This is a genomic window from Inquilinus sp. NPDC058860 (assembly GCF_042743185.1).
In the GTDB taxonomy this organism is placed as follows: domain Bacteria; phylum Pseudomonadota; class Alphaproteobacteria; order DSM-16000; family Inquilinaceae; genus Inquilinus.
In genome coordinates this window covers 1-169,035 of record NZ_JBHYMS010000007.1, presented here as the reverse complement: position 1 = coordinate 169,035, position 169,035 = coordinate 1, and the positions used below count along the sequence as shown (strand labels likewise).

Genomic DNA, 169,035 nt, shown 5'->3' with positions numbered 1-169,035 from the left:
GAGCTGGCCCTGTCGAGCCTGGGGGGCTTCCTCGATGGCGGCGGGGTCTGGCCGCAAGGGCCGGCCGGTCTCTCGTTCTCGAGCTGGCGGCACGTCGCGGCCCTGGGGCGCGACGGCTATGTCCGCACCACCTATCGCGGGGGGCTGTTCCCGCTGATGCACCGGGCCACGCTGATCAAGGTCACCGAACGTCGGTTCGAACCCGCCGGCGACTCCCCGGTCGCCTATCTCCGCCAGTACCATCGCATCCTCGTCGACGAGCGCGAGCGCAGCTACGACGAGGGCGAGCTGGACCATGGCGGGCGCGGGATGCCGTTCGACCGCATCCGGATCAATGTCGACCAGACGCCGAAGATCAAGGTGCCGGAAGAGGCTGACCGGATCCGGTGGCCGAAAGACGGGGGCATCCAGACCCTCAGCTTCGAGATCGGGCCCGGCAACGGCTTCTGGCCGTTCCCCTGCACCGGCACCGACCGGGCCGGCAACCCGATCGATTTCGAGATCGGCCTGATCTTCGTGCCGGAGGACGACGACCCCAAGCCGCGCTTCGACGCGGTGGCCGGGTATTACGAGGCCCAGTGGGAGAGGACCGCCGCCCGCGCCAGGCCGGCGAAGATCAGGCTGGCCCCGTCCGACGCCGCCGTCGAGACCACCAGCTTCGTCGCCACCGGCTTCCGCTTCGCCGTCGATCTCGAGCGGGCCCTGCCGGGGCTGAGTGAGATCAACGTGCGGGTGCCGGCGGTCGAGGCGCTGACCGGCCGGCCGGCGGAGACCGCGATCGCCTATACGGAGGAGTTCCTGGGCGACGGCTTCGACGCGGCCGGCGTGTTCGCGAAGGTCATCGCAGCGAAACCGCTCGGCGTCGACTTCTCGGCCGACCAGGCCGGCGGCATCAGCTGCCCGAACCTGTCGGTGCGGGGCTTCTCGCGCGATTTCGGCCCGATCGGCGGCGACCTGGCTCAGGCGGCGCTCGGCCAGCTCGACCTCGACGGGGCCTTCGCCTCCGTCGACGCCACACTGTTCGGCGTGCTGCCCCTGCGCGAAATCCTCGCCTCGACCGCGTTGGGGGACGCCGCCCCGAAGATCAAGACCGAGCTGAAGCCCGATGCAGCCGCCCCCGAGCAGGCGGTCGCATCCATGACCTGGGCCTGCCAGACCAAGGAGCATGGGGTCGGCCCCCTGACCTACAAGCCCGATGGCAGCGGCCGGCTGGAGGTGAAGGCCGAGCTGGCCAGGCCGCTGCGCGACCCCATCGCCGCGCCGTCGACGGTGATCACCGGCACGCTGTCCGGCTTCTCGATCGAGCTGTCCGGCGTGGCCCGGATCAAGTTCGAGCGGTTCCGGTTCCGGTCGGAGACCGGCAAGGGCACCGAGGTCACGGTCGATCTCGACAGGGCCGAACCGATCGAGTTCCTGGGCGCGCTCGAGTTCCTGCACAAATTCACCGAGCTGCTGCCGCCGGGCCTGTTCGGCGCCAACGGCCCGCGCCTGAAGCTCCGGCCCGACGCCGTCGAGGTCGGTTTCGCCTTTGCCGTGCCGCCGGCCGCGGTCGGGGTGTTCTCGATCCGCAACATCGCGATCGACACCGCGCTGGTGCTGCCGTTCCTGACCGGCTCCCCGACCTTCGCCTTCGCCTTCTCGTCGCGCGAGAAGCCGTTCGGGGTTTCGGTGATCCTGCTGGGCGGCGGCGGCTTCGCCCGGGTCGTGCTGGACCCCGGCGGCGTCCGCGCGGTCGAGGCGATGTTCGAGTTCGGCGGCATGTTCTCGCTCGACATCGGCATCGCCAGCGGCTCGGTCCATTCCCTGGCCGGGATCTATCTCGGCCTCGCCAGATCCGAGGCCGGCGAGACGACCGCCGAGCTCACCGGCTATGTCCGGGTCGGGGGCGAGGTGTCGGTGCTGCTGCTCTACACGGCATCGATCGAATGCAACATCTCGCTCGGCTACTACCCGGACCCGCCGATGGCGCGGGGATCGGCCACCGTCACCGTGTCGATCCGCGTCGCCTTCGTCTCGAAATCCGTGTCCTTCAGCGTCGAGCGGCGCTTCACCTCCGGCAGCGAGCATCTCAGCATCGGCAAGGCCCTGACCGCCGACGACTGGGCGGCCTATGCCGCGGCCTTCGCCTGAAAGGTCCGGATCATGGCGGTGACCCTGAACCTGATCGCGATCCCGAACGGCCTGGCCTCGGACGGGCGGCTGGCGCTGTCGATCGTGGTGGCGCCGCGCCTGGCCGGCGCCACCGCCCTCGGCGCCTATCCCGACATGCTGGACTGGACGGCGCGGATCGCGGCGGCGCCGCCCCGCATCACCCTGCAGTTCGGCGCGGCGAGCGTCGGGGCCGAGCCGGTCCCGGCCGAATGGCGCCCGGACATCTGGCGGGTGCTGTTCCGCCAGGACACCCCGGTCGACCCGTTCGAGTTCGACGATGCGCGCGACCGGCTGGTGCAGTCCTACCGCACCCGCGACGCGCTCGCGATCCTGCAGGAGAGATACCTGGCCATGCTGGAGCGGAGCCCCGGGAGCCTCCCGGGGGCGCGGGAGGCCCGGAACCTGCTGGACGGGTTCCACCTGTCGGACCGCCCGACGGCCGAGACGCTCCGTGAACTTCGGGAGGGACGCTACCGCCGGCAGAAGCATCGGGCAGCGGGCGAGCTTGAAGGCACCAACCCTCTGGAGGACTTCTTCCTCTTCCACCGCATGCCGCAGCCGGGGCTGGATGCGCCGGACCCGATCCCGCGCACGGCCGAGGCCCTGTCCAGGGTCTTCGACTTCCACAAGGCGCTGACCGCCATCGCCAACCATCCGGCCCTGTCGCGGGCGCTCGGCCTGGTCCTCGACGTCACCGTCCCCGCCGACGCCGTCGCCCGCGGCCGGCTGGCGCGGCCCGGGCGCTTCGCGGCGCAGGCCCCGACCGTCGCGGTGAAGCGGTTCGAGCCGGCCGAGGCGTTCCGGGATGTCGTGCCGATGACGCCCGCCGTCTGCTACAGCCACCAGCCGGCCGCGGACGGGCAGCCGGCCGTCTTCGCGGCGGCGGCGCCCGGCGAGGACCGGACGATCGTCGAGGGCTTCCTCGGGCTGCCGGAGACCGGGTTCCACCTGCTCGATCTCGACCTCGACGGCGCCCTCGCCAAGGCCATGGGGCTCGCCACCATGCTGCAGCACGCGGCCGGGGCGCCCACGGTCGACGGTGCGCTGCCGTCGCTGCGCTCGGCCGGCCTGTCGCTGGCGATGCACGACCGCGGGGCGGAGGTGGTGCAGGCCCTGGCGCGGTCGGCCGGGATCGACGCGGCGCTGGCCGTCGGGCCGGGCCGCCGCCGTCCCGTCGTCCTGGGGGCGGCGGACCTGGTCCGGGGCTGGCGGCTCGACATCTGGTCGGCGTCGAACGGCCGCTGGGCCTCGCTGCACCGCCGGCGCGGGACCTACAGCTTCGGCGAGGACGCGGCGGTGCGCTTCGAAGCCGAGGAGGAGGGCTTCTCCCAGTTCGCCGCCGCCAGCCCGGTGCCGGACCCGACCCGGGCCGAGACCCCGGGCTTGCCCCCGGTGGAGACCGATCTCTATGTCCACGAGGCGATGGCGCGCTGGACCGGCTGGAGCCTGTCGGCGCCGCGGCCGGAGCAGCCGATCCACCGCACCGACGCGCACGACCCGCTGAAGCCGGACGACAGCGCCGATCTGCCGGTGACGGCCTTCCCGATGCGGCAGAGCTTCACGCCGACGCCGCGCTCCCTGCCGCGGCTGCGCTTCGGCGACCGCTACCGGATGCGCGCCCGGGTCGTCGACCTCGCCGGCAACAGCCCGCCGCCGACCGAGGCGGAGGCCGGCCCCGCATCGCTGCCGGGCTTTCCGGTGGCGCTGCCGCCGCTGCCGGATGCGCGGCCCTATCTGCGCCACGAGCCGGTGCCGCACCCGATCCTGGTGCTGCGCCAGGTGCCGGAGGAGCGCCGGCCGGCGCTCGACCGCATGGTGATCCGAAGCTTCAACGCCGACCCGTCGCTGGACGGTGCGGCCAGTCCCGATGTCGAGGAGCGCCACGTCGCGCCGCCGCGGACATCGGTCGACATGGCCGAGCGCCACGGCATGCTGGACGACGCGGCCGGCCGGGTGAGGGGCGACCCGGCGACCCTGGCGATGCTGGTGGCCCGCGACGACGCCAAGCTCGGCACCATCGCCATCGGCGACCCGCCGACGGCCGTGCCGGTCGAGGACGGGCCGCAGCTGGCCGTCGACTATCTGCCCGATCCGCTGGCGCGGGCGGCGGCCTTCCGCTTCCTGCCGGGCGTGCCGCCGGGGCGGGTGCTGTTCGCCGGCGCCGGCGGCCTGGTCAGCCGCGGCGACGATCCGGCGGGCGAGGACGGGCCGGTGCTGCAGGTCGGCTTCGGCCCGGCCTGGCCGGACCGCCGGGCCTTCCGCATCGTCGCCGTCGACGGCGACGCGCCGCCGGCCTGGGATCCGGTGTCCCGCGTGCTGACGGTCTCCCTGCCCAAGGCGTCGGTGTGCGAAACCCGGCTGAGCTCGGCCCTGGCCGATGCCGATCTCGGGCTGATGGCGATCTGGGCCTGGGAGCGCAGCTACCTGGACCGGCGCGCAAGGGAGATCGTGGCCAAGGGGCGGGGCGACGATGGGAACGGCACCCTGCTGGCGGTCGACCTGCAGGCGCATGCGCGGCTGGCCGCGCAGTGGTCGCGGCTGGCGCTGGAAGGCGGCCAATGGGCATTGACGCCGTCGATCCCCCTGCACCTGATCCATGCGGTGCAGCAGCCGATCGGGCGCCCGGCCTTCCTCTGCCCGCCTCCGGCCGCCTTCGTGCGGCAGCCGTCGATCTTCGCTGGGCGGCGCAGGCCGGCGACCGTGCCGCTCGTCGCCATGCGGGCGCCGGGCTCGCCCGACGCCACGCTGGTCGGCGACCTGCGGGTGCATCTGGCCTCAACCGGCCAGATCGACCTGCGGGCGCGCTGGGACGACGTCGTCCTCGACCCCGAGGACGAGAAGGGCTTCCGGCTCGAGCCGGCCCAGGCGATGGTCGAGCCGGTGCGGCTCGACCGGCCGGACGGGCCGGTCCCGGCCCAGGGCGCGGCCGGAGACGACACCCTGAGCGAGGCCGAGCGCGAGTCCAGGCGCCGCCGGGTGGCGGTGATCCGGCCGCCCGACCGCGTGTCCTTCGCGCCGGAGCGGCCCAGGGGGCCGGACGACCCGGCCATCGCGCCCGACACCATCCCGGCCGCTGCTCCGATCCAGGGCTTCGGCGACACCCGCCATCGCTTGGTGCGGTACGAAGCGGTGGCGACGTCGCGCTTCGTCGGCGACTTCCCCGCGGACCGGGATCTCGACTTCACCCGCACCGGCGATCCGGTCACGGTCTCGGTGCCCGGCAGCGCGCGTCCGCCCGCCCCGAAGATCGTCCAGGTCCTCCCCACCTTCGGCTGGCAGCGGGAGCGGACCAGCACGCTGGTATCGAGCGTGCGGGAAGGGCGTGGCCTGCGCATCTATCTCGACCAGCCCTGGTACGCCTCCGGCGAGGGCGAGCTGCTGGGCGTGGTGCTGCTGCCGGCCGGGCATCCCGCCCCCGACGCGCTCGAGCGCCGCGACCGCTATGCCGGGCGGATCACCGAATGGGGGCTCGACCCGCTGCGCCGGTCGGGCTGGCTTCCCGCCCTGCCGAGCCTGGCAGACCTGACCGCCGCCACGGTGACGATGGGCGAGGTGCCGCTGCCGCTGCCGGAGAGGGACACCGTCGTCGACGTCGCCGGGCATGCGGTCGCCTGGGATGCCGGCCGCAAGCTGTGGTACGCCGACGTCACCCTGAGGGCGGACTACGCCTACATGCCCTTCGTGCGGCTGGCCCTGGTGCGGTTCCAGCCCGACTCGATCCCCGGCGCCGAGATCTCGGCGGTGGCGCCGGCACAGGTGATCCAGATCGCGCCCGACCGCTCCGCCGTGCTGATCGCCGATCCCGACCTGCCCGCGCTCTACCGACTGGTTGTCTCCGGCCCCGGGCCGCAGGCCGGCGTGGAGGTGCCGTGGCGCAACCGGATCGAGGTGACGGTGGAGGAGCGCCGCGCCGACGTGGCCGGCGATCTCGGCTGGCGGCCGGCCCCGCCGACCATCGTCAAGGTCACGGCGGAGGCGTCGGGCGCCGACGGCCCGTCGGCCCTGTTCTCCGGCCTGGTCGAATTCGCCGCCGTGCCGGCGCCCGGCCGCTACCGGCTGGTGATCCGCGAATACGAGACCTGGCAGGTCGACGCGCCGGAGCCGGGCCTCCCCGGACTCCTGACGCCGCGGCCCGGGGCCCTGCTGGAGGCGCGGCCGAGCTTCGCCGGGCCTGCCGCCCCGGCGGGCGGGCTGGCGGCTCTCCGGCCGGCTGCGCCGGCGCGGCGTCCGCTGTGGGAGACCGGGTTCCCGGCGACCGGGCGCGCCCTCGAGCGGCCGAGCTGGTGGATGCTCCTGCCGCCGACGGCCGCCCGGCTGGTCTATGCCGAGTTCATCGGCGTCGAGCCGCCGGCGATCGCGACCGATCTCTCGGTCGGACCGGACATCGGCATCGGCGGACCCGGGCCGGGACAGGAGCCGGAGGAGCCGCCGGCCTGGCCGTCCTATGCTGGCCCTCTGGTCGGGTTCGGCCCGGCCTGGGAGGAGGTGCCCGAGATCGGGCCCGGCGCGGTCTCCGGCACGGTCAAGCTGGCCCAGGCGATGCTGAACGCCGCGACGGCCCTGCCGTTGCCCTTGGCGATCGACGGCGATTTCGGGGCGGCGACCGAGGGTGCGGTGCGCGCCTTCCGCGCCGCCGCCCTGCTGCCCGAGGCCGGCGGGCTGGACCCGCGGGCGTGGATCGCGCTGGCGCTGGCGGCGCCCTTCCCGGTGCTCGAGCCGGGCCTCGGCGATCCGCCGATGGCGGGTCCGCCGGTGGCGCTGCTGCAGCGCTTGCTCAACATCGTCGCCGACGCCGGCCCGCTCGCGGAGACCGGGGACTATTCCCCCGACACGGGTGCCGCCGTCGCCGCGTTCCAGGCGGATCGCGGCCTTCCCGCGACCGGGATCGTCGACCCGGCGACCTGGCTGGCGATCGGCGGGCTGTTCGACCTGGTCGGGCCCTCCGGCGTCGAACGGGTCGTGCTCGACTTCGACCGCGGCCGCCTGGCGGCCGGCGAGCCGGCGGTGCAGCTGGTGCAGCGCGAGACCATCGACCAGGACCTGCAGCCGGCGTCGGACCCGCTCGACCAGGACTGGGCCGGCCGCAGCGGCACTTGGCTGGAGCTGCGCGACGGCACCGGCCGGCCGCTGTTCCGGCGGCTGCTCGGCCAGTCGCTGGCCTGGGGCGCGGAGGTGCCGGGCGGGGACGGCGAGCCCATGGCGCGGCCCGGCCCGCCGCCGGACCGGGCGACGATCACCGCCGTGCTGCCGATCCTGCCCGCCGCGCGCAGCCTGGTGGTCCAGGCGACGCTGGAGCCGCATGCGCCCGCGGTCCCCGTCGCCGTCTTCGAGCCCTGGTGAGAGGCCGCCATGCCGCTTCCGATCGAGCGCGTCGAACCGGTCGCCTTCTGGCTGCGCGGCAGCCCGTTCGACCGGACCCTGGCGCTGCGCATCGCCATCCTGTCCGAGGGGTTCCTGCCCAACGAGATGCAGGCCTTCCGCGAGGCCGCGGACGGGATCGTGACGGCGCTGCGGGACCATCCTCCGTTCAATCGGCACTGGGACCGGATCGGGATCGTCCGCATCGATTGCCGGTCCGAGGCCAGCGCCACCGTCCTCCAGCCCCTGCATGCGCCCCCCGCCGGCTACTGGGACCGGACGCCGTTCGACGTCCATTTCGACCCGGGCATCGCGCGGTCGCTGCAGGGGGACGCGTCCGCGGTGCGGCACGTCCTGTGGGAGCTGACCGGCCTGCCGGCGTTCGACTCCGTCCTGGTGCTGGTGAACAGCCAGCACCCTGCCGGCGTGGCGCCGGACAGCGTCGCGTTCCTGACACTGCACGGCAGCACCAACGCCCGGTTCGAGACCTTCGTGCACGAGCTGGGCCATGCAGCATTCGGGCTGGCGGATGAATACGAGATCCGGACCGGCGCGCCCGGAGAGCCGGTCCACGCCGTCCGCAACCCGCCGGAGCCTGCCGAACCCAACATCACGGCCCAGCGGCGGCGCGGGCTGATCCCCTGGCAGGACGCCCTGACCCCCGGTGTCCAGATCCCGACCACGGTGGCGTCCCCGCCGGGTGGCTGCGTCCGGGACAAGGCGGCGCGGCCGCATGTCCCGCCGCTTCCAGCCCGGGCGATCGGGCTGTTCGAGGGCGGCGGTCAGGTGTCCTGCGGTCTGTTCCGTCCGGCCCTGGGCTGCCTCATGCGCGGCGAAGGGGAGGCCCTGTTCTGCGATGTCTGCGAGCGTCATATCGACCGCTGGCTGGCCGCGCATGCGATCACCGCCGCGACCAGCGCCGCGGTGGCGGAGGAGCGGTGGACGCATATGGTCCCGTTCGACGGGAACGGTCTGTCCCTGGCGATCGCCTATCACGCCCCCAGCGGGCGGATCACCGCCTACGATGTGAGCCGCCTGGCCGATCGCGGCTCGCCCGTGCTGACCCCGATCCGGGACGTCACCATCACCGGCGGCTTCACCGCCATGGCGGTGCTGGCGCAGGGCGTCGCCCGCTACCTGCTGCTGACCAACCTGTTCACCGACCAGCGGGTGATCTACCGGATCGACCTGTTCCCGACCCCCGGCACCAACCCGTGGCTCGATCTCGTCCTGGCGACCCATTCGGCGCCCGTGCCGGGCTATTCGCATGTCGTGCCGTTCGAGTTGGATGGCGGCCTCTACGTGCTGCATTACGGGCGCATCACCGGCGAGCTGGCGCTGCAGGAGATCGATTTCAGCGCCGGCGTCGCCATTCCGAACACCATCGCCTCCAGCCGCGCGGGCACCCTGGCGCCCTGGCGCCCGCTGCTGTCCGGCCTCGCGGTCGTCGACATCGACGGCCTGCCCTATCTGGCCGGCGTGGACGCGGCGCAGCGGACGATCGCCATCGCCGCGCTGCGCCTCCCGTCCGGGCCGGCGCCCGCATCGATGCTGACCGAGACCTTCACGGCGGGGCCGGAGTTCATCCGCGGGCTCCAGACCCATGCGGCGGGGCTGTCGGTGCACGGGCGCGGCGCGCTCTGCCTGTACTCCGCCCTGGGCGGCGGCATGGCGATCTACCGCCCGCGCAAGGGCGGGGCGGGGCTCGACTTCGAGTTCGGGATGGACTGGCCGCCGGGGGCCGCGGCCCTGTTCGACGTCGGCTTGCCGGCGCTGGGCGCCCTGGGCCGGCTCGACAACGGCGTCGGCCCGCGGTTCGAGCTGGTCTGGCTGTACAATGCCGGGCTGCAGCGCTTCTTCACCGTCCATCTCCGCTGAGGGCAGGGTGTGCGTCGCCTGGAATATAGTTTCCCAAATAAATCCGAAAGAATATGAGCATCGACCGAAGCGACACCTCGGTCGATGCTTTCTCGCGGTGATCTATTTGCCGTTCCAGTATTTATGATAGATCCTGCCGTCCTTGCCGCGGACGTACACGTCGCGGAAGCCCGCGCCCTCGGCGATCACCGAAGGTGAGCTGCCGAGGCGGAAGCCGCCGTCGTCATGCAGCGACCAGCCTTCGTCGGAAGGGTGCCAGCGCTTGCCGTCCCAGAATTTCTGCCACAAGCGGCCGTCCGTTCCCTGCACATAGATGTCGTGCGCGTCTGGGCCGTAGACGACCACGGAAGGGGCGCCGATGATCGATCCGCCCAGCCCGAACCATCCTGTCCAGGTCTTGCCGTTCCAGTATTTGTGATAGACCTTGCCATCCTGGCCGCGCACGTAGACGTCCCGGAAATCCTTGCCTTCGGCGATTGCGGCGGGCGCGCTGCCGAGACGGAAACCGCCGTCCTCATGCGGCGCCCAGCCTTCGTCGGAGGGATTCCAGCGCTTGCCGTCCCACCATTTCTGCCACAGGCGGCCATCCGTTCCCTGCGCATAGATGTCGTGGGCGTCCGGGCCGTAGACGACGACGGCAGGGGCACCGACGATCGATCCGCCCAGCCCGAACCATCCGGTCCAGGTCTTGCCGTTCCAGTATTTGTGATAGACCTTGCCGTCCTGGCCGCGCACGTAGACGTCCCGGAAATCATTGCCTCTGGCGATCACGGCGGGCGCGCTGCCGAGGCGGAAGCCGCCGTCGTCATGCGGCGCCCAGCCTTCGTCGGAGGGATTCCAGCGCTTGCCATCCCACCATTTCTGCCACAGGCGGTCGTCCGTTCCCCGCACATAGATGTCGTGGGCATCCGGGCCGTAGACCACGACCGCAGGCGCATCGACGATCGATCCGCCGAGCCCATACCATCCGTGCCAGTCGGAGAGGCCCCACTCGGTGTGGAACAGATCATGCGCCGGCCAATCGCTCTGCTTCACTTCATCGAGCAACTGCTGCCACAAATCGGCATGGTTGATCGTCTTTGACTCGAAAGCGAGCGTGGCGGGGCCGTTCTTGTTCCAGAGGACGGTGATCGAAAGACCATCCGGACGATAGATGACGGCGCTGGCGGTTCCCGGCATGACTCCGCCGTGCCCGTAGGTGGTCCCGCCGGACGTAACCTGCTGCCAGCCGAGCATCTTGCCGATGGGCGTCTTCAGGAGCGGATTGTCGCTGCCGCGGCTGAACTGCGACAGGACCCTGGCGTAGTCCGGCGCGGCCAGAACCCAGCCGCCGAACGAATCGTAGTTCCGGAAGTTCTCGGCGCCGTAAGGGAATTCGACCATCGGCTGCGATGGCTCGAGCATGCTGGGGCCGGTGCGCTCGGCCGCGTCGTGATAGAAGACTTCCCCTTTGGCCCGTTCTTCCTTGCGATTGAACGCGATGCGGGGGCGCCCCACGCCGACCGGGACGAAAACGGATTCGAGCAACGCCTGCTCGTAAGGCTTTCCCGTCTTCTTCTCGATCACCAGGCCGAGAATGCTGTAGCCGAAATTGCTGTAATGCGAGTCCGTGCCCGGCCAGAACTGCAGCGGCTGGGCGACGCCGAACGACGCGACATCGTATTTCGTCACCGGCACGGATCGGCCGAAGGCGGCGGCCACTTCGACATCGCGATTGACGGGATCGTTATGGCCGTTGATGTCTCTGTTCCACCCGCCCCGGTGTCCCAGCAGATGACGGATCGTGACGGCCGGCCAGTAATGCCCGGGTTGATTGTCGGAATTCGGCTTCGGATCGAGAGCCGGTGCCGTTCCCGCAGGCGTCTTCAGGTTGAGGATCGCCTGTGCCTTGTCGTCCAGTCCCATCAGGCCTTTTTCAACGAGCTGATAGATGGCGATGCTGGTCAACGGCTTGCTGCAGCTCGCAATCCGGAACACGCTGTTCGGCCGGGTCACGGGATAGTCGGGGTCTCCCCAGGTGTATCCTCTGGAGAACACGAGGCGGTCGTCCTTGGTGATGGCGATCGACCCTGCACGCACATCGTGCTGCGTCATGTAGGCTCTCATCGCCTGGTCGAAGCGTGCCAGTGCCGGCACCTCCGGTCCCGTGATCGTCCACGTTTTCATGGGTTCGGCTCCGTGCTGTCTGTCGGTCGAGGTGTGATGAAGACCGGAACCAGAATGCAGGAGCCGCACCGCTTCGGATGTTCCCCGGGATACAGCGGGTTCGGACGGGTGAAAGCTCGGCGTTCGGCTGCGGGGCGGGCGTCCGCGCGGCCGGGCGACGTCGCGGAGGGCGCTCAGAACACCAGCGAGCGGTGCAGGGCGGTCCCGGCCATGACGCCGTCGGCGGTCGCCCAGGTCGCGTTGTGGGCGCCGCGGGTGATGTCGCCGGCGGCGAAAACGCCCGGCACCGTCGTCGCCTTCTGCGGATCGGTGCGGATGATCGGGCCGGTGGGGGCATCCTCCAGCTTGCAGCCCAGCTGCTGCGCGATGCCGCTGTTCAGCCGCGTGCGCGGGGCGAGATAGAGCGCAGCCGCTGCCGCCGTCCGGCCGTCGCCGAGCTCCACCGCGGACAGGCCGGCGCCGTCGCCGTGCAGGGCCCGCACCGGCGCCGGCTCGACGGCGACGCCGCGCCGCCGCAGCTCGGCCGACGTCTCCTCGTCGGGCTCGGGACCGCCGTCGAGATAGAGCGTCGTCGGCCCCCATTCGGCGATCAGCATGGCCTGATGCGCCGACATCGGCGAGGTGCTGAGCACCCCGAGCGGCCGGCCGCTGAACTCGAAGCCGTGGCAGTAGGGGCAGTGCAGCGCCGAGACGCCCCAGCGCTCGGCCAGCCCGGGGATGGCGGGCAGCTCGTCCGACAGGCCGAAGGCCAGCACCAGCCGGGCGCCTTCCAGCACCTCGCCGGTCTCCAGCCGGACCGAGAAGCCGTCCGCCTCCCGCGCCGCCTCGACGGCCTTTCCCTCGACCACGGTGGCGGTGGGATAGGCCGCGACCTGCGACCGCGCGGTGGCGATCATCGCGCGCGGGTCGCTGCCGTCCTGGGTGAAGACCCCGTGCGAATGCGCGGCGAAGCGGTTGCGCGGCGCCCCGGCGTCGATGACGCGGACCGAGCGCCGGGCCCGGGCGATATAGAGCGCCGCGGTGAGGCCGGCGAAGCTGCCGCCGATGACGATGGCGTCATGTCGCATGAACAGTCTCCAGGTCGTGGGATCCGCCGCGGGCGACGAGGCGGGCGTGGAAATCGGCGCTCAGCATCGCCAGCGTCACGTCGCCGAGGCGCGAGAGCAGCAGCGCCTCGGCCTCGTCGAAGGCCTGGCCGAGGGCCGCATTGACCGCCTGCTCGACCAGGCAGCCGGGTGACTCCGTGCGGTTGCCGACGGCCAGCAGGGACGGGCGGCCGAGAGCGTCGTAGACGTCGCGCAGCGTCACCCGCGACAGGTCGCAGGCCAGGCTCCAGCCGCCGCCATGCCCCTTGTCCGACCGGACATAGCCCTGGTCCCGCAGGCCCGCCATGATCCGCCGGATCACGACCGGGTTGGTGGTCATGGCCTTGGCCAGGATCTCGGAGGTCACGGGGCGATCCAGCTCCGCCATGTGCAGCAGGACATGGAGCACGCCCGACAATCGGCTGTCGCGTTTCATGTAACCATAGATGTTACATGATGTGGCGAAGTCAAGAGGCGGAGGGCCAGGTCGGACGGCGAGCGCGGCCATGTGGTCCTCGTCCGGGGACCCGCCCTTACCCGGTCTCGCTGCGCGAGGCCTCAGAGACCGTTTGGAAATGCGCTGGTGTGAGTCGGCTGGTGATTGTTTCGAGAGCCGGAGCGCAGCGGACGTCAAGTCCGTGAGCACCGGAAGCGCTCAAGCCCGTCTCCAGATGGCCGCACCAGGTGCATTTACAGGCGGTCTCTCAAGCCGCCGCGATGCGCCGGCCCTTCAGCTCGAAGCCGCCGCCGTCCAGCCGGTGCAGGGCCGGGGCCGCGGCCAAGAGCTCGCGGGTGTAGTCGTGCTGCGGATGGTCGAACACCGTGTCGCGCGGTCCGGCCTCGACGATCTTGCCGGCCTGCATCACGGCCACCCGGTCCGCCACCTGCTCGACCGCGCCCAGATCGTGCGACACGAACAGGCAGGCGAAGCCGTAGCGCTCCTGCAACGCCCGGAACAGCTCCAGGATCTGCTTTTGCACCGTCATGTCCAGCGCCGAGACCGGCTCGTCGGCGATGACGAAGGCCGGGCGGCGGATGATGGCGCGGGCGATCGCCACGCGCTGGCGCTGGCCGCCCGACAGCTGGTGCGGATAGCGCCGGGCGTGATCCGGCGACAGGCCGCAATCGGCCAGGGTCTCGGCCAGCCGGTCGGCCTTCTGCTGCGCCGACATCTCCGGCGCCAGCCGCAGCGGCTCGGATACGATGGCGCCGATCTTCATCCGGGGATCGAGCGAGGAGTAGGGGTCCTGGAAGATCATCTGGCAGTTCAGCCGATGGTCCCGCGCCGCGGCATCATGCCGGTCCGCGTGGACGTCCCGGCCGCGGAACAGGATGCAGCCGGCGGTCGGCTTCAGCAGGCCGACGATGGCGCGGCCCAGCGTGGTCTTGCCGCTGCCGCTGCCTCCGACCAGCGCCACCGTCTCGCCCGGATGGATCGCCAGGCTGACCCCGTCCACCGCCCGCTTCGGCGGGGTGCGCGAGAACAGGCGCTGCCGGCCGGCATGGTCGATGGTGACGTCCTCGACCGCGATCAGCGGCGCGCTCTGGTCGACCGGCGGCCGGGCCGGGCCGCGCTTCGGCAGCGCGTCCAGGAGCTTGCGGGTGTAGTCGTCGCGCGGGCTCAGCAGCACCTGCTCGGTCGGGCCGCCGTCGACGGCACGGCCGCGCTGCAGCACCACCACGTGCCGGGCGTAGCGGGCGACCATCGCCAGGTCGTGGCTGATCATCAGCACCGCGGTGCCGTTCTCGCGCGTCAGCTCGACCATCAGGTCCAGCACCTCGCGCGCCACCAGCGTGTCCAAGGCCGTGGTCGGCTCGTCGGCGATCAGCAGGGCCGGCTTGGTCAGCATCACCGAGGCCAGCATGATCCGCTGCCGCATGCCGCCCGAGAATTCGTGCGGATAGGCCGACAGGCACCGCTCCGGATCGGCGATGCGGATCCGCTCCAGCATCGCGAGGCTCCGGCGCCGGATCTCGGCATCGTCCAGGCGCAGATGCAGCTTCAGCGCCTCGGCCATCTGCCGGCCGATCGGCATCGCCGGGTTCAGCGACACCATCGGCTCCTGGAACACCATGCCGATGCGGGCGCCGCGGATCTTCCGCAGACCCTTGGGCGGCAGCGCCGCCAGGTCCTGGCCGTCGAAGCGCACCGATCCGCCGATCCGCTGCATCGGCGGCGGCAGCAGGTCCAGCACGGCGCGCGCCGCCATGGTCTTGCCGCTGCCGGATTCGCCGACCAGCGCCAGCATCTCGCCGGCCGGCAGGGCGAAGCTGAGGTCGTCGACCACCACCGGGCCGCCGTCGCCGGCGCGGATGGTCAGGTGCTCGACCGAGAGGAGGGGGCTCATCGCTGCATCCTGGGGTCGAGGCGGTCGCGGATCGCGTCGCCGAACAGGTTGATGCCGAGCAGGGTGAGGGAGATGCACAGGCCGGGGAAGATGCCGAGCCAGGGCGCGGTGCCGATATAGGGCCGGGCGGCGGCCAGCATGTTGCCCCAGGTCGCGGCCGGCGGCGGCACGCCGAGGCCCAGGAAGGACAGCGCGCTTTCCGACAGCAGCACCCAGCCGAACATGCTGGTGGCCAGCACGGTCAGCGGCGCGATGCAGTTCGGCAGCACGTGCCGGGCCATGGTGAACAGCTCGGAATTGCCCATGATCTGCGACGCCTCGACATATTCGCGGCCGCGGATCGACAGCACCGTGCCGCGCACCACGCGGACGACCGAGGGCATGTAGGCCAGGCCGAGGGCCAGGATGATGCCGTATTTGTTGGCGCCGAGCACCGCCATGATGCCGAGCGCCAGCAGGATGCCGGGGAAGGCCAGAAGGGCGTCGTTGAACACCATGATGATGCGGTCGACCCAGCCGCGCATGTAGCCGGTCAGGACCCCGACCAGGGTGCCCCCGGTGACCGCGGTGGCGACGGTCAGGAGGCTGATCCAGCTGCTGGTGGCGGCGCCGCTCATCGCCCGGCTCAGCACGTCGCGGCCGAACTCGTCGGTGCCCAGCCAATGCGCGGCCGACGGCGGCTTGAAGCGCGACAGGATGTCGATCTTCAGCGGGTCGTAGGGCGTCCACCCCGCGCTCAGCAGCGCGGTCGCGACCAGCACGCCGATGATCAGCCCGCCGATCGCCGCATTGGCGCGGATCCGGCGCCGCGGGCCGGCAACGGCGGAAGGGGAATGGGCCTGCACGCTCATGCCGTCACCCGCGGGTCGAACAGGGGATACAGGAGGTCGACGATCAGGTTGACCACGACATAGATGCCGGCGACGAACAGCAGGCAGCCCTGCACCACCGGATAGTCGCGGGCATAGATCGAATCGACCAGCAGGCGGCCGAGGCCGGGGATGGTGAACACCGTCTCGACCACGGCGATGCCGCCCAAGAGGTTGCCCAGCATCAGCCCGATCAGCGTCCAGGTCGGGGCGAAGGCGGTGCGGAAGGCGTGGCGCCACAGCACCGCACTCTCCGACAGGCCCTTGGCCCGGGCATGGGTGATGTATTCCAGCCGCATCACCTCGATGGTGCTGGCCCGCGCCATGCGGATGATCACTCCGGTCTCGACCAGCACCAGCGTCGCCACCGGCATGATCATGTACAAGAGGGCGGCGCCGGCATCCTCGCCGAAGGGCACGTAGCCGATCACCGGCAGCCATTGCAGCTTCAATCCGAGCAGCAGCAGCAGCAAGAGGCCCAGCCAGAAGCTCGGGATCGACAGCAGCAGCGTGGCGCCGGAGATCACGGCCAGGTCCAGCGGGCTGTCCTGCCGCCAAGCGGCGATCATGCCGGCGGGCACGGCGACCAGGCTGGCCAGGGCGACCGCCACCAGGACGATGCTGGCACTGACCGAGAACCGGTCGATGATCAGCGGCAGCACCGACTGGCCGGTGCTGATCGAATGGCCGAAATCGCCCGACAGCGCGTTGCCAAGCCAATACAGGAACTGCACCGGGATCGACTGGTCGAGGCCGAGCGACCGGCGCAGGTCGGCGACGGCGGAGGGATCCGCCATGTCGCCCAGCATCAGCGTCACCGGATCGCCCGGGATCAGCCGGATCATGGCGAAGACGATGACGGCGACGACCAGCAGCGTCGGCACCGCCATGCCCAGGCGTTGCAGCAGGAAGCGAAGCATCGCGGCCTCCCCCGAGCGGATCAGTTCTTGATCGCCACGTTCCACAGCCGCGGCTTCGACGCCACCCAGGGCTTGTAGCCCTCGAGCCGGTCGGACAGCGCGGCGATCTCGGCCCCGTTATAGGTCACGATCAGCGGCACGTCCGCGATCTGCAGCTTGTGCAGCTGGTCGAAGATCGCCTGGCGCTGCTTCGGATCGCTGGTCACCATCGCGTCCTGGATCAGCTTCAGCGCCTCCGGATTCTCCCAGACCTTGCGCGGCTGCGTGTCCTTGGGGCCCGAGACCATCTCGTAGCTCAGCGCCGGGTCCATGCGGGCGGAGTAGCTGAAGGACATGGTCTGGTACTGGCCGCTGGTGTAGCGGTCCAACTGGGCGCCCCAGTCCAGCACCTCGAGCTCGATGTTGATGCCGGCCTGCTGCGCCAGCGCCTGGGCCAGGATCGCGGTGTCGTAGACGCTCTGGTACTTGCGGTTGACCAGCATCTTGATCGGCTGGCCGGTGTAGCCGGCCTCGGCCAGCAGCGCCTTCGCCTGTTCGACATCGGCTCCGTAGCCCTGGCGCTCGACATCGGTGTAGTAGGGGCTGGCGGCCGGGATCACGGAGGGGTTGGGCGGCGACGTGCCCTGGGTCACCGCCTGGGCGATCTGGGTGTTGTCGATCGCCAGCGCCAGCGCCTTGCGCAGGCGGACATCCTTCAGCAGCGGATCGCGCGTCTGGATCAGGATCGCGCTCATCGACAGGGTCTGGGTCAGCTCGGTGCGCACACCCTTCTGGCCATCGATCTCGGCCTTGTCGGCGACGCTGACATCCGGCACCAGGTCGATGTCGCCGGCCAGCAGCGCCGTCTTCGCCGCCGCCGGGTCGCCGATGATGGTGAAGCGCACGGTCTCGGCCAGTGCCTGCTTGCCGCCGGTGTAGCCGTCGCGCTCGCCGCCGCGCGAGGCGTAGTCGGCGAAGCGCTTCAGGATGACGTACTGGCCGGGCTCCCACTTCTCCAGCCTGTACGGGCCGGTGCCTATGGGCGCGATCCACTTGCCGTCGGGCCCGACCGAATCCGGATGGATCACGGCGCCCTCGGCGCAGTCGGTCCGGGCCATGGTGGTCAGGAACAGGGCGCTCGGCGTGTTCAGCTTGAACACCACCGTCTTCGGGTCCAGCGCCTCGACCGACTCGATCTTCATCCGGCCGCGGCCGTCGAACTCCGGCAGGCAGCGCCATTCGGTCTTGGGGTCGAGCCAGCGCTTCCAACTCCACACCACCTCGGCCGAGGTCATCGGCGCGCCGTTCTGGAACTTGACGCCGTCGCGCAGCGTGAAGGTGTAGGTCTTGCCGTCGTCGGAGACGGCGACGCTGTCGGCCAGCATCGGCCCGACCGTGGCGTCCTCGCGATAGGCGACCAGGCCCTCGACGACGTGCAGGATCACCGCATCGGTGTTGTCGTCGCGCTTGGTGCCGGGGTCGGTGCTGCGCAGGTCGCCGTTCAGCTGCACGCGGATGGTGTCGGAGGGCGGCGCCGCCCAGGCCGTACCGGACAGCCCGAGCGCCGCCGCGAGCGCAAGAAGGGAAAGACGGGTCAACAGGGCCTCCCTGTGTTGAGGCATTGGCACGAGCCGGACCGCGTTAGGCCGCGTTCTTCGTCCGGCGGGACAGGTCGAGCGAGTAGGTGGTGAAGGTGCGGTTCAGGGCAGGCAGCGGCGCCACCTCCATCGTCCCTTCGGCCGGGCGCATGATCACCATCGCCACGGTGGCCGACAGGTTGTTCCGCGACGACGGGCGCGGCGGCCGGCACACGGCGTAGGGCGCGCCGAAATCGTCGAAGAAGGCGGCCTTCATGTCCTCGGCGGTCAGCTGGCCGCGCTTGGCCTCGAGATGCTGCTGCACCCGCCAGTCGCGGTAGTAGCTCTCGGGCGAGCTCGGGATGCCGGCCTCCTTCAGCTTCGTCAGCGCCACCGGGCTGCGCCAATGGTTGGCGTGGACCAGCAGGCCGTCCTCGGGATAGAGGGCGAAGGTCTCGTCCGGCGCGCATTCGAAGTCGATGGCGAAGCCGCCGGCATTGCTCAGGATCATGTTGTTCGAGGCGGATTTCGGCGTCGTCGCCACGATCCGCATCGACAGGGCGAAATGCTCCTGCTCCAGCGCCTTGCGGCGGATCAGCGGCAGCGGCACGCCGACCCCAAGCTTGTAGTCGCGGTCGGATTCCAGATAGTTGGCGGTGATCGCGGTGCCGACCGAATTCAGCCCGTTGCGGGCCAGGCCGCCAGCCTCGGTGAAGGTCAGCACGTCCGGCCCGTCCTCGCGCCGCACCCGCAGCACGATCGCGGTCTCGGCGCATTCGGCCCGCCAGTCCCAGTTCTGGCCGTGGATCAACTGGCCGTCGGCGCTGGCCGACCCCATGATCACGGCGCCGGTGCAGCCATCCGGATCGTCCTCGACCAGACCTTTCCGCCGGTGCGCCAGCTGCATCACCTCGGTGCGGCAGTTGATCAGCGCCACCGCCTCGAAGTCCAGCTCCGCGCCCTCGGCGATACCGCGCATCTCCTCGATCAGCTCCGGCGCGAAGGCGTCCATCTTCGGCACGAAATCGGCGACGAAGCCGCGGATCTGCGTCCAGTCATAACCGAGATCGCGCAGCTGCCGGGCATAGACCTCGACGCTCTTGCGGGTGCGGTCGGCCGCGGCGGCGCCGTATTGCCGGCCGCGCTCGCGCGGCGTGCCGTGGATGTCGACGAAGGGGAAGGGCGTCATGATCGGGGACCCGTTGTCATCGGATGGCCACACCGTAATGCGCTTTATGGAGACGAAAAACACATTTTTGAGGCATGCTGCGAAGTCGAAAGATTTTTACACGCTCGCCGCACGCCCTTTTCCCGCGCCGCGCGATTGCTATCATGGAGGGCAGGACAGCGTGGAGCACAGCGTGTCAGCGGCGGAAGCGGCGGAGCGGGCGAGCCCGCTGCAATTGGAACTGGCCCGGCAGATCGTCGAGCGGATGCGCGACGAAGCCTGGGGGCCCGGAATGCGGGTGTCGGAGCAGGCGCTGGCCCGCACGCTGGGGGTCTCGCGCTCGCCGATCCGCGGCGCGCTCGACCTCTTGGTGGCGCAGGGGGTGCTGGAGGCTGCGTCCGGCCGCGGCTTCGTCGTGCTGCGCCGGCCAGGGGACGATGAGATCGCCAAGCTGATCCCGCGCTCGGAGGGCGAGGAGGTCTATGTCGCGATCATGACCGACCGGGCCAATGGCCGCCTGCCGCAGGAGGTGTCGGAGGCGGAGCTGATCCCGCGCTACGGCGCCTCGCGCGGCGTGGTGCGCAAGGTGCTGATGCGCTTCGCCGCCGAAGGGCTGGTGCAGCGTCAGCGCGGTCATGGCTGGCGCTTCGTCGACAGCCTGGAGACCGACGAGGCGGTGAACGAGAGCTACCAGTTCCGCATGGTGGTGGAATGCGCGGCGCTGCGGCAGCCGGGCTTCCGCGTCGACCGCGACCGGCTGCAGCAGCTGCGCCGGGCGCATGAGGACATCCTGGCCCGGGCCGCGGGGGGCGTGGGCACCGAAGAATGGTTCCGGGTCAACACCGCCTTCCACGAGATGCTGGCGGCCTCGTCCGGCAACCGCTTCTTCCTGCAGGCGGTGCGGCAGCAGAACGCGCTGCGCCGGATGCAGGAATACGCCGATTTCGTGCAGCTGCCGCGGGGCCGGGTCGAGCAGTCCTGCCGCGAGCATCTGGCGATCCTCGACGCGCTCGAGGCCGGCGAGGTCGAATGGGCGGCGGCGCTGCTGCATCGCCATCTGGCGCTGGCCGCCGGCACCTATGCCGGCGACGCCGCGGCGGAGGGCAAACAGCGCGCCGAGCTGAGCGCATGACGGCGGCGGCACCCTATCGCATCCGCCCGGGACGCCCGGACGAGGTCGAGATCGTCCGCGCCATCGAGGTCGCGGCAGCGTCGCAGTTCCGCGAGGTCGGCCTGCCGGAGATCGCGGCGCTGGACCCTGCGGAGCGCCAGGAGGTCCTGCTGCGGGCCCGGGAGGGGCGGCTCTTGGTCGTGGCCGATGCCGCCGACCGGCCGGTCGCCTTCGCCCTGTTCAGCGAGGTCGACGGCACGCTGCACATCGAGGAGCTGGACGTCCATCCGGACCATGCCCGTCGCGGCCTGGGGGCGGCGCTGATCGAGCGACTCGACGCCGTCGCGCGCGACCGCGGGCTGCCGGAGCTGACGCTGTCGACCTTCCGCGACGTGCCCTGGAATGCGCCCTATTACGCCCGGCTCGGCTTCCTGCCGATGCCGGACGAGGCGCTGGGCCCCGGCCTCGGCGCGATCCGCGACATGATCGCCGCCAAGGGCATCGACATCATCCCGCGCCTGTTCATGCGGCGGCCGGTGAGGGGCTGACGTCAGAACGCCGTCAGCCCGGCGACGTCGCGACCGAAGGCGGATTGCGGCTGGGAAGGCTGGAAGTGCTTGGCACGCTCGCGCCGGGCGACGCAGCCGGAGACTTCGGTCGCGATCGCGGTCCAGGCCGCACCCCGTTTCAGCGAGGCGAGGAAGCACTGGTCGTAATAGGTGTAGCGGTCGCCGCTGCCGCAGCCGAAGGACGGCCGATCCGCACGGGCGGCCGTCAGCACGATGCGGTCCGGCGTCGTCAGCGCCGGCGTGTCGGCGTAGATGCCGGAATAGCAGCCGGAGGTGACCAGGACGGTCGGCCGGCCGGCGCAGGCGCCGTCCAGGGCCTGGGCCAGATAGGTCGGCGGGATCACCGTATCTTCGGCGGCAGCGAACAGCCCGCGGCCCTCGATGCCGTGCGAGGTGAGATAGACGAAGCAGCCGGTTCCGGCGGGCCCGGCCAGACCGGCCACCGCGCGATCGAAATTCGCCTTGGTCGCGACTGCGTCCGGCTGCCGTGCATCGGCCTTCAGCACGGCGACATCGGCCGGCGCCACGCCGAAGGACAGCAGGCTGTGCCGCAGCGCGTCGACGCCGTTGTCGAACACCGGCTCGGCGTCGTCGCCGGCGACCAGCAGCGCCTTCCAGCGCAGCGGCGTGTCCGTTGCGGCAACCGAGGGAGAGGGGACGGCCTGGCCGGCGCAGCCCGACAGCAGCGCCGCGAGGACGGCGATGCGAAGCGATGGCGCCGGTCTCATCGTCCCCTCGTCCGGCCTACCAGGCGCCGGTGTTCGGCATCGACAGCCAGGGCTCGGCCGGCGGCTTCGCGCCGCCCTTCTGCAGGATCTCGATCGAGATGCTGTCGGGCGAGCGGACGAAGGCCATGCGGCCGTCGCGCGGCGGCCGGTTGATGGTGACGCCCGCCTTCTGCAGCCGGTCGCAGAAATCGTAGATGTCGTCGACCTCGTAGGCCAGATGGCCGAAGTTGCGGCCGCCGGTGTAGACCTCGGGGTCCCAGTTGTAGGTCAGCTCGATCGGCGCGTCCTCCTGCCCGGGCGGGGCCAGGAAGACCAGCGTGTAGCGGCCCTTCTCGTTCTCGCTGCGGCGGGTCTCCTTCAGGCCCAGCAGGTCGCGGTAGAAGTGCAGCGACTGCTCCAGGTCGGTGACGCGGACCATGGTGTGCAGGTATTTCATCTCCATCCTCCGAAAGGGCGCGGCCGTCGCGATGGCGGCGTGTGTCGGATCGTCGATCGGGCCGGATTCAGAACCGGGCTACCATCGACGCCCGGGGTCGCTCTGGCAAGCCTGTCCGCCCAGGGTCGACGGCATCCCCCGCGCCGTGCTGTGCTTCGCTTCGAGTCGGCTGGCCGGCCGGCGGCGATGCATGGACGGAGACGATGGGCACGGTCGAAACCCTGCTGCTGGACCGGTTCGAGCGGCATGTCGAGGAGCTGAAGCAGTACTGCTCGATCCCGAGCGTCAGCACCGATCCCGCCTATGCGCCGGAGGTGCAGCGGGCGGCCCGCTTCATCGCCGAGCGCATGGTGCGGGCCGGGCTGGAGCAGGTCGAGATCCTGCCGACCGACGGCCATCCGGCGGTGGCGGCGGAATGGTGCCACGCCCCGGGTGCGCCGACCGTGCTGGTCTATGGCCATTACGACGTGCAGCCGCCGGATCCGGTCGGGCTGTGGACCTCGCCGCCTTTTGATCCACAGATCCGCGACGGCCGCCTCTATGCCCGCGGTGCCTCGGACGACAAGGGGCCGTCGCTGATCCCGATCCTGGTGGCCGAGGCCTTCCTGGAGCGCGACGGCCGGCTGCCGGTGAACCTGAAGTTCCTTTACGAGGGCGAGGAGGAATGCGGCAGCGCCCATCTCGAGGCGCTGGTCGAGGCGCAGGCCGAACGGCTGGCGGCCGATGTGGTGCTGTCGGCCGACGGCGCGATGTGGCGCCCCGACCTGCCGACCGTCACCGTGGCCAGCCGCGGCATGCTGGCGCTGGAGCTCGAGCTGCACGGCGCCGGCAAGGACCTGCATTCCGGCCGGCACGGCGGCAGCGCGCCGAACCCGCTGCCGGCCCTGGCCCGGTTGCTGTCGACGCTGCACGACGAGGCCGGGGAGGTCGCGGTCGCCGGCTTCCACGACGGCATCTCGCCGCCGGACCCGAAGCTGATCGAGGCGATCCGCGCCGCCGGCTTCGACCCGCAGGGCTATTTCGCGGCGATCGGCGCGCCGGCGCCGCAGCCCATGCCCTCGGCCGAGGACCTCCTGGTCCGGCAGTGGCTGAAGCCGACGCTGGAGCTGAACGGCATCACCGGCGGCTATGGCGGGCCCGGCACCAAGACGGTGATCCCGGCCGAGGCCGGCGCCAAGATCTCCTGCCGCCTGGTTGCCGGCCAGGATCCGGAGCGGGTCTTCACCGCGATCGAGGCGCATCTGCGGCAGCACGCCCCGGCCGGGTATCGCCTGGAGATCCGCCGCCACGGCCCGGGCTCGCCGGCCTTCTCGCTGCCGGCGGACCAGCCGGTGCTGGCGCTGACCGAGGCGGTGCTGGGCGAGCTGTTCGGCCAGCCGCCGCTGCGGGTGGCGATGGGCGCGACCATCCCGATCGGTGCCGTCTTCCGGCGCATCCTGGGGATCGAGACGGTGTTCTTCAGCTTCTCGACCGCGGATGAGGACTATCACTCGCCGAATGAGTTCTTCCGGCTGGAGCGGTTCCGCGACGGCATGATCGGCTGGGCCCGGCTGCTGCCGCGCCTGGCCGGGCACAGCCCGGGCTGACGGCCAACGGCGCCGTCTCGGCTCGAGGCCGGAGAAAATCTCGTAACACCACATATCAAAGGTTGTGATCGGCCCCTTCGTTCATAAATGATAGGCACCGTGTCGGCCCGGCCGATGCATCCCCGACCATCTCTGCTCCGGAGGCCGAGGCGCATCCATGCCCCACGACACCCCCCTGATCGCCACCATCGTCGCCGGCCTCGGCCTTGCCTTCATCTTCGGTGCCCTCGCCCATCGGGTGAAGGCGCCGCCGCTGGTCGGCTATCTGCTGGCCGGCATCCTGGTCGGGCCGCACACGCCGGGTTTCGTCGCCGACCAGGCCCTGGCGCCGGAGCTGGCGGAGATCGGCGTCATCCTGCTGATGTTCGGCGTCGGGCTGCACTTCTCGCTGAAGGACCTGCTGTCGGTGCGGGCGATCGCCGTGCCCGGCGCCGTGGTGCAGATCGGCTTCGCCACGGCGCTGGGCCTCGGCCTGGCCCTGATGCTGGGCTGGACCGTCGCCGGCGGCCTGGTCTTCGGCTTGGCCTTGTCGGTGGCCTCGACGGTCGTACTGTTGCGGGCGCTGCAGGAGCGCCGGCTGGTGGAGACCGAGCGCGGCCGCATCGCCGTCGGCTGGCTGATCGTCGAGGACCTGGCGATGGTGCTCGCGCTGGTCCTGCTGCCGGCGCTGGCCGGGCTGGTCAATGGCGGCGTCGACCTCGGGTCGGATCCGCTCGCCGTCTCCCTCGGCCTCGACCTCGGCGTCGGCGGCATCCTGGCGCTGACCCTGGTGAAGGTCGCCGCCTTCGTCGCGCTGATGCTGGTGGTCGGCCGACGGGTGATCCCCTGGGTGCTCCACTATGTGGCCCACACCGGGTCGCGCGAGCTGTTCCGCCTGGCGGTGCTGGCGATCGCGCTCGGCGTCGCCTTCGGCTCGGCCAAGCTGTTCGGAGTCTCGCTGGCGCTCGGGGCCTTCTTCGCCGGCATGGTGCTGAGCGAATCCGAGCTGAGCCACGCGGCGGCGCAGGAGACGCTGCCGCTGCGTGATGCCTTCGCGGTGCTGTTCTTCGTCTCGGTCGGCATGCTGTTCGACCCGACCAGCCTGTGGCGCGATCCGCTGCCGATGCTGGCCGTGGTGTTCATCATCGTCATCGGCAAGTCGGTCGCTGCCTTCGTCATCGTCCGTCTCTTCCGCCATCCCGTATCGACGGCACTCCTCATCTCCGCCAGCCTGGCGCAGATCGGCGAGTTCTCCTTCATTCTGGCCGAGCTCGGCGTCAAGCTCGGCCTGCTGCCGGAGGCGGGGCGCGATCTCATCCTGGGCGGCGCGATCTTGTCGATCCTGCTCAATCCCGTGGTGTTCACCGCCTTCGGCAAGCTGCGGCCGCTGCTCGAGCGTGCGGGGCCGGCCGCACCGTCCGAAGAGGTGCCGCCGGCCGAGGTTGCGGCGGCGCCCGAAGCACCGCCCCCGGCCGAGGCGGCGACGCTGGCCGAGCCGGCGGTGCCGACCGCGCTCGCGGATCACGTCGTCCTGGTCGGCTATGGCCGTGTCGGCAGCCTGATCGGCGCGGCGCTGCAGGCGGCCGGCCGGCCCTTCCTGGTGATCGAGGATGCCGACCAGCCGGTGGCGCGGCTGCGCGAGGCCGGGATCGAGACCATCATCGGCAACGCTGCCGTGCCGGAGGTGCTGGCGCTGGCCAACCTGCCGGGGGCCCGGCAGCTGGCCGTCGCCGTCCCGAATGCCTTCGAGGCCGGCCAGATCGTCGGCCAGGCCCGGGCCGCCAATCCCGGCATCGCGATCATCGCCCGGGCGCATTCGGATGCCGAGGTCGAGCATCTGCGCAGCCTCGGCGCAGATGCCGTGATCATGGGCGAGCGCGAGATCGCCCGCGGCATGGCGGAAGCCTTGACGGCAGGTGAGACGGGCGAGGCGACGCAGCCCGGAGTCACACAACCGGCGTGACTCTCTCGGTCCGGCTGCAAATCTGTTGCGCGGCCGGCCGGGTTCAGACATATTACATTTTGTATACCAGTTGGAATCCTGCCGATCATGACTGGTCGTGGGCGGACCCGCCGACGGAGAAGAGAGTGTCGGCCCGCGCCGTCGCCGATCGTGTATCCGGGCGACGCGACATGTCGGCCCGGCTTCGATGCCCAAGCGGCGCTCAGCGCCGGATTTCCTCCATGACTCGATTGGCGCTCAGCGCCCTACGCCTTTGCAGGCTCTGCCCGACGGCTCGGGTTCAGGCAGGGCCGGTCTCCCGGGGATTCCGGAGGACCGGCCCGATCCCGCAGCCATCCTCGGCATAGGCCTTCGGAGGCCAATGAACCGCCGGCAGTCAACGACCGGCCGAACGAGTGCAACGAGACACTGGGAGAGCCATCGCCATGAGTGCGATTTCCAACGCGAGCGCCGGGACGGGGAGAGCGCCCGCGAATCGCTGGATTCAGCTGATCGCTGGCATCGTCTGCATGGTCGCCGCCGCGAACATCCAGTACGCCTGGACCCTGTTCGTTCCGGAGATCCAGGAGACCTACGGCTGGAGCCGCGCCGCGATCCAGACCGCCTTCACCATCTTCGTCATCGTCCAGACCTGGCTGACCCCGATCGAGGGCTACTTCATCGACAAGTACGGCCCGCGCGCCCTGGTTCTGGTCGGCGGCGTGATGACCGGCCTGTCCTGGATCGTGAACTCCTACGCCACCTCGCTGACCGGCTTCTATGTCGGTGCCGCGATCGGCGGCATCGGCGTCGGCTGCGTCTACGCCACCTGCGTCAACGCCGCGCTGAAATGGTTCCCGGACCGGCGCGGACTGGCCGTGGGCTTGACCGCCGGCGGCTACGGCGCCGGCTCGGCCCTGACCATCATCCCGATCGCCAGCGTCATCGCCGGCTCGGGCTATCAGACGGCCTTCTTCTGGTTCGGGCTGATCCAGGGCAGCATCATCTTCGCCGCCGCCTGGTTCCTGCGCGCGCCGGGCAAGGAGGAAGTGAAGCACTCGACCAAGGTCGCCCAGTCGCGGCGCGACTATACGCTGGGCGAGGCGCTGCAGACCCCGGTGTTCTACGTCATGCTCGGCATGTTCATCTGCACCGTCACCGGCGGCCTGATGGCGGTGGCCCAGCTCGGCGTCATCGCTCAGGATCTGGGCGTCAAGGACATGCCGGTGAACCTGTTCTTCTTCACCATGGCGGCGCTGCCCTTCGCCCTGATGCTCGACCGCATCATGAACGGCATCTCGCGGCCGTTCTTCGGCTGGGTGTCCGACCATATCGGCCGCGAGAAGACGATGTTCATCGCCTTCACCATGGAAGGCATCGGCATCGTCGCGCTCGGCACCTTCGGCCACAACCCATGGGCCTTCCTGATCCTGTCGGGCGTGGTGTTCCTGGCCTGGGGCGAGGTCTACTCGCTGTTCAGCGCCACCGCGGGCGACACCTTCGGCACCAAGCATCTCGGCAAGATCTACGGCGTGCTGTACTGCGCCAAGGGCGTCGCCGCGCTGCTGGTGCCGTTCGGCAACCTGCTGATGGAGGCGACCGGCACCTGGTCGACGGTGCTGTACACCGTCGCGGCGATGGATCTGATCGCGGCCTTCTCGGCGGTGCTGATCCTGCGGCCGATGCTGCAGCGGCACCATGCGCGCAACGCCTCGGCCCTGGCGACGGCCGAGCCGCAGCGGGCGACCAGCCACAGCGGCCGACTGGCCAGCGCGAACTAGGCTCTCATCGGGCCGGCGCTTCGCCGGCCCTGCAGGACCTGACCCGGCCGCACATGTCCGTCCCAAGGGCGGCCGGGGATTTTCGGAGCGGCGATCCCGCTCCGGGACGGAAGAGCCGGGCCGGGAGGGCAGCCTCCCGCCCGGTTTTCCGTTTCGTCAGCCCTCGAAGACGAGCTGGATGCGGTCGCTGGCGAAGCTGGACAGGCCGAACTCGACCACCGCGCCCTCGGCATCGACATTGATCGCCTCGGTCGCCATCACCGGCCGGGTGCGGGTGATCTCGAGCAGCCGCTGCTCCCGCGCATCCGGCAGCCGGGCCGAGACCCGGGTGCGCCGGCGGGTGTAGTCGGCAATGCCGTAGCGGGCGAAGCTCGTGGTCACGGAGCCGGTCTCGCGGAAGACCTCGACCAGTCCGGGGAAGCGCGCCGCCGGGAAGTAGTGGCTGGCGAGGCTCAGCGGCAGGCCGTCGGCATGCGACCGCGTGTCCAGCCGGATCACCTGGGTGCCGGCCGGCACCTCCAGCTCCCGCGCGACCGCCGCCGATGCCGCCTCGGTGGCGGACTCCAGCAGCTCCAGCCGCGCCGCCCGGTTCTCCCGGCGCATGTTCTCGTGGAAGCGGGTGCGCCGGCCGATCAGATAGGCGATGGCGCCGAGATGCACGAAGGTGCCGCGCCCCTGGGTGACGTCGACCAGCCCTTGCTCCTCCAGCTCCGCCATGGCCCGCCGCACCGTGTGGCGGTTGACGCCGAACCGCTCCGACAGCTCGGCCTCGGTCGGCAGCCGTGCCCCGGCCGGGTGCACGCCGTCGCGGATCTCCCGCTCCAGCGTCTCGCTGATCTGGCGCCACAGGGCGACGCCGGCGCCGCGGCTGAGCGAGGTGTGCGAATTCATGCCGGCTCCGTCACGCAAATTTCATCCTTCCCGACTTGCGGATGTCGTCGAATCCCGTTCATGATCTAAACATACGGATGACTAGATGAATAGGCAATAGGTCTATCAGCCTATGACCAACAAAACCGAACAACGCCGGGACTGGATGGCCGTGCTGGCCAAGGCGGATCCGGCGACGCTGCACCGCCTGTGGTCCGATCTCGGGGACGGGGCCGGCTTCACCACGCTGCGGCCGGCCGAGACCGGCATGGTGATGGTGCGCGGCCGCGCCGGCGGCGACGGCATGGCCTTCGCGCTCGGGGAGATGACGGTGACGCGCTGCACCGTTCGCCTCGACGGCAGCGAGGTGCTGGGCTTCGCCTATGTCGCCGGCCGCGACCGCCGCCATGCCGAGATCGCGGCGCGCGCCGACGCCCTGCTGCAGACCGACCGGCGCGAGGCCGTCGAGTCCGCGTTGATTGCGCCGCTGCGCCGGGCTCAGGCCGAGACGCGCATGGCCGCCCGGCGCAAGGCGGCGGCGACCCGCGTCGACTTCTTCACCATGGTGCGGGGAGAGAATCCGCGATGACCGCCATCCTCGACTCCGCGGCGCTGCTGCCCGGCTTCGCCGACCCGGTGCTCGGCAGCCAGTCGGTGTTCCGCGCCGTGCTCGACGCCATGTCCCGGCCCGGCCGGCCGGTGGCCTGCCCGGAACCGGTCGCGGCGCCGGCCCCGCTCGGCCGCGCCATGACGGCGGCGGCGCTGACCCTGGTCGATTTCGACACGCCGGTCTGGCTGGACCCGGCCCTGGCGACCCCGGCGGTGCAGAGCTTCCTGCGCTTCCACACCGGCGCGCCGCTGGTCGCCGACCCGGCCGCGGCCGCCTTCCTGCTGGTGGCCGATGCCGCCGCCCTGCCGCGGCTCGGCGGCCTGGCTTTGGGCGAGGACCGCTACCCCGACCGCTCGGCGACGCTGGTGGTCGAGGTGCCGGCGCTGGACGGGCCGGAGGCGGGCCGCTTCGCCGGCCCCGGCATCGCCGGGGCCGAGCCCGCCCGGATCGCCGGCCTGCCGGCCTGGTTCCGTGAGGACTGGGCCGCCAATGGCTTCGCCTATCCGCTCGGCGTCGATCTCCTGCTGACCTGCGGCGACCGGATGCTGGGCCTGCCGCGCACCACCCGCTGGGAGGGCTGATCCGATGTATGTCGCCGTCAAGGGGGGCGAGCGCGCGATCGAGAACGCCCAGACGCTGCTGGCGGAGACCCGCCGCGGCGATCCGGCGGTGCCGGAGATCGCCCCGGACCAGATCCGCGAGCAGCTGGGCCTGGCCGTCGACCGGGTGATGGCCGAAGGCTCGCTGTACGACCGCGATCTCGCGGCGCTGGCGATCAAGCAGGCGCAGGGCGACCTGGTCGAGGCCATCTTCCTGCTGCGCGCCTATCGCACCACTTTGCCGCGCTTCGCGGTGTCGGAGCCGGTCGACACCGCCAGGATGACGGTGCGGCGCCGCGTCTCCGCCACCTACAAGGACATCCCGGGCGGCCAGATCCTGGGCCCGACCTACGACTACACCCATCGCCTGATCGACTTCGCCCTGGCCGCTTCGGGCGAGCCGCCGGCGGCACCGCAGGGCGAGGCGGGGCCGGACGGGCCGGTGCCGCGCGTGGTCGACATCCTCAACCGCGAGGGGCTGATCGAGCGTGAGGCCGAGACGCCTGAGGGGCATGAGCCGGTCGACCTGACCCGCGACCCGCTGACCCTGCCGGCCGACCGCGACCAGCGGCTGCAGAACCTCGCGAGAGGCGACGAGGGCTTCCTGCTGGCGCTGGGTTATTCGGTGCAGCGCGGCTATGGCGGCAACCATCCCTTCGCCGGCGAGATCCGGCTGGGCGAGGTGGCGGTCGAGATCGTGCCGGAGGAGCTGGGCTTCCCGATCGAGATCGGCGAGATCACCGTCACCGAGTGCCAGATGGTGAACCAGTTCGCCGGGTCGAAATCGGCGCCGCCGCAATTCACCCGCGGCTACGGCCTGGCCTTCGGCCATTGCGAGCGCAAGACCATGGCGATGTCGCTGGTCGACCGGGCGCTCAGGGCCCGCGACCTGGGCGAGGCCGCGCGCTACCCGGCGCAGGACGAGGAATTCGTGCTGGCGCACAGCGACAACGTCGAGGCCTCGGGCTTCGTGCAGCATCTCAAGCTGCCGCACTACGTCGACTTCCAGGCCGAGCTGGAGCTGATCCGCCGGCTGCGGGCGGAGCATGAGCGCCGCGCCCGCGAGGCGGGGGACGATGCGGCGACCCGGAAGGAGGCGGCGGAATGAACGCCGAGACCGCAGAGACAACAGTCGGGCGCGACCCCGGCTACAACTTCGCCTATCTCGACGAGCAGACCAAGCGGATGATCCGCCGGGCGCTCCTGAAGGCGGTGGCGATCCCCGGCTACCAGGTGCCGTTTGGCGGCCGCGAGATGCCGGTGCCCTATGGCTGGGGCACGGGCGGCATCCAGGTCACCGCCAGCATCATCGGTCCGGACGACGTGCTGAAGGTGATCGACCAGGGCGCCGACGACACCACCAACGCCGTCAACATCCGCCGCTTCTTCGCCCGCGTCGCCGGGGTGGCCACCACCGAGGCGACCTCCGAGGCCACGGTGATCCAGACCCGCCACCGCATCCCGGAGCAGCCGCTGGCCGAGGGCCAGATCCTGGTCTATCAGGTGCCGCAGCCGGAGCCGCTGCGGCGGCTGGAGCCGCGCGAGACCGAGGCCCGGATGATGCACGGCTATGCCGATTACGGGCTGATGCATGTCCGCCTGTACGAGGACATCGCCCGCTACGGCCATATCGCCACCACCTACGACTATCCGGTGATGGTGCACGGCCGCTATCTGATGGCACCGTCGCCGATCCCGAAATTCGACAATCCGAAGATGCACATGAACCCGGCGCTGCAGCTGTTCGGGGCAGGGCGTGAGAAGCGGATCTACGCCATTCCACCCTACACCCAGGTGGTCAGCTTGGATTTCGAGGACCATCCCTTCACCATCCAGCATTGGGACCAGCCCTGCGCCCTGTGCGGGGCCGAGGACAGCTATCTCGACGAGGTCGTGCTCGACGATGCCGGCGGTCACATGTTCGTCTGCTCCGACAGCCATCACTGCCGCACCCGGCGCGAGGCCGGCCATCGCGGCGCCCTGAGCGGCGAGGCGCTGGCCGCCTATGACCGCACGGTCGAGCAGGCTCATGAGCCGAAGGGAGCCGAGGCATGAGCGGCGACACCCTGCTGCGCGTCGAGGGCCTGACCAAGCTGTACGGCGACGCCGTCACCGGCTGCTGCGACGTCGCCTTCGAGATGTCGACCGGCGAGGTGCTGGGCATCGTCGGCGAGAGCGGGTCGGGCAAGACCACGCTGCTGAACTGCATCTCCGGCCGGCTGCCGCCCAGCGCCGGCACGGTCGCCTTCGACACCCGCGTCCGCGGCCTGACCGACATCTACGCGCTGTCGGAGCCGGAGCGGCGGATGCTGGCCCGCACCGACTGGGGCTTCGTGCACCAGAATCCGCGCGACGGGCTGCGCATGGATGTCAGTGCCGGAGCCAATGTCGGCGAGCGGCTGATGGCTGTCGGCGCCCGGCACTACGGCCAGATCCGCGGCCAGGCGCAGGACTGGATGGACAAAGTCGAGCTCGATCTCGGCCGCATCGACGACCGGCCGGCGACCTATTCCGGCGGCATGCAGCAGCGGCTGCAGATCGCCCGCAACCTGGTCACCAACCCGCGCCTGGTCTTCATGGACGAGCCGACCGGCGGCCTCGACGTCTCGGTCCAGGCCCGGCTGCTCGACCTGCTGCGCGGGCTGGTGCGCCGGCTCGGCATCGCCGTGGTGCTGGTCACCCACGACCTCGCCGTCGCCCGCCTGCTGGCCGACCGCCTGATGGTGATGAGGCACGGCAGGGTGGTGGAGACGGGCCTGACCGACCAGGTGCTGGACGACCCGCAGCACCCCTACACCCAGCTCCTCGTCTCCTCCGTCCTGCAGGTCTGAGCCATGCCGAACACGACTCCGATGATCGAGGTCTCCGGCCTGTCCAAGACCTTCGTTCTCCACAACCAAGGCGGGGTGCGGCTGCCGGTGTTCGGCGGCGTCGACTTCACCGTGGCCGCGGGGGAATGCGTCGTGTTGGGCGGCCCATCCGGCGCGGGCAAGAGCACCTTCATGCGCACCCTCTACGGCAACTACCTGGCTTCGGCCGGGCGGGTGCTGATCCGGCATGAAACCGAGCCGGTCGACATCACCGCCGCGACACCGCGCCGGATCCTCGAGGTCCGGCGCCGGACGCTCGGCTATGTCAGCCAGTTCCTGCGGGTGATCCCGCGCGTGCCGACGCTGGAGATAGTGAAGGAGCCGATGCTCGCCTCCGGCGTCGCCGAGGCAGAGGCAGACCGCCGCGCCCGCACGCTGCTGGCCCGGCTGAACCTGCCCGAGAGCCTGTGGTCGCTGCCGCCCGCCACCTTCTCCGGCGGTGAGCAGCAGCGGGTCAATCTCGCGCATGGCTTCGCGATGGAGTATCCCATTCTTCTCCTCGACGAGCCGACGGCCTCGCTCGACGCCGACAACCGGCGCGTGGTCATCGAGCTGATCGAGGAGGCCAAGGCACGCGGCGCCGCCATCGTCGGGATCTTCCACGACACGGTGGTGCGCGACCGGGTGGCGACCCGGATCTTCGACGTCACGCTCTACAAGGCGGCCGCATGAGCACGGATCTGATTTTTTCCAACGCCCGGATCGTCACCCCCGAGGCTGTCGTCACCGGAGCGCTGCGGGTCGAGGACGGCCGCATCGTGGCCATTGACGAAGGGAGGGGGGAGGCCTCCGGCGACGATTTCGACGGCGACTACCTGATCCCCGGACTGATCGACCTGCACACCGACCATCTCGAGCGCCATGTGGCGCCGCGGCCGGGGGTGATGTGGAACAGCGTCTCGGCCGCGATGGCGCATGACGCCCAGGTCGCCACGGCCGGCATCACCACCGTGTTCGACAGCCTGTCGCTGATGGGCGAGCACAAGGGCGTGCCGCGCGGCAGCCTGCTGCGGCCGATGGTCGACGGGCTGGAGGCGGCGCGCCGCCAGGACATGCTGCGGGCCGACCACTTCCTGCATCTGCGCTGCGAGGTTGCCGACCCGCATGTGCTGGACTACCTGTCGGTTCTGATCGACGACCCGGCGGTCCGCCTGCTCTCGATCATGGACCACACGCCCGGCCAGCGGCAGTACGCCCAGGTCGAGAAGTGGCGCCAGGCCAACCGCCACCGCTACAGCGAGGCGGAGCTGGACGTGCTGATGAAGGAGCGGCAGGCAGCGCAGGAGGCGCATGCCCACCGGCATCGCCTCGCCATCGCCGAGCTCGCCGCCCGCCGTGGCGTGGCGCTGGCCAGCCATGACGACGAGACCCCGGCCCATGTCGACGAGGCGGTGTCGCTCGGCGTGTCGATCTCGGAGTTCCCGACCACGGCGGGCGCGGCCCAGGCGGCGCGCAGCCATGGCCTGTCGATCCTGATGGGCGCCCCGAACGTGGTCCGCGGCGGCTCGCACAGCGGCAATGTCGGGGCGGCGGAGCTGGCGGCCGCCGGGCTGCTCGACATCCTCGCCTCGGACTACGTGCCGATCAGCATGCTGCATGCCGTCTGCATGCTGGCCGAGACGCCGGTCGGGCTCGGCCTGCCGGGGGCGGTGGCGCTGGTCAGCGCCAACCCGGCCAGGGCGGCGGGGCTGGACGACCGTGGGCGGATCGCGCCGGGGCTGCGGGCCGATCTCGTCCGCTTCCGCCTGATCGACGGCGTGCCGCACATCCGCGGCGTCTGGCGCGCCGGCAAACGGGTCGCCTGAGCATGACCCGACGCTACGCGATCTACTTCGCACCGCCTCCCGAATCCGCCCTGGCGGAGCTCGGCGCCGAGTTGCTCGGCCGCGATCCGGAGACGGGCGAGCCGCGGCCGCAGCCGCGGTTCGACGGTATCGGCCTCGACCGGTTCCACGCGATCACCGCAGACCCCCGCCACTACGGCTTCCACGCCACGCTGAAGGCGCCGTTCGCGCTTGCCGAGGATGTGTCGGGCGACGCGCTGCACGCGGCCGCCGAGGCTTTTGCCGCCGGCCGTGCCCCGGCGACCGGCCCGGCGCTGACGCTCGCCTCGATCGGCGGCTTCCTGGCCCTGGTGCCCTCGGCCGACGCGCCCGAGGTGCACGCCCTGGCCGATGCCTGTGTCGAGGCGTTCGACCAGTTCCGCGCGCCGCTCACGGCCGCGGAGCTGGAACGGCGGCGACAGTCGCCGCTGACCCCGGCGCAGGACCGGCATCTCGAACGCTGGGGCTATCCCTATGTGTTCGACGAGTTCCGCTTCCACATGACCCTGACCGCCCGCCTGACCGACACGGCGGAGCATGAGCAGGTGCGCGCCGCGCTGGCCGAGCGGACCGTGCCCGTCTGCATCGATCCGCTGCGGATCGATGCGATCGCGGTCTATGAGCAGGACGACCGGCAATCCCCGTTCCGCATCACCGGCCGCTATCCGTTGACGGGGATGTCGGCATGACCGGCGTGGTGACTGCCGTCGGCCTCAGCCCGACCCACGACTTCAGCAAGCCGGTGCTGGACATGATCCGTCTGCTCACCGGGCTCGGCGTCGAGGGCGACGCCCATATGGGAAAGACGGTGAAGCACCGGTCCCGGGTGAAGGTCGACCCGACCCAGCCCAATCTGCGCCAGGTGCATCTGATCCAGGGCGAGCTGCATGACGAACTGGCGGCCGCCGGCTTCACCGTGGTGCCCGGCGACCTGGGCGAGAACGTCACCACCCGCGGCATCGACCTGCTGGGCCTGCCGACCGGCGCGAAGCTGAGGCTCGGCGCCGAGGCGGTGGTCGAGATCACCGGGCTGCGCAACCCCTGCAGCCAGATCGACGGCTTCCGGCAGGGCCTGCTGAAGCTGGTCGTCGGCCGCGACGAGGCCGGCAATCTGGTGCGCAAAGCCGGGGTGATGGGCATCGTCCTGGCCGGCGGCATGGTGCGCTCCGGCGACCCGATCGGGATCGAGCTGCCGCCCGAGCCGCACCGGCCGTTGGAGCGGGTGTAGCGTCGCTCGGCTTACCGCAGCATCAGCACTGGGATCAGGCACGACCGCACCATCGCGGTGGTGGTGCTGCCGATGATCAGGTTGCGGATGCGGGAATGGCCGTAGGCGCCCATCACCAAGAGGTCGATCGACGCCTCGGTGACCTCGGCCGCGATCACCGCCTCCGGCTCGCCGGGCAGGATCCGGGCGCGGATGTCCCAGCCGGCGTCCCGCAGCCTGGCCTCGGCGGCATCCAGCTTGGCCTCGGCCTCCTCGTCCGGGCTGCCGGCCATCAGCAGATGGCCTTCCAGCCCGCGCAGCAGCTGGCCGTCAGCGATCAGCTCGACCGCCTTGGTCACGCTCGGGCCGCCGTCGAAGGCGATCAGGAAGCGCCCGATCGGCTTGAAGGCGCGGGCGGCGACCAGCACGGGCTTCTTGGCGGCGCGCGCCACCCGCTCGAGATTCGAGCCGAGATGCAGCTTGGCGAAATCCGCCGCCTCGCCGCGCTTGCCGATGACGATGACGCTGGCGTCGGGCTCGAACTCGCCGACCGTCTCGACCAGGTCGCCGTTGTAGAGATGGGTGTCGACATCGGCGACGCCGGCCTCCTTCAGCCGGGTGCGGCCTTCGTCGAGGATCAGCCGGCCGCGCTTCTGCGACAGGCCGGCCCGCTGCTCGTCCATCGCCGCCAGCTCGGCCAGGATGTCCTGGGAATAGGCGACCAGCGTTCCGCTGATGTCGACCGGGATGGTCGACACTTCGCGGCGGCCCAGCACGTGCAGCAGCTCGACCGGCTGGTTCAGCCGCGACGCGGCCCAGGCGGAAAGATCGCAGACGCTGTGGGAGTAGATCGAGCCGTCGATACAGGCGAGCACCTTGGCCATGCCATCGACTCCATGTTGGCCGCGCCCGCTCGGGGCCGATCGGCGACGATGGAAGACTGACTCAATGCCGATACCGACTCAACAATCTGGGGCGGGTTCGCTGCGTTCCAAGATGGGAACCCAGTCCGTTGTCTCGGCACAGGGCCTCGGTCAGAGCCGATGCCGGCCGGTGCCATCAGCCAGGGGGAGGGGAACCGCGGATGATTCCGGCCCGTACATCCTGAAGCGATCCACGGTATAGCCGGCAGGAGGACACCATGCCCGACGCCAGGGAGAAGCTGGTCGATTTCGTCACCAGACGGGCCTTCGACCCGGTCCTCAAGGCCCAGGCCGAGGGGAAGTCGGAGGCCGAGACGCGCAAGCTGGAGCATGTCCAAAAGGCGACCCGGACCGAGGTCGAGCGCTATCGCGGCTACGGCTCGGCGAAGGAGGTCGTGGTGAACTTCAAGCGCGACCTCGATTCCGAGCCCGCGCGGAAGGTGCATGCGGAGCTGAAGGCGCTGGGCCTGCCAACGCTCAACGACATCCGTGACGAGTTCGAATCGATGGCGAAGGAGCTCGGCGTCGACGCGTCCCGCTGAGGATGCTGCGCGTCAGGCGGCTTCCGACAGCGGCGCCGAGGCGGCGGGCAGGGGGATGGCCAAGTCGATCACGGCCCGCAGCGGCAGGTGGTCCGAGGCGATCCGCGACAGCGGGCTGCGGTGGACCTCGACCTGACGCAGCACGCCCTGCGGCCAGCCCAGGATGCGGTCGAGCGAGACCAGGGGCAGCGGCGCGGGGAAGCTGGGCGGGCTGGCCTGCAGCGGCCCGAACAGGGCGTCGAGCGGCCGCAGCGAGGAGCGCCGACCGGGGCGCCACTCGTTGAGGTCCCCGACCAGCAGCGTCGGCATGCTCTCGCCCGCGGCGATCTCGTCGAGGATCATGGCGGACTGGCGCATCCGGCAGCGGCGGAGCAGGCCGAAATGGGCCGCGACCAGCCGCAGGCGGCCGGCCGGCAGGGCCAGCTCGGTGACGATGGCGCCGCGCGGTTCCGCTCCCGGCAGCGTCAGGCGGCGCAGGCGGGTGACCACGCCCTCCCGCACCAGCAGCGCATTGCCGTGCCAGCCATGACCGTCGGGCAGATCGGAGACATGCACCAGATGCAGGCCGCTGTCGCGGCGCAGCGTCTCGGCATCGAGCAGGCCGGAGCGGCGGCCGAACCGGCGGTCCACCTCCTGCAGCGCGACCACGTCGGCGTCGAGCTCGGCGACCACGGCGGCGATGCGCAGCGGGTCGAAGCGCCGGTCCAGCCCGACGCATTTGTGCACGTTGTACGAGCCGACGACGATCGGACGGACGGAGGCCGTCTTGATCGGAGTCTCGGGCAGGATGCCGCTGCGGCAGGGTGCGTCGTACGGGGCCATCTGGGTTCCGAAGCCGGGACCGTCAGACAAACGCCCGGAGACCATTTGGATTTAATATAACCGTCCGGCGGTGCCAAGACACCGCGACCGAATGTACCGGCCGTATGATCGATGGGCGCAGGGAGGCGGGCTGCTCAATTCGCATGCACGCTCTTCCATCATCTAACGGACCTCGTTGATGTAGCAGTGATCCGCCGTGGTCGCGCGGTGTTGCGCCAGTATGGTCGGCGTGCCGGCCTGGTCATAGGCGATCTCGTCGATCGCCAGCACCGCCGCCGGCGGAGTCAGGGCCAGCAGGGCGCAATCCTCGGTATCGGCGAGCTCCGCCGTCACCTGCTCCCGGACCGCCGAGATGCGGATCCCGTACCGCTCGAACAGGTGCAGGTAGAGCAGTTCCGGCACGTCTTCCGGACGGTCCGGAAAACCCGGCAGCCGCGGGGCCGGCAGGATGAAGCGGTCATGCATGATCGGGCGTCCGTCGATCCGCCGTACCCGCCGCAGCCGCAGCACCGGCGCGCCGCGCGTCAGGTCCAGGGCCGTGCATTCCTCCGGACTGCCGCGCTCCACCGCGAGCGACAGGACGGCGGCCTGCGAGCGCAGCAGCGCTCCATCGCGCCCGTGCAGGCGGAAGTACTGGAAGAAGAAGCGCAGCGTCTGGTGCGGGCTGCGCCCCGTCACCACGGTCCCGGTCTTCCGGCGTCGGGCCAGCAGCCCCTCCGTCGCCAGGTCGAACAGCGCCCGGCGCACCGTGCCGACGGCGACCCCGAAGGACTGGGCGAGCGATACCTCGCTCGGCAGCACCGTTCCGGACGGCCACTTCCCCATCAGGATCGCGTCGGAGATGTGCCGCTTCACCATCTCGTACAGCGGCGCCGTATCCGCGCTCAACCGCGGCACGGCCGGCTCGGTGGCCGTGCCGTCCTGCGCGCGGGCGTTTTCGTCGTTGACAGGCATCGGATCCCGTTCTCTTATTCATATATAGTTTATAGGAAATAAACTTGCTTGTGGAGAGGCGAAGTGTCGGGTGGGCACCTGTCGGCAGGCCTTGGCGAGGCCTGGGTCGCGATCGCGGCCGATGACGCCGCGATCGTCGAGGACCTGTCCCGGCTGGTCTCCATCGACACCTCCTTTCCCCCTGGCGACGGCTACCACGCCTTCGCCGATCTCATGGAAACCCTGCTGGCGCCGCTCGGCTTCCGCTTCCGCCGCGTCAGCGTCCCCGAATCCCTGTGGCAGGCCGGGGAGGGTGGGGCTCACGGCGATCGAGTCAACCTGATCGCCGAGCGTCGCGCGGGCCTTCCGGCCTGCAGCCTCTACTACCACACCGACACGGTGCCGCCCGGTGCCGGCTGGACCCGGCCGCCCCTGGCCCTGACCCGCGAGGGCGGCCGTCTCTACGGTCGTGGCGCAGCCGACATGAAGGGCACCATCGCCGCCACGCTCGCGGCGCTGCGCGCGATCCGGAGCGTCGGCCTGCCGCTGCGGTTCGACCCGGTGCTGCTCTTGTGCACCGACGAGGAAGGCGGCCTCTATCCCGGCATCCGCCACCTGGCGGAGCAGGGGCTGGTCGAAGGACACCTGCTCAGCTTCAACGGCGGCGCCGCGCCGCGGATCTGGGCGGGCTGCTTCGGCAGCATCGACCTGCTGATCCGCATCCACGGCCGCGGCGCCCATTCCGGCGATCCGGTCGGCGGCATCAATGCGGTGGAGGAGGCGATCCCGCTGCTGCAGGCGCTGATGGCGCTGAAGGCGGAGGTCGAGACCCGGGTCTCCGCCTTGCCGCCGCCGCCGCACAACGAGGGACGGCCGCTGCATGGCCGGCTGACCATCGCCGCGCTGCATGGCGGGCAGAAGGGCTCGTCGCTGCCCGCGGTGTTCGAGATCCTGATCAACCGCCGCTACGCGCCGGAGGAGGCGTTCGAGGCGGTCCGGGCGGAGATGGAGCAGACCGTCCGGGCGGCGATGGCGCCGTCGCGGGCGTTGCGGGTCGAGACCCACATGGTCGGCCATCTGGCCCCGGTCTCCGATCCCGGCGGGCCGCACTGGCCGCGCTGGCAGGCGGCGCTGGCGCAGGGCTTCGGCTGGGCGCCGGAGGCGTTCCGCGCCTGGGGCTCCTCGACCAGCTCCGACATGGGCTTCGTGCAGCAGGCCGGCATCCGCGAGATCCTGCTGGGCGGGCTGAGCCGGCCCGACAACAACACCCACGCGCCGGACGAGTTCACGACGATGGAGGACGTCGTCGCCCTGGCGCGGGCGGTCCTGCTCTATCTCAGCCGCGACTTCGACGACGACGGCGCGGGGCCAATCACACCATCCGAATGCTGACAGGGAGAGCCAAAAAATGATCCGATCGGGCCTCGTCGACCGACGCACCTTCCTCGCCGCGACCGCCGCCGTCGCCGGCTTCGCCCTGACCGGCGGGCGCGCCCTCGCCGCGGCGCCGCAGCGCGGCGGCACGCTGCGCATGAGCGTCGACCAGGCGGTGGCGAAGCTCAACCCGCTGCTGACCCGGGTGAACCCGGAATACCTGGTGGCGGAGCTGCTCTACAGCGGCCTGACCCGCCTCAGCCCCGAGATGACGGCCGAGCCCGACCTGGCTGAGAGCTGGAGCAGCTCGGCCGATCTGACCGAATGGACCTTCAAGCTCCGTTCCGGCCTGACCTTCCACGACGGCAGCGCCTGCACCGCGGCCGACGTCGTCGCCACCTTCGAGGCGATCCTCGACCCGCAGACCGCGTCGCCGGCGCGGCAGAATGTCGGGCCGATCACGAAGGTCGCGGCGCCGGACGACACCACTGTGGTGTTCACCACCGCGACCCCCTATGCCGACCTGCCGGTGGCGCTGGCCTACACCAACGCCAAGATCGTGCCTAAGGCGGTGATCCAGGGCGGCCTCGGCCGGCTCGACCGCGAGGCGGTCGGCACCGGCCCGTTCAAGCTCGTCTCCTTCGAGCCGGAGCGGCAGGTCGTCGTCGCCCGCAATGACGCCTATTACGACCGCGCGCGCCCCTATCTCGACCGTGTCGAGGTCGTGATCTACCCCGACACCTCGGCCGAAGGCTCGGCCCTGATCTCGGGCGACACCGACCTGATGCTCAACCTGGTGCCGACCGAGTACCAGCGCCTGCAGGGCGCGGACGGCGTCGGCGTGCTGCGCACGCCGTCGGGCCAGTTCTGCAACATCATCCTCGGCTGCAACCAGAAGCCGTTCGACGACGCCCGGGTCCGCAAGGCCCTGGCGCTCACCATCGACCGCGAGGCGATGGTCGAATTCGTGGCCGAGGGCTTCGGCACGCCGGGCAACGATTCCCCGATCAACTCGGCCTATCATTTCTACAGCGATGCCCCGCTCGAGGCGCCGGACATCGACCGGGCCAAGGCGCTGCTGGCCGAGGCCGGCCACGGCGGCGGCCTCGACCTGACCCTGATCGCCTCCGACCGGCCGGCGGTGCGGACGCAGCTCGCGGTCGCGGTGCGGGAGATGGCGAAGCCCGCGGGCTTCAACATCGAGGTCCAGACGATGCCGCACAGCACCTATCTGGACCAGGTGTGGAAGCAGGGGAGCTTCTATGTCGGCTTCTACAACATGCAGCCCACCGCGGATGCGATCTTCTCGCTGCTCTACACCTCGACCGCGGCCTGGAACGAGACGCACTGGAACAACGCGGCGTTCGACAAGCTGGTCGGCGACGCCCGCGCCACGGCCGACGAGGCGAAGCGCCGGGACCTCTACGCCCAGGCGCAAAGGCTGATGATCGACGAGGTGCCGTCGATCATCCCGGTCTTCTTCGACCTGCTGACCGCCCAGCGCGACTACGTCCAGGGCTACAAGCTGAATCCGCGCGGCGCCGTGTTCCGGCTCGACCATGTCTGGCTGGGCGACGGCGCCCCGAAGCGCGGCTGACCGCGGCGGCGGAGATCCCCCTTGTCCCCGAGCTATCTCCTCAAGCGGTGCCTCCTGATCCTCTACACCCTCGCCGTGGTGTCGGTGATCGTCTTCGGCATCACCCAGGTGCTGCCCGCCGACGCCGCGACCATGATGCTGGGCGAGAACGCGACGCCGGAGGCGCTGGCCGCGGTCCGCGACCGGATGGGGCTCGACGCCCCGGTCTGGGCCCAGTACGGGCATTGGCTGGCCGGCGTGGTGCAGGGCGATTTCGGCGTCTCGCTGCGCACCGGCCAGCCGGTCGGGCCGGTCATGGTCGAGGCCCTCGGCCGGTCGCTTCTGCTCGCGGTCTTCGCGATCGGGCTGATGCTGGTGGTGGCGGTGCCGCTCGGCATCCTCGCCGCCATCCGGCGCGGCCGGCTCTCGGATCTGCTGGTCAGCCTCCTGTCCTATCTCGGCGTGTCGCTGCCGGAATTCGTGACGGCCACGGCCTTCGTGCTGCTCTTCGCCGACTGGCTGCGGATCCTGCCGGCCACCGGCTATGTGCCGCTCACCGAGAATCCGTGGCAGGGGCTGCTGCATCTCGTCCTGCCGGTGCTCACCGTGTCCGTCATCCTGGTCGCGCATGTCTCGCGCATGGTGCGGTCGGAGCTGGTGGACGTGCTGCAGACCGACTACATCCGCGCCGCCCGGCTGAAGGGGCTGTCGCGGCGGCGCGTGCTGTTCCGGCACGGGCTGCGCAATGCGCTCCTGCCCACCATCACCATCGTCGCGCTCGATGTCGGCTACCTGCTCGGCGGGGTGATCGTCGTGGAAGAGATCTTCGCCCTGCCGGGCATCGGCCGGCAGCTCATCGTCGCGATCCAGAGCCGCGACCTGCCGGCGATCCAGGCCGGGGCGCTGATCATGGCCGCGACCTACTCGGTGGCGAATTTCGCCGCCGACATGGCCTATGCCTGGCTCGACAAGAGAATCCGCTATGACTGAGAGTCTCGGCCGTCTCGCGCGATCGCCGCAGGGCCTCCTGGGGCTTGTCCTGGTGTCGCTCGCTCTCCTCGCCGTGTGCTTCGGCCCCTGGCTGGCGCCGCACAGCCCGGAGGGCCTCGCGCCGCTGGCCCGCTATCGCAGCCCGGGACCGGAGTTCTGGCTCGGCACCGACCAGTACGGGCGCGATATCCTCAGCCGGCTGCTCTACGGCGCCCGCACCACCATCGTCATGGCCGTGCTGGCGACCGCGCTGGGCACGGTGATCGGTGCCGTGCTCGGCACCGCCTCCGCCTTCCTCGGCGGCCGGGCGGACGAGGCGATCATGCGGACGGTCGACGCCGTCATGTCGATCCCCGGCCTGCTGCTCGCGCTGCTGATCGTGAACCTGCTGGGCAAGAGCAGCCTGAACGCTCTGCTCGCCGTCGGCATCGCCTTCGCCCCCGGAATGGCGCGGGTCACGCGCAGCGTCGCGCTCACGGTGCGCAAGCAGGACTATGTCGGCGCCGCCGTGGCCCGGGGCGAAAGCGGCGCGTACATCGTGCTGCGCGAGATGCTGCCCAACGTCGTCGCCCCGATCGTGGTCGAGATGACGATCCGCGTCGCCTTCGCGGTCATGCTGTTCGCGACGCTCAGCTTCCTCGGCCTCGGCGCCCAGCCGCCGGCCCCGGAATGGGGGCTGATGGTGGCGGAGGCCCGCGGCTTCATGCACCGGAATCCGTGGATGCTGATCTGGCCCAGCGCCGCCATCGCGCTGGTCGCGATCGGCTTCAACCTGCTCGGCGACGGGCTGCGCGACATCCTCAACCCGCGGGTATGACGCCGATGGCCTCCGTTCTCGAGATCGACGGCTACAGCCTCGACTACCTGACGCCGAAGGGCGCCTTCCGGGCGCTCGACGGCATCGACCTCGCGATCGGCCGTGGCGAGGTGCTGGGCCTGGTCGGTGAATCCGGCTCGGGCAAGACCTCGCTGGCCTGGGCGATCATGCGCCACCTGCCGGCCAATGCTCGGGAGGCCGGCGGCGGTATCCGCCTGGCCGGGGACGACCTGACCAGGATGGGCGCGGCCGCGATCGACCGCATCCGCGGCCGCCGGATCGCCATGGTGTTCCAGGACCCGGGCACCTCGCTGAACCCGACCCTGCCGCTCGGCGAGCAGCTGGCCGAGGTGCTGGTCCGGCACCGCGGCCTGACCCGGCGCCAGGCCTGGGCCGAGGGTGAGGCGATGCTGGCCCGGGTCGGGCTGAAGCAGCCGGCGGCGATGATGCGTCGCTATCCGCACGAGGCCTCGGGCGGCGAGAAGCAGCGGGTGGTGATCGCCACCGCCTTCGCCTGTCAGCCGGAATGCATCGTCTTCGACGAGCCGACGACGGCGCTCGACATCATCACGGCGCGGCAGATCCTCGACCTGTTCGGCGAGCTGCAGGCCGAGACGGCGGTCGCCTCACTCTACATCTCGCATGATCTGGCGCTGGTCTCCCGCATCGCCGGTCGGGTCGCGGTGATCCACAAGGGCCGGATCGTGGAGCAGGGAGAGGTGGCGCCGGTCTTCTCCTCGCCGCGCGAGGCCTATACCAGGCGGCTCGTCGGCGCCGTGCCGCGGCCCGACCGGCGGCTGGTCGAAGGCGGGCCGCCGGCCGCGGAGCCGCCGCTCCTCGATATCCGGGACGTCACCGTGCGCTACGGCCGCGCTTCCCGGCTCGCCCGGCTGTTCGGCCGGGCCAAGGCTCCCGTCACCGGCGCCCGGTCGGTCAGCCTGGCGGTGAAGCCGGGCGAGATCGTCGGCGTGGTCGGCGAATCCGGCTCCGGCAAATCGACGCTGGCCAAGGCGCTGATCGGCCTCAACCCCTTCGAGGGCGAGGTGCTCTTCGCCGGGCGGCGGATCTCGGGCCGCGCCGATATGGACCGGGCCTATCGCCGCGACGTGCAGATCGTGTTCCAGCACCCCGACGCATCGCTCAACCCGCGGATGCGGATCGGCGAGATCCTGTCGCGGCCGCTCAAGCTCTACGGCAACCCCGGCGGCACCGACATCGCCGCGCTGCTGGAGCAGGTGCGGCTGCCGGCCGACTACGCGCGGCGCTTCCCGCACCAGCTGTCGGGCGGCGAAAAGCAGCGCGTCGCGATCGCGCGCGCTTTCGCCTCGCGGCCGAAGCTGGTGGTCTGCGACGAGATCACCTCGGCGCTCGACGTCTCGGTCCAGGCCTCGGTCGTCGAGCTGCTGCTCGACCTGCAGCGGCGCTTCGGCACCGCCTACCTCTTCATCACCCACGACCTGAACCTGGTGCGGCAGATCGCGCACCGGATCGCGGTGATGTACCGCGGCGACCTGGTCGAGACGCTCGACGTCGCGCAGGCCGCCGGCCCCCGCCACCCCTATGCCCGCTCGCTGATCGAAGCGGTGCCGACCCCGGTCGGATGATCGACGCAAACCAAGGATAGTCACGATGGATCGCGATGCGCTGCTGGCGCGGCTCGACGAGGCCGCCGCTCTCGATTTCCTGGCGCGGATGGTGCGCCACAAGAGCTATTCGGAGACCGAGGGCGAGCGCGTCCTGGCGGGCTTCATGGTCGAGCGGATGCGCGCTCTCGGCCTCGAGGCCGAACTGCAGCCGGTCGCCGGCGAACGGGTGAACGCGATCGGCCGGCTGAAGGGTGCGGGGGGCGGCAGCAGCCTGCTGTTCAACGGGCATCTCGACACCAACCCGGTGACCGAGGGCTGGACCGTCGACCCCTGGGGCGGGGTGGTCGACGACAGGTTCATCTACGGCATCGGCGTCTCCAACATGAAGGCGGGCGACGCCGCCTATTTCTGCGCGGTGAAGACGCTGCTGGATGCGGGCGTGCGGCTGAAGGGCGACGTCGTCCTGACCTATGTGGTGGGCGAGCTGCAGGGCGGCATCGGCAGCCTGGCGGCGATCCGCGCCGGGGTGAAGGCCGACTATTTCATCAACAGCGAGCCGACCGACCTGCAGGCGCTGACGATGCATGCCGCGGCGCTGACCTTCGTCATCGAGCTGACCGGCATCACCCGCCACCTGTCCAAGCGCGAGGCGGCGGTGGACGCGATCGCGGCGGCCTGCGACCTGATCCCGCGCCTGAGCGGCATGACCTTCTCCGACGCCCGCAGCGACGAGCATCGCTCGATCAACCGCTGCCATGTCGGGGTCGTGCACGGCGCCCTCGGCCGCGAGCTGCAGGAATGGCGGCCGCCGCAGGTGGCCGACTTCGTCCGGATCAAGGGTTCCGCCCGCTACGCTCCCGGCCAGAGCGAGGCGGGCGTGCTGGCGGATATGCGCCGGCTGCTGGACGAGCTGGAGGCCCGTTTTCCGGGCCTGAAGGCCGAGATCGTGCCGGAGCGGGTCGAGGGCCGGCCGTTGATGCCGCCGTTCGAAGTGGCGCGGGACTCGCGCATCGTGCGCACGATCAACGCCGCCTATGAGGCGGTGCGCGGCGCGCCGCAGCCCACCGGCGCGATCACGCCGCCCGGCTTCTACGGCACCGATGCCGGGCATTTCCATCACGAGCTGGGGATGGAGGGCATCGTCTGCGGCCCGGGCGGCCGCTACAACACCATGCCGGACGAGCGGGTGGACATTCCCGACTACCTCGACATGATCCGGATCTACATGCTGGCGATCCTCGACATCTGCGAACCGGTGTGAGGCCCGGCATGGCCGACCGGGACGAATTCGCCGGGCGGGTGGCCCGAGCCCGCGCCGCGATGTCGGCGGCCGGCGTCGACCTGCTCCTGGTCGACCATGCCGAGCTCCTGGCCTGGCTCACCGGCTACACGGTGTCCGAGACCATGTACCGCGCGGCGCTGCTGCCGCGCGAGGGGGAGCCCTGGTTCGTCCTGCGCAGCCTCGATGGCGATCCCTGCCGCCGCAAGACCTGGTTCGCCGAGGTGACCGGCTTCCCCGACACGGCCGACCCCTTCGCTGTGGTCGCGGAGACGATCCGGGCGCACGGCTTCGCGGCCGCCCGGATCGGCGCCGACTTCCAGTCCTATGCCTTCACCGCCCACACCCTGGCGCGGTTCCGGGATCTCCTGCCCGATGCCGTCTTCGTCGACCTGCCGCGGGTCAGCGACCGGCTCCGCGTCGTCAAGTCGCCGATCGAGATCGCGGTCCTGGCCCAGGCCGCGGCGATCGCGGATGCGACGATGGCGGCCGTGGTCGACGCTGCCCGCGGAGGCATCTCGCCGCGCGAAGCCTCGGCGGTCGCGGCGGCCGAGTTCCTGCGGCGCGGGGCGGACACCGGCGAGGTCGGGCCGATCGTGCGGGCCGCGGGCGACAACGAATTCCTGCACGGGGCCATGACCGACACCCGCCTCGGCGACGGCGAGATCCTTCATGTCGAGCTGATCCCGAAGGTCGCCAACTACAGCGCGCGGCTGATGCGGCCGATCCTGATCGGCCGGGATCCCGGCGGGCTGGAAGAGGCGGCGCAAACCCTCATCGCCCTCCAGGACCGGCAGATCGCGGCGATGCGCCCGGGCGTTCGGGCGCGCGAGGTCGACGCGATCCTGCGCGAGGGCGTGCTCGGGCAAGGGCTGCGCGCGATCTACGACAACGTCACAGGCTACACGCTCGGCCTCTATGGGCGGACGCCGCGGACAAGCGATTTCTCCTTCGTCTTCCTGCCGGATGCCGAATGGCGGCTGGAGGAAGGTATGGTGTTCCATATGTATGCTTCCGCCGGCGGGCTGGGTTTCAGCGAGACGGTGGCGGTCGGGCCGGAGGGCGGCCGCCGCCTGACCCAGGCGCCGCGCCGGCTGCTGATCTCCGGTTGAGGTCGACGGAAGCCGCTTGCATTTCTTCCGCTCTTCGCTGCGGCAGAAAAAATCGAGCCATCAGGCTCGAAAAGCGCATTCGAACGCGCCACCCGGCCCTGAAGCCTACCCGCCGAACCGCGGCTCCGGAACGCCCTTGATGCCGAGGCCGTGGATCGCGAACAGGCTGCCGCGCAGCACCCCGTCCCCCGGGAAGCGGGGCAGCGGCGGCTTGGCCATCGAGGTGACGTAGAGGATGTCGAGGTCCGGCCCGCCGAACATGACGCTCGTGACCTTCTTCACCGGCATCTCGATGATGCGGTCGACCCGGCCGTCGGGCGCGTAGCGGACCAGCCGGCCGTCATAGACCAGGGCGTTCCACAGGAAGCCCTCGGCATCGACGGTGGAGCCGTCGGCCGCGCCGCCGCGCGACCGGTCGACCTTGGCGAAGCTGCGCCGGTTCGAGACCGCGCCGCGGTCCTGGTCGTAGTCATAGGCCCAGATCTCGCCCGACCAGGTGTCGTTGAAGTAGAACGTCCGGCCGTCCGGGCTCCAGCACGGCCCGTTGGAGACGATGATGCCGTCGTCGATCCTGGTCACGGTCAGATCCGGGTCGAGCCGGTACAGGGCGCCGTTCGGCCCTTCCTCCATCGTGTCCATCGACCCGGCGAAGAACCGGCCGCGTCTGTCCACCTTGCCGTCGTTGAGCCGGTTGTTCGGTTTGTCCGGCTCGGGATCGGCGATCAGCGCCACGTCTCCGGTCTGGAAGTCGAGGAAATGGAAGCCGCGGGCGAGCGACACCACGGCGCCGCGGCCGTCCTTGCGGATCGCCATCGATCCGATCTTCTGCGGCACGTCCCAGCAGCGGATCTCGCGGCCGTCGGCGGTGGCGCGGAAGACGCGGCCGTCGAAGCTGTCGATCCAGTAGAGCCGTTCCTGCTGCGCGTCCCACAGCGGGCCTTCGCCCAGGGTGGTCTTGACGTCGACCAGGACCTCGATCTGCATGGCATCCTCCCTTTCAGCACGGGCCTTCGGCGGCCTCACAGGGTCTCGACATTGCCGTCGACGCCGATCGCCTGCCCGGACAGGTTGCGGCCGGCGTCGGAGAGCAGGACCGCGACCATCGCCGCGACATCGTGCGGGCTGACCATGCGGCGCAGCGAGATCCGCTCGAGATACTTCGCCTCCATCTCCGCATAGGAAACGCCGACCTGGGCGGCGCGATCGCGGATCACCCCCTCCATCCGTGGCCCCTCGACGATGCCGGGCAGGATGGCGTTGACCCGGATGTTCGACGGGCCGAGCTCCTTGGCCAGGCTCTGGGTCAGGCCGATGACGCCGAACTTGGCCGAGGAGTAGGGGGTGCGGAAGGCGTAGCCGTGCCGGCCGGCGGCCGAGGACATGTTGACGATCGACCCGCCGCCTGCCGCCTTCAGCATCGGCACGGCGCGCCGGGCGCACAGGAACTGGCCGGTCAGGCAGATGTCGATGCAGCGGCGCCACGCGCCGGGATCGATGTCCTCGACCGCGCCGGTCGGGCCGGCGATGCCGGCGTTGTTGATCAGGGCGTCGAGGCCGCCGAGGTCGCGGGCGACCGCGTCGAACATGCGGTCGACATCGGCTTCGGCCGATACATCCGCCTTGATCCGCCCGGCCTGCGGGAACTCGGCCGCGAAGCTCTCCAGCGCCGCGTCCGCGACGTCGCAGACGAAGACGCGGGCGCCATGGGCGATCAGGCGGCCGGCGATGGCGAGGCCGATCCCCGCCGCCCCGGCGGTGACGAGCACGCGCTGGCCCCTGAGCCCGGCCCCGAGATCCGCTGTCCGTCCTTCGGCCATCGATCGGTCCTTTGCAATGGTCAGGCCCGCCGCTCGCGCAGCGCGACGACGGCGCCGAGCACGACGAGGCCGTAGAGAATGGCGCGCGTGGCATAGGGGAGATTGCTGCCGGTCAGCAGCGTCTGCAGCGCGGTCAGCAGCAGCACGCCGCCGAGCATGCCGAGATAATGGCCCCGCCCGCCGGTGATCAGCCCGCCGCCGACCACGACCACGGCGATCGACGGCAGCAGGTAGTCGTCGCCCATGCCGAGGCTCGCCTGGCCGGAGAAGCCGGTGAGCAGGATGCCGACCAGACCGGCGCAGAGCGCCGACAGGACATAGACGCCGATCAGCGTGCGGTCGACGGCGATGCCGGACAGCCGCGCCGCGCGCAGCCCGTTGCCGATGCCGTAGACGCGCCGGCCGAACGGCGTGCGCGACAGCAGCAGCACGGCCAGGACGACGAAGACCGCCAGGGCCGGCACGATCGGCGTCACGCCGGCGACCCGCGCGGTCATGACCCAGCGCAGCAAGGGCGAGGAGAAGCCGGCCGGGGTGCCGCCGGAATAGAGCAGGGCGACGCCCTGGAGCAGGCCGTTGGTCGCCAGCGTCATGATGATCGGCGACAGGCCGAGGACGACGATGCCGATGCCGTTGAGCAGCCCGATCAGCGCCGCGACCGCGAGCACGACCGGCAGCGCATAGACCAGCGCCGCGTCCGATCCTTGCACCAGCCCGGCGAGCAGGATGCCGCAGAGCCCGATGGTCCACGGCACCGAGAGATCGAGCCCGCCGGTGAGGATCACCGTACCCTGGCCCAGGGCGATGACGGCAAGGAAGCTCGACAGGACGATGAGCGAGTTCCAGTAGTCCCAGTGCAGCACCGCGCCGCCGAGCCAGATCTCGGTGGCCAGGACGACGATCACGAGGCAGAGATAGGCCGGCAGCGCATAGCGCAGGGCCTCGGCATGCCGGATCCGGAACGGCGCCGCATGCAGGGCGGCGGCGGGTGCCCCGCCTGCGGTCCGCAGGCGCCGGTCGCCGCCGCCGATCTGGCGCGGCAGCCGGCCCGCGCGCCAGGCGGCGATGCGGGTCGCCGCACCGCGGATCTGCCGGGCCAGCACGGAGCCGCGGCTGATCGAGGCAGCGAGCACGGCCAGCACCAGGATGGCGCCTTCGGCGATCGTCGAGTAATAGGCCGAGACGTTGAGGACCAGGAGAATATTGACGACGATCATCAGGATATAGGCCCCGACGATTGATCCGACCGGCCCGCCGCGCCCGCCGCCGAGCCGCGTCCCGCCGACCACGACGGCGGCGAAGGTCTGCAGCAGCAGCGAGTTGCCGACGAGCGGGTCGCCCGAGCCGGTCTGCGCGCTGATGAAGACGCCGGCCAGGCCGTAGCAACCCCCGGCCAGCACATAGGTCATGAAGCGGGTGAGGGCGACGCGCACCCCGGCCGAGCGGGCGGCCTCCGGGTCGCTGCCGATCGCGTAGAGCGCGGTGCCGAAACGGGTGGATTTCAGCCAGCACCAGAGCAGCACCAGCACGCCGAGCAGGACGAGCGGCATGGGCAGCCACTCGGGAACGGCGTCGCCCAGATAGAACTCGCCGAGGCTCGGCGCCACCTGGCCACCCGGCTTGTCCATGACCAGCAGCGTCGTGCCCTGGAGGATGAACATGGTGGAGAGCGTCACCACGATCGGCTGCAGCCGCAGAAACGCGATGAACGCACCGTTGAACGCGCCCGTCGCCATGCCGATGGCGATGCCGACCATGGTCGCGACGGCCACGGACCCTTCCGGATTGGCAGGATCGGTCATGGAGGCGAGGGCAACATTGACCAGCGAGACCACCGCTCCGGCCGAAAGATCGAAGCCGCCGGACAGGATGACCAGCGTTGCGCCGATGGCGGCGATCGCCAGCGTCGCCCCGCCGCTGGCAAGGAAGCTGACATCGAAATAGGTGAGCGGCCCGGCATTGATCGCGTCGACGACCAGGAACAGCACCGCGAAGACGGTGATCGCGGTGATCAGGCCGCGGTGGCGGGCCAGGGCCGGCACGGCGGTCGCGAGGCGGCGCGGCGCCCCTGGTGACGACACGGTCAGGCTCATGCGGCGCGCTCCTCCGGCACGGTGCCGCCGAGCGCGGCACGCATGATCGCGGCCTCGGTCAGCTGCGCAGCATCGAGCTCGGCCACGAGCCGTCCGTCATAGAGCACGAGCACCCGGTCGCAGAGATGGACGAGCTCCGGGATCTCGGTCGAATGGAACAGGATCGATCCGCCGGCCTCGACATAGGCGCGCATCAGGACGTAGAGCTCGTGCTTGGTGCCGACATCGATGCCCCGGGTGGGGTCGAACAGCAGCAGGATACGGCTTTCGGCGAGCAGCCATTTGGCGATGGCGATCTTCTGCTGGTTGCCGCCCGAGAAGGCGCCGGCCGGTGTCCACAGCGCGCGCCGGTCGACCTCGACCCGGGCGAACGCCGCCTCGACCGCCCGCCGCTCCGACCCGGTCCGGATCAGGCCGCCGCGGCTGAACCGGCCAATCACCGGCAAGGAGGCGTTGTGGCCGCCGCTGAGCTTGAGGAACAGCCCTTCGGTCTTCCGGTCCTCGGGCACGAGGCCGAGCCCGATGTTCGGGCGCACCGCGTCCGCCGGCGAGGTGATGGCGACCGGCCGCCCGTCGATCCGGATCTCGCCGCGGCGGATCTCGGTCATGCCGAAGCAGGCGAGGGAGAGGTCGAGCTGGCCCATGCCCTGCAGCCCGGCGATGCCGAGGATCTCGCCCCGGCGCAGGGAAAGGTCGACGCCGTCGAGCTTCGGCCCGGCGGCGAGATCGCGGGTGCCGAGCACCTCCGGCGCCGTTTCGGCCCGGCGGGTCGGCCGCGCCGGAAAGGTCTGGGCGATGGAGCGGCCGATGATGGTCTCGACCACTTGCGCGTCGCTCAGTTCGCCGGCCGCCGCGGTGACGATGTGCCGGCCGTTGCGCAGGATCGTCAGCCGGTCGCAGAAGGCACGGACCTCGCGCAGGCGGTGCGAGATGAAGACGATGGTCACGCCCTGCCGCTTCAGCCGGGCGATCACCTCGCCGAGCCAGTCGACATCGCGGCCGGCGAGGGTCGAGGTCGGCTCGTCCAGCAGCAGGATCCGCGGCTTGCGCCAGATCGCCCGCGCGATCTCGATCTTCTGCTGCACGGCGAGGTCGAGGCCGCCGACCTCGGCCGCGGGATCGACCGCGAAGCCGAGCGCGTCGAAATGCGCCCGCACCGCGGCCTCCGCCGTCCGGCGCCGGATCATGCCGGTGAGCCCGACGGGGGCGTAGGGCATCAGCATGTTGTCGAGCACGGTCAGATCCGGGACCAGTGTCATCTCCTGGAACGCGGTCTGGAGGCCGTGCGCATGCGCGACTCGGGGCGAGCGCAGCCGGACGGTCTCGCCGAAGACGCGGAACTCGCCCCGGTTGGGCTCGATCAGCCCGGACAGCAGCTTGACGATGGTCGACTTGCCGGCGCCGTTCTCGCCGAGAAGGGCATGGGCCGTGCCCGCCTCGATCTCGAGGCTGACGTCGTCGACGGCGACGGTGGCGCCGAATGCCTTGCGCACGCCGCGGAGCGCCACCGCCGGTCCCGTTCTCTCCGCCATGCTTTCCTCCCGCTGATCCGATGGGCGGGCGAGGCGTCCCCGCCCGCCGGGCCGCATCACTCCTCGGGCTGGCCGACCAGGGCGGCGTTGAGGCCGACCTCGGGCGTCTCGTCGGAGAAGATCGAGGCGAACCAACCGGGATTGGGCACGACCGCCGGCTTGAAGGCGTTGCACCCCGCCTTCATCTCCTGCCAGCTGCCCTCCTGGCACAGCTTGATCGTGTCGTTGGTGACGAGCGGCAGCGGCAGCGTGGTCTTCTTCGGCACGTCCTTGCCTTCGAGCGCCTCGACCGCGAGCTTCAGGGCCAGCGCGCCGGAATAGGGTGGGGAGGCGTAGGAGATGCGCGGCGCCGCCAGCGGCGCATAGGGCGGGGTGGCGCCCTCGACCTCGGTGCCGGCCGGCAGCATCTGGACGCGCCCGCCGTTCGATCCCTCGCCGGCGCAGGGCAGCAGCTCCTGCGGCGTCTTGCCGGCTTCGAGCTGCATGGCGTTGGCCGTGTAGCAGCCGACCTGCATCCACAGGCCGTTGATCTGGCCCCAGCCCTGGGTGGCCAGGATCTTCGACAGCTCGGTGCGGGCGACCGCCTGGCTCCACATCCCGACCGCCTCGGCGGTGATCTTGATGTCCGGGTACTTGGCGAAGATCTCCTTCGCCGCCTTGGTCCGCAGCGTGTCGACCGAGGTGCCGGGCACGCCGGTGACGAGCACGATGTTGCCCTTGCCGCCGAGCCTGTCCGCGAGCCATTGCGCGGTCTTGCGGCCCGCCTCCTCCTGGTCGATGGAGATGTTGTAGGCGCAGGGCTCGGTGATCTCGGCGTCATAGGCGAAGATCTTCACGCCCTTGGCGCAGGCGTTCTTCACCACCTGGTTCAGGGCGGTCGGCGAGATCGGGTAGACGACGATCGCCTCGGCCCCCGCCTGCACCATGGCGTTGATCTGCTGGATCTGGCGCTGGGCGTTCGGCCCGGCGACCTGGATCTGCAGGTCGACCTTGTCGGCCAGGTCCTTGTGCGCCGCCATGGCCTTGATCATGTTGGCGGCTTCCGCCTGCCAGTCGTTGCCGATGTAGCTCATGCTCAGGAAGATCTTGTGCTTCTTCTGAGCCTGGGCATGCGCGCCGCCGACGCCGAGCCCCAGGGCTATGGCGGCTATGGCGGCACAACGGAGAATGCTCTTCCCTCTCATGACGTCGCCTCCCTCATCCGGCAGTTCTGCCTGTCTGTATTTGTGATCATAGATCACGGATCTCGGATCGTGCAAGGCGGCGGCGCGGCGCGGTATAAGGGACAAGCCGCGCCCAGCCGCGGCGCAGGAGACCCGGATGCCCATGGCTGATGCCGCCGCGACCAAGGCCGAATTCCAGATCGTCCCTCTCGCCCGGGACACGCTGCAGGAGCGCGTCTACCGGCAGGTCTCGGACCTGATCCTCGACGGCGAGATCGCGCCGGGGCAGCTCGTGACCATCCAGAGCCTGGCCGAGGCCTTCGGCGTCAGCACCATGCCGGTGCGCGAAGCCCTGAAGCGGTTGACGGCGGCGGGGGCCCTGACCCTCGTGACCGGCCGCTCGATGGGGATCCCGAAGCTGAGCCTGGACCGCCTCGCCGATCTCAAGAACGTCCGCGTCGAGATCGAGGGGCTCGCCGCCGAATGGGCTGCGCGCAGCATCGGGGATAGCGATCTCGGCCGGCTCGGTGAGGAATGCGCGCGCATGGACGCGGCCGTGCGAACAGGTGACGTGAAGAGTTATCTCCGCGGCAACCGTGCCTTTCACTTCATCATCTACCGCGCCACGCACTCTCCCGCGTTGATCGGCGTGATCGAGGCGCTGTGGCTACAGATCAGCCCGTATTTCAACCTGCTGCACGGGTCCGGCAACTACATCTCGGCCAATCAGCACCACCGCACGCTGCTGCAGGCGCTCGAGAATCGCGATGGCGAAGCGGCACGGGCGGCGATGGCGGCGGACATCGACGGCGCCTACGACGTGCTTTATCGGATGCTGACCTGACCGTTCGGGCAGGCCGTCGCACGGGGGTCGCGTTGAAGCTGGTTCGCCCAGGACATCGTCAAGGCGGTAATCTACCGGCAGAAACAGCCGCCCGCACAGTTTCGCCGGGCGTAACCGATCGGAAAATGAGAAATGGCTCCCTGGACTGGACTCGAACCAGTGACCCGCTGATTAACAGTCAGCTGCTCTACCAACTGAGCTACCAGGGAACATGAGCGCCGGATCGCTCCGGGCTGTCGGTGGCGCGGCTTATAGCAACCTCGCCCCGCCCTGCCAAGCCTGACGTGCACCCCCATTCCACTTTTTGGAGATGCTGTCCCGACCGGCATGTTCGGCGGGCCGTTTGGAGGCGCGAGCCGGAATCGAACCGGCGTGCACGGATTTGCAGTCCGCTGCTTGACCACTCAGCCATCGCGCCCCGACGGCGGCCCCCGTATATCGTCCGCCGAGAAGCGGGGTCAAGAGACGAACGCGCCGGATTTCGGCAATGTTGCCGGGCTCGACACCGCCGGCCGGCATCAGACCGATTGTGTTGCAGGCGCGAAGGCCGATATAACCGCTGCGTTTGAGCCCGTGACGGCCGCCCGGCCGCCGCGGCTCGCCGTTCTCAGATGCGGAATCCCATGGTCGACTACGCAGCCGCCCGCCTGAACATGGTCGAAGGGCAGATCAAGCCCAACAAGGTCATCGACCAGGCCCTGATCGACGCCATGACGGCCGTCCCGCGCGAGCGCTTCGTGCCGGCCGACCGGCGCGGCGTCGCCTATGTCGACGAGGACGTGGCGATCGGCAGCGGCCGGGTGCTGATGGAGCCGCGGGTCCTCGGACGTCTCCTGAACGACGCCCGGATCAGGCCCGACAGCCGGGTGCTGATCGTCGGCGCCGGCACCGGCTACAGCGCCGCCATCGTCGCTCGTTTCGCCGGCAAGGTGGTCGCGCTGGAGGAGGACAAGGCTCTTCTCGCCACGGCGCGCGGGACCCTGTCGGAGCTCGGCGTCCAAGGCGTGACCCTGGCCGAAGGGCGGCTGGCTGAGGGCTGGCCGGCCGAAGGACCGTACGACGTCATCCTGATCGACGGCGCCGTCGCCGAGGTGCCGGACACGCTGATCGCGCAGCTGGCGCCCGGCGGCCGCCTGCTCACCGTGGTGGATGACGGCGACGGCGTCGGCCGTGCTATGCTGGTCGGCGCGGTCGATGGAGTCGCGTCGCAGCGCCCGCTGTTCGACGCGACGACGGCGATCCTGCCGGGCTTCGAGCGCAAGCCGGCCTTCCAGTTCTGAGCGTGCGTTTCCAGGATAGAGATGGCGGGGCATCGGGTGCAGCAGTTCGAGATCGACGTGGCGACCCTGGCGGATTGGCGGCGCGACGGCACGGGGCATGTGCTGGTCGACGTGCGTGAGCCGCAGGAGCTGGCGGTGTGCCGGATCGAGGGCTCGCTCGACATCCCGATGGGCGAGATCCCGGGCCGGGTGGAAGAAATTCCGGGCGATCGCCCGGTGGTCGTCATGTGTCACCACGGGGGGCGCAGCGCGCAGGTGGTGCGGTGGCTTTCGGCGAGGGGCATGGACAACGTGGTCAATCTGCGCGGGGGCATCGACGCCTGGGCGTGCGAGATCGATCCAACCATGGGACGGTATTGACGATGACACGATATGGACGGTTCGGGCTCTCCACCGCGGTGTTGTCCGCCGTGCTGATGCTGGGCGCCGCCCCGGCTTCGGCCCAGTCGATGACCGAGGCGCTGGCGTCGGCCTATGCCACCAACCCGGACCTCGCCGCCGACATCGCCCAGCTGAAGGCGACCAATGAAGGCGTCGCCCAGGCGCTGTCCGGTTACCGGCCGAATGTGAGCGCCAGCGCCAGCATCTCGAGCCAGTTCAGCAATACGCAGACTGACGGATCGGCAGGCGGCACTCCCTTGCGCTCCGGGGGCAGGGACAGTGAGTGGCACGAGGTCAACCCAGCCACGCTCGGCATCACGATCACGCAGAGCATCTATGACGGCGGACAGACCCCAGCCGCTGTCAACCGGGCCGAGAACACGATCATGGCTACCCGGGCGGTGGTCCAGACGACGGAGCAGACGGTGCTGCTGGACGCCGCCACCGCCTATGCCGACGTGGTCCAGGCCCAGGCGGCGCTCGACGTGCAGCGCAACAACGAGGCGGTGCTGCGCCGCCAGCTGCAGGCGACCCAGGACCGGTTCAATGTCGGCGAGGTGACCCGCACCGACGTCAGCCAGGCCGAGGCCAGCCTGGCCAGCGCCACCGCCGGGCGGATCGAGGCCGAGGGCACGCTGCGCGCCAGCCGGGCCACCTTCGAGCGTTTCATCGGCCAGCCGCCGGGGACGCTGGAGACGCCGGCGGTGCCGGCCGGGCTGCCGGTGTCGATGCAGGACGCGATCCAGAAGGCCCAGGCGAATTACCCGGGCATCGTCGCGGCGGTGTTCACCGAGCGCGCCGCGGCCGACAACATCGACCTGCAGTTCGGCGCGCTGCTGCCGCAGCTGACGGTGCAGGCGCGGCTGCAGCGGCAGTATTCGACGGTCTCGCACCCAAACACGACAATGGGGACGAACATACTCGGGCAGCCGGAACCGATCAGCTTCGGGCAGCAGTCGCGTGTCGATTCCGCGGCGATCGTGGCCCAGCTGACCATCCCGCTGTATGCCCAGGGCAACCAGGAGTCGCTGGTGCGCCAGGCCCGCTACACGCATGGCCAGCGGCGGATCCAGATCGAGTCGCAGCGCCGAACGGCGATCCAGGGTGCGGTGCAGTCCTGGCAGGCGCTGGTGACGGCGCGGGCGGCGATCAAGTCGTTCCAGGCCGCGGTCAAGGCCGAGGAGCTGGCGGTGGAAGGCCTGCAGCAGGAAGCCCAGGTCGGGTCGCGCACCGTGCTCGACGTGCTGCAGGAGCAGCAGAATTTGCTCAACGCCCAGCTCAGCCTGGTGCAGGCGCGGCGCAACGAGGTGGTCGCCGGCTATCAGCTGCGGAATGCGATCGGCACCCTGACGGCGCAGGACATGGGCCTGGCGGTCAAGGTCTACGACCCGGAGCCGGACTACCAGAAGACCCGCGCCCGCTGGTTCGGCACGTCGGTCGACGAGTGAGGAGCGGGCCTGGCATCGCCCGAGAATCAGTTTTCTGTCATTGCCGGGCTTGACCCGGCAATCCAGAGGGCGTCGACAATCTCTGGTGCCCGGGTCAAGCCCGGGCATGGCACTTTGGTGAAAAGCGGAAGACGACCGAGAGGATGAGCGAGACGCGGGCACAGCAGGAGCCGTCGATGGAGGAGATCCTGGCCTCCATCCGGCGCATGATCGCCGAGGACGATCCGGCGCGCGGCCGGGCCGCCCCGGCCGACTCTGCGCCGGCCCAGCCGATGCCGTCCGCCTCTCCGGCCGATGACGACGTGCTGGAGCTGACCGAGGCGCTGGACGAGCCGCGACCGGCCGCACCGCCGCCGGCTGCGGCCGCCGAGGACGATGCCGTGGTCTCCCCGGCCAGCGCCAGCGCCGCGCTGGCGGCCCTGGCCCGGCTGAACGCCGCGGCCCCGCCGCCGGCGGCGGCGCACAAGAGCCAGACGGTGGACGATCTGGTGCGCGAATTGCTGCGGCCGATGCTGAAGGAATGGCTCGACGCCAACCTGCCACGGCTGGTCGAGCAGGCGGTCGAGCGGGAGGTATCCCGCATCGCCAGCGGCGCCGTACGGCGCTGACCCGCCCCTTCGCTCCGCCACTCCATCGTCAAGAATTCAAGAATACGGAAGGTTCAGCCATGCTGGACAAGACTTACGGGCCGCGCGAGGTCGAGGCCAAGCTCTATCCTGAATGGGAACAGAGCGGCGCCTTCGCCAACAATGTCCAGTCGAACGCGAACCCCTTCACCATCATGATGCCGCCGCCGAACGTGACCGGCAGCCTGCATATGGGCCATGCCTTCAACATGACCCTGCAGGATGTGCTGACTCGGTTCAACCGGCGGCGCGGCCGTGACGCGCTGTGGCAGCCCGGCACCGACCATGCCGGCATCGCCACCCAGATGGTGGTCGAGCGCGAGCTGGCGAAGGAGGGCATCAAGCGCCAGGACCTCGGCCGCGACGGCTTCCTGGAACGGGTCTGGGACTGGAAGGCGCAGTCCGGCGGCGCCATCACCAGCCAGCTCCGCCGCCTCGGCGCGACGCCGAACTGGTCGCGCGAGCGCTTCACCATGGACGAGGGCCTGTCCCGCGCCGTGGTCAAGGTGTTCGTGCAACTGCACCGCGAGGGCCTGATCTACCGCGACAAGCGGCTGGTCAACTGGGATCCGAAGCTGCGCACCTCGGTCTCCGACCTCGAGGTCGAGCAGAAGGAGACCAAGGGCCATCTCTGGCACTTCCGCTATCCGATCGAGGGGCAGGAAGGGCGCTTCATCACCGTCGCCACCACCCGGCCCGAGACGATGCTGGGCGACACCGCCGTCGCCGTGCATCCGGACGATGAGCGCTACAAGGACCTGGTCGGCAGGCACGCGGTCCTGCCGCTGGTCGGCCGCCGCATTCCCATCGTCGCCGACGCGTATTCCGACCCGGAGAAGGGCTCGGGCGCGGTGAAGATCACCCCGGCGCACGACTTCAACGACTTCGAGGTCGGCCGCCGCCACGACCTGCCGCTGATCAGCATCCTCGACGAGGAAGCCCGGCTGAACGACCAGGTGCCGGAAGCCTACCGCGGCCTCGACCGCTACGAGGCGCGCAAGCGCGTGGTCGCCGACCTGGAGGCGCTGGGCCTGGTCGAGAAGATCGAGGACCATCTCCACACGGTGCCGTATGGCGACCGCGGCGGCGTGCCGATCGAGCCGCTGCTGACCGAGCAGTGGTACCTGAAGGCCGAGGTGCTGGCGAAGCCGGCGATCGAGTCGGTGGAGCAGGGCCGCACCGTGCTGCTGCCGAAGATGGCGGAGAGCATCTTCTTCGAGTGGATGCGCAACATCCAGCCCTGGTGCATCAGCCGGCAGCTGTGGTGGGGCCATCAGATCCCCGCCTGGTACGGGCCCGACAACGCGATCTTCGTGGAGGAGAGCGAGGCCGAGGCCAAGGCCGCGGCCGAGAACCATTACGGCGAGGCGGTCGAGCTGCGGCGCGAGACCGACGTGCTCGACACCTGGTTCTCCTCCGCCCTGTGGCCGTTCTCGACGCTCGGCTGGCCGGACCGGACGCCGGAGCTGCAGCGCTACTATCCCGGCGACGTGCTGGTCACCGGCTTCGACATCATCTTCTTCTGGGTGGCCCGGATGATGATGATGGGCCTCCATTTCATGGGCGAGGTGCCGTTCCGCACCGTGTACTTCCACTCCCTGGTCCGCGACGAGAAGGGCCAGAAGATGTCGAAGTCCAAGGGCAACGTCATCGACCCGCTGGAACTGGTCGACCGCTACGGCGCCGACGCGCTGCGCATGACCCTGGTGTCGCTGGCCGCCGGCCGGGACATCAAGCTCGGGCCGCAGCAGGTCGAAGGCTACCGCAACTTCGCCACCAAGCTGTGGAATGCCGCCCGCTTCTGCGAGATGAACGAGTGCCGGCCGGTGTCGGGCTACGACCCGGCGGCGAACACGCTGACGCTGAACCGCTGGATCGTCGGCGAGGTGGCGAAGACGGCGGAGAAGGCGGCCGCGGCGCTGGAAGGCTTCCGCTTCAGCGAGGCGGCGCAGGCGCTGTACCAGTTCACCTGGGCCGGCTTCTGCGACTGGTACCTGGAATTCGCCAAGCCGGTCTTCTCCGGCTCGGATGAGGCGGCCAAGGCCGAGACCCGGGCCACCGCGGCCTGGGCGCTGGAGCAGATCCTGCACCTGCTGAACCCGATCATGCCGTTCGAGACCGAGGAGCTGTGGCGGCATCTCGCGGATCGCGGCGACGCCGCGCTGGTGACCCAGCCCTGGCCGGACTATCCGGCCGGCCTGGTCGACCCGCGGGCGGCGGCCGAGATGGACTGGGTGATCCGCCTGATCTCGGCGGTCCGCACCATCCGGTCGGAGATGAACGTGCCGCCCGCGGCCGAGCTGACGGCGACGCTGCGCGGCGCCTCGTCAGAGACCAAGGATCGGCTCGAGACCCACGGCGCGCTGATCCGCCGCCTGGCCCGGCTGGCCTCGATCGAGGCGTCGGAGGCGGTGCCGGAGAAGGGCGCCGCCCAGGCGGTGATCGACGAGGCGACGCTGGTGCTGCCGCTGGCCGGGATCATCGACCTGGACAAGGAGCGGGCGCGGCTGACTAAGGAAATCGAGAAGAACGCGGCCGAGGTCGAGAAGATCGACCGCAAGCTCGGCAACGCCCAGTTCCTGGAGAAGGCGCCGGACGAGGTGGTCGAGGAGCAGCGCGAGCGCCGTGCCGAGGCCCAGGCCGCGATCGAGCGGCTGCGCGAGGCTCTGGCCCGGGTCGCGGGCTGATCGCCAGAAACGCCGCGGCACCTTGCCGTGGGCTGATATCGCATCGGCCGCCCGGGAGCGATCCCGGGCGGCCGTGCTGTTGTGTGCTCTCCAGACGGAAAGCAGGGAACCGGCCGCGGATGGCGGCTCGTTGACCTGATGAGCGGGTCGCGCAGGGACGCCCCCCGCAGGGCATTGCCCCGCATCGCCCGACCCGCCGCCTGCCTGCAACCGGACGGCCATGGGCCGAGGGAGAGCGTCATGAGAATAGCCGAGGTGATGACCAGCGACGTCGCGGTGGTGCGGCCGGGGGACAGCGTGCGCCATGCGGCGCGGCGGATGGACGATCTGAACATCGGGTCGCTGCCGGTGTGTGACGGCAGGCGTCTGGTCGGCATGATCACCGACCGCGACATCACCGTCCGGGTGACCGCCGCAGGGCTGAACCCGGAGGATACGGTGGTGTCGGACGCCATGTCCCAGGATGTGCGCTGGTGCTGGGCGGACGACGACGTCGAGGAGGTGTCGGAGCTGATGGGCGAGGCCCAGGTCCGCCGCGTCCCGGTGATCAATGCCGACAAGCAACTGGTCGGCATGGTCTCGCTCGGCGATCTGTCGACCAAGCACGCGCCGGGCGCCGCGGAGACGCTCGAGGAGGTATCGACGCCCTCCGCCCCCGATCGAAGCGGGAGAGGGACATGAGCGCAACCGGCCTCGAGGTCTTCGACAAGACGCTGCAGACCACCAACATCTGGCTGAACGAGATCGGTGAGACGCTGGGCCCCGACCGGCAGCGCTGCTACCACGCGCTGCACGCCGTGCTGCAGGCCCTGCGCGATCGGCTGAGCGTCGAATCGGCCGCCCATGTCTCGGCCCAGCTGCCGATGCTGGTGCGCGGCATCTTCTATGACGGCTACCACCCGAGCGGCACCCCCGAGACAGTGCGCAGCCAGGATGAGTTCCTGCAGCGGATCTCGGCGCGGCTCGACAGCGGCCGGGCGATCGATTCCGCCGATGCGGCCCGCGCCGTGTTCACGGTCCTGAGCCACCACCTGCCCGAAGGCACGATGCGGCACGTGACCGACACGCTGCCGGACGAGATCCGGCGGCTGTTTCCGCAGCAATCCACGCACTGATCACGCATCCGACGTCCTGATCCAGCCTTGACAAAAAAACTTGTCAAGGCTGGAATGGGTGAATGCTGGACGTGGATGTCATTGACGATCCGGCGGCCGCGATGGCCGCGCTCGAGCCGGTCCGCAGCCGCCTGCTGGCGGAGCTGGCCGAGCCGGCCTCGGCCGCCGGGTTGGCGACCCGGCTCGGAATCCCGCGGCAGAAGGTGAACTACCATCTGCGCGCGCTGGAGGCGCATCGGCTGGTCCGCGAGGCGGAGACGCGGCGCTGGGGCGGCTTGACCGAGCGGCTCTACGTGGCCACCGCCATCTCCTACATCGTTTCGCCCCAGGCGCTGGGGCCGGTCGCCGCCGATCCCGGGCGCGCCTCCGACCGGCTGTCGGCCAGCTATCTGATCGCGCTGGCCGCCCGCATCATGCGCGAGGTCTCCGGCCTGTGGCGCGCCGCCATCCGCGCCGAGAAGCGGCTGGCCACCCTGTCGATCGACACCGAGATCCGCTTCGCGTCGCCGGCCGACCGGGCCGCCTTCACCCAGGAGCTGACGGCGTCGATCGCCGCCCTGGCGGCGCGCTACCACAACACGTCGGCGCCGGGAGGGCGGGACCACCGCCTGGTCCTGATGGCCTATCCCAAGCCCGCCGACCAGCCGGGAAAGGAGCAGACATGCCAGTGAAGAGCGACGCGACCCGGCGCTGGGTCGAACTCGACGTGCTGCTGCCGGGAACGCCGGAGCAGGTGTGGCAGGCGATCGCCACCGGCCCCGGCCTCAGCGCCTGGTTCACCGCCACCCAGGTCGAGGAGCGGGTCGGCGGCGCCATCCGCTTCGAGTTCGGCGAGGGCATGACCTCCGCCGGCACCGTCACGGCCTGGGAGCCGCCCTTCCGCTTCGCCTATGAGGAGAGCGGCTGGAGCGGCCAGGCGCCGCCGGTGGCGACGGAATGCGTCATCACCAGCCGGTCCGGCGACACCTGCGTGCTGCGGCTGGTCCACACCCTGTTCACCACCGACGGCAGCTGGGACGACGAGCTGGAGGGCTTCGAATCCGGCTGGCCGGGCTTCTTCGTCATCCTGCAGCTCTATCTGAAGCGGTTCGCCGGCATGCCGGCCGCGGCGGCGAGGGCCATGGCCATGCATCCGGGCCCCGACCTCGCCGCCTGGACCGACCTGGCTGGCCGGCTCGGCTTCGCCGGCGTGAATGTCGGCGAGCGGTGGACTACGCCGGCCGGCGTCCCGGCAATGGCCGGGACGGTGGAGCGGGTGCAGCAGGACGCCAAGTCTCGCGAGGTGACCGTGGCGCTGGACCAGCCGGGGCCCGGCATCGCCCTGATCGGCATCCATGGCTGGCAGAGCCGGGCCCGGGTGGCGGCGAGCGTGTTCTTCTACGGCGACCGGGCCGCCGACACCGCCACCCGGTTCGAGGCCGAGCTGCGCCGCTGGACCCAGGAGAATTATCCGGATCAGGAAGGGGGATAGCCATGCCCGTGAAGAAGGACGAGACCGGCCGCCGCTTCGTCGAGGCCGAGGTCGAGGTGCCCGGCACGCCGGAGGAGGTGTGGCAGGCGATCGCCACCGGGCCCGGCATCACCTCCTGGTTCGTGCCGACCCGGGTGGAGGAGCGGGTGGGCGGTGCCGTCACCGCCAATTTCGGCCCGGGGATGGAGTCGCTCGCGACCATCACCGCCTGGGACCCGCCGCGCCGCTTCGCCGCCGACAGCAACGACATGGGGCCCGGCAGCCCGACCATCGCCACCGAATGGACCGTCGAGGCCAAGGCCGGCGGCACCTGCATCGTCCGGGTGGTGCATGCCTGGTTCGCCGAGACTGACGATTGGGATGCCCAGTTCGAAGGGCACGAGCACGGCTGGCGGGCCTTCTTCCGCATCCTGCGCCTGTATCTTGCCCATTTCCGCGGCCAGCACGGCGTGAACGTCCAGCTGATGGGCGTGGGATCGGAGCCGACGGCCAGGGAAGCTTGGGTTGCCCTGACCGAGCAGCTCGGCATCGCCGGTGCCGGGCCGGGCCAGCGGGTGCAATCGGCGGCCGGCGCACCGGCTTTGGCCGGGCAGGTCGAACGCGTCGGCCCAGACGACCACCCGGAGCTGCTGCTCCGGCTCGACGCGCCGGCGCCCGGCATCGCCCATCTCTTCGCCCTGCCGATGGGCGGGCAGATCTTTCTGCCGATCCGGCTCTACTTGTTCGGCGACCGGCCGGCGGCCGTCGCTGCGCGGGAGGAGCCGGCGTGGCAGGCCTGGATGGCCCGCCACTTCCCGATGCCGGCTAGCTGAATTGCCGATGTAGCGAAGCCTCAGACCTGCCGCATGCCGCCGTCGACGCAAAGCTCGACGCCGGCGATGAAGCTCGCCTCGGCGCTCAACAGGAAGAGCGTCGCCGCTGCCACCTCGGCAGGCTGCGCCATACGGCCAAGCGGAACCGATGCGATCACCGCCGCACGCATCTCATCAGGAACTCTTGCCATCATCTCGGTGTCCGTCGGCCCTGGAGCGACGACATTCACGCGGATGCCACGCGGTGCGAGCTCGGCCGTCCAGGTTCGGGCATAGGAGCGCAGCGCGGCCTTGGTCGCGCCGTAGGTGCCATAGGAGGGAAAGCCGGCCGCCCCTGCGATCGACCCGACGAGTACGACCGAGCTGCCATCGGCCAAGGCGCCGAGCGCCGCTTTCAGCCCGAAAACCGGACCGCGGACATTGACCGCGAAAAGACGGTCGAAATGGTCCGGCGTCTTGTCGGTCAGGAGCGCCGGCTCGGCCATGCCGGCATTCAGCACCAACGCGTCGATGCGGCCGCAAGCTTCCTTCACGGATGCCACGACACGCGTCAGATCCTCCGGCGAGCTTGCATCCGCAACAAGACCGCGCGCACCGCCACCGATCTTCGAGGCTGCTGCCTCAACTTCATCGGCGGCTCGACCGGTGAGAAAGACGGTGGCTCCCTCCTCCGACAGCCGCCCGGCAATAGCAAAGCCGATCCCCTTTGCGCCGCCAACCACGAGCGCCACCTTGTCCATCATCCGAGCCATCGCAAGTCCTTCAACTAAGTGATGGCGTCCCATATATACGGTGTATATCTGATATCAAGAACGCACCTTGAGTAGCCTAGATATGGTGGATGATACCGACCTCGCGCTCCTGTCAGATCGGGTGCTCTCCGATATGGCGCGCATACGTCCGGTGCTCGACGTCTGGCAGGGACCGTGGCACTCGCGCGCCGCACCCGTCGGGCCCGGGTGCGGCTAAGATCGCCGACAAGTGGACGATCATGATCCTGACGGTGATCTGTCCCAAGCCGTCGCGCTTCAACGAGATCAAGCGGCGGCTGGACGGGATCACGCATAAGGCGCTCGCCGATGCCCTGAAACGCTTGGAACGCAACGGTCTGGTGACACGGACCGTGCTGCCGACAGCGCCGATCGGTGTCGAATATGCCATAACCCCGCTCGGGCACTCGCTGCGCGAACCGTTCGAGGCTCTGTGTGCTTGGGCGCTGCAATATGGTGACGCGATCGAGGAAGCTTGGGTCGTCAGCGAGCGCGCGAGGGCGAGGAATTAGGCTTCGTTGAACGATGGCTGACGGGGCGTCGGCCTTCGGCGTTAATGGCGGGCTTCGGGCGTTTTGCGCCACAGCACAGGGCGCGGATCAGCGCTCGAAGGTGCCGACCAGCTCGGCCTCGCCGACGATGTGCGGCCGGGCGGCGCGCCAGACGTCCTCGACCTTCGCCTTGGCGGGCAGCTTCAGCTCCGGCACGTCCAGCGCGGCCAGCCGGAAGTGGTAGTGGTGCCGGCCATGGCCCTGCGGCGGCTGCGGCCCGTCCCAATGGGCGTTGCCGAAATCGTTGACGCCATGGCCGAGGCTTTCGGTCTTGGCGCCGGCCGTGGCGCCTTCCGGCAGCCGGTCGCGGCTGCCCATGATGTTGTAGACGGCCCAGTGGCGGAAGGTGCCGGAGGGCGCGTCCGGATCGTCCACCACCAGGACGTAGCTCTGCGTGGTCGGCGGCGGATACTGCCATTCGAGCGGCGGCGAGACGTTGTCGCCGTCCCGGGAATATTTGAGCGGGATCGGGTCGCCGTCGCCGAAGGCCGGGCTGTTGAGGATGAAGGACATGCCTGCCTCCTTTCTTGGTCCCTGTCGGGGCAACCGGATGGGGGCAGGCACGGTTCCGCGGGCGGGGTGCTTCAGCCCGCTTCGCGCTCCAGCAGGGCGCGCTTGCGGGCCACGCCCCAGCGGTAGCCGGACAGCTCGCCGTCGGAGCGGACCACGCGGTGGCAGGGGATGGCGACAGCCAGGTCGTTGGCGGCGCAGGCCTGGGCCACCGCGCGCACCGCCTTGGGCCGACCGATCCGCTGGGCGATCTCGGCATAGCTGGCGGTGCTGCCGGCCGGGATGCTGCGCAGCGCCTGCCACACCTGCTGCTGGAAGGCAGTGCCGCGGATGTCCAGCGGCAGGTCCAGCATCACCTCCCCATTGGCGGCCGACGGCGCCTCGACGAAGCCGACCACGCGGGCCACCAGCTGCTCGAACTCGGCGTCGGCGCCGACCAGCCGGGCCTTGGGGAAGCGGTCCTGCAGCGCCTCCAGCAGAACCTGCGGGTCGTCGCCGAACTGGATGGCGACGATGCCCTTGCCGGTGGCGGCGACCAGGATGGCGCCGAGATGGGATTGCCCGATGGCGAAGCGGATCTCCGCCCCGGTGCCGCCGTCGCGGAACGCGGTCGGGGTCATGCCCAGCCGCTGCGGCGCCGCGGCGTAGAAGCGGCCGTTGGAGTTGAAGCCGGCGCCGTAGATCGCCTCGGTGACGGTCTCGGTCTGCTCCAACTCGTCGCGCATGCGGTCGGCGCGATGGGCATCGGCATAGGCCTTAGGGGTGACGCCGGTGACCGACTTGAACATGCGGTGGAAGTGGAACCGGCTCAGCCCCGCCGCCTCGGCCAGCTCGTCCAGGCTCGGCATCTCCTCAGCCGTCTCGATCTTGCGGCAGGCCGCGACCACCAGGGCGGTCTGGCGCTCGGCCAGCGACATCTCGTTCGGCTTGCAGCGCCGGCACGGGCGGAAGCCGGCGCGCTCGGCCGCGGCGCCGTCGGCATGGAAGCTGGCGTTCTCGCGCCGCGGATGGCGCGAGGCGCAGCTCGGCCGGCAATAGACCCCGGTGGTGCGGACGGCGAAGACGAAGGCGCCGTCGGCGGCGCGGTCGCGGCGCAGCACCGCGGCCCAGCGGGCCTCGTCATTGGCGAAGACCGGGGTGGGGACGGGGGCGGGGGGAATGAAACCCATGATACGCTCCTGTTCGACGGTGGGATCGACAGGTCCCGCTGATATGGGGATGCCGATCGTCCCGCCGAAGATGGCGGGCCGCGCTCCCGCCGACACTCCGGCCCTTGCTCTCAAATTCGAGGTCCGGCGGCGACCCGGTTCTTGCGGTGCTTGCGATCGAATTCGGCGGCAACAAGCGGAGCGCGGGGCGGAGCCGGCGCGAGGATGCTCGCGCTCCCGTCACCATCCGCGAGCCTCCGATGTCCGCCACCGCTCCGCTTCCCGCATCGTTTCGCCGCCTGGCCTGGTCCAACCTGGCTGCGCAGTCGGCGGAGCAGATCGGCCTGGCCGCCGCGCCGATCGTCGCCGTGCTCGCCCTCGGCGCCGGGGCCGGCGGCACCGGCCTCTTGCAGACCGTGCAGACTCTACCCTTCCTGCTGCTGTCCCTGCCGGCCGGCCTCCTGGCCGACCGGTCGTCGCGCCGCCGGATGATGGCGGCGGCGGAGGCGCTGCGGGCCTTGTCGCTGCTGGCCGTGCTGCTGCTCCTGGCAACCGGCGGCCTCAGCCTCGGCCTGCTGGCGGCGCTCGGCTTTCTCGGCGCCGCCGGCACCGTGGCCTACAGCGTGGCGGCGCCGTCTCTGGTACCGGACCTGGTGCCGCGGGCGGCGTTGCCGGCCGCGAACGGACGGATCGAGCTGGCGCGCAGCGCCGCCTTCGCCGCCGGCCCGGCCGTCGCCGGGGCGCTGGTGGCCTGGACCGGCGCCGGCCTGGCCTTCGCCGCCGCCGCTGCCCTGTCGGTCCTGGCCGCCATCCTGCTGGCCGGCATCCGCGAGCCGCAGAGGCCGGCGGCGCCGCGCCGTCACGCCCTGCAGGACCTTCGCGAGGGCGCAGCCTTCGTCCTCACCCATCCGCTGCTGCGGCCGGTGCTGCTGACCGCGGTGTTCTTCAACCTCGGCTGGTTCGTGCTGCAGGCGATCTACGTGCCCTATGCGGTCGACCATCTCGGCCTCGGCGCCTCGTCGGTCGGCGCCACGCTGGCGGTCTACGGCATCGGCATGGTGCTCGCGGCCTTGGCGGCGCCGCGGATCGCCCGTCGGATCCCGTTCGGGCCGATGCTGCTGGTCGGCCCGTTCTCCGGCCTCGCCGGGGCTCTCCTGATGCTGCTGACCGTCTGGCTGCCCTTCGCCCCGATCGCCGGCGTTGCCTTCTTCCTGTTCGGCGCCGGGCCGGTGCTGTGGGTGATCGCCTCGACCACCCTGCGCCAGGCGGTGACCCCGCCGGCGATGCTGGGCCGGGTCTCGGCGATCATCACCATGGCCACCTTCGGCGCGCGCCCGCTGGGCGCCGCGATCGGCGGGCTGGTCGGCGACGGCCACGGCGCCGCCGCCTGCTTGACCGTCGCTGTCATCGGCTTCGTCATCCAGGCCCTGGTGATCGCCGGATCGCCGGTGCCGCGCCTCGCTGCCCTGCCAGCGGCATAGGGGTTCAGCGCGACCGGTGGAGCCGCCCCGCCACCAGGGCTGCTGCCCCGAAGCCGGCGCCGATCAGGCAGATCAGCGGCCAGCCCCCGGCCGCCCAGGCGGCGCCGGCGGCGGCCGATCCGACTGCGCCGCCCAGGAAGAACAGGCCGACGAACAGCCCGTTCAGTCGGCCGCGCGCCTCCGGCCGCAGCAGGTTGACGGCGCGGCGGCCCAGCGTCTGGTCGCCGGTGACGCCGATATCCAGCACCACGGCGGCCAGCCCCATCGTCACCAGCGGCAGGAGCATCCCGTCCCGCGGCGCCGCGCCGGCCCAGGCGGCCAGGGCGAAGGCACCGATCACGGCGAGATGCGAGGCCAGGGTCGCCGGCCGGGTCCAGCCGCGGTCGCCGGCCCGGCCGGCCAGCGGCGTCACCGCAGCACCGCCGGCGCCGACCAGGGCGAACAGGGCGATTCCGTCCTGGCCCAGGCCGAAGGGCGGCTGCGCCAGGCGAAGAGCTACCGCCGTCCAGAACAGGCTGAAGGCCGCCATCACCAGGCTCGCCGTCAGCGCCCGGGCGCGCAGCACCGGCTCCTGGCGCAGCAACTGCCATAGCGAGGCAATCAGGGCCGGATAGCGTGTCTGTGCGGACGGCTGCCGCCGCGGCAGGCGGGCGGCCAGCACCAGGGTCAGCAGCGCCATGGCGGCGGCGCTGGCCAGGTAGAAGCCGCGCCAGCCGCCGCTGCCGGCAATGGCGCTGGCGAGGGGGCGGGACAGCAGGATGCCGACCATCAGACCGCCCATCACGTCGCCAATGACGCGGCCGCGCTGTTCCGGCGGCGCCATGGCGGCGGCGATCGGCACCAGGATCTGGATGGCGGAGCAGGCGGCCCCCAGCAGCATCAGAACCGGCAGCAGCGTGGCCGCGGTCGGCGCCAGCGCGGCCAGTCCGGCGCAGGCGGAGGCGGCGGCCAGCATGCGCAGGATCAGCCGGCGGTTCTCGGCCAGGTCGGCCAGCGGCACCAGCAGGAACAGGCCGGCGGCGTATCCCAGCAGCGTCGCCATCGCCACCAGCCCGGCCGCGGCGGCGGACAGTCCGAGCGACGGGCCGATCAGTCCGACCAGGGTCTGGGGCGCGAACAGGTTGGTGACGATGACGCCGACCGAGGTGCCGAACAGCAGGATCAGCGGGCGGGTGAGCACGGCTTCGGGCTGCGGCGGGGCCAAAGACTCGCTGGTGACCGACATGATCCGCTCGATTGCTGGATGGGTATATCGGCCAGCAGATTTATTCGTTCTTCGCAAGATGCTACAATTCAATTGTCTCTATAAAGATTATGCGAACTCAGCATGAACATCCCGGACCTGGAAGCCTTCGTCGCGGTGGTGGAGACCGGGTCGATTGTCGGCGCCTCGGCGCGGCTGAACCTGACCCAGCCGGGCGTGACGCGGCGGGTGCAGAATCTGGAGGAGCGGCTTGGCGCGGCCTTGCTGGACCGCCAGTCAAAGCCGCTGAAGCCCACCGCTGCTGGGCGCGAGGCCTATGAGCAGGGCCGCCGGGTGCTGCGCTCGCTGGAGGATCTGCGCGCCGCCGTGGCGCCCGGGGGCGCGGTGCGCGGCGAGTTCCGGCTGGGCGTCATGCCGTATCTGTCGGAGGCGGCGCTGTCGGTGCCGCTCGACCGGCTGCGCGCCGAGTTCCCGCAGCTGACGCTCCGCGTCACTTCGGGCTGGTCGGTGCGGCTGGTCGACCAGGTGGCGCGCAGCGAGCTGGACGCGGCCGCGGTGTGTTTGCCGGAGGGCGTCAGCCCGCCGGAGGATGTGGTCGGCGAGGATCTCGGCGTCCAGCGCGTGCTGCTGGTCGCGGCGCCCTCGCTCGGCGTGCCGAAGCCGGCCACCCTGCCGGAGCTGTCGCGCTTTCCCTGGATCATGAACGAGAGCGGCTGCGGCTTCCGCGTCTATCTGCGGCAGCGCTTCGAGGCCGAGCGGCTGCCGTTCCAGGTGGCGATCGAGGCGCTGAGCGCCGATCTGCGGATGTCGCTGGTCGCCCGCGGCCTCGGCATCGGCATCCTCACCCCCTCCGCCTTCGCCGACAGCCGCTGGCGGGACGCGGTCGAGGTGGTCGAGGCCGCGGACTTCCAGCCGCGGGTGCGGGCCTGGATGCTGCACCGGCCGCCGGCCGGTCGCCTGGCCCAGCCGATCGCGACCTTCGGCGACGGGCTGGCCGAGGCCCTGGCGCTGCCCGGGCCGTTCCTGGCCTGACGCTGCCCCCGGATGGGGCCTGTCTAGCCCTTCTTGTCGGGCGCCGGCGTCTGCGGGATCTGCGTCTGGCCGGCCTGGATCTGGCTCTGTCCGCCTTTGGCGTCGGCCTGCGCACTGTAGGGGCAGGCGAGGGCAGGTGACGCGATCAGCAGCGCTGCGGCGGCAAGGGAAAGGAGCTTCATGTCGGCCTCCCGTTCCTGCGCCGGAGCGCCGGATCGGGGATCCAGGCTGCGGCGCGATGGCATAAGGGATCGATCTGGATCATCGTAACCGGCTGAGCTGGATCTGGGAAGCCGTTGTCCTGGATCATGCCCTCGCGCGGCCCCTATGACATTCGCGCATCGCTGCTTTGAGTGGGACCACGGCATTCACAGGGCCCGATCACGACACTCATCGGTTGTCGCGACCGGCCCGGATCAGATCCGCGGATTCACCTTGGATACGGCCTGCCGTCGCCGCGCGAAGTGGTCCGGCTCGCTCGCGAAAGTTCTGGGTATCACGACGATCTGTCTCGTCTCTGAACCGTGGCCATCGGTTGTAGCCAACCTTCGGATCGTTTGCATGCAACTCACGGATAAAGCGAACTTCTTCAGCACTGACTACGGAATCAGAGGCTGTGTCGGACTCCCATAGTATCTGTCGCGTTATCGTGAAGGTCTTGCGTGCCTCCGGAGGAAAGTCGCGTTCGAGCAATTCCGGATTCGGACTGCCGAAATAGGTTATGGAGTTGGTCAAATCCTTGCCGACATAGATTTTCCAATTCGGATACGTGATTCTGTAAATCACCTTCATGAACCGATCCCCTGCAATCTCCTACGCCCGCTGCTTCTGCCGGGCCTGCTGCAGATAGGGCGCCAGGTACTGGCCGGTATAGCTGCGCTTGGCGCGCACCACATCCTCCGGCGTGCCGGCGGCGATGATCTCGCCGCCGCCGTCGCCGCCCTCGGGGCCCAGGTCGACGATCCAGTCGGCGGTCTTGATCACCTCGAGATTGTGCTCGATCACGATCACCGTGTTGCCCTGGTCGACCAGCTCGTGCAGCACCTCCAGGAGCTTGCGCACATCGTCGAAATGCAGGCCCGTGGTCGGCTCGTCCAGGATGTAGACGGTCTTGCCGGTGGCCCGGCGCGACAGCTCCTTTGCCAGCTTCACCCGCTGCGCCTCGCCGCCCGAGAGCGTGGTCGCGGCCTGGCCGATCTTGACGTAGTCGAGGCCGACCCGGTGCAGCGTCTCCATCTTGTCGCGGATCGAGGGCACGGCGCGGAAGAACTCCGCCCCTTCCTCGACCGTCATCTCCAGCACCTCGGCGATCGATTTGTCGCGGTACAGCACCTCCAGCGTCTCGCGGTTGTAGCGATGGCCCTTGCAGACGTCGCACTGGACGTAGACGTCGGGCAGGAAGTGCATCTCGATCTTGATGACGCCGTCGCCCTGGCAGGCCTCGCAACGGCCGCCCTTGACGTTGAAGGAGAAGCGGCCGGGCCCGTAGCCGCGGGCCTTCGCCTCCGGCAGCCCGGCGAACCAGTCGCGGATCGGGGTGAAGGCGCCGGTGTAGGTGGCCGGGTTCGACCGCGGCGTGCGGCCGATCGGCGACTGGTCGATGTCGATGATCTTGTCGAGGAACTGGATGCCCTCGATCGCATCGTGCGGCCCCGGGTGCTCATGCGCCCCCATCAGCTGCCGGGCCAGCGCCTTGTACAGGGTCTCGATCACCAGGGTCGACTTGCCGCCGCCGGACACGCCGGTGACGCAGGTGAAGGTGCCCAGCGGCACCTCCATGGTGACATTTTTGAGGTTGTTGCCGCGGGCGCCGACCACCTTCAGCACCTGGCCCTTGTGGCCGGGGCGGCGAGTCACCGGCACCTCGATGCGCTTGACGCCGGTCAGGTACTGCGCGGTGATGCTGTCGGGCGCCCGCAACACCTCCTCGGGCGTGCCATGCGCCACCACCACGCCGCCATGCACGCCGGCGCCGGGCCCCATGTCGACCAGGTAGTCGGCGGCACGGATCGCGTCCTCGTCATGCTCGACCACCAGCACGGTGTTGCCGAGGTCGCGCAGCCGCTTCAGCGTGCCCAGCAGCCGCTCGTTGTCGCGCTGGTGCAGGCCGATCGACGGCTCGTCCAGCACGTAGAGCACGCCGGTCAGGCCGGAACCGATCTGCGACGCCAGGCGGATGCGCTGGCTCTCGCCGCCCGACAGCGAGCCCGAGCCGCGCGCGAGGGTGAGATAGGTGAGGCCGACGGCGCTGAGAAACGTCAGCCGCTCGTTGATCTCCTTCAGGATGCGGTAGGCGATCTCCTGGTCCTTGACCGACAGCTTGGCGTTCAGCGCCGCGAACCACTGCCCGGCCTCGGCGATCGACTTCTCCGCCACCTGGCTGACATGCAGCCCGTCGATCTTCACCGCCAGCGCCTCGGGCTTCAGCCGGGCGCCGCCGCAGGTCTCGCAGGGCCGGGTGCCCTGGTACTTGGCCAGCTCCTCCCGCGTCCAGGCGCTGTCGGTCTCGCGGTAGCGCCGCTCCATGTTCGGGATCAGCCCTTCGAAGGGCTTCTCGGTCTTGTAGGTGCGCAGCCCGTCGTCGTAGCGGAAGGTGATCGAGTCCTTGCCGGAGCCGTACAGGATGGTGTTGCGCACCGCCTCCGGCAGGTCGCGCCAGGGCGTGGTGGTGCTGACGCCGTAATGGGCGGCGATCGCCTCCAGCGTCTGATGGTAGTATTTCGAGGACGACCCCTCCCACGGCGCCACCGCGCCCTTGGCCAGGGTCCGGCCCTCGTCCGGCACCACCAGCTCCGGGTCGAACACCAGCTTGGCGCCCAGGCCGTCGCAGGCCGGGCAGGCGCCGTGCGGGCTGTTGAAGGAGAACAGCCGCGGCTCGATCTCCGGGATGGTGAAGCCGGAGACCGGGCAGGCGAATTTCGACGAGAACAGCGTGCGGTCGCCGCTGTCGGCGTTCTCGGCGATGGCCAGGCCCTCGGCCAGGCCCAGCGCGGTCTCGATCGAATCGGCCAGGCGGTTGCCCAGGTCGTCACGCACCACCAGCCGGTCGACCACCACCTCGATGTCGTGCTTCAGCTTCTTGTTCAGCGCCGGCACGTCCTCGATCTCGTACAGGGTGCCGTCGACCTTGACCCGCTGGAAGCCGCGGGCCCGCAGCTCCTGCAGCTCCTTCCTGTACTCGCCCTTGCGGCCGCGCACGATCGGGGCCAGCAGGTACAGGCGGGTGCCGTCGCCCATCGCCATCACCCGGTCGACCATCTGGCTGACCGTCTGGCTCTCGATCGGCAGGCCGGTGGCCGGGGAATAGGGCACGCCGATGCGGGCGAACAGCAGCCGCATGTAGTCGTAGATCTCGGTCACCGTGCCGACGGTCGACCGCGGGTTGCGGCTGGTCGTCTTCTGCTCGATCGAGATCGCCGGCGACAGGCCTTCGATCGAATCGACGTCCGGCTTCTGCATCAGCTCGAGGAACTGGCGGGCATAGGCCGACAGGCTCTCGACGTAGCGGCGCTGGCCCTCGGCATAGATGGTGTCGAAGGCGAGGGAGGACTTGCCGGAGCCGCTGAGGCCGGTGATCACGATCAGCTGGTCGCGCGGCAGATCGACATCGACATTCTTCAGATTGTGCTCGCGCGCGCCGCGGACGCTGATGGACTTGTGCATCGCCAGATCACTCATGCGGGAAGGGCGTCCCCGGAGTCCGGGCACGCCGACGTGCAATATGGGGCGGGCGAAGCCCGAAAGCGACTCCGGCCCGGCTGTCGGATCGCTGCAGAGGCTGCGGCCGCGCTCCGGACCGCAGCGAGTCCGACGGCGGAACTCGAACATATCGGGAACGTTGCGGTCAAGCGGAAAGCGGGATAGGATGCCTGTCCACAGCCTTCCAGGGGCAGAATCCCGAGGCCTTCGGTGCGAGATTCCATGATCCGTCGGGTCTGCTGGGTTGTGCTTCTGCTGCTGTCGTGGGCCGGCGACTCGATGGCCGCGACGCTGGACTGCGGCGACCCCGGCAAGCGGCTGTGGAGCCGCAGCGACCCCCAGGTCAATCTCAGCCACATCTTCTGCGGCGAGATCGGGCGCAGCGGAGACCCGAAAGGGTTCCATTCGCGCGCCGCCGGGCTGCCGACCGGCACGGTCGACCGGGTGGAGGAAACCGCCCATCGCGGCGACGAGGTCTATGACGCGACCGTGATCTTCAGCAACGGCCGGCGCAAGCGGTCGACCTTCTATCCCGACGACTGCTCGGCCGAGGCGGTCCTGCGCTCGATTCTCTACGCCTGGCGCAACCAGACCGGCGAGCATCCGGCCTGGGGCGTGCTCGGGCCCTCTGCACCGAACGGGGCCGCACCGGACGGGGGGAGCCAGGGCGACGGCTATTGCCGCGACGATCGCGGCCGGCCGTTCGAGATCAGGATCGGCACGATCCGGCGCCGCGGCCAGGATGCGGTCAACACCGCGTTCCCGAACTGAGAGGCCGGGATGAAACGGAAGCAGAGCACGATCGAGGTCACCCGCGACGCTACAGGCCGGCCCCGCGTCGTGCCCGGCACCGCGGCGCCGATCCTGGCCGACTTCCTCGAAACCGACCTGCGCGGCGATGCCGCCTGGACGGCCCGGGTGGCCGGGCGCCTGGGCGAGGCCGGGGAGGGCGGAGAGCCGATCACCGGCAATCTCTATGCGCTGGAGATCCGCGGCGCCCAGTCGGTGCTGCGCAACATCCACGACACCAAGGTGCCGGCGCTGGTGCTGCCGACCCGGGATCTGGCGGCGGCGGTCGGCGCCTGGCTGGCGGCACTGCGCAAGCCCGGACGCGCGCCGCGGCCGCGCCGCAAGGAATGAGCCTGGCGGGGGCTCGAACGTGATTGGAATCGGCGGACCATCCGTCTAGGGTCCGCCCCTGATTGGTATAGCGTGAGGTCTGGATCATGGCTGGCAGCGTCAACAAGGTCATTCTCATCGGCAATCTCGGCCGCGATCCGGAGATCCGGTCCTTCCAGAACGGCGGGCGCGTGGCGAATTTCTCGGTCGCGACGTCGGAGAACTGGAAGGACCGCAACACCGGCGAGCGCAAGGAGCGCACCGAATGGCATCGCGTCGCGGTGTTCAACGACGCGCTGGTCGGGGTGGTCGAGCGGTTCCTGAAGAAGGGCTCGAAGGTCTATATCGAAGGCCAGCTCGAGACCCGGAAATTCAACGACCAGAGCGGCGCTGAGCGCACCATCACCGAGGTGGTGCTGCGCCCGTTCCGGGGTGAGCTGACCATGCTCGACGGCCGCGAGGGCGGCGGCGGTGGCGGCGGGGGTGGCGGCTTCGAGGACGAGGGCGGTTCGGGCGGCGGCTACGGTGGTGGCGGCTATGGCGGCGGCGGCCGGTCCTCGGGTGGCGGATCGTCCGGGGGCGGCTCCTCCGGTGGCGGGTCGTCGGGCGGCGGCCGCGGCCCGATGGCGGACGATCTCGACGACGAGATCCCGTTCTGACGCCATCGACAGCTGACGACCGCGGGATGCGGGGCCCGGCGCCGCGCATCCTGCTGATCAACCCCAACACCAGCCACGCCACCACCGCGATGATGGTGGCGCTCGCCCAGGCCGAGGCCGGCGATCGCATGGCGGTCGAAGGCACGACCGCCGCGTCCGGCGTGCCGATGATCCTCGACGAGGCCGCGCTCGCCGCCTCGGCGGACCAGGTCGTCGCGATCGGCACCCGGGCCGCCGGAGCGGCCGGGATGATCGTGGCGGCGTTCGGCGATCCCGGGCTGGACACGCTGCGCGGCAGCGTGACGGTTCCGGTGGTCGGCCTCTGCGAGGCGGGGATGCTCGAGGCCGCGGCCGGCGGGCGCCGCTTCGGCGTGGCGACCACGACCCCGGGCCTCGCCGCCGCGATCGATGCCAAGGCCCGGGCCCTGGGGTTGGGCCCGCTCTACACCGGCATCCGCCTGACGCCCGGCGACCCGGCCGCGCTGGTCGCCGATCCGCAACGGCTGGAACAGGCCCTGGCCGATGCGGTCGTCCTGGCGATCGAGCGGGACGGGGCCGAGGCGGTGGTGATCGGCGGCGGCCCGCTCGGCCGCGCCGCCGGCGCCCTGGAGCGGCGCTTCGCGGTCCCGGTCATCGGCCCGGTTCCCGCCGCCGTCCGCCGCCTGGCCCGGCTACTGGAGAGATAGGGCTGCCGCTCAGGCGGTGAGCCGCACGCAGCGGGCCCAATGTCCCGGTGCCAGGTCGACCGGCGCGGGCTCCGCGGCGGCGCAGGTGTCGGCGAAGCGCTGGCAGCGCGGCCCGAAGGCGCAGCCCGGCGGCGGGGCGCTGAGGTCCGGCGGGGCGCCCGGGATCGCGTCCAGCCGCCCGCCCTTTGCCAAAGCATGATTGGTCCGGGTGGCCAGCAGGCCCCGGGTGTAGGGGTGCGCCGCCTCGCGGATCACCGCGGCGCAGGGCCCGGTCTCGACGATGCGGCCGGCATACATCACCGCGATCCGGTCGGCGACCTCGACCGCCACGCCGATGTCGTGGGTGACGAAGAGGATGGCGAGGCCGAAGTCGCGCTGCAGCTCGCGCAGCAGCAGCAGGACCTGGATCTGCACCGTGGCGTCGAGCGCGGTGGTCGGCTCGTCCGCCAGCAGCACCTTGGGCCGGCAGGCCAGGGCCAGGGCGATCATGGCGCGCTGGCGCATGCCGCCCGACATCTCGTGCGGATAGTTGTCCAGCCGGCGCTCCGGCGAGGGGATGCGCACGCGCTCGAACAGCTCCAGCGCCCGGCGGCGTCCCTCGGCGCGGGAGACGTGCTCGTGCCGGACCACCGCCTCGGCGATCTGGTCGCCGATCCGGTACACCGGGTCGAAGGCCAGGCCGGGGTCCTGGAACACCATCGAGGCGACGCGGCCGCGATAGGCGGACAGCTCGGCCGCCGACAGGGCGAGGACGTCGCGCCCGTCCACGGCGACCGTGCCGCCGATGCGCGCGGTCTTCGGATGCAGACGCAGCAGCGTCCGCAGGGTCACGCTCTTGCCCGAGCCGGACTCGCCGAGCAGGGCGACGGTCTCGCCCGGGGCCAGGCTGAGATCGACCCCGGCGACCGCCCGCACGTTTCCGCCGCCGGCGGCGAAATCCACGGTCAGGTCCTTGACGTCGACGATGGGCGTTGCGGTCATGCGGCGGCGCTTTGCGGATGGCCGGAGGCTGGATCGGCGAGGTGGCAGGCCGCCCGATGCGCGCTGCCGACTGCGTGCAGTTCCGGCTCGATCCGGGAGCAGGGGGCGGCGGCGGCGCGGCAGCGGGGGTGGAAGCGGCAGCCGGGTGGCGGGTCGATGGGGTTCGGCGGGTCGCCGGACAGCGGCGCCTCCTCGGTGCGCCGGTCCGGATCCATCGACGGCATCGAGGCCAGCAGCGCCGCGGTATAGGGGTGGCGCGGCGCGTCGAAGATCGCCTCCGCCGCGCCGACCTCGGCGACCTTGCCGAGATACATCACCATCACCCGGTCGCAGATCAGGCGGACCGTGTGCAGGTCGTGCGAGATGAACATGTAGGTCAGGCCGAACTCGTCCTTCAGGTCGAGCAGCAGGTTCAGCACCTGCGCCTCGACCGATTTGTCGAGCGCCGACACCGCCTCGTCGAGGATCAGCAGGCGGGGGTTCAGCGCCAGCGCCCGGGCGATGTTGACGCGCTGCCGCTGGCCGCCGGACAGCTCGTGCGGGTAGCGCCCGGCGAAACGGGCCGGGTCGATGCCGACCCGGTGCAGCAGGTCCAGGGCCTGGGCACGCGCCGCCCGGGCGCCCACGCCCTGGATGCGGGGGCCGAAGGCAATGGTGTCGAGCGCGGTCAGCCGCGGGTTGAGCGAGGCGTAGCTGTCCTGGAACACCATCTGCGCCTGCCGGCGGAAGGCGGCGACGCCCAGCGCCGCCGACCCGACCTCCTCGCCGTCGAACAGGATGGCGCCGGCGTCGGGCCGGATGATCCGCATGATCAGCCGCGCCGTGGTCGACTTGCCGCAGCCCGACTCCCCGACGACGCCCAGCGTCTCGCCCTTGGCGATGTCGAAATCGATCCCGTCGACCGCGCGCACCACGGGGCCGCCCTTGCTCAGGAAGCCCGGCTTGCGGCCGAAATGCTTCACCAGGCCGCGGACGGAGAGCAGTGGCGTCCCCGACCCGCCACGGTCGCGCGGATCCGTGCTCACGACTTCACCTCCATGGCCGTGCGCAGCCCGTCGGAGAACAGGTTGAAGGAGATCGAGGTGAGGAAGATCATGGCCCCGGGCAAAGCCGCGACCAGCGGCTGGGAATAGATCGCGGTGCGCAGGGTGTTCAGCATCAGGCCCCATTCCGGCTCCGGCGGCTTGACCCCGAGGCCGAGGAAGGACAGCCCCGAGGACAGGATCATCGACACGCTGATCAGGCTGGTGGCGTAGACGAAGATCGGCCCCAGCACGTTGCCGAGGACATGGACCCGGATGATGGTGACCGGGCCGGCGCCGGACAGGCGCGCCGCCTCGACATAGTCGCGGCTGCGGATCTGGGTGGTGACGCTTTCGGCCACCCGCGCGATCTGCGGCACGAAGACGACGGTCAGCGACACGATCGCGTTCAGGATGCCGGCGCCGAGCGCGCCCGACAGCGCGATCGCCAGCAGCACCGAGGGGAAGGCGAAGAACACGTCGATGACGCGCATCACCAGCGTGTTGATCCGGCCGCCGACATAGCCGGCGGCGATGCCGATGCCGGATCCCAGGACGAAGGCGAACAGCACCGGCGTCACCCCCAGGAACAGCGACAGCCGGCCGCCATAGATCAGCCGGGTCAGCATGTCGCGGCCCAGCTCGTCCGCCCCCAGCGGATAGCCGGGGAAGCCCACCGGCTTCAGCCGCCGGGCCATGGTGCCCTTGACCGGGTCGGCCGGGGCGATCCAGGGCGCCAGCACCGCCGCCAGGACGATCGCGACGATCACGGCCAGCGCGATCATGGCGACCGGATCGCGCAGCAGCCGCCGCCCGACATTCGCCCAGTAGCCGCGCCGCGCGGGGCTCATGGTTTCGGCGATCGCCGTCATCGGTCAGCCCCGCTGGATGCGCGGGTCGAGCGCGGTCTGCAGCACATCGACCAGGAGGTTGAGGAACACGAAGATCAGGGCCAGCACCAGGATGGTGCCCTGCAGCAGCGGCAGGTCGCGCTGGAAGATCGCGGCGTTGAGCAGGAAGCCGGTGCCCGGCCAGGCGAACACCGTCTCGATCAGGATCGAGCCGCCGAGCAGATAGCCGAGCTGCAGCCCCATCACCGCCAGGGCGGTCGGCGCGGCGTTGCGCACCACATGGGCCAGCACGCTGCGCTCGCCCAGCCCCTTGGCGCGCAGGGCCTGGACGAACTCCTGGTTCAGGATATCGCCGACCATCGCCCGCACCGTCCGGGCGATAATGCCCATCGGGATCACCGACATGGTGACGGCGGGCAGGACCAGGTAGCGGAGATGGTCGAGATCGGGCCGCCAGTTGCCCGAGCCGTCCGGCCCGGCCCCGGTCGGCGGCAGCCAGCCGAGCGTGGCCGAGAACACGATCACCAGCACGATGCCGAGCCAGTAATGCGGCACGCTGACCCCGAGGACGGAGAGGGCGGAGGCCGCCTTGTCCAGCGGGCTGCCGCGGAAATAGCCGGCGACGAAGCCGAAGAAGGTGCCGAAGGTGAAGCCGATCAGCGTGGCGGCGGCGGCGAGGATCAGGGAGTTCCCCACCGCCCGCCCGACCTCCGATGCCACCGGCCGGCCGGTGGCGATCGACCGGCCGAGATCGCCCTGCGCCACCTTCCACAGCCACAACCCGTACTGCACCGGCAGCGGCCGGTCGAAGCCGTAGGCCGCCCGCATCTCGGCCTGCTGCTCGGCCGTGGCGTCGATCGGCATCACCGCGGTCAGCGGGTCGCCCGGCGCCAGATGGACCAGCAGGAAGCACACCAGGCTGACGCCGAGCGCCACCGGCAGGACGTAGAGCAGACGTCGCAGGACGTAGAGGAGCATCGCTCGGTTCCCGCCGGCGTCAGGGTTCCACGGTGATCGGGGAGAAGTCCTGGAACCAGTTCTGGGCCTGGACGAAGCCCTTCACCTTGCCGCTCATGGCCCGGGCGTTGACGTCATGCGCCACCATCAGGAACAGGGCGTCGTTCACGTATTTCTCGTGGATCTTCTGCAGCACCTTGGCCTGTTCCGCCGGGTCGAAGGTCTGGCGCACCTGGTCGAACAGCGCGTCCATCTCCGGATCGCAATAGGCGCCCCAGTTGGTGCCGGCCGGCGCCGCCAGGTTGCACTGCAGGTGCCGGATGAAGCCGGTGAAGGGGTCCTGGATGAAATAGGAGTAGTTCATGCCGGTGGCGCCGCGGGCGCTGGGGTCCTTCGCGCCGGCCCGCCAGATGTTGATCAGCTGGTTCCACTCCACCACCTCGAACTCGACCTGGATGCCGATCTCGGCGAGGTTCTGCTGGATGAACTCGTTCATCGGCAGCGGCTGCATCTGGCCGGAGCCGGAGGAGGAGATCAGGATCTTGGTCTTGAGCGGATGGTCTGGGCCGTAGCCGGCCTCGGCCATCAGCGCCTTGGCCGCCTCGGGATCATATTTCAGCTCGAAGCTCGGATGACCGAACCAGGGATGGCCCGGCGGCAGGAAACCCTGGGCCGGGATCATCAGACCGGACAGCATCTCCGTCATGCCGTCGCGGTCGATCGCCAGATTGGCCGCCTTGCGGATGCGGATGTCGTTCCAGGGCGAGCCCTCGGCCCGTGACAGGTGCCAGGTCCAGTTGTGCGGATAGGCGTTGGTGACGATCTGGAAGCCGGCGGCCTTCAGCGAGTCGACCGCGTCCGGCGCCGGCGCCTCGATCCAGTCGACCTGGCCGGAGCGCAGTGCGGCGACCCGGGCGTTGGCTTCGGGCAGGGGCAGCAGCACCAGCTTGTCGAGCTTCGGCACCCGGGCCTCGTCCCAATAGTCCGGGTTCGGCACCAGCTCGGCCCGCTCACGCGGCATGAAGGCCACGAGCTTCCACGGGCCGGTGCCGGACGGGGTCCTGGCGAAGGCCTCCCAGCTGCGCCCGACCTTCTCCCATTGGGCGGGCGAGGACATCATGATCCAGGCCAGCTGGTAGGGCAGGGTGGCGTCCGGCGCCTTGGTGACGATCTCGACGGTCAGAGGATCGACCACGCGGTACGACGCGACCGACGGGATGCGCGACTTGCCTTGAGCCGACTGGCGCTGGTCGTATTGCGGGCTGTCGGTCTTCAGGAGCTTGTCGAGGTTCCACACCACCGCGTCGGCGGTGAAGTCGGAGCCATCGTGGAACTTGACGCCCTGGCGCAGCTTGAACAGCCACTTGGTCCTGGTCGGATCGCCGGGGTCCAGCCCCCAGGAGGTGGCGAGCCCGGGGGTCAGCTCGGACGGTCCGGTCGCGCTCGACAGGTCCCAGTTGATCAGCGCGTCATAGACCGTATAGCCCATGAAGCGCATGCCCTCGCCGCCATTGTCCGTCTGGCCGGTGGTCAGCGGGATGTCGGACGCGGTCATGCCGATGCGCAGGGTGCCCTGCGCCTGGGCGCCGCCGCAGGCCGTGACGGCGAGCATGGCCGCCACGGCCGCCTTGAGGATGAAGTGTCGCATGTCGCTGCCGGCTCCCGATTGTCGTCGGGCAGCGCACACGCAAGCAGCGGGCCAGGATCGCCGGCGGGCTGTCGGCACCGGCGATCCCGGTCCGGTCTGCCCGGATTGAATGCAATCGCCGGGTCAGATTGGATACATTTTATGCGCGGCGGCTAGCCGATCGCCTCGATCGGGTCCCGCCGCATGTTGTCCGGCGGCGTGCGCCTCACCCCGGGCTGGGCGGCCCAGGACGCGGCATTGGCGATCACCGTCTGCACCTCGGCGTTGTGGTAGCTCGGGAAGGTCTCGTGCCCCGGGCGGAAGTAGAAGATCCGGCCGTAGCCGCGGCGATAGGTCAGGCCGCTGCGGAACACCTCGCCGCCCTTGAACCAGCTGACGAAGACCAGCTCGTCCGGCTCCGGCACGTCGAAGAATTCGCCATACATCTCCTCCTGCGGGATCTCGATGTAGCGGTCGAGCCCAGCGGCGATCGGATGGGCCGGGGCGGTCACCCAGATCCGCTCGGTCTCGCCGTCCTTGCCGTGTACCCGCCAGTTGACGCTGCAGCTGGTGCCCATCAGCCGGCGGAAGATCTTCGAGTAGTGGCCGGAATGCAGCACGATCAGGCCGAGTCCGCCCATGACGTGGCGGCGGACGCGCTCGACCACGGCGTCCGACACGTCCTCATGGGCCTTGTGGCCCCACCACAGCAGCACGTCGGCGCCGTTCAGCACCTCGTCGGTCAGCCCGTGCTCGGGCTGGTCCAGCGTCGCGGTCGCGACCGGGAAGCCGCGCTGGCGCAGCGGATCGGCGATGGCCTCGTGGATGCCGTCGGGATAGAGGGCCGAGACCTCGGGGTTCTGCAGCTCGTGCCGGTACTCGTTCCAGACCAGCAGGCGGGGAAGGGCCATGTCGCTTGTCTCCGGATTGAAACGGTCAGGGGAGAATTTCGGACAGCGACACCCATGTGCCGTCCTGGGCGCCCGACCGCATGCAGGCGAAGCTGGTGGCGAGGGAGTGGATGTTGTCCTCGCCCGAGGTGAAGTAGCGCGGCGGCTGGCCGCGGACAGCGGCGGCGAAGGCGTTCAGCGTGCCGGCCCGGTCGATCAGCGCCAGCGGCTTCATCGGCAGGTCCCGGACCGACCCGTCCGGCTTGCGCAGCGCCAGCTTGTCGGCGATCTCGCCGCCCATGCCGCGGGCCTGCCACACCAGCTGCCCGTCCTCGCATTCGACTGCCCATTCCCCGGTCCAGGTGGTCGGCGTGCCGCGCGACACCCAGGATCCGTTGTAGGACACCATCAGCCCGCTCTCGAGCGCCAGCAGCGCATGCGCCGCCGCATGGTCCTTGAACGGGCTGTCCGGCGTGTTCCAGCTGCGGCAGGCGACCCGCTGCACGTTCTCGCCGAAGATCATGCGCATCAGGTCGAAATGGTGGATCGCCATGTCCAGCAGCAGCGGGCCGGGGATGTCGTGGTAGCGGTGCCCGGTCACCTTCCAGTTCTGCCGGAAGTCGATCAGCGCCGACAGCGGCCGGCCGTAGGTGCCGTCGCGCACCAGGTCGGCCACCGTCCGCACCGCCGACATGTACCGATAGTTCTGGCTGACCATCAGGATCCGGTCGACCCGCTCGGCCAGGTCGATCAGTTCCTGCGCCTCCTCCAGCGTCGAGGTGAAGGGCTTCTCGACCAGCACGTGCTTGCCGGCCTTGAGCGCCGCCTCGCTGACGCTCTTGTGCCCGGCGGTCGGCAGCACCGCCAGCACCGCCTCGGCCTCGACCGCGGCGATGGCGGCGTCGAGGCTGGGGAAGCACCTGTCCTCGGCCAGGCCCAGCGTCTCCTCGGCCCGCTTCAGCGCCTCCGGGCTGGCATCGACGAAGCCGACCACATCGACCGCCTTGACCTGCGGCAGGATGGTGTGGGCCCAGTTCATGCCCCAGCCGCCGAGGCCGACCTGGATGACCTTGACCGACATTCCGTCTTCCTTCCGTTATCCCGTGAGGCTCACCAGCGGCCGCCGCGGCTGAGCCGGTTCAGGTCCTTCTGCAACTGTGCCAGGTTGGCGGCGCCGTCGCCCTGCTTCGACAGGGTGTTGTGGACCGCGTTCCAGAACAGCGACGAGACCTCGCTGTAGCGCTCGCCCGTCACCGCCGACGGCCGGGCCACGGCGCTCTCCAGGATCTGGCGCGTCGTCTTGAAGAAGGGCCGCTTCTCCAGCAGCTCGGCGTCCTCGTACAGCGCCGGAATGGTCGGCTGGTAGCCGCCTTCCATCGCCCGGCGCTTCTGCTCGTCCCTGGAGGTCAGGTAGAGGGCGAAGGCCGCCGCCTCCTTGGGATTCTCGGAGTATTTCGAGACCGCGATCTGCCAGCCGCCGAGCGTCGCGGCGTGGCGGGCGTCTTCGCCGTCGCCCTTCGGCAGCGGTGCGTATCCGACCTTGCCCTTGACCGGGCTGTCCGCCGATTCCGCCAGGCTTGCGGCGTAGGGCCAGTTGCGCATGAAGGCGGCGTTGCCGGACTGGAACACGCCGCGGGCGTCCTCCTCGATATAGTTCAGCACGCCGTCGGGGGCGATGGTGCCGACCCAGGAGGCGGCCGTGTCCAGCGCCTTGGCCGCCTGCGGGTTGTCGACCGTGATCTTGCCGTCGGGGCCGACGACGGTGCCGCCGCCGAAGCTGACGATCCATTCCAGCGCATCGCAGGTCAGCCCCTCATAGGCCCTGCCCTGGAAGACGAAGCCGAAGAAGCGGTCGTTGCCGGCCTGCCGTTCGCCGTCCTGGATGGTCTTGGCGGTCTCGGTCAGCTGACTCCAGGTCTCGGGCACCTCGAGCTTGTATTTGTCCAGGAGATCCTGGCGATAGTACAGCAGCCCGGCATCCGTATACCAGGGCAGGGCCAGCAGCTGGCCGTCACGGGTCAGCCCCTGGACGATGTTCGGGAAATGCTGGTCGATCGTGGCCTGGTCCACATACTGCTTCAGGTCGACGAAGTGGCTGCCCAGGATGCCGGGCCAGATCACGTCGACCTGGAACACGTCGATGTCGCTCGACTTGCCGGTGAGGAACTGCTGGTAGAGGGCCAGCTGCTCCGAGGTCGATTGCGGGGCGGCGACGACCTTGACCGTGTTGCCGGTCTTGGCCGACCAGGCCTTGGCGGCCTCGTCGCACAGCCTGGACTGGATGCCGGTCGAGCCGCAGGCGAAGGTGATCTCGGCGCCGAAGGCGGCCGGAGATGCCGCCGCGGTGAGGGCGAGGGCGGCGAGAGCGGTCAGGTGTCTCCCGGACATGGTTCCTCCTGTGGTCTCGACGAACGGCTTCTGATGTCCGCTGCAATCGTTTGCAGATTAGTGGCGCGAGGGCGTTTGGCAACCGGCAATCGACCCGGCCGGTGGCAGTCGCCAGGACCGCCTGCCGGCTGGGGCGCGCGAAGGCGGGCGGTCGGCTCATGACGGATGAACAGGATGGCGGGGCGGATCGGATGGGTGCTTAAGGAGTACTTAAGGATTCACGGGAGGCAGGATCGCCCAAGGTCTACAACCAATGGTCGTGGCCACCATGACACGGCCGGAGGTTTTCTTGAAACGAGGTTAGATAAAAAAATGGACATAAATAAATATTCCATATATTTCGATATAGTTTGCAACTCTCGGTCGGCTATATAGGAATGCACTCCGAGATATCGAAGATCCTTTCCCATGCATAACATATTATGCAGGTTTTTCTGCTTCGCGATTTCTAGTAAGATTTGTCGTTGTTTTGTGGAAGCCGAATAAAGCTTGTTCCGCCGTCCGATCTGTGTTACATAGTCGGTTATTAATGCTAGTTTAGCTAACCTTTTAAGGAATGCAGGAAATGAACAAATATTCTGGAGTTCTGAGGCGGTAGGCGGGTAGGTTCGAAAAATGCCGTTCTCGCCTGGACGGTCCGTGGTTTTGATATCTCCATTGAAGCCCATCGCCGATGAACACGAATGCGCTGACACGAGCTTATCTGGTCCTCGGCGGGCTTGGAGCGGTGTCGCTGATTGCTTATGGCGTCTATAAGAGTTCCGTGCCGGTGAGCGTGGTTCCTGCGCCGACCCCGACGAGTCAGCCCGCGCCCGTCGACGTGAAGGTGTTCGGCGTCATGACGGCGGCCCGGTTCATCGCCCGGGGCCAGGAGATCACCCGGGAGGATGTGGCCACCACCTCGATCGCCGGGGCCGTGCCCCAGGGGGCCCGCACGGCGGTCGGCGATGTCGTCGGCAAGGTGGCGACGGCCGATATCATGCCGCAGCAGTTGCTGCTCGATTCCACGATCTCCGCGGATCCGGCCAGGGCAGGTCTCGCCGCGCTGGTTCCTGCCGGCTATCGCGCCATCAGCATCCTGACCAATGACGAGATCGCGGTCAGCCAGTTCGTCCGGCCCGGCGACAAGGTCGACATCCAGCTGGTGCTGCCCGAGAACGTCCTGAACAATCAGAACGGGCTGGAGCAGCCGGAAGGCAATCTCAGCGAGGCGCGCACGGTGCTGCAGGACGTGCTCGTGCTCACCGTCGGCTCCACCCTGGGCGATCCGGCCCTGGCCCAGGCCGCCGGCCAGAATGCGGCCGAGCCCGCCGCCGGTTCCGGCGGGCGTCGCGGCGAGCCGTCGCGGACCATCAGCCTGGCCATGACGCCGGAGCAGATCGCCCAATTCGCCCTGGCCCGCAGCCTCGGCTCCTTCTACCTGTCCCTGCGCGGCGCCGACGACCTGCAGCTGATCGGCGACAACACCGCCAAGCTCTCCGACATCCGCGGCCCGGCGCCGCCGGCGGCGGCCCCCGCGCCGCCGCAGAAGAAGCCGATCGAGCTGATCGTCGGCGACAAGACCCAGCTGATCTACCCCAAGACGTCCGGAGAGCGGCGATGAGAGTTGTGGTGCGTATGCTGTTCGTCGCGGTTCTCGTCCTCGTGAGCCAGGTCGCGGGGGCGGAGGAGCTGCGGCTCGGCGTCGGCGCCCAGCGCGTGCTCAACCTTCCGGCCCCGATCACCCGCATCGTCGTCGGCCAGGGCGGCATCATCGACGCGACCGCGTTGAACGAGGACCAGCTGCAGATCACCGGGCTGCAGTCCGGCCAGACCACGCTGGCCGTCTTCACCGCCCAGTCGGACCGGGGGATCTCCTACGACGTCACCGTCGGCGGCACCCCGGCGGTCGCCCTGCCGACCATCCCCGACCGCGGCGACCCGGCGCGGCAGATCCGCGGCCAGCCGGGGCTGCAGGGGGTGCGGGTGAGCCGGGACGGCGACAACCTGGTGCTGTCCGGCACGGTGCCGGACCTCGACTCCCACGCCCGGGCCTCGGGCATCGCCCGCGCCTATGGCGGCGGCAACGTCGTCGACCTGACCCGGGTCACCGGCAACCAGATGGTGGCGGTCGACATCCAGTTCGCGGCGGTGTCGGCGACGACGCTGCGGGCTCTCGGTTTCAACTTCGCGGCGCTGGGCGGCAGCGATTTCCAAGGGGCGCTGGTCGGCCCGAACTCGCTGCAGAGCTTCGAGTTCAACCCGAGGCTGACGCTCGAAGCCTCTGCCCCCCTTGCGAACGCGTTCAACCTGTTCCTCGGCGATTCGCGCAACGGCATCTTCGGTGTTCTCAGCGCCCTGTCGCAGGCCGGGCTGACCCAGTTGCTGGCCCAGCCGACGCTGCTGGTCCGCTCCGGCGAGGAGGCGAGCTTCCTCGCCGGCGGCGAGATCCCGATCCCGGTGCCGCAGGGCGGGGCCTCGATCGGCACCACCACCATCGAGTATCACGAATACGGCGTCCGGCTGAGCATCGCGCCGGTGGTGCTGTCGGACAAGCGCATCGTGCTCAAGGTGGCGCCCGAGGTCAGCGAGCTGGACTATGCCAACGCGCTGACCATCCAGGGCTTCAACGTCCCGGCCTTCCGCCGCCGCTCGACCTCGACCACGGTCGAGCTCGGCAGCGGCCAGAGCTTCGTGCTCGCCGGGCTGATGTACAGCAACAGCACGGTGAACGAGAGCAAGTTCCCCTGGCTCGGCGACATCCCGATCATCGGCGCCCTGTTCAAGACCACCAACAACCAGCAGGAGCGGCAGGAGCTGGTCATCGTCGCCACGCCGCGGCTGGTCCGGCCGCTGGCGCCGAGCCAGGTCCCGCCGCTGCCGGGCGTCGACACGCGCAAATACAACCCCTCGGTCGGAGACATGATCCTGAACGTGGACCAGGTGCAGGACCAGCTCGCCCCCTACGGATTGATGCGGTAGCAGCGATGTTCCGGCTGATCGTCGCCACCTCCGACACCGCCCTCGCCGCCCGGCTCATCGGCCCGCTGGAAGGCGTGGCCGCGATCATCCGCTCCGTGCCGGAGACCGCGTCGCTGCTGGAGCTGTGCCGCAAGGCGGCGCCCGACATGATCTTGCTCGATGCCGACGCGGTCGACGGCTTCGGGACGCTGCTGGGCGAGGCCATGCGCGATCTGGCCGGGGCCGACCCCGAGGCGCTGCTGGTCGTGCTCGGCGACGAGGGGGACGCACGGTCGGTGCTGCGGGCGATCCGCGCCGGCGCCGCCGATGTGATCGACCGCGGGACCGAAGGGGACGAGCTGCGCAGCCAGATCGCCCGCCATCTGACCGGCGCGCCGCGCGGCGACGCCGCCGGCGCCGGCGCGCTGACCCTGGTGATGAGCGGACAGCCGGGCGGCGAAGGGCTGTTCGCGGTCAACCTGGCGGTCCTGCGGGCCAAGGCGCGGGGGGAGGGGCTGCTGGTCGACGGCGCCCTGCCATCGAGCGAGGCCGGCGCCGCGCTCAACGTGCCGCTGACCTACACGATCCGGGATGCGATCCAGGACCTGCCGCGGCTGGACCGGACGCTGCTGTCCTCGGCGCTCGGCCATCACGCGCCGTCCGGGCTGCATCTGCTGCCGCTCGCGGTGGCGGGCGAGGAGGTGCACGACGTCGCGCCGGAGGCGATCGCCTCGATGCTGCTGGTGCTGCGCGCCCTGTTCGGCGAGGTGGTGCTGAATGTCGGCGGCATCCGGCATCCGGGGCTGCTGACGGAGTTCACCCGGACCGCGACCAGGATCTACCTCGTGGCGCCGCAGAAGTTCACGGCGGTCAAGGCCTGCCGCGACCTGCTGGTGCAGATCGCCCCGAATCCGCAGGTCCTGGACCGGATCACCCTGGTGGTCGAGGACCACATGCCGGGCATCACGCTCGGCGAGGAGCAGATGCGCGACGCACTGGGGCTCAAGCGCTCGGTGCGGCTGCCGGCGGCGCGGGTCGAGCTGGTCAACGCCCTGAACACCGGTCGACCGCTGGTGCTCGACCAGCCGCGCGCCGCCTACAGCCGGGCGCTGGAGCGGCTGGCGGCGGGGGATGCTGTTCCGGCGGTCCCGGCGGCGGCCCGTCCCGCCGCGCGCGGCGCCGGCCTGTTCCGCCGCCTGCGGCCGTCATAAGGGGACGCGACGATGGCCGGGCTGATCAACGGAGTCGGCGTCAAGATCACGGGGGAGGCGGATCTCGCCGCCGCCGAGCTGCGCACGACCGACGGCTACCAGCGGACGAAGTTCGCGATCTTCAACCTGGTGCTGGAGCAACTGGAGGCCCTCGGCATCACGGCGGAGACGGCCCCGGCGTCGATGATCCGGGACGGGGTCGAGCAGGCGATCACCCGCTTCGCGGCGAAGGAAGGGCTGGCGCTGAACGCGGCCGAGCGGTCGCTGCTGGCCGCCGAGGTGCAGAACGAGGTGGTCGGGCTGGGGCCGCTGGAGCCGCTGCTGAAGGACCCGTCGATCGACGACATCATCGTCAACGGGCCGTTCCGGATCTTCGTCGAGCGCGGCGGGCAGCTCTCGGCGGTGCCGGCGCGGTTCCGCGACACCGCGCATCTGATGAACATCATCCAGCGCATCGTCAGCCCGATCGGCCGCCGCGTCGACGAGGCGACGCCCTATGTCGACGCCCGGCTGCAGGACGGGTCGCGGGTCAATGTCGTGATCCCGCCGATCGCGCTGGACGGGCCGATGGTGTCGATCCGCAAGTTCCGGACCCAGGCGATGGGCGCGCAGGACTATGTCCGGCTCGGCTCGATGAGCCAGGAGATGCTGGGCTTCCTCTCCGCCGCCGTGCGGTCGCGCCTCAACATCCTGATCTGCGGCGGCACGGGCTCGGGCAAGACCACGCTGCTGAACATGCTCAGCGGCTATATCGAGGAGAGGGAGCGGCTGATCACCATCGAGGACGCGGCCGAGCTGCAGCTGCGGCAGAGCCATGTGGTGCGGCTGGAGACGCGGCCGGCCAATCTCGACGGCAGCCGCGAGGTCAATGCCCGCGACCTGGTGCGCAACGCGCTGCGGATGCGGCCCGACCGCATCATCCTGGGCGAGGTGCGCGGCGCCGAGGCGGTCGAGATGCTGCAGGCGATGAGCACCGGCCATGACGGGTCGATGGCGACGATGCACGCCAACTCCAGCCGCGACGCCTTCGGACGGCTGGAGATGCTGCTCGGCTTCGGCGGCCTCGGCGGCGACCCGAAGACCCTCCGGCGCTACATCGCCAACAGCATCCAGATCGTGATCCAGGTCAACCGGATGGCCAACGGCAAGCGGCGCGTCACCTCGGTGTCGGAGCTGACCGGGCTGGAGGGCGAGAGCTACAGCCTGAACCAGCTCTTCGGCTTCGAGGAGCAGCCGCCGTTGAGCGGGCTGGGCGAGTTCAGGACGCTGTCGGCGCGCCCCTATTTCGGCCACCGGCTGGTCGGCGCGCCCGACCTTCGCGGCGCCGCGGCGCGGGGGCTGGCATGAACGGGTTCGGCTTCCTCCTGCTCGGGGTTCTGCTGCTGCTGGTCCTGGCCGGGCTCAGCCTCTTCACCAACCGCGTCCAGCGCCGGCGGCAGCAGGAGATGGCGGAGCGGCTGGAGGAGCTGCGCGGCGCGCTGCCGGCCGGGGATAGCGGCAGCGCCGCTGCGGCCTGGGCCCCTGCCGGTGGGGCGGGCGGCCCGCGCCTGTTCCAGCTCTGGCAGGCCCGGGCGGACGTGACCCTGCCGCCGCATCTGCTGCTGATGGGCGGGGTGGCGCTGGCGGCGCTCGGCGCCGGGCTGGCGTGGCTGGTCGATCCGGTCGTCGGGCTGGCCGTGCCGGCCGTCCTGCTGCTGGCCGGGGTCTACGCCATGTGGCGGCTGGCGACCCGGCGGCTGAACGCCTTCATCGAAGGCCTGCCGTTCCTCCTCGACGCGCTGCGGCAGCTCCTGATCGCCGGCAACTCGATGCAGCAGGCGCTGTTCAAGGGGGCCGAGAACACTGGCCCGGCGATGCAGCGCTATCTCCGGCCGCTGATCCGGCGCATCAACAACGGTGCCTCGATCCCCGATAGCATCCGTTGGCTGGCGGCCCGGCTGGACGTGGCGGAGCTGTACATGCTGGCCACGGCGGTCGAGACCAATTTCCGCTATGGCGGCCGGATGTCGGCGGTCCTCGCCAATCTGGTCCAGATCCTGCGCGACCGGGCGCGGGTGGGACGCGAGCTCAAGGCGGCGACGGCCGAGATCCGCTTCGGCGCCATCGTTCTCGGTGGAATGCCCTTCGCCGCGGCCGGGATGATGGCCGTGATCCAGCCGGACTACCTGATGTTCTTCATCGAGACGGATCAGGGAATGCGTCTGGCCGCGATCGCGCTCGGGCTGCAATTCATCGGGCTCGTGGTCATGCGCCGCATCATGCGGCTGGAGTTCTAGGCGATGCCGATCGACTCCTTCGAGACCCTGGCCATCGCGATCACCGCCTGCTCCAGCCTGATCCTGATCGGGCTCGGGCTGCGAGGGACGCTGGGAGAGGTGCGGCTGAGGCGCCGGCTGAACTCGATCGGCGATCGCCAGGAGCCGGCGGGGTCGTTGACCGGGATCGTCTGGCTGCGCCCCCTGGAGCGTATCCTGATCGGAGGAGCGAAGGATCGGGAGGAGATCGCGGAGCATCTGCGCGCGGCCGGTTACTACGACCCGTCCTCGATCCTGGTCTTCGCCGGCCTTCGCCTGGGCGGGGCCCTGCTGGTGGCGGGCGTGGTCGCCGCAGCCCTCTGGTTCACCGGAAGCTGGACGGGCATGGCGTGGCTGTATCCCCTCGTGGCGGGCGGCCTCACCTTTGTCGGCGCGAAATTCGGGCTGCGGTGGCGCGCATCCGTCCGCCAGCGCCTCGTCGCGGCCGAGTTGCCCTTCGTCCTCGATGTCCTGCTGCTGATGCTCGAAAGCGGCGTCAGCCTCGACCAGTGCTTCCGCTCGGTGGCGCAGTCCGATGGCGGGGGAATGCCGCTGGTCCGGCAAAGCACACAGCTCCTGGTCGAGGATCTGCAGCGCGGCATGGCCTATGACCTGGCGCTCGACCGCTGGAGGGAGCGGCTGGGCGTCAACGGTGCGCGCGAGCTGGTGGCGATGTTCAAGCAGACCTTGCTGCACGGCACCGAGCTGGGGTCGGGGCTGCGCGAATTCGTCCGTGAATTCGCCGACAAGCGGGTCTCCACGGCCCGGGAGAGCATCGGCCGCAAGACCACTCAGATGACGATCGTGATGATCGCCTTCCTCATGCCGGCCCTGTTCATCGTCCTGTGCAGCCCGGCGATCGTCTCTCTCGTCCGATCTCTGACTCAGGGAAGCTGAGCATGCGGGTTTTTCTCTCTCTTGCGGTGCTCGCCCTGGTTCCCGGACTGTCCGCCTGTTCCAGCCTGTTCGGCGACGACACGCCGCGCCGCCCGCCATCGCCGGCCGACCAGGTGCCGCAGGCGGCGGCGCTCGACGCCGAGAACTCCCGCGATCTCTATCTCGGCATCGTCGACAAGCTGCGGCAGGGCGGCAAGTCGCGGGCCGCGCTGGCCTATCTCGACGACTACGACAACCGCCATCCGGGCGACGCCCGGGCGCAGGTGCTGCGGGCCGATTCCTTCCTCGACATCCAGGATTACGACCGGGCGGAGGCGATCTACCGCGAGCTCCTGAACGGCGACCAGTCGGCGGCCGCCTATGACGGGCTCGGCCGTGTCGCCGCTGGGCGCGGCGACTGGGCCAAGGCCCGGGCGCAGTTCCACGAGGCGGTGCGGCGCGAGCCGATCAACGTCAAATACCTGAACGACCTCGGCTTCGCCGAGATGCGCATCGCCTCCTACGACGAAGCGCTGTTCACGCTGCGCCAGGCCAGCGAGCTGGCGCCGACCAACGCCCAGGTCCGCAACAACCTGATCCTCTGCCTCGACGTCGCCGGCCAGGCCGACCAGTCGAAGGCGATGATCGCCCGGATCGCCGACACCAAGGAGCGGCGCGCGGTCGAGCAGATGGTCAGGTCCGCCCGCGCCCAGGTGCGGACGCCGACCACCGCCGGCGCCAGCCCCACGACCGCCCCCAGACGCCTGGCCCAAGCCTCGGAGACCCAGCCATGACAGCGCGTTCCCTGCCCCTGGCAGCCGTCCTCGTCCTGCTCTCCGCGACGGCCGGGGCCCAGCAGGTGCTGGTGCCGGCGGGTGCCGCCCAGGCGGGGCCCGGATGGCCCGAGACCAGCCGGACCGCGCAGGTCATCCGGCAGCAGCTCCAGCCCGCGCCCGCCCTGCAGCCGCCCCTCGGCGGCGCCGAGGCCGGACGGATCTACCAGAACTACCTGCAGGGGATCGGCAGGCCGGTCCAGGGTTCGGGCAACGGCTACAGCGGCAATTCGGGTTTCGGCGGGAACTCCATGTCGTCCGGCGTCGGTGCCGGCTACGGGGCTCCGCAATGAATCTGCGCCGCATCATCGCCGGATGGTCGGAGGAGCGGGGGGCGATCGCGCCCTTCGCCGCGATCGTTCTCGCGGTGATGATCGGCCTGGTCGCCCTGTCGACCGATCTCGGCTCCTGGTTTGCCCAGCGGCGAGACCTCCAGGCGGCCACCGACGCCGCGGCCCTGGCCGCCGTGGCGGACCAGGGCAATCTGAAGGACCGGAATGTCGGAGCGATCAAGACCCAGGCGGCCTTGATGCTGAAGGAAAACGGCAGTCGCTACACCGCTTCCAACATCAACGCTTTAACGCTCGGGACTTATTGCGCCGACAAGGGGCTCGAACCGTTCAACCGGTTCCGATCGGCCATCGCCCTGTGCCCGGGGGACACGCGCGACGCGTCCTATGTCGTCGCCAATGCGGTGAAGGTCGACGTCAAGGACGACGCTTCGGGGTTTCTGTCGAAGGTCCTCCAGCCGTTGCCCGCGTCGTTCCAGATCAGGACCAGCGCGACCGCGGCACGGATCGATGAGGCCGCCTTCCAGGCCGGCACCGGCGTGCTTGCCGTCGATACCAACCAGAGCGCCATCCTGAACGCCGTTCTGGGAGGACTCCTCGGCACCAGCCTGCAGCTGAACGCGGTGGATTATCGCGGGCTGCTCAACACCAACATCCAGGCGCTCAGTTTTCTGGACGCGCTGGCGGTGAATCTGGATCTCAGCGCCGGGACCTACGATCAGCTCCTGGCGACGAACGTCCAGGTCTCGGAGCTGATTCAGGCTGCAATCGATGTTCTGGATGCGCCGGCGTCGATTGCGAGCATCTCGCTGGCGGCCATCAAGGCAAAGATCGTCGGCAACCCGTCGTTGCAGCTCGGCGACCTGCTGGATCTTGGGATCTGGCGTCCGTTGCCGGTGGGCAGTTCGACCGCTCCAACCGCGCTGCAGGCCGGCTTGAATCTGTATCAGCTGCTGACGCTCACGCTGCAGGTCGCGAACGGCGACAACGCCGTAGCCATTCCCAACTTCGATTTCAATCTTCTCGGGATCCTGGCGGGTGTGCATCTGGAGGCGACGGTGATCGAGCCGCCGCAGTCGCCGCCCTTTGCCTTCGGTCCGGTCGGCATCTCGGTGCATACGGCTCAGGTTCGGTTGAAGCTGAAGATCGAATTGGCCACCGGTCTCCTGAAAGCGCTGCTGGGGTCGATTGTGGAATTGCCCCTCTATGTCGAGGCAGGGGCAGGCGACGCGATCCTCAGCAACATCGATTGCGGCATCGAGCCGGCGACCGACGCGCAGGTCCAGATCGACGCCAAGAGCGGGGTGGCTCGTGCCTATATCGGCACGATTGCCACTGATACCATGAAGAACTTCACCAAAGAGATCACGTACGACGACATTCAATACTCGAAAATCGCAGGAGTCGATGTGTTGGGACTCGGAGTGATCACGCTTGCTTCTTTGACAGGAAAGGCGAAGGTCGAAATCGGAAGCGGCTCTTATCAGACCTTGACCTTTGATCAGACCGACATCGCCAATCGCACCGCGCAATCGGTCGTCAGTCGTGGAATGGTCGACAATCTTCTTTCAAGTCTCGGCCAGACGCTTGAGCTGAAGTTGTGCACCGCGGTTCTGTTGGGTGTCTGCATTCTTCCGTTGGATCTCCGGCTTGTCCCGGATGCCGTCAACGCCCTGCGCGTGATTCTGGCCCCCGTTATCAACGGCCTGCTCGACCCGCTGGTGGATGGGCTGTTGGCCGCGCTCGGGATCAAGCTCGGATACATGGACGTCACCGTCACCGGGGTGCGCTGCGGCGTGCCGGTGCTGGTGCAGTGAGTTTCGGAACACCGTCGGCGGCGCCGGGGCGCAGGCGGGAAGTCAGACCCGGTAGTAGTTAAGGAGGTATAGTCATGTTGCGGAAACTGATTAACTACAGCCGCCGTGCCGCTCGCGAAGAGGACGGCATTACGGCCGTGGAATATGCCATCCTCGCCGCCCTGATCGCCGCTGCTCTCGTGGCCGTTGTGCCGACCTTGAGGTCAGCTTTGCAAACCGGGTTTACGAATATACAAACAAAAATCACAAATGCTGGTTAGTATGGGGCGAAGGTAGTTCGAGTTTATGCATTGGCGGGGTGGGTATTTACTTGCCCCGCCAATCTGCGAACTTAGGTGGGTCTATGTTTCCGTTTGAAGCTATTAATCTAAAATCTGCGGATGCAAAGGCGCCTACGGACTTTCAGTCGGACTCAGGTTTGGCGGCAATGGAGTTCGCTTTGGTTGCGCCGCTGTTCCTGATGCTGATCTTCGCGACGGCCCTGTTCGGCATTTATTTCGGCACCTGGCTCGCCGTGTCCAACGCGGCGGCGGAAAGCGCGCGGGCATCCATCGCCGGCCTGTCGAACACGGAGCGGGCGACGCTGGCGGAGACGACGGCGAAGACCATCTTCGCGGGCTATGCGCCGACGTTCAACTGGACCAAGGTCAAGGAGTTCAAGGCCGCGGCCGTAGCCGGCAGCCCGAACCTGTTTCAGGTGACCATCACCTACGATATCTCGGCGCTGAAGCTATTGCCGTTCTCGGATCTCCTGACCGGCAACAGCCTGACCGCGACCAGCGTCGTTCCGAACGGCGGCTATTGATGGACGGATTCGACTTCATCGCTCTCGGCCTGCTGGTCCTGCTGCTGATGCCGATCGTCCTGATCGATCTGCGGGAAAGCCGGATTCCGAACGTCTGGAACCTCGCCCTCGGCGCCGTCGGCCTCGGCCAGGCGGTCATCCGGGCGCCGGAGCTGATGACATTGGCCGTCGCCCTGACGCAGGGCCTGGTCACATTCGTGATGCTGGGCGGCATCGCCTGGCTGATCCAGAAGGTCGACCACAACGCCCGCATCGGCTGGGGCGACCTGAAGTTCCTGACCGCCGCCAGCCTCTGGGTCGGTGTCCAGGGCAGCCTGTTCGTGCTGATCCTGGCCTGCCTCGTCGAGCTGCTCCCGAAGCTGGCCCTGGCGCCCTGGCGCGGCATGAAGTGGCGCGAGATGCGGCCCTTCGGTCCCGCGCTGGCGCTGGGGCTGCTCGTCGTCACCGTCACGGTCTTCATCCGCGCCGCGTGATCGCGGCATATTCCACGGATCATTTCCGTTGATCGGGTCAAATCCCTTCATCTCGCATGAGAATGGTGCTTAGTTTCCGCCATCCATAGATGGGAGCCGATCATGAGCACCGATGTGAATCGCCGGATCCTGCTCGCCGCGCGGCCGGTGGGGGAGCCGAAGGACAGCGACTTCCGCCTGGTCGAGGAGGCGGTGCCGGCGCCCGGCCCGGGCCAGCTCCTGATCCGCACGCTGTGGCTGTCGCTCGACCCCTATATGCGCAGCCGGATGAGCGACGCGAAATCCTATGCGGCCCCGGTCGAGATCGGCCAGGTCATGGTCGGCGGCGCGGTCGGCCGCGTCGTCGCCTCGAACCACCCCGGCTTCGCCCCGGGCGACATCGTCGAAGGCCGCACCGGCTGGCAGGACTACGCGCTGTCCGACGGCACCGGGCTGCGCCAGGTCGATCCGTCGCTGGGGCCGATCTCGACCGCGGTCGGCGTGCTCGGCATGCCTGGGATGACGGCCTATACCGGCCTCCTCACCATCGGCCGGCCGAAGCCGGGCGAGACCGTCGTGGTCTCGGCCGCCTCGGGGGCGGTCGGCGCGGTGGTCGGGCAGATCGCGAAGATCAAGGGCGCGCGCGTCGTCGGCATCGCCGGCGGGGCGGAGAAGGGGGCCTATCTGACCGGGGAGCTCGGCTTCGACGCCGCGGTCGACCACCGGGCGCCGGATTTCGCCGAGCGGCTGCGCGCGGCCGTGCCAGACGGGATCGACGTCTATTTCGAGAATGTCGGCGGCGCGGTGTGGGGGGCGGTGTGGCCGCTGTTGAACCCCTTCGCCCGGGTCCCGGTCTGCGGCCTGATCGCCCAGTACAACGCCACCGGCCTGCCGGACGGACCGAACCTGGTGCCGGCGATGATGCGCAGCGTGCTGTCCAAGCGGCTGACTCTGCGCGGCTTCATCGTCAGCGACTTCGCCGACCAGCACGCCGCCTTCCTGCGCGACGTCTCCGGCTGGATCCGGGAGGGGAAGCTGCGCTACCGCGAGGACGTCGTCGAGGGGCTGGAGACCGCGCCCCGGACCTTCCTGCGGCTGTTCCGGGGCGAGAATTTCGGCAAGCTCCTGGTCAAGGTGGCGGAGTAGCGTCTGCCTTGGACGTCAGGGGCAGTTTCGAAATGCGCTGGCGTGAGTCGCATGGCGGTGGCTTCGAGAACCGGAGCGCAGCGGACATTTGGTCCGTGAGCACCGGAAGCGGAGAAGCCGCCGTCAGGCGGCCGCGCCAGTAGCATTTCCAAACTGTCCCTACAGGAGCATCCGCCCGGCCACGGCCATCAGGCCGATGCGGGTGGTGGCGGCCTCGAAATCCGCGTCCGGCGGCAGGCCGAGGTCGCTGCGGGCGGAGTCGCTCAGCGTCTCCAGGCGCAGCCGGGTCTTCCGCGCGGCCGGTCGTGCCGATCCGCCGGCAACGCGGCGCCAGATCCGCTCCAGCAGGCCGGCGGGACGCTGGCGCAGCGGCAGGCGCAGGACATGGGTGCTCATGACGATCTCCTTGAAGCCATCGCGATCGGGCAGGCGGCCGCCTTCGGCGCCGGCGGCGGGGCCGTGTCGATGCCGTAGCGGCCGGTGATCACCGGGCCGGTGGCGTCGGACACCGTGACCACGGTCTCGGCCGCGGCGCCGGGCCGGGCCCGGTACATCACCACTTCCGTCAGCACGGCCATCGGGTCCTCCATCTCCGGCCTCGGGCGGCCCGAGGCGATGGTGGAAGACTACGCCACCCCTCCTGACATCATCCTGTCAGGAGAGATGCGCGGACCGATGCATCCGGGTGGCCGCGGGGCGGAAGATGAGGCTGAACGCCGGCGTACGCCATTCGACAATATCGAGGAGGGCCTGTACGTTTCCGTTCAGGATGCGAGGGCAAGGCCGGCCATGACCGATTGGGACGATCTGCGGGTGATCCATGCGGTGGCCGAGACCGGCAGCCTGTCGGCGGCGGCGCGGCGCCTGGGCCTCAGCCAGCCGACCATCGGCCGCCGGGTCCAGGCGCTGGAGGAGCGGCTGGGGCTGATCCTGTTCGAGCGCAGCGCCGACGGCTATCGCCCGACCGTGGCCGGGGAGGCGCTGCTGCCGCATCTGCGGGCCATGGCGGAATCGGCGGCGGCGCTGGAGCGCGAGGCGCGGATCCAGGCCGATCCCGGCACCGGGCTGGTGCGGGTCGCCGCCGGCGGCTGGGCCAGCCGCTTCCTGGCCGAACGGCTGTCCCGGCTGCGCGAGGCGCTGCCCGGCATCGACCTGGCCGTGGATTTCGAACGGCAGCTGCCGAATCTGGGCGATGATTCGGTGCATCTCGGCGTCTACGCCTCCGTGCCGGAGGCGCCGGGCCTGCGGTCCCGCCTGGTCGCCAAATCCGCCTACGCCTTCTACGGCGCGCGGCCCTATGTCGACCGGCATCCGGAGGCCAGGACCGAGGCGCGCTTCGGCGCCTGCGACTGGGTGATCTACGACAACGAGCGGGTGCGGGTCGGCAGCGATGTCGACGGCTATCCGCTCGACCGGCAGCTCGCATCGGCCGGAAACACCCGGATCCTGCGCCTGACCACCACCGACCTGATGCTGTCGGCGCTGGCGTCCGGCGCCGGGCTGGCGCTGATCCCCTGCTTCGTCGGCGACGTGCATCCGGATCTGGTGCGGGTGTCGCCGCTGGTGCCGGCGATGGAGCACCGCTATCGCCTGATCGTGCACCAGGATGTCGGGCGCTCGCCCCGAATCGCCAGGGCCAAGGAGGCGATCGCCGCCCTGTTCGCGGCCGAGCGCCGGCTGCTGGAGGGCGAGGCGGGAACGGCGGAGCGGACCGACGCGCCGGTCCCGGCCTGAACCCTCAACTTCGGCTGGCGATCGGCGCAGCGGTCTGCGCCGGTCCGGGAACCAGGGCGGCGAGGGCGACGGGCACGGCGAAGAGGGCGAGCGCGGCGGGGGGTGATCATGGTACTGGTCCGGTCGACCTGCGATCCCGCCAGCATAGCGTCCCGAAAGGGGCGGCGAAGCCACGGCCGCTACGGCTTGCGGCTCCACGCGCAGATCTGCGCTGAGATCACGAGCTGGCTGCGGGCCGCCACGGCTGCCTGCCGCAGCCGGTCCTCCAGCGTCTCGATCCCGATCGCCTCGGCGTCCGCCAGCCCTGATCGCCGAATGAGGGGCAGGCCGCTGCGCACCGACTCCGCCATCCAGGCATAGAGCGGCGAATCCTCGCCACCGCCGACAGGGCTTTCGCTGAACAGCCGAGGCGTCGGCAGTCCAGCCTCGGCGAAGGCATGGATCAGCCGGCCGGCAATGTCGGGATGGGGCAGGAGCATCCGGAAGGCGTCGAAGAGCACGCGCGCGGTGCCCTGCCACAGCGGCACGGGCGGCAGCGACTCGCAGTCGCTGTGCAGGGCGATCTCATGGAAGGCTGCAATGCCGCCGGGCCGCAGCTGCGCAGCGGCCCGGCGGATCGTCTCGGTCGGCTCCGGCTGATGGATCAGGACATAGCGCCCGAGGACGGCGTCGAAGGGTTCCCCGACTGCGAAGTCATCGATGTCCGTCTCGATGAAGGCGACATGGTCCAACCCTGCCGCCGCGGCTCGGGCCCGGGCGACTGTCAGAACCTCGGCGCTGCGGTCGATGCCGATCGCCACGCCCGTCGGCCCGACGATCTCCGCCGCCAGCAGCGAGACGTCGCCGGCGCCGCAGCCGAGGTCGAGCACACGCATTCCCGGCCGCAGCCCCGCGGCGTGCAACAGGCGCTCGGTGATCGGCCGCAGCACTGTGGCCTGCAGCATCAGCCTCTGGATCTCCGACTCGGAATGGCCCAGTGCATATTCGACTGTGTTGCTGGAGCGATCCATTTCAGATCTCCGTGGATATACGGTGCCGAAACTCTGCGATAAAGAATTGTTCGAGTCATTAGTGAATATAGAAATCGATTTTAAATGCTATTCTGAGTAATAACTGTAAAATATTTGAAGTATGCTTTCGCTGCCGTTCCGGCGGCGCGCATGGCAGGTCGGCGTTCGGCCGCCTGATCTCCGCCCCGCCGTGCTGCTAATGTGCCGCTCCGAGGGAGAGGCGCCGCGATGTACCAGGTTCCGATCCGGCCGGGCGAAAGCTGGATGCGCGCCCGGGTCCGGCGACATGTTTATGAGCTGCTGCGCCTGGCGCTGCCGGTGATCGTCGCCCGTGCCGGGCTGATCCTGATGGCGCTGGTCGACACCCTCTTCGTCGGCCGCTACGGCAGTGCCGACCTGGCGCATCTGTCGATCGCCAACGCCCCGATCGGCAGCATGATCGGCACCTCCACCGGCCTCGTCATCGGCACGCTGGTGATGAGCGCCAACGCCCTCGGCCGCAACCGGCCCGACGAATGCGGCGCGGTCTGGCACCGGGCGCTGATCTACGGCGGCGCCATCGGCCTGGTGCTGGCCGTGCTGTGCCATTTCATCGAGCCGCTGCTGGTCCTGACCGGCCAGACGCCGGAGCTGTCGAAAGCCGGCGCCGACATCGCCATCGTGCTCGGCTGGGGCATGCCGGCGGCGGTGATCTACACCGTCACGGCCTTCTTCCTCGAGGGGCTGAAGCGGCCGGTGCCGGGCATGATCGCGATGATCGTGGCCAACCTCCTGAACGCGCTGGTCAACTGGCTGCTGGTGTTCGGTGTCGCCGGCCTGCCGGAGCTCGGGGCGATCGGCGCGGCCTGGGCCAGCACCGCCTCGCGCATCTTCCTGGCGGCCAGCCTGGTCGCCTATGTCTGGTGGATGCGCGACCGCGATGCCTACGGCATCCGCCGCTGGCGCGGCTGGCGCTGGCGCGACTGGTCGAAGCAGCGCCAGCTCGGCTATGGCGGCGGCCTCAGCATCTTCATCGAATCGGGCGCCTTCACCGCGCTGACCTTCTTCGCCGGGCTGCTCGGCACCCTGCCGCTCGCCGCCTATTCGATCGGCCTCAACCTGATCGCGCTGATCTTCATGGTGGCGCTCGGCCTCGCCTCCGCCACCGCGGTCCGGGTCGGCATCGCCCATGGCCGGCACGACCTCAAGGACATGGTGCTGGCCGGCTGGGTCGGGCTCGGCGTCAACAGCGTCGTCATGGTGCTGCTCGGGGCGGTGCTGTGGCTGTTCGCCCGGCCGATCGCCGAGGCCTACACCAGCGACCCGGCGCTGATCCCGCTGCTGGTGCCGGTGGTCCTGGTCTCGACCTTCATCCTGCTGGTCGACGGCGGCCAGGTGGTGGTCGCCAACGCGCTGCGCGGCCGCGGCGACGTGGTGGTGCCGACGCTGCTGCACACCATCTCCTACGTCGTGGTGATGACGCCGCTGGGCTGGTTCCTGGGCGTCCATCTCGGCCGCGGCGCGGTCGGGCTGTTCGAGGCGATCCTGATCGCCAGCGTGGTCTCGGTCGGCCTCCTGGCCGGCCGCTTCCACCTGCTGGCGCGCGGCGACACCCGGGCTTCCGCGGCGGCCGGCGCAGCCGCCTGAAGGCCGCTCCGGCGCGATTGTTCGCAGGTGCGGAAACGTGCTAGCGTCGCCGCGCCCGGCAGGCTGACCGGGCGCGTCCTTTTGCCAGTCCGGACAGTGCCTTGACCGAACGTCCCACCACGCCGCCGCACTTCGACATCACCCCGGTGACGATCGAGGAGGAGATGCGGCGCTCCTATCTCGATTACGCCATGAGCGTGATCGTCTCCCGCGCCCTGCCGGATGTGCGCGACGGCCTCAAGCCGGTGCATCGCCGCATCCTCTTCGCGATGAAGGAGGGCGGCTACGATTCGACCAAGCCGTTCAAGAAGTCGGCCCGCGTCGTCGGCGACGTCATGGGTAAGTACCACCCGCATGGCGACACCGCGATCTACGACGCCATGGTGCGCATGGCGCAGGACTTCTCGATGCGGCTGCCGCTGATCCAGGGGCAGGGCAATTTCGGCTCGATGGACGGCGACCCGCCGGCGGCGATGCGCTACACCGAGGCGCGCCTGGCCAAGGCGGCCGAGGCGATGCTGGACGACATCGACAAGGACACGGTCGAGTTCCAGCCGAACTACGACGAGACCCAGTCCGAGCCGACGGTGCTGCCGTCGCGCTTCCCGAATCTCCTGGTCAACGGCGCCGGCGGCATCGCCGTCGGCATGGCCACCAACATCCCGCCGCACAATCTGGGCGAGGTGATCGACGCCTGCCTCGCCACCATCGAGAATCCGGCGATCACGGTCGAGGAGCTCAACGTGATCGTGCCGGGGCCGGACTTCCCGACCGGCGCCCTGATCCTCGGCCGCTCCGGCATCCGTTCGGCCGTCGCCACCGGCCGCGGCAGCGTGGTCATGCGGGCCCGGTCGAACATCGAGGAGATCCGCAAGGACCGCGAAGCGATCATCTTCACCGAGATCCCGTTCCAGGTGAACAAGTCGCGGCTGATGGAGCGCATCGCCGAGGTCGTCAACGAGAAGACGGTCGAGGGCATTTCCGAGCTGCGCGACGAGAGCGACCGCGACGGCGTCCGCATCGTCGTCGAGCTGAAGCGCGACGCCAGCGCCGACGTGGTGCTGAACCAGCTGTACCGCTCGACCCCGCTGCAGACCTCCTTCGGCGTCAACATGCTGGCGCTGCACGGCGGCCGGCCCGAGCTCCTGAACCTGAAGCAGATCATCGACGCCTTCGTCGCCTTCCGCGAGGAGGTGATCACCCGGCGCACGCGCTACCTGCTGGGCCGCGCCCGCGAACGGGCCCATGTCCTGGTCGGCCTCGCCACCGCCGTCGTCAACATCGACGCGGTGATCGAGCTGATCCGCCGCGCGCCCGACCCGCAGACGGCGCGCGAGGAGCTGATGGCCAGGGCCTGGCCGGCCGGCGAGATCGCGCCGCTGATCGCGCTGGTCGACGAGCCCGGCCACCCGCTGGCCGAGGACGGCACCTACCGGCTGTCCGAAGTCCAGGCCCGCGCCATCCTCGACCTGCGCCTGCACCGCCTGACCGGGCTGGAGCGCGACAAGATCGGCGACGACCTGCGCGCCATCGTCGCCGAGATCCAGGAATACCTCGCGATCCTGTCGAGCCGCGAGAAGCTGCTGGAGATCCTGCGCGGCGAGCTGGTCGAGATGAAGGAGCAGTTCGCCACCCCGCGCAAGACCGAGATCCTCGACCTCGAATTCGAGGCCGACATCGAGGACCTGATCCAGCGCGAGGACATGGTCGTCACCGTCTCCAACGGCGGCTACATCAAGCGCGTGCCGCTGTCGACCTACCGGGCGCAGCGCCGCGGCGGCAAGGGCCGCAGCGGCATGGCGACGAAGGAGGAGGATTTCGTCTCCGACCTGTTTGTCGCCAACACCCATACGCCGATGCTGTTCTTCTCCAGCCGCGGCATCGTCTATAAGCTCAAGGTCTACCGCCTGCCGATCGGCACGCCGCAATCGCGCGGCAAGGCGATGGTCAACATGCTGCCGCTGCAGCAGGGCGAGACCATCTCCACCGTCATGCCGCTGCCGGAGGACGAGAGCACCTGGGACCAGCTCTACGTCATGTTCGCCACGGCCAGCGGCGGGGTGCGCCGCAACAGCCTGGCCGATTTCACCAGCATCAATCGCAACGGCAAGATCGCGATGAAGCTGGACGAGGGCGACAGCCTGATCGGCGTCAAGGTCTGCAGCGACGACCAGGATGTCCTGCTGGCCACTCACATCGGCATGTGCATCCGCTTCCCGGTCACCGACGTCCGCGTCTTCAAGGGCCGCGATTCGACCGGCGTGCGCGGCATCCGCCTGGCCGACGGCGACACCGTGATCTCGATCTCGATCCTGCACCATCTCGACGCCACGCCGGACGAGCGCGCGAACTATCTGCGCATGGCCAATGCGCTGCGCCGGGCCGAGGGCGAGGAGACCGACGGCGAGGACAGCCAGGCGGTGGAGGAGCGCGACCTCGACCCGGCCCGCTTCGCCGAGCTCGAGGCTGTCGAGGAGTTCATCCTGACGGTCAGCGAGGAAGGCTTCGGCAAGCTCAGCTCCGCCTATGGCTACCGGATCACCGGCCGGGGCGGGAAGGGCATCTGGACCATGGCGATGGGCGAGAAGAACACCGCCGTGGCCGCCAGCTTCCCGATCCTGCCGAGCCAGGAGATCATCCTGGTCACCGACGGCGGCCAGCTGATCCGCTGCCCGGTCGCCGACGTCCGGATCGCCGCCCGCAAGACCATGGGCGTGCGGCTGTTCAACGTCGCCGGGGGCGAGCGCGTCGTCTCCGTCGCCTCGGTGCCGGAGGAGAACGGCGACGGCGCCGAGGATGAGGCGCCGGGCGAAGCCACGGATGAGCAACCGGACGGCGCCGCGTCGGGCGGCGACGGCGCATAAAGGAAGGCCGCACGGATGTCCAAGCCGCGCACCGGGGTCTATCCCGGCACCTTCGATCCGATCACCAAAGGGCATATGGACATCATCCAGCGGGCGACGCGGATCGTCGACCATCTGGTCGTCGCCGTGGCCCGCAACGACGGCAAGGGCCCGCTGTTCTCGACCGACGAGCGGGTCGAACTGGTGCGGGCCGACGTCGCGCCCCTGGTGGCCCAGGGGATCTCGATCGAGGTCCGCTCCTTCGACGTGCTGCTGATGCACTTCGCCGCCTCGGTCGGCGCCACCACGGTGGTGCGCGGCCTGCGCGCCGTCTCGGACTTCGAATACGAGTTCCAGATGGCCGGCATGAATGCCAAGATCAATCCGGTGATCGAGACGGTGTTCCTGATGGCGTCGGACCGCTACCAGTTCATCTCCTCGCGCTTCGTCAAGGAGATCGGGCGGCTGGGCGGCGATATCGCCCCTTTCGTCAGCCCGCTGGTGGCCAAGCGCCTGAACGAGCAGTTCGCCCGCAAGGGCCTGGTGGCGGATTAGGGGCGATTATCGCGCCTTGCGAGTGTTGACCGTCGGGCGGTGCCTCCCTAATGTGCGCCCCGCCCGCCCGGACATGATCCGGGCCGGCAGTGTGAGCCGGTAGCTCAGTCGGTAGAGCAGAGGCCTTTTAAGCCCCTGGTCGTGGGTTCGAGTCCCACCCGGCTCACCATTCCCCAGCCGAATGGCTCCTTTCAGTGACCGATCACGACCTGGCCGGGACCGGCCTGTCGGTGATCCGCGTCGGGAACCGTCGAAATCGCGGTCCGTCGGCCCCGGCGCCGCTGTCGGCCGATGCCGGTTGCCGCCTGCGGCACGACGGCTTCGATGCTCGGCCATGCGCAGGGCCATGCCTTCCGTCTCTGCCGGTGGGACATTGGGCATAGTTCTTGCGCAATTCTTGGGCATACTTGCAGTAGAGTTGTCGAATTGTTCTTCATTGATTGAATCTAGAATCAATATTATAGGCATTAACGATAACAAGGTTATTTATTTTTAGTTAGTTATCAATTTTCAAATTGTATAGATAAATTGAATCATTCTTGGAATGGAGGAATCTTTTTGACTCTGCATATTCAGAGTGTTTATATTGTATGAGTTAATTGGTTGTTAACTCGGATTGCAATAATATTTGCGATCGATGAGAATTTAAGTTTTGTATCATCGGATGTATTTGTATTTTTGAAATATGAATATTGATTAGATATAGTTTCTTAAGGGTTTGTCAAAGTGGAATACAGGAATTTTTGATGAGCCGGCAACATCTTGGGTGAGGTGATATGTCAACCGTTTCAATTCACCGGCCGCTGACGATCTTCGACACGAGTCTGCGCGACGGCGAGCAGGCGCCCGGAAATGCCATGTCGCTGCAGCAGAAGCTGCGCATCGCCCGCGAGCTCGAAGCGCTCGGCGTGAACACGATCGAGGCCGGGTTCCCGGCCGCGTCGGACAACGACTTCGCCGCGGTGCGCGCCATCGCGGAGGCGGTGCGGGAGGCCAGGATCTGCGCCTTCGCGCGCGCCAGCAGCTCCGATATCGAACGGGCGGCCAAGGCCGTGGAGAATGCTCGGGCGGCGCAGATCGAGATCCTCGGCGTGGCGTCCGAGATCCATCTCCACCACAAGCGCCAGATCACGCGCCAGCAGGCGCTCGACGAGATCGGGAACGCCGTCCATCTCGCCCGGCGGCTCGGCTTCGACGACATCTGCGTCGCCCCCGAGGACGCGACCCGGGCGGACCCGGAGTTCCTCGGCACGATGTGCGAGGTCGTCGCCCGGGCCGGCGCCACGATGATCCTGATCCCGGACACGGTCGGCTGCCTGCTGCCCGGCCGGGTGCCAGCCCTGATCGAGGCCGTGCGGGCGCATGTGCCGGCGGAGGTCAAGGTCGCCATGCACGCCCATGACGATCTCGGCCTGGCCGTCGCCAACACCCTCGCCGCCGTCGAGGCGGGAATCGACGAGATCCAGGTGACGCTGTGCGGCATCGGCGAGCGCGCCGGGAACTGCGCTCTCGAGGAGGTCGTCGCCGCCATGACGGCCCATCCGGCGCATTTCAGCCGGTCGACGACCATCGATGTCGGCCGGGTCTATGCCGCCTGCCGGCTGCTGATCGAGAGCCTGCAACTGCCGATGGCGCGCGGCAAGGCCGTCATCGGCGAGAACGCCTTCGCCACCGCCGCGGGAATCCATCAGGCCGCGATCATCCGCAACCCGCAGACCTACGAGTTCCTGGAACCGGACCGCTTCGGCGCCGAGCGCCGGATGGTGATCAGCCGCCATTCCGGCCGGCATGCGCTGAAGGCCAAGATCGAGGCGTTCGGCCTGTCGCCGACGCCCGGCCTGATCGAGTCCCTCTACCGCGAGCTGACGGCCTCGGAAGAGCCCGTCTGCAGCGACAGCAAGCTGCGCGCCCTGGTCCTGCAGAACGCGCCGGAAGCCGCGCTGCCGGCCTGAAGAAACCGCCCCCGAAACATCGAGTCATCGGATTCAGACGAGGCGTTCGCATGGATATTCATGTTGCGGAGACCGTGACCGGTTACGAAGCCCTGGTGGCGACGCTGGAATCCTGGGGCATCGAGGTCTGTGCGGGCGTCACCGGCGGCGGCACGATCCGCTTCCTGCAGTCTCTCCCTCCGCTTCAGCCGGAAGAGGACGCGGCCGGCCGGCACGAGCCGGACGGGCTGCGCTTCCTGTCGCTCGGCGAATACGCTTCCGGTTTCGTGCCGCTCGGCAGCTATCTGGCGTCCGGCCGCATCGGCGCCTGCATCGCGACGACCGGCGCGGCGACCAAGCTGCTGGGCTGCGGCCTCAGCGACGCCAAGCTGCACGACATCCCCGCGGTCTACATCGTCCCGGCCTCGCCGATCGAGACCGAAGGGCTTAGCCCGCTGCAGGACACCAGCCGTCACGGCAGCCACATGCTGGCGCAGCTGCGCGCCGAGTTGCCGGACGGCGTCTTCGTGCTGGACGACGCCGCGGCCATGGGGCCGCAGCTGCGGCAGGCCCATCTCCAGCTGCAGCGCTGCAAGCCGGTTGTTCTCGTCCTGGACCACGACGCGCTCAAGACACAGGTGGCGGCGGATCCGTATCGTGCGCCCCTGCAGCCGAATCCGGCTCCAGCTTCGGCCGAAGCGGACGCGTTCATGGATGAATTCTGCCGGCGCATCCGCGGCCGGCGCGTCGTCATCCTCGCCGGCGAGGAGTTGGCCCGGTATCCGGACTCCCCGCAGCTGACCTCCCGCCTGTGCGAACGGCTCGGAGCCCCCATCGTCTGGAGCATCAACGGCGCGAACGGGGTCGATCGCGGTAATCCCCGCGGCCACGGCTACATCTCCTTCGGCGGGAACGATGTGGCCATCCGGCTGTGGCAGGGCATCGGGGCGGAGGACGTCCTGCTGGTGCTCGGGGCCTGCCCGGACGAATACACGGTCAACCTGGCCCCCTATGCGGCCGGCGACACCTTCGTCCTGACCTGTCTCCCGGACGGCTACGGACAGGTCGACGGCGGCTTCGGGCACCGCGCCGCCGGCGCCTGTCGGCAGCTGGTCGCCCCCCTGGACACGGCGCTCCGGTCGCTGCTCGACCGGCTCGAGCGGCAGCCGCCGGAGACCCGCCGGGCCGGCCCGGCGCCAGACGACCTCAACACGCGCCGGCCCGGGTCCCCGAGGCTCGGCCATGTCGACATGGCGTCGCTGTTCCGGGCGCTCGATGCGCGCTGGCGGCCGAACACCATCGGCTTCGACGATGTGTGCCTGGCCTATAAGGACCGGCAATACGTCGTCCAGCGTCCGCATCCGCATGCGCGCTTCTTCTCGCTCTATCGCGGCTCGGCCATGGGCAACGTGCTGGGCCTCGCCATCGGCGCCAGGCTCGCCGCGCCGGAGAGCGATGTCGTCGGCTTCACCGGCGACGGCTGCTTCCGCCTGTTCGCCGGCTATCTGGCGGAGGCGCGCGATCTGGGGATCCTGCTGTTCCTGCTCGACAACGCCAGCTACGGCATCATCGAGCAGGGGGTGCAGACCATCATCCCGGATGCGCCGGCCTCTCGCCGCCACAACCGCCTGGCCGGGATGGACTTCGCCGCCATGGCCGGCGCCTGCGGCTGGCGTTCGGCCGCGCTGCGCCCCGATCTCGCCAACCTGGACGAGATCCTCGACGCCCATCGCCACGCCCCGGTCTCCACCCTGGTCACGGTGCCGGTCGATCCCGGGCACATCCTCGGCATCAATCCCCGGGCCGCCAATCTGTGACGACACCGCACCTTCCGATCCGCGTTCCGGAGCCCGTGCCGTGAGCCCGGCCCTCTCTCCCGGCTTCCTCCACCTCCTCGTCGGCAGCCATGCCCGGCTGGCCGGCGCGCCGCTGCTGCCGGAAGATCCAAGACTGGCGGGAGGTGTAGGAGGGGCGGCGCCGGCCCGAGGTGCAGCGTTGCCGCGGGCTGATTCGCGAGGCGACCCTGTCCCTATCGGCGGAACCTGAGCCGGTACTGGCGCGGCGTGCTGTGGCAGTGCCGCTGGAACTCCACGTAGAACTGGCTCAGGGAGCCGTAGCCGCAGCCGAAGGCGATCTCGGCGATCGACTGGTCGGTGTCGACCAGCATCATCATCGCCCGGCTCAGGCGCTGGCGCCGGATGTATTGGGCGATGGTGACGCCCAGCACCCGTTTGAACACCGCCATGGCGTTGGTCGGGTGCAGCCCGCCGGCGGCGGCCACCGCCTCGACCGCCACCGCCTCGCCGAAATGCGCATTGATGTGGTCGGTCATGGCCTGGACGCGCGCGATGGCCCGGGGGGCGGCGCTGCGAAGCCGGGGCTCCTCCAGCTCCTCCGTCCCATGGGCCAGCGCGTCCCCGGCTGAGGTCCCGGGCGCCACGGCGTCGAGCGACAGGCGCTTGACCCTCAGGCCTACCTCTTCGCGCAGGATCTGCTGCCGCAGCTCCGACCCGTCCGGCCATTCCGCGGCCCAGCGCTGGAACAGCAGCGGATCGATCGGGTCCGGCGCCGCCACCGTCGCGAAGCGCCCGTCCATGACGCTCGATTTGAAGGCGTCGGCCACGGGCAGGGCGAGAAAATCGGCGAAGGGCAGGTAGACGCAGATCAGGTCGGCGGTGGCCTCGACCGCGATCACCTGATGCGGCACCGCGGCCCAGAACAGGTGCACGCGGTTCTCACCGATCGAGATCCGCGTGCCGTTGAACAGATAGGTCATGCCGCCGGCCAGCAGCAGGTTCAGCTCGACATGGTCGTGCCAATGCGCCTGGCCCATCGGCTCCGGCACGTGCCGCTCGGCATAGAAGGCGCCGCGGTCGAGATAGGCGTCGATGTCGACCGCGGCGGCCGGCGCCGTCAGGATCTCGTTCATCCGGCCAGGAAATGCTGGCTTTCCGGAAAACACAAGAAGCGACATGGAAGAAATCCGGAATCCGACCCTTCATCTTGCCTCTGCGTGGGACGAACCCATCGACGGCCCGCAGGACAGGGCCAGGCAACAGGGGGCATCGGATGGCAAAGGCGCGGGCATGCGCCGCCGCGGCGATCTGCGCGGCGACGGGCATGGTGGCCATGGGGGCGATGGCGGCGGAGGTGCCGGCCACGGCCGGGCTGCAGCTGAGGATCTCCGGCTTCCTCGGCTTCGAGGCGGCGGCGGTGCTGGACCAGTCCGGCGACAACGGCTTCGACCGCGACTACGACTTCCGCTCCGGCGGCCGGCTGCAATTCGACGTCAAGACCATCACCGATGACGGCCTGGAATACGGCGCCCGCATCCGCTTCAACAACGTCAACCGTCGCGACGACGTCACGGTCGACCACGCCTATATCTATCTGGCGGGCGGCTTCGGCACCATCACCCTGGGCGACGTCGACGCGGTGGCCGGCGATTACGGCTACATCTTCGCCCATGACGCCGTGGTGTCGGAGATGGGGATGGGCGCCAACTGGGGCGACAACCTGGACCACGACTACCCCTATGGCGGCGGCCACTTCTTCTCGCTGGACCCGACCTACATCTCCGGCATCGGCGATCCCGACACCCGGATCAAATACACCTCGCCCGACCTCGGCGGCTTCTCCTTCGCCGTCGACTTCACGCCCGTGGTCGGCGGCGGCGGCCATGCCGGCAACGGCGGCCGTGCCGACCTGATCGACGACGGCGACACGCTCTACGAGAACGTCGTCACCGCCGGGGCGAACTACACCGCCGAATTCGACGGCGCGTCGGTCCTGGTGTCCGGCACCGCCTCCACCGGCAACGGCGTCGGCGGCCATCGCGATCTCGCGGCCTACAGCCTGGGCACCCAGGTCGCGGCCGGCGATGTCACCGGCAGCCTCAACTGGGTCCATTACGACAGCATCGCCGACAGCGGCAAGGCGATCGACACGATCGCGGCCAGCCTGGCCTGGCGGTTCGGCGATTTCGAGGCCGGGCTGGGCTATGCCTGGACCACGGCCGAAAAGGGCAACGGCCTTGCGGGGGACGAGGACCACGGCGACGCCGGCCGGTCCGATCTCCGGAACAACCACATCGCGGCTGCCACCCTGGTCTACACCCTCGCGCCCGGCCTGAACGCCTATGGCGAGCTCAGCTGGGAGACCGCGTCCTTCCGCCAGGGGGCCGATTTCGACAACACCGTGCTGGGCACCGGGCTGGTCCTGGGGTTCTAGCCGGGCCACGGCGCTGGTTTTCCGGAAGATCAATGCTGATGCGCGGAAGAAATCCGGAATTCGCAGTGTCACAGTGGCGACATGGGGACAACCCGATCGGGGGCCTGAGGACGGGCCCGGAGGGAGGCGAAAGATGAGATTGCAGGCATCCGCCGCGCTGGTCTGCGCGGCGCTGGCGGCCGCGGCCCCGGCCCGGGCGGCGACCGAGCTGACCTACATGATCTGGGGATCGCCGGCGGAGGGCGAGGTCTGGCGCAGCGTCGCCGACGCCTTTGAGGCGAAGCACCCCGACATCAGGATCAAGGTCGAGGTCAACGACTGGTCGTCCTATTGGCAGAAGCTGCGGGTGCTGGTGGCCGGCGGCAACCCGCCCGATATCTTCGCCATGGATGCGCCGCTGTATCCGGACTGGCAGTCGCGCGGCGCGCTCCTGAACCTGCAGCCCTATCTCGACGCCGACCCGAAGGCGCTGGACGGCATCTACCCGATCACGCTCGAGGCCTATCGCATGCCGGACGGCCTCTACGGCCTGCCGCGCGATTTCCAGACCATCGTCCTCTACTACAACAAGGACATGTTCGACGCCGCCAAGCTGCCCTATCCGACGGCGGATTGGACCTGGGACGACCTGCGGCGCACGGCCAAGGCCCTGACCCTCGACAAGAACGGCGACGGCACCACCGACCAATGGGGCTTCTGGTCCGAGATCGGCGACCCCGAGCCGTTCTGGGGGGCGGTGGTGTGGAGCTATGGCGGCGACATCGTCGGCACCGACCACGGCCGCACCTTGCTGGCCGAGGGGCCGGCACGCGACGCCTGGCACTTCATCGCCGGCATGGCGCTGGACGACAAGGCGATGCCGACGCCCGAGCAGCTGAAGCAGTACGGCACCGACGGCTTCTCCGCCGGCATCGCGGCGATGACCGTCTCCGGCCACTGGGTGGTGCCGGAATATGCCGAGCGCGGCTTCGCCTGGGGCGTGGCGCCGCTGCCGTCCGGGCCGAAGGGGCGGGTGACCAGCGTCAACAGCGCCGGCGTCGTCATCTCGAAGACGACCGCGCATCCGCAGGAAGCCTGGGATTTCGTGAAGTTCGCGGCCGGCGCGGACGGGCAGGCGGCCCTGGCCAGGCTGGGCTTCGCCGTACCGATCCTGAAATCCGTGGCGGAGGGGCCGGCCTATCTCGACCAGCCCGGCCCGAAGATCGACCAGCGCGTGTTCCTGGACGCCCTGTCCTACGCCCGGATCAAGCCGTCCTTCCGCGGCTATGAGGAATGGTCGACCGTGGTCGGCGACGCGCTGTTGCCGGTCTGGAACGGCGACGCCGCGATCGACGACGCCCTGGACGAGATCGGCCCCGCTGCCGACGACGTCCTCAAAGGTCAGCGCTGAGGACCCGCGATGCCGCCGAACGGCCTCCGCGTCCAGGGCCGCGACCGGGCCTGGCTCCTGCTGCTGCTGACGCCGATGCTGCTGGGCCTGCTGCTCGGCGCCCTCGGCTCGGTGGTGGCGACCGCGGGCTTGAGCCTGCTGCACTGGGACCTGCTGACGCCGCCCGGCTGGGCGGGGCCGGAGAACTACGCTCATCTCGCGGGCGACCGGAATTTCCTCAAGGCGCTCGGCAACACGCTGGCCTTCTCGGCGCTCTACGTGCCGCTGACGGTCGCGATCTCGCTCGGCGTCGCCCTGCTCTTGAACCGGCGGGTGACCTGGGTCGGGCTGTTCCGCGCGCTCTACTTCCTGCCGGTGATCACTTCGCCGACCGCGGTCGGGCTGATCTGGTCCTGGATCTTCGCCCAGGACCAGGGGCTCCTGAACGGCATCGTCACCGCCCTGGGCGGCGACCCGGTGCGCTGGCTCGGCCCCCGCATGGTGCTGGTGTCGGTGGTGATCGTGAATGTCTGGGGCGCGATCGGCGAGGGCATGATCGTGTTCCTGGCCGGGCTGCAGGCGGTGCCGCGCGACTATTACGAGGCGGCGCGGATCGACGGCGCCCGGCCGCGGCACCAGCTGCTGTTCATCACCCTGCCGCTGATGGTGCCCAGCCTGTTCTTCCAGACCGTGCTGTCGACCATCCATGCGTTCCAGGCCTTCGACTACATCTACATTCTGACCCGCACCCCGACCGGCGGATCGACCCTGCCGACCGTCGTCTACTCGATCTACCGCACCGGCTTCGGCTTCTTCCGCATGGGCGACGCCGCGGCCCAGAGCCTGACGCTCGCCGCCATGATCCTGGTCCTGACGCTGGTCTATTTCCGGCTGCAGAAGCGCTGGGGAGCGCACTGATGACCGCCGCCTCCGCCATCGCCCCGCGCGCCCGCTCGGCCCGTCCCCGCACCCTCCGCCTCGGCGTCGACGCTCTGGCCTATGCCGTGCTGATCGCCGGCGCGGTGCTGATGGTCGGGCCCTTCGCCTGGATGGTCTCGACCTCGCTGAAGCTGCCGGCCGACCAGTTCGGCCATGCCCTGATCCCGCCGCGCCCGACCGTCGAGAACTACCTGTCGCTGTGGCGGATCATCCCCTTCGACGGCCTGTTGTGGAACAGCCTGAAGGTCGCCGCGATCTCCACCGTCGGGCAGTTGCTGACCTGCTCGATGGGCGCCTTCGTCTTCGCCGTGGTCCGCTTCCCCGGCCGGCAGGTGCTGTTCGTGGCCCTGCTGGTGACGCTGATGATCCCGGCGCAGATGGCGGCGATCCCGCAATTCGTCATCTTCAAGGCCCTCGGCCTGTACGGTACCCAGGCGCCGCTGTACCTGCCGAGCTTCCTCGGCGGCGCCTTCGGCTGCTTCCTGCTGCGCCAGTACTTCCTGACCATCCCGATCGAGCTGGCGGAGGCCGCCCGCATGGACGGCGCGTCGCTGCTGACGATCTGGTGGCGGATCTATCTGCCGCTGGCCCGGCCGGCGCTGGCGGCGCTGGCGATCTTCGCCTTCCTCAACTCCTGGAACGACCTGTTCAGCGCCCTGATCTACCTGCCCAGCGACCTGGAGCAGACGACGCTGCCGGTCGGGCTGGCCCTGATGCAGCAGCAATACGCCGCGCAATGGACCGTGATGATGGCGGCCGTCCTGGTCAGCATCGCGCCGATCCTGATCGCCTTCAGCCTGGCCCAGCGGCACTTCATCGAAGGCATGGCGCTGTCCGGCCTGAAATAGCTCCCATCCCAGAAAGACCTCTCATGGCCAAGATCTGCCTCATCGGTGCGGGCAGCACCGTCTTCGCCCAGTCGATCATCGGCGACATCCTCAGCCAGCCGGACCTGGCCGACAGCGTCGTCGCCCTGCACGACATCGACGGCGAGCGGCTCAACACCTCCGCCATCGTCGCCCGCCGCATCGGCGCCGCGCTGGGGCTCGACACTCTCAAGGTCGAGGCCTCGCTGGACCGGCGCCAGGCCATGGCCGGGGCCGATTTCGTCATCCTGATGATGCAGGTCGGCGGCTACCGGCCGGCGACGGTGACGGATTTCGAGATCCCGAAACGCTACGGCCTGCGCCAGACCATCGGCGACACGCTGGGCATCGGCGGCATCTTCCGCGGCCTGCGCACCATCCCGGTACTGCTGGAGATCTGCGAGGACATGCGCGCGGTGTGCCCGGACGCCCTGCTGATGAACTACGTCAACCCGATGGCGATGAACTGCTGGGCGATCGCCGAGGCGGCGCCGGACATCCGCTCGGTCGGCCTGTGCCACAGCGTGCAGGAGACCTCGGGCGACATGGCGCGCTGGCTGGGCGAGGCGCCCGAAGCCCTCGACTATCTCTGCGCCGGCATCAACCACGTCGCCTATTTCCTGAAGTTCGAGAAGCGCCTGCCCGACGGCGGGCGCGAGGACCTGTATCCGAGGCTGAAGGCGCTGGCCGAGGCCGGGGCTGTGCCGGCGGGCGAGGCGGTGCGCTTCGACATGCTGCGCCGGACCGGGCATTTCGTCACCGAATCCAGCATCCATTTCGCCGAGTACAACCCCTGGTTCATCAAGACCGGCCGCGACGACCTGCTGGACCGGTACGAGGTGCCGCTGGACGAGTATCCGCGGCGCTGCGAGGCGCTGATCGCCGAATGGCACGCGCTGCGCGCCGGGCTGGAGGCCGATGACAGCCCGATCCCGGTCCGCCGCAGCAACGAATACGCGGCCGGCATCGTGCATGCCGTGGTCACCGGTCGGCACAACCTGATCTACGGCAATGTCCGCAACGACGGGCTGATCGCCGACCTGCCGGACGCCTGCGTGGTCGAGGTGCCGTGCCATGTCGACCGCAACGGCGTGCAGCCGATCCGGATCGGCCGCATCCCGGCGCATCTGGCCGGCATCATGCGCCTGTCGATCAACGTCCAGCAGCTGGTGGTCGAGGCGGCGCTGACCGGGCGCAAGGACGCCATCCGCCACGCCGCGATGCTGGACCCGCACACCGCGGCCGAGCTGTCCCTCGACGAGATCTGGCGTCTGGTGGACGATCTGATCGAGGCGCATGGCGGCCTGCTGCCGCGCTATCACTGAGAAGCGAAGGAAACCGGGAATGCCGGGAAGGCTGGAAGGGCGCGTCGCCATCGTCATCGGGGCGGCGCGGGGCATCGGCGCCGCGATCGCCGGGCGGCTGGCGGAGGAGGGGGCGCGGCTGGTGATCGGCGACACCGAGGGCGATGTCGGCGCCGCGACGGCGGAACGGCTCGGCGGCCGCTTCGTCGCCACCGACATCAGCCGGCGCGAGGATGCCGACGCCATCGTGGCAGCGGCGGTCGATGGCTTCGGCCGGCTCGACATCCTGGTGCAGAACGCCGCGATCTATCCCTGGACGCTGATCGAGGACATCGAGCCCGAGGAGTGGGACCGGGTCATGGCGGTCAACCTGCGCGGCACCTATCTCGCCGCGCGGGCGGCGCTGCCGGCGATGCGGGCGGGCGGCGGCGGCCGGATGATCTTCACCTCCTCGATCACCGGGCCGCGCGTCACCAGCCCGGGCCACGGCCACTACGCCGCGACCAAGGCCGGCATCAACGGCTTCCTCAAATCCGCGGCGCTGGAGTTCTCCGGCTACGGCATCACCGTCAACGGGGTCGAGCCCGGCAACATTCTGACCGAGGGCATGCAGCAGCACCGCAGCGCCGAGTTCATCGCGATGATGGAGCGGGCGGTGCCGCTCGGCCGGCTCGGCACGCCGCAGGACGTGGCCGCTTCGGTGGCCTTCCTGGCCTCGGACGACGCCGCCTACATCACCGGCACCACCATCGTCGTCGATGGCGGCCAGACCCTGCCGGAAGGCCACGACTTCCGGCTGAAGCCGCGATAGAGCGGGGCGGCCGGCGGGCTTCGTCCTGCCGCTCCCTCGGACGGAGACCTTGCGCCCATCCCGTCATGGCGAGGAGGCGAAGCCGGCGAAGCCATCCGGGGGGCTGGTTCCTGCGGCGGGGCGCGTTGAACGGCCACCCCGCTGCCGGCCCAGCCTCCTGCGCCAGCCTCCTCGATCACAGTTGCTTCACCTGGAACAGGCTCATGCCCCAGCCCTGGAAGATCATGTCCATTGGCCTGCGCCAATGGGATCATCGATTATGATTTCCATAGATTGGTGTGAGCTCTTCAGGAGCGGCTCCAGCTCCGTCAGCCGATTATTCTCTCTGTACAAGTGTATAGATAATCAATAAACAACTTTAGTGCTTGAGGCTCGGACGCTGCCCATGCTTTCTGCATCATAGGCGCCTTTGTGAGTTGAATCTGACCAAACATCGGCTCCAGTCAGATCATGAATGTAACGGGCTACGTATGATGTCTTCACATCGGCAGTGTACCCACCTACCAGAACGTCATTATAGCCAAGCGCGTTCATCTCCGATTTTAACCGCGCAGCCCACGATGGCATCTCCCTTCCTTCGATGCCGGATCCGCAAGCATAGACGTTCACCTGGCGTATTCGCCTAGTAAGTCCTTCTCTCTTGAGCAAAAGGGCCATTTCTCTCGGAACGTATTTTTTCCAGTCAACCTCTCTGACGTCGTTGTTCTGATCTTCATAGCTGGCGCCGAGGGTGCGGTTTTCAAAATCGTAAGATCGATCAGCCCCAATATACTCGGTATCTCCATAACCTGAACCATGAGCCAATATATACACCTTCGAATTCGGAGAAACCTCTTTAAGGCACCCGCCGCTGCTCAATCTGGACATTGCTTTTCCGATGCCGGAGTCAGAGGAATTGCGCAAAATCTTATAAGGCACTTTTCCCTTCTCTGTTTGACCGCTTGTCCAAGTGCGGGCCTCTTCCAGCATCTCCTCTGTCGGGACAGGAAGGAAAATGTATCCCGGCATTGGGAACCTCAAGTTGGTGGGTGGGGCTACCGAGTGAGTCGGCAATGAGGGTCGGATGAGAGTTCGTTGCGACCCTGTGTCGGCCGCCGGTATCCGGCGGAGGTGATCGGGATCGCAACGGCTTCTGTCCACATCCGTGGCCAGGACAACAACCTGACGCTGCCATCACAGCACCTCGACCGCCGCGGTGAAGACGTAGCCCACGCCGCGCTCGGTCCGGATGATCTTCGGGTTGCCGGGATCGATCTCGATCTTGCGGCGCAGCCGCAGCACCTGCACGTCGATGCTGCGGTCGAACACGTCCTCATGGACGCGCGTCGCCTGCAGCAGCTGCTCGCGCGAGAGCGTCCGCCGCGATGCCTCGACGAAGGCAATCAGCAGCGCGTATTCACTCTTCGACAGCGCCACCACGGCCCCCAGAGGATCGGTCAGCCGCCGCAGGCGGCGGTCCAGCTGCCAGCCGGCGAAACGATAGCGCGCGCTCTCGGTCCTGCGCGGCTGCGACGCCCGCGGGCGATATCGCCCGCGCAGGATCGCCCGGATCCGCGCCAGCAGCTCCCGCAGACCGAACGGCTTGGCCAGATAGTCATCGGCCCCCAGCTCCAGCCCGATGACACGATCGATCTCATCCCTGCCGCGCCCGGTGCCGATGATCGCCAGGTCAGCGGATTTCGACCGGATCTCGGGCAGCAGGGTGAGGTCGTCCTCTTTGCCGAACTGCAGATCCAGGATCACCAGGTCGTGGCTGCATTCGGCCAGGCGGCGGGTCAGGTCCTGCCGGCCTGCGGCCCCGACCGCCTGGACTCCATGGCGCTCCAGGAAATCGATGATCGCCGTCCGTATCCCGGGATCGTCGTCGGCGACAAGGACGCGGATCGACCGGCTGTTCACGGAGCTGATATCCGACCGTGCCGATTGCGCCCACGCCGCCGCGGGGTGAGCGGCCGGGGATGTCCGATCAGAACGAGCCGTCAGAGGAAGCATTGAAATCGAACCCATCGCTCAGATTCCGGCGTACCACTCGTATCCTCGGTCTTCCCAGTAACCGCCGTTGCCGCCCCATAGGCCGGCGAAACTGTCGACAATCTCGATGCGCATGACGTATTTGGCCTGCTTGTAGCCCAACTGCCGTTCGACCCTGAGACGCAGCGGCGCGCCATGACCCACCGAGAGGTCCTGGCCGTTCATGGCGTAAGCCAGGATCGTCTGCGGGTGGAAAGCGTCGATGAGGTCGATGCTTTCGTAGTATCGGCCGCTGCCGTCGAGCGTCCGCTCCAGCTCGTCGGCACAGTGGAAGACGGCAAATCGCGCCGAGGGCTTGAGCCCGACGGAGCTCAGCAGCATCCCTAGCGGGACGCCCGTCCATTTGCCGATGGCGCTCCACCCCTCGACGCAATCGTGCCGGGTGATCTGGGTGCGGACCGGGAGCGCCTTGAGATCTGCGAGCGAGAGCTCCCGTGGCCGGTCGACGAGACCGTCGATCTTCAACCGCCAGTTTGCGAAGTTGCCATCGAGGAGTTGCACGTACTCGTCGCCGTCCGGCGCGCTCGTCCCGTTCACGCGAAACGATGGCGAGATGTCCGTCTCGGCGAATTCGCGCGCGAGCGCGTCGCGACCCTGAAGCAGCCTTTGGGCTTTCATCGTCAGCGTCTCGGCGGAGCGGATGACTGCTTCCAATCCGGCATTCTGCTCCAGCATGTCGCAGCCGGTCAGCGCCAGCGCGCTCGCGCCAAGTGCACTGCCGGTCAGGAAGCGGCGGCGAGTCAGGCCGGTCATGCTTCGGGCCCCTCCTGGCGGATCGCGTAGCGACCCGTGACCATCGAACGCAGGTTGTTCCAGGGACCCGAGAGGATGACCATGGCGACGTGAACGGCGACGAACGCGACGAGCAGCGATGCGGTGACGAAGTGAAGCGTCCGGGCGGACTGACGCCCGCCGAAGATGTCGAGAAGCACCGGGAATGCCGCGTTCACGCCCGGCGACATGGTCAGGCCGGTCAGCACCATCAAAGGCAGCAGAGCCGCGATGACGGCGATGTAGGTGAGCTTCTGAAGAGCATTGTAGCGCCGGGCCTTCTCCCCCTTAGGGAAGCGCAGGCGGGCATGATCGACGATTTCGCGCCAGAGATGACGTGGCGCGAGTTCGGAGCGCGTCGGCGCCAGATCACGCCGGAAATGGCGGCTCAGGAGCCCGTAGCCGAGATACACGAGGCCGTTGAGGACGAAGATCCAGGCAAAGAAGAAATGCCAGCGCCGGCCGGCGGCAAGGTCCTGATAGGAGGGAAGCGTAAGCCAGGCCGGAAACGCCCGCTGCGACCACTCGCCTTCCATCTTCGACAGGCCCAGGATACCCGTCGTGGAAACGGTGACACCGCCGATAGTCACGAAGCCGTGCGGCACGCCAGTGGTTTCGTTCGCACCGATCCTGATGAAGGCGGGATCGGCGTCCGCGCCGGACTGGCCCCAGTGGAGTTGCGGATAGGCGTTGAAGATCTGGAGCCCGCTTAGGAGCAGAAAGCTGAGGCACAGCACATTGAGCCAATGCGTCAGACGGGTAACGACGGAGTGACGCCGGATAAGGATGGTCTTTCGGCGGGGTGTTGGCCGCGGGTCTCGCAACGTCTCGGTCATGGACCGTCCTGATGGGTGGCTGAATTGATCGGAGCTGCCAGGTCGCGGAGGCCACCGGCCGGGCGGGGGCAGTGTCCCGGCCGGTGGTGTCGCGGCTCACATGGGCGGGACGACGCCGTTGGTGCCGACGACAACCCGCTGCGCTGTGATCGCGCCGCTCGCGTCCTTCTCGGCCGGGATGAAGACAATGGCCCCCGGCTTCAGATCGGCCTGGGTTGCCGGAGCGAAGGTGACGACGGGCGTGCCTTCGGGGATGGCGATCGTCTTCTCTTGCCCGTGATAGGTGACCGTCACCGTGCGTCCCTCCACGCCCTTCACGGCGTCAGCCACCGTCGCGTTCGTCATCGTGCTGTTGGGCTTGAGGTCCCAGCCGAAGCTGCCTTCCGCGGCCCCTTTGAGGGCCGGCGGGAAGATCAGCACTTCCAGGGCGCCATCACCGCCGCCCACCTTCGGCAGCGAAGCGATGCCGACATAGTCGCCGGGCTTGATGTCGGTCACCGCAGCGTTGGTCACGCCCGAGACGTTGAATCCCTGCGCGAGCGTGACATCGACGGTTTGCCCTTCACGGGTCTTCACCTTGAGCATCCCGTTGCCGGATTCGACGATGCTGCCCCGCAGACGCACCTGCTGGGCGTTCTGGTCCTGGGCGGATGCGGGAGATGCCAGGCCTGTCATCAGCGATGTGCCGAGTGACGCGGCAATGATGAAGGACTGGAGGGCTTTGATACGCATGCTATCCTCGTTTACCTACTAGTTGGTAGTTACGGAAGGCAAGTTTTGCGACCAATCGTGGCCGCTATGCCTATCCGCTCGCGGACTGCTCGGGCATCGCCGAAAGTCGCCTCGTGAATGCTAAGCAGCCGTTTTCTTGCCAGAGCTTAGACGGGCTCTCACTGCCGGTCGCGGAGCCGATCGATCAGCCGAGCGGTGACGGTGCCGAAGATCTCGGGATCGTCATAGGCACGCGCCGACAGCATTGCCCCGTGAACGGTCGCCATGAAGGCTTCTGCTTCGATGCGGGGCTTATCGGTCAGCGCTAGCCGACCCTCTCGCTGCCCACGCTCCAGGACCGAGGTCAGCCAATCCGAGAGCATGCGGAAATGGGCTCTTACCTCCAGGGCCACTTCCGCCGGGAGAGCCGGCAACTCGCTCGCCAGAAGGGCGCATACACAGAATGGCGCGCTGGCGTCCCTGATGCAGGCCGCCCAATAACCCGTATAGCTCCGAAGCTGCTCGAGCGGATCGGACGTCTGTTCTTCCAGATACGCGATACCGGCCACGGCCTCCTCCCGATATCGGAAGACCAGCGTGCGCACCAGATCCGCCTTGGTCGGGAAATGGTGATGGATGCTCGGCTTCCGGATGCCGACGACCTCCGCGATATCCGCGTAGCTGAAGCCGTTGTAGCCCCCGGCTATGATCAGGGTGCGCGCGCAGGCGAGGATATCGTCTGCGGTGGTCGATGGGCTGCTCATAACCCATATCTACCTTCTAGTCGGTAGATAGTCAATCGCCATCAGCCGTCGGTCGAGACGGTCACGGACTGCCATGCTTCGATCTCCTGCTTGAGGCGTTCGACCCTGTCCGACACAAGTCCAAGGGCATCGCTGCCGAGCAGGAGCTGTGGCGGAGGGTTGTCGGACTCGACCAGGCCCAGAACGGCAGCTGCGAGCTTGTCGGGATCGCCGAGCTGCTTGCCGCTTCTGGCCTGGCGTGCCTGCCGGATCGGATCGAACAGGCCGTCGTAGTCCGCGACCGACCGTTCGGTCCTGATCATCGAGCGTCCGGCCCAGTCCGTCCGGAAGGAACCGGGGCATAGGGCAGTGACGTGGACGCCGAACGGCGCCACCTCTGCGCGCATGACGTCCGAAATGCCCTGAAGGGCGAACTTGCTTCCGCAGTAATATGCGATGCCGGGCATGGTGATCATGCCGCCCATCGAGGTCACGTTCACGATGAAGCCACTACGCCTTTCGCGGAACCGCGGCAGGAAGGCCTTGGCGACCGCAACGGCGCCGAAGACGTTCACGTCGAACTGGCGCCGCATCTCTTCGAGAGGCGATTCCTCGAGGATCCCCTCGTGACCGTAGCCGGCATTGTTGATCAGCACGTCGACCGGCCCATGGTCCTCCTCGGCCTGTCGGACGATGCCGGCGATCCGGTCGAACTCCGTCACGTCGCACAGGACGGACCGGACCGCCGGCAGGCGTTCCGCCAGAGCTGCCCGCGACTGTTCCGAGCGGACGGTGCCGACGACTTCATGGCCCTGGCGGCTCGCGGCCGCTGCGATCGCGAAGCCGAAGCCGGAGTTCGCGCCGGTGATGAAGAAGGTCTTCTGCGACATGATGGGCGCTCTCGTCTTGATTGGTCAGTGTCCTTGACTGATAGTCTTCCGGGTTGCGGCCATCGATCGTGAAAACTATGAATATCTTGTCAAATCCTATGAAGATGGAGAATGGGAGGTCGGAGCGCCGCGAGCTGGCGGAGCTGGCGGGGCTTCTTGCCCCCCGCCACGGATACAACCCGACAGGGCTTGACGGTGTCCGCCTTCTCAGGACCGAGGCGGTCCTTCACGACGTCCCCGTGCTCTACAAGCCGGGCGCGGTGTTCGTACTGCAAGGCCGCAAGCAGGGCCTGCTTGAAGGCGAGGTCTATCTCTACGATGAGGAGCACTATCTGGCCGTGTCGGTGCCGGTTCCGTTTCGGATGGAGTCCGTGGCCAGCGCAGGGCGCCCCCTGCTTGCGGTCTATGTCGAGTTCGACATGCGTCTGGCTGCCGAGATCGCCTCGGAAATCAGGGTGAGGCGTTCCACTGAGCCGACGGCCGGCAAGGTGAGAAGTCTGGTATCGAGCAGAATGGAGCCGGGCATCGAGGATGTCGTGCTGCGTCTGCTGCGGGCGTTGCGCGATCCTGTCGAGCTTGCGGTTCTGGGAGCAGGCATCCTGCGCGAGCTGCATTACCGGGTGCTCGTCGGCCCGCAAGGCGGTGCGATGATCTCGGCCCTGCAGCAGCGGGGCAGTTCCGGGAGGATCGTGCAAAGCCTCACCCGGTTGCGCGAAACCTACAGATCCGAGGTCTCGGTCGCCGCGCTGGCGAGCGAAGCAGGCATGAGCGTTCCTTCCTATCACGTCCATTTCAAGGGCCTGACGGGCAGCAGCCCGATGCAGTACGTGAAGGCGATGCGGCTGCACGAGGCACGGCTGATGATCGCGCGCCAGGACAGGACGATCGCAGAGGTCGCGGCATCGGTCGGCTACGCCAGTCCCGCCCAGTTCAGTCGCGACTTCAAACGACACTTCCGGCGCACGGCATCGGAAGAGGCCAGGTGGGTGCGCCAGCACCTCGGTGAGCTTGCCTGAACATCTGATCGGACATAGCCGCCTGTCGGGCTTGGGCCAGGCCGAAGGGCGCCGAAGCGGACGGCGCGCTGCACCAGGGCGCGTCTCGTCACCACCGAGTGGCCGCAGCGCGCGTGTCACGTCGGCTCGCACGGTCTTGGCGCGCCGATACAGCCTGGTTGCCTGCCGTCGAGACGATGCCGACCACATGGCCGCTCTGAATCTTCCTGATCTGGGGGCGGGGCGAGCCGCCGGGCAAGGGTGATGCTGAGACCCGCGCCGGTGGCGAGGCAGGCGGCAATGCAAAGAATGGCGACGATAAAGGCTTGGGTGATGGCCGCCGGATCGGTGCGCGCGCCGAGGACGGTGTAGAAAATCCCGCCGATCACCGCGACGCTGAGCGCGGTGCTGACCTGCAGGGTCGAACTGGCGATGCCGGCGATCATGCCGGAAAAGGCCGGCGCGACGCGGCCCGTCACCATCCGCATCAAGGTCGGCAGCGCGAGCCCTTGTCCGAACCCGATGACGAACAGGATGGCGGCAAGCGGCACGGGCGCGGGGGGCACGCCGGCCGGTGTCGCCACGATGGCCCAGGCCAGGCCGACAAACCCGATGGCCTCCAGCCCCATGCCGACCGGATTGACATAGGCGCCGAGAATGCGCCTGCAGAACGGGGTCGACAGCGGCCCCAGCAGGAATCCCGCACCGAACGGCAGGAAGACCAGGCCGGCGCCCAGCGCGGTCGCGTGCAGCGCATCCTGCAGATAGACCGAGAACAGCAGGAAGAATGGCGCGATCGCATAGAACAACAGCGCAATCAGCAGCGCGCGGCCCAGCCCCGGCGCCTGCACGGCCGCCGGATCGAGCAGGGGCGTGCCGCCCGCGTGCGCCAGCCGGGTCTCATAGCGCCAGAAGAGCCGCGCCAGCGCCGGCACCGCCATGAGCGACAGCCAGGACCATAGCGGCCAGCCCGCCTCACGCCCCTCGATCAGCGGCACGATCAGCGCGCCCAGCGTCACCATCGACAACGCCGTGCCACCAAGGTCCAGCTTGCGCGCGTCCTGCGCCCGCGTTTCCTTCAGCAGGGGAATGCCGAACAGCACGACCAGGATCGCCACCGGCAGGTTGACGATGAAGATCGCCCGCCAGCCCAGACCCATGAGATCGAGCGAAATCAGGATGCCGCCCAGCGCCTGGCCGACCACGGCGGCCAGGCCGAAGACCGCGCCATAGAGGCTGAGCGCGAGCGGCTTTTCGCTTTCAGGGAAGATCGCCTGAACCGAAGCGAGCGCCTGCGGCGCCATCACCGCCGCCGTCACGCCCTGCAAGGCGCGGCCGGCGATCAGCGCCCATGGCGACCAGGCAAAGCCGCACAGCATCGATGCTGCGGCAAAGCCGATCAGCCCGAGAAAAAACACCCGGCCGCGGCCATAGAGATCGCCAAGGCGCCCGCCGGTCGTCAGCGTCACGGCATAGAGCGCGGCATAAGAGGAAATGACGAGCTGCTCGGCAGAGGACGAGGCGCCCAATTCCCCGCGGATCGAGGGAAGAGCGACATTGACGATGAAGAAATCGAGCGGCGGCAGGAACGCGCCGACCAGCAGGACCACGAACATGGCCCAGCGGCGCGGGTCGAGTGAGGCGGCATCATCCCGGGGCCGAGCCCGAGCAGCCGGCAAGGGTTCTGCTTGAGAGTCTGTCGTGCTCACGGATGCTGCCCGTTCTCGATGGTGAACTTCGCCGTCGTCGGCCTGTCCCGGGTCGGCCCAACGGCTGTCGCGTTGCCGTCGCTCAAAGGGGTGTCGCCAGGCTGCGCTGCGGCTTGACGGCTGTGACCAGATCCACGTCGGCCATCACCCGCGCCGTTTCCGGCGAGGCCAGTGCCGTTCTCATGGCGGCCTCGTCCCGGAAGACACAGGTCGCGATCGCGATCAGGCCGCCGCCATCTTCCTGCGGAAGGAAACCGGCGAGGCGTTCCAGCCCGTATGGGCCCCAGCATTCGAGCACGAGCGGGAAATGGACGTTGATCCAATGCTCGCGGTTGAACGGCGTGTCGGCATTTCCGGCATAGGTCACGTACATGGTGATCATGGCGGGCTTCCTCAGCTCTGAGTGTCGAAATCGGTGGCGATGGAGATGTCGCGCCAGGCGGCGATGTCGGCGCGGAATGCTTCCAGCTTCCGCTCCACGATCGCGTGGGCTCTCGGCCCGAGCGGAAGGTGCAGTGGCGGATGCTCGGCATCGATGGCCTGCAGCATCACGGCGACGGCCTTGGCGGGATCGCCCGCCTGCCTGCCGTTGTTGGTCTGGCGATAATGCTGCCTCGCATGCGCCGTGCCGGCGTAGGCGGCGATCTCCCGCGCCGCGGTGACGATCGAGCGACCGAGAAACTCGGTGCGGAAGGGGCCGGGCTCGACGATGATGACGTTCAGTCCCAGGGGGCGGAGCTCCTCCGCGAGCGCCTCCGACAGGCCTTCCACCGCGAACTTGGTCGCATTGTAGATTCCAAAGCCCGCAGAACCGGCGATGCCGGCGCCGGAGGACAGATTGACGATGCAGGCTCTTTCGCGCCTGCGGAGCGCCGGCAGCGCGGCGCGCGTCGTCTCGATCAGGCCGAAAACGTTCGCCTCGAACACCGGTCGGTATTCGCCGGGCTCCGCCTCCTCGATCGCCCCGATGAAGCCGAATCCGGCGTTGTTCACCAGGACATCGAGGCCACCGAAGGCGCTTTCGGCCAGCGCGACCGCCTCTGCGGCGGCGTCGGGCTGCGTCACGTCGAGCGCTACGCCGCGCACCGTATCGGGAAAACGGTCGCATAACGCCTGCAAGGCATCGACCGAACGCGCGGTGGCGACAAGGCGGTCGCCACGCCCGGCGACCGCCTCGGCAAGTTGCTTCCCCAAGCCGGACGAACATCCGGTAATCAGCCAGGTTTTCATCAAATCCTCCTGCAATGCATCGGACGAGTGCCCGCCTCACGGGCAGCTCGCCGAGTGGCTCGCATTCCGAGCCCGAGCGAGGTGGATTTAGGTGATCAGATCTGTACGATAACTGACAATATCGTACGGTTTCCGTTCACTTTTGTGGGCCGACACTATGGAATGGCGCGATGGAGTGGAGTGACGTTCGGATTTTTCTGGCCATAGCCCGTTCCGGCACGCTGGGCGGTGCCGCCCGCGCGCTTCATCTGAGCCATCCGACGGTCGGGCGCCGCCTGCGGGCTCTCGAACAGGCAACCGGCCATACGCTGTTCCAGAGAACAGCCGACGGCTTCGTTCCGACCGAGGAGGGCAACGCCGTCATCGCCATGGCGGAGCAGATGGAAGAAGGCGCCCTGGCCATGGAACGGCGGCTCGCAGGGCAGGAGCAGGACCTTCAGGGCAGCTTGCGCATATCGTCTGCCGACTGGTTCGGCGCCTACGTCCTGCCGCCGATCATCGCTGACTATGCGAAGGCCTATCCCCATGTCGATGTCGAGATCCTGACGGGCACCCGCTTGTTCAGCCTGGCCCAGCGGGAGGCCGACATCGCCTTCCGGATCGTCCCGTTCAACACGCCCGACGTCGTGCAGCGACGGCTGATCTCACTGGCCTATGGTGCCTATGTCGCGGCGGATTCTCCCGAGCCGGCCTATGGCGATGGAGCCGGCTTTCGGCTCATCACCCACGACACGTCGACGGGCCAGTTCCCGGATATCGCCTGGCTCGAGGAGAGCTTCCCGAACGCGAGGCCCGTCCTGCGTTCGAACAATCGGAATGTGCAGGGGCGCATGTGCAGGCAAGGCATCGGTATTGCTGTTCTGCCGCAGGTCGTCGGCAATCAGATGGCGGGCCTGCGCCGTCTCAACCTGCCGGCGGAGCCACCCGGCCGTGATATCTGGATGGGCTATCATCGCGACATGAGGCGTCTTCACCGTCTCCGAGCCTTCATCACCACGGTGACCAATCACATCGCGAACGCGCAATCCTGACTCGGAGCGTTGGCTCCGCTCAGTTGGCCTCTCTCCAGCCCCGGCCTTCACCTGGCCTTCTTTCCCTTCGCGCTCGGCTTGGGGGCGGCGGCGTTCGCAGGCGCCGCCTTGGCCTTCCGCGCCTTGGCCGGCCCGGGCGCCTCGACATCGACCCATCGGCCGGTTCTGCCCGAGGCGATGATCGCGTCGCAGACGACCGTCGTCTCCAGCGCGTCGCGGAAGGTCGGCGCGGCCGGCTTGCCATCGGCCAGGCCCTGCAGGAAATCGGCGACCTGGTGCACGAAGGAATGCTCATAGCCGATGGTCAGCCCCGGCACCCACCATTTGCCGAGATAGGGGTGTTCGCCGTCCGTGACCAGGATGGAGGTCCAGCCGCGGAGCGCGCCGGGCGCGCGGTGATCGAACCATGCGAGGCGGTTGAGGTCGTGCAGATCCCAGGCGAAGGAGCCCTTCTCGCCATTGATCTCCAGCGTGTAGGCCGCCTTGTGCCCGCGCGCATAGCGGGTGGATTCGAAGGTGCCGAGCGAGCCGTTCGAGAAATGGCTCAGCACCGCCGCCGCATCGTCGATGCCGACCTGCTGCACCTTGCCGGTCAGCGCATGCTTGCGCTGCTTGACGAAGGTTTCGGTCATGGCGGTCAGGCTCTTGATCGAACCGTTGATCCAGATCGCCGTATCGATGCAGTGCGCCAGCAGGTCGCCGGTCACGCCCGAACCGGCCGTGTCGACATCGAGCCGCCATGTCTCGGCGCCGCCTTGCGGCACGTCGGGTGAGATGGTCCAGTCCTGCAGGAATTTCGCGCGGTAGTGATAGATCCTGCCGAGAGTGCCCTGGTCGACGATCTGCTTGATCAGGCTCACTGCCGGCACGCGGCGATAGTTGTACCAGACCATGTTCGGCACGCCGGCCTGCTCGACCGCCTGCACCATCGGCAGGGCTTCGGCGGCGCTGCGGGCCAGCGGCTTCTCGCAGGCGACCATCTTGCCGGCCTTGGCCGCCGCGATCGCGATCTCGGCATGGCTGTCGTTCGGCGTGCAGATATCGATCACGTCGATATCCTTGCGCTCGACCAGCCTGCGCCAGTCGCGCTCGACGCCCTCATAGCCCCACATCTGCGCGAAGGCCTCGGCCTTCTCGCCATTGCGGGCCGCGATCGCCTTCAGGACCGGCCGATGGCCGGTGTCGAAGAACTGCGAGACCTTGCCCCAGGCATTGGAATGGGCGCGGGCCATGAAGCCGTAGCCGACCATGCCGACATTGAGTGTCCTGGCCATCGTTGTTTCCCCCCGCTTCAGTCTTCGCGCCAGCCATGGGCCTCGCGCACCTTGATCATGGCGCCGAGCACGGCATTCCAGGTCTCCTGGTCCTCCATCACCGCATTCGGGAACATGCAGCCGTCCCAGCAGATATGGCGCATCCGCCTGGTCAGGGTGCCGTCACCGTCGCGCAGCCAATAGCCGGCATGCTTGGTGATATCGAGCCTGCCGTTCGGGTCCGTGACCTGGCAGTGGCGGCCGGTCTTCTCATGGTCGCCCGAGCCGAAGACGGTGCCGTCATTCTGCGCGACGTGGACATCCATGGTCCAGGGCCGGAGCGCATCGGCCACCTTCCGGTAGGCCACGTCGAGCGTCGCATGATCGGACCAATCGAAATCCCTGGGCAGGATGCGGTCCTGCTCGGCATTGGTGCCGAGCGTGTAGAGCATCGAATGCGCCATGTCGGCCTGGTAGCCGACCACGCCCGGGCGGTCGACGAGCTCGAGCAGCTTCACCATCTCACGCCAGGAATGCATGCCGCCCCAGCAGATCTCGCCTTCGGCCACGAGGAATTCGCCATGGTCTTCGGCGATGTCGGCCGCTTCCCGGAAGGTCTGCGCGATCAGCCGGGTATTGCTTTCGGGGTCCTGATCCCAGGCCTCGACACCCGTGGAGGAGTCGATCCGGATGCCGCCGGTCGGGCGGATGCCCAGCTCGCGCATCTGCCGTCCGATGGCGCAGGCCTTCCTGACCTGGGTGACGAAGCGCTTGCGGTCGTCGGCCGAGCCCATGGCCGATCCGCCGCCGGCACCACCCCAGATCGGCGCGACGAAGGAGCCGACTTTCAGCCCATAGCCGGCGATATGGTCTGCGATCCGCTTGACCGCATCTTCGTCGCTGTCGATCGAGACATGCGGATCGGTGATGAAGAGGTCGATGCCGTCGAACCTGACGCCGTCGACCTCGGCGTCGGCGGTCAGCCGCAGGAGTGTGTCGAGCGGAATGATCGGCTCGGAATCGCCGCCCTTGCCGACGATTCCCGGCCAGGCGGCATTGTGCAGTCTCGGAAAATTGTTGGTCATCGGATCCTCCCTGATCTGAAATCGTGCAGGCATTCTTGACTGCCGGTTTGCCCGGTCAGATTGCTCTTTCGCATGATGCACCTGGGCATCCGCTTTGGGGGGGCCACGAGGCGGGCCTGTCATCGAGAAGTCGGTGTGCAAATCGGCGCCAGGTCGCGAATGGCAGCATCGTGCCAAATTTGGCGCTGTCCACGCCATACCCTTGTCATGGTGAGCGAAGCGTGGCCATCCAGTCATGCAGCCGGAACGAACCCGACCAGCCTGGATGGCCACGCCCCGCCGGGGCTCGCCATGACGGTGAGGAACAAGGGCCATCGTCACCGGCAGCGGACGAGGGACCGATATGCTTTGGCCGAACCTGTCAGCCCCTCAGCACCATTTGTACTCGTAATCGGAATTGCCGGCCGGGACCACGTCGCGGTCGCGGTAGATGATCGAAATCTTGCCGCCGCGCGCGGCGCAGGCGGCGTTGAAGAAGCTGATCGGGTCGACCGGGTTGCCGTCCGCGTCCCGGTCGTTGTCGTTGTACTCGATCTCGTAGACCTGGTTGCCGTAGACGTCGGTGAAGGCCTCGCATTCCGACCACACCTGGCATTCCTCGACGATCGCGAAGTCGAAGCCGATCTGCGAGATCCCGATCGGGGCCAACTCGCTGGTGTTCTTCTGCGCGATCGCGATGTTGGCGGCATGGGCGCGCTGGACCAGCAGCTTGGCGAAGGCGGTGTTGCTGGCCTTGGTCAGCACGGCCTTCGACCTGGTCCAGGAATCGAGGTTGTCGGGCTCGACCGCCTTGAAGCCGTCGGCCGCGCATTTGTCGATCCAAGGCCCGACGATGGCCATCAGCGCGGTGCGCTTGGCCGCGGTGGAGGTGTCGAGGATGTACTCGTCCGGCCAGTCCGGATCGATCACGTATTTGCCGTCCTTCTTGACCAGCAGGTTGGAATGGTTCGTGGTCCACCATACCGCGTCGTCGGGCTGGGTCTGGAACGCGTTGACGTAGCAGATGCTGTATTTGTCCGGGGCGGGCGCCGCCAGCCGGTCGCGGTCGACGATGGCGACGCCGGATGCGGCGGCATAGGCGCCACCGATCTGATAGTCGAACCGCCCGTTCGCGGGCGGCCGGGTGAAGGCGCTCGCGGAGGCGGCCGCAAGGACGCTCGCCGCGGCGACGGCAGCCGCCGTCGTCCGGAACCAGAATGCATGCATGGGGGTCGTGACCTCTCGGGCCTGCCGTCCCCGCCTCGAGCCCGGTCGCTCTGGCGTGGTGGGGGCCGGGCTGGATACCGGCTGGGGGCAGGCTTCGGATAGGATGTCCGTCCTCCCGCACCGGGTCAAGATGTCCAGCGGGCTCCGCGGTCCTGGATCGCGACGAGCGCAGGGTCCGGTTGGAGACTTTATGCCGATCCGGAATAGAACAAGGACAATTACGAATTGGCCCAGCCCATCGCCGGGCGACATCATGACCACAAATTAGGCTTGCCCATTTGATGGGCGTGCGGCCGGAGGCGATCGATCACCGGCTGTCGACAGGGGGCGATCCAGTGTCCGATGGCGGGGCCATCCAGGCGGGTCCGGCGGTGTTCCGGAGCCATCGGCTGAAGGTCGACGGCCTGCACGAGTTGCAGGTCGAGGAGAGCGGCAACCCGCACGGCATCCCCGTCGTCGTGCTGCATGGCGGGCCCGGCGCCGGCATCCGCCCAGGCAGCACCCGCAGCTTCGATCCCGGCGCGTTCCGCATCGTCGCCTTCGACCAGCGCGGCGCCGGTCGCTCGACGCCCCATGCCGAGCTGGCCGGCAACACCACCCAGGCGCTGGTCGCCGATATCGAGCGGATCCGCGAGGCGCTGGGCATCGATCGCTGGCTGGTGGCCGGCGGCTCCTGGGGCAGCTGCCTGGCCCTGGCCTATGGCCAGGCGCATCCCGGGCGCTGCCTGGGCTTCCGCCTGCACGGCATCTTCCTGGCCAGCCGGGCGGAGGTCGACTGGTGGTTCCAGGGCTGCCGCGTGCTGTTTCCCGACCGCTGGGAGGCGTTCGCCGGCTTCGTGCCGGAGGCCGAACGCGGCGACCTGCTGGCCGCCTATCACCGGCGGCTGACCGGTGAAGACCCGGAGCTGCGCCTCGCGGCGGCGATCAGCCTCCGCACCTTCTCCGCCTGGACCCAGACCTTCCTGCCCGACCCGGAGCATGTCGCGAGCCTGACCGAGCCGAAGGCCGCCCTGGCGGTGGCCCGGATCTTCACCCATTACTGCGTCAACGGCGCCTTCCTGCAGCCCGGCCAGCTGCTGCACGGCCTCGGCCGCATCCGCCACCTGCCGGCGGAGATCGTGCAGGGCCGCTACGACATCGTGACCCCGATGGCCACGGCCTGGGCGCTGCACCGGGCCTGGCCCGAGGCGCGCTTCACCATCGTCGACGAGGCCAACCACGCGGCGACCGACCGCGGCCTGTCCCAGGCGCTGCGCGCCGCGACCGACCGCCTGCGCGACGTCCTGGCGTCCGCCGCCGCGTGACGGAGACTTCCATGCAGCCTGAAGCCGCGATCCGCCCCTATCTCGACATCCCCGGCGCCAAGAGCCCGGCGCTGTCGCCGGATGGCGGGCTGCTGGCCTTCCTCAGCGACGAGACCGGCTTTCCCCAGATCTGGCTGCAGCCGGCCGGGGGCGGGGCGGCCTGGCGGGCGGCGGAGACGCCGGAGCCGGTCGGCACACTGGCCTTCAGTCCGAAGAGCCGGGACCTGGTCTTCACCATGGATCGCGGCGGCGACGAGCGGCACCAGCTTTGGCTGATCCCGGGCGCCGACGGCGCGCCGGTGGCGCTGACCGACGATCCGACCGTGGTCCATGTCTGGGGCGCCTGGTCGCCGGACGGCACGCGCATCGCTTACGCGTCGAACGCCCGCAACCGCTTCCACATGGACATCCATGTGATGGAGGTCGCGACCCGCGAGGCACGCTGCGTCTATCGGGGCGAGCTGTTCCGCGAGGTCATGGCCTTCTTCCCGGACGGCCAGGCGCTGCTGGTCCGCGATTCCACCCGGGCGACGATGGACCAGGACCTGTTCCGGCTGGATCTCGGGACCGGCGCCTATGAGCCGTTCCTGCCGCATGACGGCCGGGCGCGCTACGTCGCCGCCAAGACCCGGAAGGATGGCAGCGGCCTGTATCTGCTCACCGACCAGGGGCGGGACTTCCAGGGCATCGCCTTCCTCTCCTTCGCCGATCGCAGTCTCGTCTGGGTGGAGGCTCCGGAGGGCCAGGACATCGAGGCGATGGCGCTGTCGCCCGACCAGGGTCGGATGGCCTATGTGCTCAACGAGGAAGGCTGGAACCGCATCCTGATCCGCGACCTCGACAGCGGCGCGGAGACGGCGGTGGCGGGGCTGCCGCCTGGCGTGATCGGCTCCGTCTCCTGGCGGCCGGACGGCAGCGGGCTGGTCTTTCCGTTGGAAGGGGCGGCGACGCCGCCCGGCCTCTGGCAGTACGACATCGCCGCCGGTGCCGTGAGCCGCATCACGGATGCCCCCACGAGCGAGCTGGCCGGCGGCTTCATCGAGCCGGTCATGCAGCACGCGGCAAGCTTCGACAGCCTGCAGGTCCCGTTCCTGCTGTACCGGCCGCAGGGCGAGGCGCCGGAAGGCGGCTTCCCGGCGATGATCATCGTCCATGGCGGGCCGGAGGCGCAGTGGACCCCGACCTTCCGCGCCGACATCCAGTACATGCTGGCGCGCGGCATCATGGTCGCGGCGCCGAATGTCCGGGGCAGCACCGGCTATGGTCGGCCCTACCACCAGCTCGACGATGTCGGGCTGCGCATGGACAGCGTCGCCGACCTCAAGGCGGTACGGCTGGCGCTGGGGGCGCGGGACGATGTCGATAACAGCCGGATCGGCGTCTTCGGCCGGTCCTATGGCGGCTTCATGGTGCTGGCGGCGCTGACCGAATATCCGGAGCTCTGGCGCCTCGGCATCGAGTTCTACGGCATCGCCAACTTCCACACCCTGCTGCAGACCACCGGCCCCTGGCGCCGGCGGCTGCGGGCAGCGGAATACGGCGATCCGGTCGCCGACAAGGCGCTGCTGGAGCGCATCTCGCCGATCCACAAGCTGGACCGCATCCGCGTGCCGCTGCTGATGGCCCAGGGGCTGGACGACCCGCGCGTGCCGCCGGGCGAGAGCGAGATGATCCATTCCGGGCTGCGCGGCCTCGGCCGCCCGGTCGACTACATCCGCGTGCCGCATGAAGGGCACGGCTTCACGCGGCGGGAGAACCGGCACGACGTCTTCGGCGCCGTCGCCGCCTTCCTCGACCGCCATCTCTGAGGATCGAAAGCGAGAACCATGCAGAATTCCGACAAGATCTGGCAGTTGGTCGACGCCAAGCGGACGGAGTTCGAAGGGCTGAGCGACCGGATCTGGGGCATGCCCGAGATCGCCTACACCGAGTACCGCTCGGTCGCCGAGCACACGGCGATGCTGAGGGCCCAGGGCTTCGGGGTGACCGAAAACCTGGCCGGCATCCCGACCGCGGTGATGGGCGAGGCGGGCGAGGGCGGACCGGTGATCGCCATCCTCGGCGAATACGACGCCCTGCCGGGGCTGAGCCAGGAGGCCAACATCGCCGAGCCCAGGCCGCTGCCCGGCAACGGCTACGGCCATGGCTGCGGCCACAACCTGCTCGGCTCCGCCGCCCTGCTCGCCGCCACCGCGGTGAAGGACTTCCTGGCCGCGACCGGCCGGCCGGGCCGCGTGCGCTACTATGGCTGCCCGGCGGAGGAGGGCGGGGCGGCCAAGGCCTTCATGGTGCGCGCCGGCGCCTTCAAGGATGTCGACATCGCCATCACCTGGCACCCGGCGTCGCTGACCCGGGTCGACGAGGCGCTGTCGCTGGCCAACACCCGGATGGACTTCCACTTCACCGGCCGCGCCTCGCACGCCGCCGCGGCGCCGCATCTCGGCCGCAGCGCGCTGGATGCCGTCGAGTTGATGAATGTCGGCGTCAACTACATGCGCGAGCACATGCCGTCCGACGCCCGCATCCACTACGCCATGATCGATTCCGGCGGCATCGCGCCCAATGTCGTGCAGGCCTCGGCCAAGGTGCGCTACGCCATCCGGGCCCGCGACCTGGCCGGCATGCTGGCGCTGAACGAGCGGGTCAGGAAGATCGCCCACGGCGCCGCGATGATGACCGAGACCTCGGTCGCGATCTCGATCATGAGCGCCGTCTCCAACATGCTCGGCAACACGCCGCTGGAGGAGGCGATGCACCAGCACCTGCTGCGCCTCGGCCCGGTGCCGTTCGACGCGGCGGACCGCGACTATGCCGCGCAGATCCAGGCGACGCTGAGCGAGGAGGATATCCTCACCGACTATCGCCGTGTCGGCGTGCCGCCGCGCAAGGACCTGCCGCTCTGCGACTTCATCGTGCCGCGGGATTCCCGGGGTGAGCCGATGATCGGCTCGACCGACGTGGCCGATGTCAGCTGGGTGGTGCCGACGGTGCAGGCGCGGGTCGCCACCCACGCCATCGGCACGCCGGGCCATTCCTGGCAGATCACCGCCCAGGGCATGGCGCCGGCCGCGCACAAGGGCATGGTGCATGCCGCGAAGGTGATGGCCGGCACGGCGCTCGACGTGATGAGCGACGAGCTGCTGATGAAGCGGGCCAAGCAGGACCACCAGGAGCGGGTTGCGGCGACGCCCTATGTCTGCCCGATCCCGCCCGAGGTGCAGCCGCCGCTGCAGCCGCGGCCGAAGGCGGCCTGACGCTGCGGGACAAGCCGGCCCGACGAACGAGGCCGGCCTCCCGGACGAAGGTCGCGGAGGGCGCCGGACAACAATTTCAGAACAGCACGGAGGCTCGATCCATGTTCGCCCGTCCGATCCCGGCGCCGCCCGGATCCCGCCCACTCCGCCGCGCCCTCGGTGCGGTCTGTGGCGCCGCCATCCTCGCGGCGCCCGTCGCCGCCGGGGCGGCCACGCCGTCGAGCGCGCTGGTCATGGCCTGGAACATCGACGCGATCAGCACCTTCGACCCGGCCCAGATCGGCGAGGTGGTGACCGACGAGATCATCAAGAACACCTGCGACACCCTGGTCGATTTCGACCCGGCGGACGAGACCAAGGTGATCCCGATGTTCGCCGAGAGCTGGGATGTCTCCGACGACCGGCTGCAACTCACCTTCCATCTGCGCAAGGGGGCCACCTTCCCCTCCGGTAATCCGGTCACCGCGGCCGACACCGCCTGGTCGATGCAGCGCGTGGTCAAGCTCGGCCTCGGCAATGCGGCGACGCTGACCGAATACGGCTTCACCAAGGACAAGGTCGAGACCCAGATCACGGCGCCGGACGACGCCACGCTGGTCGTCAAGCTCGACAAGCCCTATCCGACCAACCTGATCCTCCAGGCGATCGCCGCGAACCGCGTCTCCGCCACCATGGACAAGCAGGCCATCATGGCCAACGAGGTGAACGGGGACCTCGGCAACAAGTACCTGGCCACCCGCACCGAATGCGTCGGCCCCTACAAGCTGGCGCAGTGGAACGCCGGCGAGGCCGTGGTGCTGCAGGCGAACGACAAATACTGGGGCGAGCCGCCGGTGCTGAAGCGTGTCCTGATCCGCCATGTGGCGGAGGCGGGGACGCAGCGCCTGCTGCTGACCCAGGGCGATGTCGACGTGGCGCGCGACCTGACGCCGGAGGACATGAAGGACCTGGAGAGCTCGCCCGACGTGTCGGTCGTCCGAGTGCTGAAGCCGCAGCTGTTCTTCTGGACCTTCAACAACGCCGACCCGATCTTCTCGAACGAGAAGGTCCGCCTGGCGATGCGCTACCTGATCGACTATGACGGCCTCGGCAAGACGGTGATGACCTACACCGGCGTGCCGCGGGCCAGCTTCGTCCAGCTCGGCGCGGTCGGCGCCCTGGACGAGAAGGAGGGGCAGCCCTTCTCCCTCGACCTCGACAAGGCCAAGGCGTTGCTGGCCGAGGCGGGCTATCCCAACGGCTTCAAGGCCAGCGTCCTGATCGGCACCCTGCCGCATTCCGCCCCGATCGCGCAGAGCGTGCAGCAGAACGCCGCCAGGATCGGCGTCGAGCTGACCTTGGAGCGGATGGCGAACGCCCAGCTGTTCAGCCGGGTCCGCGGCCGCGAGTTCCAGAGCGCGATGCAGGCCTGGCAGACCAGCGTGCCCGACGCGCACGGCAACGCGTCGCGGCTGGTCTACAACCCTGACAACCGGGCCGAGGCGAAGCTGACCCAGTTACCGGTCTGGCGCGCCGCCTTCACGTCCGAGGACGCGAACAGGAAGATCGAGGCGGCGCTGCTGGAGCCGGATCCGGAGAAACGGAACGCGATCTACCGCGATCTGCAGCTGCAGATCATGCAGCAGGGACCGATGGCGATCATGTTCCAGATGTACAACACCGGCGCAATTCGCAAGTCGCTGAAGAACTGGACCTGGAACGGCTTCCGCACCTACTACGCGGCGGTCGGAAAATAACGCGCCGCATAACCGTCAGAACAGCACGGAGGCTCCACCGATGTTCGCTGGTCCGACCCCGGCGCCGCCCGGATCCCGCCCGCTTCGCCATGCCCTCGGCGCGCTCTGCGGCGCCGCCATCATCGCAGCGCCCTTCGCCGCCGGGGCGGCCACGCCGTCGAGCGCGCTGGTCATGGCCTGGAACATCGACGCTATCAGCACCTTCGACCCGGCCCAGATCGGCGAGGTGGTGACCAACGAGATCGTGCAGGCCACCTGTGATCCTCTGGTCGATCTCGATCCGGCGGACGAGACCAAGGTGGTGCCGCTGTTCGCCGAGAGCTGGGATGTCTCGGACGACCGCCAGCAGATCACCTTCCATCTGCGCAAAGGTGCGACCTTCCCCTCCGGCAACCCGGCGACGGCGGCCGACACGGCGTGGTCGATGCAGCGCGTGGTCAAGCTCGGCTTCGGCAACGCGGCGACCCTGAACGAGTACGGCTTCACCAAGGACAAGGTCGAGACCCAGATCACGGCGCCGGACGACGCCACGCTGGTCGTCAAGCTCGACAAGCCCTACCCGACCAACCTGGTCCTCCAGGGGATCGCCGCGAACCGCGTCTCCTTCACCCATGACCGCAAGACCATCCTGGCCAACGAGGTGAACGGCGACCTCGGCAACAAGTATCTGGCGACCCGCACCGAATGCGTCGGGCCTTACAGGCTGGCGCAGTGGAACGCCGGCGAGGCCGTGGTGCTGCAGGCGAACGACAAATACTGGGGCGAGCCGCCGGTGCTGAAGCGCATCCTGATCCGCCATGTGGCGGAGGCGGGGACCCAGCGCCTGCTGCTGACCCAGGGCGATGTCGACGTGGCGCGCGACCTGACGCCGGAAGATCTGCGCGACCTGGAGAGCTCCCCCGACGTGTCGATCGTCCGGGTCCTCCGGCCGCAGCTCTTCTATTGGTCCTTCAACAACGCCGACCCGATCTTCGCGAACCCGAAGGTCCGCCTGGCGATGCGCTACCTGATCGACTATGACGGCCTGGCCGAGACCGTGATGTCGAATATCGGCGTGCCGCGGGCCAGCTTTGCGCAGCTCGGCGCGGTCGGCGCCCTGGACGAGAAGGAGGGGCAGCCCTTCTCGCTCGACCTCGACAAGGCCAAGGCGCTGCTGGCCGAGGCCGGCTACCCCAACGGCTTCAAGGCCGGCGTCTTCATCGGCACCCTGCCGCATGCCGCGCCGGTCGCGCAGAGCGTGCAGCAGAACGCCGCCAGGATCGGCGTCGAGCTGACGATCGAGCGGATGGCCAATGCCCAGCTGTTCAGCCGGGTGCGCGGCCGGGATTACCAGACCTCGATGTCGTCGTGGCAGACCAGCGTGCCCGACGCCCACGGCAACGCCTCGCGGCTGATCTACAACCCGGACAACCGGGCCGAGGCGAAGCTGACCCAGAATCCGAGCTGGAACGCCTCCTTCTCCTCCGCGGACGCGAACCGGACGGTCGAGGCGGCGCTGCTGGAGCCGGATCCGGAGAAGCGGAACGCACTCTATCGCGACCTGCAGCTGCAGATGATGCAGGAGGGGCCCTTCGCCATCATGTTCCAGACCTACAACGTCGCCGGCATCCGCAAGACGCTGAAGAATTGGCGCTGGAACGGCTTCCGGACCTATTACGAAACCGTCGCCAAATAGCGCCATGGTCGACGCACCCATCGCCACCCCCCGCCGGCTTGCGGCCCCAGGACGGAACGCGCTGTCGTCCTGGGCGCTGGCGGCCGGCCGGACAGTCCTGTCCGTCGCCGTCACCCTGTTCGGGCTGGCCGCGTTGACCTTCTTCATCGGCCGGATGCTGCCGCTCGATCCGGTCACCGCCATCCTCGGCGACAACGCCACCCAGGCGGCCTATGACGCGATGGTCCGGCAGCTCGGGCTGGACCAGCCGATCTGGATCCAGTTCCTGCGCTATCTGCGCGACATCGTCAGCCTCGATCTCGGCACGGCGCTGACCACGGGCAAGCCGGTGGTGGAGGACATCGCCCGGGTCTTCCCGGCGACGCTGGAGCTGGCGACCGTCGCCATCGTCATCGGCACCGGGCTCGGCATCCCGCTGGGGGTGCTGGCGGCGATGTACCGCGACAGCGCGGTCGACCACATCGTGCGCGTGGTCGGCCTGCTCGGCTATTCGGCGCCGACCTTCTGGCTCGGCCTGATGGGGTTGGTGCTGTTCTACGCCACGCTGGGCTGGGTCGGCGGGCCCGGGCGCATCGACTTCATCTACGAATACGACATCGAGCCGATGACGGGCTTCCTGCTGCTCGACACCGCGCTGCAGGGGCAGTGGGAGGTGTTCGGCAATGTCTTCGGCCATGTCATCCTGCCGGCCTCGATCCTCGGCTTCAGCGCGCTGGCCTATATCAGCCGGATGACGCGCAGCTTCATGATCGAGCAGCTGGGCCAGGAATATGTGGTGGCGGCGCGGGTCAAGGGCCTGTCCTGGGCCCGGACCGTCTGGATCCACGCCTTCCGCAACATCGCGGTGCAGGTGGTGACGGTGGTCGCCCTGTCCTATGCCTTCCTGCTGGAGGGGGCGGTGCTGACCGAGACCGTCTTTGCCTGGCCCGGCTTCGGCCGCTACCTGACCAACACGCTGCTGGCCGGCGACATGAACGCGGTGGTCGGCTGCACGCTCCTGATCGGCGTGATCTTCGTCACGCTGAACCTGGTCTGCGACCTGCTGTACCGCATCTTCGACCCTCGCACCCGATGAGCGCGGACATGCCAAGCCACACCGCCCCCCGCACCGGCTCGCTGAAGGCCTGGCTCCGGGCACCGGTGCCGACCTCGCCGTTCCAGGCCCGCATCCAGCAGCTCCGGCTGAAGCTGCGGCGGCTCGGGTCCAACCCCTCCGCCCTGCTGGGGCTGGGGATCATCCTGGTCATGGTCGTGATGGCGGTGTTCGCGCCGCTGATCGCGACCCACGACATCTACGCCCAGGACCTCTCCATCCGGCTGCAGCGGCCCTCCGCCGTGCATCTCCTCGGCACCGACGAGCTCGGCCGCGACGTCTTCAGCCGCATCGTCTTCGGCGCCCGGATCACGCTCTACATCGCCGTGCTGACGGCGCTGATCGTGGCGCCGATCGGCCTCCTGATCGGCACCACGGCGGGCTATCTCGGCGGCTGGGTCGACATCGTGCTGATGCGCGTGGTCGACATCTTCCTGGCCTTTCCCAGCCTGGTCCTGGCGCTGGCCTTCGTCGCCGCGCTCGGGCCCGGCATCGAGAACGCGATCATCGCCATCTCGCTGGCCGCCTGGCCGCCGATCGCGCGGCTGGCGCGGGCCGAGACGCTGTCGATCCGGTCCTCCGACTACATCGCCGCGGTGCGGCTGCAGGGGGCGTCGTCGCTGCGGATCATCCTGTCCCATGTGGTGCCGATGTGCCTGCCTTCGGTGGTGGTGCGGATCACCCTCAACATGGCGGCGATCATCCTCACCGCCGCGGGGCTCGGCTTCCTCGGCCTCGGCGCGCAGCCGCCCAGCCCGGAATGGGGGGCGATGCTGTCCAGCGGCCGCGAATTCGTGCTGACCAGCTGGTGGATCGCGGCGATCCCCGGCTGCGCCATCCTCCTCGCCAGCCTGGCCTTCAACCTGTTCGGCGACGGGCTGCGCGACATCCTGGATCCCCGCCATGGCTGAGCCCCTCCTGCAGGTCGAAGACCTCCGCATCACCTTCCCCGGCGGCCACGAGACGCTGCATGCCGTGCGCGGCATCTCCTTCGCCGTCGGGCGCGAGAAGGTCGGCATCGTCGGCGAATCCGGCTCCGGCAAATCGCTGACCGGTCGTTCGGTCATGAAACTCACGCCGAAGGCGGCGCGGGTGACGGCGCGGCGGCTCGACTTCGACGGCATCGACCTGCTCGCGGCCTCGGAGCGGCGGATGCGCGGGATCCGAGGCAACCGCATCTCGATGATCCTGCAGGACCCGAAATTCTCGCTGAACCCGCTGATGCGGGTCGGCCGGCAGATCACCGAGGCCTACCGGCTGCACCACCGGGTCGGCGCGCGCGAGGCGCAGGCGCGGGCGCTGGAGATGCTGGATGCTGTCCGCATACGCGATCCCGAGCGTGTCTTCCGTCTGTTCCCGCACGAGGTCTCGGGCGGGATGGGGCAGCGGATCATGATCGCGATGATGCTGATCCCCGAGCCGGACCTGATCATCGCCGACGAGCCGACCTCGGCGCTCGACGTCACGGTGCGGCGACAGGTCCTGACCATCCTCGACGACCTCGTCACCCGGCGCGGCACCGGGCTGATGTTCATCAGCCACGACCTCAACCTGATGGCCGATTTCTGCGACCGGGTGCTGGTCATGTATGCCGGGCGCATCCTGGAGGACCTGCCGGCGCGGGAGCTGCACCGGGCGCGCCACCCCTACACCCGCGCGCTGCTCGACAGCCTGCCTCGGCTCGACCGGCCGGTCGACACGCTGCGGGTGCCGAGCCGCGATCCGGCCTGGCTCGACGGGCCGACCTTCCCGGCGGGAGCCGCGGCATGACCGCCGACAAGATCCTTGAGGCGGTCGGCCTGCGCGTCACCTTCGGCTCCGGCGCTGCCGCGATGACCGCGGTCGACGACGTGTCCTTCGTCCTGGGGCAGGGCGAGTCCTTCGGGCTGATCGGCGAATCCGGCTGCGGCAAGTCGACCGTCCTGCGCGCCCTGGCCGGGCTCAACACCGCCTATGGCGGGTCGGTCCTGTTCCGCGACCGCGAGGTGCCGCGCAAGCGCGACAAGGCGTTCTTCCGCCGGGTCCAGATGGTGTTCCAGGACCCCTACGCCTCGCTGCATCCGCGCAAGATGGTGCGGGCCGTGCTGGCCGAGCCGCTGAAGATCCACGGCTTCGACCGGCACGAGCAGCGGATCGACGCGGCGCTCGACGCGGTCGGCTTGGGAACCGGCTTCCGCTACCGCTATCCGCACGAGCTGTCGGGCGGGCAGCGCCAGCGTGTCGCCATCGCCCGCAGCCTGATCATCGAGCCGGAGATCCTGCTGCTGGACGAGCCGACCTCGGCGCTCGACGTCTCGGTCCAGGCCGAGATCCTGAACCTGCTCAAGGCGCTGCGGCGTGAGCGCGGCCTGACCTATCTGATGGTGACCCACGATCTCCCGGTTATCGCCCATCTCTGCGACCGCATCGCGATGATGAACGGGGGACGGATCGTCGAGGAGATGACGGCGCAGGGTGTCCGCGCCCGCCAGGCGCAGGATGCGTACACGCGCAGCTTTCTGGAGGCGAGCACCGGCTACCGGCCGGCGCCCGAGGCGGAGGAAGCGAGGGCATCGTGTGGGATCTGAGCTCAGCCGGGGCGGCCGAGGCCGACCCCTGGCCCGGCGCGATCTGGGAGATGGTCGAGGACATCCGGCCGGCCGGCTGGTCGCTGGAGCATCTCGACCGGGTCTGGACCCATGCCGATCGGATCGGCACCGCCGCCCTGATGATCGTGCAGGGCGGCCGGGTGATCGCCAGCCGCGGCGACGTCACCCGGCGTTATCTATGCCATTCGATGCGCAAGAGCTTCCTCAGCGCGCTGATCGGCACGCATCTCGACGACGGGACCATCGACCTGTCGCTGACCCTCGAGGCGCTCGGCATCGACGACCGCGAGGGGCTGAGCGAGCGCGAGAAGCAGGCGACGGTCTACGACCTGCTGACCGCCCGTTCCGGCATCTTCCACCCAGCGGGCTACGAGACGCCGTGGATGAAGTCGCTGAAGCCGCCGCGCCACGCCCATGCGCCGGGCACGGTGTGGTGCTACAGCAACTGGGACTTCAACGCACTCGGCACGATCTACACGCAGCGGACCGGCCTGGGCATCCACGCCGCCTTCCGCGACCGGATCGCAGCTCCGCTGGGCATGCAGGATTTCCGCTTCGATGCCGAGCAGGCGGATGGCTGGCTGCAGCCCGATCCGTGCTCGGTCCACCCGGCCTATCCGTTCCGGATGTCGACCCGCGACCTCGCGCGCTTCGGACTGCTGTTCCTGCGCGACGGCCGCTGGGGCGAGCGCGAGGTGGTGCCGCAGAGCTGGGCCGCGGCCAGCGTGCTGCCCTATTCCGACGCCGGGACGCGCGGCGCCTATGGCTACATGTGGTGGGTGGCGCGACAGGGCATCGCGTTCCCCGGCGCGATCGTGCCGGAGGGCACCTACAGCGCCCAGGGCGCCGGCGGCCACTATTGCGTCGTCATCCCGCCGCTCGACCTCGTGATCGTCCACCGCGCCGACACCGAGCAGATCGACGGGAAGATGGCGGGGCCGGAGATCAGCCAGTTCCAGTTCGGACGGCTGCTCGCCCTCATCCTCAACGCCCGCAAGGCCGGCATGGCCGTCTGAGCCGCCCCTTGGATGGAGGAGACCGCCATGGTCAGCATCATCGAGACGATCGCGCGCTGGAGCCGCTCCGGGGTCGAGTTCGGCGATCTCGCCCGTCTCCGCGCCCGCCATGCCATCGCCGACACCATCGGCTGCATGCTGGCCGGGACCGGCGACCCGTCGGTACAGGCGGTTCGGGCGGCTTTCGCCGGTTCGATCGCCGACGGCCCACGCTGCACCGTGGTCGGCGGCGGCCAGGCGGCCGAAGGGCTCTCGGCCCTGGTCAACGGCGCGGCGGCGCATGCCCTCGATTACGATGACAATTTCCGGCCGGGGGCCAGCCACGCCTCGGCGGTGCTGGTGCCGGCGCTGCTGGGCCCGGCGCTGGCCCGCGGCGTGTCGGGGCGGACGCTGGTCGATGCCTATCTGGTCGGGCTGGAGGCGCAGGCCGCGGTGGGGCGCGGGGTCAACCCGTCCCACTACACCGCGGGCTGGCATTCCACCTCGACCGTCGGCTGTATCGGCACCGCGGCCGGCGTCGCCTGGCTGCGCGGCCTGGACCAGGCCGGCATTGCCCGGGCCATGAGCCTCGCGGTCAGCATGGCCGCCGGGGTCAAGGGCCAGTTCGGCACGCCGGCCAAGCCGCTGCATGCCGGGCTGGCGGCGCGCAACGCGGTCGAGGCGGCGGCGCTGGCGGAATGCGGCATGACCGGCCGGACCGACATCCTGGAGGCGCCGCAGGGCTTCCGCGAGCTGTTCGGCGGGCCGGACCCCGCGGGCTGGGACGAGGTCTCGATCGGCGCACCGCATGTGATCGAGAGCGAGGGGCTGATGCCAAAGCGCTATCCCTGCTGCGGCTCGACCCACAACGTGGTCGACATCGTCCTCGACCTCAAGGCGGCGCATGGTTTCGCGGCGAAGGAGGTGGCAGCGGTGGAGACCCTGGTCGGCATCGCCAACCGCCGCAACCTCGCCTATCCGCGGCCGGAGGACGAGATGCAGGCGCGCTTCTCGATGCAGTACTGCGTCGCCCTGGCGTTGCTGAAGGACCGGCTGGATCTGTCGGATTTCACCCCCGCGGCGGTCGGAGCCGAGCCGGTGCGGGCCTTGCTGCCGCGCATCGCCATGGCCTCCTATTCGGCGGAGGAGGAGCGGGCGGCCGGGCGGCCGCTGCCGCACCGGGTCGCGATCCGCCTCGCCGACGGAAGGGTGCTGTCGGCCGAGCGCGGCGAGGCCAAGGGCACCATCGCCGACCCGTTCGACGATGCCGACCGCCGCGCCAAGTTCGCCGATTGCTGCCGCGGCACGCTCGACCCCGCCGCGACCGCCTGCCTGCATGACCGTCTCGACCGGCTGGACGGGCAGGACGACCTCGCGTTTCTGGAGCAACCCTTCGCGCTGGCCGGTCAGACCGCCGAGACCCGGCGGGGCGGGGGCATCGTCTCCCGCCAGTCGGGAACCGCCGACCAGAACCGCTCGGCGCAGGGCCGGCTGGCGGAGGCCCGGTAGAGGCGGATCTCGACAGCCAGCGTCCAGGACGGGTTGCCGGCCCGGACCAGGGCGCCGGAGCGCAGCTCCTCCGCGATCAGGCTTTCCGGGATCCAGGCCAGGCCCCGTCCGGCGAGGGCCATGGCCTTGAGGCCGGCGGACATGGCGTTCTCATAGACCACGGCGAGCGGCAGCGGGCGCCCGGCGAACAGCCTGGCCAGACCGTGGCCGAAGAAGGAGCCGCCGCCGTAGCTGAGATACTGGATCGGACCGCCGCCGTTCTCGATGGCGTGCAGCGGCCGGCCGCGGGCGTCCGGGGCGGAGACCGGGACGACAAATTCCTCGCCCAGGCAGCGGTGCTCGCAATAGGCGATGTCGCTCATCAGCGGCACGGATTCATGGGCGTAGGTCAGAAGGAAGTCGCAATCGCCGTCGAGCAGCGTGGCGATGAGGCCGGCGAAGGTCGGCCGCGTCTCGAAGCGGGGCCGCAGCGGGCCGAGCCGGTTCTCCAGGCCACGGATCCAGTCGGGGAAGAAGGTCAGGGACAGGGTGTTCAGCGTCGCGAAGGACAGGGTCTCCGCCGCGACGTCGTGCCGGTGCCTCAGATCGGCGCGGGTCTGCTGCACGAGGTCCAGGATCTTCCGCGCCCGCGGCAGGAAGTCCTGGCCTTCCATGGTCAGGCGGACCGGATAGCTCGTGCGGTCGAACAGCGGCACGCCGATCCAGGTCTCGAGCTGCCGGATACGGCGGCTCAGGGCGGATTGCGTGACATGGCGCTCGTCCGCGGAGCGGGAGAAACTCGTCGTCGCTGACAGGCTGAGAAAGTCTTCCAGCCATTTCACTTCCATCAGGGGCCTCCGCTTGGTTCGGGGCAGCTCCGATACGCGTCTCGACGGGGTGGGGCCCGGGTGGATGAACACCCGTGGGTCCCCGGCGTGCGATATTGCGTCATCCGGTGTGGCCGTGGAACCGGAGCGGATGCAGGCGGCGTACCATCTGCCCGTCCGGGCCATCGGCCGGCCGCCGGCGCCCTCGATATGATCAGGTCGAGGGCACAATCCGGCGATGTGATGAAGCGATGGGCATGCGCCGATCACCGCCTGCCCGATGTCGCCGGCCAGGCGGTGATCCGAAGACTGCGGAAGTGGAGAGGGAAACCGCTATTGCGTCCGGCTCACCAGCGCACCATGCCCCCGTCGACGTTCAGCGTCTGGCCCGTGATCCAGCGCGCGTCGTCGGAGGCGAGGAAGGCGACCGCCGGGGCGATGTCGCGCGGCTGGCCCTGGCCGGGGATCGCCTGCAGCATCTCGACGAAGCCGAAGGCCTGAGAATGCGGGCTGGCCATGACGCCGTCCGACGCCGTCAGCCCCGGCGTCACCGCGTTCACGGTGATGCCGTGCTTGCCCAGCTCGGTCGCCAGCGCCCGGGTGAAGCCGAACACGCCGCCCTTGGCCGCGACATAGGCCGCCATGTTCGGCGTGCCGGCGAAGATGGTGTTGGAGCAGATGTTGACGATGCGGCCCTGGCGGCTGTCGCGGCGCATCATATCGGAGGAGGCGCGGGACATGAGGAACACGCCGGTCAGGTTGACCGCGACGATCCGGTTCCAATGCGCCAGGTCGACCTCGTCCCAGGCGATGAAAGGCACGATCGCGGCGTTGTTGACCAGGATGTCCACCCCGCCGGCGCGCGCCGCCACCGTCTCGTGCAGCGCCGCCACCGCGGCCGGGTCGGAGACGTCGCACGCAACGGCGAAGCTGTCGTGCCCCAGCCCGGCGGCCACGGCCGCGGCGCCATCGGCATTGATGTCGGCGACGACGATCCGCGCGCCGTCGGCCGCCAGCCGCTCCGCGATCGCCCGGCCGATGCCCTGCGCCGCCCCGGTCACGATCGCGACCTTGCCCGAAAGATCCGAAGCCATGTCCCTGTTCCCTTGTTGGTTGGTGACTCAGCCGGCGTCGATCGCCGCCATGGCCGCCGCTACGCCGCGGCCGATATCGACCTTGTGGCCCAGCGCGCCCAGCGCCCCGCCGAGGGCGCTGATCGCGATCACGGCGTAGAGCGGCTGGGCGGTCGGCCCCATATGGCCGATGCGTACCAGCTTCCCCAGCGTCTCGCCGCGGCCGGAGGAGAAGGCGACGCCGTAGCGGTCGCGCGCGACCCCGCGCAGCGCTTCGTCGGCGACGCCGTCCGGCACCCGCACCGCCGTGGTGGTGGGGGAGGCGATGGCCTCGCGCGCCGGCCACAGCGCCAGCCCCATGGCCTGCAGCCCGGCCCGGCAGGCCCGCGCGGTCAGGGCATGCCGGGCCCAGACCGCCTCAGGCCCTTCCGCCAAGTACTGGTCCAGCGCGGCGTCGAGGCCGTTGACCTCGGCGACCGAGGGGGTGAAGGGGAAGGGCCGGTCGCGCCTCCAGGCATGCTCCCAGTCCAGGATGCTCAGCATCGAGGCGCGGGGTGCGTCCGGATTGGCCTTCATCTTGGCCCAGGCGCGGTCGCTGACGCCGAGCAGGCTCAGCCCCGGCGCGCCGCCCAGGCATTTGTTCGGGCCGGTGACGAAGATGTCGGCGCGGCAGGCCTCCGGATGCACCTCCATGCCGCCGAAGGACGACACCGCGTCGACGATCAGCCAGGCGCCGTGCTCCGCCACGATCCGGCCGATCGCCTCGACCGGGTTGATCGTGCCGGACGGCGTATCGTGGTGGCAGACAGAGACGATGCGGATGTCGGGCCGTGCCTGCAGCATGCGGGCGACGGCGTCCGGATCGATCACGTCGTTGTACGGCACCTCGATCTCGACCAGCTCGGCGCAGTACCGCTTGGCCCAGTAGCCGAAGCCCTTGCCGTAGACGCCGGAGGCGAGGTTCAGCACCACGTCGTCGCGGGCGATCAGCGAGGCGGCCGCGGCCTCCAGCCCCAGCACCGGCTCGCCGTGCAGGATGACGGGCGGGGTCGACAGGCGCATCGCCGCCCGCGCCTTCTCGTTGACCTGCTCGTAGAAGGCCAGGAACACCGGGTCGTAGTCGTAATGGATGGTGCGCGACAGCCCGCGCAGCACCGCCGGATAGGCGTCGACCGGTCCGGAGGTGAGGGTGAAGACGGGCTCGCGCAGCGTGGGCGTGGACATATGGGGAAACTCCTGCTCGGAGGTTCACTCCCTGCTGTCATTGCCGGGCTTGACCTCGGAATGCATGAGACAACGGTTTTCCATTGTCATCCTCGGGCTTGACCCGAGGATCCAGGGCGGCGAGAGCCGATCTCGGAGGCCCCTGGATCACCGGGTCAAGCCCGGTGATGACAAAAAGGAAGGGGGAAAACATCGACTCAGCACCCGCGAAGTTGTCCTCGGGCATGACAAGAAAAGAGCTACCCGTAGAATTTCGGGCCGGTCTGGTAGTGCGGGAAGTTCGCGGGGTCGTGCGAGAACATCAGCTCCGCCTCCCGCTCCTCCGCCAGCTTGGCGAGGCGGCGCATCGAGGCGACGCCCGCGACCGGGTCGATGTGGAACGAGGCCTGGCACAAAGTCTCCAGGCTCTTCTGGGTGTAGGCGGCGTCGATCGTGAACAGGATCGGCCGGCGGGTCTGGAACTCGACCAGCAGGCTGTAATGGCCGATGGCGTGGCCGGGGGTGAACAGCAGATGCACGCCCTTGGCCAGCTCGACATCGCCCGCTACCGTCTCGAACCGCGAATTGGCGTCGGTGGTGCCGGCCAGCAGCTGGTCGCCCTTGCCGCGGGCGGCGGCTGCCTCGGCCGAGAAGCTCAGGTCGGAATAGCCCAGCACCTCGAAGGGCTCGGGTGTCGCCGCCTGGGCGATTTCGTCCCGGTGGCACAGCTTCTTCGCATGCGGGAAATACTTGTTGCCGCCGACATGGTCGAAGTGGAAATGCGAGTTGACGACGGTGCCGACATCCTTCGGCTCCAGCCCCAAGAGGCCGAGCGCGCCGGGGATGGTCTGCTCCTTGCTCTGCTGCGGCTTCTCGAAGGGCAGCACCTTCATCACATGGTCGTAATCGAAGCCGCTGTCGATCAGGAAGCGGCCCTCGGCATGCTCGACCAGGATCGAATAGACCGGGAAGCGGATCTCGCCGCCCGGCCCGCGGTTCCAGAAGACGTGGTAGCCGTCGAGGACGAGCGAGCCGCCGTCGAGCAGGTAGACCTTGGTGTCTGTCATGGGTTCCTCCGGAAGGGTCTCAGCGGGCACCTCGGACATAGGGCAGGCCCAGCGCTGCGGGCAGGCTGGCGCGCCGCCCGAACAGCACCAGCACCGCCATCACCGCGGCGAAGGGCAGCATCTGGATCACGTCGGTCGGGACATCGACGCCGGCGACCTGCAGCGCCGTGGTCAGCGACAGGCAGGCGCCGAACAGGAGGGCGCCGAGCAGCACCCAGACCGGTCGGCCGCGCGCCAGCATCGCCAGCACGATGCCGATGAAGCCGGCGCCGTTGGTCATGAACGGGATGAACAGCCCGGCGCCGATATTGGCCAGGAAGGCGCCGCCGATACCGGCCAGCGCGCCGGTCGCCAGCACCGCGGCGGTGCGGACGGCGATCACATCGACCCCGGCGGCATCCAGCGCCGCCGGCTTGTCCCCGGCCGCCTGCAGGTCGAGGCCCAGCGCGGTGCGCCGGAACATCCAGGCCAGGACGAAGACCAGCGCGACCGCGAGATAGACCACCGGGTGCCGGTCGAACAGCGCCGGGCCGACCACCGGGATCGCCGACAGGACCGGGATCGGCAGGGTGGCCGCACCCTCCAGCCGCGGGTAGCTCTGGGCGAACTGGAAGAAGTGGAGCAGGGCGGTCAGGCCCTCGGCGCCCAGGGTCAGGGCGATGCCGATGACGATCTGGTTGAGGCCGAGCCGGACGCAGAGCAGCGCCATCAGCAGGGCCACCACCAGCCCGCCGCCGGCGCCGCCGAGGAAGCCGAGCCAGATCGACCCGCTGGAATAGGCGACCAGGAAGCCGAGATAGGCGCCGGCCAGCATCATTCCCTCGATGCCGACATTCAGCACGCCGGCCTTCTCCGAGATCTGCTCGCCCAGCCCGGCCAGCAGCAGCGGCACGCCGGCGGTGATGGCGCCGAGCACCAGCGAGGTCAGGAAGGCCTGGGTCAGCAGCCCGTCCATGCTCAGGCCCTCATCCGCTCGCGGCGCCGGTGGTCGACAACCTCGACCAGCGCCAGGACGATCAGCAGGATCGCCATCACCACCAGGGTGAAGTAGTGCGGCACGCCCAGCCGCCGCGCCGCGCTCTCGCCGCCGATCGACAGGACGGAGAACAGGAAGACGAAGGCGATGCTGGCGAAGCCGTTGAACCGGGCCAGGAACACCAGCGGGATCACCGCCAGGCCGTAGGCGGGGTTCCAGTCGGCCCGGACATTGCCCTGCACGCCGATAATGTCGACCGCCCCGGCCATGGCCGCGAGCCCGGCGGAAATGGCGAAGACGGCGACGGTCAGCCGCGGCACCGGCAGCCCGGCATGCACGGCGGCGCGGGCATTGGCGCCGACCACCCGCAGCTTCAGGCCGAAGGCGGTGCGGGTCATCATCAGATGCACCAGCACGACGGCGACGAGGCCGAGCACGAGGCCGCCGGTGATGGTGGTGCCGAACAGCCGCGGCAGCCGGTCGTCCACCGCCAGCGTCCGGGTCTGCGGCACCGTGGTGGCGGGGTCGCGGAAGGCCAGCTTGACCAGCACATTGGCGAAGGAGGTGCCGAGGAAGGTCATCATCAGCGTGGTGATGATCTCGTTCACGCCCTGATAGGCGCGCAGCAGCGCCGGCACCAGCGACCAGGCGGCGCCGACCGCCGCGGCCAGCACCAGGCACAGCGAAAGGGCGATCCAGCCCGGCAGCGCCGCCGCCAGGGACGGGCCGGCCGCGGCGACGATCACCGCGGCCAGCAGGAACTGCCCATCGGTGCCGAGATTCCAGATCCCGGCCCGGAAGGCGACGATCAGCCCGGCGGCGAGGAACAAGAGCGGCGCCATCCGCGACAGCGACGCCTGCAGCCCGAGCCAGGACAGCAGGCCGCGCTGCAGCACCAGCCCGTAATAGGCCAGCGGGTCGGTCCCCAGCGCCAGCAGCACGCCGCCGGACAGCAGCAGGGCCGCCAGGATCGGCACCAGCGTGACCAGCGCCCAATGCAGGGCGGCTGCGGCCACGCCGGGGGTGGCGGGCGGCTTCTGCGCGGGGGCCGTGCCGTTCACCGCATCCGCCGTCATGACGCGACCCCGATCATCAGCTCTCCCACGCGGCGGCGGGCCTCGTCGTCATTGGCGACGGTGCCGGCGATGCGGCCGCGCGACATCACCGCGATCCGGTCCGCCAGCTCCAGCAGCTCCTCCAGGTCGGTCGAGATCAGGATGGTGGCGACGCCGGCATCGGCGGCGTCGCGGATCCGCCGCCGCGCGGCGAGGGTGGTCTGCAGGTCAAGCCCGTAAGTCGGCTTGCTGTAGATCACGACCCGGGCGGCGCCGGACAGCTCGCGCGCCAGCAGCACCTTCTGGATGTTGCCGCCGGACAGGCGGCCGACCGGCGTACGGATGCCGGGGGTGCGGACGTCGAAGGCGGCGACCAGGGCGCGGGCATGACGGTCGATCTCGTCCGGCCGCTCCAGACCGCGCGACCAGAAGGGGGCCTCGCCGATCTGCTTCAGCAGCAGGTTCAAGGAGACCGGGAAGGGGCCGACCGTGCCCTCGCCGAGCCGGTCGTCGGTGACGTAGCGCAGGCCCAGCCGGCGCCGCGCGCCGACATCCAGCCGCTCGATCGGCCGGCCGTCCAGCAGCACCGCGCCGCCGCTCGCCGGCCGCTGCCCGGCCAGCGCCTCGGCCAGCTGCGCCTGGCCGTTGCCGTCGATCCCGGCGATGCCCAGGATCTCGCCCGGCGCCACCTCCAGCGCGACATCGGCTACGGCGGCGGCGCCCTGGCCGGGCACGCTCAGGTCGCGCACGACCAGGAGGGGCGCGGCGGAGGGGGCAGGGGGGCGCCGCCGGCCGCCGACCTTTGGCTCGTCGGTGGCGGCGGCGCCGAACATCAGATGCACGATCTCGGCCGTGGCCGTGCGCTCGTCCAGCGCCCGCAGCCGCTCGGGCGGGATCTCGCCGACCTTGCGGCCGAGGCGCAGGATCGAGATGCGGTCGCCGAAATCGAAGGCCTCCTTCAGCTTGTGGGTGATGAAGACCACGGCGATGCCGCGACCGGCCAGCCGCCGCATCAGCGCGCCCAGCTCCTCCACCCCCTTCGGGGTCAGCATCGCCGTCGCCTCGTCCAGGATCAGCACCCGGCTGCCGCGCAGCAGCGCGCGCACGATCTCCGCCTGCTGCTGCTCGCCCAGCGACAGCGCGCCGGTGACGGCATGCGGCTCGATCGACAGGCCCAGCTCCCCGGCGGTGCGGCCGAACTCGGCCGCCAGCCGGGTGCGGTCGGGCCGGCGCCACCAGGACAGGCCCAGCGCCAGGTTCTCCACCACGGTCAGGGTCGGGGCCAGCATGACGTGCTGGAACACCGTGCCGATGCCAATGCCGAGGGCGTGGCGGGGCGAGGCGATGGGCTGCTCGCGCCCGTCGACCAGGATGCTGCCGTCATCCGGCTGCAAGAGGCCGGACAGCATGGCGATCAGGGTCGACTTGCCGGCCCCGTTCTCGCCCAGCAGCACATGCACCTCGCCGGGCCGGATCGCCAGGTCGACCTGGTCGTTGGCGACGACGCCGGGGAAGCGCTTGGTGATGCCGCGCAACGCGAGGATCGGCGCGCCGGGCTCCGGTGATGATGCGGTCATGGTTCCGTCGTTCCGCGGCCCGCCGGGAGGTCCCGGCGGGCTTCTCGGGCAAGCTTACTGCGCCGTCGCCGACACGTCCGACATCAGCGCCCGCACCGCAGCCGCATCCCACACCGGCTCGACCTTCAGCTTGCCGCTGACGATATCGCCGCGCAGCGCCGTGATCTGGGTCCAGACGTCGTCGGGGATGGCCTTGGTCTTGAGCAGTTGCACGGAATCGTCGGCCAGGCCAATGGCATAATGCTTGGTGCCGAAGCTGCCGGCCTTCAGGTCCGCGATCATCGCCGCATAGACCGGGGTGATGTTCCAGACGACCGAGGACAAGAGGTTGCCCTTGTCGATGCTGGACTTGTCGCCGATCACGTCGATGAAATAGACCTTGCCGCCGTCGGTGGCCTTGCTGGTCTCGACCGCCTGGATCATGCCGAAGCTCGACCCGTTGCCCTGGCCGAAGATGATGTCGGCCCCGGCCGCGATCACCGATTCCGTCACCCGCTTGCCGCCCGCCGCGTCGCTGTAGGCGGCCGGGCCGATCACGGCGTAGCGGATCTTCACCGCCGGCTTCTCCGCCTTCACGCCCTGGGCGAAGGCGGCGGATTGCGAGTTCCAGGACGGCGGCTCGCCCGACACGACGATGCCGACCGTGCCGGTGCGGGTCATCTTCGCCGCCAGCCGGCCGGCCAGATAGGCGCCCTCATGGCCGCTCAGCGTGTAGTCGGCGATCAGGCCGGGCTTCAACAGGTCCGGCCGGTCGACGATCGCCACCGGCACGCCGGTCTCGGCCGCGATCTCGGGGGCGGAGGTGTTGTAGCCGCTGGCATGGGCGATCAGCAGGCTGGCCCCGTCCTCCACCAGCTCGCGCATGGTCGGCCGCACATCGCCATAGCCGAGGCCCTCGGCCACGGTGACCTTGACGCCCGCCTTCTCGCCGGCCGCCTTGGCCGCGGTGACGCCCTGCTGGTTCCAGCCGAAATCGGTGCCCTGCTCCGGCGTCAGGATGGCGATGCTCTTGATCTCCGCGGCACCACCCGCGGTCGAGGCCAGCACCAGCATCAGTGCGCCGAGACTGGCCTTGATCATCATCGACTTCAACATATCGCAGCTCCCTGTTTGTTGTTTTCTGAAGGAGATCAATACATGTTTTATTTTTGTTGTATCGTAGCGCGACTTAGTATTGTTTTCGTTGCAACCTATCCTTCCGAGGTCATGCGGTGATGCGCTTCCTTCCGTCGTTCGCGCTGGTGCTCGCGGTCCTGCCGGCCTTCGCGGCTGGGCATGGGCCGGACGGGCTGATCGAGCGGGCGTTCCGAGCGGAGAACCGCGGCGACGGCCGGATCGCCTGCGGCGCCGCCATCGCCCATTGGTACTCGGTCGATCTCGGCCAGGCCGGGCCGGGCGGCGCGGTCAGCGCCCGGCTGTGGTTCGACCCCGCCGGCGGTGCGGTGTATCTGCTCAACGACAAGCAGGACCGGCTGCCGGTCGAGGCGCTGTGGTGCGGCGTGGCCGGCCGCAGCTGGGCGACGCGCAGCCCGATCGACCTGCCGCGCCATGCCGGGCCGGTCGCCGCAGGGGCGGCGATCGCGGTGGATTGCGCGCCGGACGGCGATCGGCTGGTCTGCCGCTGAGTCATTCCCGCCCCTCCAGGATCCGCCGCACCGCGACCAGGCGGCGGGCGCGCTCGGCCTGCAGCTCGCGGCTCTGTTCCGGCGTGTAGGGGAAGATGCCCTCGCCGCTCTTGATCCCCAGCTTGCCCGCGCGCGTACGGTCGGTGACATAGCCCGCCACATCCTTGCGGTCCGAGAGGTCGGCGTTCAGGAAACCGGCGACCGACTGGTAGATATCCAGCCCGGCCATGTCGAGCAGCCGCATCGGGCCGACAACGCTCAGCTTGTAGCCGATGCCCCAGGACACGCAGGTGTCCATGCCCTCCTCGTCGATCACCCCCTGGTCGACCAGGTCGATCGCCTCGCGCAGCAGGGCGTAGAGGATGCGGTTCTCGACGAAGCCGGGCACGTCCTTCTTCACCACCACCGGCATCAGCTTCAACGACCGAACCAGGTCGCTGATGAAGGCCACCGTCGCCGGCGCGGTGTGCCGGCCGGCGATCACCTCGATCATCGGGATGATGTGCGGTGGGTTCGACCAGTGCATGCCGACCAGTCGCTCCGGATGCGACAGGAAGCCCTGCAGCGTGGTGATCGGGATGCCCGAGGTGTCGGAGGCGACGATGGTCTCCGCCGGCAGCAGAGGATCCAGCGCGCGATAGACCTCGGCCTTGATCTCGACCTTCTCCGGCACGTTCTCGATCACCAGCCCGGCCCCGGCGACCGCCCCGGCCAGGTCGTCATGGAAGCTGACCGCGCCCTCGCCGGACTCCGGTGGGGCGATGCCCAGCCGGTCCAGCACCGATCCCGCCTGCGGGATCGTCGCGCGGGCGCGCTCGATCGCGGCCGGTGCGGTGTCGTGCACCCGGACGCCCATGCCGCCACGGGCGAGCGTCGCCGCGATCCCCGGCCCCATGGTGCCGAGGCCGATCACCGCGACCTGAAGGCTCGGCATCGCCATCCTCCGCTGCTCAGGGCTTCAGATAGGCGTCGGTGAAGGCAGTGTCGGCCGCCACCGTGCCCTTCAGCGCGCCCTGGTCGGTCAGCACCTTGATCGTGTTGGCCCATTTCTCCCTGGTCATCCAGCCGAGGCCGTTGGCCTTGGTGTCGGCGTCCGTGAAGGTGTGGTCGATATCGGCCTGCAGCTGCGCCGCCAGCACGTCCTCCTTGCCGGCATAGCCCGGCGCCGCCTTGGCGGTGATCGCCGCGGCCTCCTTGGGGTTCTCGGCGGTGAAGCGGAAGGCCTCGAGATAGGCGGCGACGAAGCGCTTCACCACATCCGGCTTGTCCTTGAGCATGGCCTCGGAGGTGAACAGGCCGGAGCCGTAGACGTCGTAGCCGTAATCGGCGCCGAGGATGATGCTGAGCGACCCCGGGCCGCCGGCCTTGGCCTCCAGCTCCGGCACCTCGGCATCGATATAGCCCGGCACCGCGTCGACCCGGCCGAGCAGCAGATAGCTCTCATAGGGTGGCGACACGCTGCTCATCTTCATGTCGGCCTCGGTCATGCCGTTCGCGGCCAGGAACGCCTTGTAGAAGATATAGGTCGACCCGGCGGGGTGGATGCCGATGTTCAGCCCCTTGATGTCGGCCGGGGTCTTCAACTGGCGGCTCTTGGCCAGGGCGATCATGCCGATCGGCGAACGCTGGTTGACCGCGGCCAACGCTACAACAGGGACGTTCTGCGACCGGGCCACGGCCAGGGTCGGCAGGTCGCCGAAGCCGAACTCCGCATTGCCGTTCGCCACCAGCCGCATCGCGTCGGGCGACCCGGTGCCCTTGCGGATCTCGGTGACCTCGATCCCGTTCGCGGCGAAATAGCCCTTCTCCTTGGCCACGAAGAACATGGCGTGGTTGCCGCGTACCACCCAGTCGAGCTGGACGCTCACCTGGTCGGCGGCCAGGGCCGGGCCCGCCAGCACCAGCATCGCCAAGCCCGCGAGGGCTCCACAGACCGAACTCCTCACCATCTTAGCCTCCCGCGGCCTTTCGTTTGCTCGGATCAGGCGGACCGCAGCGCCGGATCGAATTTCGGCGCCCAGGGCACCACCAGCCGTTCCAGCAGCTCCATCGCGTAGTAGAAGACGACCCCGACCACCGAGACGACCAGCAGCGCCGCGAACACCATCGGCGTGTCCAGCTGGGTCGAGGCGAACTGGATCAGGTAGCCCAGGCCCGCCGAGGCGCCGGCGAACTCGCCGACGATGGCGCCGATGACGCTGAAGGTGACGGCGATCTTCAGCCCGGCCATCAGCTGCGGCAGGGCGTAGGGGATCTGGATGCGCAGCAGGATCGTGGTCCGGCTGGCGCCGACCGACCGCATCAGGGACAGGAGGCCGGGCTCCGCCGCCTCCAGCCCGGCCAGCATCGACAGCGTCACCGGGAAGAAGGCGATCACCAGGATCAGCCCGACCTTGGGCGCCAGGTCGTAGCCGAACCACAGGATGAAGATCGGCGCCAGCGCCACCTTCGGCACGGTCTGGAACAGCACGATCAGCGGGTACAGCGCCCGGCCCAGCAGCCGGAACCGGGCGATGACCATGGCCAGCGCGATGCCGACCGCGGCGGCGACCAGGAAGCCGACCAGGATCTCGACCGCGGTGACCTGCGTCGCCTCCCAGAGCGGCCCGGCCTCGCGCAGCAGCGTCGCGCCGATGGCCGAGGGCGTCGGCAGGATGTAGCTGGAGACGTCGAAGATCCGGATCGCGGCCTCCCAGACCGCGATCGTGATCACCAGCAGCACGGCGGCCGGCAGCCATCCCGACGTGGCAGAACTCCGGCGGGCGAGGACAGTGGCGTCGCTCATGGCCGCCCCCGTGTCGCATGGCTCTGCACCAGCAGCGACCGCAGCCGGCTCTCCATCGCCCGGAAGCGCGGATCGGCGTAGCTGTCCTCGCCGCGCGGATAGGGCAGGGGGATCTCGATGCTGTCGATGATCCGGCCCGGCCCGACGCCCATGACATGGACGTGCCGCGACAGCAGCACCGCCTCGTCGATCGAATGGGTGACCAGGACGATGGTCTTGCCCGTGCGCTCCCAGATCTCCAAGAGCGACCGGCTCATCTCCTCCCGCGTGATCGCGTCGAGGGCGCCGAAGGGCTCGTCCATCAGCAGGATGTCGGGCTCCAGCGTCAGGGCGCGGGCGATGGCGACGCGCTGGCGCATCCCGCCCGACAGCTGGCTCGGCCGCTTGGCCTCCGCATCCTCCAGCCCGACCAGCCGCAGCATCGCGCGGGCGCGGTCCAGCACCTCGGCCCGGGACAGGGACCTGTCGGCCACCTCGCGCAGCAGCGCCGCGTTGTCGAGCGCGTTCTTCCAGGGCAGGAGGTTCGGCTCCTGGAACACCAGCCCGATGATCCGCCGGCGCGCCGCCTCACCAGGCGGCAGCCCGGCGACGCGAACCCGGCCCTCGGTCGGCGGCACCAAGCCGGCCAGCACCTTGAGCAAGGTGCTCTTGCCGCAGCCGGACGGGCCGATCAGGCAGGCGAAGGACCCCCGCGGCACGCTCAGGCTGATGTCGCGCAGCACCTGCTGCCGCACGCCGAGGATGTCGAAGGTCACCGACACGCCCTCGACTGCGATCTGCGCAGTGTCGGGCGACGGTACCGCCGGTGGCTCCTTCAGTCTCGTCACGGGCATGATCCAGCTCTTCCCATCCCGTCCTTTCGTATCCGGCCTTCGGCGGCCGGCGCCGCTTACCCCGCCGTCGCCTTGCGGAAGGCCGGCCGGGCCTCCAGCGCCGCCAGCCAGCGGTCGAGATTGGCGAAGGCCGGCCGGTCGATCGGGAAGCCCAGGCAGCGCTTCAGGATCGGGCCCAGCGCGACATCGGCGACGGTCAGCCGGCCCAGCGCGAACCAGTCCCGCCCGGCCAAATGCCGGTCGGCGATCGCCAGCAGCTCCGTCAGCTCCTTCGCCTGCGCCGCGAACTCGGCGCCGCGCTCCTCCGGCGGCTTCTTGGCGTCCTTGAAGATGGCGACGTAGAGGCTGTTCACGCTGGCCAGCAGCCAGTCCATCCAGCGCTCGACATCGGCCTCCTCGGCGGGGTTGGCGCCGGTCAGGGCCGGGCCGTGCAGCGTCGCGAGATAGCGCAGGATCGTGTGCGACTCCCAGATCACCGTGTCGCCGTCGACCAGGGTCGGCACTTTGGCGTTCGGGTTCAGCGCCCGGTATTCGTCGGTCTGGGTGTTGCCGAACTGGCGGCCGTAATCCTCGCGCTCATAGGCGACGCCCAGCTCCTCCAGGAGGAACACCACCTTCTGCACATTGCCGGAGGTGTGCCGGCCCAGCAGTCTGATCATTCTTGCCTCCCGAGTTCGCCGACGCCTCAGCCCTTCAGCGGGCGATAGGCGATGGCGTCCATCTCGACCTTGGTGTTGATCACGGCGCGCGCCTCGACCGTGGTCCGGGCCAGCACCGCGTCCTTGAAATATTCGGCGAAGACCTTGTTGTAGCGGCCGAAGTCGCGGGTATCCTCGAGATAGGTCGTGACCCGGACGACATCGGCCAGGGTGGCGCCGTCCTCGGCCAGCACCCGCTGGATCGCCTCGATCGTCGCCCGTGTCTCCTCCTCGATCGTGCCGTCGACCATGTTGCCCTCGGCATCCTTGCCGACCTGGCCGGAGACGAAGATGAAGTCGCCGGCCCGCACCGCGGGGTGGAACGGCAGGTTCGGGTTCTTGCGGCCGATGGCGTAGCGCGGCGCAGCGTCTGCGGTGTCGGGCATGGCGGGTCCCCTTCAGAAGGCGCTGGTTTCGATGATGTCGACGCCGTTGATCCGGTCGATCAGGTAGATCAGGCCGCGATCGTCGATGGTGACGTCGTTCGACGACGCCCGCTCCTCGCCGGCCGGCGGGTCCGGCAGGAAATGGCCGACCTCGCGCGGGGCGAAGGGGTCGGCGATGTCGACCAGCCGCAGCCCCTGCGCGAACCAGGCGAAGGGGATGACCGTGCCGGTGAAGCGCTCCGACGGCTGGTGGCAGCCGGTCATCGCCGGCTGCGGCGCCCCGTCCGGGTCCAGCCCCGGCACCTGGAAGGTGGCGATCGGCAACGGCAGCCGCTCCTCGGTGATGTCGTAGATCCAGGTGAAGGCGGGCGGCGACGGCCGCAGCTTGGCCACGTCCTCATCGGCCACGACCATGATCTTGCGGCCCTTCAGGAGCTGCGGGACCGGCAGGCAGGTGTGGGTCGGGTGCGGGAAGGACGGGCTGGTGTTCAGCTGCGAGACCAGCCTTGGCCGCGCCATGTCGGCGATGTCGAGGATGAACAGCCCGTGATGCCAGTAGCTGACATACAGCCGGTCGCCGGCCCGGATCGGGTGGTGGCAGCGCGGCGACACCCATTCCGCCCAAGGGTATTCCTCGCCGCCGCCGGTCCATTGGCCGGGGATCCACCAGCGCCCGACCTCGACCGGCCGGGCCGGGTCGATCAGGTCCAGGATCATGACGATGTTGCCGACATAGCCCTCGGCGGTCGGCGAGATATAGGCGTAGCGGCCGTCGAAATCGTAGCGGTGGACGCCCCGGCCGGCGGTCAGCCATTTCGAGATCAGCTTCGGCGCGCCGGGGCGGGACACGTCATAGATCGCGATGCCGCCGCCGAATTCCTTCGGCCCGCTCTGCCCCAGCTTCTCGTGGTTGACGATCATGATGTCGCCGGCCACCCGCACCTTGTGCGAATGCCAGCCTTCGGGCAGCTCCAGCCGGGCGATCACCTTCGGGTTCCGGGGATCGGCGACATCCACGATGGTCGTGCCGCTCGGCGACCGCATGTGGCCGATATACAGCGTCGTGCCCTCGACCCAGACCTGACCGCCGCCGGGGCAGTCGATATGCGAGACGAGGGTGGTGTTGGCGGAGCTCGGCAAAATGGCCTCGGGATCGTTCGGGGGAAGAGAGGCCGTCAGATCATGCGGACGACGTCGCCGCTGGCGTCGCGGCCCCATTTGCGGAACAGGCCGAAGGCCTTCTGCGCCGGCTCGTCGCTGGCCACGAACAGGATCGCGGGCTCGGTCTCCGACCCGTTCACATGCTCGCACCACGACCCGCCGGGCACCGCCAGCGTGTCGAACTCCGCCCAGTCGAAGCGCTTGCCGTCGACGATGGAATGGCCGCTGCCCTGGAACGGCGCCGCCAGCAGGCTGGCGGTCTGGCGCAAGGGCCGCGTGCGCTCGCCCGGCCGCAGCATCTGGGCGAAGAAGGTGATGGTCTTGAACACGGGCCCGCCGGTCAGCGGGTCGACATATTCGATCATCAGCGCCTCATACGGGTCGCCGTCCCAGTCCTTGAACCGCTCCAGCTGCTCCCGCATCGCGTCCCAGCGGTAGACATACATCGGCGACGACAGGCCGGAGCCGCGGTGGTGGTCGATGAAGCGCGGCCGCAGCCCGCCGGCGCCGTAGACGCGGGCGGAATAATCGGTGGGGAAGCGGGCGCTCTGCACCTTCTTGGCGACGCCGCTCTCGGCGTAGTCGTGCTCGAAATAGACCGCGTTCAGGGTCTCGACCAGCGGCAGGTCCAGGACCGACAGGTTGACCGCCGGTTCGTCGCCCGTGTTGCCGTGGTTGTGCCAGGCGTCGATCGGCGTCAGCACCATGTCGCCCGGGCCAAAGGTGATGTCCTCGCCCTCGACGCCGGTGAAGTTGCTGCGGCCGGTCAGGCCGAAGCGGATGGCGCTGGGCGAATGCCGGTGCGGCGGCATCACCTCGTTCGGGTCGTTCAGCCGATAGGCGGTGTACATGGTGCTGACCGTGGCCCGCCGCGGCGACAGGCCGGGATTGACCAGGATCAGCGAGCGCCGCTCGGAATCGTCCATGTGGATCAGCTCGGCGGAGCGCTGCAGGATCGGCGCGATGTCGTCCTTGTAGCTCCACAGGAAGGGCAGCGCCTTCTGGGTGCCCATCAGCTGCTTGATCTCGTCGTGGTCGACGTCGGTCGAGCTGGCCCAGAACGGGAACATGTTCTTGGTGAAGACGTCGTCGTAGAGCGCCTTCAGGGCGGCGTCGCGATTGGACGCCCCTTGCGCCGCGGCGCGCGTGTCCGTCATGTCGCACCCCTGTTTTTGGATTGTTGTTCAACCTTAGCCACGACGGTATGCCCGCTGGTCGACCGTTTCAACCATATTATTTGGTTGGGTGGAGTTTGGTTGATGGTTGGTTGGTTCATTGGTTGGAATCGAGGTCGGCGCCAACGTCGGCACACCGCGGATCAGGTCGGCGGCGCGCTCGGCGATCATCAGCACCGGGGCGTTGATGTTGCCGCAGGTCAGGTCGGGCATCACCGCGGCGTCGACCACGCGCAGGCCTTCGGCGCCGTGCACCCGCAGCTGCGGGTCGACCACCGCCCCGTCATCCGCCGACACGCCCATGCGGCAGGTGCCGAGCGGGTGGTGCACGGTGATCGAGCTGGCGCGGATATAGGCGTCGATCTCGGCATCCGTCGCTTTGGCCGGGCCGGGCGCGGATTCGCGGGCGATGAAGCGGGCCATCGGGCCCTGCGCCATCACCTCCCGCGCCATCCGGATGCCGGCGCGCAGGCTGGCCCAGTCGGCATCGGTCGCCAGGAAGTTCTGGCGGATCAGCGGCGCCGCCATCGGATCGGCCGAGGCGAGGGAGACGGTGCCGCGGCTCTCCGGCTGGATCGCCACGACGCGGCAGGCGAAGGCATCGGTGAAGGGCTGCTTGAACGGCTTGAAATAGGGCCAGGCGCCGAGCGGCGCCGCGGTCAGCAGGAACTGCACGTCGGGCAGTGCCCGCTCCGCCCGGCTCTTCAGGAAGGCGACCACGCCGCCCGGCACGTCGGCGGCGAAGCCCTTGCCGAAGGCATAGGCCTTGCCGAGCTCCAGCGCGATCCGGTCGGCCCGCATCATGCGGTGGAACGGCCCCGGCTCGCTGCGCTGGTACATCAGGATGGTCGAGACATGGTCCTGCAGGTTGCGGCCGACGCCCTTCAGCGGGATGCGGGTGCCGATGCCCTGTGCCGCCAGCTGCTCCGGGTCGCCGATGCCGGACAGCATCAGCAGCTGCGGGCTGTTGATGACGCCGCCGGACAGGATCACCTCGCGATCCGCCCGGGCGGTGAGAACCTGGCCGTCCTTGACGTATTCGACGCCGACCGCGCGGGTGCCCTCGATCAGGATGCGGGTGGCCACCGACCCGACCGAGACGGTCAGGTTCGGCCGTCGCAGCGCCGGGCGCAGATAGGCGGTTGCGGCGCTGCAGCGCCGGCCGTCGCGGATCGTCATCTGCAGCCGGCCGAAACCCTCCTGCCGGGCGCCGTTGTAATCCTCGGTCCAGCCGTGCCCGGCCTGCTGTCCGGCGGCGGCATAGGCGTCGAGCAGCGGGTCCTGGTAGCGGCAATGCTGCACCCGCATCGGCCCGTCGCCGCCGCGCCAGGCGTCGGCGCCGCCCTCCCAGGATTCGAGCCGGCGGAAATAGGGCAGGGCGTGGGCGTAGGACCACTCGTCCAGCCCGGACGCGGCCCAGCGGTCATAGTCGCCGCGATTGCCGCGGACATAGGCCATTGCGTTGGTGGAGGACGAGCCGCCGACCACCTTGCCGCGGGCGCATTCCACCCGGCGGCCGTCGACATTGTCCTCGGGCTCGTTGAAGTACCCCCAGTCGTGCAGCCGCTTCTGCAGGATCTTGCCCCAGCCCAGCGGGATGTGGATCCAGGGATCGCGGTCCCAGCCGCCGGCCTCCAGCAGCAGCACGCGGCGGGCGGGATCCTCGCTCAGCCGGGCGGCGAGGACGCAGCCGGCGGAGCCGGCACCGACGATGATCGTGTCGTAGCCTGCGGCGGGGGTCACCGGAAGCCTCCTGTCGGGGTTGCGCCGGTCTGGGCGGCGCTTGCCGGATCAACTCGACCATTGCCAACCATTCTTGTCAACCATAGTAAATGGTTGCTATGGTGGCCCATGTGGTCGGGGCTGCCGATGCCGCGGTTGCGGGGCGGGCCGGCTGCCGGAACAGACGCCAAGAACCAAGCCAGAGGGACCAGGATGAACCGATCGGCGCCTTTCGATCACCAGAACGCCGACGATCAGACGCCAGATCCCTCCAGCCGCGACGACAGCCTCGCCGAGCTTGTCGCGGCCGTGCGCGGCATCCTCGCCGCCGGGCAGGGCAAGCCGTCCGAACGGGCCCTGGCGGAGCGGCTGAACGTCAAGCGGCACCGGCTGCGGCAGGCGCTCGACCAGCTGCGCGCGGCGGGGGAGCTGGAGCCGGCGCGGGCCGGGCGGCCGCGGACCGCGGCGCCGCGGCGGGGCGACGACCTCGCCCGAGACACCAACCCGGTCGAGATCATCGAGCTGCGCATGATGCTGGAGCCGGCGCTGGCCCGGCTGGCGGCGCTGCGTGCCTCGCCCTTCGAGATCATGCGCATCCAGCGCGCCGCCAGCACGCCGCCCGGCGCGTCGGCCGGCGCCATCGACCTGGCCTTCCACAAGGCGGTCGCGGCAGGTGCCCGCAACAGCCTGGCGACCGAGCTCTACGCCCTGATCCGCCAGGTGGCGACCGACGCCCGGCTGCGCTTCGGCAACAGCGACAACCCGAGCTGCCCGAACCGGCTGCGCCAGCGCGACGCCGAGCACAAGGCGATCGCCGACGCCATCGCCGCGCGCGACCCGGACGCGGCGGAGCAGGCGATGCGGGCCCATCTCGGCGCGGTGCAGCGCCAGATCCTGGACCGCCTGGGGCCCGGCATGGCCGTGGCCTGACGGCCTTGCCATCGCAGCGGGAGCGCGCATGACCGGTTTCGACGTGCTGGTGATCGGCGCCGGCTCCGCCGGCTCGGTGGTGGCGGCGCGGCTGAGCGAAGACCCGGCCCTGTCCGTCGGCCTCGTCGAGGCCGGGGCGATGCCGTCCGATCCGGACATCGCCGTGCCCGCGCAATGGCCGTTCCTGCAGGGGCGGGCCTATGACTGGGCCTATCGCACCGTGCCGCAGCCGGGCACCGCCGGCCACGTCCACGACTGGCCGCGCGGCCGCATCGTCGGCGGCTCCAGCTGCCTGCATGCCATGGCCCATGTGCGCGGCCATCCCGACGATTTCGCGCCCTGGGCCGCGGCGGGCGGCCCGGACTGGTCCCATGAGGCGCTGCTGCCGGCCTTCCGCCGCAGCGAGCGGTTCTCCGGCGGCGCCTCGGCCGCGCATGGCGACGCCGGGCCGCTCGACGTGATGCTGCCGGACGAGCAGATCCATCCACTGGTCCGCGACTACATGGCGGCCGGCCTGGCGATCGGCGCACCCTGGCTCGGCGACCACAATTCCGGGCCGCTGGCCGGTGTGGCGCCGAACCAGCTGACGATCCGCGACGGGCGGCGCCTCAGCGTCGCCGATGCCTATCTCGCGCCGATCCTCGGCCGACCGAACCTGACGCTGCTGACCGAGATCCTGGTCCATGACCTGGTGCTGCAGGGCGGCCGGGCCCGTGGTGTCCGGGTTACCCGGGACGGAGCGGAGGAGATCGTGACCGCGGACCGGATCGTGCTGTGCGCCGGCGCGGTCGCCTCGCCGCTGCTGCTGATGCGCTCCGGCATCGGCGATCCGGCGACCCTGCGCGACGCCGGCATCGCCTGCCGGCACGAGTTGCCGGAGGTCGGGTGCAACCTGCACGACCATCTGCTGGCGGCCGGCAATGTCTACCGCGCCCGCCGGCCGGTGGCGCCTTCCCGGCTGCAGCATTCGGAATCGCTGATGTATCTGCACGGCGACGACCCGTCCCGGAGGGAGGGCGTGCCGGACGTGGTCCTGGCCTGCGTCGTGCTGCCGGTGGTGACCGAAGCCTTCGCCCGGCCGGAGGCCGGCGCCGCCTACACCATTATGTGCGGCGTCACCCACCCGACCAGCCGCGGCGCGATCCGGCCCGGCGGTCCATCCGTGGCGGACGCCCCGATCATCGATCCGGCCTATCTCACGACCGGGCACGACCGCCGGACTTTTCGCGCGGCGCTGCGCCTGGCCCGCCGGGTCGGCCAGGCCGCGCCGCTGGCGGAGTGGAGCGACGGCGAGATTCTGCCAGGCCCGGGGGTGGAGGCGGAAGCCGATCTCGACGCCTTCCTGGCGCGGGCGGCGATGACCCATCACCACCCGGTCGGCACCTGCAGCCTGGGGCCGGTGGTCGATGCGTCGCTCGGGGTGCACGGCATCGACGGCCTCTACGTGGTCGACGCCTCGGTCATCCCCTCGATCACCAGCGGACCGGTCAATGCCGCCGTGGTCGCGATCGCGGAAAGCTGGGCCGCCGCCGGCCATGGCTCGACCCGTCGTCATTGATGGCGAAAGAGATCGAGGCCATCATCCCCGCCTGAGCCGAAGCGGAGCAGCGTCGTGAGCACACTGACCCTTTCCTATGGCCGCGGCCATCTGCCGATCCGCCTGCCGGCGGGGGCGCAGGCGACGGTGGTGCACAAGCAGGCCCTGCCGAAGCTGCCCGACCCGCAGGCCGCGATCGCCCGAGCGCTGGCGCAGCCGATCGGCGCGCCCGGCCTGGCCGAGCTGGCGCGCGGCCGCCGCAGCGCCTGCATCCTGATCTGCGACATCACCCGGCCGGTGCCGAACCGGCTGTTCCTGCGGCCGATGGTCGAGACCATGGTGGCCGCCGGCATCCCGCTCGACCGCATCAGCATCCTGGTCGCCACCGGCCTGCACCGGCCCAATCTGGGCGAGGAGCTGGCGGAGCTGGTCGGCGACCCCTGGGTGCTGGAGCATGTCCGGGTCGACAACCACGACGCCCGCGACGATGCCGCCCATGTCGATTTCGGCCGCACGGCGACGCGCAGCACGCCGGTCCGGATCGACCGGCAATTCGTCGAGGCCGACCTGCGCCTCGCCACCGGGCTGGTCGAGCCGCATTTCATGGCCGGCTGGTCCGGCGGCCGCAAGGTGATCGCCCCCGGCGTCGCCCATCACGAGACCATCCGCACCTTCCACTCGGCGCGCTTCATGGAGGACCCGCTCGCGGTCCAGTGCAACCTGGTCGGCAACCCGCTGCATGAGGAGCAGCTGCAGATCGTCGGCATGCTGGGCGAGGTCTACGGCCTCAACACCGTGTTGGACGAGGACCGCGATCTCGTCTGCGTCACCTTCGGCGAGATCATCGCCAGCCATGCCGCGGCGGTCGACTTCGTCAGCGGCGCCACCCGCGTGCCGGTGCCGCGCAAGTTCAAGACGGTGGTGACCTCCTCGGCCGGCTATCCGCTGGACAAGACCTACTACCAGACGATCAAGGGCATGGTGACGCCGCTCGACATCCTGGCGCCGGGCGGTACCTTGATCATCGCCTCGGAATGCTCAGAGGGCTTCGGCTCGCCGGAGTTCCGCGAGGCCCAGACCCGGCTGGTCGAGCTGGGGCCGGAGCGGTTCCTGGCGACGCTGACGGCGAAGTCGCTGGCCGAGATCGACGAATGGCAGACCGAGATGCAGCTGAAGTCGCTGCGCCTCGGCCGGGTCGAGCTCTACACCACCGGCCTCGGCGCGGCCGAGCGCGGCATCACCGGCACGGCGCTGGTGGATGATCTGGACGCCGCCATTGCCGCCAGCATGGCGCGGTCGAACGACCCGGCGGTCGCGATCATCCCGGAAGGGCCGTACGTCATCCCCTATCATGCGGGTTGAATAGGCCAGGTACGGATGTCGAGCATCTTCCGATTACCTCTCCCGCCTGCGAGACGCTTTCAGGATAGCGAAAGCCCACTCTCTTTTAGTCCCCCCTCCCCTTGCGGGAGGGGGGCAGGGGGAGGGGTC

General features: G+C 69.4%; 152 protein-coding genes, 3 tRNA genes and 1 pseudogene. 86 read left to right on the top strand and 70 right to left on the bottom strand.

Annotated features, from left to right (window positions below; all coding sequences use genetic code 11):
• The 3 genes and pseudogenes from ACFW16_RS07360 to ACFW16_RS07350 form a co-directional block, all read left to right on the top strand.
• Nucleotides 1-2,130: pseudogene (locus tag ACFW16_RS07360) on the top strand (hypothetical protein); the annotation flags it as partial.
• A 12-nt stretch (nt 2,131-2,142) separates the two neighbouring features.
• Nucleotides 2,143-7,491: a peptidoglycan-binding protein gene (locus ACFW16_RS07355; RefSeq protein WP_380303351.1), complete on the top strand. Its 5,349-nt coding sequence runs from the start codon at nt 2,143-2,145 to the stop codon at nt 7,489-7,491.
• A 9-nt stretch (nt 7,492-7,500) separates the two neighbouring features.
• Nucleotides 7,501-9,387, top strand: a complete 1,887-nt coding sequence (locus ACFW16_RS07350) for a M64 family metallopeptidase (protein ID WP_380303349.1) — start codon at nt 7,501-7,503, stop codon at nt 9,385-9,387.
• A 102-nt stretch (nt 9,388-9,489) separates the two neighbouring features.
• On the opposite strand, the gene ACFW16_RS07345 is transcribed toward ACFW16_RS07350, so the two are convergent.
• From ACFW16_RS07345 to ACFW16_RS07310, 8 genes are all read right to left on the bottom strand, one after another.
• The gene (locus ACFW16_RS07345) at nt 9,490-11,553 is read right to left on the bottom strand and encodes a serine hydrolase (protein WP_380303347.1); all 2,064 of its coding nucleotides are present in this window, start codon (nt 11,551-11,553) and stop codon (nt 9,490-9,492) included.
• Between the two features lie 173 nt (nt 11,554-11,726).
• The gene (locus ACFW16_RS07340; protein WP_380303345.1) at nt 11,727-12,620 is read right to left on the bottom strand and encodes an NAD(P)/FAD-dependent oxidoreductase; all 894 of its coding nucleotides are present in this window, start codon (nt 12,618-12,620) and stop codon (nt 11,727-11,729) included.
• Entirely contained in the window at nt 12,610-13,074 is a 465-nt protein-coding gene (locus ACFW16_RS07335; RefSeq protein ID WP_380303343.1) for an Rrf2 family transcriptional regulator, read from the bottom strand. The genes ACFW16_RS07340 and ACFW16_RS07335 overlap by 11 nt, the downstream gene beginning before the upstream one ends.
• Before the next feature lie 268 nt (nt 13,075-13,342).
• The gene (locus tag ACFW16_RS07330; protein ID WP_380303341.1) at nt 13,343-14,986 is read right to left on the bottom strand and encodes an ABC transporter ATP-binding protein; all 1,644 of its coding nucleotides are present in this window, start codon (nt 14,984-14,986) and stop codon (nt 13,343-13,345) included.
• Complete coding sequence (locus ACFW16_RS07325) at nt 14,983-15,837, bottom strand: ABC transporter permease (RefSeq protein ID WP_380303339.1); 855 nt, start codon at nt 15,835-15,837, stop codon at nt 14,983-14,985. Before ACFW16_RS07325 ends, ACFW16_RS07330 begins: the two co-directional genes overlap by 4 nt.
• Nucleotides 15,834-16,775 (bottom strand): ABC transporter permease, encoded by a 942-nt coding sequence (locus ACFW16_RS07320; RefSeq protein WP_380303337.1) that lies wholly within the window; start codon nt 16,773-16,775, stop codon nt 15,834-15,836. The genes ACFW16_RS07325 and ACFW16_RS07320 overlap by 4 nt, the downstream gene beginning before the upstream one ends.
• 20 nt (nt 16,776-16,795) lie before the next feature.
• Nucleotides 16,796-18,352: an ABC transporter substrate-binding protein gene (locus tag ACFW16_RS07315; RefSeq protein ID WP_380303335.1), complete on the bottom strand. Its 1,557-nt coding sequence runs from the start codon at nt 18,350-18,352 to the stop codon at nt 16,796-16,798.
• 43 nt (nt 18,353-18,395) lie between these two features.
• Nucleotides 18,396-19,520, bottom strand: coding sequence for a C45 family autoproteolytic acyltransferase/hydolase (locus ACFW16_RS07310; protein WP_380303333.1), 1,125 nt, complete (start codon nt 19,518-19,520; stop codon nt 18,396-18,398).
• Nucleotides 19,521-19,692: 172 nt separating this feature from the next.
• Here ACFW16_RS07310 and ACFW16_RS07305 point away from each other — a divergent pair, with 172 nt between their 5' ends.
• Together ACFW16_RS07305 and ACFW16_RS07300 are read left to right on the top strand one after the other, a co-directional pair.
• Nucleotides 19,693-20,631: a GntR family transcriptional regulator gene (locus ACFW16_RS07305; protein ID WP_380303331.1), complete on the top strand. Its 939-nt coding sequence runs from the start codon at nt 19,693-19,695 to the stop codon at nt 20,629-20,631.
• Nucleotides 20,628-21,158, top strand: a complete 531-nt coding sequence (locus tag ACFW16_RS07300) for a GNAT family N-acetyltransferase (RefSeq protein ID WP_380303329.1) — start codon at nt 20,628-20,630, stop codon at nt 21,156-21,158. The genes ACFW16_RS07305 and ACFW16_RS07300 overlap by 4 nt, the downstream gene beginning before the upstream one ends.
• A gap of 2 nt (nt 21,159-21,160) precedes the next feature.
• Here ACFW16_RS07300 and ACFW16_RS07295 read toward each other — a convergent pair whose 3' ends face one another.
• Entirely contained in the window at nt 21,161-21,907 is a 747-nt protein-coding gene (locus ACFW16_RS07295; RefSeq protein WP_380303327.1) for a C13 family peptidase, read from the bottom strand.
• 16 nt (nt 21,908-21,923) lie between these two features.
• Nucleotides 21,924-22,343, bottom strand: coding sequence for a VOC family protein (locus ACFW16_RS07290; protein WP_380303325.1), 420 nt, complete (start codon nt 22,341-22,343; stop codon nt 21,924-21,926).
• Between the two features lie 203 nt (nt 22,344-22,546).
• On the opposite strand from ACFW16_RS07290, the gene ACFW16_RS07285 reads away from it, so the two are divergent.
• The 3 genes from ACFW16_RS07285 to oxlT all read left to right on the top strand — a co-directional run bounded on the left by ACFW16_RS07285 (nt 22,547) and on the right by oxlT (nt 27,631).
• Entirely contained in the window at nt 22,547-23,929 is a 1,383-nt protein-coding gene (locus tag ACFW16_RS07285; RefSeq protein WP_380303323.1) for a dipeptidase, read from the top strand.
• A gap of 157 nt (nt 23,930-24,086) precedes the next feature.
• Nucleotides 24,087-25,871, top strand: coding sequence for a YbaL family putative K(+) efflux transporter (gene ybaL / locus ACFW16_RS07280; protein WP_380303321.1), 1,785 nt, complete (start codon nt 24,087-24,089; stop codon nt 25,869-25,871).
• Between the two features lie 425 nt (nt 25,872-26,296).
• Nucleotides 26,297-27,631, top strand: coding sequence for an oxalate/formate MFS antiporter (gene oxlT / locus ACFW16_RS07275; protein WP_380303319.1), 1,335 nt, complete (start codon nt 26,297-26,299; stop codon nt 27,629-27,631).
• Between the two features lie 156 nt (nt 27,632-27,787).
• Here the strand turns inward: oxlT and phnF are convergent, their stop codons facing one another.
• Nucleotides 27,788-28,522, bottom strand: coding sequence for a phosphonate metabolism transcriptional regulator PhnF (phnF, locus tag ACFW16_RS07270; RefSeq protein WP_380303317.1), 735 nt, complete (start codon nt 28,520-28,522; stop codon nt 27,788-27,790).
• Between the two features lie 112 nt (nt 28,523-28,634).
• Between phnF and phnG the strand changes: the two genes are divergently transcribed.
• Genes phnG through ACFW16_RS07225 form a run of 9 tightly spaced genes read left to right on the top strand, consistent with a single transcriptional unit; the run spans nt 28,635 to nt 35,631 of the window.
• Nucleotides 28,635-29,090: a phosphonate C-P lyase system protein PhnG gene (gene phnG / locus ACFW16_RS07265; protein ID WP_380303315.1), complete on the top strand. Its 456-nt coding sequence runs from the start codon at nt 28,635-28,637 to the stop codon at nt 29,088-29,090.
• On the top strand, nt 29,087-29,692 hold the full coding sequence (gene phnH, locus ACFW16_RS07260) for a phosphonate C-P lyase system protein PhnH (RefSeq protein WP_380303314.1): 606 nt from the start codon (nt 29,087-29,089) through the stop codon (nt 29,690-29,692). Before phnG ends, phnH begins: the two co-directional genes overlap by 4 nt.
• Nucleotides 29,693-29,696: 4 nt before the next feature.
• Nucleotides 29,697-30,818 carry a carbon-phosphorus lyase complex subunit PhnI gene (locus ACFW16_RS07255; protein ID WP_380303312.1) on the top strand — a complete coding sequence of 374 codons (1,122 nt, stop codon included), beginning with the start codon at nt 29,697-29,699 and terminating at the stop codon, nt 30,816-30,818.
• Nucleotides 30,815-31,765 (top strand): alpha-D-ribose 1-methylphosphonate 5-phosphate C-P-lyase PhnJ, encoded by a 951-nt coding sequence (locus ACFW16_RS07250; protein ID WP_380303310.1) that lies wholly within the window; start codon nt 30,815-30,817, stop codon nt 31,763-31,765. The genes ACFW16_RS07255 and ACFW16_RS07250 overlap by 4 nt, the downstream gene beginning before the upstream one ends.
• Entirely contained in the window at nt 31,762-32,541 is a 780-nt protein-coding gene (phnK, locus tag ACFW16_RS07245) for a phosphonate C-P lyase system protein PhnK (protein WP_380303309.1), read from the top strand. Before ACFW16_RS07250 ends, phnK begins: the two co-directional genes overlap by 4 nt.
• Nucleotides 32,542-32,544: 3 nt before the next feature.
• Nucleotides 32,545-33,252, top strand: a complete 708-nt coding sequence (gene phnL, locus ACFW16_RS07240; protein ID WP_380303307.1) for a phosphonate C-P lyase system protein PhnL — start codon at nt 32,545-32,547, stop codon at nt 33,250-33,252.
• Nucleotides 33,249-34,385, top strand: coding sequence for an alpha-D-ribose 1-methylphosphonate 5-triphosphate diphosphatase (locus ACFW16_RS07235; RefSeq protein WP_380303306.1), 1,137 nt, complete (start codon nt 33,249-33,251; stop codon nt 34,383-34,385). Before phnL ends, ACFW16_RS07235 begins: the two co-directional genes overlap by 4 nt.
• 2 nt (nt 34,386-34,387) lie before the next feature.
• Nucleotides 34,388-35,092: a DUF1045 domain-containing protein gene (locus tag ACFW16_RS07230; RefSeq protein WP_380303304.1), complete on the top strand. Its 705-nt coding sequence runs from the start codon at nt 34,388-34,390 to the stop codon at nt 35,090-35,092.
• Entirely contained in the window at nt 35,089-35,631 is a 543-nt protein-coding gene (locus tag ACFW16_RS07225) for an MOSC domain-containing protein (RefSeq protein WP_380303302.1), read from the top strand. The genes ACFW16_RS07230 and ACFW16_RS07225 overlap by 4 nt, the downstream gene beginning before the upstream one ends.
• A gap of 11 nt (nt 35,632-35,642) precedes the next feature.
• Here the strand turns inward: ACFW16_RS07225 and ACFW16_RS07220 are convergent, their stop codons facing one another.
• Nucleotides 35,643-36,494 (bottom strand): universal stress protein, encoded by an 852-nt coding sequence (locus ACFW16_RS07220; protein ID WP_380303300.1) that lies wholly within the window; start codon nt 36,492-36,494, stop codon nt 35,643-35,645.
• A 257-nt stretch (nt 36,495-36,751) separates the two neighbouring features.
• Here ACFW16_RS07220 and ACFW16_RS07215 point away from each other — a divergent pair, with 257 nt between their 5' ends.
• Nucleotides 36,752-37,075: a hypothetical protein gene (locus ACFW16_RS07215; RefSeq protein ID WP_380303298.1), complete on the top strand. Its 324-nt coding sequence runs from the start codon at nt 36,752-36,754 to the stop codon at nt 37,073-37,075.
• 12 nt (nt 37,076-37,087) lie between these two features.
• Here the strand turns inward: ACFW16_RS07215 and ACFW16_RS07210 are convergent, their stop codons facing one another.
• Both ACFW16_RS07210 and ACFW16_RS07205 read right to left on the bottom strand, forming a co-directional pair.
• A complete protein-coding gene (locus tag ACFW16_RS07210; protein ID WP_380303296.1) occupies nt 37,088-37,897 on the bottom strand; it encodes an endonuclease/exonuclease/phosphatase family protein in 810 nt (269 codons plus the stop codon).
• 162 nt (nt 37,898-38,059) lie between these two features.
• Nucleotides 38,060-38,851, bottom strand: coding sequence for a GntR family transcriptional regulator (locus ACFW16_RS07205; protein ID WP_380303294.1), 792 nt, complete (start codon nt 38,849-38,851; stop codon nt 38,060-38,062).
• Nucleotides 38,852-38,914: 63 nt separating this feature from the next.
• Between ACFW16_RS07205 and ACFW16_RS07200 the strand changes: the two genes are divergently transcribed.
• From ACFW16_RS07200 to ACFW16_RS07170, 7 genes are read left to right on the top strand one after another with little or no spacing between them, the layout of a single operon-like run.
• Entirely contained in the window at nt 38,915-40,222 is a 1,308-nt protein-coding gene (locus tag ACFW16_RS07200; RefSeq protein WP_380303293.1) for a M20 family metallopeptidase, read from the top strand.
• A 16-nt stretch (nt 40,223-40,238) separates the two neighbouring features.
• Entirely contained in the window at nt 40,239-41,801 is a 1,563-nt protein-coding gene (locus ACFW16_RS07195) for an ABC transporter substrate-binding protein (protein ID WP_380303291.1), read from the top strand.
• A 21-nt stretch (nt 41,802-41,822) separates the two neighbouring features.
• Complete coding sequence (locus tag ACFW16_RS07190) at nt 41,823-42,770, top strand: ABC transporter permease (protein ID WP_380303289.1); 948 nt, start codon at nt 41,823-41,825, stop codon at nt 42,768-42,770.
• The gene (locus tag ACFW16_RS07185; protein ID WP_380303287.1) at nt 42,763-43,587 is read left to right on the top strand and encodes an ABC transporter permease; all 825 of its coding nucleotides are present in this window, start codon (nt 42,763-42,765) and stop codon (nt 43,585-43,587) included. Before ACFW16_RS07190 ends, ACFW16_RS07185 begins: the two co-directional genes overlap by 8 nt.
• Before the next feature lie 5 nt (nt 43,588-43,592).
• Nucleotides 43,593-45,191: a dipeptide ABC transporter ATP-binding protein gene (locus tag ACFW16_RS07180; RefSeq protein ID WP_380303285.1), complete on the top strand. Its 1,599-nt coding sequence runs from the start codon at nt 43,593-43,595 to the stop codon at nt 45,189-45,191.
• A 25-nt stretch (nt 45,192-45,216) separates the two neighbouring features.
• Complete coding sequence (locus ACFW16_RS07175; protein WP_380303283.1) at nt 45,217-46,434, top strand: M20 family metallopeptidase; 1,218 nt, start codon at nt 45,217-45,219, stop codon at nt 46,432-46,434.
• A gap of 8 nt (nt 46,435-46,442) precedes the next feature.
• On the top strand, nt 46,443-47,564 hold the full coding sequence (locus ACFW16_RS07170; protein ID WP_380303281.1) for a M24 family metallopeptidase: 1,122 nt from the start codon (nt 46,443-46,445) through the stop codon (nt 47,562-47,564).
• A 105-nt stretch (nt 47,565-47,669) separates the two neighbouring features.
• Here ACFW16_RS07170 and ACFW16_RS07165 read toward each other — a convergent pair whose 3' ends face one another.
• The 5 genes from ACFW16_RS07165 to ACFW16_RS07145 are packed head-to-tail and all read right to left on the bottom strand — an operon-like array spanning nt 47,670 to nt 54,190.
• Nucleotides 47,670-48,548, bottom strand: a complete 879-nt coding sequence (locus tag ACFW16_RS07165; RefSeq protein WP_380303279.1) for an SMP-30/gluconolactonase/LRE family protein — start codon at nt 48,546-48,548, stop codon at nt 47,670-47,672.
• Between the two features lie 35 nt (nt 48,549-48,583).
• Nucleotides 48,584-49,381 (bottom strand): SDR family oxidoreductase, encoded by a 798-nt coding sequence (locus tag ACFW16_RS07160; RefSeq protein ID WP_380303277.1) that lies wholly within the window; start codon nt 49,379-49,381, stop codon nt 48,584-48,586.
• Nucleotides 49,382-49,401: 20 nt separating this feature from the next.
• Complete coding sequence (locus tag ACFW16_RS07155; protein ID WP_380303275.1) at nt 49,402-51,474, bottom strand: ABC transporter permease; 2,073 nt, start codon at nt 51,472-51,474, stop codon at nt 49,402-49,404.
• Nucleotides 51,471-53,006, bottom strand: coding sequence for a sugar ABC transporter ATP-binding protein (locus ACFW16_RS07150; protein ID WP_380303273.1), 1,536 nt, complete (start codon nt 53,004-53,006; stop codon nt 51,471-51,473). Before ACFW16_RS07150 ends, ACFW16_RS07155 begins: the two co-directional genes overlap by 4 nt.
• A 56-nt stretch (nt 53,007-53,062) precedes the next feature.
• A complete protein-coding gene (locus tag ACFW16_RS07145) occupies nt 53,063-54,190 on the bottom strand; it encodes a sugar ABC transporter substrate-binding protein (protein ID WP_380303271.1) in 1,128 nt (375 codons plus the stop codon).
• Between the two features lie 142 nt (nt 54,191-54,332).
• Here ACFW16_RS07145 and ACFW16_RS07140 point away from each other — a divergent pair, with 142 nt between their 5' ends.
• The gene (locus tag ACFW16_RS07140) at nt 54,333-55,013 is read left to right on the top strand and encodes a GntR family transcriptional regulator (protein WP_380303269.1); all 681 of its coding nucleotides are present in this window, start codon (nt 54,333-54,335) and stop codon (nt 55,011-55,013) included.
• Between the two features lie 133 nt (nt 55,014-55,146).
• Here ACFW16_RS07140 and ACFW16_RS07135 read toward each other — a convergent pair.
• Both ACFW16_RS07135 and ACFW16_RS07130 read right to left on the bottom strand, forming a co-directional pair.
• Nucleotides 55,147-55,222, bottom strand: a tRNA-Asn gene (locus ACFW16_RS07135).
• A 135-nt stretch (nt 55,223-55,357) separates the two neighbouring features.
• Nucleotides 55,358-55,431, bottom strand: a tRNA-Cys gene (locus ACFW16_RS07130).
• A gap of 205 nt (nt 55,432-55,636) precedes the next feature.
• On the opposite strand from ACFW16_RS07130, the gene ACFW16_RS07125 reads away from it, so the two are divergent.
• From ACFW16_RS07125 to ACFW16_RS07080, 10 genes are all read left to right on the top strand, one after another.
• Nucleotides 55,637-56,293, top strand: a complete 657-nt coding sequence (locus ACFW16_RS07125) for a protein-L-isoaspartate O-methyltransferase (RefSeq protein ID WP_380303267.1) — start codon at nt 55,637-55,639, stop codon at nt 56,291-56,293.
• 36 nt (nt 56,294-56,329) lie between these two features.
• Nucleotides 56,330-56,653, top strand: coding sequence for a rhodanese-like domain-containing protein (locus ACFW16_RS07120; protein ID WP_380303265.1), 324 nt, complete (start codon nt 56,330-56,332; stop codon nt 56,651-56,653).
• Nucleotides 56,654-56,655: 2 nt separating this feature from the next.
• The gene (locus ACFW16_RS07115) at nt 56,656-58,122 is read left to right on the top strand and encodes a TolC family outer membrane protein (RefSeq protein ID WP_380303263.1); all 1,467 of its coding nucleotides are present in this window, start codon (nt 56,656-56,658) and stop codon (nt 58,120-58,122) included.
• A gap of 143 nt (nt 58,123-58,265) precedes the next feature.
• On the top strand, nt 58,266-58,730 hold the full coding sequence (locus ACFW16_RS07110; protein WP_380303261.1) for a DUF2497 domain-containing protein: 465 nt from the start codon (nt 58,266-58,268) through the stop codon (nt 58,728-58,730).
• Between the two features lie 59 nt (nt 58,731-58,789).
• On the top strand, nt 58,790-61,435 hold the full coding sequence (locus ACFW16_RS07105) for a valine--tRNA ligase (RefSeq protein ID WP_380303259.1): 2,646 nt from the start codon (nt 58,790-58,792) through the stop codon (nt 61,433-61,435).
• Between the two features lie 240 nt (nt 61,436-61,675).
• On the top strand, nt 61,676-62,116 hold the full coding sequence (locus tag ACFW16_RS07100) for a CBS domain-containing protein (RefSeq protein ID WP_380303257.1): 441 nt from the start codon (nt 61,676-61,678) through the stop codon (nt 62,114-62,116).
• On the top strand, nt 62,113-62,550 hold the full coding sequence (locus ACFW16_RS07095) for a DUF2267 domain-containing protein (protein WP_380303255.1): 438 nt from the start codon (nt 62,113-62,115) through the stop codon (nt 62,548-62,550). Before ACFW16_RS07100 ends, ACFW16_RS07095 begins: the two co-directional genes overlap by 4 nt.
• Before the next feature lie 62 nt (nt 62,551-62,612).
• Nucleotides 62,613-63,221, top strand: a complete 609-nt coding sequence (locus tag ACFW16_RS07090; protein ID WP_380303253.1) for a helix-turn-helix domain-containing protein — start codon at nt 62,613-62,615, stop codon at nt 63,219-63,221.
• Nucleotides 63,212-64,021 (top strand): SRPBCC domain-containing protein, encoded by an 810-nt coding sequence (locus tag ACFW16_RS07085; protein WP_380303251.1) that lies wholly within the window; start codon nt 63,212-63,214, stop codon nt 64,019-64,021. Before ACFW16_RS07090 ends, ACFW16_RS07085 begins: the two co-directional genes overlap by 10 nt.
• A gap of 2 nt (nt 64,022-64,023) precedes the next feature.
• Nucleotides 64,024-64,833 (top strand): SRPBCC domain-containing protein, encoded by an 810-nt coding sequence (locus ACFW16_RS07080; protein ID WP_380303249.1) that lies wholly within the window; start codon nt 64,024-64,026, stop codon nt 64,831-64,833.
• Between the two features lie 20 nt (nt 64,834-64,853).
• Here the strand turns inward: ACFW16_RS07080 and ACFW16_RS07075 are convergent, their stop codons facing one another.
• Complete coding sequence (locus ACFW16_RS07075) at nt 64,854-65,576, bottom strand: SDR family NAD(P)-dependent oxidoreductase (protein WP_380303247.1); 723 nt, start codon at nt 65,574-65,576, stop codon at nt 64,854-64,856.
• A 248-nt stretch (nt 65,577-65,824) separates the two neighbouring features.
• On the opposite strand from ACFW16_RS07075, the gene ACFW16_RS07070 reads away from it, so the two are divergent.
• Nucleotides 65,825-66,115, top strand: coding sequence for a winged helix-turn-helix transcriptional regulator (locus tag ACFW16_RS07070; RefSeq protein ID WP_380303245.1), 291 nt, complete (start codon nt 65,825-65,827; stop codon nt 66,113-66,115).
• Between the two features lie 87 nt (nt 66,116-66,202).
• Here the strand turns inward: ACFW16_RS07070 and ACFW16_RS07065 are convergent, their stop codons facing one another.
• A complete protein-coding gene (locus ACFW16_RS07065) occupies nt 66,203-66,667 on the bottom strand; it encodes a YbhB/YbcL family Raf kinase inhibitor-like protein (protein WP_380303243.1) in 465 nt (154 codons plus the stop codon).
• Between the two features lie 71 nt (nt 66,668-66,738).
• Nucleotides 66,739-67,833, bottom strand: a complete 1,095-nt coding sequence (ada, locus tag ACFW16_RS07060) for a bifunctional DNA-binding transcriptional regulator/O6-methylguanine-DNA methyltransferase Ada (RefSeq protein ID WP_380303242.1) — start codon at nt 67,831-67,833, stop codon at nt 66,739-66,741.
• Between the two features lie 239 nt (nt 67,834-68,072).
• Here ada and ACFW16_RS07055 point away from each other — a divergent pair, with 239 nt between their 5' ends.
• Nucleotides 68,073-69,293, top strand: coding sequence for an MFS transporter (locus ACFW16_RS07055; protein ID WP_380303240.1), 1,221 nt, complete (start codon nt 68,073-68,075; stop codon nt 69,291-69,293).
• A gap of 4 nt (nt 69,294-69,297) precedes the next feature.
• Here ACFW16_RS07055 and ACFW16_RS07050 read toward each other — a convergent pair whose 3' ends face one another.
• Nucleotides 69,298-70,518: an MFS transporter gene (locus tag ACFW16_RS07050; RefSeq protein ID WP_380303238.1), complete on the bottom strand. Its 1,221-nt coding sequence runs from the start codon at nt 70,516-70,518 to the stop codon at nt 69,298-69,300.
• 102 nt (nt 70,519-70,620) lie between these two features.
• Here ACFW16_RS07050 and ACFW16_RS07045 point away from each other — a divergent pair, with 102 nt between their 5' ends.
• On the top strand, nt 70,621-71,529 hold the full coding sequence (locus ACFW16_RS07045) for a LysR family transcriptional regulator (protein WP_380303236.1): 909 nt from the start codon (nt 70,621-70,623) through the stop codon (nt 71,527-71,529).
• A gap of 23 nt (nt 71,530-71,552) precedes the next feature.
• On the opposite strand, the gene ACFW16_RS07040 is transcribed toward ACFW16_RS07045, so the two are convergent.
• From ACFW16_RS07040 to uvrA, 3 genes are all read right to left on the bottom strand, one after another.
• Nucleotides 71,553-71,711: a hypothetical protein gene (locus ACFW16_RS07040; protein ID WP_380303235.1), complete on the bottom strand. Its 159-nt coding sequence runs from the start codon at nt 71,709-71,711 to the stop codon at nt 71,553-71,555.
• Between the two features lie 208 nt (nt 71,712-71,919).
• A complete protein-coding gene (locus ACFW16_RS07035; RefSeq protein ID WP_380303233.1) occupies nt 71,920-72,321 on the bottom strand; it encodes a hypothetical protein in 402 nt (133 codons plus the stop codon).
• 21 nt (nt 72,322-72,342) lie between these two features.
• The gene (gene uvrA, locus ACFW16_RS07030) at nt 72,343-75,192 is read right to left on the bottom strand and encodes an excinuclease ABC subunit UvrA (RefSeq protein WP_380303352.1); all 2,850 of its coding nucleotides are present in this window, start codon (nt 75,190-75,192) and stop codon (nt 72,343-72,345) included.
• 258 nt (nt 75,193-75,450) lie between these two features.
• Here uvrA and ACFW16_RS07025 point away from each other — a divergent pair, with 258 nt between their 5' ends.
• The 4 genes from ACFW16_RS07025 (at nt 75,451) to ACFW16_RS07010 (ending at nt 77,692) form a co-directional block, all read left to right on the top strand.
• Complete coding sequence (locus ACFW16_RS07025; RefSeq protein WP_380303232.1) at nt 75,451-75,999, top strand: EndoU domain-containing protein; 549 nt, start codon at nt 75,451-75,453, stop codon at nt 75,997-75,999.
• Between the two features lie 9 nt (nt 76,000-76,008).
• A complete protein-coding gene (locus tag ACFW16_RS07020; protein ID WP_380303230.1) occupies nt 76,009-76,368 on the top strand; it encodes a hypothetical protein in 360 nt (119 codons plus the stop codon).
• Nucleotides 76,369-76,454: 86 nt separating this feature from the next.
• Nucleotides 76,455-77,006: a single-stranded DNA-binding protein gene (gene ssb / locus ACFW16_RS07015; RefSeq protein WP_380303228.1), complete on the top strand. Its 552-nt coding sequence runs from the start codon at nt 76,455-76,457 to the stop codon at nt 77,004-77,006.
• Between the two features lie 26 nt (nt 77,007-77,032).
• On the top strand, nt 77,033-77,692 hold the full coding sequence (locus ACFW16_RS07010) for an aspartate/glutamate racemase family protein (protein ID WP_380303226.1): 660 nt from the start codon (nt 77,033-77,035) through the stop codon (nt 77,690-77,692).
• 9 nt (nt 77,693-77,701) lie between these two features.
• Here ACFW16_RS07010 and ACFW16_RS07005 read toward each other — a convergent pair whose 3' ends face one another.
• The 8 genes from ACFW16_RS07005 to ACFW16_RS06970 form a co-directional block, all read right to left on the bottom strand.
• Nucleotides 77,702-78,673: an ABC transporter ATP-binding protein gene (locus tag ACFW16_RS07005; protein WP_380303224.1), complete on the bottom strand. Its 972-nt coding sequence runs from the start codon at nt 78,671-78,673 to the stop codon at nt 77,702-77,704.
• Nucleotides 78,670-79,698 (bottom strand): ABC transporter ATP-binding protein, encoded by a 1,029-nt coding sequence (locus ACFW16_RS07000; RefSeq protein ID WP_380303222.1) that lies wholly within the window; start codon nt 79,696-79,698, stop codon nt 78,670-78,672. The genes ACFW16_RS07005 and ACFW16_RS07000 overlap by 4 nt, the downstream gene beginning before the upstream one ends.
• Nucleotides 79,695-80,567, bottom strand: a complete 873-nt coding sequence (locus ACFW16_RS06995; protein WP_380303220.1) for an ABC transporter permease — start codon at nt 80,565-80,567, stop codon at nt 79,695-79,697. The genes ACFW16_RS07000 and ACFW16_RS06995 overlap by 4 nt, the downstream gene beginning before the upstream one ends.
• Before the next feature lie 3 nt (nt 80,568-80,570).
• Nucleotides 80,571-81,524 (bottom strand): ABC transporter permease, encoded by a 954-nt coding sequence (locus tag ACFW16_RS06990; protein WP_380303218.1) that lies wholly within the window; start codon nt 81,522-81,524, stop codon nt 80,571-80,573.
• 19 nt (nt 81,525-81,543) lie between these two features.
• Nucleotides 81,544-83,151, bottom strand: a complete 1,608-nt coding sequence (locus ACFW16_RS06985) for an ABC transporter substrate-binding protein (RefSeq protein ID WP_380303216.1) — start codon at nt 83,149-83,151, stop codon at nt 81,544-81,546.
• 152 nt (nt 83,152-83,303) lie between these two features.
• Nucleotides 83,304-84,041 carry a ThuA domain-containing protein gene (locus ACFW16_RS06980; protein WP_380303214.1) on the bottom strand — a complete coding sequence of 246 codons (738 nt, stop codon included), beginning with the start codon at nt 84,039-84,041 and terminating at the stop codon, nt 83,304-83,306.
• Nucleotides 84,042-84,066: 25 nt separating this feature from the next.
• Complete coding sequence (locus tag ACFW16_RS06975) at nt 84,067-85,101, bottom strand: Gfo/Idh/MocA family protein (RefSeq protein ID WP_380303212.1); 1,035 nt, start codon at nt 85,099-85,101, stop codon at nt 84,067-84,069.
• Nucleotides 85,102-85,130: 29 nt separating this feature from the next.
• On the bottom strand, nt 85,131-86,408 hold the full coding sequence (locus ACFW16_RS06970) for an ABC transporter substrate-binding protein (RefSeq protein ID WP_380303210.1): 1,278 nt from the start codon (nt 86,406-86,408) through the stop codon (nt 85,131-85,133).
• A gap of 673 nt (nt 86,409-87,081) precedes the next feature.
• Between ACFW16_RS06970 and cpaB the strand changes: the two genes are divergently transcribed.
• The 13 genes from cpaB to ACFW16_RS06905 all read left to right on the top strand — a co-directional run bounded on the left by cpaB (nt 87,082) and on the right by ACFW16_RS06905 (nt 99,072).
• Nucleotides 87,082-88,011, top strand: coding sequence for a Flp pilus assembly protein CpaB (gene cpaB / locus ACFW16_RS06965; protein ID WP_380303209.1), 930 nt, complete (start codon nt 87,082-87,084; stop codon nt 88,009-88,011).
• Nucleotides 88,008-89,369: a type II and III secretion system protein family protein gene (locus ACFW16_RS06960; protein WP_380303207.1), complete on the top strand. Its 1,362-nt coding sequence runs from the start codon at nt 88,008-88,010 to the stop codon at nt 89,367-89,369. The genes cpaB and ACFW16_RS06960 overlap by 4 nt, the downstream gene beginning before the upstream one ends.
• Nucleotides 89,370-89,374: 5 nt before the next feature.
• Nucleotides 89,375-90,559, top strand: coding sequence for a CpaE family protein (locus ACFW16_RS06955; RefSeq protein WP_380303205.1), 1,185 nt, complete (start codon nt 89,375-89,377; stop codon nt 90,557-90,559).
• A 12-nt stretch (nt 90,560-90,571) separates the two neighbouring features.
• Nucleotides 90,572-91,906 carry a CpaF family protein gene (locus ACFW16_RS06950; RefSeq protein WP_380303203.1) on the top strand — a complete coding sequence of 445 codons (1,335 nt, stop codon included), beginning with the start codon at nt 90,572-90,574 and terminating at the stop codon, nt 91,904-91,906.
• On the top strand, nt 91,903-92,835 hold the full coding sequence (locus tag ACFW16_RS06945) for a type II secretion system F family protein (RefSeq protein WP_380303201.1): 933 nt from the start codon (nt 91,903-91,905) through the stop codon (nt 92,833-92,835). Before ACFW16_RS06950 ends, ACFW16_RS06945 begins: the two co-directional genes overlap by 4 nt.
• 3 nt (nt 92,836-92,838) lie before the next feature.
• A complete protein-coding gene (locus ACFW16_RS06940) occupies nt 92,839-93,750 on the top strand; it encodes a type II secretion system F family protein (protein ID WP_380303199.1) in 912 nt (303 codons plus the stop codon).
• Nucleotides 93,751-93,752: 2 nt separating this feature from the next.
• Nucleotides 93,753-94,523 (top strand): tetratricopeptide repeat protein, encoded by a 771-nt coding sequence (locus ACFW16_RS06935; RefSeq protein WP_380303197.1) that lies wholly within the window; start codon nt 93,753-93,755, stop codon nt 94,521-94,523.
• Nucleotides 94,520-94,855, top strand: a complete 336-nt coding sequence (locus tag ACFW16_RS06930; protein WP_380303195.1) for a hypothetical protein — start codon at nt 94,520-94,522, stop codon at nt 94,853-94,855. Before ACFW16_RS06935 ends, ACFW16_RS06930 begins: the two co-directional genes overlap by 4 nt.
• Nucleotides 94,852-96,669, top strand: a complete 1,818-nt coding sequence (locus tag ACFW16_RS06925; protein ID WP_380303193.1) for a pilus assembly protein TadG-related protein — start codon at nt 94,852-94,854, stop codon at nt 96,667-96,669. The genes ACFW16_RS06930 and ACFW16_RS06925 overlap by 4 nt, the downstream gene beginning before the upstream one ends.
• A 74-nt stretch (nt 96,670-96,743) precedes the next feature.
• Nucleotides 96,744-96,929: a Flp family type IVb pilin gene (locus tag ACFW16_RS06920; protein WP_380303191.1), complete on the top strand. Its 186-nt coding sequence runs from the start codon at nt 96,744-96,746 to the stop codon at nt 96,927-96,929.
• Nucleotides 96,930-97,012: 83 nt separating this feature from the next.
• On the top strand, nt 97,013-97,474 hold the full coding sequence (locus ACFW16_RS06915) for a TadE/TadG family type IV pilus assembly protein (protein ID WP_380303189.1): 462 nt from the start codon (nt 97,013-97,015) through the stop codon (nt 97,472-97,474).
• Nucleotides 97,474-97,947, top strand: coding sequence for a prepilin peptidase (locus ACFW16_RS06910; RefSeq protein ID WP_380303187.1), 474 nt, complete (start codon nt 97,474-97,476; stop codon nt 97,945-97,947). Before ACFW16_RS06915 ends, ACFW16_RS06910 begins: the two co-directional genes overlap by 1 nt.
• A 102-nt stretch (nt 97,948-98,049) precedes the next feature.
• On the top strand, nt 98,050-99,072 hold the full coding sequence (locus ACFW16_RS06905; protein ID WP_380303186.1) for an NADP-dependent oxidoreductase: 1,023 nt from the start codon (nt 98,050-98,052) through the stop codon (nt 99,070-99,072).
• Between the two features lie 159 nt (nt 99,073-99,231).
• On the opposite strand, the gene ACFW16_RS06900 is transcribed toward ACFW16_RS06905, so the two are convergent.
• Nucleotides 99,232-99,468 (bottom strand): hypothetical protein, encoded by a 237-nt coding sequence (locus ACFW16_RS06900; protein WP_380303184.1) that lies wholly within the window; start codon nt 99,466-99,468, stop codon nt 99,232-99,234.
• Nucleotides 99,465-99,650 carry a hypothetical protein gene (locus ACFW16_RS06895; RefSeq protein WP_380303182.1) on the bottom strand — a complete coding sequence of 62 codons (186 nt, stop codon included), beginning with the start codon at nt 99,648-99,650 and terminating at the stop codon, nt 99,465-99,467. The genes ACFW16_RS06900 and ACFW16_RS06895 overlap by 4 nt, the downstream gene beginning before the upstream one ends.
• Nucleotides 99,651-99,861: 211 nt before the next feature.
• On the opposite strand from ACFW16_RS06895, the gene ACFW16_RS06890 reads away from it, so the two are divergent.
• Entirely contained in the window at nt 99,862-100,806 is a 945-nt protein-coding gene (locus tag ACFW16_RS06890) for a LysR family transcriptional regulator (protein WP_380303180.1), read from the top strand.
• 179 nt (nt 100,807-100,985) lie between these two features.
• Here ACFW16_RS06890 and ACFW16_RS06885 read toward each other — a convergent pair whose 3' ends face one another.
• A complete protein-coding gene (locus ACFW16_RS06885) occupies nt 100,986-101,816 on the bottom strand; it encodes a class I SAM-dependent methyltransferase (RefSeq protein WP_380303178.1) in 831 nt (276 codons plus the stop codon).
• Between the two features lie 228 nt (nt 101,817-102,044).
• Between ACFW16_RS06885 and ACFW16_RS06880 the strand changes: the two genes are divergently transcribed.
• The 6 genes from ACFW16_RS06880 (at nt 102,045) to ACFW16_RS06855 (ending at nt 110,588) form a co-directional block, all read left to right on the top strand.
• A complete protein-coding gene (locus tag ACFW16_RS06880) occupies nt 102,045-103,442 on the top strand; it encodes an MATE family efflux transporter (protein WP_380303176.1) in 1,398 nt (465 codons plus the stop codon).
• A 101-nt stretch (nt 103,443-103,543) separates the two neighbouring features.
• Nucleotides 103,544-106,306, top strand: coding sequence for a DNA gyrase subunit A (gene gyrA / locus ACFW16_RS06875; protein ID WP_380303174.1), 2,763 nt, complete (start codon nt 103,544-103,546; stop codon nt 106,304-106,306).
• Between the two features lie 15 nt (nt 106,307-106,321).
• A complete protein-coding gene (coaD, locus tag ACFW16_RS06870; protein WP_380303172.1) occupies nt 106,322-106,840 on the top strand; it encodes a pantetheine-phosphate adenylyltransferase in 519 nt (172 codons plus the stop codon).
• 93 nt (nt 106,841-106,933) lie between these two features.
• Nucleotides 106,934-107,009 (top strand) — tRNA-Lys (locus tag ACFW16_RS06865).
• 607 nt (nt 107,010-107,616) lie between these two features.
• Nucleotides 107,617-108,792 carry a LeuA family protein gene (locus tag ACFW16_RS06860; RefSeq protein WP_380303170.1) on the top strand — a complete coding sequence of 392 codons (1,176 nt, stop codon included), beginning with the start codon at nt 107,617-107,619 and terminating at the stop codon, nt 108,790-108,792.
• A 50-nt stretch (nt 108,793-108,842) separates the two neighbouring features.
• Nucleotides 108,843-110,588, top strand: coding sequence for a thiamine pyrophosphate-dependent enzyme (locus tag ACFW16_RS06855; RefSeq protein ID WP_380303168.1), 1,746 nt, complete (start codon nt 108,843-108,845; stop codon nt 110,586-110,588).
• Nucleotides 110,589-110,800: 212 nt separating this feature from the next.
• Here the strand turns inward: ACFW16_RS06855 and ACFW16_RS06850 are convergent, their stop codons facing one another.
• A complete protein-coding gene (locus ACFW16_RS06850) occupies nt 110,801-111,700 on the bottom strand; it encodes a helix-turn-helix domain-containing protein (protein ID WP_380303166.1) in 900 nt (299 codons plus the stop codon).
• A 140-nt stretch (nt 111,701-111,840) separates the two neighbouring features.
• On the opposite strand from ACFW16_RS06850, the gene ACFW16_RS06845 reads away from it, so the two are divergent.
• The 6 genes from ACFW16_RS06845 to ACFW16_RS06820 all read left to right on the top strand — a co-directional run bounded on the left by ACFW16_RS06845 (nt 111,841) and on the right by ACFW16_RS06820 (nt 118,290).
• Nucleotides 111,841-113,001 (top strand): porin, encoded by a 1,161-nt coding sequence (locus tag ACFW16_RS06845; protein ID WP_380303164.1) that lies wholly within the window; start codon nt 111,841-111,843, stop codon nt 112,999-113,001.
• A 133-nt stretch (nt 113,002-113,134) separates the two neighbouring features.
• Nucleotides 113,135-114,391 carry an ABC transporter substrate-binding protein gene (locus ACFW16_RS06840; RefSeq protein WP_380303162.1) on the top strand — a complete coding sequence of 419 codons (1,257 nt, stop codon included), beginning with the start codon at nt 113,135-113,137 and terminating at the stop codon, nt 114,389-114,391.
• A 9-nt stretch (nt 114,392-114,400) separates the two neighbouring features.
• The gene (locus ACFW16_RS06835) at nt 114,401-115,288 is read left to right on the top strand and encodes a carbohydrate ABC transporter permease (protein ID WP_380303160.1); all 888 of its coding nucleotides are present in this window, start codon (nt 114,401-114,403) and stop codon (nt 115,286-115,288) included.
• Entirely contained in the window at nt 115,288-116,157 is an 870-nt protein-coding gene (locus tag ACFW16_RS06830; protein ID WP_380303158.1) for a carbohydrate ABC transporter permease, read from the top strand. Before ACFW16_RS06835 ends, ACFW16_RS06830 begins: the two co-directional genes overlap by 1 nt.
• Nucleotides 116,158-116,180: 23 nt before the next feature.
• The gene (locus ACFW16_RS06825) at nt 116,181-117,500 is read left to right on the top strand and encodes an alpha-glucosidase/alpha-galactosidase (RefSeq protein ID WP_380303157.1); all 1,320 of its coding nucleotides are present in this window, start codon (nt 116,181-116,183) and stop codon (nt 117,498-117,500) included.
• Nucleotides 117,501-117,519: 19 nt separating this feature from the next.
• A complete protein-coding gene (locus ACFW16_RS06820; protein WP_380303155.1) occupies nt 117,520-118,290 on the top strand; it encodes an SDR family oxidoreductase in 771 nt (256 codons plus the stop codon).
• A gap of 345 nt (nt 118,291-118,635) precedes the next feature.
• Here the strand turns inward: ACFW16_RS06820 and ACFW16_RS06815 are convergent, their stop codons facing one another.
• From ACFW16_RS06815 to ACFW16_RS06785, 7 genes are all read right to left on the bottom strand, one after another.
• Nucleotides 118,636-119,259 carry a hypothetical protein gene (locus tag ACFW16_RS06815; RefSeq protein ID WP_380303153.1) on the bottom strand — a complete coding sequence of 208 codons (624 nt, stop codon included), beginning with the start codon at nt 119,257-119,259 and terminating at the stop codon, nt 118,636-118,638.
• Nucleotides 119,260-119,463: 204 nt separating this feature from the next.
• Nucleotides 119,464-120,189 (bottom strand): winged helix-turn-helix domain-containing protein, encoded by a 726-nt coding sequence (locus ACFW16_RS06810; RefSeq protein WP_380303151.1) that lies wholly within the window; start codon nt 120,187-120,189, stop codon nt 119,464-119,466.
• A gap of 111 nt (nt 120,190-120,300) precedes the next feature.
• Nucleotides 120,301-121,074: a molybdopterin-binding protein gene (locus ACFW16_RS06805; RefSeq protein ID WP_380303149.1), complete on the bottom strand. Its 774-nt coding sequence runs from the start codon at nt 121,072-121,074 to the stop codon at nt 120,301-120,303.
• The gene (locus tag ACFW16_RS06800) at nt 121,071-121,928 is read right to left on the bottom strand and encodes a cytochrome b/b6 domain-containing protein (RefSeq protein WP_380303147.1); all 858 of its coding nucleotides are present in this window, start codon (nt 121,926-121,928) and stop codon (nt 121,071-121,073) included. Before ACFW16_RS06800 ends, ACFW16_RS06805 begins: the two co-directional genes overlap by 4 nt.
• Nucleotides 121,929-122,024: 96 nt before the next feature.
• Nucleotides 122,025-122,660, bottom strand: a complete 636-nt coding sequence (locus ACFW16_RS06795; protein ID WP_380303145.1) for a hypothetical protein — start codon at nt 122,658-122,660, stop codon at nt 122,025-122,027.
• Between the two features lie 158 nt (nt 122,661-122,818).
• Entirely contained in the window at nt 122,819-123,403 is a 585-nt protein-coding gene (locus ACFW16_RS06790) for a TetR/AcrR family transcriptional regulator (RefSeq protein ID WP_380303143.1), read from the bottom strand.
• A 41-nt stretch (nt 123,404-123,444) separates the two neighbouring features.
• Nucleotides 123,445-124,272, bottom strand: coding sequence for an oxidoreductase (locus ACFW16_RS06785; protein WP_380303141.1), 828 nt, complete (start codon nt 124,270-124,272; stop codon nt 123,445-123,447).
• Nucleotides 124,273-124,349: 77 nt separating this feature from the next.
• Between ACFW16_RS06785 and ACFW16_RS06780 the strand changes: the two genes are divergently transcribed.
• Nucleotides 124,350-125,288 (top strand): AraC family transcriptional regulator N-terminal domain-containing protein, encoded by a 939-nt coding sequence (locus tag ACFW16_RS06780; RefSeq protein ID WP_380303139.1) that lies wholly within the window; start codon nt 124,350-124,352, stop codon nt 125,286-125,288.
• A gap of 116 nt (nt 125,289-125,404) precedes the next feature.
• On the opposite strand, the gene ACFW16_RS06775 is transcribed toward ACFW16_RS06780, so the two are convergent.
• The 3 genes from ACFW16_RS06775 to ACFW16_RS06765 form a co-directional block, all read right to left on the bottom strand.
• Nucleotides 125,405-126,883: an MFS transporter gene (locus tag ACFW16_RS06775; protein ID WP_380303137.1), complete on the bottom strand. Its 1,479-nt coding sequence runs from the start codon at nt 126,881-126,883 to the stop codon at nt 125,405-125,407.
• 175 nt (nt 126,884-127,058) lie between these two features.
• Nucleotides 127,059-127,358, bottom strand: a complete 300-nt coding sequence (locus ACFW16_RS06770; RefSeq protein ID WP_380303135.1) for an EthD family reductase — start codon at nt 127,356-127,358, stop codon at nt 127,059-127,061.
• An 11-nt stretch (nt 127,359-127,369) separates the two neighbouring features.
• Complete coding sequence (locus ACFW16_RS06765; protein WP_380303133.1) at nt 127,370-128,206, bottom strand: oxidoreductase; 837 nt, start codon at nt 128,204-128,206, stop codon at nt 127,370-127,372.
• A 170-nt stretch (nt 128,207-128,376) separates the two neighbouring features.
• Here ACFW16_RS06765 and ACFW16_RS06760 point away from each other — a divergent pair, with 170 nt between their 5' ends.
• On the top strand, nt 128,377-129,237 hold the full coding sequence (locus ACFW16_RS06760; protein ID WP_380303131.1) for a LysR family transcriptional regulator: 861 nt from the start codon (nt 128,377-128,379) through the stop codon (nt 129,235-129,237).
• A 47-nt stretch (nt 129,238-129,284) separates the two neighbouring features.
• Here ACFW16_RS06760 and ACFW16_RS06755 read toward each other — a convergent pair whose 3' ends face one another.
• The 3 genes from ACFW16_RS06755 to ACFW16_RS06745 form a co-directional block, all read right to left on the bottom strand.
• The gene (locus tag ACFW16_RS06755) at nt 129,285-130,511 is read right to left on the bottom strand and encodes a Gfo/Idh/MocA family protein (protein WP_380303129.1); all 1,227 of its coding nucleotides are present in this window, start codon (nt 130,509-130,511) and stop codon (nt 129,285-129,287) included.
• Nucleotides 130,512-130,528: 17 nt separating this feature from the next.
• Entirely contained in the window at nt 130,529-131,716 is a 1,188-nt protein-coding gene (locus tag ACFW16_RS06750; protein ID WP_380303127.1) for a sugar phosphate isomerase/epimerase family protein, read from the bottom strand.
• A gap of 228 nt (nt 131,717-131,944) precedes the next feature.
• Nucleotides 131,945-132,781 carry an endo alpha-1,4 polygalactosaminidase gene (locus ACFW16_RS06745; protein WP_380303125.1) on the bottom strand — a complete coding sequence of 279 codons (837 nt, stop codon included), beginning with the start codon at nt 132,779-132,781 and terminating at the stop codon, nt 131,945-131,947.
• Nucleotides 132,782-133,152: 371 nt separating this feature from the next.
• Here ACFW16_RS06745 and pip point away from each other — a divergent pair, with 371 nt between their 5' ends.
• The 11 genes from pip to ACFW16_RS06690 all read left to right on the top strand — a co-directional run bounded on the left by pip (nt 133,153) and on the right by ACFW16_RS06690 (nt 146,935).
• Nucleotides 133,153-134,085: a prolyl aminopeptidase gene (gene pip / locus ACFW16_RS06740; RefSeq protein ID WP_380303123.1), complete on the top strand. Its 933-nt coding sequence runs from the start codon at nt 133,153-133,155 to the stop codon at nt 134,083-134,085.
• 11 nt (nt 134,086-134,096) lie between these two features.
• Nucleotides 134,097-135,893, top strand: coding sequence for an alpha/beta fold hydrolase (locus tag ACFW16_RS06735; RefSeq protein WP_380303121.1), 1,797 nt, complete (start codon nt 134,097-134,099; stop codon nt 135,891-135,893).
• An 18-nt stretch (nt 135,894-135,911) separates the two neighbouring features.
• Nucleotides 135,912-137,339 (top strand): M20 family metallopeptidase, encoded by a 1,428-nt coding sequence (locus ACFW16_RS06730; protein WP_380303119.1) that lies wholly within the window; start codon nt 135,912-135,914, stop codon nt 137,337-137,339.
• Nucleotides 137,340-137,440: 101 nt separating this feature from the next.
• Nucleotides 137,441-139,075: an ABC transporter substrate-binding protein gene (locus ACFW16_RS06725; RefSeq protein ID WP_380303117.1), complete on the top strand. Its 1,635-nt coding sequence runs from the start codon at nt 137,441-137,443 to the stop codon at nt 139,073-139,075.
• Nucleotides 139,076-139,115: 40 nt separating this feature from the next.
• Nucleotides 139,116-140,750, top strand: coding sequence for an ABC transporter substrate-binding protein (locus ACFW16_RS06720; protein WP_380303115.1), 1,635 nt, complete (start codon nt 139,116-139,118; stop codon nt 140,748-140,750).
• Between the two features lie 4 nt (nt 140,751-140,754).
• Nucleotides 140,755-141,825 (top strand): ABC transporter permease, encoded by a 1,071-nt coding sequence (locus ACFW16_RS06715; protein WP_380303113.1) that lies wholly within the window; start codon nt 140,755-140,757, stop codon nt 141,823-141,825.
• Nucleotides 141,826-141,833: 8 nt separating this feature from the next.
• Nucleotides 141,834-142,754: an ABC transporter permease gene (locus ACFW16_RS06710; protein ID WP_380303111.1), complete on the top strand. Its 921-nt coding sequence runs from the start codon at nt 141,834-141,836 to the stop codon at nt 142,752-142,754.
• Nucleotides 142,747-143,613, top strand: coding sequence for an ABC transporter ATP-binding protein (locus tag ACFW16_RS06705; protein ID WP_380303109.1), 867 nt, complete (start codon nt 142,747-142,749; stop codon nt 143,611-143,613). The genes ACFW16_RS06710 and ACFW16_RS06705 overlap by 8 nt, the downstream gene beginning before the upstream one ends.
• Nucleotides 143,610-144,410, top strand: coding sequence for an ABC transporter ATP-binding protein (locus ACFW16_RS06700; RefSeq protein WP_380303107.1), 801 nt, complete (start codon nt 143,610-143,612; stop codon nt 144,408-144,410). Before ACFW16_RS06705 ends, ACFW16_RS06700 begins: the two co-directional genes overlap by 4 nt.
• Nucleotides 144,398-145,447 (top strand): serine hydrolase domain-containing protein, encoded by a 1,050-nt coding sequence (locus ACFW16_RS06695; protein WP_380303105.1) that lies wholly within the window; start codon nt 144,398-144,400, stop codon nt 145,445-145,447. The genes ACFW16_RS06700 and ACFW16_RS06695 overlap by 13 nt, the downstream gene beginning before the upstream one ends.
• A gap of 27 nt (nt 145,448-145,474) precedes the next feature.
• The gene (locus ACFW16_RS06690; RefSeq protein ID WP_380303103.1) at nt 145,475-146,935 is read left to right on the top strand and encodes an MmgE/PrpD family protein; all 1,461 of its coding nucleotides are present in this window, start codon (nt 145,475-145,477) and stop codon (nt 146,933-146,935) included.
• Here ACFW16_RS06690 and ACFW16_RS06685 read toward each other — a convergent pair.
• From ACFW16_RS06685 to ACFW16_RS06650, 8 genes are all read right to left on the bottom strand, one after another.
• Nucleotides 146,833-147,762 (bottom strand): LysR family transcriptional regulator, encoded by a 930-nt coding sequence (locus tag ACFW16_RS06685; RefSeq protein WP_380303101.1) that lies wholly within the window; start codon nt 147,760-147,762, stop codon nt 146,833-146,835. The two genes, ACFW16_RS06690 and ACFW16_RS06685, sit on opposite strands and share 103 nt — an antisense overlap.
• 326 nt (nt 147,763-148,088) lie before the next feature.
• A complete protein-coding gene (locus ACFW16_RS06680; protein ID WP_380303099.1) occupies nt 148,089-148,835 on the bottom strand; it encodes an SDR family NAD(P)-dependent oxidoreductase in 747 nt (248 codons plus the stop codon).
• A 27-nt stretch (nt 148,836-148,862) separates the two neighbouring features.
• Nucleotides 148,863-150,038 carry a pyridoxamine--pyruvate transaminase gene (gene ppaT / locus ACFW16_RS06675; protein WP_380303097.1) on the bottom strand — a complete coding sequence of 392 codons (1,176 nt, stop codon included), beginning with the start codon at nt 150,036-150,038 and terminating at the stop codon, nt 148,863-148,865.
• A gap of 239 nt (nt 150,039-150,277) precedes the next feature.
• Nucleotides 150,278-151,084 carry an N-acyl homoserine lactonase family protein gene (locus ACFW16_RS06670; protein WP_380303095.1) on the bottom strand — a complete coding sequence of 269 codons (807 nt, stop codon included), beginning with the start codon at nt 151,082-151,084 and terminating at the stop codon, nt 150,278-150,280.
• Nucleotides 151,085-151,103: 19 nt separating this feature from the next.
• Nucleotides 151,104-152,039: an ABC transporter permease gene (locus tag ACFW16_RS06665; protein ID WP_380303093.1), complete on the bottom strand. Its 936-nt coding sequence runs from the start codon at nt 152,037-152,039 to the stop codon at nt 151,104-151,106.
• Nucleotides 152,040-152,041: 2 nt separating this feature from the next.
• Nucleotides 152,042-153,136: an ABC transporter permease gene (locus tag ACFW16_RS06660; protein ID WP_380303091.1), complete on the bottom strand. Its 1,095-nt coding sequence runs from the start codon at nt 153,134-153,136 to the stop codon at nt 152,042-152,044.
• Complete coding sequence (locus tag ACFW16_RS06655) at nt 153,133-154,692, bottom strand: ABC transporter ATP-binding protein (protein ID WP_380303089.1); 1,560 nt, start codon at nt 154,690-154,692, stop codon at nt 153,133-153,135. Before ACFW16_RS06655 ends, ACFW16_RS06660 begins: the two co-directional genes overlap by 4 nt.
• Nucleotides 154,693-154,746: 54 nt before the next feature.
• On the bottom strand, nt 154,747-155,772 hold the full coding sequence (locus ACFW16_RS06650) for a BMP family protein (protein ID WP_380303087.1): 1,026 nt from the start codon (nt 155,770-155,772) through the stop codon (nt 154,747-154,749).
• Nucleotides 155,773-155,903: 131 nt separating this feature from the next.
• Between ACFW16_RS06650 and ACFW16_RS06645 the strand changes: the two genes are divergently transcribed.
• Nucleotides 155,904-156,317: a hypothetical protein gene (locus ACFW16_RS06645; protein WP_380303085.1), complete on the top strand. Its 414-nt coding sequence runs from the start codon at nt 155,904-155,906 to the stop codon at nt 156,315-156,317.
• A 1-nt stretch (nt 156,318) separates the two neighbouring features.
• On the opposite strand, the gene fhmpcd1 is transcribed toward ACFW16_RS06645, so the two are convergent.
• From fhmpcd1 to ACFW16_RS06600, 9 genes are read right to left on the bottom strand one after another with little or no spacing between them, the layout of a single operon-like run.
• The gene (gene fhmpcd1 / locus ACFW16_RS06640) at nt 156,319-157,251 is read right to left on the bottom strand and encodes a 5-formyl-3-hydroxy-2-methylpyridine 4-carboxylate 5-dehydrogenase (protein ID WP_380303083.1); all 933 of its coding nucleotides are present in this window, start codon (nt 157,249-157,251) and stop codon (nt 156,319-156,321) included.
• 16 nt (nt 157,252-157,267) lie between these two features.
• Nucleotides 157,268-158,266: an ABC transporter substrate-binding protein gene (locus ACFW16_RS06635; protein WP_380303081.1), complete on the bottom strand. Its 999-nt coding sequence runs from the start codon at nt 158,264-158,266 to the stop codon at nt 157,268-157,270.
• Between the two features lie 32 nt (nt 158,267-158,298).
• Complete coding sequence (locus tag ACFW16_RS06630) at nt 158,299-159,102, bottom strand: ABC transporter permease (protein ID WP_380303079.1); 804 nt, start codon at nt 159,100-159,102, stop codon at nt 158,299-158,301.
• A complete protein-coding gene (locus ACFW16_RS06625) occupies nt 159,099-159,935 on the bottom strand; it encodes an ABC transporter ATP-binding protein (RefSeq protein WP_380303077.1) in 837 nt (278 codons plus the stop codon). Before ACFW16_RS06625 ends, ACFW16_RS06630 begins: the two co-directional genes overlap by 4 nt.
• A gap of 56 nt (nt 159,936-159,991) precedes the next feature.
• Nucleotides 159,992-160,594, bottom strand: a complete 603-nt coding sequence (locus ACFW16_RS06620; RefSeq protein ID WP_380303075.1) for a glutathione S-transferase family protein — start codon at nt 160,592-160,594, stop codon at nt 159,992-159,994.
• A gap of 26 nt (nt 160,595-160,620) precedes the next feature.
• The gene (locus tag ACFW16_RS06615) at nt 160,621-161,019 is read right to left on the bottom strand and encodes a RidA family protein (protein WP_380303073.1); all 399 of its coding nucleotides are present in this window, start codon (nt 161,017-161,019) and stop codon (nt 160,621-160,623) included.
• A gap of 12 nt (nt 161,020-161,031) precedes the next feature.
• On the bottom strand, nt 161,032-162,159 hold the full coding sequence (locus ACFW16_RS06610) for an LVIVD repeat-containing protein (protein WP_380303071.1): 1,128 nt from the start codon (nt 162,157-162,159) through the stop codon (nt 161,032-161,034).
• A 35-nt stretch (nt 162,160-162,194) separates the two neighbouring features.
• Entirely contained in the window at nt 162,195-163,337 is a 1,143-nt protein-coding gene (locus ACFW16_RS06605; protein WP_380303069.1) for a cupin domain-containing protein, read from the bottom strand.
• 33 nt (nt 163,338-163,370) lie between these two features.
• On the bottom strand, nt 163,371-165,098 hold the full coding sequence (locus ACFW16_RS06600; protein WP_380303067.1) for a GMC family oxidoreductase: 1,728 nt from the start codon (nt 165,096-165,098) through the stop codon (nt 163,371-163,373).
• A gap of 192 nt (nt 165,099-165,290) precedes the next feature.
• Between ACFW16_RS06600 and ACFW16_RS06595 the strand changes: the two genes are divergently transcribed.
• From ACFW16_RS06595 to larA, 3 genes are read left to right on the top strand one after another with little or no spacing between them, the layout of a single operon-like run.
• The gene (locus ACFW16_RS06595; RefSeq protein ID WP_380303065.1) at nt 165,291-166,007 is read left to right on the top strand and encodes a FadR/GntR family transcriptional regulator; all 717 of its coding nucleotides are present in this window, start codon (nt 165,291-165,293) and stop codon (nt 166,005-166,007) included.
• A 28-nt stretch (nt 166,008-166,035) separates the two neighbouring features.
• The gene (locus tag ACFW16_RS06590) at nt 166,036-167,565 is read left to right on the top strand and encodes a GMC family oxidoreductase (RefSeq protein ID WP_380303063.1); all 1,530 of its coding nucleotides are present in this window, start codon (nt 166,036-166,038) and stop codon (nt 167,563-167,565) included.
• Between the two features lie 54 nt (nt 167,566-167,619).
• The gene (gene larA / locus ACFW16_RS06585; RefSeq protein ID WP_380303061.1) at nt 167,620-168,906 is read left to right on the top strand and encodes a nickel-dependent lactate racemase; all 1,287 of its coding nucleotides are present in this window, start codon (nt 167,620-167,622) and stop codon (nt 168,904-168,906) included.
• Nucleotides 168,907-169,035 lie beyond the last annotated feature (129 nt).

Excerpts from the sequence above, each read along its gene's own strand:
- ACFW16_RS07295 (WP_380303327.1), bottom strand. The coding sequence starts at position 21,907 with ATGAGACCGGCGCCATCGCTTCGCATCGCCGTCCTCGCGGCGCTGCTG.
- ACFW16_RS06945 (WP_380303201.1), top strand. The coding sequence starts at position 91,903 with ATGAACGGGTTCGGCTTCCTCCTGCTCGGGGTTCTGCTGCTGCTGGTC.
- ACFW16_RS06820 (WP_380303155.1), top strand. The coding sequence starts at position 117,520 with ATGCCGGGAAGGCTGGAAGGGCGCGTCGCCATCGTCATCGGGGCGGCG.
- ACFW16_RS06605 (WP_380303069.1), bottom strand. The coding sequence starts at position 163,337 with ATGACGGACACGCGCGCCGCGGCGCAAGGGGCGTCCAATCGCGACGCC.
- ACFW16_RS06700 (WP_380303107.1), top strand. The coding sequence starts at position 143,610 with ATGACCGCCGACAAGATCCTTGAGGCGGTCGGCCTGCGCGTCACCTTC.
- ada (WP_380303242.1), bottom strand. The coding sequence starts at position 67,833 with ATGGGTTTCATTCCCCCCGCCCCCGTCCCCACCCCGGTCTTCGCCAAT.
- ACFW16_RS07005 (WP_380303224.1), bottom strand. The coding sequence starts at position 78,673 with ATGACCGCAACGCCCATCGTCGACGTCAAGGACCTGACCGTGGATTTC.
- ACFW16_RS07355 (WP_380303351.1), top strand. The coding sequence starts at position 2,143 with ATGGCGGTGACCCTGAACCTGATCGCGATCCCGAACGGCCTGGCCTCG.
- ACFW16_RS06805 (WP_380303149.1), bottom strand. The coding sequence starts at position 121,074 with ATGACCGGCCTGACTCGCCGCCGCTTCCTGACCGGCAGTGCACTTGGC.
- ACFW16_RS06705 (WP_380303109.1), top strand. The coding sequence starts at position 142,747 with ATGGCTGAGCCCCTCCTGCAGGTCGAAGACCTCCGCATCACCTTCCCC.
- coaD (WP_380303172.1), top strand. The coding sequence starts at position 106,322 with ATGTCCAAGCCGCGCACCGGGGTCTATCCCGGCACCTTCGATCCGATC.
- ACFW16_RS06830 (WP_380303158.1), top strand. The coding sequence starts at position 115,288 with ATGACCGCCGCCTCCGCCATCGCCCCGCGCGCCCGCTCGGCCCGTCCC.
- ACFW16_RS07055 (WP_380303240.1), top strand. The coding sequence starts at position 68,073 with ATGTCCGCCACCGCTCCGCTTCCCGCATCGTTTCGCCGCCTGGCCTGG.
- ACFW16_RS07025 (WP_380303232.1), top strand. The coding sequence starts at position 75,451 with ATGATCCGTCGGGTCTGCTGGGTTGTGCTTCTGCTGCTGTCGTGGGCC.
- uvrA (WP_380303352.1), bottom strand. The coding sequence starts at position 75,192 with ATGCACAAGTCCATCAGCGTCCGCGGCGCGCGCGAGCACAATCTGAAG.
- ACFW16_RS06595 (WP_380303065.1), top strand. The coding sequence starts at position 165,291 with ATGAACCGATCGGCGCCTTTCGATCACCAGAACGCCGACGATCAGACG.
- ACFW16_RS06795 (WP_380303145.1), bottom strand. The coding sequence starts at position 122,660 with ATGCGTATCAAAGCCCTCCAGTCCTTCATCATTGCCGCGTCACTCGGC.
- ACFW16_RS06650 (WP_380303087.1), bottom strand. The coding sequence starts at position 155,772 with ATGATCAAGGCCAGTCTCGGCGCACTGATGCTGGTGCTGGCCTCGACC.
- ACFW16_RS07180 (WP_380303285.1), top strand. The coding sequence starts at position 43,593 with ATGGCCTCCGTTCTCGAGATCGACGGCTACAGCCTCGACTACCTGACG.
- ACFW16_RS06780 (WP_380303139.1), top strand. The coding sequence starts at position 124,350 with ATGAATATCTTGTCAAATCCTATGAAGATGGAGAATGGGAGGTCGGAG.
- ACFW16_RS06735 (WP_380303121.1), top strand. The coding sequence starts at position 134,097 with ATGCAGCCTGAAGCCGCGATCCGCCCCTATCTCGACATCCCCGGCGCC.
- ACFW16_RS07220 (WP_380303300.1), bottom strand. The coding sequence starts at position 36,494 with ATGGCCAAGGTGCTCGCCTGTATCGACGGCTCGATCTACTCCCACAGC.
- ACFW16_RS06590 (WP_380303063.1), top strand. The coding sequence starts at position 166,036 with ATGACCGGTTTCGACGTGCTGGTGATCGGCGCCGGCTCCGCCGGCTCG.
- ACFW16_RS06745 (WP_380303125.1), bottom strand. The coding sequence starts at position 132,781 with ATGCATGCATTCTGGTTCCGGACGACGGCGGCTGCCGTCGCCGCGGCG.
- ACFW16_RS06930 (WP_380303195.1), top strand. The coding sequence starts at position 94,520 with ATGACAGCGCGTTCCCTGCCCCTGGCAGCCGTCCTCGTCCTGCTCTCC.
- ACFW16_RS07225 (WP_380303302.1), top strand. The coding sequence starts at position 35,089 with ATGACCGGCGTGGTGACTGCCGTCGGCCTCAGCCCGACCCACGACTTC.
- ACFW16_RS06825 (WP_380303157.1), top strand. The coding sequence starts at position 116,181 with ATGGCCAAGATCTGCCTCATCGGTGCGGGCAGCACCGTCTTCGCCCAG.
- ybaL (WP_380303321.1), top strand. The coding sequence starts at position 24,087 with ATGCCCCACGACACCCCCCTGATCGCCACCATCGTCGCCGGCCTCGGC.
- ACFW16_RS07095 (WP_380303255.1), top strand. The coding sequence starts at position 62,113 with ATGAGCGCAACCGGCCTCGAGGTCTTCGACAAGACGCTGCAGACCACC.
- ACFW16_RS06765 (WP_380303133.1), bottom strand. The coding sequence starts at position 128,206 with ATGAAAACCTGGCTGATTACCGGATGTTCGTCCGGCTTGGGGAAGCAA.
- ACFW16_RS06890 (WP_380303180.1), top strand. The coding sequence starts at position 99,862 with ATGACCGATTGGGACGATCTGCGGGTGATCCATGCGGTGGCCGAGACC.
- ACFW16_RS07115 (WP_380303263.1), top strand. The coding sequence starts at position 56,656 with ATGACACGATATGGACGGTTCGGGCTCTCCACCGCGGTGTTGTCCGCC.
- ACFW16_RS06725 (WP_380303117.1), top strand. The coding sequence starts at position 137,441 with ATGTTCGCCCGTCCGATCCCGGCGCCGCCCGGATCCCGCCCACTCCGC.
- ssb (WP_380303228.1), top strand. The coding sequence starts at position 76,455 with ATGGCTGGCAGCGTCAACAAGGTCATTCTCATCGGCAATCTCGGCCGC.
- ACFW16_RS06615 (WP_380303073.1), bottom strand. The coding sequence starts at position 161,019 with ATGCCCGACACCGCAGACGCTGCGCCGCGCTACGCCATCGGCCGCAAG.
- fhmpcd1 (WP_380303083.1), bottom strand. The coding sequence starts at position 157,251 with ATGCCGAGCCTTCAGGTCGCGGTGATCGGCCTCGGCACCATGGGGCCG.
- ACFW16_RS07020 (WP_380303230.1), top strand. The coding sequence starts at position 76,009 with ATGAAACGGAAGCAGAGCACGATCGAGGTCACCCGCGACGCTACAGGC.
- ACFW16_RS07325 (WP_380303339.1), bottom strand. The coding sequence starts at position 15,837 with ATGAGCGTGCAGGCCCATTCCCCTTCCGCCGTTGCCGGCCCGCGGCGC.
- ACFW16_RS07335 (WP_380303343.1), bottom strand. The coding sequence starts at position 13,074 with ATGAAACGCGACAGCCGATTGTCGGGCGTGCTCCATGTCCTGCTGCAC.
- ACFW16_RS07110 (WP_380303261.1), top strand. The coding sequence starts at position 58,266 with ATGAGCGAGACGCGGGCACAGCAGGAGCCGTCGATGGAGGAGATCCTG.
- ACFW16_RS07040 (WP_380303235.1), bottom strand. The coding sequence starts at position 71,711 with ATGAAGCTCCTTTCCCTTGCCGCCGCAGCGCTGCTGATCGCGTCACCT.
- oxlT (WP_380303319.1), top strand. The coding sequence starts at position 26,297 with ATGAGTGCGATTTCCAACGCGAGCGCCGGGACGGGGAGAGCGCCCGCG.
- ACFW16_RS07210 (WP_380303296.1), bottom strand. The coding sequence starts at position 37,897 with ATGGCCCCGTACGACGCACCCTGCCGCAGCGGCATCCTGCCCGAGACT.
- ACFW16_RS07195 (WP_380303291.1), top strand. The coding sequence starts at position 40,239 with ATGATCCGATCGGGCCTCGTCGACCGACGCACCTTCCTCGCCGCGACC.
- ACFW16_RS06620 (WP_380303075.1), bottom strand. The coding sequence starts at position 160,594 with ATGATCAGACTGCTGGGCCGGCACACCTCCGGCAATGTGCAGAAGGTG.
- ACFW16_RS06680 (WP_380303099.1), bottom strand. The coding sequence starts at position 148,835 with ATGGCTTCGGATCTTTCGGGCAAGGTCGCGATCGTGACCGGGGCGGCG.
- ACFW16_RS07010 (WP_380303226.1), top strand. The coding sequence starts at position 77,033 with ATGCGGGGCCCGGCGCCGCGCATCCTGCTGATCAACCCCAACACCAGC.
- ACFW16_RS07290 (WP_380303325.1), bottom strand. The coding sequence starts at position 22,343 with ATGAAATACCTGCACACCATGGTCCGCGTCACCGACCTGGAGCAGTCG.
- ACFW16_RS06970 (WP_380303210.1), bottom strand. The coding sequence starts at position 86,408 with ATGTCCGGGAGACACCTGACCGCTCTCGCCGCCCTCGCCCTCACCGCG.
- ppaT (WP_380303097.1), bottom strand. The coding sequence starts at position 150,038 with ATGTCCACGCCCACGCTGCGCGAGCCCGTCTTCACCCTCACCTCCGGA.
- ACFW16_RS07170 (WP_380303281.1), top strand. The coding sequence starts at position 46,443 with ATGGCCGACCGGGACGAATTCGCCGGGCGGGTGGCCCGAGCCCGCGCC.
- ACFW16_RS06925 (WP_380303193.1), top strand. The coding sequence starts at position 94,852 with ATGAATCTGCGCCGCATCATCGCCGGATGGTCGGAGGAGCGGGGGGCG.
- ACFW16_RS06895 (WP_380303182.1), bottom strand. The coding sequence starts at position 99,650 with ATGGCCGTGCTGACGGAAGTGGTGATGTACCGGGCCCGGCCCGGCGCC.
- ACFW16_RS06655 (WP_380303089.1), bottom strand. The coding sequence starts at position 154,692 with ATGACCGCATCATCACCGGAGCCCGGCGCGCCGATCCTCGCGTTGCGC.
- ACFW16_RS07345 (WP_380303347.1), bottom strand. The coding sequence starts at position 11,553 with ATGAAAACGTGGACGATCACGGGACCGGAGGTGCCGGCACTGGCACGC.
- ACFW16_RS06905 (WP_380303186.1), top strand. The coding sequence starts at position 98,050 with ATGAGCACCGATGTGAATCGCCGGATCCTGCTCGCCGCGCGGCCGGTG.
- ACFW16_RS06960 (WP_380303207.1), top strand. The coding sequence starts at position 88,008 with ATGAGAGTTGTGGTGCGTATGCTGTTCGTCGCGGTTCTCGTCCTCGTG.
- ACFW16_RS06955 (WP_380303205.1), top strand. The coding sequence starts at position 89,375 with ATGTTCCGGCTGATCGTCGCCACCTCCGACACCGCCCTCGCCGCCCGG.
- ACFW16_RS06770 (WP_380303135.1), bottom strand. The coding sequence starts at position 127,358 with ATGATCACCATGTACGTGACCTATGCCGGAAATGCCGACACGCCGTTC.
- ACFW16_RS06760 (WP_380303131.1), top strand. The coding sequence starts at position 128,377 with ATGGAGTGGAGTGACGTTCGGATTTTTCTGGCCATAGCCCGTTCCGGC.
- ACFW16_RS07050 (WP_380303238.1), bottom strand. The coding sequence starts at position 70,518 with ATGTCGGTCACCAGCGAGTCTTTGGCCCCGCCGCAGCCCGAAGCCGTG.
- ACFW16_RS07085 (WP_380303251.1), top strand. The coding sequence starts at position 63,212 with ATGCCAGTGAAGAGCGACGCGACCCGGCGCTGGGTCGAACTCGACGTG.
- ACFW16_RS07065 (WP_380303243.1), bottom strand. The coding sequence starts at position 66,667 with ATGTCCTTCATCCTCAACAGCCCGGCCTTCGGCGACGGCGACCCGATC.
- phnL (WP_380303307.1), top strand. The coding sequence starts at position 32,545 with ATGCCGAACACGACTCCGATGATCGAGGTCTCCGGCCTGTCCAAGACC.
- ACFW16_RS06660 (WP_380303091.1), bottom strand. The coding sequence starts at position 153,136 with ATGACGGCGGATGCGGTGAACGGCACGGCCCCCGCGCAGAAGCCGCCC.
- ACFW16_RS07350 (WP_380303349.1), top strand. The coding sequence starts at position 7,501 with ATGCCGCTTCCGATCGAGCGCGTCGAACCGGTCGCCTTCTGGCTGCGC.
- phnH (WP_380303314.1), top strand. The coding sequence starts at position 29,087 with ATGACCGCCATCCTCGACTCCGCGGCGCTGCTGCCCGGCTTCGCCGAC.
- ACFW16_RS06800 (WP_380303147.1), bottom strand. The coding sequence starts at position 121,928 with ATGACCGAGACGTTGCGAGACCCGCGGCCAACACCCCGCCGAAAGACC.
- ACFW16_RS06910 (WP_380303187.1), top strand. The coding sequence starts at position 97,474 with ATGGACGGATTCGACTTCATCGCTCTCGGCCTGCTGGTCCTGCTGCTG.
- ACFW16_RS06775 (WP_380303137.1), bottom strand. The coding sequence starts at position 126,883 with ATGTTCGTGGTCCTGCTGGTCGGCGCGTTCCTGCCGCCGCTCGATTTC.
- ACFW16_RS06855 (WP_380303168.1), top strand. The coding sequence starts at position 108,843 with ATGGATATTCATGTTGCGGAGACCGTGACCGGTTACGAAGCCCTGGTG.
- phnG (WP_380303315.1), top strand. The coding sequence starts at position 28,635 with ATGACCAACAAAACCGAACAACGCCGGGACTGGATGGCCGTGCTGGCC.
- ACFW16_RS07300 (WP_380303329.1), top strand. The coding sequence starts at position 20,628 with ATGACGGCGGCGGCACCCTATCGCATCCGCCCGGGACGCCCGGACGAG.
- ACFW16_RS07230 (WP_380303304.1), top strand. The coding sequence starts at position 34,388 with ATGACCCGACGCTACGCGATCTACTTCGCACCGCCTCCCGAATCCGCC.
- cpaB (WP_380303209.1), top strand. The coding sequence starts at position 87,082 with ATGAACACGAATGCGCTGACACGAGCTTATCTGGTCCTCGGCGGGCTT.
- ACFW16_RS06860 (WP_380303170.1), top strand. The coding sequence starts at position 107,617 with ATGTCAACCGTTTCAATTCACCGGCCGCTGACGATCTTCGACACGAGT.
- ACFW16_RS06685 (WP_380303101.1), bottom strand. The coding sequence starts at position 147,762 with ATGGAAGTGAAATGGCTGGAAGACTTTCTCAGCCTGTCAGCGACGACG.
- ACFW16_RS07205 (WP_380303294.1), bottom strand. The coding sequence starts at position 38,851 with ATGCCTGTCAACGACGAAAACGCCCGCGCGCAGGACGGCACGGCCACC.
- ACFW16_RS07140 (WP_380303269.1), top strand. The coding sequence starts at position 54,333 with ATGGCTGATGCCGCCGCGACCAAGGCCGAATTCCAGATCGTCCCTCTC.
- ACFW16_RS06900 (WP_380303184.1), bottom strand. The coding sequence starts at position 99,468 with ATGAGCACCCATGTCCTGCGCCTGCCGCTGCGCCAGCGTCCCGCCGGC.
- ACFW16_RS07215 (WP_380303298.1), top strand. The coding sequence starts at position 36,752 with ATGCCCGACGCCAGGGAGAAGCTGGTCGATTTCGTCACCAGACGGGCC.
- ACFW16_RS07150 (WP_380303273.1), bottom strand. The coding sequence starts at position 53,006 with ATGGCGGAGAGAACGGGACCGGCGGTGGCGCTCCGCGGCGTGCGCAAG.
- ACFW16_RS06635 (WP_380303081.1), bottom strand. The coding sequence starts at position 158,266 with ATGGTGAGGAGTTCGGTCTGTGGAGCCCTCGCGGGCTTGGCGATGCTG.
- phnF (WP_380303317.1), bottom strand. The coding sequence starts at position 28,522 with ATGAATTCGCACACCTCGCTCAGCCGCGGCGCCGGCGTCGCCCTGTGG.
- ACFW16_RS06980 (WP_380303214.1), bottom strand. The coding sequence starts at position 84,041 with ATGGCCCTTCCCCGCCTGCTGGTCTGGAACGAGTACCGGCACGAGCTG.
- ACFW16_RS06850 (WP_380303166.1), bottom strand. The coding sequence starts at position 111,700 with ATGAACGAGATCCTGACGGCGCCGGCCGCCGCGGTCGACATCGACGCC.
- phnK (WP_380303309.1), top strand. The coding sequence starts at position 31,762 with ATGAGCGGCGACACCCTGCTGCGCGTCGAGGGCCTGACCAAGCTGTAC.
- ACFW16_RS07165 (WP_380303279.1), bottom strand. The coding sequence starts at position 48,548 with ATGCAGATCGAGGTCCTGGTCGACGTCAAGACCACCCTGGGCGAAGGC.
- ACFW16_RS06630 (WP_380303079.1), bottom strand. The coding sequence starts at position 159,102 with ATGAGCGACGCCACTGTCCTCGCCCGCCGGAGTTCTGCCACGTCGGGA.
- ACFW16_RS07035 (WP_380303233.1), bottom strand. The coding sequence starts at position 72,321 with ATGAAGGTGATTTACAGAATCACGTATCCGAATTGGAAAATCTATGTC.
- ACFW16_RS07070 (WP_380303245.1), top strand. The coding sequence starts at position 65,825 with ATGATCCTGACGGTGATCTGTCCCAAGCCGTCGCGCTTCAACGAGATC.
- ACFW16_RS06625 (WP_380303077.1), bottom strand. The coding sequence starts at position 159,935 with ATGCCCGTGACGAGACTGAAGGAGCCACCGGCGGTACCGTCGCCCGAC.
- ACFW16_RS06880 (WP_380303176.1), top strand. The coding sequence starts at position 102,045 with ATGTACCAGGTTCCGATCCGGCCGGGCGAAAGCTGGATGCGCGCCCGG.
- ACFW16_RS07145 (WP_380303271.1), bottom strand. The coding sequence starts at position 54,190 with ATGAGAGGGAAGAGCATTCTCCGTTGTGCCGCCATAGCCGCCATAGCC.
- ACFW16_RS07075 (WP_380303247.1), bottom strand. The coding sequence starts at position 65,576 with ATGATGGACAAGGTGGCGCTCGTGGTTGGCGGCGCAAAGGGGATCGGC.
- ACFW16_RS06710 (WP_380303111.1), top strand. The coding sequence starts at position 141,834 with ATGCCAAGCCACACCGCCCCCCGCACCGGCTCGCTGAAGGCCTGGCTC.
- ACFW16_RS07100 (WP_380303257.1), top strand. The coding sequence starts at position 61,676 with ATGAGAATAGCCGAGGTGATGACCAGCGACGTCGCGGTGGTGCGGCCG.
- ACFW16_RS07285 (WP_380303323.1), top strand. The coding sequence starts at position 22,547 with ATGGGCACGGTCGAAACCCTGCTGCTGGACCGGTTCGAGCGGCATGTC.
- ACFW16_RS07340 (WP_380303345.1), bottom strand. The coding sequence starts at position 12,620 with ATGCGACATGACGCCATCGTCATCGGCGGCAGCTTCGCCGGCCTCACC.
- ACFW16_RS07080 (WP_380303249.1), top strand. The coding sequence starts at position 64,024 with ATGCCCGTGAAGAAGGACGAGACCGGCCGCCGCTTCGTCGAGGCCGAG.
- ACFW16_RS06915 (WP_380303189.1), top strand. The coding sequence starts at position 97,013 with ATGTTTCCGTTTGAAGCTATTAATCTAAAATCTGCGGATGCAAAGGCG.
- ACFW16_RS06665 (WP_380303093.1), bottom strand. The coding sequence starts at position 152,039 with ATGGACGGGCTGCTGACCCAGGCCTTCCTGACCTCGCTGGTGCTCGGC.
- ACFW16_RS06885 (WP_380303178.1), bottom strand. The coding sequence starts at position 101,816 with ATGGATCGCTCCAGCAACACAGTCGAATATGCACTGGGCCATTCCGAG.
- ACFW16_RS06720 (WP_380303115.1), top strand. The coding sequence starts at position 139,116 with ATGTTCGCTGGTCCGACCCCGGCGCCGCCCGGATCCCGCCCGCTTCGC.
- ACFW16_RS06785 (WP_380303141.1), bottom strand. The coding sequence starts at position 124,272 with ATGTCGCAGAAGACCTTCTTCATCACCGGCGCGAACTCCGGCTTCGGC.
- ACFW16_RS07255 (WP_380303312.1), top strand. The coding sequence starts at position 29,697 with ATGTATGTCGCCGTCAAGGGGGGCGAGCGCGCGATCGAGAACGCCCAG.
- ACFW16_RS06985 (WP_380303216.1), bottom strand. The coding sequence starts at position 83,151 with ATGCGACACTTCATCCTCAAGGCGGCCGTGGCGGCCATGCTCGCCGTC.
- ACFW16_RS06755 (WP_380303129.1), bottom strand. The coding sequence starts at position 130,511 with ATGGCCAGGACACTCAATGTCGGCATGGTCGGCTACGGCTTCATGGCC.
- ACFW16_RS06835 (WP_380303160.1), top strand. The coding sequence starts at position 114,401 with ATGCCGCCGAACGGCCTCCGCGTCCAGGGCCGCGACCGGGCCTGGCTC.
- ACFW16_RS06690 (WP_380303103.1), top strand. The coding sequence starts at position 145,475 with ATGGTCAGCATCATCGAGACGATCGCGCGCTGGAGCCGCTCCGGGGTC.
- ACFW16_RS06940 (WP_380303199.1), top strand. The coding sequence starts at position 92,839 with ATGCCGATCGACTCCTTCGAGACCCTGGCCATCGCGATCACCGCCTGC.
- ACFW16_RS07125 (WP_380303267.1), top strand. The coding sequence starts at position 55,637 with ATGGTCGACTACGCAGCCGCCCGCCTGAACATGGTCGAAGGGCAGATC.
- ACFW16_RS07090 (WP_380303253.1), top strand. The coding sequence starts at position 62,613 with ATGCTGGACGTGGATGTCATTGACGATCCGGCGGCCGCGATGGCCGCG.
- ACFW16_RS06920 (WP_380303191.1), top strand. The coding sequence starts at position 96,744 with ATGTTGCGGAAACTGATTAACTACAGCCGCCGTGCCGCTCGCGAAGAG.
- ACFW16_RS07185 (WP_380303287.1), top strand. The coding sequence starts at position 42,763 with ATGACTGAGAGTCTCGGCCGTCTCGCGCGATCGCCGCAGGGCCTCCTG.
- ACFW16_RS06990 (WP_380303218.1), bottom strand. The coding sequence starts at position 81,524 with ATGCTCCTCTACGTCCTGCGACGTCTGCTCTACGTCCTGCCGGTGGCG.
- ACFW16_RS07330 (WP_380303341.1), bottom strand. The coding sequence starts at position 14,986 with ATGAGCCCCCTCCTCTCGGTCGAGCACCTGACCATCCGCGCCGGCGAC.
- ACFW16_RS07175 (WP_380303283.1), top strand. The coding sequence starts at position 45,217 with ATGGATCGCGATGCGCTGCTGGCGCGGCTCGACGAGGCCGCCGCTCTC.
- ACFW16_RS07045 (WP_380303236.1), top strand. The coding sequence starts at position 70,621 with ATGAACATCCCGGACCTGGAAGCCTTCGTCGCGGTGGTGGAGACCGGG.
- ACFW16_RS07310 (WP_380303333.1), bottom strand. The coding sequence starts at position 19,520 with ATGACGCCCTTCCCCTTCGTCGACATCCACGGCACGCCGCGCGAGCGC.
- ACFW16_RS07105 (WP_380303259.1), top strand. The coding sequence starts at position 58,790 with ATGCTGGACAAGACTTACGGGCCGCGCGAGGTCGAGGCCAAGCTCTAT.
- ACFW16_RS07155 (WP_380303275.1), bottom strand. The coding sequence starts at position 51,474 with ATGAGCCTGACCGTGTCGTCACCAGGGGCGCCGCGCCGCCTCGCGACC.
- ACFW16_RS06790 (WP_380303143.1), bottom strand. The coding sequence starts at position 123,403 with ATGAGCAGCCCATCGACCACCGCAGACGATATCCTCGCCTGCGCGCGC.
- ACFW16_RS06935 (WP_380303197.1), top strand. The coding sequence starts at position 93,753 with ATGCGGGTTTTTCTCTCTCTTGCGGTGCTCGCCCTGGTTCCCGGACTG.
- ACFW16_RS06845 (WP_380303164.1), top strand. The coding sequence starts at position 111,841 with ATGGCAAAGGCGCGGGCATGCGCCGCCGCGGCGATCTGCGCGGCGACG.
- ACFW16_RS06975 (WP_380303212.1), bottom strand. The coding sequence starts at position 85,101 with ATGTCGGTCAAGGTCATCCAGGTCGGCCTCGGCGGCTGGGGCATGAAC.
- ACFW16_RS06950 (WP_380303203.1), top strand. The coding sequence starts at position 90,572 with ATGGCCGGGCTGATCAACGGAGTCGGCGTCAAGATCACGGGGGAGGCG.
- ACFW16_RS06995 (WP_380303220.1), bottom strand. The coding sequence starts at position 80,567 with ATGACGGCGATCGCCGAAACCATGAGCCCCGCGCGGCGCGGCTACTGG.
- ACFW16_RS07250 (WP_380303310.1), top strand. The coding sequence starts at position 30,815 with ATGAACGCCGAGACCGCAGAGACAACAGTCGGGCGCGACCCCGGCTAC.
- ACFW16_RS07235 (WP_380303306.1), top strand. The coding sequence starts at position 33,249 with ATGAGCACGGATCTGATTTTTTCCAACGCCCGGATCGTCACCCCCGAG.
- ACFW16_RS07320 (WP_380303337.1), bottom strand. The coding sequence starts at position 16,775 with ATGCTTCGCTTCCTGCTGCAACGCCTGGGCATGGCGGTGCCGACGCTG.
- ACFW16_RS06730 (WP_380303119.1), top strand. The coding sequence starts at position 135,912 with ATGCAGAATTCCGACAAGATCTGGCAGTTGGTCGACGCCAAGCGGACG.
- ACFW16_RS06670 (WP_380303095.1), bottom strand. The coding sequence starts at position 151,084 with ATGACAGACACCAAGGTCTACCTGCTCGACGGCGGCTCGCTCGTCCTC.
- ACFW16_RS06840 (WP_380303162.1), top strand. The coding sequence starts at position 113,135 with ATGAGATTGCAGGCATCCGCCGCGCTGGTCTGCGCGGCGCTGGCGGCC.
- ACFW16_RS06815 (WP_380303153.1), bottom strand. The coding sequence starts at position 119,259 with ATGCTGGAAGAGGCCCGCACTTGGACAAGCGGTCAAACAGAGAAGGGA.
- ACFW16_RS07160 (WP_380303277.1), bottom strand. The coding sequence starts at position 49,381 with ATGGCCGAAGGACGGACAGCGGATCTCGGGGCCGGGCTCAGGGGCCAG.
- ACFW16_RS06715 (WP_380303113.1), top strand. The coding sequence starts at position 140,755 with ATGGTCGACGCACCCATCGCCACCCCCCGCCGGCTTGCGGCCCCAGGA.